Below are 228759 nucleotides of genomic sequence, written 5' to 3'. Positions count from 1 at the left end.
CGGCATGGCGTCGCGGGCATTGAGGGCGAGGTTGAGGATCGCCGTCTCGAGCTGGGAGAGGTCGCTCAGGACGGGAGGCAGGCGAGGGGGGAACCTCGAGACCAGCGACACCGCCGGGCCGATGGATTGCTCGATCAGGTCACGCATGCCGCTGACGAGCGCCGCGATGTCGACCGGCTCCTGCTTGAGTTCCTGGCGTCTGGCGAAGGCGAGCATCCGCTGGGTCAGGAGCGCGCCCCGCTTGGCGGCGAGGATCGCATTGTCGGCCAGGGCCAGCATGCGCCGGTCGTCGGGAAGGCGTTTGCGCAGCAGTTCCAGGCTGCCGAGGATCGCCATCAGCAGGTTGTTGAAGTCATGCGCCGCGCCGCCGGTGAACTGGCCGATCGCCTCCATCTTCTGCGACTGGCGGAGCCGCGCCTCGGCGTTCCGCCGCTCGGTGATGTCTTTCGTCACCTTGGCGAAGCCGATGATCTCCCCGCGGTCGTAGATGGCGTCGATGACGACGCTCGCCCAGAAGCGGCTGCCGTCCTTGCGGACGCGCCAGCCCTCGGCTTCGAAGCGCCCCTCGCGCGTGGCCGTATTCAGTCCGCGCTGGGGCAGATGCGACTTGCGGTCCTTCTCGGTATAGAAGCGGGAGAAATCCTGGCCGATGATCTCCTGCGCCGAATAGCCCTTGATGCGTTCGGCGCCGGCGTTCCAGCTGATGACCCGCCCCGTCGGGTCCAGCATGTAGATGGCGTAGTCGGTGACGCTCCTGACCAGGAGTTCGAAGCGCCGTTCGCTGTCGCTCAGCCGGCCCAGAACGGCCGCCAGTTCGTCCGACCTCTGGCGGACCCTTCGCTCGAGCAGGTCGTTCGCTCTCTGGAGGTCGCGCTCGGCCATCGTGCGGGCCGTCACGTCGCGTGTGATGGCCAATTGCCCCACGGTTCCGTCATCGAGAGCAATCGGCGCCGCGTGGGTCTCCATATGTCGGCGCGTGCCCTTGAAGCCGATGATGTCGAACGTCCAGGCGAGATTCTCCCCCTTGCAGACGCGCTCGTGGTTTTCGCGCCACACGGCCCGATGCTCCGGTGCGATCAGCGCCATGAGGTCCGTGTCGCACGCCGTCTGCCAGTCGGGAGCCTCGATCATATCGAGGCCGGCCGCATTCATCCTCAGCAGGCGGCCGTCGCACCCCACGACCTTGATGCATTCGGGCGTGGTGTCGATCAAGGTGTTCAGGAATTCTCGATCGTCGCGCGGCTGCCGGTGCGCCTCGGCCTCGAAGGGCTCGTCTCCAGCGCCGGGACGCCCGCTTTGGACCATTGGGATCTCCTCGCCTGCTCGGGGTTACTCCTATAACGGCAACCGGGAACGAGAGGTCCCGCCTCTGCGGCCGGACGCACGAAAGTCGTTTCCTGCGCAGGTGGGAAATTCAGCTGCTCCATTTTCCTTACGACATCAAGTCTTCTCCGGCCGGCATCCCGGCCCTGCCGCAGGGCGCCGCGCCTGGGGCGCAGGCTTGTCAATGCCTGGATTGAAAGGCGCCGTGCCGGCCCGCAAGGTGGCGGAGGGCGACGAGGGCGGCGGCGAAGCCCGAGGCCGCGCCGATGCCCAGCGCCCAGCGAGGGCCGAAATTGTCGGCGACCCAGCCCACGATCGGCGCGCCGATGGGCGTTCCCCCGAGCGCGATGGCGACCCGTATCGCCATCACCCGTCCGCGCATCGCCGGTTCGGTCGAGAGCTGCATCAGGCTGTTCGTCGTGTTGGTGAAGGTCATCGCCGCGATGCCGACGACCACGAGAGCGCCGCCGAACAGCCAATAGCCGGGCGCGATCGCGGCGAGCGTGCAGCCCAGCCCGAACACGCCGGCGCCGACCGGCAGCGACACGAAACGCGGCCTGTCCCGGCCGGCGGCCAGCAGGGCCCCGGCGACCGTCCCCACGGCCATGACCGACGAGAGGAGCCCGAAGCCGCCGGCATCGGCATGAAAGACCCCGACCGCCATGGTCGAGATGAAGATCGGGAAATTCAGCCCGAACGTGCCGATCAGGAAGAGCATGATCAGGATCGTCCGCAGATCGGGACGATTCCAGACATAGCGGAACCCCGCGAGGAGACTTCCCTTGGCGCGGGAGGCCCTGGCGCTCGAATGAAGCGCATGCGTGCGCAGCAGGAAGAGAGAGCCGAGCACGGCGACGAAGGAGGCCCCGTTGATCACGAAGGCCCAGCCGGTGCCGATCGAGGCGATGACCAGGCCGGCGACAGCCGGGCCGACCATGCGCCCCGCGTTGAACGAGGTGGAATTGAGCGCGACGGCGTTCGGCAGATCTTCGTCGCCCACCAGCTCCGCGACGAAGGTCTGGCGCACCGGCGCGTCGAAGGCCGCCGCGCATCCGAACAGGAAGGCGAACACATAGACATGCCAGAGCTGGACGAGGCCGGTGACGGTGAGGACGCCCAATGCCAAAGCGAGCCCGCCCATCGTCGCCTGGGTGAGCATGAGGAGCTTGCGCTGGTTGAAGTGGTCGGCCGCAAAGCCGGTCCAGGGCAGGAGGAGAAGCTGGGGCCCGAACTGCAGCGCCATCACCACGCCGACGGCCGAGGCATTGTGCTGCGTGAGCTCGGTGAGAACGAGCCAGTCCTGAGCCGTGCGCTGCACCCAGGTTCCGACATTCGACACGAAGGCGCCGGCCGCCCAGAGGCGGTAATTGGCGTTTCCCAGCGAACGGAAGACGGCTGCAGCCGAAGCGCTCATCGCGCCTCCGGCGAATTGCCGCCGTGGAAGCGGCCGAAGAGGCGCGCCGACAGGAGGCCTATGAGGAGAACGCCGAGCCCGAGGGCGACGACATCCGGTGTCATTCGCAGGTCGAAATCGCCGTATCGGCAGAGAGCGTAGGCGATGACGAAGTTGAGAAAGCCCCAGAGCATGTTGACGGTGGACGAGGACAGGCCTTCGCCGGGCGGACTGGCGAACGGGCTCTGGAAGGGACGCCCGCTCACGCCCGCGACGAAATGGGGAACGGCATTGCAGAGAAAAGCGCCGCCGAAGAAGCAGGAGAGGAGATGAAGCCAGTTCATTCTCAAGCGCTCCTCTGCCCGAGCAGGCCGATGATCTCCTGCACCGTGCCCGTTTCGCCCAGCCGCGGGAAAACCTGGGCGATGCTGTACTCATGCGCCTCAGCCCGTGTGTCGGTCATGGCGTCGATGGCGAGGGTGACGTTGAACCCCTGCTCATAGGCCTGGCGCGCCGTCGCTTCGACGCCTGTCCCCGTGGCCACGCCGACGACCACGATTTGGGTGACGCCCCGCGCCTTCAATCGGGCTTCGAGATCCGTGCTGGCGAAGGCCCCCCATGTCCGCTTGGTCACGACGATGTCGCCGGGCTGGCGGTTGAGTTCGGGGATGAGGTCGGTAAATCCGGCGGGGAACGGTTCGCTGTGGCGCGGCCGCTCCGTCCGGCCCGGTGCCCCGCCCGCCACGTTGACGAGCACGACGGGAAGCCCGCGGGTGCGGAACGCATCGACCAGCTGGCGGGCACGGTTCACGACCTCGGCGATGGGATGCACGGTGGGATAGGCGACGATGCCCTTCTGGAGGTCGACGACGACGAGCGCCGTGTTCGGGTCGAGCGTGGTTACGGTCATGGTGTGTCCTTCTGAGTGGCGTGCGGGAAACGGCGGCTCGGATCAGGTGTCGACGAGCCGCTTGACGAGTTCGAGAGCGGCCGCCAGTTGCGCCTGCTCGGCGGCGTCGAGTTCTCGGCGGATGGCCCGGAACAGCCAATCCGCTCGCGCCGCGCGGCCAGCCTCGATCCGCTGGCGGAAGGCGGGGGTGAGAGACCAGATCGTCTTCCGTCCGTCCGACGGGTCGGGCTCGCCGCTGACCAGGCCGGCCGCCTCCAGCGCCGCAACCGTCGCGCCCATGGATTGCGGCCGTACCCCTTCGGCCTCGGCGAGCGCCGTCACGGTCGCCGGGCTCTGCTCCAGGCGGGCGAGCACCGACATTCGCGACGGGGGCAGATCGCCTAGGGAGGCCTGCTCGCGCAGCCTTCGTTTCAATTTGCCGATGAGCACGCGCAGATCGCCCGCCAGGGCGAGGGCGCGCGCATCGTCGGAACCGGCTGATTGCTCATTCATGCCGGAGCTGTATCATATAAGAAGGAAAACTGCAAAGTTTCCTTCTTATATTCTTTCGCGACAGCTATGCCTCATGCCTTGGCCATCTCGGTGCGGTATCGGGGCAGGAGCGCCTCGATCAGCCTGCCTTTCTCGGCCCGTTCCTGCGGGGTCGGCGCAGGCGGCGCCGAATTGCGGCTTTCGACGGGATCCCCGACCGCCATGAAGAATTCGTCCTGGCCAGCCGGCGTGCACATGCACAGCATGCGGGCCACGGACCCCGACACGTTCCGGAAGGCATGCGGGGCGTTGGCGGGAACATTGACGGTCGATCCCGCGCGCACGGTCAGCGATCTGCCGCGAAAGGTGAATTCGAGCTCGCCTTCGAGCAGCGTGAACATCTCTTCGAAGTCATGGCGATGCGCCGGGGGCCCGCCGCCGTCGGGCACGAGCATGTCGACCAGGCAATAGCGGCCGTCCGTCTGGGCGCCCGACACCAGGATCGTGTAGAGGCCGCCCGCGACCGCCACATGATGCGCATCGGGGGCGTCGGGATCGGCGACGGTCAAGGTGCGGCTGGGGTCGTCGGCCGGGATCGGGAGCGCAGGCGAAGAAGCGTCATGGGGGGAGCGGATCATTTCGGATCTCCTTGAGGGTCTTCACACGGAATTGCCGGCGCCCTTCACCAGGTGATGAGCGGTGTCTGGCGGAGCCATGTGTCGGCGGTCAGTTGCTGCACGACGAAATCGGCGACGTCGGCGCGCGCGATCTTGCCGCCATGCACGCCGGACAGGTCGGTCAGCGCACGGACGCGGCCGCGGGCCGGTTCGTCGTTGAGCACCGTCGGCCGGACGATGATCCAATCGAGCGCGCTGGCGCGGATCGCGTCCTCCTGGCGGTCCTTGTCTTGGTAGACCTTGCGCAGCAGCAAGGGGAGAATCAGCCGGTCATAGAGGAAGCCGCCATGGCCGCGGCTGTCGCCGGCGCCCATGCCGGTGATGCACACCAGCCGGCGGACCCCCTGCCGTTCCATCACGCCGACGAGCGCGCGCGTCGCCGTCGAGAGCGTGGTGACCTCGCGGAAGGGACTCATGGCGGTGCCCAGCGAACTGACGACCGCGTCGCAGCCAGCCATTGCACGGGTCAATGCCGCTTCGTCCAGGGCGTCGCCTTCGACGAGTTCGGCGCCCGCAAGGCCGGCGGCCCGGGCCTTCGAACGGACGAGGGCCACAACCTCATGCCCCTTTGCCAGGGCGTCGCGGACGATCAGGCGGCCGGTGCCGCCAGTGGCGCCCAATACCAGAATTTTCATGTCAGCCTCCACAGAATGAAGGGCATCGCCCCTCGCTGAGGGTGAATATAACTGTTCCATAAATGCGTGGAAGGTGCCAAAATGAAGACATTACGTCTCATTATTGGAACATCTGATGGACCTTCGCGCTCTCGCGGATTTCAATCTCGTGGCGACGCATGGCGGGCTCGGGCGGGCCAGCCGTGCCAGCGGGCAATCCAAGGCGACGCTCTCGCGGCATATCGCCGAATTGGAGGACAGCCTCGGCGTGCGTCTCCTGGAGCGTGGATCGCGCTCCTCGCCGCTGACCGAGGAAGGCGCGGCCCTGCATGCCCGTACCGAAGGCCTTCTGCGGGAGATCGCGGAAGCGGGCGAGACGGTCGGCGCCGGCATCGGCCGGCCGCGGGGCCGGCTGCGCGTCAGCGCGCCGATGCTGCTGTCCCACATCGCCCTCGGCCGTATCGCCGCGGAATTCTCCGCCGCCTACCCCGAGGTTCGACTCGAGATCACCGCGGAGGACCGCTTCGTCGATCCGATCGAGGAGGGCTATGATGTGGTCATCCGCATCAATCCGGCGCCCGACGACCGCCTGATCGGCCGCTGCTTCCTGAGGGACGAGATGATGGTGGTGGCGCCGCCCTCCATGGCTCGTCCGTCCTGCCTGCCGGGCAGGGCTCCGACGGTGCCGGCCGTCGTGCTGAGCACCACGGCTCCGGGTGCGACGTGGCGGATGAGGAGGGAGTCCGGATCGGAGGACCTGATGCCCGATCCGATCCTGCGGCTCTCCTCGCTCCTCATGGTGCGCGACGCGGTGCTGGCCAGGGCCGGGGCTGCCCTGCTGCCCCGATCCATGGTGGCGCGCGATCTGGCGGCTGCACGCCTTTCCTGCTGGGGCGTGGTGGACGACCGGCCGGTGGCTGCCTGGGCGCTCCATGTCTCGCGCAGGCTGGTGAGCAGCAGGGTCACCGCCTTCATCGAGGCGCTCGTCGCGGCCTTTCCCGATCAGAGGCTTTGAAGGTCGCCGCCGGCCTTCCGACCAGCGGAGCCTTCGACGCCCCCAGGGCAGGCCGGCGGCGCAAGGACGAAGCAGGGATCGCTCCGCTTCGCAGCCAGCCGTTGAGCCAGATCAAGAACAGCAATTGCCGCCTGTGCTTCGGTGAGGCATCAACTTACAGGCAGGTGAGACCATGTCGGGACCCGATCACTACGGAACGGTTGCTGTCATCCTTCACTGGGCGATCGCCCTGCTGATCGTGATCGCCTTCGGGCTCGGCTTGACGATCGACGCCTTCCCCGAGAGCTGGACCGGGGCCGTGGTGAACGTTCACGTTCTCGTCGGCCTGTCGGTGCTCGTCCTCAGCATCGTGCGGCTCGCATGGCGTCTCACGCACAGGCCTCCGCCGCTTCCGGATACGGTCGGAGCGCTCAGCCGGGGCGCCGCGGCGGTGATCCATGTCCTGCTCTACGTCTTGATGATCCTGATACCGGCGATCGGCATTCCGACGCTGCTCTTTCGGGGGCGCGGCATCGATTTCGGCCTGTTCCAGACCGGCTCGCCCTTCGCACGGACGCCGGAGATCTTTCGCCCGCTGACCGAGGTGCACGAACTCGCATCCTATGCGCTGATCGCCTTGGCGGCCGGCCACGCGCTCGCGGCGCTCTATCATCAATTCGCCGATCGCGACGGCGTGCTGCGGCGCATGCTGCCGCCCGCACACCGCTGAGCGCTTTGGGATTTTTCGCCGAAAGGGTGCGTTCTGCTCCGGGGAGGCAAGCCTTGCCGCTCGTCCATGCGTTGTCCCGGGGCTGGCACGCCGCCAAGCCCTTCCTCCTCCCTTTGCTCGCCGCAGCGCTGCTCGCCGGCGCGGTGGCCCTGTATGCGGGACAGGCCGGTCTTGCCGCATCGATCTGGGTGGCCGGCACCGCCGTGGTTCTCGCCATCCTCGTCGTCGACATCGTCGTCAGCCTGCGCCGGGGCGAGTTCGGCCTCGACCTCATCGCCGCCCTGGCGATGGCCGGTGCCCTGCTCTTCGGCGAGCACCTGGCCGGCATCATCGTCGCGCTGATGTTCACCGGCGGGGAGGCCCTGGAGGGGTTCGCCCAGAGACGGGCGCGGCGCGAGATGACGGCCCTGCTGAGCCGCATGCCGCGCACCGCCGCCCGCTACGCCCAGGGAGGCCTGCAGGAGGTCGCGCTGGCCGAGCTGGTGCCGGGCGACCGGGTGCTCGTACGCCGCGGCGAAGTCGTGCCGGTCGACGGTACGGTCGGGGCGGGCGTCGCCGTGCTCGACGAATCCGCCCTCACCGGCGAGGCCCTCCCGGTGCGGCGCAGGGTCGGCGAGCCCGTGATGAGCGGCGTCACCAATGCCGGCGACGCCTTCGATCTCAGGGCGGAGAGCGCCGCCGCCGACAGCACCTATGCCGGCATCATCCGGCTGGTCGAGGCGGCGCAGGAGGCGAAGGCGCCGATGGCGCGGCTGGCGGACCGTTTCGCGCTGCTGTTCCTGGCGCTGACGCTGGCGATCGCCGGCGGGGCATGGGCATGGAGCGGGGAGGCGGTCAGGGCCCTTGCGGTCATCGTCGTCGCCACGCCGTGCCCGCTGATCCTCGCCGTGCCGGTCGCGATCATCTCCGGCATATCGCGCTGCGCCAAGCGCGGGGTGATCGTCAAGGGAGGCGGGGCGCTGGAACGGCTCGCCGGGGTCAGGACGGTTCTCCTCGACAAGACCGGCACGGTCACGGACGGCCGCGCGCGCCTGATCGATATGAGGGTACGCGACGATCTCGATCCGACCGAGTTCCTGAGGCTCGCGGCCTCCCTGGACCAGGGTTCGCCCCATGTGGTGGCGCGGGCCCTCGTCGCCGCCGCGCGCGAGCGCGGCCTCGCGCTCGACACGCCGACCGATGTCCGCGAGGTGGCGGGATCGGGCGTCGCGGGGCGGGTGGGCGAGCGGGAGGTGCTCGTCGGCGGCTGGGATTTCGTCAGCGCGCAGGCTGCCTCTTCGCCGTTCTCCCGGGAGATCGGGGCCTGGATCCGGCGCGAGGGAACCGTGGCCGTCGTGGTCGCGGTAGACGGAACGATCGCCGGAGCCCTCCTGCTGGCGGACCAGGTCCGGCCCGAGGCCGGCACGGTGCTGCGCCACCTGCGCGATGCCGGCGTCCGGCGCATCGTGCTCGTGACCGGCGACCGGGCCGACCTCGCGGCGGGCGTCGCCGCCTTCCTGGGCGTCGACGACGTCCGCAGCGAGATGAAGCCCCAGGACAAGACCATGGCAGTGGAGGCGGAGCGGGCGAACGGCCCGGTCCTCATGGTGGGCGACGGCGTCAACGACGCCCCGGCTCTCGCCGCCGCCGACATCGGGGTCGCCATGGGCGCCCGCGGTGCGGCGGCCTCGTCGGAGGCGGCCGACGTCGTGATCCTGGTGGACCGGCTGGACCGGCTGGTCAGCGCGATGCGGATCGCCCGGCGCTCGCGCGCGATCGCCCTGCAGAGCGTCTATGCCGGCATGGGATTGTCGCTCCTCGGCATGGTCGCCGCCGCCTTCGGCTATCTGACGCCGGTCGAGGGAGCCTTGCTCCAGGAGGCGATCGACGTCGCCGTCATCCTGAACGCGCTGCGGGCGCTGGCCGGTCCGATCCGGATCCTCCGGCGAAGGGAAGCCGGCGAGGAGGACGTGCCGGCGCTCGAGGCCGAACACCGGACCCTCGGCGATGTGATCGACGACATCCGAGCCACCGCCGCACGCCTGCCGCATCTGCCGGGCCCGGATGTCCGGCAGGAGCTTGCGAGGCTGGACGGCGTGCTGCACGAACGGCTGCTGCCCCACGAAGAGCGGGACGAGCGCGTCTATGCGGGCCTGCGCCGGCGGAGCGGCGCGCGGGATGCCCTGGCGGGAATGAGCCGAACCCATATGGAGATCCAGCGCCAGGTCCATAACCTGGCCTCGCTGCGCGAGGCCTTGCCCGATGACGGCCCGGGCGAGGAGCAGCGCTACGAGATCGAGCGCCTGCTGCACGGCCTCGAAGCCATCACGCGCCTGCATTTCGCCCAGGAGGACGAAATCTACCGGTCGCTGGATGCTGACGGAGAATGAGGGCGGAGCGCGGCCCGGCAATCGAGGCCTCCGGCCGGCGACATCTCTCTGCGGTCCGGACGAGCCGATCGGCACCCGGCGCGGTTTCCCGCCCGCGTCAGAACGAGGGAAGCGACAGGAACACGGCGACGCCACCGGCTGCCGCCAGCATCGTCGTGGCGGCAAGGGGCAGCCAATAGGACGGTGGTCCGGAAAAAATCGCCAAAGCGAGACGTCCCAGCGCGTTTGCGGACAGCGCTCCGAGGACGGCCTCGCCGATCGTGTCGAGCGGCACGTTCAGGTCCTGGAGCCTGAGCGCGCTGAGGACGGCCACGTCGACATCGAACGTGCCGGACAAGACGGAGGTGGCGACGAGGCTGGCGCTGCCGAACCGGGCGACGAGGGCGGCACTGGCGGTCGCGACGACTGCGAGCAGCGCGGCGAACAACAGCAGGGTGCCCAGTTCGAACGGATTGCGGGACGTGTCGGATGCTTCCGACCCGTGGGTCCCGCGCATCAGGAGGATCGCACCGCCGGCGGCGAACACCGCCGCCGCCGCGATCGCGGCCGGGCCCATGATGCCGAAGGCAAGCGGCTGCACGATCAGCACGATTGCCGTGACCCTGAGAAGGGAGATCATCGCCGCGAGCGCGGCGGCGCCCGCCAGCGGACGCGCATCGCCTCCGGCCTTGGCGATGCGCGCAAACGCGATCGTCACGGCGGTCGAGGATACGAGCGCGCCCGCCAGCCCGCTGACGAGGAGACCTCTTGTCGGCCCGAGGATGCGAACCGCGATATAGCCGAGGAACGAGATGGCCGCGGTGAGCACGGTGAAGAGCCAGATTTCCCGCGGATTGAGCCCGCCCCAGGGGTCGATCGTGCGGTTCGGCAGCAAGGGCAGCACGATGGCGCTCATGACGACGAGGACGATGGCGGAACGCAGTTCGATCCAGGTGATGCGCCGCAGCAGGCCGTGCAGGAGGTCGCGGCTGGCCAGCACGCCGGCCAGGGCGGCACCGCCGGCGGCGGCCGCACGGTGATCGCCGGTCACCGCCAGGCCGCCGAGCGCGAAGACGCACAGGCCGGCGACGACGCCGGTGACGCTGAAATCGCGGTCATGCGCGGCTTCGTGCGCCTTGAACCAGGCGAGGACTGCGGCAAAGCCGATGAAGCCGGCGGCAAAGACATAGGCCGCGCCGAGCGCCGCCGCGAGAGCGGCGAACAATCCGCCGAGCAGGCCGGAAATACCGTAGGTCCGGATGCCGGCGGTGCGGCTTCCGGCCGGCTCGGCGCGCTCGCGCCATCCGCGCTCGACGCCGACCAGCAGGCCGATGGCGAGCGCCAGGCCGAGACGCAGGATCATCTCATCCATGTCGACCGCCATGACGCCTCGATGGGAAATATCTGCCGCGCGGGCTTCAGACCGACCCATCGGATGTCATCCCGATCGCCGTCCGCCGCACCCTACATCCAAAGCAGGGGCCGCGTCGATGAACCCTGTGGAAAGGGCTTCCGGGCGACCGCGAGCTGCCGGCGATGGCGTCACGCCGCCGACGGGACGATCGTACCGAGCGTCGGCAAGTCCTTTCTCCATCGGCGATGGGCCCATGGCGAACGACGATTCGAAGCTTTTTGCCGTACCCCCTAAGGATAAATTTCGCGACCCGCGAGGGAGGAAGAGGTTCTGCTGAAGTTGCGGAAGCTCTGTCACGCAGGAGCGGCGAAACTTTCTCGATTCTCTTCGTCACGGTTCAGCCGTGCGGGCACTTAACGGGCGCGGCGGGGATCGATCATAAGAATAAGGGGGAGGCGATGATAAGATTTTTCTCAGCGGCCGTGCTGGCGCTGTCCATGACGTTCGGTGCAGCGGCGCAGGACGCCGCACGGCCGGACTTCATCCCGGAGAAGGACTGGGGCACGATCAAGAACCTCATCGATCCCGGCGGCGTGACGTGGGATCCCTATAAGGGGCTGGCCGTGAAGAAGGACGGCTCGCCCTACCGCGTCCTCTATCTGCCGGTGTGGATGGGAGACGACTACCAGGTCGTGGCCCAGAACCTGCTGAAGACCCAGCTGCAGGCGGCCGGCGCGACCTTCACCATGGTCTCGGCCGAGTTCGACGTGCCCACCCAGACGCGCCTGCTCGAGGATGCCATCGCCACCCATGCCTATGACGCCGTCATCATGCATCCGATTGATCCGACGGCGATGGCCTCGACCATCGACCGGGCCGTCGAGGCCGGGATCGACGTCTACAACTGGGTCTTGCCGGCCAACACCGACAAGCTGACCGGCTTTGCCGGCTATGACGCCGACAAGCCGGAGGGCAACGGGCAGATCGGCGCCAAATTCGTCGAACTCGCCAAGGCGAGCGGGGCCACGCCCGACAAACCCTACCGCGTCCTCGAGATCTGGGGCATGCGCTCCCTGCCGATCTGCCAGGCGCGCCACCATGGCGTCGGTCTGGGCCTGGCGGGAAGTCCCCTCGTCAAGGTGGTCGAATCCGTCGACACCGCGGGCCAGCCCGAGGTGATGACCAAGGCGATCCAGGATGCCTTCGCCCGCTACCCCGACATCAAGGCGATCTATCCGCAGTTCGGCGACGCCGGCGCCATCATCGAAGGTTTGAGGGCGGTCGACAGGCTGGCGCCCGCCGGCGATCCCAATCATGTCGTGGTCGTCCTCCAGGACATCGACAAGGCGATGCTCGCGCCGCTGCGCGACGGAACGTTCGACTACACCGTCTCCAACAATCCGTGGCACCAGATCGACGTCGTCGTGAAGCAGTTCCTTTGGCACACCGTCCTGAAGCAGCCGCTCGCCGATGGCGACGCCATCTCCGGCAAGGTGAAGCTGCCGCGGCGCGTCCTCCTGCCGATGCCGATGCTGACCGGCAAGACCATCGACACCGATGCGGCCCATATGTGGGGCGGGACCGTCGCCTTCACCGACATGCCGCTCGGCAAGTGGAACGAATGGCCGGTCCTCGACACCCGGGAAATGGGCCTGCCGACACCCGGGCTGGACGACCGCAAGCGCCTTCTCGGCTATTGACGGGGCCGGCCCGCGGCGCGCGAAACCTCTGAAAAGCGTCCGGTCGTCCGAACCGCCCCGAGAGGTGAAGGAGGCGGGTCGGGAGACCCGCCCACCGGCGTGCCGGCCGACCTGCTGCGCGTCCTCCCGAAACGCAATCGAGGCCCCGACGTGAACGACATCGTGCTGAGCGTGAAAGGCATCAACAAGTCCTTCGGGAGCGTCAGGATCCTGAAGGACGTCGCCCTCGACCTGCGCGCCGGCGAGGTCCATGCGCTGCTCGGTGAGAACGGCGCCGGCAAGAGCTCGCTGATGAAGATCCTGATGGGCGTCTATCGGCCCGACAGCGGCGAATACCATGTCCGCGGCGAGCCTGTCCGTTTTGCCAGCCCCTTCGACGCCCAGCGGAACGGCGTCTCGATGGTCTACCAGGAGTTCGGCCTCGTCCGTTTCCTGAGCGTGACCGAGAACATCCTGCTCGGGCGGCTCCCGACGCGCCGGGGCAAGGTCGACTGGCCGAAGGCACGCAGCGAGGCGAAGCGGCTGCTCGACCAGCTCGGCAGCGCCGTTTCGCCCGACGCGGTCGTCGGGACCCTCAAGATCGCCGATCAGCAGGAGGTCGAGATCGCCCGCGCCCTGTCCTATGATCCGGCCGTGTTCATCATGGACGAGCCGTCATCCGCGCTGTCGCGGGTCGAGATCGATAGCCTCTACGATCTCGTCCGGCGCCTGCAGCGGCGCGGGGTCGCCATCGTCTACATCTCGCACAAGCTGGACGAGATCTTCTCCCTGGCGGATCGCGTGACGATCCTGCGCGACGGGGCCGTCGCCACCTGCTGCCGCATCGGCGAGATCGACATGCCGCAGCTCATCGAGTCCATGACCGGCAAGCCGATGGGCGGCGAGGCGGTGTCGAGGCAGGTCTATCGGGACGGCGGCGAGCACCTGCTCGAGATCACGGGCCTGAGCGCCGACGGGCTGTTCGAGCAGGTCGATTTGAGGGTCGACAAGGGCTGCATCGTCGGCATCGCAGGCGTGGTCGGGGCCGGCAAGAGCGAACTCGCCCGTGCGATCGTCGGCGCGCTGCCCGAGGGCACCCGGATCAGGGGCCGGCTGCGCATCGAGGGGATCGACGTCGACGTCCGCGCCATGACGCCCAGCAAGGCCCGGCGCCTCGGCATCGGCTTCGTGAGCGAGGATCGCCAGGCCGAGGGCATCGTGCAGGACCAGTCCGTCGCCTTCAACGTCGTCCTGCCCGCGCTGGGCCGCGTCGCCAGGGCCGGCACGCTGGTGAAGCGCCGTGTCCGCGACCTGGTGGCCGGCATCATCGACGAGGTCCGGCTGCGGCCCAGGGAGCCGGCGAAGCTCATCGACTTCCTCAGCGGCGGCAATCAGCAGAAGGTCGTCATCGGCAAATGGCTGGCCGCCGGCTCGCGGCTCCTGATCCTCGACGAACCGACGCGCGGCATCGATGTCGGCGCCCGGCAGGAGATCTATGACGTCATCCGCAGCCAGGCCAGGGAGCGTGGCATCGGGGTGCTGTTGCTGTCGTCGGACATGCGCGAAATCCTGGTCGCGTCGGACCGCATCCTAATTATGTCGCAGGGCCGGATCCGGCGTGAGGTCGCCTCCGATTCGGTGAGCGAGCGCGACCTGCTCGAACTGGCGGTGGCCAAAGGCAACAGGGCCCGCGACGGCGCGGCTGAGAAGGTTGCGGCGGGAGGCTGGAAATGAGCGGCATGGTGCGGAATGACGACTTCCTGCGCGCAGTCATCCTCGTCTTGCTGGTGACGGTCTTCGGTCTCCTGACCAATGGCACCACCTATAGCGCGCTCGGCCTGTCTAACATCCTCCTGCAGAGCTCCATCATCGGCATTGCCGCGATCGGGCAGGCCTTCGTGGTGCTGACCGGCGCGATCGACGTCTCGCTCTACGGCATCGGCGTGTTTGCGAGCGTGCTCGCCGCCTCGACGATGACGAGCCGGTTCGACCTGAACATCGTCGGCGGCGATCCCTGGCCGGTGGCGGCGGGCGTCGCCATCATCCTTCTCGTCGGCATGGCGATGGGGGCGGCCAACGGCCTGCTTGTATCGCGGCTGCGTGTGCCGGCGCTGATCGCCACACTGGGGACGTGGCAGATCGGCTTCGGCCTCGCCCAGGTCGTGGGCGGCGGCTACACCATCACCAACCTGCCGCCGGCGCTCGGCATCGTCGGGCAGGGGAAGATCGCCGGCATACCCTTCCCGGTGATCGAGATGTTTCTTCTGTTCGCGATCGCCCATTTCGTGCTGCGGCACACGTCCTTCGGGCGCTCCGTCTACGCCATCGGCGGCAATGCATCGAGCGCGTATTTGTCCGGCATCAAGGTCCGGCGCGTCCAGTTCCTGGTCTTCGTCATTTCGGGCCTCATGGTCGGCCTAGCCGCGCTGTCGATCGAATCCCGGATGATGTCGGTTTCCATCCGCACCCTGAGCGGGCTGCAACTGGACAGCATCGCCGCCGTGGCGGTCGGCGGCGTCAGCATCTATGGCGGGCGCGGCACCATCCTCGGCGTCCTGCTGGGCACCCTGATCCTGGCCGTCATCGACAGCGGACTCGGAGCGATGGGGGCGAGCACCGACGTCCAGAACACGGTCAAGGGCGTCATCATCATCCTGGCCGTCTCGATGGAGTTCTTCCGCAGCCGCGGACAGCTCGATCAGGCGACGCCCTGACCCTATTCGGAGGAACGATCGTGTCGGTCGACGGCCAACAGAATGCGGCGGCACTCTCCCGTGACAGGCGCGCGAGGCTCGACTTGCTGACGAGCGGCAATGTCATCCGCCTTGCGATCCTCGTCCTGCTCGTCGCGGTCTTCGCCGTGATCACGCGCGGGGCCACGATCGGCCTGGAGAACCTTTCCAACGTGCTGATCCAGTCTTCCATCAGGGGCATCGCGGCATGCGGACAGGCGATGGTGGTGCTGACGGCGGGCCTCGACCTCTCGGTGAGCGGGGTGATGGCGGCCGCCTTGATGACTGGCGGCAGCCTCATCACGATGAATCCGCAATACAGCCTGTTCGGCACGCCGATATCGCCGGTCCTGGGCATCGCCGCGATGATCGCGGTCGGCGTGGCGTTCGGCACCGCCAGCGGCACACTCGTCGCCCGGCTGCGGCTGCCCGCCCTGATCGTCACCCTCGGCGCCTGGCAGATCGGCAACGGGCTTGCCTATCAGGTCACGGGCAGCGGCTTCGTCGATAAGCTGCCGGCGAGCATCGCCTTTATCGGCCAGGGAAGCCTGCTGCACGTCCCCAACCCGGTGATCCTGTTCTTCATCGTCGTGGCCCTCAGCCATTTCCTGCTGCATCGCACGGCCTTCGGCGCGGAGATCTACGCCGTGGGCGGCAATGCGCGCACCGCCTTCATCAGCGGTGTGCGGGTCGTGCGGGTCCGCATCGCCGTCTTCGCCGCCGCGGGCTTCTTCTACGCGATCGGCGCCGTCATCAGCATGTCGCGCTACATGAGCGCGACGCTGGCCCAGTCGACGGGGCTGGAACTGTCGACGATCGCCGCCGTCGCCATCGGCGGCGTCAGCCTGTCGGGCGGCAAGGGAAGCATCCTCGGCGTGTTTCTCGGCGTGCTGATCATCGGCGTGATCGACAACGGATTGAGCGTGACCGGGGTCGGGCCCGCCTATCAGGCGATCCTCAAGGGCGCCATCATCATCGTCGCCGTGATGTCTGATGGGCTCCTTCGGCGCTGACGGCCTGGCCCACCCAAATCCGGCAGCGCCGTACGGCAATATTCAACGAGACCTCGGAGAGTGAACGTGATGCTCGGCTTTGAGATGTGCAAGAAATTGCTGCGCCTTTGCGCGGCGTGCGTCATTGCGGCTGCGATCGCGGCCCTCGGTCTGTCGTCCGTCGGGGCCGCGGCGCCGACTGTGGAGGAGCAGGCCAGGGCGTTGGCGGCCGTCCCGAAGGACGCCGTTCAGTATTACGACGGTTATTGGTATTCCGCCGACATCGTCAGCGACCCGCTCGCCAACTGGAAGCCGCACGCGCCGCCCTGGCAGATCTGCCACAATGATTCCTATCTGGGCAATTCCTGGCGGGCCAACCTCGTGGCCGAACTGAAGGCTCTCACCAGGCAACTGGCCGATCAGGGCCTCGCCAAGCCGGACCTGATCGTCACCAACTCCAATGGCGACATCAATCTCGAACTGACGCAGCTGAAAGCCCAGATCGCCCAGGGCTGCGATCTGATCATGAGCTATCCCGGTTCCGCCACCGGCCTGTGCTCCGCCATCAAGGACGCCTTCGACAAGGGCATCCTCGTGGTGACCATCGATGCGCCGGTGACCTGCCCCGGCGCCCTCAACGTCGCCAGGAACGCCTATTTCTACGCCAAGGCGCAGGGCGACTGGATCATGAAGGCGCTGAAGGGCAAGGGCAACGTCGTGATGATGAACGGCCAGCCCGGCACCTCGGACACGGCGGCGAACCGGGATGCCTTCCTGGAGGCGGCCAAGGCCTATCCCGGCATCGAGGTCACCGGCGACCTCTACGGCATGTGGACGGGCTCGGTCGCCAAGTCGGAGATGCTGAAATTCCTCGCCACCCATCCGCAGAAGGTCGATGCCGCCTGGTCGACGGGCAATATGGGCGTCGGCATCGGGCAGGCCTTCCAGCAGTCGGGCCGTCCCGTTCCGATCGTCACGGACGTGACCAACAATTGCAGCTTCCTCGCTTTCTGGAAGAAGCAGAAGCTCGATACCATCACCCTGGTGCAGGATGGCGGCCCGACCGCCTATGAGGCCTTCGTTCCGGCGCTCCACGCGATGGTCGGGCGCAAGCCCAAGGTCAACACCATCTTCTTCCCGCTGCCCAGCATCACCAACGCCAACCTCGACGACTACTACGAGCCGTCGATGACGGTGCAGAGCACCTGTTTCGCCAACGGCAAGGACCTCCATCTCGTCGACGACGCCTATTTCGACCAGTTCTTCACCGGCGACGCGAAGGTGCCCAAGGTCGAGATCGTGCCGACCGAATGAGGTCGGCGGCGCGGCCGCTATGCCGCGCGTCCGCGACCCATCAGGGATGGAGCGGCGAGATCGGCTCCCGATGCCCGCCGGGCCTCGGCGGTGCCACCGTGGCGCCGCGTACGAGCGCGACCGGCAGCGGGACCGGCGGCGGTTCCGCGTCGAGGCCGAGCGCGATCCGCGCTGCGAGGGCACCCATCTCCTCCAGGGGCAGCCGCACGGTGCTGAGGCGCGGGACCATGTCCGCCGCGAGCGGGACGTCGTCGATGCCGATGACCGACATGTCCCGAGGCACGGCGACGCCCGCCTCGCGCAGCGCCGCCATGGCGCCGACGGCCATGAGGTCGTTTGCCGCGAACACGGCGGTGAAGCCGGCCTCCAGCGGCCGGAGGCGCCGGACGCAGTCATAGCCGGACCTGCGGCTGAAATCGCCTTCCTCGACGGCATAGTCGGACGGGGCGAGGCCGAGCTGCTCGGCCTCGCTGCGAAATCCGAGCAGGCGATCCCGCGACGTGGTCGAGCCGGCGGGGCCGCCCACGAACAGGATGCGCCGATGCCCCTCCCGCACGAGGCAGCGTGTCGCCTGCCGGCCGGCGTCGAAATTGTCGACCTCGACGGCGAGGACGCCGCTGGCGCCCGGCGGCGTCGGCCGTCCGCAGAGGACGAGCTTGCGGTCGTCGCGGGCGAAGGCGGCGGACTGCCGGACGATGGAGGACTGGATCCTCTCGTCGTCGCTGCCGCCGCCGAGCACGATGACCGCATCGACCCGCTGGCTGCGGAGGGTCTGGAGATAGGAATCCTCGGTCGCCGCGTCGCCCTGCGTGCTGCCGATGACGATCAGGCGTCCGTTCTCGTTGCAGATCCTCTGGATCGGGCGGATGATCTCCGAATAGAAGGGATCCGACACGTCGGCCAGCACCACGCCGACGATGCCCGTCCTCGCCTGGACGAGGGCCTGAGCATGGGCGTTCTGGACATAATCGATGTCCGAGACGGCGGCGAGCACCCTGTCGCGGATGGGCTTGGAAACGGGATATCCGCCGTTGAGCACCCGCGATACCGTCGCCGCCGAGACGCCCGCGCGGTCCGCCACATCCGCTATCGTCGATCGGGATCCGGATCGCTTTCCCCGCATGGCTAGGCCTGTGCGCGGATGATCTGGTCGGCGCCGAGATCGCCGAGCTTCGCCGCGCCCATCCAGCTCGCGATCGCCGCCGTCTCGTCGATGAGGGACAGCAGAAGACGGCGCACCGCGCTCTCTCCGCCCGCCGCCAGGGCCAGGATCACCGGCCGCACGACGACCGCGATGTCGGCGCCGAGCAGGCTGGCGATCACGATGTCGCCGCCGTTGCGGATGCCGCCGTCGACGAGGATCGCGGCCTTGTCGCCGCAGCGCGCCCGGACGGTGCCGATACGGTCCACGGCGGCGACCCAGCGCCCGAACTGCCTCGCTCCGATGTTGGAGACCAGCAGCCCGGCGCATCCCGTTTCGAGCGCGGCGGCGCCGTCGTCGGGATGCAGGATGCCCTTGGCGATGACGGCGAGGCCCGCTGCCGCGGCGTGGCGCTGCACGTCGGCGACATCCGTCCAGCTCCAGGCCGGGAAGGGCGGCAGGGCGGCGACGCCGGAGGGATCGCCGATGGTGCTCCAGCCCCGCTCGCCGATGCGTCCGGCGATGTCGACGCCGCCCGGATGGAGGCCGGGGCGCGGATGCACCGGCGCCAGCACGGTCAGCACCACGCCCCGGGCGCCGTGCCGCGCCGCCTCGTCGACGAGGCGGAGGACGCGATCCTTCGGCCCGGCGGCGCGCAGCTGCAGCCAGAGCCGGCCATGCATCGCCGCGATCTCCGCCAGCGGCGTGATGCATTCCTCGGAGACGATGAGCGGCAGGCCGAGCGCATGGCAGACTTTCGCGATCGGGCCGATGCCGTCCGGCGACAGGAGGCGGTCGGCGGCATAGGCGCCCACGGCGAGGGGGGCCGGCAGGTCCTCTCCGAAGAAGGGCGTGGCGAGGTCGATGCCGGCCTGGCCGCGCATCGTCCGCGGGATCAGCCGGTAGGCGGCGAAGGCCGCCTCGTTCGGGTCGCCGGCGCCTTCGGCCAGATCGATCGGCTGTCCCTGCACATAGCGATGGAGTTCTTCGCCGAGGGCGCGTCTCGCCGCCGCGTGGAGATCCGTCTTGATGCTCATCGCTCTGCTCCGGCGCTCTGCCCGATGCTTACGGGGAGCGCGACCTCCGGCTCGCCGCGCCCTTCCTCGGCCGGCATGTGCCGGAGGAAGGAGGCCAGCGCCGGGGTGGCGGGGCGGGCGAGGATGTCCGGCCCGCCTTCCTCGGCGATGCGGCCGCCGTCGAGGAAGACGATGCGGTCGGCGACGCTCGCCGCAAAGCCGATGTCGTGGGTGCTCAGCAACATGGTGATGCCGGTATGGGCGAGGGAGCGGATGGTCTGGTTGACTTCGCCGACGAGCTCGGGGTCGAGCGCCGAGGTGGGCTCGTCGAACAGGAGCAACTGCGGGTCGCCGGCGAGCGCGCGGGCGATGCCGACGCGCTGCTGCTGGCCGCCGGACAATTCATGGGGCAGCCGGTCGGCGAACCCGGCCAGGCCGACCTTGATCAGGGCGACGCGGCCGCGATGGGCGGCCTCGTTGGAGGCCAGGCGCTGAACCCAGCGCGGGATGGACATGGCGTTCTCGAGCGCGGTGAGATGTCCGAAGAGGGCGAAGTTCTGGAACACCATGCCGATCCGGGCAGCGGCGCGGGCCTGGACGAGCTTCCGATAGGGCAAAGGCCGTCCGGTCCCCGCCGACCCGATCGGCTTGCCGGCGACCAGGATGCGGCCGGCGGTCGGCGTGGTCAGCGCGAGGACCGATTTCAGCAGCGTGCTCTTGCCGGAACCGGAACGCCCGAGCAGCGCGACCACCTCGCCCGCTCGGATGCGCAGGTCGACGCCCTTGATGACCTCGACGCCGCGATAGCCGATATGGATGCCTTCGAAGGCCAGCAGCGTCCCGGCCGTCTGCAGGTCTGCGGCCCGAGGGGCGGGGACGTCGAGAGGCGGCGTTTCCGCGGGCAGGCCGGCGCCGGCTTTCGGGAGCGGGCGGACCGCGCCGCGCCTGGCCTTCTCCGCCAGGCTGAAGCGCTGCTCCATATATTGCTGCCCCCAGGCCAGCACCGTCGACATGACGATATACATCGTGCCGGAGGCGACGAGCACCGGCAGGAACTCGAAATTCTGCGAAACGATGGTCTGGCTGCGCAGCGTCAGCTCGTTGACGCCGACCACGGAGGCGAGCGAGGTCGATTTCAGCAGGCCGACGGCTTCGTTGCCGAGGGTCGGGATGATGGCGCGCAGGGCCTGGGGCAGGACGATGACGAAGAGTTCCGTCCCGCGGGAGAAGCCGAAGGCCTCCGCCGCCATGCGCTGGTCGCGGTCGACCGAGCCGATGCCGCCGCGGATGATCTCCGCGCAGAAGGCGGTCTCGTTGATGGTGAGGGCGAGCAGCGCACTCGTGAACGCGCTGAGATAGATGCCGGCCTGCGGCAGCACGTTGAACAGCAGGATGAGCTGGAGGAGCTGGGGCGTTCCGCGGATGATGTAGATATAGGCGCGCACGGGATAGCGCAGCCACCAGCGCTTCGAATCGCTCGCCAGCGCCAGGCCGAGGCCGACGACCAGGCCGCCGAGAAGGGACAGCACCATCAGGGCGACGACGATCAGGCAGCCTTCCAGCAGGAAGGGCAGGGTCAGGTAGTGAAAGAACGCTTCCATGCCTCTTCCTCGTGGATGCCGGCGCTTCGCCTCGTCTTCGCCGTCACTCCTTGTCTTCGGCGGGACGCTCGGACTCCGCGCCCTGGCCCCATTTCGCCAGCAGGACCTTCTCGATGCCCTGCGCCTGGATCGCCTTCATCGCATCGAGCACCGCCCCGCGCATCAGCGTGTTCTCCTTGGCGATCGGGAAGCCGTTGAGGATCGGCAGGTCGATCGAGAAGGCGTTCTCGAGGCCCGAGGCGGATTTGGCCAGGGCGTTGGCGTCGGACAGCGCGGTCAGATAGATGTCGGCCCGGCCGCTCTGCACGGCCTGCACGCTGTTGTCGGTGTTCTGGACGAGCAGCAGGTTGACCTCGGGCTTGCCCGCCGCCTTGCACTTCTCCGACTGCGGTGGAACGAGATTGACGGCTTCATAGGTGCCGGCTGCCGCCGCCACCGTGGCGCCGCACAGGCTGTCGAGCGATGTCATCTTGTGCGCCTCGCCCTTGCGCACCACCGAGCCGTCGATGACCGCGAAGTTCGAGATGAAGGCGACCTGCTTGCGGCGCACGTCGGTGACGTAGAGCGAGGGGCCCATATCGGCCCGCCCGCTGGTGATCGAGGTCAGCAGGACGTTGAAGGATCCGTTCTGGAATTCGTAGGTGAAGCCCAGGCAGGCGCTCATGTAATTGATGAGGTCGGGGTCGAGGCCTTCGATGACGGTCGGGTCGGCGGCGCTGGGCGCCTCGAAGCCGACCGTATAGCCGCCGAGGCCGATGGTGAGCTTCTTGCCGGTGAGGGCAGGATATTTGGTCCGCAGCGCGGCGCATTCCGGCGTCTTGCCGAACGCCTCGACGGTCGGCAGCTCGGCCGCCTTGACCGGCAGCTGCGAGAGCAACAGGCCGGCGGCCAGGCCGAGCGTGAGAGAGGCGAGTAGGCGTCCTATCATCTTGGTTCCCCTTTGTTATCGGATGAATTTGCCGAAGGCCGGCGTTGCGGCGGCGCTCCCGCCGGAGACGATCGCCACCACTTCATGGGTGAAGAGGGCGGCGGAGAACGGCTCGCGTTCGGGATCGCGGATCTCCGGCGCCGTGCCGCCGGCGCTGCGCGGCGCGAGAATCGCCACGCCGTCACGGTGCTCCGCCCCGAAGACCGCCGCGGCGGAGGCGCCCGCCTTGTCGAGCAGGGCCGCCTTGTCGAGCCCTTCCCGTTCGGCGAGCGCGAGAAGCGCGGGCAGGAAATGCTGCTGCAGGCGCAGGCCCGGTCCCGCCGTCGCGCCGGGCGCGACGTGATCGGTGGCGATCACGTCGACGAGCGACAGGACGTCCCTGGCGAAGGGCGCCCTGATCTCATCGCTAAGCGGCGAAGGCCGCACCACGAGGTTCCGGCGGGTATCGGCCGGGAGCGGCAGGAGATACTGCGGCGAGGTGGCGATGCGGGTGCCCTGTCTCGAGCCGCGCATGGCGGCGACGTCGTCGACCGAGGTCGCATGGCGGAAGCAGATCCTGCCGCCGGACTCGGCGAGATCCGCCACCATCCGCGCATCCTGCACGAAGACCATGGCCAGCCATCCGGCGCTCCACACGGCCTCCAGGTTGCGCGCGAAGTCCGGCGCGCGGGCATAGAGCTTGCAGGCCTTCAGCACCGGCAGGTCGGCCGCCTCGCCGGCAAAGCCGGCGAGCCATGCCGGAAATCCGGAATTGTCGCCGTCGGGGGGCGCCGTCGGAAGCAGGCGCACCGAGGGCAGGCGGCTGCACCCGGCCAGCGACAGGAGCGGGCCGCGCTCGCGCGGATCGGTGAAGCGATGCCAGTCCACGCTGCAATTGAGGGTCGACACGCCGCCGCGAAGGGCGGTCTCGACATCGCCGTCCCGCAGGCCGCCGCCGTCCAGCGGCAGGAACGTATCCGCATCGTACAGGGAGGGACATGCGAGCCAGCCGCGGGCGTCGAGCCTCACCGTCTCGCCGGCAAGGCCCGGCAGGTCGACGGCGATATCGCGGTCGACAGGATCGGTCAGCGAGGTCAAACCTTGGAGTAGGACGGGCATCTGCAAGCCAAGAAAGCGTTTTCCTGCCGCGTTTGAGGGCAGAACGGCAAAACTATGGGTTGCGGCACGCCGACAAGTCGACATCAAATTTTGGGCATGGGCGCCTCAAAACATGTCAGGAATCGGCTAGGCTCCTCGTCGTCCCGGCGCCTCGGGGGCGCATGGGCGGCGTGGGCCGCCGGGATATAGAAAGCGCTTTCTACAACGCAGGCCGGCGGCCCGGTGCAGGGCTTCGGCACAGCTCAAAGAATAGGCAGGCATTGGCATGGATCGGCAACTTCGAGTGGCCCTGGGGCCCCAGACCTACCGCGTCGAGCGCCCCTTCGGGGGCCTGAGGCCGGCGCAGGGCAGCGTGACGGATGTTGCGGTCGATGCCGGCGGCAACGTCCACGTCCTCGTGCGCCGCGACGGCCTGGTGGACGGGGACGACAAGGCGGTGTTCGTCTTCGATCCCGCCGGCGAGCCGATCGGCGCCTGGGGCGACGATCTCGTCATGGACGCCCATATGCTGGCCCCCGGCCGGGACGGCATCCTTTTCGTGGTCGACCGCGACGCGCATGAGGTGATCCTCTGTCGGGACGGCCGGCGGGTCGGTGGCATCGGCGGCCGGCATCGGCCCAACGAACCTTTCAACCATCCGACCGACGTGGCGCAGGCCGCCGACGGCACCCTCTATGTCGCGGACGGCTATGCCAACGCCCGCATCCATCGCTTTGCCCCGGACGGCGCGCTGCTGCAGAGATGGGGCAGCCAGGGCGACGGCCCCGGCCAGTTCATGACCCCGCATGCCGTCTGGGTGATGCGCGACGGCCGCGTCGTCGTCGCCGATCGGGAGAACAATCGGCTGCAGGTCTTTTCGGCCGACGGAGCGCTCCTCGATATCTGGCACGGCTTCGAGAAGCCGATGGACATCTGGGGCGACGATGACGACCGCCTCTACGTCACCGACCTCGTGCCCTCGCTGACCCTGCTGTCGCCGGCCGGCGAGCGGCTCGGCCGGTGCCGGCCCGTGCTCAACGTCGCGCATGGCATCTGGGGCGGCCCGGACGGCTCGCTCTATCTGGCCGAGCCCAATCCGAACAGGGTGACCAAGCTCGTGCCGATCGACGCGTCGTCGCCATAGGCGGCTCCGCGCTCCGATCCCCCTCGGGGCGCCGCAGCTGAAGATCCGGGGCCATCCCGTGCGCGCTGCGCCCTGCGAGGGAGCGGTGTAGACACGGGACCGCCGGCGGAAGCAGCCGCTTCCCGGCAACGATCGGGGATCGGCGTTGCCTCACGCAGGTACAGCATCGCCTCGGCCCGGAGCAGCCGAGGATCGGCAGATTTCGCTTTCGGCGCTGCCACGCCTGACCTATGCGTAGGGGACAGGCGACAGACCTCCCCGGAGCCGTGCCATCGACGTGCCCCCGCTACCATCCCCCGCATCGAGCAAGCAGCTCCTTCCCTGGCTGGTCGCTGTCGCCTTCTTCATGGAATCGCTCGACACGACGATCCTGAACACGGCCGTGCCGACCATCTCGCAGGCGCTTGCGGTCGCTCCGCTCAGCATGAAGTCGGTGCTGGCCAGCTACACCCTCAGCCTCGCCGTCTTCATCCCGATCAGCGGCTGGATGGCCGACCGTTTCGGCACGCGGCAGGTGTTCGCCTCGGCGATCGGCCTCTTCACCCTCGGTTCCCTGCTCTGCGGCATCGCGAGCAACATCCATCTCCTGGTCGCCTGCCGCATCCTGCAGGGGTGCGGCGGCGCCATGATGGTCCCGGTCGGACGCCTCACGCTGGTGCGGACCTTCGCCAAGGCCGAACTCATCCGCGCCATGAGCTTCGTCGCGATCCCCGGCCTGGTCGGCCCGATGCTGGGGCCCCTGGTGGGCGGGCTGATCGTCGACTACCTGCATTGGCGCTTCATCTTCTTCGTGAACCTGCCCATCGGCATCGCCGGCCTCGTCCTCGTCTATCTGCACCTGCCCGACTATCGCGAGCCGAACGTCAAGCCGCTCGACGTCGTCGGCCTCATCCTCTTCGGTTCCGGTGTCGCCCTGTTGTCCTATGTGCTGGAGATCTTCGGCGATCATACGCTGGGGCTCGGCGAAATCCTGGGCCTGCTCGCTTTGTCGCTGGCGCTGATCGGGGGCTATGGGCTGCATGCGGCGCGAATGGCCTTCCCGCTGCTGCAACTGGCGCTGTTTCGCATCCGCACCTTCGGCACGGCCGTCAGCGGCAGCTTCTTCACCCGCCTCGGCATCGGCGGCGTGCCGTTTCTCCTGCCGCTGCTCTACCAGGTCGGCCTCGGCTTCTCGCCCGTCCAGTCCGGCCTGCTGATCATGCCGCAGGCGCTCGCGGCCATGAGCACGAAGTTCCTCGTGCCGCGTGTCCTCAGGCGGTTCGGCTACCGCGCCGTGCTGATCTCCAATACCATCGTCCTCGGCCTGTTGCTGATGCTGTTCGCGGCGGTCGGGCCCGCCACGCCGCTCTGGGCCATCGTGCTGCTGGCGTTCTCCTACGGGGCGTTCACCTCGCTGCAATATACGAGCATGAACACCCTGGTCTATGCCGACATCGACGATGAGAAGACCAGCAATGCGAGTTCCATCGCCAGCACGGTGCAGCAGATGTCCATCAGCTTCGGCGTCGCCGCGGCGGGACTGACCACGGCGTTCTTCGTTCCGGACAGCCTTCGCTCCAACCCCGCCGTGATGATCGAGGGCATCCACGACGCCTTTCTCACGCTCGGCGCGCTCACCATCCTCTCCACGATCGTGTTTCATCGCCTGAAGAGCGGGGACGGCAACAAGGTCAGCCAGCAGAAGGATCTCCATCTCGGCTGACCGCCGCCATTCAGGCCAGGCGAGCGGCCGGCGCCGGCCTAGCGCGTCTCGGCCTCCAGCACCACGAGTTCGGCCATGCGGCCGAGGCAGTCCTCCAGCACGTTCTTCTGCCCGTTGAACCGGCCGGTGAGGAAGCACATCACCACGGGCGGGCCGCGCCACGGCGTCGCGATCGCGATATCCGAGGCGATGAAAGGCTCGAAATTGCCGGTCTTGTGGGCGATGCCCGCGCCCCAGACGAAGCGCGGGATGAAGCTGCGCAATTGCTGCCCGGCCAGGATTTCGAGCATCAGGGCGCAGGAGGCCTCCGACGCGCATGTCCGGGCGTGGATGCGCGCGAGGAGTTCGCCGAGGGCCCGCGGCGTCGCCAGTGAAAAGGGCTGGCCGACCTCGAAGTGGTAGCGCGCGCGGGCATCGGCGGTTCCGGCGGCGCCCAGGGCGGGATAGCCGCGGCGCGCGAATTCGCCCGGCGGCATCCGGGCGAGTTCGGGATCCATGCTGCCGCCGAGCGCCCGGAACCAGTCCAGGGCGGTGCCGGTCATCTCGATGCCGTCGATGCCGAGCTCTGCCATGGCGGCGTTGACGGCCGCGACGCCGCCGGCCGCCTCCAGGCAGATGTCGGTGGCGGTGTTGTCGCTCACCACCTCCATCAGCCACAGGGCGTCGCGCAGGCGGAAGGTCGCGCCGGCGCCGAACAGGCGCAGCACGCCGGTGCCGAGCCGCTTGTGGTCCTCCTCCAGCGTGATCGGCTGGTCGAGGCTGACCTCGCCGCGATCGACGCGCCGCATCAGCGCGACCAGGATGGGCACCTTGATCAGGCTCATCGTGTCCATCTTGCGGTCGGCCTCGATGGCGATCTCCTCGCCATTGTCGAGGAAGCGCACATAGATGCCCCATTGGGCGTTGGCGCTGGCGGCGAGTGTCCTCAGGCGCCGTTCGAGCACGGCAAGGCGCGTCAATTCGACCATCGGGTCCTCACGAGGCGAGCAGTTCGGCGATGCGGGCGTTCACGAAAGCGGTATCGGCTGGGTTGGCGCCGGCATTGCCGGCGACATGTCCCCAGATCGAGGGGATCGGCACGCAGCGGGCGTTGCGCATGCGGGCGACCTCGGCCTCGTTGTCCGCAACCGGGAAATAGAGGTCGGTCGCGCTCGGCATCACCGTCGCGCGCGCCTCGATCGCCGCCAGCGCCGCCGGGAAGTCGCCGTTGTAGAGTTCGTTCGCGCTGATGTCGGCATGCTGCCAGCTCCAGAGCATGGCGAGGAGATCGTTGGGATCGCGCTCCTGGAACAGGGTATCCCAGAAGCGTTCGAGGAAATCGTCGGTGGAGGCGAAGCCCATCACCTTGAGGTCGACCTCCTCGCGGTAGAAGGCCTGCGAGAAGGCCCAGCCGGCATAGATGCGGCCGAAGGCCTTGAGCCCCTCGATCGGCTTTTCGACATAGTCGCCGCCGCGGAAGAGGCCGTCCGCCGACAGCGTCGCCTTGAGGCTGGCCAGGAAGACGTAATTGTGGCGGGAGCAGCGGGCGGCGCCGCAGAACGGCGCGATGCGCTCGACCATGGCGGGAAACAGGGCGCCCCAATGGAAGCTCTGGATGGCACCCATCGAGAAACCGGTGACGAGCTGGACGCGCTCGATGCCGAAAAGCTCGGTGACCAGCCGATGCTGGGCGCGGACATTGTCTGTTATCGTCACCCTGGGAAAGCGCGGCCCGTCGAACGGCGCTGGCGTGTTGCTCGGCGAGGAGGACTGGCCGTTGCCGAACAGCCCGAAGACGATGATGAAATAGCGTTCCGGATCGAGCGGGGAGCCGTTGCCGATGCGCGCCTCGTTCTCGGCGATCAGGCCGTTATAGGCGCAGGGAAAGACGATGACGTTGTCCTTCGCCGGCGACAGCGTGCCATAGGTCTTGTAGGCGAGCTTCGCATCGGGCAGCACCGCGCCGCTCTGCAAAGCGAGAGCGCCGAGGTCGAAGAGGTCGTAGTCGGGAGCGGTCATGGTCGGCCTTACCTGCACATGTAGCCGCCATCGGCGATCAGTTCGGCGCCGGTGACGTAGGAAGCCTCGTCGGAGGCAAGGAAACAAACGACGGCAGCGATCTCGTCGGGACGGCCGAGCCGGCCCATCGGCACGCGCGCCTCGAGCCAGGCGGAGCCGGCGTCGGGATCGTCCATGATGCGTACCATGGCGGTGTCGATGACGCCCGGGCTGACGACGTTGACGCGGATGCCCTGCGGCGCCCATTCGGCCGCCATGCTGCGGGTGAGGGCGACGAGGCCGCCCTTGCTGGCGCTGTAGGAGAGGGCGGCATCGCCCGTGCCCGAGCGATAGGCGCCCACCGAGGCGATGTTGACGATCGCCATCGGCTGGGCAGCCGCTGCCGCACCGGCGGCCCGCGCCGCGACGGCGGCCTGGGCGACGAAGAAGGGCGCCTTGAGATTGATGTCCTGGTTGAAGTCCCAGTCCTGCGCCTCGACCTTCGCGGCCGGCGACAGGGCGTAGACGCCGGCGGCGGAGACGACGATCTCCGCCGGCCCGCCCAGCAGGCCGACCGCCTTCGCCACCGCCGCGCGGGCGGTTTCGGGTGTGCGCAGATCGCCCGCGACCCGATGCAGCGAGGGCGCGGCGGCGAGGCGCTCCAGTGCCGGCTCGTCGCGGTCGAGCGCCGCGACGGCGGCGCCTTCCGACAGAAGCCGCGCCACGACGGCGGCGCCGATGCCGCCGGCGGCCCCGGTGACGATCGCTCTTCGGCCGGCAAAGCGGCTCATCGGTTCGCCCTCGCGAGAGCGGGACATGGCGGCGGGGGCGGGTTCATGGGGCGCCTTTCTCATCGAGAGCAACCGAAAGCGGAGCGGGGGCCGCCGGCCGTCGCCAACGCCGCAGCGACCAGATGCCGCCGGGCAGGAAGCGCAGCGTCAGCACGATCAGGGCGGCGACGATCATGTAGCGGAAATTGCCGAGCGAGGAGAGTTCCTCGGTGCCGACGGTGAGGACGAACGCCGCCAGGATAGGCCCGTAGATCGTCCCGGCGCCGCCGACCAGCACCATGGTGAGGAGCAGGGTGGTCAGCGAGAAGGAGAACACGTCGGGGGAGGCGACGATCAGGTAATGCGCATAGAGGCAGCCGGCGAGGCTGGTCGGGATGCTCGAGATCACGATGGCGAGCACCCGCTGCCGGCGTGCCGGGATGCCGCGGCTGACGGCGTAGTTCTCATAGTCGCGCAGGGCGACGAGGCTGAGGCCAAAATTCGAGGTGGCGAGCCAGCGCATGGCGATCGTCGAGGCGATCAGTAGGATCTCGGCGGCATAGAAATAGGAACGCGGGTCGGAGCCGAAGGCGAAATCGCCGATCTGCAGGTCGGGCACGCCGATCAGGCCGACGGGGCCGCCGGTGAGGTCCTTCTGGCTGTTGATGAGGGCGACGCAGAGCTGGGTGAGCGCGAAGGTCACCAGCGCCACATAGATGCCGCGCAGCCGCAGCGCCAAGGCGGAGACGATCGCCCCCACCACCATCACCACGGCGACCGCCAGCACCAGGTCCCACCAGACCGGCAGGTCGAACTGCAGCGTCGAGATCGCCGCGACATAGGAGCCGATGCCGAAGAAGGCGACATGGGCGAAGTTGAAGATGCCGGCATAGCCGAGCGTCAGGTCCCAGTTCGAGGCGACGACGGCATAGAGCAGCGAGAGGATCGCCAGGTTCTGGGCGACGGCGCTGGTCAGCACCTGCGGGGCGGCGAGTGCCGCCGCCAGGACGAGGACGGCGCCGAGGATGCGCCAGGCGGTGAAGCGGTCGCGGATCATGCGGGGCGCCCCATCAGCCCGGTCGGCCGGACGACCAGGACAGCGATCAGCACCGCGAACAGCACGACGGGCGTCCAGTAGATGCCGATATAATAGGAGGCGAAGGCTTCGATCAGGCCGATGGCATAGGCGCCGAGGATGGTGCCGGGCAGGCTGCCGAGCCCGCCGAACACCACCACCACGAAGGCGCGTAGCAGGGGATCGGTGCCCATGTCGGGGCTGATGTTGAACAGCCCGCCGAGCAGGATGCCCGCCACGCCCGCGAGCACGGCGCTCATCGCGAAGGTGAGGATGTAGACACGCTGCACGCTGATGCCGAAGAGCTGCGCCGCATCCTGGTTCTGCGCGACGGCGCGGATAGCGAGGCCGGTGCGGTTGCGCGTCAGGAACAGCCAGAGGCCGACCAGCAGCAGCGGCGCCAGGATGATGGTGAGGAGGTTCTGCGCCTGGATCGGCGTGCCGGCGACGGTGACCGTGCCCTCGACCAACTGGTCTATGGTCTTGAAGCGGCCGCCGAACACTTCCAGCACCAGGTTCTGCATGAAGATCGAGCCGGCGATCGTCGTCATGATCACCGCGAGCTCGGCATTGGCCTTGCCGACCCAGGGCCGGACCAGCAGGAAATAGAAGATCGCGCCGGCGACGATGAGGAAGGTCAGGCTGGCGAGGATGCCGACCGGCAGGCCGAGCCCGAGCCCGTCGGGCGCCGAGACCCACCAGGCGACATAGGCGCCGGCCATCAGCAGCACGCCATGGGCGAAGTTGAAGACGCCGAGCGAGCCCCAGACCAGGGACAGGCCGCTGGCGACGAGGGCGTAGAGGGCCCCGGACACCAGTCCGCTGACGATGATGGCGCTCATCAGGCCGCGCTCCCGAAATAGCGCTTCAGCACGTCCTGGTGCTGGAGCTGGCTCCGATCGGCGATATCCATGGCCACGCGCCCCTGTTCGATGAGATAGAGCCGGTCGCAGAGGCCCAGCAGCATGTCGATGTCCTGGTCGACGACGAGCAGGCCGACGCCGGTCTCGGCGATGGCGTGGATCGCCCTGGCGAGCTCGCTGCGCAGCTTGGGCGCGAGGCCCAGCGTCGGCTCGTCGAGCATCAGCAATTTCGGGCAGCCCATCAGGCCGGCCCCGATCGCCGCCATCTGGCGCTCGCCGCCGCTGAGCGTGTTGCAGCGCTGGTGCCGGCGCTCGGCGAGGCGCGGGAAGAGAGCGAAGACCTCGTCCAGCGTCCGGCGCCGCTGCGGCCAGGCGCGCGTGGCGTAGGCGCCGAGCGTCAGCGCCTCGATCACGCTCATGCGCGGCAGCAGCGTGCTGCCCTGCGGCACATGGATCAGGCCCTCGGCGACGACGGCCTGCGGCGACAGGCCGGTGATGTCGGTCTCGCCGAAGCGGACGCGACCGAGCTTCGGCCTGATCAGCCCGGAAAGCGTGCGCAGCAGCGTGGTCTTGCCATGGCCGTTGGGGCCGAACAGCCCGACGCGCTGGCCGTCGACCACGATCGAGATGTCGTGCAGCACCTGGACCCGGCCGTAGCCGGCGTTGAGGCCATCAACCTGCAAGCGCATCGGCCGCTCCCTCGCTCTGGCCGCCGAGATAGGCGTCGATGACGCGCTGGTCGCGCGCCACGTCCGCCGGGGTGCCCTCGACGAGCTTGCGGCCGAAATCCATCACCATCACGCGTTCCGAGATGCCGAACAGCAGCGGCAGGATGTGCTCGATCAGGAGGATCGCCATGCCGTCGTCGCGGAAGCCGAGGATGAGCGACTTCAGGTCCGCCACTTCGCTGGCCGTGAGGCCCGAAGCCGGTTCGTCGAGCATCAGCAAGGGCGGCCTGGTGACGATCGCCGAGGCGAGCATCAGCCGCTTGGTGCCGTAGACGGTGAGGGAGGCCGCCGGATCGCGCCGCCGGGCCGAGAGGTCGAGCCGCTCCAGCGCGCGGTCGACGGCCGCCGCCAGCTCCTTGCCCCGCAGGTCGGCGCCGAAGGCCGCGCCGAGCCTGACATTCTGCTCGACCGTGAGGTTGGCGAAGGAGGTCTCCTTCTGGAAGGTGCGGGCGAGCCCCAGGCGGAAGATGCGATGCGGCGCCATCGCCTCGATGCGGGTGCCGCGGAAGGTGATCCTGCCTTTGTCGGCCTTGAAGGGAATGCCGGTGATCACGTTGAACAGGGTGGTCTTGCCGGCGCCGTTGGGCCCGGCAATGCCGAGGATCTCCCGCGGCCCCAGCCGCAGCGAGACGTCGTCGACGGCGACGAGCGCGCCGAAGGACCGGCAGATCCCTTCGACTTCCAGCAGGGGCTGTGGGCTGCGCGCGTCCATCCATCGGTCCTTCGAGGTGTTCGACATCCGTCTCGTCATTCCCGGCGGGCGCAGCGAGGGAAGGCAATCCATGTCACGGGGGCACCGCTCCCGCCCATGGATCCCGCTTCCCGCGCCGCTTCCGGCGGACCGTCAGGTCTTCGGCTTCGTCGTCATCCAATAGGGCTGCTTGAACGGCGACTGGGCCACGAAATCCGGGCTGATGATGTATTTTCCGCCCTTGTCGTCGACCTGGTAGAAGATCGTCGGCATGTAGTCGTCGCCCTGCTTGGCGAGGTGCGTCTTGGGGTCGAAGGCGATGCGGCCGGAGGGGGTGTCGACATCGAGCTTGCCGATGCAATCGCCCATGGCGAGGTGGTCGGCCGGATCGGTGCCCTTGGCGATGCACAGGGCGTAGAGATGCACGTCATTGTAGCCGGCCACCGAGAAATAGCCGCCCGGCCCGAATTTGGCGGTGTATTTGGCGGTGATGTCCTTGGTGTCCGGCCGGGAATCGATGGCGCCGCCGAGCATGTTGAAGATCACGCCCGTCGCCTTGTTGTGCGTCATCTGGTTGAATTCGGGAATGACCGGCGCGTATTGCAGGAAGAGCAGGGAGTCGGTCGGTTGCTCGATGAACTGGTTGAAGAAGGTGGCGTCGCTGGCGGGCGACCACTCGGTGACGACGATGGCGCCGGGCTTCACGTCGCGGATATGGGCGAGCTGGGTACGCCAGTCGGTGACGCTCTGGAACGGGACCGTCTCGGTGCCGACCACCTTCCAGCCGGCCTTCTCGAAGCTGTCCTTGAGGCCGGTGGCGATGGTGGTGCCGTAGGGATCGTCCGATCCGATGATGTAGACGGTCTTGGCGGGCACGGCGAGCTTGCCCTCGCTCAGATATTTGTCGAGCAAAGGCGGCAGGTCGGTGCTGTAGCCGCCATAGTCCGGCACGCGGGACCACACGGTCGGAAAGCCGGCCGGGTTCTTGGAGATGATGCCCTTGGTCGCTTCCGCCCCGCCCGAGATGATGTAGGGCATCTTGGCCTTGGCCATCAGGTTGATCTCGAAATTCGAGGTGCTGGCATACGGCGCGATGATGAGGTGGAGATCGGAGGCGCTGGTGAGGCGGCGCACGGCCGTGATCACGGCGTCGGAGCGCTGGCCTTCGGTGTCGCCCTTGTCGAAGGTGAGGATGTAGCGGGCATCCTTGCCGCAGACGCCGCCGGCGGCGTTGAGCTCGTCGGCCGCGAGCGTGGCGGCATTGTAGATGTCGTTGGCGTCGGCCGCCATGCCGCCGGCGCTGAAGGGCGCGAGCACGCCGATCTTGATCGTCTTGACGGCGGTCGCGGTGCAGGTGGTGAGCGAGGCCACGGTCGGCGCCGGTTCGGCCTTCTCGGCCGCGGAGGCCGCCGGGGTGGTTGCCGCGAAGCCTGCCAGCAGCGCCGCGCCCATCAGGAGCGAGCGCCGCAATGCCTTGGCGGCCGGGAGATGGTCAGAGCTTTTTTTCATTGTCGGTTACCCCATGGTTGGCCGCGTGGATCCCCGGCGGCGCGGGGTCGTTCCCCTCGCCGTCGGGCGAAGGCAGAGTGGTGCGGGCGGCTCCCCGGCCGCGGCGGGTCTCGGCCGGATCGAGGCGCAGGATGGTGAGCGCGAGCGCCTGCGCGCGGGGCACGACGGTGTCGGCCTCGACATATTCGGCGGGCGAATGCGCATTGCCGCCGACCGGCCCCAGGCCGCACAGCGTCGTGGCGCCGGCTGCCGCCGCGAAGCCCGAATCGGCGCAGGCGCCCGTCGCCTCCGCGCCGACCTCGAAGCCGAGATCGCGGGCGGCCTGCCGGTAGCGCTCGAAGAGCGCCCGGGTGCCGGCGTCCGGCGGCATCGGCACGAATTCGCCGGTGATGTCGAGGCGGGCCGAGGAGCCGGGGACCCAGCTGCGCTCGACGATGGCCGCGATCGCCGCCATGATGCCGGCCCTGTCCTCGGCGCGCGGATAGCGCAGGTCGATCAGCGCCTCGGCGCCCGGCGCGGTGGTGTTGACGGACTGGCCGCCGGAGACGACGCCGACATTGACGGTGATGCGGTCGTCGGTGAGCGCATGCAGCGCCAGCACCTTGTGCGAGAGTTCCTCGACCGCGCTGATGCCGGCGCGGACATCGATGCCCGAATGCGCCGCCTTGCCCTTGATCGCCATGCGCATGAACACGCCGCCGCGGCGCTCGACCACGACATTGCCGGAGGGCCGCCCCGGCTCGGCGTTGAAGGCGAAGTCGGCCTGCGCCGCTTCCGCTTCGATCAGCGGCCGATAGGCGGGCGACCCGACCTCCTCGTCGCCGGTGAACAGGCCGGTCAGCGGCCCGCCATGGCCGCCGCAGGCCTGGAAGGCGGCGAGCACGAAGGCGTTCATGACGATGCCGGCCTTCATGTCGGCGACGCCGGGGCCGCCCGCGCGGCCGCCGGCGAGCCCGAAGGGCCGCCGCCCCGCCTCGCCGACCGGAAAGACGGTATCGAGATGGCCCATGAGCAGGGCCGAGGGACCGTTGCCCCCGGCGACCCGCACTTTCAGGCCGTTGCCGAAGGGAGGCCCGGCGATCGCCTCGCCGGACAGGCCGTGATCGGCGAAGAAGCCGTGCAGGCGCGCCGCAACCGCCCCGACGCCGTCGGCATGGCGCGTGCCGCTGTCGATGTTGACGATATCGGCGAGGAGCGAGAGCATCTCGCTTTCCCGGGCGGCGAGCCAGGCGACGATCCGGCGTTCGGCGGCGGCGAGGCCGGCCATCAGACGCCCCTGCCGATCTGGATCTGCCCGGCGCCGGCATGGCTGAGGGCCCGCGCCGTCTCGACGGCGAAGGGCGAGAAGCGCTTCTCATACTCGCCGGGCTCCCATTTGGTCAGGCTGCCGGCGATGTGGACGGCGGCGACCGGCCGCCCGGCGGCATCGCGCACCGCAGCGGCGACGGTGACCTCGCTCGGCGCGCTCTCATTGACGACGAAGCCATAGCCGCGCGCCCGCGTCCGGCCGATCTCGACCATGATCCGTTCGGGATCGGTGACCGTATCCGCCGTCATCGGCTTCAGGTCCGATTGCGCGAGGATGGCGCGGACCTCGTCGTCGGGCAGGGCCGCCAGCATGGCGCGGCCGCCGGCCGAGCAGAAGGTAGCCATGCGGCGGCCCATCAGCGTCGAGAATTGCGGGTATTCGCGCTTGCCGTGCAGGCGGATGACATAGACCAGCGTGGTGCCGTCGAAGAGGCTGAGATTGGTGCGTTCCCCGCAATCCCGGCGCAGCTGCAGCAGGATGGGCGTCGCCACCGTCACCAGCGGGTGGGTGCGCAGGAAATGGAAGCTGAGGTCGAGGCATTTCTTGCCGAGGCAGAAACGCCCGGTCTGCGGATGCTTTTCCAGATAGCCGGTTTCCACCAGCGTGTGGGTGCAGCGCTGCGCCTGCGGCTTGTCGAAGCCGGTCAGGGCCACGATCTCGCCGAGGCCGAGATATTGCTCCGTCTGGCTGAAGGCTTCCAGCACCCGCATGACCTTGTCGAAGGACTGAATGAAGAGGGGCGAACGTTCCATACGCAATTCCAATCGCTGGTTCCTTCCGCGAGGGACCCAGCATGAGACTGGTCGAAGAAGTATCGCATAGCAATACTATATATTGCATGATGTCACACATCTTCGAGGTCGTCCAGTTTGCCTGCATGATTTTCCGGCATGGGCGCGCAATGCTCAAAATTCGGGCGGGCTGCCCGTGAAATGCGCGTACGGAGGGGATGGATTGTGCATCGCGCGGGGCGGCCGTCGACCTTTGCCCCGGTGCCGCGCGCAAGGGCGCATGCGGGCCCGACCGGGCGATGCCTCGGCAGGCCGGAAAGCAAGGGTGAGCTTCACATACCGGCTCGACGGCCGGCGATCTGCCCTGCGGCCTCAGGCCTGCCGCCATCCGAACCGTGCGACCGCGCGGTCGACGATCTCGTTGCCGATCGGCAGGGCCGACGTCGCGGCGGGCGAGGGGGCGTTGCACACATGGATGGTGCGGCTGGTCTCGCGGATGAGGAAATCATGCACGAGCGTGCCGTCGCGCAGCACCGCCTGGGCCCGGATGCCCGGCCGGTAGGGGGCGAGATCGGCGAGTGTCAGCTCCGGGCAGTAGCGCCGGCACAGCTGCAGGTAGCGCCGTCTGCTCAGCGAATTCCACATTTCCAGCACGCCGGAACGGAAATTGCTTCGTATCACCTTCCTGAAGCCGGGATAGGCGATCATCTCCCGCATGTCGCGCAGGCGGATGTCGCCGAAGCGGTAGCCCTCCCGCGCGAAGGCGAGGACGGCGTTCGGCCCGACCGTGACATAGCCACCGATCATGCGCGTGAGATGGACGCCGAGGAAGGGCAGGCCTGGATCGGGAACGGGATAGATCAGGTGGCGGACGATCGCGTCCTTGTCGCTGCCCAGGCGGAAATACTCGCCGCGAAACGGCACGATGCGGAAATCGAGATCGAGGCCGCACAGGGCGGCGATGCGGTCGGCCATCACGCCGGCGCAGGCGATCATGTGGCGCGCCCAGATGGTCTGCCCGCCGGCCTCGATGACCACACCCGCCGGCTCCTCGCGGATGGCGCGCACCTCGGCGCCGGTGATGATCGCGCCGCCCCGTTCGGCGACCAGCGCCGCCATTGTGCGGGCCACCCGGCCGTAATCGACGATGCCGGTGGCCGGCACGAAGAGGGCGCCGAGCCCCCTTATATGCGCCTCCCGCCGCGTCAGCTCCGCCGCGTCGAGGCGCTCGACCTCCAGACCGTTAGCCAGGCAGCGCTCCTGCAGCGCCGCCATGCGCGCCATCTCCACATCGTCGGTCGCCACCAGCAGCTTGCCGCATTGCTCGAAGGGGAGGCCGTGGTCGCGGCAGAAGCGGATCGTCGCGGCGGCGCCTTCCTTGCACAGCCGCGCCTTCAGGCTTCCCGGCTGGTAGTAGACGCCGGCATGGATCACGCCGCTGTTGCGGCCGGTCTGGTGCAGCGCGAGCTCGGCCTCCTTCTCGATGACGACGAACGACAGGCCGGGAAAGCGCTCGCTCACCGCCAGCGCCGTCGCCAGGCCGACGATGCCGCCCCCGACGATGGCAAGATCGAAGCTGCTCATGAATTCCTCCCTCGCCATCGTCGCGTGAACGCCGGCCGGACCGGCGCTTGCCTGCTGCGGTCTGGAGGTCACGCCACCGGCGTGATCTTCTGCCGGCCGTTGGCGCGCTCCCACGCCGCCCAGGCCTCGTGCTCGTTGACGTCGCGCAGCGGATCGGGATCGGCATAGACGATCTCGGCGATGCGGTCCTTGCGCAGGAAGGCCACGCCCTTGTGCCGGGCGGCATACTCCAGGAAGCGTCCGAGCGAGCGCACGCGATAGGGCCGGCCCTGGATGCGGTCATGCGTCGAGATCGCCATCATGCGGCGGCGCACCGCGGCTTCCTCGTAGAGCTGGTCGAATTCATCCTTGAGCTGCTGCTCGAATTCGAGGGTGGAGAATTTATAGGCTTCGAACTGGATGATGTCGTTGAGGTTCAGCGTGTAGGGCACGATCGCCATGTCGCGGTCGCGCACCTTGATCAGGAAGGGTTCGTCGCGGCTGACGTCGTCGATGAAATAGCGGAAGCCGAGATCCTGCAGGATCTTCAGCGTGTTGATGGTGCCGCGCATCGCGGCGCCGTTATAGCCGATCGGCGTCTGCCCGGTCGCCCGCCGCACGCTGTCGATATTGTCCTGGATGAACTTCCTCTCGGCCTCGTATTCGAGATCATATTGCTGCACCCAGTCGCGCCCATGGGCCGCGGCCTCGTGGCCGCGCTCGACGATCTCCCGGGCGATCTCGGGGGCCCTGTCGACGGCAGAGCCGACCATGTGGGAGGTCACCTTGATGCCGAATTTGTCCCAGAGGTCGAGCATGCGCTGGATGCCCTCCCGATAGCCATATTTGTACCAGGACTTGGTCGGGAAGTCGGGATAGGAGGGGTCCATGTCGATGAACCCCGAGAAGGGGCCGCCGGGGCCGTAGGGGGCTTCGCCGCCTGCTTCCATCTGCATCGAGATCGAGATCACGAGGCGGATGCCGTCGGGCCAATGCGCTGTGGTCATGGGAGTTTTCCTTGATGTCGGTGGATGAGGAGGGGGGCGTCGGCCGGGCTATTCGACGCCCCAGATCTTGCGGTAGACGTCGCGATAGCCGTTGTCGGGGTCGTAGGCGTTCTTCGGGCCGCCGTCGGAGCCGATATTGGCCGAGGTCACCAGATGGACGGGCGCGCTGAAGCCGGACGCGGGCGCGCCAGAGAAGGCTCGGTTGAGTTCGTCCACCGCCTGCCAGCCATGGAGCCGCAGCGGCTCGGCCACCGTCGCCGACTGGTAGGCATTGCTCCGGATGCGCTGGAACGCGGCCTCGCTGCCGTCGCCCGCCGAGATGTTGCGGGGATGGCCGTCAGCGGCGATGCCCGCCGAGATCAGCGAGGAGGACATGAAGTCGAAGGTCAGGTCGTTGATGCTCAGCGAATAGGTCCAGTCCGCTCCGAAGCGCTGTAGCAGCGCGGTCGTGAGCTGCGGCATGCGGGTGCTGGCATCGGCGAGGGGCGTATCCTCGACGTCGAGCAGCCGGCAGCCGCCGCAGGCCTTGACCACCGCCGCCATCGCATCCGACTTCGCGATGGCGATGGCATAGGCCGAATCCGTGAAGATGACGACGCCGGCCTTGCCGTCGGAATCGGCCACGGCGAAGGAGGCGGCGGCCTTGGCAACGTCGAGCGGATCGGTGGCGATGTTGTCGAAGAGCTTGAATTCCTCGGACGGGCCGGGCTTGGTGACCGAGTGCCAGCCGACGACCTTGATCCCGGCGGAAACCGCCTGCGCGATCAGCTCCTGCTGCTCCTTCGCGTCGACGGTGCCGAGTACGATGCCGTCCGGCTTGAGCGCCATCGCCTGCTGCAGGGCCGAGGAATGTCCGGACACGGTGCCCTGTCCGTCCAGCACCCGTACCGTCCAGCCGATCGCCGCGCCCGCCTCCTGCAGTCCTTCGCCGACGCCGAGGGCGCCGCCGTTGCGCTGGTCGGCGGAGACGTAGACGATGGTCTTGCCCTTCTGCGCGGCCGGGCCGGCGGTCGGGCCGGTCCAGGGCGGATTCGGCTTCGAGATCGCGGTGACGTAGGCCTTTGCCGCTTCGGCCCCGGCGTCCTGCGAGCGGGCGGCGTGGAGAGGCAGCAGGGCCAGAGCGAGGCCGGCCATGGCGATGGTGGTTTGCCTTGTCATCGGGATATTCCTCCTGTTTTTGACTGTTCAGTCTGGTTATGGATTCTTGACGGGGGCGGGGCGCGGAAGGGCGCGTTCGCCGGCACGGCGGCGCTGCGCATAGCCGGCGATGCCGATGGCGACGAGCAGCGTCGCGCCGTTGAAGAGGGGTTCGATGTAGAAGGCGCCGCCGAATTGCTGGATGCCCGAAATCCCGACGGCGAGGATGGTCACCCCGATCACCGTGCCCCAGACATTGACGCGGCCCGGCTTGATGGTGGTGGAACCGAGGAAGGCGCCGACCAGGGCCGGGAGGAGGAATTCGAGGCCGACGCTGGCCTGGCCGATGCGGAGCTTGGCGGCGAGCACCACCCCGGCGAAGGCGCCGATCGCGCCGGATGCGACGAAGGCGCCGATGACGAATCGGCGGGTGCGGATGCCGTTGAGCGAGGCGGCGCGCTGGTTGGCGCCGATGGCATAGAGCATGCGCCCGGCCGGCAGATAGTCGGCGAAGATCCACAGGACGATGCTGATCGCCAGCACATAGATGGCCGCCACGGGGATGCCGAGGAAACTGGCCGTGTAGAGTTCGGTGAAGCCGGCCGGCAGCGAGCCGACGACCTGGCGTCCGCCGGTGTGCCAGAGCGCGAGGGCGTAGAGGACGGTGCCGGTGCCCAAGGTCGCGATGAAGGAGTCGATCTGCGCGATCTCGACGAGGAGCCCGTTGAGGAGGCCGAGCGCCGTGCCGAGCAGCAGGACGACGAGCACGGCGGCCGGCCAGCTCAGGCCGAGCTGCGTCTGGAGACTGATGGCAAGGACATGCCACATGACGATGCCGTAGCCGACCGTCAGGTCGATGCGGCCCGCCATCATCGGAATCATCGCGGCGAGCGCCAGCAGGGCGATGATCGACTTGTCGCCGAGGATCGACCGCAAATTGAGGAGGGTCGGAAAGGTGTGCGGCAGCACCGCCGAGAAGAAGGCGATCAGCAGGATCGTCAGGATCGGCAGTCCGTAGACCGGCACCATCCGCCCCGCGCGCTGCCAGGCCGGTAGCACGGCGAGTTCCCGCCGCGTCGGCTCGAGCGCGGTCGACCTGATGGATTCCATGGCTCCTCTCCCTTGTTTGCGCAAAGCGGCTCCCTCCGCGGCATGCGCCGCGGGCGCCTCGTTCTCTTCTGTCGTTCTCTTGGTCGGTCGATCAGGCCGCCGCCGTCGTCGGCGACAGGGAGGCCGCATTCATCAGCGCCTCGATGGACAGGGCCTCGCCCGCGAGTTCGGCGACGATGCGGCCGGACCGGAACACATAGGCCCGGTGGCAGATGGACGTGACTTCCTCGAAATCGGTCGAGATGAGCAGCACGCCCTGGTCACGGCCGACGGCGTCGCCGAGGAGGCGGTAGATCTCCGCCTTGGCGCCGACATCCACCCCCGCGGTCGGGTCTTCGAGGATCAGCAGCCTGCCGCCGATGCGGATCCAGCGCGCCATCACGACCTTCTGCTGGTTGCCGCCCGATAGGGTCCCGATCAGGGCCGAGGGGGCGTTGGGCCGGAGGCCGACGGCGGCGCCCAGCTGCCGCGCCTCCGCCTCCTCGGACGGCCTCGACCGCGGGCTGAGCAGGGGCCGCCCCGCGGCCACGGGATTGAGGAACATGTTTTCGCGGATGTTCATGCCATGCGCGATCGATTCGGCGTTGCGGTCGCCGGCGACCATCAGCACGCCCTGCTCGATGGCGGCGAAGGGATCGCGGGGCAGGAAGTGTTCTCCGGACAGCAGCATCCGTCCGGCGCGGGGTTTTTCGACGCCGAAGAGCGTCTTGCCGACGAGGTCCTGGCCCGCCCCGCGCAGGCCGACGAGGCCGACGATCTCGCCTTTGCCGAGCGCGAGGTCGAGCGGCCCGGCCTCGCCGGTGCACAGGCCTTCGAGGCGCAGGAGATCGCGGCCGTGGCTGCGCGCCGGCGGGCGGACGAAGACCTGGTCGGGCGCCTTGCCGATGATCAGGCGAACGAGTTCGTCCGCATCGAGATCCGCCGTACGCTGGCAGGCGACCACGGCACCGTCGCGCAGGATCACGACGCGATCGGTCAGCGCATAGACCTCTTCGAGGCGGTGGGAGACATAGATCATGCCGACCCCGCGGCCGCGCAGCCCCCGCAGCACATCGTGCAGCCGGTCGACTTCCGATTGCGGCAGGCTCGCCGTCGGCTCGTCGAGGACGATCAGCTCGGCCTTGCCGGCGAGGGCGCGGGCGATGGCGACGAGGGATTTCTCGGTCCGGCTCAGGGTGGCGACGCGGTCGTCGGGATCGAGGTCGCCGCCGACGAGGGCGAGCGCCTCCCTGGCTTGTGCGCGGCCCTTGCGCCAGTCGATGAGGCCGCCGCGGCGCGGATAGCCCGTCCCCATCATCATGTTCTCCGCCACCGTCATCCAGGGAATCAATCCGAGGTCCTGGTGGATGAACGCGATCCGGCCGGCCTTCGCCGCGGCGGAGACGGTCTCGCCTCCGAACAGCATGGTGCCGGCATCGGCGCGGAAGACGCCGGCCATGATCTTGATCAATGTCGACTTGCCCGCGCCGTTCTCGCCGAGAAGAGCGACGATCTCTCCCCTGGAGACGGAAAAGGAGACCTCGCGCAGCGCTGTCGTTCCGCCGAAGCGCTTGGCGATGCCCCGGACATGAAAGATGGCCTCGCCGCCGGGAGACGAGGAGGAGGGCGTGACTACGCCTTCCGGGGCAAGGCCGTGCCGATCCTGCATTCGCAACCTCCCCGGATACGCGACTCGTCTTTCGACGTCGCCTCTTGCTTCCATCACGATGTCACGCTAGCGATGTGTCTGCATTCTGAAATGGGCCATTGTTTTTCTTTAATCGGCCAATCCGGGATGCGTATGGGAGGAAGCGATGCGACCCTTGGAATCACCGGGCACATGTCCCCTGGCCGGCAATCCGGCCGGCCTGCAGGCCTTCGTCCTCGGACCGCGCGACGAGCGCTTTGCCGTCGACGGCGATGCGCCGACCCATGCCATCGGCCTGGGGCCCGTCACCTTCGATGCCAGTTCCGAGGGAGAGGCCGGCGGCATGCTGGTCTGCATCAACAGGGGCGAGGCGAAGCTGCTGGGGCATTCCGGGCGATGGACCCTTCCGGCCGGCCATATGGTCTACATACCGCCGCAGCGCTCCTACCGGCTGGCGGCCGTGGTTCCGACCCAATTGTCCCTGGTCAAGTTCACGGCGGCGGAAGCCGATTGGCACCATGAGGGCTGCTGGGCGGTGGCGATGTCGCCCCTCGCCAGCGAAATGATCTCCTTCGCCCATCGCTGGGGCCGCGACCGCGACCGCACCGATCCCCTCGCCGAGGATTTCTTCCGCACGGTCGGCAGGCTGTTCGCCGAATGGTTCAGCAATGAGCGCAAGCTGTGGACGCCGTTCGGCAACGTGCCGGATATGCAGCGGGCGATCGCTTATGCGCGCGACCATCTCGACAAGGCCAGCGTCACCGAGACGGCCGCCGCCGCCGGCATGTCGGAGCGGACGCTCCGGCGCCGGTTCAAGGAAGAGCTCGGCATCAGCTGGCGGGATTTCGTGACGGAGATGCGCATGAGCAAGGCGATGGAACTGCTCAGGGACAGGCACAGCAGCGTCACCGAAACCGCGCTGACCGTCGGGTTCAGCAGCATCGGCGCCTTCACCGTCGCCTTCACCAATTATACGGGCATGACGCCCAGCCTGTTCTCGCGCCGTCGCTGCGACGGGCTGCCGGGCTCGCCGGCCGCCGGCGTCTCGCCGCTGCCGGGCGGCAGCGGCAGGTCCAGCCCGGCCTGGCAGTAGCGCCGCGATGCGGTCTCGCGGGGCCGGGGGCAGCCCGACGACGGGCCGGCGGTCTATCGCCCGCCGAAGCGCCTCAATGTGACGCGCTCGCCGGCGACGACCAGCTGGTAGAGCGCGACGGAGATCAGCACCGAGACGAGCGCCACCGCCCAGATCATGCCGTAGTCGAGCCGGCCGCGCGCCTGGTTGAGCAGATTGCCGAGGCCGCGCCCGGTGGCGAGCCATTCGGCGATCATCACCCCCAGCAGGGCGCGGGGCGCCCCGAGGCGGGCCGCGGCGAACAGATGCGGCAGCGCCGCCGGAATCGAGACGATGCGCACCTGTCGCCACCACGACGCGCCATAGGCGCGAGGCAGATCGAGGGCCGCACGCGGCACGAGGGCGAGCCCCTGGGCGATGGCGACATAGGCCGGAAAGAAGGTCACGGAGACGGTGATGGCGATGGTGACGGCGGTGCCCCGCCCCAGCAGCAGGACGAGGAGCGGCGTCAGCGCCACGAGGGGCATGGTCTGAGTCACCAGCGCGGTCGGCAGCAGGAGGCGCGACAGGGTGGGCGCGGCTTCGCCGGCAAGGGCGAGGAGGAAGGCGCAGGCGAGGCCGGCGAGCAGTCCGAGCAGCACCGTCGGCATGGTTTCACCCAGCGCGGCGAGGAGACGGGCCTGGACGGACGCCGCATTCGGCCCGGTGATCAGATAGTCGGCGAGCGCCGCCGGCGATTTGGCGATCAGGGCCGGCAAATGGAAGCCGTCCACCAGGCCGGCCCAGATCAGGAACGGCAGGATGGCGGCCCCGGCGAGGACGAGCAGGCGCAGCAGCGGATCGGCCGGCCCCGCCGCCTCGCCCGGGCTTGCCGTCGCCGCGATGGTGACGGCGCGCGCCTGCCCGGTGGCGCGGCGCGCCAGGACGGCGAGGAGGGCATAGGCCAGGCCCGCCATGGCAGTGGCCGACAGGCCGATGCCCCAGAGCCTCGCCGGATCGGCCCGGCCGAGCGAACCGATGAGATAGGCGCCGAGCCCGTAGCGGCCGCCGCCGCCGAACTCGGCGAGGATCGCGCCCAGCACGGCATTGGGAGCGGCCACCTTGAGGCCGCTCAGGATGACCGGCAGCGCGCTGCGGGCGCGGATCAGGCGCAGCACCGCGCCGGCGCCCCCGCCATAGGCGCGCACCAGGTCGAGCGCGCGCGGATCGATCTGCGTCAGGCCGAGGACCGTCGCCGTCATCACCGGGAAGTAGCAGCCGAGCGCCGCCAGCACCACCCGCGGCGCGATGCCGTCGAGGCAGAGCACCAGGATCGGCACGACGGCGATCGGCGGCAGGGCGAAGATGGCGATGTTGACGCCGCGGGCGAGCCGCGAGGCGAGCGGCGACAGGGCGAACAGGATGCCGGCGGCGATCGCCGCCGCGCTGCCGGCGAGGAAGCCGAGCGATGCGGACAGGGCGGTGGCCGCGATATGAGGGGGATAGTCGCTCCGGTCGAGCCACCAGCGCGCCGCGATCGCGCTTGGCGCCGGCAGGGCCCCCTGCGCCACCAGCTGCCATCGGCCGAGGATTTCCCAGACGAGCACGGCGAGGACGATCCAGGCGAGATCTCGCTGCCAGGCCTTCATTCGACGGGCGTCCCGTGCAGCGCTTCCGCCACCTGGTCGGTGAGGCGGTGGAAAGCCGGATCGGTGAAGAGGGAGGGCAGGCGCGGCCGCGCGAAGGGCACCTCGACGATGCCGGCGATGCGGCCGGGACGGCTGTGCATCACGGCGATGCGGTCCGCTAGGAAGACGGCCTCGTCGATGCCGTGGGTGACGAGCAGCGTCGTCGCGTGGCTTTCGAGCCAGATGCGCTGCAGCTCGATGTTCATCTGGCGGCGCAGGATCTGGTCCAGCGCGCCGAAGGGCTCGTCGAGGAACAACACCGCCGGGTCGGTCACCAGCGCGCGGGCGATGGCGACGCGCTGGCGCATGCCACCCGACAGTTCGCCGGGCAAGGCCCGCTCGAAGCCGCCGAGGCCGACGAGGCCGATCAGGTTCGCGATACGGCCGGCGGCCTTGCGCCGCGGCTGTCCGAGCACGTCGAGGGGCAGGGCGATATTGGCTTCGACCGAACGCCAGGGCAGCAGGGCCGGGTCCTGGAAGGCGATGCCCGTCTCCCCGCGCCGGATCGCCTCGGCGGGAGGCGCCCCGCCGATCGTCACGCTGCCCCGGTCGGGGCGGTCGAGCCCCAGCGCCAGCCGGAGGATGGTCGACTTGCCGCAGCCGGAGGGGCCGATCAGCGCGGTGAAGGAGCCCGCGGGGCAGGCGAGCGACACCTTGTCGAGCGCGGTGAAAGCCTGCCCCCGCAGGCGGAAGGTCTTGTCGAGGTCGCGGACGACGACGTCGCGTGCCGGCCTCATCCGACTTCCGAGAGGAGCGTGGTGTCGAACATGTCGGCGCGGGCCTTGATGCCGGTGCGGCCGAGCGCTTCGATCGTCTTGGCGATGGTCTCCCCGCTCAGGGCGAAGATGCCCTCCGGCGTGTCGATCAGCGGCTTCTGCGCGGCGTTGTAGAACAGCTCGTTGTCGATCGTCCGCCCTGTGCCCTTGAAATAGCTGTCGGCGAAGGTGGCAGGATAGGCCGAGGGGTCCTTGAGGTTCTCGGCCCAGCCCCTGCGGCTGGCGCGCAGGAAGGAGACCAGCTCCTTGCGCTTCGTCTTCAGGGTGTCTTCCGTCACCACGACGGTGTCGTTGGTGATGGTGAAGCCGAAATCATAGAGCAGGAACGACACCGCGTCCTTCTGGCTGGTGGACTTGATCGTATAGGGCACGTTGGTGACGAAATCGATGGATGCGTCGATCTCGCCCTTGATCAGCGGGGTGGGATCGTACTCGTAGGGCACGATGGTGACCTTCGCCTTGTCGATGCCGTTGAGGGCCAGCATGCTGTCGACGGAGGTGCCGTTGACCGGCGGCACCGCCAGCGTCTTGCCGATGAGGTCCTTGGGCGAGGTGATCGGCTTGGAGGCGAGCGAGACGACTCCGAGCGGATTCTTCTGGTACTGCGTGCCGATGATCTTGAACTTGGCGTTCTGGTCGGTGATCGCCTGCACGGTGGTGTCGGGCGAGGTCAGCGCCACGTCGCATTTGCCGGCGGCGAGCGAGGCCTCGGGAATGACGTCGGGGCCGCCCGGCAGATAGGTCAGCTCCAGCCCTTCGTCCTTGTACCAGCCCTTGTCCATGGCGATGTAATAACCCATGAACTCGGCGTCGTTGGACCAGGACGCCTGCAGCGTCAGCGGCGCCGCCGCGTGGGCGGCACGGGGAAACATCGCCGCGGCGGCGAGGGCGGCGCCGGCCGAAAGCACGGTGCGGCGACGGACGATCGCGGTCTTCAGGATGGTCATGGCAGTCCTCCGGTGTGGTGGTGATCGCCTCAGGCGCCGCTGAGGCCGTGCATGGTCTGCAATTCCTTGAGGGGAGGGGTGGCAGCGATCTGCCTGGGGTCGAGGAGGTCCCAATGCACGCCGCGCGGGCGCCTCGCGGTCCGCTTGACCTCGATCATCCGCGTCGGCGTGGCGATCCAGTCGACCAGGATGTCGGTTGGGCTCGGAAACAGCCTTTCTTCCACCACCTGGAGATCATGCACCACGGCCACCACCGGCGTTGCCTCGTCGACGATGCCCACATCGGTGAACATGCCCCATTCGAGGTCGAAGAAGCCGTGGCCCTTGCCGAAGCGCACGCCCTCCATCGACACGGCCGAGGCGCCGGTGACGAGGAGGTCGAAGCGGCCCCGCGAGGTGACTTCGGCCAGGGTGATCGGCCTGCCGAAATGTTCGAGCCCGTCGAGCCAGGCGGCATAGAGTTCGTGCCCCTTCGGCACGCTGCCGGGCTCGATGATGTAGAAGCCGCGATAGATGCCGTAGGTCGACACCACCAGCGGCACGCCGGCCGCGATGAGGCGGCGGCGCAGTTCCACCAGCCCGTTGTCGGGCGTGACGAAGGCGTAGCGGCAGCGGCGATAGGCCTCGAGGGCGCAGACCCGGTCGGTCGCCGCTTCCGATCCGAGGAAGTCCGGGATCACCTCGGCGAAATTGGTGTGGAAGCGGGAATCGGGCAGCGCCACGTCGGCAAGCTTCGCCCATATCTTTTGCCGGATGATCTTGTTGCCGCTGGCGGAGGAGGTGGCCATCGATTGCCTATGTTACGGTCGTTTCTTTTTTCTGCAAGCTCTGAAACAATTATTTCAGTGTTGTGAAACGCTGTCACGCCCAAAGAATCGGCAGGCACAGCACCGATCGCAGGCAGTGTGGACGCTCGAACCGCTGCGGGTTAGGTTGCCGCATGTCCACGCGCCTCGCTCTCCGCATCCAGGAACGCTTCGAGAAGCTCACGCCCAGCGAGCAGAAGCTGGCGGCCCTGATGCTCGACCGCCAGGATGACCTCCTGACCTATTCGGCCACCGAGCTTGCGAATTTCGCCGGCGTCTCCAAGGCGACGGCGGCACGGCTGTTCCGCAGCCTTGGCTACAGCGATTTCAACGAGGTGCGCCTGCAGGCGCGCGAGGAGCGCAACCGCACCGCGCCTTTCGAGCGCCGCTCGGCCAAGGTCACGCAGGTGCGCGGAGCGCGCTCGATCGAGGCCCATCTGCAGATCGAGGTGGCCAATCTCACGCGCAGCTTCGAGTCGCTGCGCTCGGATCGCCTGAACGAGGCGGCCGATGTTCTGACGGAGGCTTCCCGCCTGTGGCTGCTCGGGTTGGGCCTCGACGAGGGCCTCGCCCGCTATGCCCGGCTTCTCTTCGCGCGCTTGCGGCCGAACGTGCAGCTGATCGGCTCGCAGCCCGGCGCCTGGAGCGAGGATCTGGCGATGACCGGCCCGGGCGACGCCCTGCTGGTGATCAGCGTGGCGCCGCGCCCGACCATTATCCGGCCGATTCTCGACTATGCCCGCACCACGCGCATGGCCATCGTCGCCGTCACCGATATCGGATCATCCGCCTGGGCTCGCCGCTATGCCCGCGTGGTGCTGCCCTGCCACGGGGCTGGCGACCAGGCCGGGACCTCGCATACCGTTCTGATGTCGATGCTCCGCCTGCTCGCCCTGGCGTCCGCCGAGCGCATGGGGCGGGCTTCGGCGCAGCGCTCCGAACTCATCGCCGAGATTCACGAGGAACTCGAGGACGAGGAATAGCGTGCTGCGGCCTCACGGCGTCGCCGCTTTGCTGTTCACGCCTTCGAGCAGGGCCAGGAGCCCCTTCAGGATCTCGACCGGCGGCGGCGGGCAGCCGGGGATGTGGAGGTCGACCGGCAGCACCGCCGACACGCCGTCCATGACGGCGTAGCTTCCCGCGAAGCACCCGCCGTCGCGGGCGCAGTCGCCGAGGGCGACCACCCATTTGGGATCGGGCGTCGCGTCATAGGTGCGCCGCACCGCCTCGCGCATGTTCCGGCTCATCGGCCCGGTGACGAGAAGCACGTCGGCATGGCGCGGCGAGGCGACGAAGCGGATGCCGAAGCGTTCGAGATCGTAGAAGGCATTGCCGAGCGCGTTCATTTCGAGTTCGCAGCCATTGCAGGAACCCGCATCGACGGCGCGGATCGCCAGGCTCCTGCCCAGCCTCCGGCGGGCGGCGCCGTCGAGGGCGTGGACGAGTTCGCCGACTGCCAGGCTGCTCGCCGGCGGCCGGGGCTCGGTGAGCGGGGAGTGGATCAGGCTTTTGAACAGGAGCCTTCGCATGACGCTCGATCCTCACGATGCGTTCCAGCAGGCTGGCCGTCTGGAGGTCTGCCGTCCCCGCCTTGCTCGCCGGAGATGACGGAACGGTATCGAAGAGCCTCTCAGAGGTCGCAGCCCGAATAGGAGCAGTTGAACGATTTGTTGCAGAGGGGAAAGTCGGCGACGATGTTGCCTTCGATGGCCGCTTCGAGAAGCGGCCATTGGAACCAGGAGGGGTCGCGCAGGCGGCAGCGCTCGACGAGGCCGGTTGCGGCGATGCGCAGCCAGACGAGGACGTCGCCCCGAAATCCCTCGACGATCGCCATGCCTTCGCGCGTCGCTACTCCTTCGCGCGTCGCTGCTCCTTCGCGCGGCCCGTCCGATGCCGTCACGTCGGCGCGAACCGGGCCTGCTGGCAGCCCTCGCAGGATCTGCTCGATCAGCGACAGGCTCTGCTCGACCTCCCGGATGCGGATCCAGACGCGGGCATTCACGTCGCCTTCCGCCAGCACCGGCACGTCGAAGGCGAGTTCGTCATAGGGCGGGCAGGCGAAGGCGCGCCGGGCGTCGAACCGCCGGCCGGAGGCCCGGCCGACATAGCCGCCCGCGCCATATTGCCGGGCCAGCGCGGTGGACAGCCGGCCGGTGCCGACGGTCCGGTCCTGCAGCGATGCCGTATTGTCGTAGAGCCTGACCAGCGCGGGAAAGCGCGCCCTGATGTTCGCGAGCAGGGCGCGGATGGCGGCCGCTCCGTCTTCCGCGAGGTCTGCCGCGGTTCCGCCCGGCACGATGCGGTCGCGCATCAGGCGATGGCCGAAGGCGGCGTCGCTCGCCCGCAGCACGCGCTCGCGCAGGACGCCGCAATGGGCGAGCATGAGCGGGAAGGCGGCATCGTTGCAGACGGCGCCGATATCGCCGAGATGGTTGGCGAGGCGCTCCAGCTCCGCCATCAATGCCCGAAGCCAGGCCGCACGCGGGGGAACCGCGATGCCCAGCGCCGCTTCGGCGGCGCGGGCGAAGGCGAACGCATAGGCTACGGTGCTGTCGCCCGACGTCCGGCCCGCCAGCCCGGCGGCGCGGTCGATGCCGGCGCCGGCCATCAGGCCTTCGATGCCCTTATGGGTGTATCCGAGGCGCTCCTCCAGCCGGACGATGGTCTCGCCACTGGCGGTAAAGCGAAAATGGCCCGGCTCGATGATGCCCGCATGCACCGGCCCCACGGCGATCTGGTGCAGGCTCCCGCCCTCCGCCGGAAGGAAGTGGTAAGGGGACGCCGCGGCCGGCATCCGTGTCCCGAGCGGGTGGACGAAGCCCCATTGGCCGTGATCGAGCCAGGCCCTGGGATCGGGCGTATCCTGCGGCACGAGGCCGAACAGGTCGGCGGCCGCGCGTTCGAGCCGGATCGCCGGCGGATGGCGCCGGCCGACCGAGGGATAGCGCCCGTCCGGGCATTCCAGGCTGGCGACGGCGGCCTCGCCGGCCTCTTCGTCGAGCAGGGCGATATGGACGGCGCCCGCCTCGCCCCAGAGGTCGAGCAGGGTCAAGCGCCCCTCGGCGAGATGCTCGACGGCAAGGTTCCAACTGTCCGTGGGCACGGCGGCGCGGATGAAGGGCGCATGGTGCTCCGCGCGGCGGCCCGCCGCCGCGATGTCCGTCAGGGTGGAGGGGGTGCCTTGCTTCATCCGCCTCACCCCAGGAGTTTCGCGACATGCTGGAACCAGGCGACCACGGCCGGGGGCAGATAGAGGCCGGCAACCAGCACCAGGGCCAGATGCGCATACATCGGCAGATAGGGCGCCTTGACGGGCGCGAGGCTGCCGCGCGGCTCGCCGAAGGCGATGCCGGTCAAGCGCAGCAGCAGGGCGCCGAAGGCGACGAGCAGCCCGAACACCAGCGCGACGGCGAGGCTGGGATGCCTGGCGAATGTCGAGCTCACCACCAGGAACTCGCTCATGAAGATGCCGAACGGCGGCAGGCCGGCAATGGCGATGACGCCGACGACGAAGGCCCAGCCGAGCCCGGGATGGCTCTCGGTCAAGCCGCGGATCTCGGCGATCCTCTGCGTGCCCTTGACCTGCGCGACATGGCCGACGGCGAAGAAGATCGCCGCCTTGGTCAGGCTGTGCATGACCATGTGCAGCAGGCCGGCGAAATTGGCGAGCGGGCCTCCCATGCCGAAGGCGAACACGATGATGCCCATATGCTCGATCGAGGAATAGGCGAACAGGCGTTTGATGTCCTGGCGGCGGTAGAGCATGAAGGCGGCGAAGATCACGGAGGCGAGCCCCATCGCGATCATCAGCGGTCCGGGCGCCAGTGCGTTCGGGCTGGCGGCGAGCAGGATCTTGAAGCGGAGCACCGCATAGAGGGCGACGTTGAGGAGCAGGCCCGACAATACCGCCGAGATCGGCGTCGGCCCTTCGGCGTGGGCGTCCGGCAGCCATGCATGCAGGGGCGCCAGGCCGACTTTCGTGCCGTAGCCGAGCAGCAGGAAGACGAAGGCGACGTTGAGCAGGGCCGGGTCGAAACGGGCGGCCTGCCCGACCAGCACGGTCCAGATCATGGCGCTCGCGCCGTCCTGGACCACCGGCTGCGCCGCCATGTAGACGAGGATGGTGCCGAAGAGCGCGAAAGCGATGCCGACGCTGCCGAGGATGAAATATTTCCAGGCGGCTTCCAGGGCTTCGGGCGTGCGGTAGAGGCCGACCATCAGCACGGTGCTGAGCGTGGCGAGCTCGACCGCGACCCACATCAGGCCGATATTGTTCGACACGAGCGCCAGGTTCATGCCGAACATCATGACCTGGTACATGGCGTGGTAGAACCGCAGGTTCGCCGCGGTCAGCCGGCCGATTTCCAGTTCATGCGCGATATAGGAGGCGCTGAACACGCTGGTGGTGAAACCGACGAAGGTATTGAGCACGATGAAGACGATGTTGAGATCGTCGACGAGGAGGTACGGCCCGGGCGCCGGCCGCGGCGTGACGAGCAGCGACAGCGCGGCGAGGAAGGTCAGCAGGCTCGCGGCGACGTTGAGGCGCGCCGTCAGCCGGTAGTTCGGCAGCAGCGCCAGGGGCACGACGGCCGCCGCGGGTATCGCCAGGACGGCGGCCACCGCATCGAGAGGGAATGCGGTCATCGATGTTCTCCCCGATAGTCGTCGAGCGCGCCGACATCGACCGAGTCGAACCTCTCGCGGATGCGGAACAGGAAGATCCCGATGACGATGAAGGCGATCAGCACCGAAAACGCCACGCTGAATTCGACGACGAGCGGCATCCCCTTGGCGCCCGTCGCCGCGAGCACCAGGCCGTTCTCGAGCGACATGAAGCCGATCGCCTGGCTGACGGCGTTGCGGCGGGTGACCATCACCAGCAGCCCGAGCAGCAGGATGGAGAGCGCGAAGGCGAGGTCCTCGCGGGCCAGCGGATCGGCATAGGGCGTGACCCGCAGCATCAGCACGAGGGACAGGGTGACCAGGCCGATGCCGGCGAGCATGGTCGGACCGATGCCGACGGCGGTCTCGATGTCGCGATGAATGCCGAGGCGCTGGACCATGCGGTGCAGACCTACGGGAATGACGATCGCCTTGAACGCGAGGGCGATCGCCGCGGTGATGTAGAGATGGTGGGCGTCCTGGATATAGGCCTGCCAGGCGACGGAGAGCACGAGGACGAGGGAGTGGAGCGCGAACATGTTGATCAGCGCGGAAAGGCGGTCCTGATAGAGCATCATCAGGCTGACCAGAACGAGGCCGCCGGCGAGCAGATGGGCGATGTCGAAGGTGAGGCCACCGCTCATCACAGGCTCCTCGACACGAACAGCAGCAGCGTGCCGAGCAGGGCCAGCATGAGCGCGACCCCCAGGAAGTCCGGCACCCGGAAAACGCGCATCTTGGCGATGGCCGTCTCGAAGACCGCGAGGAGGAAACCGCCCAAAGTAAGCTTACCCAGATAGGCGAGGGCGCCGACAAGATAGAGCGCCGGCGGGCTCCCCGGCGCCACCAGCCCCCAGGGCATGAAGACGCAGGAAATCAGGGACATGTAGAGCAGCAGCTTCAGGAAGGTGGCGAACTCGATCATCGCCAGATGCCGTCCCGAATATTCCAGGATCATGGCCTCGTGGACCATGGTGAGTTCCAGATGCGTCGCCGGATTGTCGACGGGGATGCGCCCGTTTTCGGCAATCGCCACGATGACGAGCGCGATGAGCGACATGCCGAGCGAGACCCGGAGCCCGGCTTGCGGCGAGTTCATGAAGGCGGCGATCGTCGAGAGCTGGGTCGCGCCGGCGACGAGGGCGAGGCTGAACACGATCAGCAGCATGGCCGGCTCGGCCAGCGAGGCGATCATCACCTCGCGGCTCGAGCCGATGCCCCCGAAGCTCGTGCCGACATCCATGCCCGCCAGCGCCAGGAAGAAGCGGGCGCTTCCCAGGAGCGCGACGATGGCGATGAGATCGGCGGTCCAGCTGAAGGTGAGGCCGGTGGCGAAGGTCGGGATCAGCGCGGCGGCCACCCAGGTGGCGGCGAAGATCAGATAGGGGCTGACGCGGAACAGCCACGAGGCGTTGTCCGCCAGCACGACCTCCTTGCGCATCAGGCGCAGGAGGTCGCGATAGGGCTGCAGGAGGGAAGGCCCGCGGCGCTGCAGCAGCCGGGCCTTCGTCTTGCGCACGAAGCCGGTGAGAAGCGGCGCGAGCAGGAGCACCAGCATCATCTGCGCGCCTTGAACCGCGAATTCGGTGATCATGGCCATAGGGTGAGCGCCAGAAGCAAGGCCACGAGATAGACGAAGACGAGGGACAGGTAGCTGCGGATCGTCAGGAACTGCAGATAGTTGAGGCGCTCGATGGCGTAGTCGACGGCGTCCGTGATCGGGACATAGAGCCACTCCCAGGCCAGATCATGCATCGTGACGGTAAGGCGTGCCGGCACCGTCGAGCCCGGCGCCGGCATGTCCACCTCTTCGCTTGCGCGAAAGGCGAAGGCGAAGACGCGGCGGAGGGGCTGGGCGAAACTGACGGCCGTGTATTGTCCGGACGGCCCGATATCCTGAAAGCCGCAGCCCCAGGCCGGCCCGCGGCGCAGCGCCCGCGAGGCGAAGCGGTGGATCGCATAGGCGGCGAGCGATGCGGAGACGGCGATGAACAGGAAGACCAGCAGGCCGTTATACGAACTGCGGCTCTCGGCGATCGGCACGATCGACAGCCAGGGCTGCGTCATCTGCGGCGGCATGCGGGTGCCGACGAGCGAAAGCGTCACCGGCGCAAGCCCGTCGATGACGACGCCGGGCAGGATGCCGGCGAGCAGGCAGAGGCTTGCGAGGATGAACATCGCCGCCAGCGAGCAGCGGTCGACCTCCTGCGCACGCTCCACGGCGGCGCTCCTCGGCCGGCCGAGGAAGGTGATGCCGAACGCCTTCACGAAGCAGGCCGCGGCCAGGGCGGCCGACAGCGCCAGGAGGCCGCCGACGGCCGGCACCATAACCTTCAGCGCCCATTGCGGCAGGTCGGGGCTCTGCAGCACCGCCTGGAAGGCCAGCCATTCGGAGACGAACCCGTTGAACGGGGGGAGCGCCGAGATCGCCACGCAGCCGACGAGGAAGACGAAGCTGGTCAATGGCATGCGATGGATGAGGCCGCCGAGCTTTTCCATGTCGCGCTCGCCGGTCGCCGTCAGCACGGCGCCGGCGCCGAAGAAGAGCAGGCTCTTGAAGAAGGCGTGGTTGAGGACGTGGAAGAGCGCCGCGGTGAGGGCCAGCGCCGCCGCCCATCCCATGGCGTTCGCCCCGAAGGCGAGCGCCAGGCCGAGACTGACGAAGATGATGCCGATGTTCTCGATCGTGCTGTAGGCGAGGAGGCGCTTGAGGTCCTTTTCCATCAGGGCGTGCAGGATGCCGAGGACCGCGGTGAGGCCGCCGAAGAACAGCACGACGACGCCGGACCACCAGCTCGGCGGTCCGAGGAGATCGAACACCACCCGGATGAAGCCGTAGACGGCGACCTTGGTCATCACGCCGCTCATCAGCGCGGAGACATGGCTCGGCGCGGCGGGATGGGCGAGAGGCAGCCAGACATGCAGGGGGACGAGGCCGGCTTTCGATCCGGCGCCGAGGAGCATGAGCCCCAGCACCGCCGCGGCGACGAGCGGCGTGGGGCCGCCGGCGCGTATGGCCTCGAACGTATAATCCCCGCTCGAGCCGGACAGCAGGCCGAAGGCGAGCAGCAGGGCGAAGGTGCCGAAGCTGGCCATGACCAGATAGATGTAGCCCGCCCGCCTGTTGTCCTGGTCCCGGTGGTGCGCCATGACGAGCAGCCACGAGGCGAGGGACATGAACTCCCAGGAGAGCAGGAAGGTGAAGGCATCGTCCGCCAGGAGCACGAGGTTCATGCCGGCGAGGAACGCCGGAAAGAACGGCAGCACCCGGTGCGGCGCGGATTCGTGGAGACCGTAGCCGAGCCCGTAGAGACTGGACGCGGCGCCCCCGAGATTGACGACGACGAGGAAGAAGGTGGCGAGCGCGTCGAGGTGGAAACGGGCCCCGATCCAGGGTAGGCCGAGCGGCAGCGCAACCGTCGACGTGGCGGTCGCATCGGTGGCGAGATGGCCGACGGCGAGCGCCAGCAGGACGGCGGAAATGCCGAGGGTCGCGCTATAGACGAGGCGTGTCGCGGAGCGGTGCCGGCTGACCGCGATGGCCAGCACGCTAGTTCCCAGGAGCGCGGCGACGCCGCACAGAAGAACTGCGACATCCAGGTTCACGCCGCGCTCCTTATCCCCTGTCTGGCCTCTGTGCCGTCGCCGAGCCTGGCGGGATCGTGCTCGGCCTTCAGCCGGACGCCACGGCCGCCGACCTGGCTGGACGCGCCTTCCGCGATCAGTTCGACGCCGGCGAGATCGAGCGCCCCGACGAGCTTCATCAGGGAATCGACATTGCCGCGGATGATGCCTTCGCTGGCTTCCATGCGCTGGATCGTCGGCACAGAAAGACCGGACAATTCGGCAAGCTTGCGCTGGTCGATGCCGAGGAGCGCCCGTGCGGCGCGCAGCTGCGGAGAAGTTATCACGGTCGATTCTCTCTCAGCCATCAGACATGAAGTCTACACGTTGCAATATACATTAAGAGGTGTTAAAGTCAAGACATGATATCTGAGACATCAGTTTTGTGATGTCTCCATATCGAAATGGTGTCGGCGCCATGAAGACTTTGGCGAACGCTGTCGTTTGGGCGAAAGGGTGCGGACGAAAGTTGTCCGTTGCAGCGATGCAGTAAAACCGGAGGATGTCGGGCAGTCCTGGAGGATATGATCCCGCAGGCGGAACGGTTTCCCTCCGGATTTCGGGTTTTTTCGGCTGGAACGGCAGGGCCGGTCGCGGCGAGAGCATTCTCCAGAAGAGTTGTTTCGGCTTTTCGATTGAGAAAAGGCGTCAAGACAATGGGTTAGAGAAAAATTGTGATGCGGTGGAATCGCAATTTTCTCGAGCGGCGAGGGCTCGGCTGGACGCTCCTGCCGTCGACCCGTTGGATCCTCGTGTGGACCAAGGATGATGTCTCGGGGGAGGTGGTGTTGCGCGACGAGGCATGCTCGGCGGGAGGCGTGCAGCTCCCTCACCGGTCTCCCGGGCGTCGGGAGGGAGCGGGAACGGGCGATGCCTTCGGCAAGGCGCGCCGCCGTTCCTCGGCCGATGATGGCATCCGGGGAGGACTGCATCGCGCCCGGGCGCCGCGGCGATCGCCGCCGCCCGCGCCGTATCGAGGACATGCCGGCGCCGGCCCGGCGGAGACGGTGAAAGAGGTCGCAGGGCCATGATTTCGCCCGATCCGGACCGGAGCGCCATGGCAAGGATCGTCCGGCGGGCGTTGTTGTCCGCGGCGCTCATGCTGGGCGCGGGCGCGGCGCTCTATGTCGCGATGGGCATCTGCGCCCTCTCGGCCGTCCTGTTCGCGGTAGCCTGCGGCGTCATCTCCGAGATGGCCGCCTATATGTGAAGCGCGAGGCCCCGCCCGCCAGGTCCGGGATCCAAGTCGACGATGATCGGACTTTCTCCCGGATGCACGGACGGGATGTCCGCGCATCCGGTGACGATGCGAACCCTACAGGCATGTATGGCCCGCCTTCGGGGGCCTGTGGGCAGGACCCCGGCGGGGATATGCCGCGCTCCTGCTCAGACGGCAGGCATGCCTGCGGCGATCCAGGCCTGGATATCCTCGAGGGTGCGGGCGAAGCGGTCGATCATCTCGTCGACCTGGGCTTCGGTGATGATGAGGGGCGGGCAGAAGGCGATCGAATCCTGGATGGCGCGGATGATGAGGCCATGCTCATGCGCCTTCTCGAAGAAGCGGAAGCCGACCTTGCCGGGGGGATCGAACTTGGCCTTGCTGGCCTTGTCGGCCACCAGTTCGACCGCGGCGATGAGGCCGACGCCGCGCACTTCGCCGACGAGCGGATGGTCGGCGAAGGCGCGCAGGCGGGCCTGCAGATGGGCACCGACCTTGGCGGCATTCGCCACCAGGCCGCGTTCCTCGATGATGGCGAGGTTTTCGAGGCCGACGGCGGTCGCCACCGGATGGCCGCTGGCGGTGAAGCCGTGGCCGAAGGTGCCGAGCCGCTCGCTCTGGTCGGCGATGGCCTGGTAGATGGCGTCGCTGACGACGACGGCGGCCAGCGGCTGGTAGGAGGAGGTGATCTGCTTGGACACCACCAGCATGTCCGGCTGGATGCCGAAATGCTCGCAGGCGAACAAAGTGCCGAGGCGCCCGAAGCCGTTGATGACCTCGTCCGCCACCACCAGCACGTCGTGGCGGCGGCAGACGGCCTGGACCTTCTCCCAATAGGTGCGCGGCGGCACCAGCACGCCGCCGGCGCCCATCAGCGGCTCGCCGATGAAGGCGGCCACCGTCTCCGGGCCCTCGGCGAGGATGGTGGCCTCCAGCTCGGCGGCGAGGCGGTCGGCGAAGGCCTCCTCGCTCTCGCCCGCCTCGGCGAAGCGGTAATGATGCGGGCAGGTCACATGCTTGACGAAGGGCAGCGGCAGGTCGAAGCCGCGCTGGTTCACCTGCAGGCCGGTCAGACTGCCCGAGGCGATGGTGATGCCGTGATAGCCGCCGTTGCGGGCGATGAACTTCTTCTTCTCCGGCCGGCCGAGGGCGTTGTTGTAGTACCAGGCGAGCTTGACGACGGTGTCGTTGGCTTCCGAGCCCGAATTGGTGAAGAAGACATGGTCGAGCCCGTCCGGCGTCATCGTCGCCAGCTTCTCGGCGAGCTCGATCGAGGGCTCGTTCGATTTATGCGTGAAGGTATGGTAGTAGGGAAGCTTGGCCATCTGCCGCGCCGCCGCTTCCACCAGCCGGCTCTCGCCGAAGCCGACGGCGACGCTCCACAGCCCGGCCAGCCCCTCGATATATTCGCGCCCCTGGTCGTCATAGACATGGATGCCCGACCCCCGCTCGATCACGATCGGGCCGTTGCGCTCATGCCGGCGCATATTGGTATAGGGATGGATCTGATAGGCGATGTCGCGCGCATGCAGCGAATTGGGCAGAACGGTCATCGGAGGAGCTTTCCTGAAAACGGATGGACGGCCGGCGTCGGAGACATCGGCCGTCGAACGGGGAGGGGCCGGGCGTAAAGCGCCCGGCGGTGCGGTTCAGCGGGCGGCGTAGACCGTCCGCGCCTGTTCGGGCGTGATGAAACCGTCGAGCAGGTCTTCCTTCACCAGCGCCGGATCCCGCTCTTCCGGGGGGCCCCAGCCGCCGCCGGCCGGCGACGAGATCTTGATCCTGTCGCCGGGCTTGATCGGGACATTGGCGAATTTGCTCGGCGAGACCTTGTTGAAGGCCTGGGTGATCGTCAGCCAGTCGTCGCTACCGTTGCGCTTCATGAAGAGCTCGGCGCGTCCGCCCTCATGGCCGCCGTGGATGCCCCACGGGCTGACCTTCTGGCGGTCGCTCATATAGCTGAACGTCATCTCGGTATCGGTGCAGCGCACGGTCTTGGAGAGAGAGAGGCCGCCCCGGAAGGTGCCGGGGCCGCCCGAGCCGTCGACGAGCTTGAATTCCTCGACATGCCAGGGGAAGCGATATTCGAACACCTCGACCGGGATGTGCGGGCAATTGCCGTTGATGCCGCCGACCGCGTCGTTGCCGTCGGCGAAGCTGCGCCCGCCCCAGCCCACGGGGGTGAGGTCGTAGCAGCAGAAGAACTCGCCGGTCTGGTTGTCGGTGCCGCCGAAGAGGAAATTGCTGTGGCTGGCGCCGTCGGTGGCGGCGGAGCGCTCCTTCAGGCCGGGGGCGAGCGCTCCCATCACCACATTGGCGATACGGCAATGCGTCTCGGTGTTGCCGCCCACCGAGGGGCCGGGAAAGTTGACGTTGACCACCGATCCCGGCTCCGCGAGGACCCGGATCGGCCGGAAGCAGCCCGAATTCTTCGGAATGGTGGAATCGGTGAGCTGCAGGACGGCATTGTAGGCGGCGCCGTGCGCCACGCCGAGCGTGCCGTTGATGGGTCCCTTGGCCTGGGGCGAGGAGCCGTGATAGTCGACGATGAGGTCGCTGCCCGACACCGTCACTTCGGCGCGGATGGTGTAGACCTTGTCCTCGATGCCGTCGTCTTCCATGCAGTCTTCGAAACGGTAGCGCCCGTCCGGGATCTTCTCGATCTCCGCCCGCATGCGACGTTCCGAATAGTCCATCAGCGCCATGACGTTCTCGCGGAAAGATTCGACGCCGTGCTTGCGGGCGAGGTCGGCCATGCGCCGCTCGCCGAGGTCGATCGAGGCGATCAGCGCGCGGAAATCGCCGTAATTGTAACGCGGTGTGCGAACGTTCGCCAACAGCAGCCGCCAGATGTCGTCGACATCCTTGCCGGCGCGCTTGATCTTCACCGGCGGCACCCGCAGCCCTTCGTGGAACACCTCCGTCGCCTCGCCGGCGAAGCCCGCCGGCGCCATGCCGCCCACTTCGCAGACATGGCCGATGGCGACCGCGAAGCCGATGAGCGTGCCGTCGACGAAGACCGGCTTGAAGAAGGTATGCTCGGGGGTGTGCAGTCCGCCGCGATAGGGATCGTTGTGGAGGATGACGTCGCCTTCCTCCAGGTCCTCCAGCGCGATCTCCTGCACGCAGGAGCGCAGCAGCAGCGGCATGCCGCCGATCATCGACGGGCAGAAATCGCCGGTCGCCACCAGCTCGCCCGTCGGCAGGGCGAGACCGCAGGTGAAGTCGAGCGATTCGGAAAAGATCGTCGAATAGGAGGTGCGCATCAGCGTCACGCCCATGTCCCGGCAGATCGAGACCAGGATGCCGCCGACGATGTTCAGGGAAACCATATCCATCTCAAGAACTCCTTCGGGCGGGTCAGGCCGAGATCAGCAGATTGCCGTAGCGATCGACGGTGAGGGATTTTTCGGGATCGAGCACGGTCACGGAGGCGTTCTCCTCGACGAGCGCGGGCCCCGAGATGGCATGGCCGGCGAGCAGAGCGTCGCGGGCGTAGACCGGCGTGTCGATCCACCCGCCCTGGAACCAGACCGGGCGGCGGCCGACCGGTTCGGCCGGGGCGCTCGCCTCGGCGATGACGGGGAATTCGAGCTGCCCGGTATGGGCGATGCCGGTGACGAGGAAATTGACGATTTCCATATGGTCGGCGAGACGGAAGCCGAAACGGGCCTCATGCTGGCTGTGGAAGGTGTCGAACATCGCCGCGATCTCCTCGTCGGTGAAGGCGTCCGCCTCGATAGGGATCTCCAGCTCGTAATTCTGGCCGAGATAGCGCATCTCGACGCTGCGGGTGATCGTCACGTCGTGATGGCCCTGCGCGGCCAACTCGGCCCGGCATTCCGCCACCAGCGCCGCCATGGCGGAGGCGGCGCGCTCGCGGTCGAAGAAGCGCGAATTGAGCTGCACCGTGCGGTAGCGGTCGACGCGCGCATCGGCCATGGTGAAGCCGAAGGCGGAGAACTGGCCGGGGAAGTTCGGCACCAGGCCCCTCGGAATCGAGGCCTCGGTCATGAGGTCGCTGACATGCGGCGGACCGGCGCCTCCGAAGGCGACCAGCACGAAGTCGCGCGGGTCGAGCCCCTGTTCGGTCAGCACCGTGTGCAGGGCGCCCACCATATTGTTGTTGGCGATGCGCACGACGGCGAGCGCCGCCTCCTCGACGCCGTAGCCGAGGGCCTCGGCCAGCGGTTCGATCGCCTTGCGGGCGGCGGCCGCGTCGAGGCCCATCGACCCGCCCAGGAAGTTGGTGGCGCTGATGCGGCCCAGCACGACATTGGCGTCGGTGACGGTGGGCAGCGTGCCGCCGCGGCCATAGCAGGCCGGGCCCGGATTGGCGCCGGCGCTCTCCGGGCCGACGACCAGCATGCCGCCGGCATCGATCCGCGCGATCGAGCCGCCGCCGGCCCCGATGGTGCGGATGTCGATCATCGGGATCTGGATCGGGCGGCCCCATTCGATCTCGAAATCGGTGGTGAACTTCTCCTTGCCGTCGACGACGGTCGACACGTCGGTGGAGGTGCCGCCCATGTCGAGCGTGACGAGGTTGGGCAGGCCGAGCAGCTCGGCGGTGCGCTTGGCGGCGATGACGCCGCCGGTCGGCCCGGAGACGGCGATCTGGATCGGCGCCTCCACCGCGGCCTCAAGGCTCATCTCGCCGCCGTTGGAGCGCATGACCACCACCGGCGCCGTGACGCCCTGCTCGTCGAGCTCGCGCCGCATGGAGCCGAGCTGGCGGGTCACGACGGGCTTGATGAAGGCGTCGCAGATGGTGGTGGAGGAACGGAAATGCTCCTTCCACTTCGGCAGCACCTCATAGGAGATCGACACCGGCACCCCCGGCAGCCTCTCCTTGAAGATCGCCTTGATCCGCTGCTCGTGGTCGGGCGTGAGGTAGGAGTGCAGCAGCACGACCGCGACGGCCTCGATCTCGCCCTCGGCGGCGAATTTGTCGGCGAGGGCGGCGACCTCCGCCTCGTCGAGCGCCTTGATCACGCCTCCCGACGGGCCGATGCGCTCGTCGATCTCGAAGGCGTCGCGGCGCTTGACGAAGGGCTTGGGCTTGACCCAGGCCAGATCGTAATGGTGCCGGCGATTGCCGCGGCCGATGAAGGGAACGTCGCGGAAGCCCTGCGTCGTCACATAGGCGATGCGGGCGCCCTTGCCTTCGAGCAGGCTGTTGGTCGCCACCGTCGTGCCGAGCCGGATGCCGGCGATGGCGTCGATCTCGCCGAAGGAGCGCAGGCCCGTCATGATGCCCTGGATCGGATCATGCGGGGTGGACAGGTTCTTCCAGGCCTTGAGTGCGCGATTGGATTCGTCGTAGGCGACGAAATCCGTGAACGTCCCGCCAATGTCGATGCCCAGTCTGTAGCCCATGGCCGGTTCCTCTTGCAGTTTGTTGTGCGGGGCCGCGAGGCCCTCGGGTTCAGGATGATGTCGCTGTTTCGGCCGCGGCATAGTCGACCGGCGTGGCGTGCCACCCCTCGGCGCGACGCGACCAGAAGGCGTCCTGCACCCGGCTCGAGATCGGGCCGGGCCGGTCATTGCCCATGATGCGTCCGTCGATGCGCGAGGCCGGCATGACGCCGCCCGCCGTCGTCGACAGGAAGATCTCGTCGGCATCGCGCAATTCGTCGACGGACACGGGCCGCACCTCGATCGGCAGGCCGAGATGGCCGCATAGCTCGATGACGGAGCGGCGGGTGATGCCTTCGAGGACGCCGCTCGACGGCGTGGCGATCCGGCCGTCCGAGACGACGAAGATGTTGAAGCCCGGCCCCTCGGTGACGGTGCCGTCCTCCGCCAGCAGCACGCAGAAATCGGCGCCGCGGTCATGCGCCTCGAACTGGCCGCGCGTCAGATCGGCCCAGTGGAAGTTCTTGGCGGTGGGATCGACGGATCGGGCGGGAATGCGCACGGCCTCGGCCACGACGAGATGGGCGCCGCGCGCCATCACCTCGGGGTTGAGCAGCGAGATCCACGGCACGGCGAAGGCGGTGATGTAGTTGCGCGCATAGGCCGGATGATAGGGCACGCCGGCCGGCGGGCGTCCGCGCAGGCAATCCATGGCGATATAGGCGTCGCGCAGGCCCGCCAGGGCCACGCAGCGATGCAGGATCGCCTTGATCTCCTCGTCGCTTTCCCGCGGCTGGAAGCGAAAGGCGTTCATCGACGCCCGGAAGCGGGCGATGTGATCGTCGAGCCGGAAGAAATTGCCCTGCCAGACGCTGACCACGTCATAGGTCACGTCGGAGCGGCGATAGCCCCAGTCGGTGATCGGTATCGCGGCTTGCGAGACCGGCATGTAGCGCCCGTCTATATAGGCCGCCCCGGCGGCATAGGGAGAGGGGGTTGGCGTCGTCATGGCCGTCACCTCGCCGCTCTCTGGGGTTCGGCGGAAAGCGCCGGGGTGTCGGGCGCCGATGCGCCCTTGGGCACACCGGCCGTGACGATGGCGATCTCGCGGCCGCGGCTGAGCCCGGTCGGCCGAAAGATCAGGATGAGGGCCATGACGATGCCGAGGCCGATTTCCTGGCTGCCCTGCGGCAGCGCCAGCGTGCTGCCGCCGATCGTCACGCCGCGTTCGAGAAAGCGCAGGAACTCGACGACCGCGGTCACCGCGACGACGCCGGTCACCGCGCCGGTGAGGCTGAACATGCCGCCGACCACCAGCATGGCGATGGTGATGAAGGAGAGGTCGAGATAGAAGGGATCGACCGTGAGGATGCCGAGGAACTGGGCGTAGAGCCCGCCGCCGACGCCGACCAGCGCGGCGCTCAGCACGAAGGCGGCGAGGCGCATGCGCAGGATCTTCACCGCCGAGGCCCGGGCCGCGACCTCATCGTCCCGCGAGGCCCGCAGCATCAGCCCGAAGCGCGAGATCTGGAACAGGTAGGCGAGGAGGATCGCCAGGGCGGCGAACGCATAGGCGGTCCACGGCCCGACCACGGTGGGAATGCCGATGATCGAGCTGACCCCCGCCGTCACCGAATCCCAGTTCGAATAGACGCTGTTGACGATGATGAGGAAGGCGAAGGTCGCGATCGAGGCGGCCGTCCCGGACAGGCGCATGATGGCCGCGCCCAGGCAGAGGGCGGCCACGGCCGGCAGCACCAGCGATCCGGCGATGGCGACGAGGAAGGGATATTGATTGTCCTGCAGGAATGTCGGCAGGCCCGACAGCATGATCTGCTTGAAGGATGGGTCCGCCGTCGCCCAGGCCGCGGCATAGGCGCCGATGCACATGAACCCGATCTGGCCGAAGGAGATGATGCCGGAATTGCCGATGAAGACATAGAGGCCGACGACGACGATGACGCGGATGAACATCTCCGTCAGCGTCACGCTCAGGCTGTCATTGGCGGAGAGGAAGGTGGCCCCGGCGATCAGGCCGAGGAGGACCATCAGCAGGAACGGCGCTTGATGGCGGGCGATGAAGTTCCGCATTGTCGGTGCTCCCTCTCGCCTCAGACGCGTTCGAAGGAACTGCGCGCCGGGACGATGCCGGCGGGCCGTATCAGCAGGACGAGGATGACGAAGGCGAAGGCGAAGGCGTCGCGGAAGGCCCTGAGGTCCGGCGGAAGATAGGCCTGCAGCATGGTGACGATGAAGCCGATGGTGAAGCCGCCGACCACCGCGCCGACGAGGCTTCCCATGCCGCCGACGACCACCGCCACGAAGGCGAAGAGGGCGAGCGGCACGCCCATCGTATAGCTGAGCGAGCCCGATTGCGTGGTGTAGAGCAGCGACACGACGCCGGCGAGGATGCCGCTGATGGCGAAGGCGATGCCGATCACCACATTGCCGCGCACGCCGAGATACTGGGCCATGCGGAAATCCTCCGCCGCGGCCCGCATCTGCACGCCATAGGAAGTCTTCTTCAGGAAGAGCGAGATCGCCACCATCAGCACCAGCGTGACCACCAGCGTGATGAGCTGGAGCATGGGAACGCGCAGGATGCCGATCATCACCTGCGTGTTGGCGCCGCTCCACAGGTCGACCGCCTTGGGACGCGAGCCATAGGCCATCAGCACGCCGTTCTGGATGATGTAGCTCACCGCGAAGGAGGCGATCATCAGCGTGGGGGAGGAGGTTCGCCGCAAGGGCCGGAACACCAGCACGTCGGTCATCAGCGCCACGATGACCACGATCAGGCAGATCATGGGGATCATCACCGGCCAGGGCCAGGCGCCGATCAGCAGGCGGGCCGTCACGTCGGCCGACGGCACGATCAGCGCGTAGCAGCCGATGGTGATGAAGTCGCCATGGGCGAAGTTGATCAGCCGGAGGATGCCGAAGAGGAGGCCGATGCCCAGCGCCACCAGCGCGTAGATGCTGCCCAGGCTGATCGCGTCGATGAGATTTTGCAGGAATTGGATCATGCGTGGGTCTCCTTGCGGGCGGAATGGCCGTTGCCGAAGCCGAAATAGGCGTGGCGGATGGCCTCGCCGTCCTGCAGGTCGGCGGCGCGGCCTTCCAGCTGCATGCTTCCGCCCCGCAGCACATAGATGCGGTCGGCATGCTTGAGGATGCGGTTGGAACTCTGTTCGTTGATCAGCAGCGTCAGCTTCGCGCGTTGGCGCAGGTCGAGCAGGATCTCGTAGATCTGGTCGATGATCTTGGGCGCCAGGCCCAGCGACGGCTCGTCGACCAGGAGGAGGCGCGGGCGCGTCATCACTGCCCTCGCCACCGCCAGCATCTGCTGCTCGCCGCCGGACAGGCGGCCGGCGGGATAATGCAGCCTTTCGGCGAGCCGGGGGAAGAGCTCCAGCAGCCGCTCGAGATCCGCCTTGGCGGCGGTGCGGTCGCGCTGGATATAGCCGCCGATGCGAAGGTTCTCGTCGACCGTGAGCGTGCCGAAGATGTGCCGCCCCTCGGGCACCAGCGACAGGCCGAGCCGGGCGATCTGCTCCGGCCGCTGGCCGAGGATGCTGCGCCCGTCGATGCGGATGGCGCCGGCCTCGGGCGTCACCCCCCCGGCGATGGCCGCGAGCGTGGTCGATTTGCCGGCCCCGTTCGGGCCGATGATGCAGACGACCTCGCCTTCCTCGACCGCGAGCGACACGCCGCGCAGGGCGACGAGGTCGCCGTAGCGCACATGGATATCGTCGACTTCGACCAGTCTGCCCATCATGCCTCCATGCCGAGATAGGCGGCGAGCACCGCTTCGTGTTTCTGGATTTCGTCCGGCGTGCCCTCGGCGATGGTGCGGCCGCCGTCGAGCACGTGGATGCGCTGGCTGATGCCCATCACGACGCGCATATTGTGCTCGATCAGCAGGACGCCGCAGGTGAAGGTCTGCGGGATCGAGGCGACCAGCACCATCAGATCCTCGCATTCGGCATCCGACATGCCGGCCGCCGGCTCGTCGAGGAGCACGAAGGCCGGGGACAGGACCAGGGCCCGCGCGATGCCGAGGCGGCGCTGGTCGGTATAGGCGAGGGCGCCGGCGTGCCAGTGCGCCTTGTCGGCGAGGCCGATCCAGGCCAGCATCGCCCGGGCGTGCTGGCGGGCGCTGCGCAGCCCCAGGCCGAGGCCGGTGGCCGTCACCTCGACATTCTCGGCGACGGTCATGTCCTTGAACAAGCGTCCGGCCTGGAAGGTGCGGGCCACGCCACGCTCGCGGAAGCGGGCCGCCGGCCAGTTGGTGGTGTCGGCATCGCCGAGCGTGATGCGGCCTTCCGACGGCCGCTGGAAGCCGGTGAGGCAGTTGACCAGCGTGGTCTTGCCGGCGCCGTTGGGGCCGATGAGACCGAACACTTCATGGCGCTGCACCGCCAGGCTCACATCCGAGATCGCCGCCAGACCCTGGAAGCGGACCGAAAGCCCGGACACGGCGAGCACCGAGGCGTTGGTGGCGCTGCGGTCGATGCCGGGCGACGGCGGTTCGGCATAGGGCTGGATCATCGTGCCGGTCCCCGTGTCAGGAAAGGAGCTGGCCGGTTTCCCGGCCAGCGACGGATCTCATTTCTTCAGGCGATAGAGCACTTCATTGGGAATGGTGTCCTTGATGGTCCACTCCTCGACCGGGGCTTCCTTGTCGTCGGCATAGGAGACGACGGTCATCGGCATGCCGATCTGGATATGCAGTTTCGGCGTGAAGGTGCGCGGGCCGAGGATGGTGGCCGCCTTGTCGCTCTGGTTGAGCAGGGCGACGACCTTCGCGCCGTCGGTCGTGCCGGCCTTCGTCACCGCCTGGGCCCACAGATCGAGGAAGGCATAGATCGGATAGGCATATTGCGTCGTCGGCGGCTTGCCGAACTTCTTGGCGAAGGCGGCGGTGAGCTCGTTCACGGCGGGCCGGGGGTCGTTCACCGTCAGCGCCTGCACAGGCAAATAGAAGTCCTTCAGGCCGGGCGTCGAGTTGAGCCAGTAGGTGCCGTCCATGGCGGTGGCGCTCATGATCGGCAGGGTGATGCCGGCCGCGCGCAGCTGGCGCACGGAGCTGGCCGCGCCCGGATTGGTGGAGCACAGCATGATGTTGTCGACGCCGTCGGTGCGGATCGCGTCGCTCAGGCGGGTGATCTGCGAGTTGATGGTCGGATCGAGGCCCTTGAACGTGTCCTTGCCGACGATCTTGCCGCCCTTGTTGGGAAACATCCATTCATAGCCGGCGCAGACGGACTTGTTGTACTCGATGGTTTCGTCGAGCAGCATGTAGCCCTTGCGGAAGCCCTTCTTCTCGTAGCCCCAGTCTCCCATGACGGCCCCTTCGAGCTGGCCGGCATTGTTGGCCGTGAAGGAGAGCGGCCCGACGCCGAGCACGCCGGCCTTGGGATCCGATGCGCCGAGGAAGGTGGAGATCACGCCGGCCTTCTGGGCCTGCAGCGCCGCGGGCGCGCCATAGTCGTAGTCGGCCGACACCAGGAGCAGGTTCGCGCCCTGGTCGATGAGGGCCTTGCCGACCTTGGCGCCCTCGACCCGGTCGGTCTTGGTGTCGCCGGAGATCACTTTGATCTGCTTGCCGAGAAGCCCGCCCTTGGCGTTGGTCTGCTCGACCCAGAGCTGGGCCATTTTGGTGGCCTCGCCGTCATAGGCCTCCATCCAGCCGGAGAAGGCGACCGCCATCCCGATGGTGATGCCGTCGTCCGCGGCCGCGGCCTTCTGGACCGCCCCGAAGGCGATGACGCCGCTCAATAGCGCGCCGATGAGAAGTCTTGCTTTCAAGGTACCCTCCTGCCGAAAGCCGCAGGCGCACAATCGCGGCCTGCGTGATGTCTAGGTCTCGGCTTCCCGGCCCCGAGGCCGGGCAAAGCCCGGGCGTTTGCGGAAATGCTCACGCACGCCGCGCCGCCGCTCGTTCATGGATGGTCGAAAATCACCGGTCCGGCTCGCTGCTGCCGCCTCAGGCGGAAGCCTCGGCCAGCCGTCTTTTGTTGCGCCCTTGCTCCCATTCCACGCACCAGGCGGAGCAATAGGTCTTGCCCCCCTGGATTACGGGGTCGGGGCTTGGATTGACGGGCTTCTCATAGATCAGAATTCCGCAATTCGGGCATTTGGTGTAGCTCTCGATATACATTCTGTTCTTGGCGAACTTCATATGCGCATTCCCGGCGGTGATGTTCTAAGAGCGACGCAGCGAAGATTACCTACCTGTCGTCAGCCGATACCTTCGGCTGGTACAGCCTCGGGGCGCGGCATCCGTCCAGGGGCGCCGATGCCCAGTTGTCCGTAGACCTCGAGGACATGGTCCCACGTGGCCCTCAGATGGTCTTCCATGGCCCCGACGGAACGGCCGATATCGCCCGTCGCCATCGCTTCCACGATCGGGACATGGGCCAGCGCCGTTTCGATCGGCGTCTCGTGGTCCAGGTCGACGAAGGCGATCAGCATCTGCACCTCGGTGTCGATGCCTTCATGGGCGCGCACCGTCTGGCGGTTGCGCGAGAATTCGCAGATGCGCCGGTGAAGGGCCATGTCCTCCTCGCGCAGGTCCGACAACCGCTTGGCGTGAGCCGCCGCGATCATCCGCTCGACGATGCCCCGCAGGTCCTCGTGGTCGCCCGGCGTCATCAGCGGCACGGCTTGCCGGATGGCGAAGGACTCCACGCAGATGCGGAACGAAAACACGTCGTTCACGTCCTGCGGCGTGAAGTGCCGCAGGAAATGGCCCCGGCGCGGTGCCGAGACGAGGAAACCGCGCTGCGCCAGGCCCGAGACCGCTTCCCGTATCGGGTTGCGGCTGATGCCGAGCGCACGGGCAAGCTCCGCCTCGTTGATGCGGTCGCCCGGGCGCAACTGGCCCGAGGTCAGCGCCTCCAGGAGGATATTGCGCACCTGATCGGACAGGCTCGGTGTTTCGATCAGGCGTGGTGCGGCAGGTCTGCCCGTCGACAAGGCCATGAACCGTACCTTTCCGGCGACTTCCAGAACAGCTCGAAGGCATGGCGGGCCAGGCGATCGGGCAAGACTTCGTATATTGCAGACTGTGGACAGATTATAAAAAGCGCCTAGTAAGTCAACAGCTTGTCTGCGGAAACTTTGTGCACGGTCCCGCTCAAGCGCTGGGCGGCCGGGGCAAAAATTAGCCGCCGTGCCAGCGCGTCGGCGCCTGGGCCCTCCCTGCCGGCGCGTCCCGACGCCGGGCGCCCCCGCGAGCCGCTGCGGGAAGATCGGGGCGGACGCACGGCATGCGTCCGCCGAGGCGCCGGCGGGCGGGAGGCGCCCGCTTCTCATGACGCCGCGGACGGCAGCGGGGCCTCGCCGGCGGCCTCGCTGGGGCGCCATTTGGCGGCCGAGCGCTTGTGGAACATCTCGCGGAACTGGGCGGTCGAGGTCGGCAGCAGGGTGCCGTCGTCCCAGTCCAGCACGACGGCGTAGCGGCGCACCACGTCGAGCCTGTCGATCGAGCCGGCGCGATAGGCCGCCGCGACCTCCTCCGGGTCGGTGGCCAGCCAGCCGCTGCGCTGGCGGGCGATCGATTCGCGTTCGGCCCGGGTCGCCGCTTCGTCGATCTCGTATTCGCAGATGTCGGGATCGATCGGCCGGATCACGACGCCGTAATCCATGGCGGCCCGCCCGACCGAGACATAGCCGTCGATGACGTCTTCCAGCACCAGCGCCGGATCGCGTTCGAGCGGATCGCCGAAGCCGCCGCCGCCGGCGGTCGGACGGCTGAAGATGTCCCCCTCGCCGAGCGGCACGTCCGAGAAGGTCGCGCCCAGCCAATCCGGCTTGTCGCGGCCGGCCCGATGCAGGGTAAGGCCGTGCGGGATTGAGGGCAGGCCGCCTTCGATGCCCCAGACCACGGCCCGCTCGCGGTCGCAGATATAGGAGATCACCGTCTTCTCGGCCTCGAGCATCAGCGACGTCTTGCGCACGCCGGCGCCGCCGCGCCATTTGCCGGGACCGGCCGAGTCGGTGAGGATCTCGAATTCGGTGGTCAGGATGGGATTGGCCCGCTCCTGGCCTTCGACGGGCTGGGCCATCAGGCCGGTGCCGAAGCAGGCCGTGGTGACGTTGCAGCCATCCTTGCCGTTGCGTCCGCCCCAGCCGCCGGGAAGCCAGTCATAGAACATGAAGATCGGCTTTTCCGGGCGCCTGGCGTCCAGCCCGCCGGTGAGCAGATATTCGAGGTTGAAGGCGCAGGCGATGGCGCGGTGGGGCAGGATCTTCGACCAGATCTCGTAGATCGCATTCATGATCTTCTCGAACGGCATGAGAAAACCCGTGACGGCGACCGGCCATTTGGCATCGACGATGCTGCCTTCCGGCGCGATGATCTCGAAGACGCGGTAGAAGCCGCTGTTGAGCGGCAGATCGGGGAAGAAGGTCTTCATGCCCGCGGCGACCGCCGAGAAGGTGGCGCCGAAGGCGGAGTTGTAGATCGAGCCGATGGTCGGATGGCTGCCGGTGAAGTCGTAGATCACCTTGTCGCCCTTGATGGTGAGCTTGACCTTGATCGGGATCAGGCCCTCCTTGCCGGCGGGATCGCGGTCGATGAAGTCCTGTGTCTCCCACTCCCCGTCCGGCAAGGCGGCGATGCGCTGGCGCATGGCGCGCTCGACATAGTCCTGCACCTCCGCCAGGCCGGTCTGTACGGTCTCGCGGCCATATTTGCCGACGAGGCGCAGGATCTCCCGTTCGCACACCAGCGTGGCCTGGGCCTGGGCATGGATGTCGCCGATGATGGAGGCGGGATCGCGGGTGTTCGAGGCGATGAGATGCGCGACGTCCTTGCAGAAGCGCCCCTTGTCGAAGAGGCGCACCGGGGTGATGCGCAGCCCCTCCTTGAACATGTCGCGCGCCGACACGTCGAAGGAGCCGGGCACGCTGCCGCCGACATCCGACCAATGGCCGTTGGACTGGCTGAAGGCGATGATCCTGCCGTCGGAGAAGATCGGACGGATCAGGCGCACATCCGAGAAATGCGTGCCGCCGGCATAGGGATCGTTGATGGCGTAGACGTCGCCGGGATGCATGTCGCCTTCGAAGGCGCGCATCACGTCCTTGCAGGTGAAATGCAGCGTGCCGACATGCACCGCGATGTCCTGGTTGCCCTGGGCCGCCGAATTGCCGTCGGCATCGTGCAGGGCGCTGGAGAAGTCGCGGTTGTAGATGACGAAGGAATAGCAGGTGCGCAGGATCTGCTCGCCCATCTGGTCGACGCTGGTGATGAAGGAGTTCTTCAGGACCTCGAAGGTGACGGGATCGAGGGAGGGTTTGGCGACCATCGGGGTCAATCCTTCACGCGGATGATGATGTTGAGGTATTTGTCGACTTCGGCCGTCGTTCCCGGCGGGATGACGACGGTGGAATCGACCTGCTCGACCACGGCCGGGCCGGCCAGGCTGAAGCCGGCCGGAAGGTCGGAGCGCTCATAGACGGGGGTGTCGACGGCCGCGCCGGCGTCGAACCAGACCGGACGCCGGCTCGTCGGCAGCGGGATGACGCCGGTCGGCTGGTGCACCGCGAGCTCGGCTTTCGGCACCACGCCGATCGCCTTGAGATTGAGGCGGAACAGTCCGACCGGGGCCTCGTCGCGGCGGAAATTATATTCGCGCTCGTGCTGGCGGTGGAAGGCCTCGATCAGGTCGGCCATGGCACCGATCGGGGCGGGGGCCGGCACCGCGAGCGAGCGCCACTGGCCTTGGTACATCATGTCGATGGTGCGCTGCAGCACGATGTCGGCGGGCGCGATGCCCTCATGGGCGAGGCGTTCGAGGGCGTCCTTTTCCAGGCGGCCGAATTCAGCCTCCATCGCGGCCGGATCGGCATCGTGGGCGCTGGCGATGTAGCTTTCCGAGAAATCGTGCTGCACGTCGACGAGCAGGCAGCCCAGCGCCGAGGTGACGCCCGGATTGGGCGGCACGATCACGGCGGGAATGGCGAGGTCCCTCGCGATCGCCACGCCGTGCAGGGCGCCGGCGCCGCCGAAGGCGACCAGTGCGAAATCCCGGGGGTCGTAGCCGCGGCTGATCGAGATCAGCCGCACCGCGTCCGACATGTTGGCGTTGGCGACGCGGATGATGGCATCCGCGGCGGCTTCCCGCGTCAGCCCGAACGGCTTGGCGACGCTCTCGTCCACCGATTCGGCCGCGAGGACGGGATCGAGCATGATCTTGCCGCCGGCCAGGCTCGTGCCGAGCCGGCCGAGCACGACATTGGCGTCGGTGTTGGTCGCCTGCCGGTTGCCGTTGCCGTAGCAGGCCGGCCCCGGATGGGCGCCCGCCGACTGGGGGCCGTTGCGCAGCGAGCCGGCCTCGTCGGTCCAGGCCAGCGAGCCGCCGCCTGCGCCGATGGTGAGCACTTCGATCGAGGAGAAGCGGATGGGATAGCCGAACTCGATATACCAGTCCTTGGTGACGCGCGACTGTCCGTCATAGGCCAGCGAGACGTCGGTGGAGGTGCCGCCCATGTCGAGGCCGATCGAATTGCGGAAGCCGCAGAGCATGGCGATGTGGCGGCTGGCGATGGCGCCCGCCGCAATGCCGGACCCGGCGAGGCGGGCGGCGAAATCCTTGACGCTGTTCGGCGTCATCACGCCGCCGCCGGTGTGCAGCAGGAGGAGATCGCGGGTATAGCCCTCCTGCTTGAGCCGCTCGCCGAGGCGGGTGGTGTAGTCGACCACCACCGGGCTCAGCGCCGCATTGACCACGGTGGTGGAGAACCGCTCATGCTCGAAGATCTCCGGCAGGACGCCCGAGGAGATCGAGATCGGCACGTCCGGCATTTCCTCCTCGAGGATCGCCTTCATGCGGCGCTCATTGGCCCCGTTCATATAGGCGTTCATGAAGCAGACGGCGACGGCCGCCACGTTGCGCCGCTTCAGGATGCGGGCGACCGCGCGCGCTCCGTCCTCGTCGAGAGGCGTGACGACGGCGCCCTGGGCATCGATGCGTTCCTCGACGACCAGGCGGTCCCGCCGCGGCACATAGGGACGGACGACGTCCTTATAGGTGTCCCACAGGTCTTCCTTGTTGGCGCGGCGGATCTCGATGACGTCGCGAAAGCCCTTGGTGCAGACCATGGCAGTGCGCGGCAGCCGCCGCGTGATCAGGGCATTGGTCGCCACCGTGGTGCCGTGGGAAAACAGGGCCACCTTGCCGAGGTCGATCGCCGCCTTGGAGACCCCGGCCATGATGCCGTCGATCGGATCCTTGGAGGACGCCGTCTTCTCGATCCGGATCAGGCCGGTGGTCTCGTCCATGATGCAGATGTCGGTGAACGTCCCGCCGACATCCACGGCTACGCGCAGGTTTTGCAAGGAATGGTCTCCTGTTCCGGTCCGTCCGCGGGCAAGGCTCCGCCATGCCCGGAAATCGGGTTTTTTGACTGTCTGTTCCGAAAAGTGCCGGCGGGATCAGCCGACCGGCATGGTCATGGTCTCCGCCGCGAGGGCCGCCTGCCGGGCGGCCTCCCGCGCCTCGCTCGGCGTACGGCCGAAATGCGCCTTGTAGTGCCGGCTGAACTGGGCGTGGTCGCTGAATCCCCATTGGTAGGCGATTTCGGATATGGATCTGCGTCCGCCGATCTCCCGCAGCGCCTCGTCGCACATCAGCAGGCGCTGGCAGCGGATCCAGCCGCACACCGTCGTGCCCTGCGTGGCGAAGAGCTGATGCAAATAGCGGATCGAGATGCCGCAGCCTTCCGCGACGCTGCGGGGAGACAGGTCGCTGGCGGCGAGATGGGTGCGGATGAAGCGCTCGACCCGATGCAGGTGGGCGCTCTGGACCGAGGATGCCGCCCCCGCCAGCACGCGCTCGTCCCCTTCGATCGAGAGGGCGAGGAGATCGACCAGATGCTTGCCGGAGATCTCGCGCGCCGCGTCGCTCATCTCGTCGAGGCGTGGCGCGGTGTTGCGGATCATGTCGACGAAGAGAGCGCCGACGCCGCGGGTCGAATCGAAGCTGAGCGAGGCGAGGCGCTCGGGCTGGCCGACCCGTGCCCGCAGCGTCGCGCTCGGCACCTTCAGCACCCACAGGGCGTTCGGCTCGACATAGCTGAATTCATAGGGCAGGTGGCTGCGCTCGACCAGGAAGGCGCCCGGCCGGCAGCGCACTTCCTTGCCATCCTGGGCGAAGCTGATCTCCGACAGCTCCGGCACCGTGATGAGGTAGCTTTCCTCGCGCTCGTGCAGGAGATGGCGCTGATGGCGGCGATAGATCAGCCCGTCGGAGAGGTTGCGCGAAATCGACAGGTTTCCGAGCGACCATACGTCGAGATCGCCCGAGAAACTCGGCCCGCTGCGAAAGCCGAGCTCGAGAGGAAAATATGTCTGCGAGATGGCCTCATCCCAATAGCGCTTGCGTGCCGCCGGAGCGGCCTGCGCGGTCGAATAATGGACTCGCATTCCGATGCTCCCGTTTTTTCCGGCCCGCAAAGAGTCTGCGCCCTGGAGGGTTCCCGTCCTCGCAGGCGCCTTTGCCGGCCGTGCCATCGTCTCCGCAGGATGGGCGGCTGGCGCACCCTTGTCCTGCATTCCCCTTATTCAACGGCCTCAGCGTTCAGGCCGCTTGTCGTCCAGCGCGCAGCTTGTTGCGGCTGGACGCATCCCTCACCGCAGCGGCATCGCAACCGGGCGCATCGGCGCGCCCGTCGCGCCGCGCAGCTTGATGCAGGCGCCGAAGAAGGCGAATTCATGCACGCCCTCGGCGGCGAGTTCCTCCAGATTCGCCATCTCCAGGATCGGAATCCCGGCTTCGGCGAGCAGATAGGTATGGACCGGGAAGAAGTTCAGCGGTTCGGCCGCCGGCGTCTGCTCCAGCGTGAGGTTGTCGGCGCCGATCATGATGGCGCCGTGCTTGGCCAGGAATTCGGCGCCCTGGCGATTGAGGCCGGGCGTATTCCTGACGAAGGCCATGTCGGGCCAGAGCGTCATCTGGCCGGTGCGCAGCAGCACGACGTCGCCCGGCCGCAGCGCGAGGTCCTGCCGCTTCAGGCAGGCCTTGATGTCGTCCTCGCCGATGGCGTGGCTCGGCGGCAGCACGCTGACGCCGTGCAGGGCGGCGACGTCGAGCAGCACGCCGCGCGCGAAGATCGGCGGATGTTTCTCGGCGCCGCATCTGTCCCATGCGCGGCTGCCGAGATGCTCCTTCTCGGTGAACTCGTTGAAGATCTTGCCGCGATATCCGAAGTGGTTGAACGTGTCGATGTGGGTCCCGCAATGGGTGTACATCGAGATGCTGTCGCCGGAATAGCCCACCAGCATGTTGGCTTCGAGGCTGACGCCCATGGTGTTGGCGACGACCTCTCCCGCCGGCGTATGGGTCATCCAGATCTGATAGGGCTGGTCGCCCGCGCCGAACCAGCCGGGCATGCCGACGAAATGGTCGACCGAGAGGTCGAACACCTTGGAGGCATCCGCCCGGCTCACGATCGCGGAGCGCGACTGCGCGTCGATGAGATTGAGCATGCCGATCTCGTCGTCCCGCCCATAGGGGCTGCGGGTGACTTCGTGGAACTCGGCATTATAGGCGATGATCTTCTGCTTCATCGCCTCGTCGACATAACACGCGACGCACATGGTGCCTCCGGGATTCGATACCTGCCGGCATCTTTACGTTTGCCGTTTCGTCGGCCCTTGACGTCTGCCCGCGAGCGGACGGCCATCGAGACTATCGCAGTAAACGTCCTTGCGGCAGCCGGTTCTTGTCGGTGCGTGCACGGAGTCTTGCGCCAGCGTGCAATCCCGGTCGCGGTCTGCCTCGTTTGGCGTCACGTCAGGATCTCCGCCAATTTTTTGAGCTGCTCGCCGCTCTGCCGCCGCGCTTCCAGGGCCTGGGCCATGTCGACCGCCTCGAAGCGGGCCGTCTGGTGCGGCTGCAGCTGGCCGATGAGGTCCATGTCGGCGGAGATCACGGTGCCGATCATGAAATAGCCGCCGCCCGAGACGGCATCCCGGTGCAGCACGATCGGTTCGGTGCCGCCGGGCACCTGGACCGAGCCATAGGGATAGCAGCTGTCCACGATGTTGGACGGATCGGATCCCGCTCCGAAAGGCTGCTCCCGCGGCACGAATTCGAGCGGCCGGCCGCCGCGGAAGCGATAGCCGATCCGGTCCGCTTCGGGCGCCACCTTCCAGCTGTCCTCGAAGAAGCGCACCCCGGCCGCCTCGGTGATGCGATGCCAGTAGAGCCCCGGCAGCACGCGCAGGACGCCCGGCGTGGCCGGCATGCGGCGGAGATCGGCTGGAACGCTGCGGCCGGCGGGGGCGGGCCGCGCGGGGCCCGTCGGCAGCAGGTCGCCGGCCTTCAGCGCCCGGCCTTCATGGCCGCCCAGCGCCCCCAGCGTGTAGGTGGAGCGCGAGCCGAGCACCACAGGCACGTCGATGCCGCCGGCGACGGCGATATAGGCGCGCGCGCCACTCTTGAGAAAGCCGAAGGACAGCACCTGTCCGGCCTTGACCGGGAAGGAGGTCCAGGTCGGCTGCTCCATGCCATCGACCTTGGGCGGCAGCTCGGCGCCCGTCACCGCGACGAGGGCGTCGGACAGGAAGCGGATCTCCGGCCCCATGAACACGGCTTCGAGCGCCGCATCGCCCTTGTCGTTGCCGACCAGCAGATTGGCTGCGATCAGGGCCTGGCGGTCCATGGCGCCCGACAAGGGAATGCCGAGATGGTAATAGCCCGGGCGGCCGAGGTCCTGCACGGTGGTGGAGAGACCCGGTTTGACGATTTCGAGCACGGCAGCCTTCCCCTCAGCCATGGAGCACCTTCAAAAGCCGGTCGTTGGTGGCGGCAGGATCGGCCTGGAACGCTTCGAGGGAGAAATCCACCTCCCGGATCAGCGGTGTGAACCGCCCGGTGTCGACGGCTTCGACATCGGCGTCGTATTCCTCCCGGCCGACCGGCTTGAACTTCACGATGTCGCCCGGCTTGAAGAAGATCATGAAGTCGCGGAGATAGCTGATCTCCTGGCGGGGATCGTAGATCGGCATCGGCGTGATGCCGAACATCTGGTAGCCGCCGGCCCCGCGCACCGAATAGATGCAGCCGAAGCAGCCGCCATGGCCGACGGTGAGGCGCGGCGTGTCGGTGCGCGGACGCAGATATTTCGGCACCTCGATCTGCTTTGCGCGCTCCACCATCTGGTACATGAAGGGCAGGCCGGCGACGAAGCCGACCATCGAGACGAACCAGGGCGAGCCGGAATGGGCGGCGATGAAGGCCTGCGCTCCGCCATAGCCGTTGACGCGGGCGGCGTAGTCCAGGTCGGTCCCGTTCGGATCCTGGTGGCGCTCGCGAAAGCGCATCAGCGTCTCGTGGGTCCAGGGATCGCCGTAGAACACGGGGATTTCGACGATGCGGGTCTTGAGCCGGCCGTCGCCGGCATCGGCTGCGCCCTCCAGGGCCTGGATCTCCCGCATCATGTCGTCGGGGGCGATCACGTCCGGGTCGAACTTGATCTGGAAGGAGGCGTTGGCGGGACAGATCTCCGTCACGCCCCTGATGCGGCTCTCACGCACCGCATTGGTCATCGAGAGGCTCTTGAAGAAGGCCTCGAGGGACATCTCCGAGTCGACCTCGACGAAGATATGTTCGTCGCCTCCGAACGAATACCGCATCGATCGAGCTTTCCTTCAGGCAGTGAGGGGCAGGGGGGAACCCTGTTCGGGCGTCAGCGGATTTGTTTCGAGCCAGCCTTCCAGCCAGCGGGTATGCACGTCGCCGGCCTGGATCTGCGGATCGCCGGCGAGCGCGCGATGCAGCGCCGCCGTGGTCGGCACGCCCTCGACCTTCAATTCGTCCAGCGCCCGCGCCAGGCGCCGGAGGGCGGCGGGGCGGTCGGTGTCCCAGACGATCAGCTTGCCGAGCAGGGAATCGTAGAAGGGCGGCACGCTGTAGCCCTGATAGAGCATGGTGTCGAAGCGCACGCCCATGCCGCCGGGCACGGAGAGCGCGGAGATGGTGCCCGGCGCCGGCCTGAACCCCATCGCCGGGTCCTCGGCGTTGATGCGCACCTCGATGGCGTGGCCGCCGAGGCGGACCTGATCCTGGGAGAGCGACAGCTTCTCCCCGCCCGCCACGCGGATCATCTCGCGGACGAGATCGATGCCGGTGATCATCTCCGACACCGGATGCTCGACCTGGATGCGGGTGTTCATCTCGATGAAGAAGAAGTCGCCGCGATCGGCGTCGTAGAGATATTCCAGCGTGCCGGCGCCGCGATAGGACACGGATTTGGCCAGCCGCACCGCCGACGCGCAGAGCTCCTCGCGGACGGCGGGGGACAGGCAGGCGGCGGGCGCCTCCTCCCATACCTTCTGGCGATGGCGCTGCAGCGAGCATTCGCGCTCATAGGCATGGATGACGTTCTCGCCGTCGCCGAGGATCTGCACCTCGACATGGCGGGCGCGCGGCACGAAGCGCTCGAGATAGAGGCCGCCGTCGCCGAAGGCGGCCAGCGCCTCGGCGCTCGCCTGGGGAATGAGCCGATCGAGATCGGCGGGCGAGGCGGCGACGCGGATGCCGCGCCCGCCGCCGCCGGCCGAGGCCTTGATCATCACGGGATAGCCGATGGATTCGGCGATGCGCAGGGCCTCGCCGGGGTCCTCGATGCGGCCCTCGCTGCCCGGCACCGTCGGTACGCCGGCCCGGGCCGCCATGATGCGGGCGGTCGCCTTGTCGCCCATGGCGCGGATGGTCTCCGCCTTCGGACCGATGAAGACGAGGCCCGCGTCCTCGACCATGCCGGCGAAGTCCGCATTCTCCGACAGGAAGCCGTAGCCCGGATGCACCGCGTCGCAGCCATGCTCGATGGCCGCCTTCAGCATGGCGTCCTTGTTGAGGTAGGATTTCTTGGCATGGGCCGGACCGACCGGCACCGCGGTGTCGGCGAGGCGGACGGCGAGCATGTCCCGGTCCGCCGCGCTGTAGGCCTGGACGGTGCCGATCCCCAATTCCCTGGCGGCCCTGATGATGCGGACGGCGATCTCTCCGCGATTGGCGACGAAGATCCTGCGGATCGTCATGGTCAGCCTTCGTCGAGATCGTAGAGCGGCTGGCCGGCCATGACGGCATCCTCATTGTCGACATGGAAGGCGACGAGGGTGCCGGCTTCCTCGGCGACCACGGGGGAGAAGGTCTTCATCACCTCGATGAGGCCGATGGTGTCGCCGGCCGCCACTTTGTCCCCTTCGGTCTTGAAGGGGGGCTTGTCCGGGGCGGAAGAGCGGTAGAAGGTTCCTGGAAGGGGAGCCTGGATGGTCTTGATGGCCATTTTTGCCTGTTTCGGTTGAGGTGCCGGTCGCTTCAATGCGTGGGCGCGGATGATATGCCTTCCGCTAGCAATGTCTCATGCAAAACTCTGGCCACCTGGTCAGCGCCCGGCGTATCGGAATGGATGCAGATCGTATCCGCCCGGACGCGGATGTCCCTGCCGCCGGTCGAGCTGACCAGCCCCTCGCGGATGGCGCGCAGGCAGCGCCGGGCGGCAAGGTCGGGATCGACGGGCGGATGCTCGCGGGTGATGATCAGCGCGCCGTCATCGGCATAATCGAGATCGGCGTAGAATTCGGGAATGAAGGCGTGGCCGCGTTCGGGATAGACGGTGGCGTGCAGCGTGTCGATCATGCCGATCAGCGGCACCTTGAAGATGTCGGCGGCATCGCAGATCGCATGGGCGATATCGGGCTGGCGCGCCGCCATGCCGTAGAGCGAGCCATGCGGCTTGATGTGGTTGAGCGTCATGCCCTCGGCGTCGAGAAAGCCCTTGAGGGCGCCGATCTGGTAGATCAGGCAATTGGCGAGCTCTTCGCGGCCGATCTTCATCTCGCGCCGGCCAAAGCCCTGGAGGTCGGGAAGCGAGGGATGCGCGCCCACCCGCACACCGTGGCTCTTGGCCAGCCGGACCGTCGTGCGCATGTGATTGAAGTCGGAGCCGTGGAAGCCGCAGGCCACATTCGCGATATGGATGGAGGGCATGATGCCGGCATCGTCGCCCAGGCGCCAGATGCCGAAGCTTTCGCCCATGTCGCAATTGATGAGCACCATGGTGTGGCCGTCTCCCTCTCGCATACGTCTCGAACCTAGAGTTGCAAGCCGTCATCCTATTGTAAAATCGGAAATTAGATTACGCGATATCACGAATTCCGATATCCGGTGCGATGTCGGTCGCCCGGCCGGATTGCCCGCCGCCTCCTGGAAGACGCCGTGTTTCCTGATAGAATATTGGCCGGGATGGGCCGGCATGCCGGCAGCGGCGATCGCATTCGAGGGACGAATCCGCTCGGCGAACCGGCGGGGCAGGGGCCGCCCCCCGTATCCATCCCGGAGGCCGAGCTTTCCTGACGGAGGTTGCGATGAAGGACCGCGCTGCAAATTTCCTCGCCAGTCTGCGATTCGAGGAGCCGCCCGCGCCGATGACGGCGCCGCTCCGCGCCATCTGGCATGGGCTGCGGGGGGAATGGGACTCGGCGCACGAGATCGTCCAGGCCGGGAGCGACCAGGACAGCGCCTGGGTGCATGCCTGGCTTCACCGGGTCGAGGGCGACCTGTCGAACGCACGCTACTGGTATGGCCGCGCGCAGAAGCAGATGCCGGCCGGTACGACGGGGGAGGAGGGCGAGGCGATCGCCGCTGCTCTTCTTCAGACAGGCGTCGAGACCGCCCCCTGACCTATTGGGGTGCCTGCTGCGGCGGCACGTCCTCCGGGCGGATGACGGGCGTGTCGCCCTGCCGGGGAGGCTGCTTTTCCATCCCGTGGTCCATCGTCGACGGCGGCTTGAGAACGCCGTCGCAGCGGGTGATCTTGTCCGTGTTCTGCGCCGGCGCCTGCGTCCCGTTGCCGGGATCGGCCTGGCAGGGGGCGGACGGCGAAGACGGGGCGTTCTTTTCCTGCGCGGCAACGGCCGTCGCAAACGGTGCGGCGGCCAGAATTGCGACGACGAGCCAGGATCCTGCCTTCATGACGATCGCTCCAAATTCGACGAGGGGGTGTCGTGGTCGAATGAGGCGAGGGCGGCTTTGGTTCCGTGGCAGGCGGAAGCAGGCGCGCGCGGCGGCCGTCGGGAGGGTTTCGGGCTCCGGCCCCCCCGATCCCCGTCAGGGCGCCGCCGAATAGGGCGCCGAGTGGAAATCGATCTCGAATTTGAGGGCGTTCCGGAACACCTTCGAAATGCGCTTGCGCGCCGCCTTGTCGAGGCTGCGGCCGGCGGCATCGAGCTGGTCCTTGAGCCATCGGGCCTGCGCGGCGAAGGCTTCGTCGGTGTGGAGCGCGACCCAGCGGCGCAGAACCGGCTCCGAGATCGGCTGCGCGATGACGCGCCGGCTCCAGTGCCAATACATCCATTCCGCCGCGAACATCGCCGCGACGCCGTCGACATAGGCGCCATGGGCGGCGAAGGAGAGCATGCCCTGCTGGAAGGACAGCACCGGCATCGGCAGGTCGAGTGTCGCCGGATCGGCATAGGGGATGCCGAGCGCTTCGAAGGTCTCGCGGAAATAGGCGATCTGTTCCTCGGACAGGGCCTTCAGCACCTGGATGAGCTTGTGCTGCTCGGCGAGGCCCGGCGATTTGACCAGGAGATGGCCGAAGATCGAGATCGCCGTCTCGACGAAGGCGTTCTCATAGACGAGGTAGCGGCGAAACACGGCGGGATCGAGCCGGTCCGCCTCGATGTCCGCCACGAAGCGGTGATGCTGCATAGCCTCCCAGACATCGGCGTTCGCCTGCAGGATCTCATCGGAAAGAAGCTGTTCTAGCATGCATGTTTCTCGCAGAGGGCCGCACATTCGGCCCTGGTTGGAAAGGAGGTCTGCGTGCCCTTGCGGGTCACGGTGAGCGAGGCGGCCTCGACGGCGAGGGCGAGCGCGTCCCGGAAGGAGGCGCCCCGCGTCAGCGCGGCGGCGAGCGCCCCGCACAGGGTATCGCCGGCCCCGACGGCGTCGATCGCCTCGACGGGGGGCGCCGGCACTCGCGTGGCGCCGCCTTCCTCCATCAGCACGGCGCCGTCCGCGCCCAGCGTCACGATCACGCGCGGCACGCCGGCGGCCCGGAGCGAGGCGCCGCCCGCCAGCGGATCGTCATGCCGGCCGAAGACCGTCGCCTCGATCCGGTTGAGCACGGCGACGTCGACGAGCGGCAGCAGCGCCTCGTAGCCGGGCTGGATCGGCGCGGGATTGAGCATCGTCGTCATGCCGGCCCGGCGGCCGGCGGCGAGGGCGGCCCGCGTCGTCTCCACCGTGAGATTGCCCTGCATGAGCAGGATGTCGCCGGGCGCGGCATGGCGCCGGAGGGTCTCCTCGGCCCAGGCCGGGCTCGCCTCGCGCGCCGCCCCATGGGTGCTGACGATGCTGTTCTCGCCGTCGGCGGAGACCCAGATCACCGATTGGTCGGTGGGTGCCTCGACGCGCAGCAGCGCGGCCGGCGACAGGCCCTCCGCCGCCAGGCGCTCGCAGGCCCAGTCGCCGTCGCGGTCGAGGCCGATCGGGGCGGCCAGCAGGCTCTCGACGCCGAAGCGCGAGGCGACCACGGCCTGGTTGGCGCCCTTGCCGCCGAGATCGACGGTCTTCCCGTCGGCGAGGACGGTCTCGCCGATGCGGGGCAGGCTCGGAACGGCGAAGGACAGGTCCACCGTGCAATTGCCGACGACGATGACCTTCATGTCACGTTCCAACGCCCGACGGGTCGGCCTTCGCCTTCCGGACGTCGGTGCCGGAAACGATCATCCTGACGATCTCGTCGGCGTCGGTGTCGCCGACGTCGCGCGTGGCGATGACGTGGCCGTGCTTCATGACGACGAAGCGGTCCCCCACTGCGAAGACGTCCTCGAGCCGGTGGCTGATCAGGATGACCGCCACCCCCTGCTGCTTGAGCCGGGCGATGGTGTCCCGAACCTTGGCGATGGCGGGGGCGCCGAGATTGGCGGTGGGTTCGTCCATGATGACGAGCTTGGCGTCGAAGCCGATGGCGCGGGCGATGGCGACCGCCTGCTGCTGGCCGCCGGAGAGCTCCCGGACCGGGCTGGAGACGGAGGGGACCCGCAGGCCGAGGCTGGTGAAGAGCGCCTTGGCGCGCTGGTCCATCCGCCGCCGCTGCAGGATGCGCAGGAAGGGCACGGCGCTCAGGACCTCGCGGCCGAGGAAGATGTTCTGCGTCACCGTCAGCGCCGGCACCAGGGCGTAGTCCTGGTAGATCATCTCGATGCCGGCCGCGCGGGCGTCATGGGGGCCGTGAAAGGCGACGGCGGCGCCGTTGACCTCGATCGTGCCGCCGTCCGGCCGGTGGGCGCCGCTCAGCACCTTCATCAAGGTCGACTTGCCGGCCGCATTGTCGCCGACGAGGCCGAGAACCTCGCCCGGGCCGACGCTGAGGCCGACATGCGACAAGGCGCGGACGGCGCCGAAATTCTTGGAGATGTTCTCCATCCGGATGAGAGGCGTCGTCATTCGTCGCTCGCGGAAATCCGCGCCCATTGTTCCACGCGTTTGTTCATGATGGTGTTGAGTAGGACGGCCGCGACGAGCACGATGCCGGTGACGACCTGGACCCAGTAGGGATTGACGTCGAGCAGGTTCAGCCCGTTGCGGATGAAGCTGATGAACAGGGCCCCGACGATGGTCCCCAGCACGGTCGCCGAGCCGCCGAACAGGCTGGTGCCGCCCAGCACCACCGCCGATATCACGTCGAGTTCCAGTCCGATGCCGGCATTGGGCGAGCCGTTGGAAAGCCGCGCCGCGACGATGATGCCGCCCAGCGCCGCGAGCCCGCCCGAGATCGCGTAGACGAGGATCTTCAGCCGGCCGTTCGGAAGCCCCATGACGCGCGCCGCTTCCTCGCGCCCGCCGAGCGCGAGGGCATGGATGCCGAACTGGGTGCGGTTGAGCGCGAACATGCCGACCGCCGCGACGACGGCGGCGATCAGGATCGGCACGTCGACGCCGGCGAGGCTGCCTCGCCCGATCCACAGGACGAACGGATCGGTGATCGGCTTGGCGTAGCCGTTGCTGTAGACGAAGGCGAGGCCCCGGATGGAGACGAGGCCGGCGAGCGTGGCGATGAACGGGGGAATGCCGAGCCGGACCAGGAAGCCGTTGATCACGCCGAGGCCGGCGCCGACGCCGAGCACGCCCAGGATCGCCAGGCCGGGGGGAACGCCGTCGGCGAGCCAGGCGGTCGCCAGGCAGGAGACCAGCGCGACGATCGAGCCGACCGAGAGGTCGATGCCGCCCGTCGCCATCACGAAGGTCGCGCCCACGCCCATGACGATGATCGGCGACGTCTGCTTGGCGACGTTGAGGAGGTTGAGGCCGGTGAGGAAATAGTCCGAGGAGAAGGACATGGCGACCAGCCAGATCACCAGCCCGATGAAGGTGCCGTAGCGGACCGCCCACACGGCGAAGCGCCGGGCCCTGAGGTCGAGGCCTGACGGCCGGGCCGCGGCCCGATCCGGTTTGGTTGCTTGATAGGCCTTCGCTTCCATCGATATGCCTTCGAAGAATTGCACGAGGCGAGCTGCGCCTTGCCGCGGATGCCGCCGGCCAGGGCCGGCGGCACGCCGGGCGATCAGCGGTTCTGTTCGAGATTGTCGTGCGTGATGATGGTCGGATTATAGGTGTAGCGCGCCGGGATCGGCTCGCCCTTCAGCTTCTGCATGAGGAAGCGCACGGCCATCTCGCCGCCGACCTGGGGCTTCTGCATGACGAAGCCGATGATCCGGCCGTCCTGCAGCGGCTTGACGAAGGGTTCGGGCACGTCGTCCCACCCGAAGAACGCGATCTGCCGTCCCTGGGACTGGGCGGCGGCCAGGGCGCCCTGCAGCTGCGGGTCGCCGGTGGCGTAGATCACGTTGATCTCGGGATGGGCCGTCAGCATGTTCTCGGCGGCGGCCTGCGCCTGTTCCAGGATGTTGCGCCCGTCGCCGGTGGCGACGACGGTGGCGTGGGGGACGTCCTTGAGGGCTTCGAGGAAGCCGTCCCGCCGCGCCAGCTGCACTTCGGAGGAGGCGAGCATGACGCCGATCTTGGCGGTGCCGCCCATCTTGCCGATGATGTAGCCGGAAACGAACTGGCCGAATTCGCGCGAGGCGTCGAACTGCGGAATGCCGAGCTGCACGACGACATAGGGGCTCTTGATCGGCGTATCGAGCGCTGCAATCGGAATGCCCGCCTTGCCGGCCTCCTCGATGGGACCGGCGAGCGCCGTCGATTCGATGGGGTCGATGATGATGGCGCTCGCCTTGCGGGCGATGCAGTCCTCGAAGTCGCTGACCTGCTTGCCGGTATCGGCCTGCGGATCATGCACGATGAGGTCGGCGCCGAGTTCCTGCGCAGCCTTCTTGGCGCCGCCGACGCCCAGCTGGAAATATTCGACCTGCAGGCTGAAGGTGACGTAGCAGATCGTCGGCCGGTCGGCCGCCGATGCCGCGCCGGCATGGCCCGCCAGACCCGCGGCGCCGAGGAGCACGAGGCATGCCCGTCTCAGCAAGGCGCTCCTCGCAAATATACGTTTCACAGGCGTGCGTTTCATGATCAACCTCCCGGATCAAAGCCAAACCTTGAGCTGACTAAGGGTGGACACACCGAAAATTCGATATCAAGGCCAAAAATGGAGCAACTTGCGAATATTTTCGACATTGACTCGTTTTGTAAAGCGTTTTACTAAATGCCTTTATCAATTTTGAGGACTGCCATGAGTCTGTCGATATCGCAAAATCGGGGGAACGCTATTCTTCGAGCGTTTGGAAAGACGAAAGTTGCGATCGGCGTGGTTCACTGTCCCGCCTTTCCGGGCGCGCCCGGCTTCGAGGGCGGCCCGGTCGAGCCCGTCTATGATCGCGCCCTGCGCGATGCGGAGGCCTATGTCCGCGGCGGCATCGACGGGCTCATCATCGAGAACCATGGCGACATCCCCTTCCTCAAGCCCGGCGAGATCGGTCCCGAGACGGCCGCCGCCATGGCGGTGGTGACGGAAAGGGTGCGGCGCGCCTTCGACGTTCCCATCGGCATCAACGTGCTCGCCAATGCCGCCATTCCGGCCCTTGCGGTGGCCAAGGCGGCGGGCGCGGCGTTCGTGCGGGTCAACCAGTGGGCGAACGCCTATGTCGCCAATGAGGGCTTCATCGAGGGTGAGGCGGCCAGGGTCCTGCGCTACCGCGCCGCGATCGGCGCCAAGGACGTGATGATCTTCGCCGACACCCATGTGAAGCACGGGGCGCATGCCATCGTGGCGGACCGTTCGGTCGCCGAACTGACCCGGGACGTCGAATTCTTCGGCGCCGACGCCGTGATCGCGACCGGGCAGCGCACGGGCGATCCGGTCGATTTCGACGAGCTCGCGATGATCGGGCGGTCGACCGGGCTGGCCCTGCTGGTCGGGAGCGGCGTCACCGACGGCAATATCGAGGGCATCTTCAGGCATGCCGACGGCGTCATCATCGGCAGCTTCCTGAAGGCCGGCGGCGTGTGGTGGGACCCCGTCGACCAGGCCAAGGTGTCGGCGTTCATGCGGCAGGTCGCAGCGTTGCGCGCATAGGTTCGGGGGCCGGCGTGCCGCGTCCGCAACGGCTTGTCCGAGGAGGAGCAGATCCATGGATGGTTTCGAAGTCACCGACGAGCAGGCCCGGCATTTCCGCCAGGAGGGATATGTCCTCTTCGAGAATGCCGTCCCGGCCGAACTGATCGAGATGCTCAGGAACGAGTGCGCCTATTTCGTCCGCCGCGAGGATGAGAAGATGGACAGGCTCGGCGTCGACCAACTCGGCATCACCCATCGCAACAAGCGCTATCACGCCGCCTTCGCGGTCCGGGACAGGCCGGGCCTCGGCTCTTATCTGTTCGGCGAGGTGCTGAAGAAGGTGTGCGAGGCGCTGGTCGGGCCGGATGCCTACCTCTTCTTCGACGGCTTCGTCGTGAAGGGGGCCGAGGGCGGCATGAAGCTCGCCTGGCACCAGGACTCCGGCTACGTCAATGCCGTCGACGGCGACATCGACCATAAGCCCTACATCACCGTCTGGTGCCCCCTGGACGACGTCACCGAGGAGAACGGCACCATCTACATCCTGCCGACCAGCGAGGCCGGCATCAGGACCTGGGTCCGCCACGAATTCGATCCGCCCTCGAATGACTGGGTCGGCTATTTCGGCCCCGCCAAGGGCGTGCCGGTGATCGCCAAGGCCGGCACGCTCGCGGTGTTCAGCAGCCTGACCATGCATTCGAGCGGCGCCAATCTCACGCCGCGGCTGCGCCGCGCCTATATCGCGCAATATTCGCCCGAGCCCGTCCTCACCGCGGACAAGACGATGCTGTGGGGCAATGCGATGCCCTTTCTCCGCGGCGGTGCGGAGGTCGTGGGCGAGCCTGTACCGAATCTCCCCTATCGGATAGACCGGCTCACGCATGGCAATGAGCAACTCTCCGAACGGGCCGAGGCCTGAAGCAAGCCGCTCCCGGGAGCCGGGCCGGGCGCAAGCCCGCCGGCTTCGCCGCGAGGCCGGGCTGGCTCCCCTTCAGGAATTCGTCCCGAGGACCGGAGGCGGCGGGAGCGATGGGCCCGAAGTGGGATTGCGCCGCACGCTTTGGTCGAGGTGAGGGGACGTGGCGGCTCGGCTGATCGACGTTGCACGGCTTGCCGGTCTCTCGGTGACCGCCGTCTCGCGCCACCTCAACGGGCGCATCAAACTGCCCGACGATACCGTGGCGATGATCGAGGACGCGGTCCGCGAACTCGGCTACCAGCCCAATCCCCACGCCCGCAGCCTGAGCCGCGGGCGCTCGGATACCGTCGGCCTGGTCATTCCCGACATCGGCAATCCCTATTTCGCCAAGCTCGCCGCGTCGGTCGAGCAGGCGGCCCATAAGCGCGGCCTGGCCCTGCTCCTGTGCGTCACCCTCAATCGCCGGGATCGCGAGCAGGAATATCTGCGCCGGCTGGCGACCAACTATCTCGACGGCCTGATCTTCGTGACCAACCATCCCAATGACGGGTCGCTGGCGGACCTCATCAACCAGACCAATCGGCGGGTGGTGATCCTCGACGAGGACATCGAGGGCGCGCGCGGCGCCAAGATCTTCAGCGACAACGCCCAGGCCGGCTATCTCGCGACGAAGCACTTGATCGAGGCCGGCCATCGGCGGATCGCCATCCTCTCCGGGCCCGAACACATGATGAGTTCGCGCGACCGGCTGGCCGGATGCCGGAAGGCCGTCGCCGAATCCGGGGTGGAGGCCGAACTGACGGCTCTCCTCTATGGCGAATATTCGCCCGGCCATGGCCGCCGGGCCGCGCAGGCGCTGCTCGACAGGAGCGACGGAACCACGGCGCTGATCTTCGCCAGCGACGAGATCGCCATCGGCGCGATCGAATTGCTGCAGGAGAGGGGCGTGCGGGTGCCCGAGGACATGTCGCTGATCGGCGGCGACGACGTCGCGCCCTTCCATCTTCTCAGCCCGCCCCTCACCAGCATCCGCCTGCCGGTGGATGCCATGGGACAGCGGGGCATGGCCTTGCTCATCGCCGGCCTGAACAAGAAATCGACCAAGGCGACGGTCGAGCACCTGCCCGTCGAACTCGTCATCCGCCGCTCCGTGGCCGCGCCGAGAGCGGCGAAGCCGCCGGGCAGGGCGTGACGATGGAGGGGCGATCACCGATCGCCCGTCTTGGAGCCGCTACGTCTGCCGGAAAGGAAGAGGTCGATCGGTGATCGACCCTCCGACCGCGAGCCTGGCGCATGTGCGGCTCCCTGATGGCGTTCCGGCCGCGCCGGCGGGACAGGGCCGCTTTTCTGCCATGCCCCGCTTGTTTCCAGCCTCCGTTGCTGCATTGTCGCGGTTCGGCCCGCGTGTCGAAGGCCTTGCGCGGGCGGATGTCCCAACCCCGGCCAGGCGGTGCCTCCCATGAACAGGTCGAGCGCGTTCACCGATTTCGAGCGGGCGGTCCACGACCGCATCGCGCCCGGCTACCACGCCGCCTTCACCCCGGTGACGGAACGGGCCCATCCTTTCCTCCTGACCGGTGCCGCCGTCGGGGCGGGAGACCGCGTGCTCGACGTCGCGACCGGGCCGGGGCTGCTGGCGGCCAGGGCGGCCGGGCTCGGCGCGGTGGCGACGGGCGTCGATCTTTCGCCCCGCATGGTCGAGCTCGCGGCGAACCTCCACCCGCAGGCGGCCTTCCGCGTCGCCGACGCCGAGGCCTTGCCCTTCGGCGACGGCTCGTTCGACGTCGTCCTCTGCAATTTCGGCATCGGCCATTTTCCCGCGCCCGAAAAGGCCTTCGCGGAGTTCGCGCGCGTCCTCGCCCCTGGGGGACGCCTCGCAGTGTCGTGGTGGGAGGGGCCGGCCCGCTCGCGCATCAACGGGCTGTTCTTCGAGGTGCTGCAGGAGGAGGGCATTCCCATCCCGGACAGCCTGCCGCCGGGGCCGGGTGCCTTCCATTTTTCCGATGACGACGTCCTCCGCGCCGCGTTCGCGGACGCCGGCTTTCGTGACGTCTCGATCGTCGGCCATGCGGACATCCACGATCTGCCCGACTTCGACGCGCTCTGGTCCCTGGCGCGGAACAGCTTCGCACGTCTGGGCACGATCATCGCCGGCCTCGGCGAGGAGGAGCGCGAGCGCTTCCGCCGTGCCGCGGCGGCGAAGGCCGCCGCCTATGGAGGGTCCCGGCTCTCCGTCCCCATCGCGTTCAAGATCGCCGCCGGCACGGCCTGAACGGGCGGGCGGCACCGCTCGCGGCGTTCGTTCGAGCCCTGCAAAGGGAGAGGAAGCCGGCCTCATCGATGAGGACCCCGGGCGAGGGCGGCGCGTCGCGCCGGCGGTTTTCCGGCTGGACGATCGAAGCTCAGTCGGCCGCCTGGGTGTGGCTTTCCAGGATATGGAGGACGTCGCTCAGATTGTCTCCGAGCAGATTGACATGGGCCGACATCAGCGAAGCCGCCTTGGCCCCGTCTCCCTGGAAGATGGCCGTCATGATTTCTTCGTGTTCGGGAATGGAGGACACCATCCGGCCCGGGCGGAAGGTCGCGTAATAGCGATAGGGGGCGACCAGCAGACGCGCGTTGCGAAGCTGGTCCTGCAGGATGCGGTTGCGGCTCGCCTTGATGATGGCGCTGTGAAAATCCGTATTGGCGAGGAAGAAGGCCTCCTCGTCGCCATCCGCGCAATGGCGGGCGCATTCCTCGTGCAGGGCGCGAAGCACCTCGCGCTCTTCGGGACGGATGCGGCGGGCCGCCAGCCGGGCGGCCATTCCCTCGAGCTCCGCGACCACGAAGAAGGCGTCGAGGAGATCGCTGACCTGGAGGCGCACGATCTGCGCGCCCTGCCGGCCGCCGAGGCCGACCAGCCCGCTCGCCGACAGGCGATGGAGCGCTTCGCGGACGGGCGTGCGCGAGACGCCGAAGCGCTCGGCCAGGGCGCGCTCGTCGAGCTTGGTGCCCGGCGGCAGCCGGCCCTGCAGGATCTCCGCCTCAAGCTTCGCGACGATCTCGTTGGCGTGGCTGGCGGCGGATCGGGACGCGGCGCCGCGACCCGTCGCATTCGGCGAGGCGCCAGGCGATGTCATCGCCTGCGCGGCCGGCTGCGAGGCGCGCGCGTCCTTGCCGGAGCGCTTGGCCGCCGTCGGCGTGGCGTGATCGGCCTCGCTCATTCATCTACCTCGCTGCTTCAGCCGGATGCACCGGGCGGCGTTGCCGTAAGCCAGACTACCACCCCGCGCCGTTACAACGCCCCTGCTCGTTTCGCAACGAGACAAGTCTTCTCGGCACATCGCAAAGCGGGTTGTGTCCACAGAAGCCATGGTTGTCGCATAACCGGGAGCGATATTGGTGTACAAAATATAGGCCTTTGGTGCACCGAATTTGTGCTCCCGGCATATTGAGGCGCGACGGGCACTCGGTATAGCCTCCATGTCACTTCGCTGCGGTCGACGCGTTGCGGCGCCCGGGCGAAGGGCAGGAGTTCTCGATGCAGCACGCAGACGCCATCCCTGAGCCGCCCGGTGCGGCATGGCCGGACGGGCACATCCATTATGGCGGCGCCTGGCGGAAGGCGGCGGGCGAGGGGCGGCTCTCCGTCGTCAGCCCGGCGACCGGGGCCGGGCTCGGCACCGTGCCGATCGCCGACGAGGCCGACGTCGCCTCGGCGACGAACGCGGCCCAGGCGGCGTCCGAACGCTGGAGGTTCGTCGATCCGCTCGACCGCGGGCGGCATCTGCGCGCCCTTGCCGACTGCCTGCGCCGGAAAATGCCGGAGCTGGCCGAACTGGAGGCCGCGATCACCGGGCGGCCCATTCGCGAAATGCGGGCCCAGATGGGCAGGATCCCGGAATGGCTCGACTATTTCGGCGGCATCGCGGCCGGGCTCGAAGGCGAATCCAACCGGGTTCGGGGCGGCTTCCTCACCTATACCGCCTATGAGCCCCACGGCGTCTGTGCGCTGCTGACGCCGTGGAACCATCCCATCCTCATCCTGGTGAAGAAGCTCGCGGCCGCGCTGGCCGCCGGCAATGCGGTGGTCGTCAAGCCGTCGGAGCTCGCGCCGGTGACGCCGCTCCTGCTGGCGCAATGGGCGACGGAGGCCGGCCTGCCGGAAGGGCTCGTGAATGTCGTGACCGGCGACGGCCGCACGGGGGCGCTGCTCTGCGCGTCGCCGCAGGTGCAGCATATCGACCTCACCGGCGGCACCGCCACCGGCCGCATCGTTGCCGCGGCGGCGGCCCAGCGTCTCGTCCCCTGCACGCTGGAACTGGGCGGAAAGACGCCCGTCCTCGTCTTCGAGGATGCGGATGTCGAGGAGGCGGCGGCCGCCGCCGTGTTCTCGGCCTTCGTGGCCGCGGGCCAGACCTGCGTTTCCGCCAGCCGCTTTCTCGTCGCCTCCGATATCCATGACGCTTTCCTGGCGGCTTTCGCCCGTCGCGCGGAGGCCCTGCGGGTCGGCGATCCCGCCCTGGCCGAGACCGACATGGGGCCGGTCATCACGCCGTTATCGCGCGATCGCTGCCTGGCCTTTGCCGCCGAGGCCGTGGCGCAGGGCGCGCGCCTCGTCTGCGGCGGCGCCAGGCCGGATCTCGCCGCGCCTTTCGACCGCGGCAATTTCGTCGAGCCGACGATTCTCGCCGATGTGACGCCGGCCATGTCGCTCTTCCGCGAGGAGGTCTTCGGTCCCGTGGCGGCGGTGAGCCGGTTCGAGACGGAGGAGCAGGCGCTGCGGCTCGCCAACGACACGCCCTTCGCCCTCGGCGCTGCCGTATGGACCGGCAATGTCGCCCGGGCCCATCGCGTCGCGGGGGCCGTCAGGGCCGGAATCGTCTGGATCAACGATCACCACAAGAACGATCCGCGCTCGATCTGGGGCGGCTACGCCAACAGCGGCTACGGCAAGGAAAACGGCTGGGATGCGCTCAAGAGCTACCAGCGCAAGCGCAGCGTCGTCGTGCGCACGGCGCCGAAATTCGACGACTGGTTCGGCGGAGGCCAGCGCTACGGATGATGCAGCCAGCCATGACACAGACCCAGCAAGCGCCCGACCCGAAGATCGCCGCGACCGCCTCGCCGGTGCTGGTCGATTTCCAATCGGTCGGCGTGAAGTTCAAGGCGACCGGCGGGCATGGCGACGTGCTCGCCCTCGACGATGTTTCGCTCACCCTCGCCGAGGGCGAATTCGTCTCGCTGGTCGGCCCGTCGGGCTGCGGCAAGAGCACGCTCCTGCGTGTCGCCGCCGATCTCCTCGCGCCCTCGTCCGGCCGGGCGACGGTCGCGGGACAGAGCCCGAAGGCGGCCCGCCTGCGGCGCGACATCGGCTTCGTGTTCCAGGATTCCGCTTTGCTCGAATGGCGCACCATCCTGGCGAATGTGATGCTGCCGCTGGAGCTGCAGGGCGTGCGCCACGCCGAGCGCGAGAAGCGGGCGCTGGAGCTGATCCGCCTCGTCGGCCTTGCCGGCTTCGAGCGGGCCTATCCGCGCCAGCTCTCGGGCGGCATGCGCCAGCGCGCCTCGATCGCGCGCGCCATGTCGACGGCGCCGAAGGTGCTGCTGATGGACGAGCCTTTCGGCGCGCTCGACCAGATCACCCGCGACCGGCTCAACATGGAGCTGCTGGAACTCTCGCAGCGCCAGCGCATGACCGTCCTCTTCGTCACGCACTCGATCCGCGAGGCGATCCTGCTTTCCGACCGGGTCGTCGTGATGTCGCCCCGGCCCGGGCGGATCCGCTCGATCCTCGCAATCGATCTCGCCCGCCCGAGGCATCTGGCGGTGCGCAACGACCCCAAATTCATCGCGCTCGCGCAGGAAGGCCTGGCTGAGCTCGAAGGAGGCTTCGAAGCCCATGGTTAGCATCGTGTCCGAAGGCTCGGAGCAAACCGCGTGGAAAAGCAGGATCGCGGCGTTCGCGACCGCCGCATGGCCGGCGCTCCTGACCTTCGTCGTCGTCGTCGCGGCGTGGGAATGGGCCATCGCGGCCTGGCAGGTGCCGTCCTACCTCATGCCGGCGCCGAGCGGCATCTGGCAGGCCATCTGGTTCAACCACGGCTCCATCTTCAGCCAGGCCGCCATCACCGGCGGCGAGGCGATCGTGGGCTTCGTGATCGGTTCCGTCCTCGGCGCGCTGCTCGGCATCGCCTTTGCCTATTCGACCATCATGAGCCGGGCCTTGCTCCCCTATGTCATCGCCGCCAACACCATTCCCGTCGTGGGTATCGCCCCCATCATCATCCTCTGGCTCGGCAACGGCGTCTCCTCGAAGATCGCCGTCACCGCGCTGCTCTCCTTCTTTCCCCTCGCCCTCAACATGATGAAGGGCCTGCAATCCTATGACCGCACGATCATGGACGTGTTCCACGTCGCCGCCGCCTCTTCCTGGCAGCGCTTCCTGAAGATGCGCCTGCCCAGCGCTCTGCCCTATGTCTTCGTCGGCCTGAAGCTGAACGTCACCTTCTCGGTCATCGGGGCCATCGTCGCCGAATTCGTGCAGGCCGATCGCGGGCTCGGCTTCGTGATCATGTCGTCCTACAAGAACCTCAACATGCCCCGGCTCTGGGCCGCCATGGCCGTCTCGGCCGTGATGGGCGTGATCCTCTTCGCCGTGGTGGCCCGGCTCGAGCGCATTGCCATCCCGTGGCACAGCTCGATGCGCGACCCGTCCCTGTGACGGCCGGGACGAACGATCAATCAAACGCAAGAAACGCATTCCATCCAAACCGACAGGGGAACACGATGTCTCTCAGATTGCCTGGCCTAGTCGCCGCTGCCGCCGCCTTTGCCGCCCTCGCGGCATCTCCGGCCGCGGCGGAGGATACACTCCGCCTCGAATGGATCATCCAGGGCCAGTTCGCCGGCGAGCTGATCGCCCTCGACAAGGGCTATTACAAGGCCGCCGGCGCCGACATCAAGCTCCTGCCGGCCGGCAGCGACATCAAGCCGGCCGTCACCGTCGCCCAGGGCAGCGACACCTTCGGCATCGGCCATCCCAACCAGGTGATCATGGCCCGCTCCCATGGCGCACCGCTGGTGATGATCTCGCAGCACGGCCAGAAGAGCGCCCAGGTCTATATCGCCCGCAAGGATGCCGGCATCACCAAGCTCGCCGACGTCCGCGGCAAGAAGATCGGCTCTTGGTTCGGCGGCGACGAAGCCGAGTTCATGGCGATGCTGAACACGCTGAAGATGACGCCGGACGACGTCCAGCTGCAGCCGCAGCAGGACAACCCCGTTCCCCAGCTGATCTCAGGCCAGCTCGACGTCATCGAGGCCGTGCGTTACGCGCCGGCCGATCTTGCCGTGCTCTTCACCAAGTTCAAGCCGGAGGATCTGACCTATCTCTATCCCGAGGATGCGGGCGTGGCCCTGGTGAACACCGGCCTGTTCACCTCCGAGAAGACGATCGCCGAGCGCCCCGAACTGGTGCAGGCCGTCGTCGATGCGACGCTGCAGGGGTGGAAGGAAGCGCTCGACGATCCGGAGGCGGCGGCCAAGGTCGTGGTCAAGTACAATCCCGAGCTGAAGGTCGAGGATCAGGTCGCCATGATCAAGGCGATGGGCGACATGTTCTGCGCCGGTCCGACGCTGGAGGGAAAATTCGGCCAATCCACCCCGGAGGAATGGCAGACGGTGCAGACGGTGCTGCTGAGCTACGGCAAGACCAACCCGGACGGCCTTCACGATCCGGTCGACCTGTCGAAGGCCTACACCAACGTCTTCTGGGACAAGGCCCCGGCCGCCTCCAAGACCATCAAATGCAGCAAATAAACGAGGCGGCCGCGAGGCGCCGTGTTCACGGCATCTCGCGGCCTCTCGCGAGAGAAAGCCTTGCGGCGACAGAATGAAGAACATCCGTATCCGCCTCCTCTGGCATCCCCAGGCGCAATTCGCGGGCTATCTGCTCGCCCAGCATGACAGGCTGGGCGAAGCCCGTGGCATCGCCGTCGAATGTGTTCCGCTGGATTTCGGCACCGGCCCGATCGAGGCGCTGCTCGCCGGCGATGTCGCCATGGCCGTCGCGAGCCCCGCCCATATGCTCGAAAGCGGGCATGCGGACGAACTGGTCATGCTGCTCGCCATCCAGCAGGCGAGCGCGCTCGTCTATCCCGCGCGCATCTCGGCCGGGATCCATGGGGTCGCCGACCTCGCGGGAAAGCGCATCGGCGTCTGGCCGGGGCGCGAGGACCTCGAACTGCGCTGGTTTCTCCACCGCAGCGGCATCGAAGCCGGCCGCTACCAGTGCATCGCCATGAACGACACGGTCGCGGGCCTCCTCGACGGCACGGTCGATTGCGCCCAGATGACGGTGTATCACGAGATCCATCATCTCGAGGAGGAGGCCGGCTCGCTGGCCGATTTCTCGATCTTCCGGGCGAGCGAGGCCGACGCATCCCTCCTCAAGGACGGCCTGATCGCCCGGCGCGACTGGGTCGAGGCCCATCCGGCCGAAACGCAGGCCGTGATCGACACCGTGCTGGAAGGCTGGACGCTTGCCTTCACGGATCCCGATGCCGCCGTCTCGCTCTGCGCGCGGCTGCGGCCCGACATGGCCCCGGCGGAACATCGGCGCCAGCTCGGCGACATCCGCGCCCTGGCGATGACGGGCGCGACCCTGCGCGAAGGGCTTGGCTTTCCTGATCCCCTCCATATGCGGCGCGCCCTGCAGGCCATGGCCGATGTCGAGCATCCCTACGAGAAAGACACCACATCGCTGGTCGACGGCCGGTTCTGGACCGGGGCGCCGGCGGCGCTGAGGAGTTCGTCGTGGTGAGCCGGACCGAGGTGCTGGTGGTGGGGGCAGGGGTCGTCGGCGCCGCGATCGCGCATGCGGTCGCCGCGCGCGGGCGCAAAGTCCATGTGATCGAGCAGAACACGCCCGCCAGCGCCGTTTCCGGCGCGAGTCTCGCCTGCATCGGCACCCATATGATGGATGAGGACGAGCTGCCTCTGCTGAAATGGTCCTGCGATGCCTGGGCGGCGCTCGCGGCGCGGTCGCCGACCTTCGAATATCGGCGCTGCGGGCAGATACGCTTCATCGCGCAGGCGGACGAGTTCGCCTCGGCCCGGCATTGGACGGAGATGGAGACCCGGCACGGCCTTCGTCCCGTCCTCGTCGAGCCGGACGAGGTGCGGCGCATCGAGCCGCTGCTGCAGGGCGCCATCCTGGGCGCGACCTGGTCGCCGGACGATGCGGTGGTGAATCCCTTCCTCGCCGTGCGGACGCTGCTGGCCCTCGCCCGCGCAGGCGGGGCGAGCGTGGAAAGCGGGACGACGGTGACGGCGCTCCGCAGCGGCGACAAGGGCGTCAGCGGCGTCGAGACATCCCGGGGACGCATCGAGGCGGAGCACGTCGTCATCGCCGGCGGGCCGTGGACGGCGCGGCTCGCCGCGACCGCCGGCGTCCACCTTCCCATCGTGCCGCGCAAGGCCCAATGCCTGGCGACCGTGTCGCGGCCGCCCTCCATCCGCACCGTGGTCGGCGCCTGCAAGGCCGAAGGAGGCGTCGATGCCGGCTATACCCAGATCCAGCAGGCCGGGAGCGGCCAGATCCTCTTCAACACCGTCCTCGAAGGCGGCACGAGCGGCGCCGGCAATCCCGATCGCATCGACGAGGTCGACCGCATCTTCGTGCGGGATTCGGTGGCGACGCTGCTGCGCCTCTTCCCCTCGCTCGCCAAGGTCGAGCTGCTGCGCTCCTGGGTTCGCTTCGAGGCGGTCACCCCGGATGATCGCTTCGTCATCGGACCGGCCGGCCCGGACGGCCTCCTGATCGCCGCGGGCGACGGCGGCACGGGCTTCATCCGGGCCCCGGCGATCGGCAGGCTGATCGCCGACTTCATCGCGCAGGCCGAGCCTGCGTTCAGGACCGACATCTATTCCCCCGCCCGTTTCCAGCCCGCGGCAGGCCACGCATGACCCCGGAGGCCGCTCCCCTCGTGACCGTGATCATAGACGGCAGCCCGGTCGAGGCTCCCGCCGGCATGCCGATCGGCGCGCTCCTGCACGCCCGGGATGCCACGCTGCGCCTTACCGGCGACGGGCGGCGGCGCGGGCTCTTCTGCGGCATGGGCCTGTGCTTCGACTGCCTGGTCTTGGTCGATGGCCGGGAGGCGGTGCGCGCCTGCATCACGCCCGCCGCCGACGGCATGCGCATCGTCACGGGCCGGCCATGAAACGCATCCGCACCGACATCGCCGTCATCGGCGCCGGGCCGGCCGGCCTGTCCGCCGCGCTCGCCGCGGCCCGCGCCGGGGCGAAGGTCGATATTCTCGACGCGGGCGCGCAGCCGGGCGGACAATATTGGATGCAGGATCTCTCCACGCATCGCCGCGACAGCGGGCAGAGCGGGGAGGGGATCCGCGCCGCCGCCGCCGCGGCGGCCGCCGGCGTTTCGATCCACAGCCGGGCCGAGGTCTGGGCCGCCTTTCCCGATCGCCGCATCTGCGCCCTGCAGGACGGAGAGCCGCTGGAGCTGATCCCGCGTGCCGTGGTGATCGCCACCGGCGCGCAGGACCGCGTGATGCCGTTCCCCGGCTGGACGCTGCCCGGGGTGATGACCCCCGGCGCCGGCCAGAGGCTGGCCAAGCTCGGCGGCACGCCGCCCGGCCGGCGCGTCGCGCTCGCGGGGAGCGGCCCTTTCCTGCTGGCGGTGGCGGCGAGCCTGCAGCGGATTGGCGCCGGCCCCCGGGCGATCGTCGAAGCCCGGCGGACGCAATGGGCGCAGATCGCTCATCTGCTGCGCCATCCCGACCGCTGGCGCGAAGCGGCGCGGCTGCTCGAAGCCCTGCGCAGGATCCCGTCGCGCCATTTCGGCTGGGGCGTCGTCGAGGCGCTCGGCGGCGACAGGGTCGAGGCGATCCGCATCGCGCCGTTCGACGCGGCCGGCCGGATCGACGCGGCGGGCTCGATGATCCTGCCCGATATCGATGCCCTGCTCGTCGGCTGGGGCTTTCGCCCCTCCGTCGAGATTTCGGGCCTGCTGCGCTGCCGGCACGCCTTCGACGAAGCCGCGGGCGGATGGCATTGCGTGGCGGATCCGGCAACCGGCGCGACATCGGTGGCGGGCGTCTTCGCCGCCGGCGAGACGACGGGCCTCGCGGGCTTCCATCCCGCGCGCCTGTCGGGCGACCTCGCCGGCCGGGCGGCCGCCGCCGGCCTCGGCCTGAAGCCGGCGCCGCCGGCCGCAGGCGGGGTCGCGGCGCTCGCCCGCTACAGGGCTTTCGCCTCGGGCCTCAACGCGCTTTTCCGTCCGCCGCCCGGCATTGCCGAGCTGATCGATGCGGATACGATCATCTGCCGCTGCGAGGATGCCACCGCTGGCGAGATCCTGCAGGCCTGCCGGGAAGGCGCCATCGACGTGCAGGGCGCAAAGCGCTGGACGCGGGCCGGCATGGGGCGCTGCCAGGGGCGCATCTGCGGCTGGGCCATAGCGCATCTGGCGAGCCGGGCGACCGGCGGCTCCCTCGAGGAGGCGGGCTTCAATCCGCCCCGCATTCCGCTTCGTCCCGTTCCCCTCGATACCGTCCTTGCCTGCCTGGGCGACCCCTCGGCATGCGGCGGACCACGCGATTTTCAATGAACAACGGCAAATTGGAGACTTGATCATGGACCTTGGATTGGCGGGCAAGCGAGTGCTGGTCACCGGTGCCTCGCAGGGAATTGGCTCGGGATTGGCCAGGGCCTTCGCGTCCGAGGGATGCCATGTCGAGCTCACGGCGCGCAGCGCCGACAAGCTCCAGGCGATCGAGCGCGAGATCCGGGCGGCAGGCGGCACGGCAGGCGTGCATCCGCTCGATCTCGCCCAGCCGGGTGCGGCGCAGGCCCTTGCCGAGGCCGTCGGCGACGTCGATATCCTCATCAACAATGCCGGCGTCATTCCGAGCGGCTCGCTGTTCGACATCGACGAGGCCCGATGGCGCGCGGGCTGGGAGCTCAAGGTCTACGGCTACATCAATCTCTGCCGCCTCTATTATCCGCGCATGAAGGCGCAGGGCGGCGGCGTCATCCTCAACAATATCGGCAATGGCGGCGAGATCGCCGACCCCCAATACATCGCCGGGGCCATGGGCAATGCCAGCCTGATGGCGTTCACGCGCGCCATCGGCGGCACCAGCCTCAACGACAATATCCGCGTCGTCGGCGTCAATCCCGGGCCGGTGGATACCGACCGCATCTACGCCATGCTGCGCAAGCGTGCCCGCGACATGTTCGGAGACGAGGAGCGCTATCGCGAGCTGGAAGCGCTCTATCCCCTCAAGCGCCCGGCGAAGGTGCACGAGGTCGTCGATCTCTTCCTCTTCCTCGCCTCCTACCGTTCCGGCTACACCAGCGGCACCATCATGACCGTTGACGGCGGCATCGCCTCGCGCCGCTCGATCGTCTGACGAGGGCGGCATGCGGCTCATCATCGATACGGACACCGCCGGCGACGACTGCTTTTCGATCCTGATGGCGCTCGCCGAGCCCGGCGTCACCCTCGAGGCCATCACGATCTGCAACGGCAATGTCGATTTCGACCAGCAGGTGGAGAACGCCCTGTACACGCTGGAGGTGGCCGGGCGCGGCGGCACCGTGCCGGTCTATCGGGGATGCCCCCGGCCGATGATCCGCGCACCGGTTGCCGCGACGGAATATTTCGGCCCGGACGGCATGAGCGATGCCAACTATCCCAGGGCCATGCAGAGGCCGGCGGACCGGCATGCCGTGGATGCCCTCATCGACATCGTCATGTCCAATCCGGGCGAGATCGACATCCTGGCCCAGGCGCCGCTGACCAATATCGCGGCGGCCTGCGTCAAGGTTCCCGAATTCGCCGGTGCCGTGCGGCATTTGTGGGTGATGGGAGGCCTCGACAATTCCATCGGCAACACCACGCCCGCCTCCGAGTTCAATTTCTACGTCGACCCCGAGGCCGCCAAGATCGTCATGAAGGCGGGCTTCGAGCTGACCTTGTCGACGTGGACGCTGACCCTGTCCTGCGGCGTCCTCTCGCCCGAAGCCCTCTCCCGCATCGAGGCGCTGGATACCCCGTTGTCGCGCTTCTTCCTGCAGGTCAGCGAGGCGCCGCTGCGGCGGACGCGGATCCGCTACGGTCGTGCGATCAGCGCCTTGCCGGATACGCTCACCTGCGCCTGCGCCATCGACGAGAGCCTCATCCTGGACAGCGCCGCCTGCCTCGTCGATGTCGAGACCCAGGGCGAGCTGACGCGCGGCTATTCCAGCATCTGCGTGCCCAATTGTGGCCAGGAGGCGATCGACGACCCGCTCTGGCCCTCCGGCCGCGGCAATGCCCGCGTGATCAGGGCAGCCGACAGCGCGGCCTTCACCGAACGCCTGATCAGGGTGCTGTCATGAGGCCGCGTCCCTACCGCCTCGGCATGCTCGGCCCGTCCTCCAACACGGTGATCGAACCCGAGACCTGGCGCCTGCTTCCGCCGGACGGAACGGTGACGGCGCATGTCTCGCGCCTGCGCGTGGTGCAGATCTCCGCCGATGCCCAGTCGCTCTCCCAGTTCGAAATGGCGCCCGTCATCGCCGCCGCGCAATTGCTCGCCGATGCCGAGGTGGATCTCATCCTCTGGAACGGCACCTCCGCCAGCTGGCTCGGTCCGGAATGGGACCGCTCGCTGATCGAGGCGGTCGAACGGCACACCGGCATCCCGGCGACCACGGCGGTTCGGGCCATCGATGCCGAGCTCGAAAGGCTCTCGGTGCGGCGGATCGGCCTGGTCACGCCCTATATCGAGGAATTGGAGCGCAGGATCATCGCCAATTACCGCTCCCGCCGGATCGACGTCTGCGCCGCCGAGCGCCTCGACCTGACGAAGAACACCGCCTATGCGGACATCGCGCCGGCCGAGATCGCGGACATGGTCCGGCGGGTCGCCGCCAGTCCCGTCCGCCCGGACGCCATCGTCATTATGTGCACCAACCTCGCGGGCTCGTCGATCGCCGAGGCGGTATCGGCGGAACTCGGCATTCCCGTCCTGGATTCGGTGCGCGTGGCCGTTCGGCATTGCCTCGCCCTGTTGCCGGCTCTCCGCCCGGGCGGCTGAGGTTCTGCCGGCGCCAGGGCATGAACGCCTTACGGGGCGGGACTTTGCAGCCAGGGAGCGGTCGCCTCCATGGTCCCTCTCACGTATGGTGGCAATTAATTCTACTAAATCTATAGAAAATAATTGACAAGAAGAAGGCCCCGCAGCACTCTTCCTGCACCGGGCCGAGACGGCCTGTGACGGATTATCGTGGGGAAGCGGCCATGAACCTCCATTGCTGTTGAGCATCGGCTGCGGGCCTCGCGCTCCCACGCGCCGCCGGCTTTCCTGAACCACCCACAATTTCATCGGCCGTAAACCGCGCGGATCGGGCAGAGCGCGGCATGGATGGCCTTTGCCCTCGGGGATCTCCACATGTCATTCCTCAATCGCCGCCTGCTTCTCGCCGCTGGCCTCGCGCTCGGCACGGCCTTGGCCGGGCCGGCCTTCGCGGCCGACAACCGCGTCACCATCGCGTTCCAGACCGGCGTCGATCCGGCCAAGGTGGCGCAGGCCGAGGGCGCCTATGAAAAGGCGACCGGCTGGGCCATCGACTGGCGCAAATTCGATTCGGGCGCCGACGTCATCGCCGCCATCGCCTCCGGCGACGTGCAGATCGGTTATGTCGGCTCGAGCCCGCTGGCCGCTGCCGCCAGCCGCAAATTGCCGATCCAGACCATCTTCATCGCCGCGCTTCTGGGCGATGCCGAGGAACTGGTGGTCAGCGACAAATCCGGCATCAAGGAGCCCAAGGATCTCGTCGGCAAGAAGATCGGCGTGCCCTTCGTCTCGACGTCGCATTACAGCCTGCTGGCGGCCCTGAAGCACTGGGGCATCGACAGCAAATCCGTCGAGGTCCTCAATCTGCGGCCGCCGGAACTGGCGGCCGCCTATGCCCGCGGCGACGTCGACGGCGGCTATGTCTGGGATCCCGCCTTGGGCAAGCTGAAGGAGGGCGGCAAGGTCCTGGTCTCCTCAGCCGACGTCGCCAAATGGGGCGCGCCGACCTTCGACGCCTGGATCGTCCGTACCGATTTTGCCGCTGCCCATCCCGATGTCGTGACCGACTTCGTCAAGGTCACCGGCGAATCCTACAAGGCCTATCGCGACAATCCCGACGCCTGGACCGCGACGTCCAGGCAGGCGACCGAGATCGCCAGGATCACCGGCTCCCGGCCGGAGGACGTGCCGGGCCTGCTGAAGTCGAATGTCTGGCCGCTGCTGCCCGAGCAGTCCTCGGCGGACCTTCTGGGCGGGGGCTCGGTCAAGGCGATCGCCGACACCGCCGCCTTCCTGGTGGAGCAGAAGAAGATCCCGGCCGCGCTGCCGGATTATTCGGCCTATGTCGCCAAGACCTATGTCCAACAGGCTCTCACGAAACTCTCCTCCCAATAGATTTCGTGAGCCCGTCGGCGGCCTCGGGAGCTCCTTCCTCCCGGGGCCGCCTTCCCATGTCGCCGCGCCGCACCGCGCGGGTGACCCCCCACCAAGACGGAAAGCCAAGCCCGTGACGGTCCTGTCCGCCCGTGATGTCGATGTCGTCTATCCCCGGCGCGGCGGCGGCCCTGTGGCGGCGCTGCGCAACGTCTCCCTTTCCATCGACCAGGGCGAATTCGTCGTCGCCGTCGGCGCCTCCGGCTGCGGCAAGACGACCTTGCTCAAGCTCTTCGCCGGTTTCCTCAAGCCGACGGCCGGTTCGATCACGCTCGGCGGCGAGCCGGTCGACGGGCCGGGAGGCGAGCGCGGCGTGGTGTTCCAGGACGATGCCCTGTTTCCGTGGCTGTCCGTGCGCGGCAACATCGAGTTCGGCCCGAAGATGACCGGCCTCGGCGCAGCCGAGCGCCGGGCGCGTTGCGGCCGCATCATCGACCTCGTCGGCCTGACCGATTTCGCCGATCACCGCATCTGGGAATTGTCGGGCGGCATGCGCCAGCGCGTCGGCATGGCGCGGGCTCTCGCCAACGAGCCTTCGATCCTGCTGATGGACGAACCGCTCGGGGCCCTCGATGCGCTGACGCGGGAGAAGATGCAGGAGCTTCTGGTCCATCTGTGGGACCGCACCAAACGCAGCGTCTTCCTGATCACCCACAGCGTGGAGGAGGCGATCTTCCTGGCCACCCGCATCGTCGTGCTGTCGCCGCGCCCGGGCCGGATCACCCGGGAATTCCATGCCGATTTCTCCCGCCGCCTCCTCGACGGGGAAACGAGCCGCACCATCAAGTCCGATCCCGCCTTCATCGCCCTGCGCGAACAGGTGCTGTCCGCCGTCCTCAAGGGAGCCGAAGCATGAGCGAGGTGATCGACACCGGCAGCCTGACCGATCTCGCTGCCGGCAAGGACAGGCCGGCCGCCCGGCCGTCGTCGCTCACCGCCGGCCCGGTCCGCGCGCTGACCATCCTCGCCATCCTCTTCCTGTGGTGGCTGGCCACCCGTCTGGAGCTGGTGGAGCCTTTGTTCCTGCCCTCGCCGCGTGCCGTGCTCGATCAGCTCTTCCTGGTCTCGACCGAGGGCTACGCGGATTCCACCCTCTGGCAACATCTGGGTGCCAGCCTCTGGCGCATCTTCGCCGCGCTGCTCATCGCGCTGGCGACGGCGGTGCCCGCCGGCTTCGCCATCGGGCTGAGTCCGATCGCCCGCGGCATCCTCGATCCGATCATCGAATTCCTGCGGCCGATCCCGCCGCTCGCCTATCTGCCCCTGATGGTGATCTGGTGCGGCATCGGCGAGACCACCAAGGTGCTGATCATCCTGATCGCGATCTTCGCGCCGGTGGCGATCACCACGGCTGCCGGCGTCGCCACCGTCCCGGCCGACCGGCTCGACGCCGCCCGCGCGCTCGGCGCCCGCAAATGGCAGGTTCTGCTCCACGTCATCCTGCCCAACGCCCTGCCGTCGATCCTGACGGGCGTGCGCATCGGCCTCGGCGTCGGCTGGTCGACGCTGGTCGCCGCCGAACTGGTGGCGGCGACGCGCGGTCTCGGCTTCATGATCCAGACGGCCTCGCAATTCCTCCTGACGGATGTCGTGCTGCTCGGCATCCTCGTCATCGCCCTGGTGGCGATCGCCCTCGAAGGCATCGTGCGCCTGGTCGAGCGCCTGCTCGTGCCCTGGCACGGCAAGGCCTGACAGCCGCCGCACCGGGCATCCATGCGCTCACGCCATCGGCCGCACCAAAGCGGGATAATGGTGGGGCAGGCGCATGGCCATCAGGTCCTTGCGCCGCACGACATTGGTGGGATAACGGCTGTCGAGATTGGTGGTGTCGATCTCGGCGCAGGCCAGCGAGGCGCCGGCAGCCGCGATCGCCTCGCGGCGCGGAAACTCGAACGTGTCGGGGCCGAACACGCCGCTCTTGCCGGGGAAGCCGCCCGCCTCGTCCGCGACATTGGCGAAGGCGAGGAAGAGGTTGTTCTCGCCCGCCCGCGCCCGGAAGTGATGCCAATGGTCGGGGTCCGCCCCTGTCGGGATCGGGTAGTTCTGGCCCACGGCCGATCCGGCATGCCCGCCATGGAACCGTCCCCGGATCGCCGCCGGGCAGGCGACGAGGTCGCATCCCCGCAGGGACAGGATGCGCGCCGATTCCGGGAACAGCGCATCATGGCCGACCAGCAGCCCGATGCGGCCGAGACGGGTGTCGAAGACCTGCCAGTCCTCGCCCGGCGTCGCCCAGGCCCGGCTTTCGCCGTCGACATGGATCTGGCGGTAGCGTCCGACCAGCCCCTCCGGGCCGACGAGCACCGCGGTGTTGTGGACGTGCTCGCCGTCGCGTTCCGCCAGGCCAGCCACGATATAGAGCCCCTCGCGGGCCGCGATGGCGAGCAGCCGCCCGACGGCGGCGCCCGAGAGAGGTTCCGCGGCGTCGCCGCCGGGGCCGGTGACGGCGCGCTCGGGAAAGACGACGAGGTCCGCCTTCTCGACGCGGCGGGCGGCGACCGCCATGTCCTCGATTGCGGCGAGATTGGCGGTGACGTCGCCGCCGGGCGCGAACTGCGCGACGGCGACCCGGGACCTGCGCCCCGGGGGCAGGGGGCGGTGGCCGTAGAGGCCGAAGAAATCGAGCGGGTTCCAGCTATAGGTGGTGGTCGCCAATTCCTTGTAGAGCTCGGGCCGACGCTGTTCGAACACCGGCTGTCCGAGCACGGCGCGGCGGCGGGCCCGGGCCAGGTCGATCGTCGCATAGGCGATGCCGTCGCCGCCGTCGATGACGGCGGCGATCGTGCCGTCGGGCTCGATCACGCAGCTTCCGCCGCTGAACTGGACCGTGCGCTCCAGCCCCCAGCGGTTGGACTCGATCAGATAGCAGCCGTTCTCGAAGGCGCGACTGATCCAGTAGGGCGCGGGCGTGCGCTCGGCCAGCCAGTTGGAGATGTGGCAGATGACGTCCGCCCCTTCGAGCGCGACGAGCCGCGCGGTCTCGATGAAATGGATGTCCATGCAGATCAGGAGGGCGATGCGGCCGATGGGCGTGTCGAAGACCTGGTGCCCGAAATCGCCCGGCGCGGACCATTTCGGCTCCGCGATATAGGGATGGGTCTTGCGATGCGTGCCGACCACGCCCTCCGGCCCGATCAGCACCGCCGCGTTGTAATAGAGGCCGGTCGAGGGATCGACCTCCGGCAGGCCGATCACGATGTAGCATCCATGCGCGCGGGCGATCGCCTCGAAGCGCCCGGTGGTCGGGCCGGGAACGGTCTCGACGAAAGGCGCGACTTCGGCCCGGTCGAACCAGCAATAGCCCGTCGTGCCCATTTCCGGCGTCACGATCAGGCGGGCGCCGGCCTCGGCCGCCTCCCTCGCCAGGGCCAGCAGGCGCGAGACGTTGCGTTCCTTCTCGAACATCGTCGGTTCGAACTGGATGGTGGCGACCTTGTGAAGCATGGCGTCGGGACTTTCCGGGCGCGTCCGGGCGTTCGGCACCCGCCCCGCTCCGGGCGGCGTGCCGTTGCAACACGGATGGGTTCAGGGGAGGGCTCGCACGCGGTCGCGCGAGCCGTGGGGGCGTCTCCCGGCGACGGAGAGGGCGTTCGCCTCAGGCCAGGAACGACTTCTTGATCGAGGCGCCGAGCGTGTACTTCGGGTCCACCATGTTGCCGAGCCGCACCCGCCCGGCCTGGGTGAGCAGCATATAGGCCTCGATGTCCTCGAAGCCGTAATCGGCCGCCATCCAGCGCACCAGCTCGCGATAGGCGATGCGGGCCGCATCCTCCATCGGCCGCGAGGAGCCGATGGTCATGATGAAGTCCCTGGTTTCCAGCCGCGGCCACCGGATCGGCCAGCCCTTGATGAGGTCGACCTGCACGGTGGTGACGGTCGGGTGCTCGATGGCGACGCCGCAGAGCTCGCCGTCGCCCTGGGCGGCGTGGCAGTCGCCGAGATAGAGCAGGGCCCCCTTGGTGTTGACGGGCAAATAGATCACGGCGCCGACGCCGACATCCGGCAGGTCCATGTTGCCGCCGTAATAGTCGGGCTGCAGCGCCGAGATCGCCTCGATCTCCGGCGAGGTGCCGATCGTGCCGATGAACGGCTCATAGGGCAGGGTGATCTTGTCGTTCCATTTCGTGCCGGTCTCGGCGTCGATGTGGAGCTTCTTCACCCGTTCGGGCAGCGGCGCGTTGAGCATGGCGGTGTCGCCGGTCGCGACCAGGCCGCCGAACTCGGGCATGATGAGGGTCGTGCCGCGCGGCTGCGGCCCGCGTGGCACGATGCTCTGGATATAGACCGCGAGCGTATCGCCCTTCTCGGCGCCGTTGACGAAGATCGGGCCGTTCTGCGGGTTGAGATAGGGGAAATTGAGGATCTGAGTCGGCTTGTCGGTCTCGTGCTGGATGCTGCCTTCGAAGGCGTCGTGGGTTTCGGCCGAGATCACCGCGCCGGGATCGACGGTCAGCACCGGGTCGACATAGGGCCCGTAGACGTAATGATACTTGCCTTGCTCGGCCTCGGTGATCGTATGGGCCGATCCCGCGCGGCCCTTGGCGAGGCCCTTGCGGGCCATGATGGACTGATCGAGCCAGGGCGTTTCGGTCGGTGACATCGTCTTCTCCTTCTTTCGTTCGAATTCACACGGCGAGATGGCGGCGCATGGCCTCGCCATCCGCCAGGGCTTCCCGGTCGAGCGAGGCCACGATGCGGCCCTTGTCCATGACGTAGCAGCGCTGGGCCATGGCCCGGATCATGTCGATGTTCTGCTCGACGAGGACGATGGTGACGCCGGTCGCCCGGTTGAGTTCGACCATGATGCGGGCGATGTCCTGGACGATGTTGGGCTGGATGCCCTCCGAGGGTTCGTCCAGCAGGATCAGGGAGGGATCGGCGACGAGCACGCGCCCGATGGCCAGCTGCTGCTGCTGGCCGCCCGACATCGTGCCGGCGCGCTGGCTCCAGCGCTCGCGCAGGATGGGGAAATAGTCGAGGATCCGCTCCTTGTCGGCGGCGCCGCGATGGCGCATCGCCCCGACGGCGATGTTCTCGGCCACCGTCAGGCGGGGGAAGACGTCGCGCCCCTGCGGCACGTAGCCGATGCCGAGCCGCGCCCGCTTGTGGGCGGAGAGGGCATCGATCGAGGTGCCGCGATAGATGACCGAGCCCTCCGTGGCGGGGACGAGGCCGATCAGGCTCTTCATCAGCGTGGACTTGCCCACGCCGTTGCGGCCGATGACGGCGACGATCTCGCCCTCGCGCACCTCCAGGTCGAGGCCCTGCAGGACGGGCTTGCCGCCATAGCCGGCGCGCAGTCCCAGCGTGGAAAGCAGCACTTCTTTACGCATGGGCTTGCCCCAGATAGATGGCGGCGACGCGCTCGTCCGCGACGATCTCGTCGATCGATCCCTGGGCGAAGACCTGCCCGAGATGGAGGACGGTGACCTTGTGGGCGACCTGGCGGACGAAGGCCATGTCGTGCTCGACCGCCAGCACGGTCATGCCGTCGGCATTCAGGCGCTGCACCATCTCGCCGGTGGCGTGCGTTTCTTCGGGCGACATGCCCGCCGTCGGCTCGTCCAGCAGCAGGAGGCGGGGCTTGAGGCTGATCGCCATGCCGATCTCCAGCCATTGCTTCTGGCCATGGCTGAGATTGCCGGCGTGCTGGCCCGCTTCCGCCGCGAGCTTGAGGAAGTCCAGCAGGCGGTCGATCTCGCGCGCCAGGGCGGCGGGCTCGAAATGATGCTGCATGGCGATCTCCAGGTTCTGGCGGACGCTGAGCGCCTTGAAGATGCCGGGCACCTGGAATTTCACGCTCATGCCGCGGCGGATGCGCTGGAACGGCTTCAGGCCGGTGATGTCCTCGCCCCCGAGCAGGATCGTTCCGCTGCTCGGCGCATGCTCGCCGAGAATGAGGCGGAACAGGGTGCTCTTGCCGGCGCCGTTGGGTCCGATCAGGCAATGCACCTCCCCGGCCTCGAGCCGGAGGTCGACATTGTCGGTGACATGCAGGCCGCCGAAATGCTTGTTGAGGCCACGCGTCTCGAGCATCGGCATCACGTGCCTCCTTCCTTGCGTCGGCGCAGCAGCCGGCCCAGCAGGTCGGCCCCGGACAGCACGAGTCCGCGCGGGGCGAACAGCACCGTCACCACCAGCAGCAGGCCCATGACGACGAGGGCATATTGGCTGCCGTAGATGGTGAGGGTCTGGAAGGCCCAGAGCACCACCAGGGTGCCGACGAGGGCGGCGGTGAGGTCGGAGCGCCCGCCGACGGCGACCCAGATGATGGGCAGCGCCGCCGCCGTCATGCCCATGCTGGACGGCGTGATATATTGGCCCCAGCCGGTGTAGAGGACGCCGGAAAGCCCGGCGAGCGCGGCGCCGATCACGAAGGTGCCGAGCTGGTATTTGCGGATGTCGTAGCCGAGCATTTCCGCCCGCTCCGGGTTCTCGCGTATCGCCACCAGCACATTGCCGAAGCGCGAGTTCACGAGGATGCGCAGGCCGAGATAGGTGATCACGAGCAGGCCGAGCACGACGTAATAGAGCCCGATGTCGGGGAAGAGCACGAGGCTGCCGCCCGGCCAGGGAATGGTGAGGGGCGGCATGCCGCTCATGCCGTTGAAGCCGTTGAGGCGCGCCTTGCCGACATGCCATTCCGGGCCGGCGGTCTGCGCCATGAAGCGTTCGAGCACCAGGGTCACCGAGAGCGTGACGATGCCGAGGAAGACGCCGGTGATGCGGCCGAAATAGAGGAAATAGCCGAGCAGCGCCGCGAACAGCGCGGCGAGCGCCACGGCCAGCACCACAGCGGCGAGGGTGAAGCCGTAGCCGGCGCCGAAATCGATGGTGAGGATGCCGTAGCCATAGCCGGCGATGCCGAAGAAGGCGGTCTGCCCGAAGCTCAGGGCGCCGCCATAGCCCCAGATCAGGCTGAGGCCGAGGGCCATGAACACCCAGGTGAAGAAATAGACGGTGTTGCCGACCGTATAGCCGTCGCTGACGGCGGGATAGGCGCAGGCCGCGGCCAGCACCGCCAGGAAGCCGATCCAGAACACCGGACCCCTTCCCATCGTCTGCGGGCCCTGCAGGCGGCCGATGAAGCGCAGGAAGCCATTCATGTGTGCGGGTCCCTGCATGTCAGGCGCGTTCGCGCAGGATGAAGCCGGAAATGCCCTTGGGCAGCACCCGGATCACGACGATGACGGCGATCAGCAGCCCGATCTGGCCGAAGAGCTGTCCCTGCCAGGAGGTCATGGTCGATTTGACGACGGCGAGGACGGCGGCGGCCGGCGCCGTGCCGAGGAAGACGTCCGCGCCGCCGACCACCACGGTGACGAAGGCCTCCATGATGAAGGTGGTGCCCATGGTGGGCACCAGCGTCATCGTCGGCGCGTAGAGCCCGCCGGCGAGCCCCGCCAGGCCGGCCCCGAGGGCGAAGGTGAGGCTGTAGACGAGGCGCGTGTCGATGCCGAGCGCGGCGGCCATGTGGGGCACCTGGATGGTGGCGCGGGCCATTACCCCGAAGCGCGTCCAGTTGAACAGGGCATAGAGGCCCGCGAGCACCACGAGCGCCATGAAGAACAGCACGACGCGATAGAGCGAATAGGAGTAGCCGCCCATCTGGAAGCTGCCGAACGGCGTGCCGACACCCATCATGGTCGAGCCGAGCACGATCAGCGTGCTCTGCGTGGCGATCAGGCTGAGGCCCCAGGTCGCCACGATCGTATCGAGCGGACGCTGGTAGAGGTGGCGGATGATGACGATCTCGACCAGGGCGCCCACCGCCGCCGCGGCCAGGGCGCCGACGAGGATGGCGAAGGGGAGGGGGAGGCCGGCATGCGCGGCGGAGACGCTGACATAGGCTCCGCACATGATGAATTCGCCATGGGCGAGATTGATCACGCCCATCATGCCGAAGATGACGGCCAGGCCGCAGGCGGAGAGCACCAGGAAGGCGAAGGCGTCGCCGAACTGGTAGAGCGGGGAAAAGGCGAGCGTGGCGACAGCCATGGAGAGGGCAACCCTGGGTTCGAGATCCATGCGGCGGGCAAGGCGGGCCGGGTCCCGCGCGGGCCGCCGCCGGGGAGGCGGCGGCCCGTCCGGGCCGGATCGGGGGAGGACCCGACTCAGGATTTCGGCGGGGGATTGGACGGCGTGTACTGCGCTTCCGGGTCGTTCTTGGTCAGGTCGCAGCCGGCATCGCCGAGCCAATAGGGCTTGATGTTCTCCCACACCTTGGGGAAGGTGATGGAGTGATCCGCGCCGACCTTGGCGAGATAGATCGTGTGGGACATGTGCTGGCTCTTGGGATCGAGGCAGACCTTGCCCTCGGGCGCGTCCATGCAGACATCGCCCTGCGCGATGATCTTGCGCAGGTCGTCACGCTTGGTGGAGCCGTTGGCGCGCTCGACCATCTGCTTGTAGAGATAGACGGCGAGATAGGAGTTCTCGGCCTCCTGGTTGACATAGGGCTCGTTCGGGAACTTCGCCTTGAACTTGGCGACGAAGGCCTTGCTGGAGGGCGAGTCGATCTCCTCGATGTAGTTGGTGGTGACGTACATGTCCTTCAGGCTCGGCGGCTTGAAGCGCTTGTGCTCGTAGCCCTGGCCGACATTCACCGAGGACGCCATGGGCAGGCCGACATTCGCCGCGGCGGCCTGCTCGTAATAGGAGGCCTGGGCGGTGCCGACCAGCAGCGTCACCACGAAATCCGGCTTGGCCTTCTGGATGTTCTGGATCGACTGGGAGAACTGCGACACGCCGAGCGGGATGAATTCCTCGCCCGCCATTTCGCCGCCGTTCTCCTTGACGATGTTGCGCACCCATTCGGCGGAGATCTGGCCGAAATTATAGTCGGCGGCGAGCGTGTAGACCTTCTTGCCGTATTTCTGCATCATCCAGGGGATGAGGGTGGAGAATTGCTGCTCGGGCACGGCGCCGGTGACGACCATGTGGGCGTCGCAGACGCCGCCTTCATACTGGTTGTTGTAGAAGGCGAACCCGTCCAGCTGGTCGACGATCGGCCGATAGGCTTCGCGGGAGGCGGAGGAGAAGCCGGCGAACACCGCGTCGACCTTGTCGCGCTGCAGCACGCGGCGCATGAATTCCTGATAGCGGGTATTGTCGGACTGCGTGTCGTAGATCACCAGCTCCAGCGGGCGCCCGGCGATGCCGCCCTTGGCGTTGATCTCGTCGGCGGCCAGCTGGATCGCGTGCACCTTGCCGATGGTGGCGACGGCGAAATCGCCGGACTGATCCTCCAGCACGCCGAGCTTGATCGGATCGGCGGCCAGGGCCTGGCTCGCGCCGAGCAAAAGCGTCCCCGTGAGGGCTGCGGCACGCAGCCCCCTGATGGTCTTCCCAGTCATGTGAATTCTCCTCTGTCGACGTTTATTTTGCCCCGGCGCGCTGGCCGGGCGGCCCTTCGGGGGCCGTCACTCTGGGCGTCGCCGCCCACCTGCCGAGGAACTCCTCGCAGTATTCTTCCAGGCTGACCCTAAGGCGCATGCTCTCGCGCCGCAGGCGGTTATAGGCTTCGTCGTCGTCGACGCCGCTCTCCGTCATCAGGGCCAGCACGGCCTTGATCACCGAGCGGCGGCCGCGCCGCCGCCGCTCCATGTCGTCGAGACGGCTCTGCATGCCGCTGCGCAGCAGGAACTGGTTCACGCCGAGGAACAGCGCCGTGTAGACGGCCGCGCTGTGCACCGGCTTGCGCAGGAAGGCGGTCGCCCCGACATTGATCAGGCGCTTGAGCCGGCTCGGCGCCTCGACCCCGACCAGCCCGATCACCGGCACCGGCGGACAGCGGGAATCGGCGTCGGATTCCATCGGCAGCGTGCCGTCGAGATCGCCGTCGACGAAGAGGATGTCGCGTTCCGCCTTCAGGCCGGTGAGGTCGAGGGTGACGCGGCCCTCCTCGATGGCGGGAAACTCGCTGGCCACGCCCAGTTTCGCCAGCGTCGCCTCGAGCGCCTCGACGGCCGTGCGGTTGGTCGTGACGATCAGGGCCTTGCCGCCGTTGAAGTTCTGGAGAAGCCGGGACGTCATCACTTTGCGACCCTCAAATGCGGCGTACGGGAGGCGACCGCATAGCGCGGCGACGATTGCACGAGATAGGGATCGGGCCGGATCGGCCCCGGTTCCGCGACGATCACGTCGAAGCGCGCCGAGCGGTTCGAACGGCCGATGCGCGGCGTCAGCCAGGCATGGAAGGTCTGCGGGTCGATCCACACGTCGCCCTGCGGCGCCGCCAGCCTCTGGCGCGTCACCGCCTCCTTGACCGCGAACACCTCGTCCGTCCCCGCCGCCGCCAGGGCGCGGGCCAGCAGCAGCACCGCGATATAGGAGGCCTCCGCATCCGCCGAGGTGGCGGGACCGGCGGGAAAGGCCCTTTCATAGGCCGCGGTGAAGGCCCGGTTGGCCGGCGTCGGCAGCGAGGAGAAATAGACGCTGGAGCTCAGATGGCCGTCGACCATGTCGGCGCCGATCTCCTCCAGCTCCGGCTCGGACAGCGTGCAGCTGGCGATGGGAATCGCCGCCGCCTGGTCGATGCCGCGAGCCCGGCAGGCCGACCGGAACGCCCGGAAGAAGGCATAGGCGCTCTCGCCGATGAGGTTGTTGAACACGAAATCGGGCCGCACCGCCAGGATGGCCTCGACGACCTGGCTGAATTCGGTGTCGCCGACCGCGACATAGCGTTCCGCCAGCACCCTGCCGCCCTGCGCCGTCATGGCCTCGCGGAAGATGCGGTTGTTCTCCCAGGCCCAGATGTAGTTGGAGCCGACGCAGAAGGCGTTCGGGCCGATATTGGCCAGCATGTGCCCGACCAGCGGCAGCACGTGCTGGTTCGGCGAGGCGCCGGTGTAGATGACGTTGTTGGAGGTCTCGAAGCCTTCGTAATGCGAGGGATACCAGAGCAGGGCATCGTGCTTTTCGAAGCAGGGGATGACTTCCTTGCGGCTGGACGAGGTGTAGCAGCCGATGACGTGGCGGATGCCGTCGCCGGCCATCTGCCGGCTCAGCTCGGCATAGCGGGCGAGATCCCCGCCGGGGTTCACCACCACGGGCTCGAGCCGCAGATCCGGGAAGGAACGCGATATCTCCTCGAAGGCCAGCAGGGCGCCGTTCAGCATGGAACGGGCGACCACGCTGTAGGAACCGGTCGTGGAGAACATTACCCCGATGCGATGCTGCATTGCCGACATAAGCCTATTCCAAAACAAAAAACGCCCAGCGGCCGGTATGCCGTGGGCGTCTGTGCCGCCAACCTCTGCCGATGCGGGAGCATCGGCCCGTTGGAAATGTGACCAGATCTGGCGCTTAAATAGGCATCCTTGCCTTGCGCACTAAAAATAGGCTCTTCTAGATCAACGCATTTGTCAAGCGTGAAATAAGCCGCGCCGCTTTTTGTCCGGTCGCGCCGCCTCGCGCCACCGGCCTGCGGCCCGGCGGGCTTTGCCAGGGGCCTTGACGGAAGCCGGTCCGGCCCGTAGCTTTCCGTTCAAGAGCAAAGAGGCTCTCGCCGGGTTCCGCCCGCGAGAGCCTCTTTTTGTTTTTGGTGGGACGATGGCCTTGGGATCTGATCACAGCCCGCTCCTTGTCGGGGCGCTCTACTCGCAAACCGGACCGACCGCCTATGTCGAGCGGACGCAGCTGAACGCCACGCTGCTTGCCATCGAGGAGGCGAATGCCGCAGGCGGCGTCGGCGGGCGGGAGATCGTCGCCCGCACCTATGACGCGCAGTCGGATCCGACGCGCTTCGCCCGGGTCGCGGAGCATCTCCTCGACGAGGACCATGTCTCCCTGCTGATCGGCTGCTACATGACGAACACCCGTCAGGCGGTGGTGCCGGTGGTCGAGCGCCGCGGCGCCATCCTCGCTTATGCCGCGCCCTATGAAGGTTTCGAATATTCGCCCAACGTCATCTATGGCGGCGCCGTGCCGAACCAGCACATCCTGCTCCTCGCGCGTCACCTCATGGCCAACCGCGGCAAGCGCTTCTATCTCGTCGGCACCCGCTACACCTTCCCGATCGAATCCAACCGCGTGATGATGACGCTGGTCGCCGAGCAGAAGGGGCAGGTCCTGGCCGAGCGCTATGTGAAGCTCGATGCCCAGCGCCGCGAGCTCGCGGCCATCGTCGACGACATCAAGGCGAAGCGGCCGGACGTGGTGTTCTGCACCGTGGTCGGCGAGGCGGCGAGCCTGTTCTACGCGCTGTGCAGGGACGCCGACATTCCCGCCCATGCCGCGATGGCGAGCCTCACCATCACCGAGGCGGAACTGGCCTTGATGCCGCCGGGCCTGGCCGAAGGCCATCTCACCGCCGCCACCTATTTCCAATCGGTCTCGACCGAGGCCAACAGGCGCTTCGTCCGGGCCTACAAGGCGCGATTCGGCGCGCATGAAAGCGTCAACGCGATGGCGGAGACGGCCTATGGCCTGACCCATATGGTGCTCGCCGCCGCCGGCCGCCAGCACTCCCTCGATGCCGACGCCCTGCGTGCCGAATTGGCGAGGACGACGTTCGAGGCGCCGCAAGGGCCGATCCGGCTCGATCCCGACAATGGCCACTTCTATCTGTGGCCCCGCATCGGCCGGGTCGAGGCCGACGGGCAGTTCGCCATCGTCGAGGAGAGCGCGGCCGCCGTGAAGCCGGACCCCTATCTGATCAACCACAGCCTGGCCGACTGGGATCCCGTCTCGCCCGTCGCCATGCTCGGCAAGACGGGATAGGGTCCGTGCTCAAACCCCTCCGCGACATCCGCAGCGTCCGCGTGCTGGTCTTTCATCCCAAGGATCGCGAATGCGACGAGCTGGTCGCCCAGGTCCGGCGCATCGGCTGCCGGGTGGAGGCGGTCTGGCCGCCCCAGGACGACATCCCCTCCGACACCCATATCGCCTTCGTGCTCTTCCGGCAGGACACGTTGACGAATGCCCTGCTCAAGGTCCTGGCGGAGCGGCCGGCGCTGACCCTCATCGCCATCGTCGAGTTCGAGAGCCCCGCCGTGATCGAGGCGGTGGCGCGTGCCGGCACGAAAGCCGTCATCACCAAGCCGATTCGTCCATTTGGGCTCTTGACAAGCATGATTATCGCTCATACGCTCACTGACAGAATAAAATCTTCATCTGAAAGAATAGGAAAGCTAGAGGCCCGGTTGGTCGGCTTGAAGCAAGTCGAACAGGCCAAATCTATTCTTATGTCCCGGCGCGGGATCACGGAGCAGGAAGCCTACGATACAATTCGCGCACATGCGATGTCGAAGAGGACAACGATTGAAGCGGTGTGTGCTGCGATCATTGAGGCAAGCGGTTTCTTCGGCGCCTAGGCGCTGAATCAGGCTCCGGGCAGGTCCCGGGGTGTCACATTCGATCCGTCCGCGCCAACGTTGTCGCGATCGGGTCATGGCTAAGGGAGCCACCACCAGCTGACTGCTGGCGGTGGCTTTTTCGTTTTCGCGATGCGGCGCCCGGCGGGTGCGCATCCGGGTCAAGGACGCGGCGAAGCTGCGCCAGAGGAGCGAACGATGACGACTGGAAGCGAACTTTCGGAGCGGGCGGTGCGCGTCGCCTGCGACGTCGGCGGTACCTTCACCGATATCTGCGTGCTCAACGAGAGCTCGGGCCGCATGCATGTGGCGAAGGTGCCGACCACGCCCGACCCGATCGAGGGCGTGCTGGCCGGCATCGAGGCGGGCGGCGTCGATCTCAACGACCTCGTCCTGTTCTCGCACGGCACGACGCTGGCGACCAACGCGCTGATCACCCGCCGCTTTCCGCCGGCGGTGATGATCACCACCAAGGGCTTCCGCGACACCATCGAGATCCGCCGCGGCAACCGCGACGATCTCTGGGACACCTACAAGGAGATGGCCAAGCCCTATATCCGCCGTCGCGACCGTCTCGTCGTCACCGAGCGCACCGACTATGCCGGCGTGATCGTCACGCCGCTGAACGAGGAGGAAGCCCGCGACCTCGCCCGCATCGTCGGCAAGCGCGGGGTGAAGACGGTGGCGATCTGCTTCGCCAACGCCTTCATCAATCCGAAGAACGAGCAGAGGATGCGCGACATCCTCGCCGCCGAGATCCCCGACGCGACCATCTCGCTCTCCAGCGACATCATGCCGGAGATCTTCGAGCATGAACGCTTCTCGACCACCGTCGCCAATGCGGTGCTGGCGCCGGTCGTCGGCTCCTACGCCCGGCGGCTCGAAGGGCGCATGAAGGAGGGCGGCTACAAGGAGGACGTGCTGCTGCTCCATTCCGGCGGCGGCGTGATGACGGCCAAGACGGCCGAGCAATATGCGGCGCGCCTGTCCGCCTCGGGTATCGCCGCCGGCGCCATCGCCAGCCGCTTCGTCGCCGAGCATGCCGGCTTCAAGAACTCCATCGGCCTCGACATGGGCGGCACCTCCACCGACGTGTCGCTGTGCGACAACGGCAATCTGCGCATCACCAAGGAATGGTATGTCGAATATGGCTATCCCATCTGCTTTCCCTCGATCGAGGTGCTGACCATCGGCGCGGGCGGCGGCTCGCTCGCCTGGATCGACGCCGCCAAATCGCTGCGCAACGGGCCGCAATCGGCCGGCTCGACGCCGGGGCCGGCCTGCTACGGCCGCGGCGGCACCAACCCGACCAATTGCGACGCCAATGTCGTGCTCGGCCGGCTGAGCGACAACCTGGCCGGCGGCAAGGTCTCGCTCGACAAGACGCTGGCGACCGAGGCCATCCGCAAGGGCGTCGCCGAGCCGCTCGGCATGTCGGTGGAGGATGCGGCGCTCGCCGTCCTCAAGGTCGCCAACGCCAACATGGCCGATGCCGTGCGCCTGCTGTCGATCCGCCGCGGCTACGACCCGCGCGATTTCGCCCTCGTCGCCTTCGGCGGCGCCGGGCCGCTCCATGGCGCCGCCCTCGCCAGGGACCTGTCGATCCCGGTGGTGCTCGTGCCGCCCAATCCGGGCGTCACCTCGGCCCTCGGCTGCCTGCTGGTCGATATCCAGCACGACGTCACCCAGATGTATCTGTCGAAGACGGACGACGTGAACATCGACGATCTCGAGGCGACCTATCGCGCGCTCGAGATCGAAGGGCGCGAGCGCCTCAGGAACGAGGGCGTGCCCGATGACCGCATGGTGTTCCAGCGCAAGATCGACATGCGCTATCTCGGCCAGTGGCGGGCGCTGTCGATCGGGCTTTCGGCCCCCGTCCTTTCGCTGGAGGAGGCCATCGCCACCTTCCACCACGAGCATGGCCGCGAGCACAATTACTCCCGTCCCGGCGCACCGGTGGAAGTCTACCGCGTCAGCGTGATCGCCACCGGCCTGACGCCCAAGGCCCGCTTCGCCGAATTCGATCCGGTCGACGCGCCGGCGGTGCCGGCGGGCACGCGCCTCGTCCGCTTCGACGAATTGCCGGAGGCGGTCGAGACGCCGGTCTACGACCGGGCAACCCTTCAGGCCGGCATGAAGGTGGCCGGGCCGGCCGTCATCGACCAGCTCGATTCCACCATCATCGTGCCGCCCGGCGTGACGGCGGAAGTCGATCGCTCGCTCACCATCGCGATGCACATCCCGCAGGCCTGACCCAGAACATTCCTTTCGGATAGGGAACATCCAGCCATGGCAACCCATGACAACGGCCTCGACCCGGTGACGTTCGAGGTTCTCAAGAACGCCTATGTCAACATCGTCGATCAGATGGCGGAGCAGATCTTCCGCACCTGCTATTCCTTCGTCATCTATTCGCGCGATTTTTCGTCGGCGCTGTGCGACGTCAACGGCGATACGATCATGCAGGGGTCGGGCGATATCGCCGCCCATGTCGGCACGCTGCATTACACGGCCAAGGCCGTGATCAACAACTTCAAGGGCGACATCCATCCCGGCGACGTCTTCGTCGTCAACGACGTCTATCAGGGCGGCACGCATTTCAACGACACCCGCATCGTACGTCCGATGTTCTACAAGGGCGAGCTGCTCGGCTTTTCCCAGGCCAACGGCCATTGGGCCGATGTCGGCGGCGCCGTCCCCGGCTCCTTCAACGTCAACGCCATCGACCACATGGCCGAGGGATTGCGCATCACCCCGACGCGGGTGTGGAGCAAGGGCCAGTGCCTCGACGATGTCTGCCGGCTGATCGCGTCCAACACCCGCGCGCCCGCCGACATCATCGGCGACATGCAGGCGCAGGCCGAGGCCACCAAGGTGGCCGAGCAGGAGATCTGCCGCCTCGTCGAGAAATACGGCCTCGACGTCATCAAGAAGTCCTTCGGCGCGGTGCAGGACTATGTCGAGGTGCTGACGCGCCAGCGGGTGGCGGCGCTGCCCGACGGCGTGTGGGAAACCGAGGACTATATCGATGTCGACCCGGGCGCCGGGGAGGGGCTCGTCCCGATCCGCATCAAGATGACGATCAAGGGCGACCAGGTCCATTACGACCTGTCGAAGTCGCATCCCAAGTCGATATCGAGCTTCCTCAATGCCTGCTTCGGCGGATCCTTCGCGGCCATCGTCGCGGGCACCAAGATGCAGTTCCCCGAGATCCCGCTGAATTCCGGCTTCTACCGGGTCGTCACCGTCGATCTCGGGCCGGAAGGGTCGGTCGTCAACGCCGCCTGGCCGACGCCGGTCGCCGGCTTCTGTTCCGGGCCGTTCGAGAAGATCATGAACTCGATCTTCGAACTCTGGGCCGAGATCCTGCCCGAGCGGGCCATGGCCTGCACCTTCAACCTCGACTACCTCCTGATCGGGGGGCGCGACGGACGCCAGCCCGGCCACCAATACTTCATGTGGTATGACTGGATGGTCGGCGGCTGGGGCGCGCGCAACGGCCGGGACGGCTGGGCCGCGACCGGACCGGTCTTCGGCGTCCAGCTCGGCACGCAGCCCTTCGAAGGGCAGGAGCGCCTCGCCCCGGTTCTCACCACCTGCCACGAATTGCGGGCCGATTCCGGCGGGCCAGGCGAATTCCGCGGCGGCATGGGCGTCGAGAAGGGCGTGATCCTCACCAAGATCGACCGCACCGTCGCCTCCTATTGCTGCGACCGCGAGCGTTCGATCACCTGGGGCCTGTGGGGCGGGCTGCCGTCGATCCCGCACGGCGTCTGGGTCAACCAGGGCGTCGAGAACGAGCGCTATCTCGGCTCGCTGTTCTCCAACGTGCCGCTCGAAGCCGGCGACATCGTCTCGCGTCCGTCGGCGGGCGGCGGCGGCCTCGGCGATCCCCTGGAGCGCGACGAGGCGATGGTGTGCGAGGACGTCGCCGACGGCTATGTCTCGATCGAGCGGGCGGCCAAGGATTACGGCGTCGTCATCCGCGAGGTCGACGCGGACCTCGCTCATTACGAGGTCGATCACGAGGCGAGCGCGGTCAAGCGTGCCTATATCCGCGCCAACCGCCTCAAATGGCTGCAGCAGGATGCGGCGGAGATCGCGTCGCGCTATCGCGCCGGCGATCTCGACATGCTCGATTTGATCCGCGCGCATGGCGTCATCGTCAATTGGGGCTCGGGCGAATTGCTGCCCGAGACCACCCGCCAGTTCCGCGCCATGCTGATGCGCCGCACCGTGCCCTATTGGGGCAAGAGCATCGCCGACGGCAAGGACGCCTCGATCACCCTCAAAGTCGCCTGATCTGCCGCGCGCGGCGACCTGCAGGGGTCGCCGCGCCGCCGGCGCCGCCAGAGCGTCCGGCTCCTACAACAGTCTCCATCGGAAACGCCCGGGGCACCACAAGAAGAGCGGCCATTCGCATCCGCGGACTGGTCAGCCATTTGCATCCAGACAACCCTGAAGGGAACACGGCAATGGTCGAGATCGATCGCAGGACTCTCATGAAGCTCGGGGCGGCGACCGCCATCTTCGGGCCCGCCTATATCCGGAACGCCTATGCGGCCGAGACCATCCCGATCGCCGGCATCCATGATGCGTCGGGCGGCATCGACATCTATGGCCGGCCGATGATCAACTGCCTCGCCTTGGCCGTCGAGGAGATCAACGCCGCCGGCGGCGTGCTCGGCAGGAAGCTGGACCTGGTGAACTACGATCCCCAGTCCAACATGCAGCTCTACACCCAATACGCCACCGAGGCTGCCACCAAGCAGAAGGCGGCCGTGGTGTTCGGCGGCATCCTGTCCGCCTCGCGCGAAGCCATGCGCCCGACGCTGAAGCGCTTCCGCACGCTGTATTTCTACAGCCTGCTCTACGAGGGCGGCGTATGCGACCGCAACATCTTCTGCATGGGCTCGACCCCGGCGCAGACGCTGGAGAAGTTCACGCCCTTCGTCATGAAGCATTTCAACGGCAAGAAGATCTACACGCTGGCCGCCGACTACAATTACGGCCAGATCACCGCCAAATGGATCAAGAAATTCGCGACGGAAAACGGCGGCGACGTCGTCGCCACCGACTTCTTCCCCCTCGACGTCAGCGATTTCGGCCCGACCATCCGCAAGATCCAGGCGGCGAAGCCGGACATCATCATGTCGGTCCTCGTCGGCGCGGCGCATAATTCCTTCTACCGGCAATGGGTGGCGGCGGGCATGAAGGACAAGATACCGATGGCCTCCACCACCTTCGGCATCGGCAACGAGCAGGTGCTGACCTCGCCGCAGGAGCATAACGGCATCATCGTGTCCTATGCCTATTTCGACGGCATCGACACCCCGGAGAACAAGGCGTTTCTCGCCAGATACTACAAGCGTTTCGGAGAGAAGGCGGACGGCCTCACCGAGGGCGCGGCGATGACCTACCATGCCGTCAACCTGTGGGCGAAGGCGGCGACCATGGCCGGCTCCGTCGACCGGGAGAAGGTCACCGCGGCGCTGGAGACGGGGCTGTCCTTCACCGGGCCGGCCGGCAAGACCACGATCGACGCGGCCACCCATCACGACACGCTCGACGTCTACATCGCCGAGGTGCGCGACGGGAAATACAAGGTGCTCCAGAGCTACGCCCAGCAGCCGCCGGCCGACACCGCCGCCTTCTGCAACCTGAAGGCGCACCCCAACGACAACAAGCAATATGTGATCGACGTCAAGATCTGAGCGCGGCCCCCCGGACAAGGCGGGCTCGGGCGACATTCATTCGGGAAAAGCTCATGGATCACATCGTCATCATCCTGCTCCAGCTCGCCGTGACCATCGCCAACCTGGCGCTGATCTGCGCGGGGCTGGCCATCATCTTCGGCATGATGCGGGTCATCAACTTCGCCCATGGCGAGTTCCTGATGCTGGGAGGCTATGCGGCGATCGTCTCCAGCCGGGCAGGGGTGAATCTGTGGCTCGCGATGTTCGTGGTGGCGCCGACCGTCGTCGGCGCCATCGGCATCGTGCTCGAACGCCTGGTGATCCGGCACCTCTATGGCCGGATGATCGATACCATGCTCGCCACCTGGGGGATCAGCCTGGCTCTGATCGGGCTCGTCACGGTGATCTTCGGCAACACCGTCTCCGGCATATCGCCGCCGCTCGGCAGCCTCGCCGTCGGCCAATATGCGATCGGTCTCTACGAGCTCTTCCTCGTCGCGGTGGTGATCGGGCTCTATGGCGGGGGCTGGCTGGTGCTGCGGCGGACCTCGTTCGGCCTGCTCGCGCGCGGTACGATGCAGAACCGGGTGATGGCGGCCGCCCTGGGCGTCGATCCCGGCCGGGTCTATTCGATCACCTTCGCGATCGGGGCGGCGGTGACCGGGCTCGCCGGGGCCCTGATCTCGCCGATCACCGGGGTCGTCCCGACGATCGGCGCGGCCTATATCGCCAAGGCCTTCATCACCGTCATCTCGGGCGGCACGGCGATCATCGCCGGCGCCCTCGCCGCCTCGACCCTGCTCGGGTCGATCAACACGCTGTTCTCCTTCGCGTTCAGCCCCGTGCTCGGCGAGGTCGCGCTGCTGGCTGCGGCGGTGCTGCTGCTGCGGCTCCTGCCGCAGGGCATCACCGGGCGCTTCTTCCGGAGGTCGCTGTGATGCTGAAGGGCGCATTGGGCGCTGGAGCCGTCGCAGCCTGCGCGCTCTACGCCTTCCTCGTCGTGCCGGCCCAGGGCGACATGACGACGATGATCAACGGCTCGGTCTATGCGAGCTACGCCGTCCTCGCCTTGTCGCTCGCTTTGATCTGGGGCTATGGCGGCATTCTGAGCTTCGGCCAGGCCGCCTTCTTCGGCCTCGGGGGCTACGCCTATGCCGTTGCCGCCCTCAATCTGGGCGACACCACGATGGCGGCGATGATCGCGGTGGCGGTCGCGGCCGCGGCTGCGGCGGTGCTCGGCTATTTCATGTTCTGGGGCCGCATCAGCGACGTCTATCTCGGCGTCATCACGCTCACGGTGTCGCTGATCCTCTACCGTTTCCTCAACCAGACGGCCGGCGAGGAATGGACCATCGGGGTGGCGCCGCTCGGGGGATTCAACGGCATTCCGTCAACCCCGATCCTGACGCCCCTGGGCGATCCCGACAACCCGTTGCCGCCCGAGCGCATCTATGTGCTGGCGATGGCGGCGCTCCTCCTCGCCTATGTCGCCTGCAGGCTCCTGGTCGCGACGCGCTTCGGCCAGGTCGTCGTCGCGATCCGCGAGAACGAATTGCGGGCCGAGCTGCTGGGCTATGATTCCCGCCTCTACAAGCTCGGCCTGTTCGTCTTCGCCGGCGCGCTGGCGGGGGTCGGCGGCGTGCTCTTCGCCAATTGCGTCTTCGTGAGCCCCAACATGTTCAATCTGCAGACCAACGGGCAGGTCATCATCTGGGTGATCGTCGGCGGCCTCGGCACCCTCGCCGGGCCGGTGGTCGGCTGCTTCCTGATGCTCATGCTCTCCACCTATCTCGGCACGGTGGGGGATGCGGGCGGCGGCTGGCTCGATCCGAACCTGATCCTCGGCGTGGTCCTCACCGTCTTCGTGCTCGTCCTGCGCAGGGGCCTGCTGCCCATGGCGGGGGCGGCCTTCGACAGGCTGACGGCGATGAGGCCGTTCGTGGCCCGGCAGATCGTGGCGGCCAACACAGCGGCGGACCGCGACCGCCGGCACGGCAGCGGAGCGAATCGATGAACGAGGACATGCTGATCGAAGCCCGCAACCTCACCATGCGCTTCGGCGGCGTCACCGCCGTCGACGGCGTCGATCTCAGCGTCCGCTACGGCGAACTGCGCTGCCTGATCGGTCCCAACGGCGCCGGCAAGAGCACCTTCTTCAAGATGCTGTCGGGACAGCTCAGGCCGAGTTCCGGCGACGTCCTTCTGAAAGGGCGCAGCATCGTCGGCATGCCCGCTTCCCGCATCGCCAGGCTCGGCCTCGGGCTCAAGACGCAGGTTCCCAGCGTGTTCGCCGGCCTGAGCGTCGGCAAGGGCGTGGGCCTGGCCGCCGGCCGCACGCTGCCGCCTTCCCTCGCCCGCCAGCGCGCCGCGGCGACGCTGGAGCGCATGGGCATCGCGCATCTGCGCGACCGCCTCGTCGGCGAACTCGCCCATGGCCAGCGCCAGCTCGTCGAACTGGCGATGGTGGTGGCGCCGCAGCCCGACCTTGTGCTGCTCGACGAGCCGGCGGCGGGCATGACCGGCGAGGAGGTCGAGAGGCTCGCCGATCTCGTCGTCGAGCTGACGCGCTCCGGCGCGGTGATCATCGTCGAGCACGACATGCAGTTCATCCAGCGCATCGCCCGCATCGTCACCGTGTTCAACCGCGGCAAGGTGCTGGTCGAGGGCCCGGCCGACGCCGTGCTCTCCGATGCGCGCGTGCGCGACGTCTATCTGGGGAGGGAGGCGGCATGACGCTTCTGACGGTGGCGGGCATCGAGGCGGGCTACGGCCAGATGCGGGTGCTGCGCAATGTCGGCTTCGCCGTCGAAGAGGGCGAGTTCCTGGGCATTCTCGGCCATAACGGCATGGGCAAGAGCACGCTTCTCAAGGCGATCAGCGGCGACATACCGCTGACGAGGGGCAGGATCGCCCTCGCCGGGCAGGAGATCGGCGGCTTGCCGCCGCATCGGCGCGCGCGTCTCGGGCTCGGCTACGTTCCCCAGGGCCGGCAGATCTTTCCGGCGCTGACCGTTCGGGAAAACATGGCGATGGCGGCGCTGGCGTCCGGTCGGTCGCCGGTCATCGTCGACGGCTTCCTGGCGCTGTTCCCGCGGCTGAAGCCGATCGCCGACCGGGCCGGCGGGGTGCTGTCCGGCGGGGAGCAGCAGATCCTGGCCCTCGCCCGCTGCCTTTGCGGCCAGCCGCGCCTGCTGCTCCTCGATGAACCGACCGAAGGCGTGCAGCCCTCGATCCGCGACGAGATCGTCGACACCCTGCACGACCTTCGCAAGAGGCTCGGCCTGACGATCCTCCTCGTCGAGCAGAACGTCCAGTTCATGGAGAGCCTGGCCGACCGCATCCTGCAGATGGAAAAGGGCTGCCTGTCGGCGCCGGACAACCCCGCGGCGCCGTCGATGGCGGTCTTCTGAACCGCCGCCGCGTCAGGGCGACAGCGGCGGCGGCCGGCGCTGCAGCTGGCCTTCGCGTTGCAGCCGCAGCGCCTGCGTGCCGCCGAGATCCACCGTCTCGCTCTCCAGATCGAGCACGACGCCATAGATCTCGCGCGCGTCTTCGGGCGAGCAGAACCCGTCGAGCACGTCGTCGAGGACCTTGTGCGGATCGCGCTCCAGCGGATTGCCGAACCGGCCCGTCCGAGTGCGGCCTGCCGCCATAGGCGCCTTCATTGACCTCCAGGAACACCCAATAGTCGCCGCCCAGGCGGACGCCGGCATAGGAGGCGAACGAGATCGAGGCCGAGGAGCCGGCGATGATCTCGGCCGGCAGCACCGGCGCCATCGTCTCGATGATCAGGTCGATCATGAAATTGCATTGGGTGAAGCGGGCCTCGGCGGAGGCCGGCGCCTCGGGATTGAAGATCGAAGCGAGCCCGCTCACTCCGTTTCGATAGCGCCGGAAAAGCAGGGACTGGGAGGCTGGATTTGGCGGCGTGCTCAACATTCCGAACGCTTCGGGTTGCGAAAGGCGCATGATGCCCTTTTTCTACCCGGGCTCATTATTTCATCTGTAATGAGAATAGGGCTGTCTGAAACACGGAGGTAGCAGAAGGATCTTAAATTGGCCGCCCGGAATGGCTGCGAGGATCAGGTCTTTGAAACTATCCGTCTTCTCTGTCCAAGATCACTATCCGTCTCAGAAACGCACCCTCGAGGAGCTTTACGCCGAGGTCGTGCGCCAAGCGGATCTTGCCGAAAGACTTGGATATGACACTTTTTTCGTCGCAGAACATCACTTTCATGAATACGGCACGGTGCCCAATCCGGCAATTCTTCTTTCCCATCTTGCCGCGCGCACGACCCGCCTCCGGCTCGGCACCGCCATCTCGATCCTAACCTTTCATAATCCGCTGACGATTGCCGAGAATTATTCGATGGTTGACGTGCTGTCCAACGGGCGCCTTACTCTTGGGGTCGGGTCCGGCTACCTCAAACACGAATTCGCAGGCTATGGCGTCGATGCAGCCACCAAGCGCGACCGCTTCGATGAACATCTCGACCTCGTCATGCGCCTGCTTCACGGCGAGCGGGTTACTCATCATGGGCCCTATATTGACCTTGATTCGGTAAGTATCAACGTCTTTCCGATACAGCAGGATCTTCCTGTCTTTGTCGCTATCTTGCGTAAGGAAGCCGCCTATCAACTTGGCCGGCAGAGCAGGCGCATGCTCTTCGTTCCCTACGCCTCGGTCGAGGACTTCGAAGCAATAGGGGAGATGATGGGTGAGTTCCGTCGCGGCCGGGAAGAAGCCGGCCTCTCCGACCATCGCAATGCGGTCGCGCTCGCGATGCATACCCATGTTGCCGAAACAGACGCGGAGGCTCGGAAAATTGCCGCGGAGGCGTTTGACCGCTACGTTGCAACCCGTCTTTACGCCAAGAGTGCCGTCTATGACGACATCATCGAAAGCGGCCTGGCACTCTTCGGTTCACCTAAAACCATTGCAGAAAAGCTGCTTCGTCTCCGCGACATGGGCGTCGATCACGTTTTGACACTGCACAACTTCGGGCTTCTGCCCGAGCCGCAGGTACACCGCTCCATGCGAATGCTGATGCGGGAAGTAAAGACGATGCTGGATCTACCTCCGCCGGCAAAGGCCCTATGAGGCGGTATATCCTCTTGCCATCGTGCGGCTCCGCCCAGGCCGAGCCTCGCATCGCGCCTGCCTCAGCGATTCCGGCCGACAGGTAGGATCAATTCAGTTGCCGCGGCTGGGGTGAGGCAGCGCAGGCAAAGAGGCAGAAGCGGGCGCCTGGAGACGTCCCTGGAGCGTTCAAGTGGTACGGCCAGATCGTGGATATTGAACCGGCGATCTTCAACGTGGCAGTCGATGCCTATGGGGCAATCCAGGAGATTGATATCTCACCGTGGTCAGAGGCGTTCCAGACGTTTGAGGCATGCTACGGGGATAAGGAAGAGAATGGACGTGAGCATGGCGTGACGGGCAACATCTCAAGTCACGCGGGTAACGTCGGCGAGCTTCTGCGCAAAATGCACGCGAGCGCGGCTCAAGGTGTTTAACCGGCGAGTTTACTGCGTTGAAGATTGAGAAGAATTTGCGCGCCGATTGCCGCCGCAGCCCCCACAACGGCGCGTCGTCCACCAGCGGCACAATCAAGGGCCATCTCCTCTGCCATAACCGGTGAGAGGACGTGCGCTACAGAAGCGGCCGAAACGTGCGGTGGCGTTCCGTCCGCAAATGGCTGACGTACCGATGCGATTGCAGCCTATGCTTGAGTTTTCTACAGCATGCTACCGTCGGCTGGTCGCTGGCAGGGTATAAGTTTCTTGGGGGATTTCAATGCGTAAGTTGCTTGCTGCTCTCGCTGCGGTTGCCGCCGTGGGCGGCCCCGCGATGGCTTCCGATTTGCCGGCGCAGAGCCCGGAGCCCGTGGCTCCAATCTACGTGCCTTTTTCGTGGACGGGCTTTTATGCTGGTGTGAACGCTGGATATGGTTGGAACGGCGCCGACAAGATCAAGGACCCGACCTATTACGACACTGAGCATGAGTATGTCGGGACCTTCGCCAATGGCTGGTTCTCGGGTCAGCGCAATTCGAAGCGGGGTTCATTCACCGGGGGCGCGCAGTTCGGCTACAACCAGCAGTTCGGCCAGTTCGTCGTCGGTATCGAAGCCGACTTCAACTATCTCGGGCAGAAGACCAAATATCTCGCGGACGACATCACCGATATCTACGAGCCCATTGGCGATCAGAACTATAATTATCATCTCCGTGAATATCTCACGCCGGAAAGCAAGACGGAATGGTTCGGCACCATTCGGCCCCGCTTCGGCTTCACGCCGGTCGACCGGCTCCTCGTCTATGCCACGGGCGGCCTCGCCTATGGACAGGTGAAGAGCAGCGGCAATTACAATTGGCACGAATATGGCTACTGGTGGGGCGGCGGCGGAAATGCGGACTTCGACCGAAGCGGCGGCTTCTCCGGCTCGAAGAGCCAGGTTCGCTGGGGCTGGACGATCGGCGCCGGCGCCGAATACGCCATCACCGACCACAACACGATCAAGGCCGAGTATCTTTATGTCGATCTCGGCAAGAAGAATCATGTCGTCGTAAATCCGGAAGACCCCGGCGAGTTCATGACCTGGAAGGACTCGAGCAGGGCGCACATCGTTCGGGTCGGCTTGAACTACAAATTCTGAGATACCGGGCGTACCGAGCCGGGCCGGCATCGGCTCGGCGGCGTGGATGCTCGAGCCTCTTCCAGAAAAGCCGATAGGCTTTTCGATCGATAAAATGCATCGTAGCAACAATCTGCTCTCGCCACGCCGCGTTCTGCCAGCGTGGCGAGATGCAGCAGGGCCGAGCTTCCGACCCCAAGGCCCGCCTCATGCGGGCCTTTCTTCCGGGGCCCTCCGAAGAATGGAGCCGACGTTCGGCATCGTCTTCGAGCCCGACACTTCCGAGAGGCGGCAGCTCCGCCTGCTCCGTCGCCAACAAGCCGATGCGGGGCATCCTCAGCCTGCTTCGATCGAAGGTTCTGGCCTTCCCATCGACGATCTCGCCATCCCGCTCGATCGCGATCGCGCGGCGGCCGATAGAGCCATCCTTGCGTTTTCGTGCTAAGACCTGCTCATGGCCGCCGGGTCCGAAGCGGTACGGCTTCCCGTTCCCTCGATACGACGTTACGCCCAGCGCGCGATGGAATCGAGAAAGCCGCTATAAGGGCCGAAATCGAATGAAAATGGAGGGTTGAGAGCCCCCCAAATCGGAATCGAAATGGGTAGTTACGAATATTTGCGCTTTTCCATCGCCCCCATGATGGATTGGACGGACAGGCATTGCCGGTTCTTCCACCGCGTGCTGTCGAGGCGCGCGCTGCTCTATACGGAGATGGTGACCACCGGTGCGGTGATCCATGGCGATCGCGCGCGGCTGCTCGGCTTTTCGGAGGAGGAGCATCCCGTCGCCGTGCAGCTCGGCGGCTCCCATCCGGCCGACCTCGCGCGCGCCGCCCGCATCTGCGCCGATCTCGGCTATGACGAGATCAACCTCAATGTAGGCTGCCCCTCGGACAGGGTACAGGAAGGGCGCTTCGGCGCCTGCCTGATGGCCGAGCCCGGGCTCGTCGGCGAGAGCGTCGCGGCGATGAAGGCCGCGGTATCGCTGCCGGTCACCGTCAAATGCCGCATCGGCATCGACGAGCAGGATCCGGAGGAGGCGCTCGACAGCCTCACCGCGGCCGTGCGTGCGGCCGGCGTCGACGCCCTCGTCGTCCATGCGCGCAAGGCCTGGCTGAAGGGGCTCAGCCCGAAGGAGAACCGGGACGTGCCGCCGCTCGACTATGATCGGGTCTATTGCCTGAAGCAGGCCAACCCCGATCTGCCCGTCGCCATCAATGGCGGCATCCGGCAGGTCGCCGACTGGCAGGGCCATTGCGCCCGGCTCGACGGTGTCATGGTCGGGCGGGAGGCCTATCAGAACCCCGAGATCCTCCTTTCCGTCGATCCCGTGCTGTTCGGGCAGGCGCCGCCTGTCGCCGACGGCTTCGAGGCGATCGAGGCGATGGCGCCCTATGTGGAAGCGCAGCTGGCGCAGGGCGTGCGGCTGAGTTCGATCACGCGCCACATGCTCGGCCTGTTCCCCGGCCGTCCGGGCGCGCGCCTGTTCCGCCGCCACCTCGCCACCGAGGCGGTCAAGCCGGGCGCCGGCCTCGATGTCCTGCTCGACGCGGCGGCCCATGTGCGCGAAGCCTCTCTGCGGCGGGGGGGCGAAGCCCAGGCGGCGTAAGCCTGCCCTTGCCCGCATCGTGCTCGCGCCAACGTGAATCGCCCTGATGCGGCGAAGCTCTATGCTCCGGCCCGGGTCTGGGCTCGGAGTTTCAGCCATGCGATTTTCCACCCTCACCGGCGCTGCGCTCATGCTCGCCTTGGCCTTTCCCGCCGGCGCGCAGGAGACGCGCAAAGGCATTCGCGGCGTCGTCGCGACCCTCGACGGCCAGACCCTCGGCGTCAGGGGCAAGGACGGCACGGTGACCGCCGTCACCCTCGCGCCGGACTGGACCGTCAGGGTGCTCGTGCCGATCGGCGTGGAGGCCATCCACCCCGGCAGCTTCATCGGCACCGCGCAGATGCCCCAGGCCGATGGCAGCGGCCGCTCGCTCGAAGTCCATGTCTTTCCGCCCGGCGTCAAGAGCGGCGAGGGCGAGCGCGATTGGGATTCGGAGCCGGGCTCGCGCATGACCAACGGCACGGTCGAGGGCGAGGTGACCAGCGACGCCAAGGGCCGCGAGCTGACGCTCGCCTTTCCCAGCGGCAGCCGCAGGATCACCATTCCGCCGGACGTGCCGATCGTCGAGTTCGGTCCCGGCCAGCGGGCGCAGATCAAGCCCGGCGTCGCCGTCTTCGTGGTCGCCCAGTCCGCTGGCGGCGGCTGGAAGGCGAGCAGCGTCTCGATCGGGCAGGACGGAGCGGCGCCGCCGATGTAGGCGGCGCGCGGCCGGCTCACAGCGTTCCGTCTTCAGATCGAATCAGCCAGAATCGCAAAATGCCTTCAATGCCAATGCGTTGTTCTGGTGATCCGCTCCGGCTCGAAGGCATTTTGCTTTAGAGCGTTTTGCGTTTTGACGGAATCGGCAAAACGCAAAGACGCGTCGAAAAACAAAGAGCTAGAGCAAAGCGCCGCTTCTGCCTAAACGCGCTTTGCCCTAGAGATCGAAGACCAGCCCGTCCTCGGCCAGTTCGAACAGATCGCGGTCGACATTGCCGCGGTAGTCGAGCATGGACGGCCCCATATGGGTGAGCACGACCCGCTCCGCGTCGAAAGCCTCGCGATTGGCGAGCAGCCGGGCATAGTCGAGATGCGGCGGGGTCGCCTCGACGGCGAAGCATTCGAGGAACAGCAGGTCGGCGCCCGCCGCGATCGCGGGCAGCGCTTCCGTCCATTCGGTGTCGCCGGAATGGACGAACGCCTTGCCGGCCGCCTCCAGGCGCACGGCGGTGGCCGGCGAGCCGGAGGGATGGCTCACTTCGGCGGTGATGATGGTGAAGCCGGCCGCCGTCTGCTGCGTGCCCGGCGTCATGTCCTCCGCGCTCCAGGGAAAGCTCCAGGGCGTATCGAGGGAGGAGCCGGCGAACAGGGCCTCGATCATGACGTGGAGGCGGTCGACGGTGCCCGGCGGCCCGATGATCCGCAGCGGGCGCGTGCGCCTGCGCACCCATTGGGCATCGAGGAGCAGGAAGGGGATGCCGCCGAAATGGTCGCCGTGCAGATGGGTGAGCACGATGAGGTCGATGCGGTCCGGGTCGACCCCCATGGCGTTGATGGCGGTCATCGTCGTGGCGCCGCAGTCGAGAAGGCAGACGGGGCCGTCCCGGCCTTCTGCGCCTCGCGCGCCGTTCGCCGCATTCCTCGCCTCGACGAGGGTCGCGGTGTTGTAGCGGCCGCCCGAACCGAAGGCGTCGCCGCAGCCGATGACCGTCACGCGCATGGCGCCGGCCGGCGCCGGGCACAACGTGCCTGCGACCGGTGCGGCATAGCCGTCCGCCCGCCCTGAAAATCGCCCTCGCTCAACCGTAACTGCAGCACCGTTCGATCTCTCTGCTTCAGGTTGCATCAAGGGACTGCATTCCATCTTATTGCTTCATCTCAATCATTGGGATCGGGCGAGGTCTTCCCCGTCAAAATGACCGGACGACGGCCAAACCGCGCCGCCGCCGCACCAGGCAGGACCGGCATGTCCTGCCGGCAAGGCATAAGCGGGCATGAGGGCCCCGCCGCGCTGTGCGAAAAGACACGGCGCCGACCGGATCGGGATCAATATTTGCTGGCGCGCGGCTCGACCACGGCGCGGAAGGGGCCGAACCCGGTATCGCCCCTGACATCGGCGGTGCCGGCGACCGAGGAGCCGAACGGGCTGTTCGTCTTCCCGAAATTGTAATCGGCCCGGAACTCGCCGCTGACCTTGATGCACATGCCGGTGTCCGGCGAGTAGACGAAACCTTCGCCATACTGGCTGCATTGCGGGAAATTCTTGCTGCCGGCAAAAGCGGGTACCGCACAAGCGAACGCCGCCGCGGCAACGAGAATTGATCTGAACATCAAGATGCTCCCTTCGACAGCAGCGATTCTAACGTCCGATCGTGACCACTTCGGGGCGGAACGAGGCTGATCCCGGCCGACCTCCCCCGGCCTGGCCGGGCTCACGCCTTGTCGGTGACGCCGGCCTGCGCGAAGGTCGCCATGCCCGTGTGGCAGGCGAGGGCGGCCTTGATCAGCGCCACCGCCAGGGCCGCGCCCGATCCCTCGCCGAGGCGCATGCCGAGATCGAGCAGCGGCGGCTTGCCGAGGCGCCGGAGCACGTCGGCATGGGCGCCTTCCGCCGAGACGTGGCCCGCCACGCAGTGATCGAGCAGGGCCGGATCCATGGCGTGCACCACGGCGGCGGCGGCGCAGGTGACGTAGCCGTCCAGCACCACCGGGATGCGCTGGCTGCGCGCCGCGAGGATGGCGCCCGCCATGGCCGCGATCTCGCGCCCGCCGAGCCGGCGCAGCAATTCGAGGGGATCGCCGAGATGGTCGCGGTGGAAGGACACCGCCTGGCGCACCGCCTCGATCTTGCGCCCGAGCCCGGCATCGTCGATGCCGGTGCCGCGGCCGACCCAATGGCCCGCCTCGCCGCCATAGAGCCCGTGATAGATCGCTGCCGCGATGGTGGTGTTGCCGATGCCCATCTCGCCGAGCACCAGCAGATCGATGCCGCCCGACACCGCTTCCATGCCGAACGCCATGGTGGCGGCGCAGGCCTTCTCGTCCAGCGCGGCTTCGCAGGTGATGTCGCCGGTCGGGATGTCCAGAGCGAGGTCGAACACCTTGAGGCCGATGTCGAAGGTCGAGCAGATCTGGTTGATGGCGGCGCCGCCGGCCGAGAAGTTCTCCAGCATCTGGCGGGTGACCTCCTGCGGATAGGGCGACACGCCATGGGCGACGACGCCGTGATTGCCGGCGAAGATCGCCACCAGCGGGCGCGACACGCTCGGCGGCGCCTTGCCCTGCACGGCGGCGAGCCATTCGACGATCGCTTCGAGCCGGCCGAGGCTGCCGGGCGGCTTGGTCAGCTGGCCGTCGCGCTGGCGGACCCGGGCGAGGGCGTCGGCATCGAGGTCCGGCATGGCGCGGGCGAGGTCGCGGATATCGTCGAAGGGCAGGGCGGTGCCGGCAGGGGCCATCGGAGCGGGCTTTCGATCGGGCCCCGGGCGGGGCGGGAGGGGACGCCGCGCTTATAGCGCCGGGATGGTCCGGCGCAAAGGCCGGCAGACGACCCGCCGTCCCCCGCAGACGACGCCCGGCGTTTCCCGCTGGCGGGCTTGCGGCTTGGCGGCTATCAAGGCGCGTCCTTCCCTCCCGCGGGTGCGCATTGAGACAGCTTCTCGCCCAAGTCACGGCTGCCCTGCGCTTCTGGTCGCGCCTGCCCGTGCCCGTGCTGTCCGGCGAGGCCGATCCGCATGGCCCGCCCGACATGGAACGGCTCGCGCCCGTCCTCCCGCTGGCCGGCGCCGTGCTCGGCCTCGGCGGAGCCGTGGCGCTGCTCGCCGGCTGCGGCGTCGGCCTGCCGCCCGTGGAGGCTGCGATCCTCGCCGTCGCCGCCATGGCCGTCGTCACCGGCGCCATGCATGAGGACGGACTGGCCGATGTCGCCGACGGCTTCGGCGGCGGGCGCACGCCGGCGCGCAAGCTCGAGATCATGCGGGATTCGCGCATCGGCGCCTATGGCGCCACCGCGCTGATGCTCGCCATCGCAGCCCGGATATCGATCCTCGGCGACCTCGTCCACGCCGCCGGACCGGTTGCCGCCGCCCTCGTCCTCATGGGCGGGGCCGGCGTCTCGCGCATTGCCGGCCTGCTGCCCCTGGCCATGCTGCCGCCGGCGCGGACGGACGGCGCCGGCGCCGCATCCGGGCGCCTCTCGAGGGCCAATTGGGGCATCGGGGCCGCCCTCGGATTCGCGCTGGCCGCCCTTCTGGCCTATGGCGCGACGCGCCATCCCTCCAGCCTGGCGGCGCCCGCCTTCGGTTTCCTCGCCGCCTATGGCGTGACGCGGCTGGCCAAACGCCAGATCGGCGGGCAGACGGGCGATGTGTGCGGCGCCGCGACCGTGCTGGCGGAGATCGCCTTCGCCGCCGCGGTGCTGGCGCCCCTCGGGCGGTAGCGGACCCGCCAAGACGCGCCGCCGGCCGGGAGAAGCGCTTGCGATCCGCCGCCGGCCATGGACGTGGGCGCCGGCAGTCCCTATCTTCAGGGCATGCAGACAACCTCCACGCCCTGCGTCGCGATTTGCCGGATCGATCCGGCCAGCGGCTTTTGCATCGGCTGCGGCCGCAGCAGCGGCGAGATCGGTGCGTGGGTGGAGATGTCAGAGCCCGAGAGGCTCGCGCTGATGGCCTGCCTGCCGGGGCGCTTCGACGACACGCCGAGCCTGCGCGCCGCGCGCAGCGCCTTCGACGAGCAGATTGCCGTGCGCACGCGCACGCGGCGGCGCAATCGCGGCTAGGCGTCGTGTCTCGGTTCGAAATCCGAGCCCCTTCACCCGGCCTCAGGGCAGAAGCGCCTGCCGACGCGATCGAAGTCGAACGGCCTCTACCAGGCGAGCGGCTCCGCTGATATGACATCGGAAATGTTGAAGCTATCCTGCCTCTGTGGCCAAGTCCGCGTCGAAATCTCGAAGCGACCGGACTTCATCAACGAGTGCAACTGCACGCTTTGTAGCAAGTCGGGCGCCCGCTGGGCCTATTTCCATCCGTCGGAAGTCAGCGTCGTGGGAACGACGAAGGCATATAGCCGGGAAGACAAGGAAGACCCGGCTGCAGAAATCCGTTTCTGTGAAAATTGTGGTTCGACGACACATTTTACTTTGACCGCAAGCGCCGTATCGAAGTTTGGCAACGTCCAGATGGGCGTCAATATGCGTTTGGCGGATGAGAAGGACCTCGCCGGAATAGAATTGCGCTACCCCGACGGACGAGCCTGGCCGGGCAAGGGCGCCTTCGGCTATGTGCAGGAAGCTCGGATCATTGGCTGATGAGCGGGATCTGAATGAGCGCCTTGCGATGAGTGTCGGTCGGTCTTGAACGACCGCAATGGAGCGCGAGCGAGCCTTTCGCTCTTGGGTCTCAAGTGTCAAATTTTTACCGTCAGGCATCAAAATACCTTGAGGCGGTAGAGGGCGCGTTTGGTGCGGACGTATGTCGATGCCTCGGCTCATCCGCCTGACGGAACGGAAGCTTACAAAAAAGCACGGCGACGGAATTCAAACCGAGGCGCGGCCCGGCGAGGCGGCAAGTTTTACCGACGCTTTACGTCGAATCGGCGGCTTGCCCCGTTGCACCCCGGCGATAGCGGTGCTTCATTCCTCGCCAGGGCTCCGAGCCGGCGGCGCCCCCGCGTTGCCGGCGGACCAGGAACAGGGGGAACACAACCATGCGCTTCATCAACCTCATCGGCGCGGCCGCCATCGCGTTCGCCGCATTCACCGGCATGGCCGCCGCCAAGGATTGGAAGACGATCCGCATCGGCACGGAAGGGGCCTATCCTCCCTTCAACGGCCTGGACAGCGCCGGCAATCTCGTCGGCTTCGACGTCGATATCGCCAAGGCGCTCTGCGAGAAGATGCAGGCGACCTGCACCTTCCAGGCACAGGACTGGGACGGCATCATTCCCGCGCTCCTGGCCGGCAAGTTCGACGCCATCGTCGCGTCGATGTCGATCACCGAGGAGCGCAAGAAGAAGGTGGCGTTCACCAACAAATATTACCAGACGCCTCCCGTCTTCGTCGCGCCGAAGGATTCCAAGATCGCCTCCTGGGACGCCGCAGGCCTGAAGGACAAGGTCGTCGGCGCGCAGTCCTCCTCGATCCACGCCAACTTCCTGGAAGGCGAGATCCAGCCGGGCGGCGCCGAGGTCAAGCTCTATCCGACGCAGGACGAGGTCAACGCCGATCTCGCCGCCGGCCGCCTCGATGCCGAAATCGCCGACAGGACGGTGCTGCAGGCCTGGCTGGGCAAGCCGGAAGCCTCGTGCTGCGAGATCAAGCAGGTCGTCGACATGGGGAAATACGCCAAGTATTTCGGCACCGGCGCCGGCATCGCGGTCCGCAAGGAAGACGCCGACCTCGTCGACAAGTTCAACAAGGCGATCGCCGAGATCGTCGCCGACGGCACCTACAAGAAGATCAACGACAAATATTTCCCCTTCTCGATCTATTGATCGGCGAAGCGTCGAATCCGCCGCCCGGGCCTCCGCAAGGGCGGCGGCGTCCTTCCATGTCTGCAGGTGCCGATGGACCAGTTCTTGAGCCTGCTCCAATGGGGTGACAAGGGATGGAGCGATGAGATCTTCCGGGGCGCCTGCCTGACGCTCGCCCTCGCCGTGTGCACGTTGCCGTTCGGCCTCCTCATCGGCCTCGTCATGGCGCTGGCGAGAGCCAGCGGCAATTGGCTGGCGGGGGCGGCCAGCAATCTCTACACGACGCTGTTCCGCTCGCTTCCCGAACTCCTGACCATCCTGATCGTCTATTACGGCGGCCAGAGCCTTCTCAACAGGCTGCTGACCCCGGTGCTCGGCGAGAACCCGAACGTCCAGGTCAACAGTTTCGTCGCCGGCATGGTGGCGCTCGGCCTCGTGCTCGGCGCCTTCTCCGGCGAGGTCTGGCTGGGCGCGCTCAGGGCCATCCCCCGCGGCCAGCGGGAGAGCGCCTATGCCCTCGGGCTGAGCCGCGCCAAATGCTTCCGCCTGGTGGTGTTCCCGCAGCTCGTCAGGCTGGCCCTTCCCGGCCTCGGCAACAACTGGATGATCCTGCTCAAGGATACCTCGCTGGTCTCCGTCATCGCCCTCAGGGATCTCATGTATATCAGCAAGACCGCGGTGATCGCCAATCCGAGCTATTCGTTCCAATTCTATCTGCTCTGCTGCGTGGTCTATCTGCTGATGGCTCTGGCGTCCGGGCAGGCGATCAAATGGCTGGAAATGCGCGGCGATCGCGGCCTCGTGCGGGCGAGGGCCTGAGATGGAAGGGCTTGCGTCCGGCTTTCTGTGGCTGGCGGGCGCCGTCGGCTTCGACACCGGCATGATGACGACCTACGGCGCGAAGATGATCGCCGGATGCGGCACGACGCTGCTGATCGTCGTCCTGACCATGCCGATCGGGGCGGCGATCGCCTGTCCCCTCGCCATGGCGCGAATGTCGAGGAACCCGGTCCTGCGCAATCTGGCGGCCGGCTACATCTATGTCTTCCGCGGCACGCCGCAGCTCGCCCAGCTGTTCCTGATCTATGCCGGGCTCGGCACGCTCTTCCTCGCCTGTCGCCCCGCCCTCGAGGATCTCGGCCTGTGGAAATATTTCCGCGAGGGCTTCTATTACGTCATCTTCGCCTTCTCGCTCAACACGGCCGCCTATCAGGCGGAGATCCTGCGCGGCGGCATCGAATCCGTCGCGCGGGGGCAGAGCGAGGCCGGGCAGGCCCTCGGGCTGCATCCGGCCCAGATCTTCCGCAAGATCGTGCTGCCGCAGGCGCTGATCGTCAGCCTCCGCCCCTACGGCAACGAGCTCATCCTGGTGATCAAGGGCAGCTCGGTCGCCTCGCTCGCCACCGTCCTCGACGTGATGGGGCAGACCCGGCTGGTCTTCTCGCGCACCTATGACTTCGAGGTCTATCTATGGGCCGCGATCATCTATCTCGTCACGGTCGAGGCCATCCGTCGCCTGTGGGATGCGATGGAGAACCGCATGACGCGGCATTTGCGGCATGCGCCCATCGGGGCTAAAGCGGGAGCCATGCCCGGGGAAACGGCGGCGGCGGCGTAGAAGGCCTGCCGTCGGTCTCGGCCCAGCCGCCCCGGGGGACCCCGGTCGACCGACCTTTCAGGAGTTTTGAACGATGAAATTGGCCTTCCTCGGGCTTGGCGTCATGGGCTTTCCCATGGCCGGCCATCTCGTCCTTCGCGGCGGACACGACGTCACGGTCTATAACCGCAGCCCCGCCAAGGCGCAGGCCTGGGTGGAGAAGTTCGGCCATCGCAGCGCGCCGACGCCGGCCGAGGCGGCGTCGGGCGCCGATATCGTCTTCGCCTGCGTCGGCAATGACGACGACCTTCGCTCCGTCACGCTCGGCGCCGCCGGCGCCTTTGCCGGCATGAAGCCGGGCGCGATCTTCGTCGACCATACGACGGCCTCCGCCGAGGTGGCGCGCGAGCTCCATGCCGAGGCCGCGAAGGCGGGCCTCGGCTTCGTCGACGCCCCGGTCTCCGGCGGCCAGGCCGGCGCCGAGAACGGCGTGCTCAGCGTGATGTGCGGCGGCGAGGAGGCCGTCTATGCCACGGCGCAGCCGGTGATCGCCCATTACGCCCGCGCCTGCGAGCTGATCGGGCCGCCCGGCGCCGGGCAGCTGGCGAAGATGGTCAACCAGATCTGCATCGCCGGCGTGGTGCAGGGCCTCGCCGAAGGCCTGCATTTCGCCAAGAAGGCCGGGCTCGATATCGAGCGGGTGATCGGCGTCATCTCCAAGGGCGCCGCCCAGTCCTGGCAGATGGAGAACCGCTGGAAGACCATGCGCGAAGGCTCCTTCGCCTTCGGCTTCGCCGTCGACTGGATGCGCAAGGATCTCGGCATTTGCCTCGACGCGGCGCGGCAGAGCGGCGCCCGCCTGCCGGTCACCGCCCTGGTCGACCAGTTCTACGGCGATGTCCAGGTCATGGGCGGCCGGCGCTGGGACACCTCCAGCCTCATCGCGCGCCTCGACAAGGAATGATCGGGCGCGCGCCCTTGTATTCTCCGGCAGCGTGCCCTACATAGGGTACAGAGTGATCGGGACGGACGCGTTCGGATACTCAATCGATGAAGCGGCCCTACCACGGATGTACTGGAGGGATGGCGCGTCGAAATGAAGAAGCCGGCGTTTCGCCGCAACGGTTCGATCCCGGCTCCTGTCGCAAGGCAACCCCGTCAGAAATGGCGGGGTTTCGTTTGTCCGGGGTCCCGCACAGCCGCCGCCTTCAGTTGCGCCGGATGAGGAAGAACCATCCGACATAGGCGGCGATGGCGAGCGCGATCACCACCATGATGATTTCCTTGGTGTCCGCCGACAGCGCCGCGTCGCGCTGGGCCTGCATGTAGCGGCTCGACAGCTCCGGATTGCTCATCAGATAGGCGGAGGCGATCGCGAACACCGCAAGGATGGCGATCCAGATCCAGCGCGACTTGCTCACGGCATATCCTCGGTTCACGACGGCCCGTCGTCGGGCGAAAGTTACAGGCAGCTTCTTAGCAGTTCACGTTAAGAAACGGCAATCGTCGCCGGCGTCAATGTCCCTGGAAGCGGGGCGGGCGCTTGTCGAGGAAGGCCGCGATGCCCTCGGCGAAATCATCCGACGCGCCGGCCCGCGTCTGCAGCGCCGCCTCGAGCGCCAGCTGGGCCTCGAGGTCGTTGCCGGCGCTGGCGAGCACCGCCTCGCGCGTCAGCCGCATCGCCAGGCCCGGTCCCTTCGCCAGCTTCGCGGCGAAGGCGGCGACGTCGGCGGCGAAGCTCTCGTCCTCGAACACGCGGTAGACGAGGCCGAGGCGCTCGGCTTCCGTCGCCGTGATCGGATCGGCGGTCAGCATCAGCGCGAGGGCCCGCTTGGCGCCGACGAGGCGCGGCAGCAGCCAGGTGCCGCCGGCATCCGGAATAAGGCCGATGCGGGCGAAGGCCTGCTGCAGGCTCGCCGAGCGCGCCGCCAGCACGATGTCGCAGGCGAGGGCGATGTTCATCGCCGCACCGACCGCCGGCCCGTTGAGCGCGGCGATCACCGGCTTGGGCGAGGCCATGATGCGGCGGATCAGCGGGTTGTAGTCGCGCTGCAGGGCCTGGCCGAGGTCGACGACGCCGTTCTCGTCGTGCGGCAGGCTTTCGGTGAGGTCCTGGCCGGAGGAGAAGGCCCGGCCCCTGCCGGTGAGCACGATGACCGCGACGGCCTCGTCGCGGGCGGCCTCGTCGAGCGCGGCGCGCAGCTCCGCATGGAGGGACGCCGTGAGGGCGTTCAGCCGGGCCGGGCGGTCCAGAGCGAGCGTGCAGACGGCATCCAGGCGTTCGACCATGAGTTCCGGCATCGGCTCCATCCTCTCCCGTTACCGGCCCTCGGCGAGGGCCGCCTCGATCGCCCGCCGGCGGCGAAATTCGTGCTGGGCGGTATAGAGGCCGGTGGCGGCGATCAGCGCCATGCCGGTGCCCGCCCATAGATCGGGCCGGTCGCCGAACACCGCAAGCCCGGCCGGCACCGACAGGGCGATGCTCGAATAGCGGAACGGCGTCACCACCGACACTTCGGCGCCGCGATAGGCGGCGATCACCAGCGCATGGCCGCCGGCGAGGCTGAAGCCGCCGAACAGGAGCACCAGCACCATCGCCGGGGAAAGCGGCTGCCAGGTCTCGACCGCCGCGCCGGCAAAGCCCGCCAGCGAGACGATGATCGTGGTGCCGAGGGTCGCCAGCAGCGTCGGGATGCCGGCGGCCATGCGGTGGGTGGCGATGTCGCGCATCGCCGTCAGCGAGGCGCTGAGCAAAGTGGCGAATACGAAGAGGTTGAGGCCGCGCGCGGTCGGGTGGGCGACGAGCACCACGCCGGCAAAGGCGGCGAGGACCGCCAGCCAGCGCCGCCGGCCGACGCTTTCCTTCAGCACCAGCGCCGACAGCGCCAGCAGGATCAGCGGCGCCGTCTGGCCGACGGCCGTCGCGGTGCCGATCGGCACATGGGCGAGGCCGACGATGGAGCTCAGCGCCACCATAACCTCGATGCAGCCGCGCAGGGCGATCGGCCCCTGCGCGAGGCGGTGCAGCTGCCGGCCCATGCCGTTGGCGAGGATGAGCCCGAACACGAAGAGCGAGGCCGACACGCCCCGCAGCGCCATGATCTCGCTGGACGGCATCAGCGCCGTGCCGAGCTTGACGAAGGTGTCGTTGGCGAGGAAGCAGCCCATTGCGGCGATCATCAGCAGGATGCCGCGCTGGTTGGCGCGCTGTGTCGCCGCATCGGCGGGCATGACGGCGAGGCTGGACATCAGGCGACCGCCTCGACCCGGCGAGGCGCGGCGAGCAGCAGCGCCAGCCCGCTCGCGACGATCAGCACCATGCCCGCGAGGGCGAGGGGATTGGGGATCTCGCGCCAGACGACGAAACCGGCGATCACCGCCCACAGGGTGAAGCTGTAATAGAAGGGCGCCACCACGCTTGCCGGGGCGTTGCGGTAGCTCATGAAGATCGATACCTGGCCGAGCATCACCGCGAGCCCCGAGGCCATCATCATCAGCCATTGCGGCGCCGCCGGCGGGATCCATCCCCCCGTGTGGAACGAGGCATAGCCGGTGGTCGCCGCCATGACGGCCGAGGTCGTCAGCATCACCACGAAAGGTGGGATCGAGGCCGGGATGCCGCGGGCGACGAGGTCGCGCAGCACGACGATCGCCGCCGTGAGGAAGGCGAAGAGCGCCGCCGGCGACAGGCCCGAGGCGCCGGGCTGGGCGACGAGCACCGCGCCGAGGAAGCCGAGACAGACAAGCACCGCCCTCTGCGCGCCGATGCGCTCGCCGAAGACGAGCGCGAGCGCCAGGATCATCAGGAGCGGCGCCGTCTGGCCGATGGCGATGGCATCGGCGATCGGCATCTGCGCGAGGGCGATGATGTAGACGAAGGTTGCCGCCGCCTCCCCGGCGCCGCGCGCGAAGGAGCGCCAATGCAGGGCGCCGCCGGCCCTGCGCCACTGGCCGGAGAGGCCGACGAGGCCGGCGCAGAAGACGAGGCCGAACAGGCTGCGCAGGAAGACGGCCTGGAAGAACGGCATGTCGTGCGCGGCGAGCTTCATCAGGCTGTCGCTGACGATGAACAGGCCCGTCGCGAGGACCATCGAGGCGATGCCGGACCAGGGAGAGCGGGCGAGTGTCATGTCCAGCGATGCTTCGGGCGGCCGTCGCGAGGCAGCCGGGCCCCGGCGGCCGCGCCCCGGGAGGGGCGGCGGCGGGCAGGGCGCTCAGGCGGCACGAGGCGGCGAAGAGGATGCCCCATCTATGCATTTCGCCGCGATTTGGCAAAGATGAATCGGTTTAGCGCCCGATAAAACGCTGCAGCGAGAACATCGAGAGATCGAAGGGGCTGGCGCCCCGCGTGGCGAGGTCGGCCAGCACCTCGCCGATGACGCTGGCGAATTTATAGCCGTGCCCCGAGCAGGGCGAGGCGACGACGACCTGCTCGCAGCCGGGCAGGGTGTCGATGATGAAATGCTCGTCCGGCGTCATCGTGTACATACAGGCCTTGAGGCCGAGCAGCGAGCCGTTCGCCGCGGGGATGTAGTCGGCGAGGCAGGCGCGCAGCTGCTCGCGGTGGCCGGGCGAGGGCAGGCGCGTCGGCGTGTCGGGATCGTAGACGTCGTTGCCGTAATGCGGCGAGCCGAGCTTGAAGCCCGGATGCTGCCAGAGCGGAAAGCCGTAGAAATGGCCGCCCTCCGTCTCCAGGGTGAAGACCGGGAAACGCTCGGGCGCGAACAGCGCGGGCTGCAGCGGGCTGAACCAGCCGAGCGTCTGGCGGATCACCGTGGCCGAGGGCTTCAGCGCGGGAACGATGTCGCCGATCCAGGCGCCGGGCGACAGGATGAGCCGGCCCGCCTCATAGGTGCCCTGGTCGGTGCGCACGCGCACGCCGCCGCCGGCGGTGGCTTCCCAGCCGAGCATCGCCTCGCAGCCATGGATCTCGGCGCCGTGATGCAAGGCGAGGGCGGTATGGGCGATGATGGCGCGCTCGGAGGCGACGAAGCCCGATTGCGGCTGGTAGAGGCCGACATGGTCGGCGCCCGGCCGGAAGGCCGGGAAGCGCCGGGCGATGGCCTCGCGGTCGAGCAGGTCATAGGCGAGGCCGTGGTCGCGGCAGGCCGTCTCGGCGTTCTCGACGATGCCGGAGCCCTGCCGCCCGATGTCGAGGGCGCCGACCTCGAAGAACAATGGCTCGCCGGCCGCCTTGCCGGTCTCGATCCACAGGTCGCGCGCCCGGCGCACCAGCGGCACATAGGCCGAGCCCTCGAAATAGGCGAGGCGCAGGATGCGCGTCAGCCCGTGCGAGGAGCCCATGGCGTGGCCGATCTCGAACTTCTCCAGGCCCAGCACCCGCACGCCGCGCTTGGCGAGCTGGTAGCAGGTGGCCGAACCCATGCCGCCGAGACCGACGACGATGACGTCGAACGTGCCGCTCATGCTTCAGCCGCCCGTCATGCTCATATGGCGGCTCACCGAGGGCTGCTTCGTGCGGCGGTCGATGATGAAGTCGTGCCCCTTGGGCTTGCGGGCGATCGCCCGGTCGATGGCCTCGTCGAGGAGGCCGTTGGATTCGGAGGCGCGCAGCGGCGACCTGAGATCGGCGGCATCCTCCTGCCCGAGGCACATGAACAGCGTGCCGGTGCAGGTGATCCGCACGCGGTTGCAGCTTTCGCAGAAATTATGCGTCATCGGCGTGATGAAGCCGAGCCGCCCGCCGGTCTCGGCGACGCGGACATAGCGGGCCGGCCCGCCGGTGGCATAGGGGATGTCCTCGAGGGTGTAGCGGTCGAGCAATTGGGCGCGCAGCACCGAGAGCGGCAGATATTGGTCGACGCGATGGCCGGAGACGTCCCCCAGCGGCATCACCTCGATGAAGGTGAGGTCCATGCCGCGGCCATGCGCCCATTCGATCAGCCGGAACGCTTCCGTCTCGGTCATGCCCTTGACGGCGACGGCGTTGATCTTGACGGCGAGGCCGGCCTCCTGCGCCTTGTCGATGCCCTCCAGCACCTTGGCAAGGTCGCCCCAGCGGGTGATGGCCCGGAAGGCGTCGGGGTCGAGCGTGTCGAGCGAGACGTTGACGCGCTCGACGCCGCAGCTCTTCAGCTCGGCGGCGAAACGCGCCAGCTGCGAGCCGTTGGTGGTGAGCGTGAGTTCCTGCAGGCGGCCGCTGTCGAGATGGCGCGACAGCGAGCGGAACAGCGTCATGATGTCCCGGCGCACCAGCGGCTCGCCGCCCGTCAGGCGCAGCTTCCTCACGCCCTTGGCGATGAAGGCCGAGCACAGCCGGTCGAGCTCCTCCAGCGTCAGCAGGTCCTTCTTCGGCAGGAAGGTCATGTCTTCGGACATGCAGTAGACGCAGCGGAAATCGCAGCGGTCGGTGACCGAGACTCGCAGATAGTCGATGGAACGGCCAAAGGGGTCGATCATCGGCAGGCCCGCTGCCATTACGCGATCATCCAGCACGTCGTCGACTCCAAGGGGCATATCCCCCGTTTGTTTCTTGTAAGGGCAATAGCGTGGGGGCGTAAAGCCGGCTTGTGCAAATCCGCCTTGCGCCTCCCTGTTCCACCTCCTATGTGGCCCGCAGGCGCGCATTTTCAAGCGCGCGGCCCCGCGCCGGCCGCAAGGCGATGCCGCGGGCCGATCGCGAGGGGATGACGACATGACCGCCTGGCCGACCGAACTGCGCCTCTCCGAGGACAAGAAGACGCTGACCGTCAGCTTCGACGACGGGCAGACCTATGCCCTCGGCGCCGAATTCCTGCGCGTGATGTCGCCCAGCGCCGAAGTCCAGGGCCACAGCGCCGCCGAGCGCAAGACGGTGGGCGGCAAGATCAACGTCACCATCCTCAGCGTCGACCCCGTCGGCAACTACGCCGTGCGCCTCGGCTTCGACGACATGCACAATACGGGATTGTTCACCTGGACCTATCTGGCTGAGTTGGGGCGCGAGAAGGAAACCCGCTGGGCGGCTTATTTGGCCGAGCTGCAGGACAAGGGGCTGTCAAGGGAGCGGCCGGGGCAGAGGTAGGGGCGGGGGGGATCTCGAAGGATTGGGACGCATGTCTCCTTTGTAGCCATTGCGTCCATTCGGGATGGGTGGGTGAAATCTGGCTATTGACCCCTTCTGAGACGTTGGGAGCGTCCGCTGTGGGGCCGTAATCGGACTGTCGAGCCTTCACGGCAGTTACGAGAAAGCTGCCCTTCTGCAGCCGACCTCTTGTCTGCCGTTTCGACGGAAATGTCCCTACCATATTACGCACGTTGATCCTGAGCAAATACGCGCTGTACACTTCCAGCAAAAAGGTTGACCAAAGAGGAGGTTGCTGTGCGTCGTGCCAAACACCGCGTGCCAGAATGTCATTAGAAATCAGAGACGAGATCCGCAAAAGCGGCTACATATTTTTCAGCAGTCATCGGCCGAACGACAGCATCGTCGAGATAGCGGAGGATTTTGGCAAGCCCTTGGAACCATGGGAAGATGGACTCGTCCAGACGCTCGTGCCGCTCAGCGAGGCTGCGCCGAACAGCTATAGCGGCATTTTCGGCCTCAATCGTTTCCCTTTTCATTCAGATCTCGCCCACTGGCGCACGCCACCGCGCTACCTCCTTTTGCGTTGCGTCGCTGGCTATTCAGATATCCCGACGTTGCTGATCGACGGGCACGACCTTATCGACGCCGTCACCCTCGACATTCTGGCGCGCGCCATCTTCAAACCGCGAAGACCGCGTGACGGGAGCATCTCGCTCCTGCGCCTTTGCGAGCCTGTCGAAGATGTCGTGCGGGTTCGCTGGGACGAGGTTTTCCTGAAACCGGCGAGCAGGATCGGCGAAGCCGCCGACCTCCGTGTTCGCGAATGGCTTTCGACATGCACGCCGACGGCGATGTCGCTGGCCAAAACTCACGACACGCTCCTGATCGACAATTGGCGGATGCTGCATGCCCGCTCGCCGATCCTTCCAGGGGGCGAAAGCCGGGCGATCGAGCGCGTGTATCTGGAGGCGCTGCATTGAAGAAGTCAATTTCACCCGGCGCGACGCCGGCCTCGTGCGATCCGGACGCGCTCTATCTCAAGGCAGAGCGCTACATCCAGCATATAAGCGCATTCAACAGCGACGACTGGGAATATGCCCTGTGGTCCAGCCTTGCGCTCGAATTTCTCGCCCGCGCCGCGCTCGCCAATGTCAGTCCCGCCCTGATCGCGGACACCGACAAGAGCTGGTCGAGCTTGTATCACGCGCTGGGTTTCACGCCCACGGAGGAGCGGTTCGCGCCAAAATCGATCGCCGTCAGCGAGGTCTTCAAGCGGCTCACTGCCATCCTCCCGGATTTCGCCAAAGAGCATGAAAGCTTTGGCGTCCAGCACACGGGCCGCCGCAACGCCGAGCTTCATTCCGGCGAGCTTGCCTTCGACGGGGTAAAGGGATCGTCCTGGCAGCCGCGCTTCTATCAAACCTGTGAGATTCTCCTCGCCTCCATGGGTGCGACGCTTAAGGATTTCCTCGGGGAGGAGGAGGCGAATGTCGCGACGAAATTGATCGCCGCCGCAGTCGACGAAAGCGCGAAGGCGGTGAAGGGCGAAGTCGATGCCCACAAAAAGGTCTGGCTCGCCAAGCCCAGCGATGAGCGCGACACACTGACCACACAGGCAGCGGTCTGGGCCACGCGGCATGCCGGCCATCGCGTCGATTGTCCCGCCTGCACCTCCCAGGCACTCGTTTGGGGCGAACCGGTCTCCGCGCCACAGCAACGGCTGAGCGACGGCGAGATCACCGAAACCCAGGAATTTCTGCCTGAACGGTTCGAATGCGTCGCGTGCGGGCTCAAGATAAACGGCCTGTCGCGTCTCGCGGTGGTTGGCTTAAGCGATCGCTACAAGAAAACGCAAGTCTACGACGCTGCCGAATATTATGCGCCGGAAGATGACTATTCCGGATACGAGGATGACAACAACGAACGCTGAACGTCGTCGCTCGGCGCGGTCGGCGTGGGAAACTGGCCCGGTTAGGGGCTCGGGAGGGTAAATGGCCGGCGAGGAACATGTATCCGTCGCGGTGAGAGATGATTTCGTCGCGCGGCAGACCAAGGCGAAGCCGGTGCCTGCGCTTGCGGAGTTGCTATGGAACAGCCTCGATGGCGACGCCACCGAGGTATCGGTCGAGTTCGCGCACAACGATCTCGCAGGCGGCATGTCGAAAATCGTCGTCTACGACAATGGTGACGGATTTTCCCGCAGCGACGCCCGTGCGCTGTTCGGTAATCTCGGCGGCTCGTGGAAACGCCACGTTCGCCAGACCAAGCGCAACCACCGCATGATCCACGGCCAGGAAGGGCGCGGCCGCTACAAGGCGTTCGCCATCGGCCAGTCGGTCACCTGGAAGGTCTGCTATGACGATCCGTCCGGGCGTAAGGCGTTCGAGGTCCGGCTCCTCGAGGCCGATCTCACCGACGTCACCATCACCGAGGAAGCGCCAGCACCCGGGCGCTCAACGGGGGTCATCGTCGAAATCGACGACCTCCGGCGTGATTTCAAGACCTTCGAGAGCGAAGACGGCCTTCAGGACCTGAACGAGATTTTCGCGCTCTACCTGATGAACTATCGAGGCGTGTCGATCTCGATCACCGGCCATAGGCTCGATCCCGAGAATGTTATCGCCAGTCACCACAAAGCGTCACTGCCGCCAATCGAGAAGGATGATGGCGCCCGGCACGATGTCGAGCTCGAAGTCATCGAATGGCGAACGGATGCGCGGCGAGTCCTCTATCTCTGCTCCGCGAGCGGCTTTCCGTTCGATCAAGTCGAAACGCGCTTCCACATTCCCGGCTTCTCTTTCTCCGCATATCTGAAATCTACCTATGTCGAGGAATTGCACAACGAAGAACGCGTTGCGCTCTCGGAGATGGATCCCCTGCTGAGCGCAGCCGTCGAAAATGCCCGCTCGGCAATCAAGGACTATTTTCGCGAAAAATCGGCGGAAAAGGCGCGATCCTTGGTCGACGAGTGGATCGCCGAAGACGTCTATCCCTATCGCGGCACGCCGCAGAACGCCGTCGAGAAGGTCGAGCGTCAGGTGTTCGACATCGTCGCGGTCCAGGTTCAGGAGCTTGCGCCCGATCTTGGCATCAGCTCGGCAAAGGCGAAGGCGCTGCACCTTCGCATGCTGCGCAACGCCATCGAGCGCGGACCGGAGGAGTTGCAGCTCATCCTGAAGGAGGTTCTGGACCTGCCGGCCCGTAAGCAGAAGGAGCTTGCGAACCTTCTGCAGGAAACGACGCTGTCCGCGATCATCACCGCCGCCAAGACCGTCGCCGATCGACTGAAGTTCATATCCGCGCTCGAGTCGATCGTCTTCGACCCGGAAACCAAAGGCCGATTGAAGGAACGCACCCAGCTCCACAAAATCCTCGCCGAAAATACCTGGGTGTTCGGCGAGGAGTATAACCTTTGGGTGAGCGACAAGGATCTCCGTCGCGTCCTCGAAAAGCATCGCGACCATCTCGATCCGAACATCGCGATCGACGAGCCAGTGAAAGTGATCGGCAAGGCGCGCGGCATCATCGACCTGATGTTCTCGCGCTCGACGCGACGGCATCGTGCCAACGACATTGAGCACATGATCGTCGAGCTCAAGGCGCCGAAGGTGAAGATCGGCGCCGACGAGATCACGCAGGCAAAAAAATACGCGATCGCCGTCACGTCAGACGAGCGGTTCTCGACCGTCGACGGCGTGCGCTGGCACTTCTGGCTGGTCTCCAACGCCTATGACGACTTCGCAAAGCATGAGATCGAAAGTGGTCCAGATCGCGAGCGCCGCCTGATCGCGCGGGGGCCGCGGCATATCGTCGGTATCAAGACCTGGGGCGAGCTCATCGAGGAAAATCGGGCTCGGCTTCAGTTCTTCCAAGAGCATCTGCAGCATTCCGCCGACGAAAGTACCGCGATCAGATATCTGCAGGAAAAACATAGCCAGTTTCTGGAAGGTGTCATCGTCGAAGACGCCGACGAAGATGGTGGCGATCAGCCGAGGGCTTTGGCGCCGGATGCGGCTGAGAGAAGTGCTTAGCTAGAATTGAGGTACTAGCAGCTGGTCGCCCCGCAGTAGCGGAGTGTCGGGTAACTCGTTCTTCCCGCGAAAGGCTGCCAGTCGGCTTCCCACTCAAACGCGCGATCGTCGCTATATGAATAGACGTCAGCTTTCGGGATCGACGCCAGAGTAAGTGAATGTCCACTTAGGGGCGCGGAGATGAATGTCCGCTATTCGGCTGCGAGCGAATGGCTTTTCCTGGCGCCATCTCGGTAGCGTATCCCACAGGCAATCCCTCGCGGTGGGCCGCCCCGTCCGGCCCTCGTCGCTGCCCGTCCCAGTCCCCTCAACCCGCCTGTTCCCGCTCCGTTGCCTTTTCCTGGTCGGCGAATTGGCCGAGCAGCCCGAGGGCGCGTTCGGCGAGGTTGGTCAGGATGAGAATGGCGCCCTTTTGCGCCATCGACAGGTCCGGTTCGGCCGCCAGATAGGCCTGGCGGAGGGGCTGCATCACGTTTGCGCGGTCGCGGGTTATGGCGTGGAAATGCTCCCGGGCTTCGGGGGATGCCTCGTTCAGGGCCTCCAGCATCGTCAGCACCACCGCATCGAGGCCTTCGACGATGGTGCCGGCGAGGATGCCCGAGGGGGCGTCGTGGTCGATGCGGAGGGCGGTCGTCGCGAGATCGATCACCGTCCGGCCGAGGCCGCCAAGCAGGCGGTGGCTGTTCATTATCCCGTTCAGCCCGGTCATATCCTTGGGGGCTCAGCGAGGCCTCCCGAGGTTTCGCGAGACATCACGGATTTCGCCGGCAGCATCGTGACGGTCTGGTTGAGGCGATCGATGGCGTGGCTGCAATTCCCGGTCGCGCGGAATGAGGCTGAGCCATCGAATTCCGATTGTTCGAATGCGATGGCGGTTTTCGCATAGATGCCTTCAAGGCGAAGCGATCGGGTTCCGCCCTGCCGCGGCTACGCATCCGAACGTCGCGGCAGGCCGAAGCCGCCGCCTACGCCGGCAGGACGATCACCTTCGTCTTGACCGGCGTGCGCGGATAGAGGTCGAGCATGTCCTGGGTGAGGAGGCCGGTACAGCCGCTCGTCACGCCGGTGCCGATCGATTGGGGCACGCTGGTGCTGTAGATCGTATAGAGCGTGTAGGCGCCGTTCTGATAGAGGTAGAGCGTGCGGGCACCGAGCGGGTTGCCGAGGCCGCCGGGCATGCCACCGGCATATTTGCGCGCCTCGGGCTGGCGCGCCATCATCTCCTTGGGCGGCGTCCAGGTCGCCCATTCGGCCTTGCGCCCGACATAGGCTTCGCCGCTCCACAGGAAGCCTGCGCGGCCGACATTGGCGCCATAGCGGGTGGCGCTGCCGTCGCCTTCGATGCGGTAGACATAATGCTTGCCGGGATCGATGATGATGGTGCCGGCGGCTTCCTTGCTGTCGTAGCGCACCCTGCGGCGATAATATTTCGAATCGAGCTTGCCGAGATTGACCGCCGGAACCGGGAATTTCTCGTCGGGCACCGGCCCGTAGATCTTCTCGGCCTCGGCGAGGCTCATGCCGTCGGTCGCGCAGCCGGCGAGCCCCAGCGCGCTCATCCCGACGGCGGCAGAGCCGAACAGAAACGACCGGCGATCGAGAAGTCCCGCCCGGAGGCCCGGCCGGGCAACCTTGTCCATCTCGCCGGCACCGGCAATCCCATCGTCCATGATCATGATCTCGGAGTTCCCTTGTGTCGTTGCCCGCCCGGAGAAGCCATCGGCATATACCCCAATTCGGATACCGATGCATCTCTTCGGCGTGCCTCCGAGAAGGAACCAGCCGGCGGCGACAAACAATGACGGTGACGTTGGGGGAGGGCTGGCGCTCCGACACGGCGCCCATCCTCACTCAAAGTCACCGTGATTCAGATCTTTACGTCAGCCGGAGCATAAGCCTGGCCGGGGCAGGGAAGGGGACGGGCCCACTTTGCTCGCGCGAGCCTGGTGTCTCGCCCCCCACCCTTCCATTCCCTCCCCACAGGGGGGAGGGCAGGCCCCAGCGTTGCGCTTCACGATTCGAGATTAGCGCACATGGCCCAGGGGCCCGGGAAAGGCCCTTACTTGACGGTGATCGCGAGGCCGGTGACGTCGGCATTGACCTGCAGGCCGACCTGCCTGCCGGTGAGTTCGAGCTGGGCGCCCTTGCCATTGGTCATGACGATCATCTGGGCGCCTCTGATGACAGCGCCGCCGCCGCCCGCGGCACCGTAGACGCCCGCCACATCGCTGACGCGACGGATATGCGTAACCCGGCCGTGGAAATAGGTCTTGGAAGCGCCGAAGGCGAGGCCTCCCGAGATGCCGCCGATCGAGACGGGATAGCGCCGGCCATGGAAGGTCAGCGTGCCCTGGCCGCCGGAGCCGCCCACGAAGAACGCAGCCTTGTAGACGGCGAAGCTGATCGTGCCGCTATCGGCATAGGCGGCCCCGGCCGAACTGATGCCTGCTGCAGCGATAGCCGCCACGGCGATGGAGCGAAATCTGGATGAAATTTTCATGATGCCATTCTCTTCGGATCGCCGCCTACCCCGTGAGCAGGGTACGCCAGCGTCATATCAAAGCTACGACTTAACGATACCGCCCGTCATTGGTTCCATGCGCCCGGCCGAATCCGGCTTCGAGAGATCGGCGTTCCTGTAACCCCGGCTGCAGCAAGGGGGTGTTTCCCAGGGAAGGGCAGAGGCAGGAACAAAACGAGTACAAACCTTGACATCCGCCCTTTGCCATGGCCTACTTTCCCTCGGAACGAAGCGCGGCGGGGCCAAGGTTCGCGATACCGCCCCGTGCCTTCCACCCACTCCGGCCGATCCCGGTTCGCCTGCGGCGCGCCAGCCGCATTGAGGCGCCTGTCCGCTCTGTCATGGTGTTGGAAACCATGGCTGGGCCGGCGCCGAAAGGGATCGCTGCAGACCGCCCCATTGCGTCTTCTCCAGGCGCGATGCCGGGACCGCCGACATCCGGTAGCGCCGGGTGTGCGATCACCCGGCCGTCAGGTCTGTACACGGGGCTTGATGAGGAACTGTGCCGGGATCGGGCCGCCTTCGGGCCTGCCGCAGATCCCGCGCGAGACAGGAGAGGCGCCGGCCTTCCAGGCCGGATCGCCTTGTCGGACGCCGGCGGCCGGCAAACCCGGCCCGCAGCGTCCGCGGCCGCAGCAGCACGGGGACCCGGCTGCCCGGCCGGCGGGGTGCGGCGAAGATATAAGCCGTCCGCCAAGGCCCCTGTCCCGCCCGTTCCGTGGGTGAGGCTTGCGCGTCCCAACGGCTTCCCTGGCCCGGAAGCGGTGAAGGGCGCGAGGCCTGTCCGGCAGGACTGGTGATGGAGGGAACCGTGCCCTCCGGCGCCGGCGATGCCTCCCGTCCGGCACTCTGGGGTCAGGCCGAAGGCTTGGTCCGGATCGATGGGAGAGAGCCGGGCTTCGGCGCGTTGCCTGTTGGCGCGCCCCGGCCTGGCGGGAAAGGGGCGACGGCGGCCTTGCACAACATGCGAGGCCACGATTCCTCACGACCACGATCCTATACCGCACCACGGCTGACACGAGACCAGCCGTCGTCGCCCCGATCTTCCCTTGCGCAATCCGGCCCGGACAGGGCGCGGCGACGAAGACGCGTGCCCGGGCCGGTCCGACGTTCTTCCCTGGGAGCGCCTTCCCTGGGACCGCGGGCGTCTCGCCCGCTCTTGCCAACCCCCAAGTGCGACGTTTCAACCTCCGGGCGCGGCGTTTCCAGAGCGGGCGAGACGCCCGCGGTCCCAGGATAGATGCCGACCCCCAAGTGCAATGTTTCAACCTTCGAGCGCGGCGTTTCCAGAGCGGACGAGACGTCCGCGCACCCGGGAGAGGCCGCATCTCGACCGGCGGGCGCGCCTCAGCGCCAGCCGAGCGCGGGGGCGACCTGTTTCAGGATCGCCTCGATGACATGCGCGCAATAGGCGACACCGAGCTGGTTGGGGATGGTCAGCAGCAGCGTGTCGGCTTCGGCGACGGCTTCGTCCTGCCTGAGCTGCTCGACGAGGCGGGCCGGCTCGGCGGCGTAGCCGCGGCCGAAGATCGCCCGGGTCTTCTCGTCGATGAAGCCGACCTGGTCGGCCTCCTCGCCGCCGCGCCCGAAATAGGCGCGGTCGCGATCATCGACCAGCGGGAAGATGCTGCGGCTCACCGAGACCCTCGGCTCGCGCGCATGGCCGGCCTCCTTCCAGCCGGCACGGAAGATCCGGATCTGCGCGGCCTGCTGGACGTGGAAGGGCTCGCCGGTCTCGTCGTCCTTGAGCGTCGAGCTCTGCAGGTTCATGCCGAGCTTGGCCGCCCAGGCCGCGGTGGCGTTGGAGCCGGCGCCCCACCAGATCCGCTCGCGCAGGCCCTCGGAATAGGGCTCGAGGCGCAGCAGGCCCGGCGGGTTGGGGAACATCGGACGGGGATTGGGCTGGGCAAAGCCCTGGCCGCGCAGCATGTCGAGCAGGACTTCGGCATGGTGCCGGCCCATGTCGGCGTCGCTCTGGCCCTCCGCCGGGCGATAGCCGAAATGGCGCCAGCCGTCGATGACCTGCTCGGGCGAGCCCCGGCTGATGCCCAGTTGCAGGCGGCCGCCGGCGATGAGGTCGGCCGCGCCGGCATCCTCGGCCATGTAGAGCGGGTTCTCGTAGCGCATGTCGATCACCGCCGTGCCGATCTCGATGCGGCGGGTCTTCGCGCCCGCGGCGGCCAGCAGCGGGAAGGGCGAGGCGAGCTGGCGGGCGAAGTGGTGGACGCGGAAATAGGCGCCGTCCGCGCCGAGCTCCTCGGCCGCGACGGCGAGATCGATCGATTGCAGCAGGGCGTCGGCGGCCGTGCGGGTCTCGGACTGCGACGAGGGCGTCCAATGCCCGAAAGAGAGAAAGCCGATCTTCTTCATGGGGGACGTCTCCTGCCGATGCTGCGGATACTGCTTTAGCCGGGCCGGCGGCCGACGCCAAGGGCGCGGACCGCAGGGCAAGGCGCGACGCTGGAGGGGCGATCACCGATCGCCCTTCCCGGAAACGCCGAGTACGCCGGAAGGGAAGAGGTCGATCGGTGATCGACCCCAAGCGCGGGCCGAGTCGACGCATAGGCCCCTGCGGGCCGCGGAAAACCTAGTTCCCCGCCTTGAACAGCGCGAATTCCTCGTCCGTCACCCGCGCGAGATGGGCCCGGTAGCCGCCATAGCTCGGGTGATGCGGGGCGATGCGGCCGAGGGCGGGCTCTTCCTGGCCGCCGCCGGCCATCGGCACCAAAGCGATCGCCGTCGAGATCGGGGTGAGCTGCGTGCCGCGGCCGGCGCGCAGGGTGGTGAGGATGCCGTACATCTCGCCCGTCATCGTCGGGCGCCCGATCATGGCGAGGCGGTATTGCCCGTGCCGGGAGGTGACGAGATAGATATGCCCGGACTGGTGCGGCACCGACACCCAGCCCTGCTGGTTGAACGCCGCGTCGAGGCGGTCCTGCTCGTGGAAGACCAGGCAGGAGGCGGCCTCGCTCCAGGTGATCTCGGTGCGGTAGGCGAAGATCGCCTCGGCGTCGCCGAAGGACGGGCGCAGGGTCAGATAGGGGCCGACCAGCCAGGCGATCGCCGCCCGCGCATAGGAGCCGAGATGCTCCGGCGCCTGGTCCGCCGCCGCCTTCGCCCCGATGTCGGCCGGCTCGGGCCGGCGCAGCCGGGTGCCCAGCGCCTCCTCGAGCCGGATCGTCGTCGCCACGGTGAAGGGGCGCCGGCCGGACAGGGCCTTTTCCAGCGTGGACAGGCTGATCTTGGCCTTCTCGGCCAGGGTCTGGCGCGAGATGCGCCGGCGCGCCAGTTCCTCGCGCACCGCCGCCGCGATCGACCGGCTGCCTTCGCTGGAAAATTCGCTGTCGGTCTTCACGATGGGCGGCCCGTTGCTCGGCGCGGGCGGGCTGTTCCCGCACATTCGCGTAGAGATGCGTACATTGCGGCACAAGGCCCGTGCTGACAAGGCGGATCGCGGCCCGTTCCGGCCGAACAAGGCCGATCATGAAGCTCGTGCGCACCGCTTGCCGCGGCGCAGATGGAAGCAGGGCCGACCCGGCCCCCAACCATCATCGTCGAGGACATCATGCGCATGATCCAAGCGGAGGCCGGCCGCCCATCCGGCAGAGCGGGGCCGCGGCCCCATTCCGGCCTCGGCCGGGCCGGCCTCGCCGCCATGGCCGGGCGGCTGGCGCTGGCAGGCCTCGTCCTCGTCCTCCTCCTGCTCGGCGCCGCCGGCGCCCGGGCGGCGGCGCGGGGCGCCGGGGTGACCGTCGACGACGTCCATGCCGGCTCGCTCCTGCTGCGCACGGACGAGCCGGGCCGCTATCTGGAGGCGCTGCGCACCGCCACGGACGTCGCCATCACCGTCAGCGGGCCGACCCTGCGCGCCCGCGTCACCCAGGTCTTCCGCAATCCGGGCCGGGACTGGGTCGAGGGCGTCTATGTCTATCCCCTGTCGGAGGGCGCCGCCGTCGACGCCATGAAGATGGTGGTCGGCGGGCGCGTCGTCGTCGCCGACATCAGGGAGAAGCAGCAGGCCCGGGCGATCTACGAACGGGCGAAGGCCGGCGGCCGGCGGGCGGCGCTGGTCGAGCAGCAGCGCCCCAACCTGTTCATGAATGCGATCGCCAATATCGGTCCGGGCGACACGGTGGTGATCCAGATCGACTATCAGGAACCGGTGCGCCAGGCGGACGACACCTTCTCGCTGCGCGTGCCGCTGGTCGTCGCGCCGCGCTTCTCGCCGGGCTTGGGCGAGGCCCGCACCGTGGCCTTCGAGGGCGGCAGGGGCTGGGGCCGCGTGGATCAGCCGGCGCCCGCCGCGCCGGTCCTCGATCCCGCCCGCAACCCGCCCGTCAATCCCGTCTCGATCCATGTCGATCTCGCGGCCGGCTTTCCGATCGGCGAGGTGACGAGCGCCTTCCACCGCATCGACGTCGCCATCGAGGGGCCGGACAGAAGGCGGATCAGCCTTGCCGACGGCGCCGTTCCCGCCGACCGCGACTTCGAGCTGCGCTGGAAGGCCGTGCCGAGCCGGACGCCCGCCGTCGGCCTGTTCCGCGAGCGTGTCGGCAATGACGACTATCTCCTCGCCTTCGTGACGCCGCCGGCCGCCGAGCGCGGCGAGGCGGAACGCCGGCCCCGCGAAATCACCTTCGTCATCGACAATTCGGGGTCGATGGGCGGCACCTCGATCGAGCAGGCCAAGGCGAGCCTCGCCTATGCCCTCGGCCGCCTCACGCCGGCCGACCGCTTCAACGTCATCCGCTTCGACGACACCATGACCAGCCTGTTCGGCGGGACGCTGCCGGCCGATGCCGACAATCTGCGCCGGGCCCAGGCCTTCGTCGCCGCGCTCCAGGCCAATGGCGGCACGGTGATGGTGCCGCCGATGCTGGCGGCGCTGAACGAGGGTTCCTCCGCCAGCCCCGGCTTCCTGCGCCAGGTCGTCTTCCTCACCGACGGCGAGATCGACAACGAGCAGGAGCTGTTCGACGCCATCGCCGCCCATCGCGGGCGCTCTCGGGTCTTCATGGTCGGCATCGGCTCGGCGCCCAACAGCTATCTGATGACGCGCGCGGCCGAGCTCGGCGGCGGCACCTTCACCGCCATCGGCGCCGTCGACCAGGTGCAGGAGCGCATGAAGCAGCTCGTCGACAGGCTGGAAAACCCGGCCATGACCGATGTCGGCATCGCCTTCTCGGCGGCGAGCGCCGATGTCACGCCGCGCATCCTGCCCGACCTCTATCGCGGCGACACGCTGGTGGTGGCCGCCAAGGTCGGCTCGCTCGCCGGCACGGCCGAGATCGGCGGCATGATCGACGGGCGGCCCTGGTCGGTGACGCTGCCGCTCGCCGAGGCCGCGCCCGGCGAGGGCCTCTCCAAGCTCTGGGCCCGGCGCAAGATCGACGACGCCGAGGTCGCGCAGACGCTGCACCGGATCACGAGCGAGGAGGCCGACCGGCGCATCCTCGACCTCGCCCTCGCGCACCATCTCGTTACCCGCCTCACCAGCCTCGTCGCCGTCGACAGGACGCCGGTGCGCCCGCGCGGCGTCCGCCTGACGCGCTCCGACGTGCCGCTGAACCTGCCGGCGGGCTGGGACTTCGACAAGGTCTTCGGCACGTCGGGCGATCCCGCCACGCAGCAGCGCCAGGCCCTGCTCGACGCGGATGGCGGCCCCATCCGCATGATCCGGCCCTCCGCCGACCCCGCGCAGGCGGTGACGCTGCCGCAGACCGCGACCGACGCCGAACTGCGCCTGCTTGCCGGCCTCGGGCTGCTCGCCGCCGGGCTCGGCTTCGGCCTCGCCACCCGTCGCCGCAGGGCCGTCGCATGATCGCCTCGGATCGTCTTCGGCTCCCGCTTCGATCCGCGGGAGCCGCCTGCCTCGGCCGCCTGCGCCTCGCCGTCATCCTGCTCCTGGCCGGCGCCGGGCTGCTGCTGGCGGGGCAGGGGGCATGGATCCACGCCAAGGCCTTCGCCGCGCAGATCCTGCTCGACCGGGCGTTTGCCCGCTCGGTCGAGACCGGCGCCGTCGTCAGGCCATGGCCCTGGCTCGACACCTATCCGGTGGCGCGCATCGAGGTACCGCGTCTGGCCGAGAGCGCCGTGGCGCTGGAAGGGGCGAGCGGCCAGGCCCTCGCTTTCGGCCCGGCCCATGTCGCCGGCACGCCGGCCGCGGGCGAGGCGGGCACGGCCGTCTACGCCGCCCATCGCGACACGCATTTCGCCTTCCTCGGCGCGGTCGAGGACGGCGACGCGATCGCGATCACCCGGCGCGACGGCAGGACCGTGCGCTACCGCGCGACGGGCCACGCCATCCGGATCTGGAACCGCTCCGGCATCGATCCGCAGGCGCCGGGCCGCCATCTGGTGCTGGCGACCTGCTGGCCGTTCGGCGCCCTGACACATGGGCCGCTGCGCTACCTCGTCTTCGCCGACGAGATCGGCGGATGAGGGGCGATCGGAGTGTCGATCACCGATCGACATTTTGGAACCGCCGAGTTTCCGGGAAAGGAAGAGGTCGATCGGTGATCGACCCTCCACCGTGGCGCGCATGCCAGGCGCCTGGCGCCGGTCCTCCGTTTTGCAACACCCGCCCCACGGCTCATGCGCTGTTGCCATGGCCCGCGCTTTCGATAAGATCGGATTTGTCGGATGAACCGGAACACGGGTTTCGCCGCAACGCCCGGCCGCGGCCGCAAGAAAAGATAGAACGATTTATCCGGGAGGAACGGCCGCATGGCAGCGTGTCACGATATCGGCGATCATCCGGCACCCCGCAGCCTCGGGATTGCCTGACTCATGACCGATGCAGGCGTCTCGGCCAATGTCGTCGAATTGAGCGGCGTCTCCAAGTCCTTCACCGGCGTCAAGGTGCTGAAGGATGTCAGCTTCGACGTCCGCCCCGGCGAGGTCCACGCCCTGCTGGGCGAGAACGGCGCCGGCAAGTCCACCCTCATCAAGATCATCGCCGGCGTGCATTCGCCCGACAGCGGCACGATGAAGGTCGACGGCGAGGAGGTGCGTTTCCGCTCCCCGCGCGAGGCCAGGCGCCACGGCGTCGCCACCGTCTACCAGGAATTGCTGCTGTTTCCCGAGCTCACCGTGGCCGAGAACATCTTCCTCGGCAACGCGCCCCGCCGCGGCTGGGGCGGCCTCGACTGGACCGCCATGCGCGGCAAGGCGCGCGCACTGCTCGATTCGCTCGACAGCCACGACCTCGACGTCGACGCCAAGGTCGGCTTCCTCTCGGTCGCCAACCGCCAGCGTGTCGAGATCGCCAAGGCGCTGTCGCAGGAAGCCCATGTCCTCATCATGGACGAGCCGACGGCCGCCCTCGCCGAAGCCGATGTCCGCCGCCTGATGAGTGTGGTCAAGAAGCTGCGCGAGCGCGGCGTGGCGATCATCTACGTCTCCCATCGCATGCCCGAGATCTTCGAGCTGGCCGACCGCGTCACCGTCCTGCGCGACGGCGCCTATATCGGCACACGCGACATCGGCGAGGTCACCGAGGCCTCGCTGGTGTCGATGATGGTCGGCCGCTCGATCGAGCAGCTCTTCCCGAAGATCGAGGCGAGCCTCGGCGAGGTCGTGCTGGAGCTGCGCGATGTCTCCTATGGCCACAAGGTGAAGAACATCTCGCTCACCGTGCGCGCAGGCGAGATCGTCGGCCTCGCCGGGCTGATCGGCTCGGGCCGGACGGAACTGGCGCTGACGGTGTTCGGCATCACCCCGGCGACCTCGGGCGACATCCTGGTCAACGGCAAGAAGGCACGCATCGACGGGCCGCGCACGGCGCGCGATCTCGGCATCGCCTATGTGCCCGAGGATCGCGGGCTGCAGGGCCTCGTGCGGCCGATGACCATCCGCGAGAACGTCTCGATGGCGGTGCTCGACCGCATGTCGAACGGCCTCACCATCCGCTTCGGCGAGGAAGCGCGCCGCGCCGTCGAGGCGATCCGGCGGCTCGGCATCCGGGCGCGCGGCCCCGAGCAGATCGTGCGCCAGCTCTCCGGCGGCAACCAGCAGAAGGTCGTGCTCGCCAAATGGCTGGAGGCCGGCCCGCGCATCCTGATCATGGACGAGCCGACGCGCGGCATCGATGTCGGCGCCAAGGCCGAGATCTACGCGCTGATGGGCCGGCTGGTGCAGCAGGGTGTCGCCATCCTGATGATTTCAAGCGAGCTGCCGGAGGTTCTCGGCATGAGCGACCGCGTGCTCGTCATCAATGGCGGGCGCATCGTGGCGGATTTCGATCGGCCCGATGCCACCCCCGACGCGGTCGGCGCTGCAATGACGAATGCCCAATCGATGCAGGGAGCCGCCTGATGACGGATATGACGCCCACCGTCCGCGTCAGCGCCTCGCGGGGAACGGTGACGCGCCTGGTGCAGGCCTATGGCCAGGAACTGGTCATCCTGGCCGCGCTGCTCGTGCTGTTCGCTGTCGTCGGCACCATCAACCCGCGCTATTTCTCCGGCAACAACCTCACCACGATCTTCTCGGGCAACGCCTATGTCGCCGTGGCGGCCATCGGCATGGCGCTCGTCATCATCTGCGGCCATATCGACGTGTCGGTCGGCTCGCTCATCGGGGTGCTCGCCACCGTCGCCGGCACGCTCGCCACCAGCCATTACCCGATCTGGGTGGCCTGGCTGGTGCCGGTGCTGCTCGGCATCCTCATCAACGCCTTCGTCGGCGTGCTGGTCGCCTATGCCAACATCCCCTCGATCGTGGTGACGCTCGGCATGCTGTCCGTCCTCAAGGGCGGGCTGATCTGGGCGACGAACGGGGCATGGATCACCAACCTGCCGCCCGATTTCTTCATCGCCCAGTCGCGCCTGTTCGGCGTGCCCGCGCCGATCTACTTCATGGTGATCCTCACCGTGATCATGGCGTTCTGGATGAGCTATTCGGCGTTCGGCCGCTCGATCTACGCGGTGGGCGGCAATGCCGAGGCGGCGCGCACCGCCGGCATCCCGGCCAAGCCCGTCACCGTCGCCGTCTTCGCCATCCACGGCCTCTTCGCGGGGCTGGCGACGCTGCTCTTCGCCACGCAGCTGCAGGTCATCCAGTCGACCGTGCCGCCGAACCTGGAGCTGACGGTGATCACCGCGGCGGTGATCGGCGGCGTCTCGATCCTCGGCGGCACCGGCACCGTCGTCGGCTCGACCCTCGCCGCCATCCTGTTCGCCGCCATCAGTTCCGCGCTCGTCTTCGTCGGCATCTCCGCCTACTGGCTGCGCGCCGTGCTCGGCGTCCTCATCCTGATCACGGTGCTGGCCGACATGGCCCGCCGCCAGCGTCTGACCTGATTGGAGCGCACACGCATGAACTGGCGCTCCCTTGTCCGCCACGAGACGATCCTGGCCCTGCTGGTCGTCGTCACCCTGGTGCTGCTGGCCCAGCGGTCCGATCGCTTCCTGACGCTCGACAACCTCCTCAACCAGGGCCGCCTGATGGCCGAGGTCGGCATGATCGCCCTCGCCATGACCTTCGTCATCGTCACCGGCGGCATCGACCTGTCGGTCGGCTCGATCGTCGGCATGGTGTCGATCGTGCTCGGCGTGTTCTGGCACGATGTCGGCCTGGCCCTGCCGGTGGCGATCGTGCTGGCGCTCCTCGTCGGCACCCTCGGCGGCACCGTCAACGGGCTGATCATCACCTATTTCAAGGTGCCGCCCCTGATCGCCACGCTGGCGACGCTGGCGCTCTATCGCGGCCTCGCCGAGGGCATCAGCCAGGCCCGTTCGGTGCGCGGCTATCCCGACTGGTTCTTCGTCTTCGGCCAGGGCCAGATCCTCGACGTCCCCGTCCAGATCTGGATCATGGTCGTCGGCGCCATCGTCGCGGCCTGCATTCTCGGGCTCACCGTGTTCGGCCGCACGACCTATGCCATCGGCTCGAACGAGATCGCCGCCCGCTTCTCGGGCCTTGCCGTCGACCGCACCAAGATCCTCATCTACAGCGCCTCGGGCCTGTGCGCCGCGGTCGCCGCGGTGGTGTTCGTGTCGCGGGTGACGACCACGCGCTCCGACATGGGCACGGGCTGGGAGCTCGACGCGATCACCGCCGTCGTCCTCGGCGGCACCAGCATCTTCGGCGGGCGCGGCACCATCGTCGGCACCGCCCTCGGCCTCATCCTGATGCAGGCCTTGAAGAACGGCCTGCTCCTGGCCGGCTACAAGGGCGACAGCACCATCGTGGTGATCGGCGCCGCCCTGATCCTGACCGTCCTTCTGAGCAATCTTTCGCACAGAGGCCGCGAGACCTGACGGAACCCCGTCGGGGATCGCCCGAGCATACCGCATTCCCCGGAATGCGGCGAAACCACCGGAGGGCGCCATCGAAAGGCGCTCGAAACCGGGCAATCAACACCGGGCCCGAAAACCCGGACGACGAGGAGGGAAGACGATGATCAGACTGCCATTGGCGATCGCCCTGGGCATTTCGCTGTGCGGCGTGGCCCACGCCGCTTCGACCTGGACAGGCGGCGACGACCTGCCGACGAACCCGCTCGCCTGCGACAACACGCCGGCTACGGTGGCGGCCAAGCCCTATAACGGCGCGTCCGTCACCGGCGCCCCCGACCGCAAGGGCAAGACGCTCACCGTGGTCGACGTGCCCAAGCTGATCGGCATCGGCTATTTCAACGCGACGTCGAAGGGCATGGCCGACGCGGCCAAGGAACTCGGCAACGTCAACGTCAAGACCGACGGTCCGACCAAGGCCAATATCGACGACCAGATCACCTTCATCGACAATTACATCACGTCGGGCGTCGACGGCATCCTGTTCGCGGCGAACGATCCCGTCGCCATCGCGCCGGTGCTGAAGAAGGCGCTGGGGAAGGGCATCAACGTCGTGGGCTATGATTCCGACGCCACGCCCGACGCCCGCCAGTGGTTCGTCAACCAGGCGCAGAGCAACGGCATCGCCAAGTCGCTGATCGACAACATGGCCAAGGAAGTCGGCGAGGAGGCGGGCGTCGCCATCGTCACCTCCACCTTCACCACGCCGAACCAGGCGCGCTGGATCTCCGAGATGGGCGCCTATGCCGCCAAGTGCCATCCGAAGCTGAAATTCCTCGAGACGGTGGAAGCCCAGGAGGACAACACCCTGTCCTTCACCCAGGCCACGACGCTGATCAACAAATACGGCTCCGACCTCAAGGGCATCTTCGGCATGACCAGCGTCGCCACGCCGGCCTCCGCCGAGGCGGTGACGCAGGCCGGCCAGTGCGGCAAGATCGCCGTGATCGGCCTCGCCACGCCCAACGCGATGAAGCCCTATGTCGCCAAGGACTGCGTGAAGTCGGTCGTGCTCTGGAACCCGGTCGATCTTGGCTATGCCGCGACCTATGTGCTGCGCGCCGTCACTGACGGCACGCTGAAGCCCGGCGACACCTCGGTCAAGGCCGGCAAGCTCGGCGATCTCCAGGTGATCAACGGCTCCGAGATCCTGCTCGGCGCCCCCTTCGTCTTCACCAAGGACAACATCGAGAAGTTCGACTTCTGATCGGACGACCGCGATCGAGGAGGGCCGGGGCCGGCGACGGCTCCGGCCTTCTTGCGGGCGGCGGTCATGGGCGGGCCGGGGGGAACATAGCGAAGATGCAGGCATTACTCCGGTTCAACAGGAGCAACGCCATGACACAAGCCAGCGACCTCGATCGGGTCTGGGCCCTCGCGGAGAAGATCGGCTTCTGCATGCTGAGCACGCTTTCGGACGGCGAGATCTTGTCCCGCCCGATGGCGGCCCATGCGGCCCGCGACGAGAACGCCTTCTACTTCCTGACGGACGCGCAGAGCGACAAGGACGAGGAGATCGGCGACAACCCCGCCGTGGGCTTGGCTTTCGCCGATTCGTCCGGGCAGAAATACGTCTCCATCGCCGGTCGGGCGACGATCTCGAACGACCGCGACAAGATCCGTGAATTGTGGTCCGTGCCCATGAAGGCGTGGTGGACGGGCCCTGACGATCCGGCGATCCGGGTGCTCAAGGTCGTCCCCCATTCCGCGCATTACTGGGACAGCCCCGGCACGGTGGTCAGCTATGTCAAGATGATCGCGGCCGGCCTCGCCGGCACCCGCCCCGCCATCGGCGACACCGGCACCGCCCGCATGTAGGCTGGCGCGGCTTTGGGCCACGCCGCCCGATATCGAAGGGCGATTTGCCAGGACGGCCGGCTACACGGCTGCCCGTCCCATCGTCCCGAAATCGACTTTGCGCGTCGTCCCCGGGCCGTCACTCCGCCCCTTGAGCGTGATCTGGCCGGAATCGAGGATCTCGCTGAGGGGCGCCGGGCGCCCCAGCAGGAAGCCCTGGCCTTCGTCGCAGCCTTCCAGGTTCAGCATCTGAAGCTGGTCCGAGGTTTCGATCCCCTCGGCCAGGACCGCGACGCCCAGGCTCTTGCCGAGCGCCAGGATGGCGCGGATGATGGCGGCGGTCTGCGGGTTGGACGCCGCCTCGCTGATGAAGGAGCGGTCGATCTTGATCTTGTCGAAGGCGAAGGAGCGCAGCGTATCGAGCGAGGAATAGCCGGTGCCGAAATCGTCGAGGGAGATGCTGACGCCGAGCGCCTTGATCTGCCGCAGCATATGCAGAGAGCGCTCCTTGTCGGCGAAGATGGTGGTTTCCGTCAGCTCCAGCTCCAGCCGGTGCGGTGGCAGGCCGGTCTCTTCCAGCACCTGCCTGACGAGCAGCGGCAGGTCGGCATGGGCGAGCTGGACGGCCGACAGGTTGACCGCCACCTTGTAGGGCGGCTCCCATGACGCAGCCGTGGCGCAGGCGCTCCGCAGCACCCATTCGCCCATCTGCAGGATCAGGCCGTTCTCCTCGGCGAGCGGTATGAATTCGGTCGGCGTGATGCAGCCGCGCTGCGGGTGGTTCCAGCGCAGCAGCGCCTCATAGCCGAGGATCTGCCCGGTCGAGACCGAGGTCTGCACCTGATAATGGATGCTGAGTTGGTGATGGGCCAGCGCTTCGCGCAGGTCCGCGGCAAGATTGCGGCGCGCCCGCACCGTTTCGTCCATCGACGGCTCGTAGAAGCAGGCGGTGCGCCACAGGTCCGACTTGGCGCGGTACATTGCGAGGTCGGCATTGTTGATGAGGGTCGCCTTGTCGGCGGCATCGTCCGGATAGATGGCGACGCCGAAGCTCGCGCCCGGGATGACCTCGTAGTCGTCGACGCGGACCGGCTTGAACAAGGCCTCTTCGAGGCGGGCGAGGAAGCCGGCGAGATTGCCGGGGTCCGCCATGCGATGGAGGGCGGCGAATTCGTCTCCGCCGACCCTGGCGATGAACTCGCCGTCGCGCAGCACGCCGCTGATGCGCCGCGCGACGATCCGCAGCACCTCGTCGCCGGCATGGTGGCCGCGCAGGTCGTTGATCTCCTTGAAGCGGTTGAGGTCGATGCCGACCAAGGCGAGCTTGCGGCCGGCGTGGCAGGCCTGGTCGATTTCCTGGTCGAGTCGACCGTTGAAGTTCACCCGGTTCGGCAGCCCGGTCAGGCTGTCGTTCATGGCCATCTTGCGCAGCCGCTCGATCGATTCGGCACGCAGGCTGCCGTCGATGAGATAGCTCGCCAGTCCCGCCCCGACGATGAGGAGCGCCATGCCGGCGACGGCGAGCGCCAGGGCCTGGAATGCCTGCGGATTGACGAACGAAGCGTCGATCAGCAAGGGCTGGACGCGGAAGGCGGCCATGCCGGTAAAATGCAGGGACAGGATCGCCGCCGCCAGCAGGCTCGCCATCAGGTTGTCGGCGCGGCCGTTGCGGTGCATCGCGATATGCAAGGCCGCCGCCGCGAAGCCGACGGCGAGGATGACGGAGGCGACGAGATAGGGCCGGTCCCATGAGACGATGCCCTGCACGCGGTAGGCCATCATGCCGGTATAGTGCATGGCGACGATTGCCAGCCCGACGATCGCCCCGCCGACCGCAGCCGTGCCTCTCGCCAGACGGCTTCCCGCGATGACGAAGCCGACCGTGCTTCCGAGGACGGCGATGAGCAGGGAAACGATGGTCAGGACCGGATCGAAGCCGACGGGCACGCTCGCCTCGAAGCCCAGCATGGCCACGAAATGGGTGCACCAGATCGCCGCGCCCGCGGCGAGCGCCGTCAGGAAATGCCAGCCGATGCGCTGCAGGCCGCTGGTGGTGGCTGCGCGATGAAAGAGGCGGGCCGCCACCCATGAACCGGCGATGCAGAGCATGGCTGCGACGGCGACGAGCCACAGGTCATGCCGATACACGATGCAGCCCAGCACGGTCATCATGGAAAACGCCCCTCCGAGTGGTTCCATGTGCCCAAAGGCATGGCCGCCCATTGCCTGGGCGCAAGTCCACGACACCGTGTGCAGGCTTTCGGTAGGGAGGCAGGGTGTGATCGCAACGTTCGGTTCGTTCCCGGGCCGACGTGATGCATTGCGCGCGCCTGTTTCTTGGCCGAACCCCGGTCACCGCTCGCAAGAAGGCAACCGGCCGGTGTGCTTGGAAAGACGATGTCCAGGACCGCGCATACCACTTCAATTGCCCTATATAGTAAAAGATCGGCGTTTGCAGTATCGCGGATCGCTTTTTTGCCGGTTGCCGAGGCATCTTTAGCCTCGGCCGGACCGACGTCACGGCCATTTCCGCCGACGCAAACGAAAAAGCCCGGCCATTGGCCGGGCTCGCTCATCCGTGCCGGACGAGGATCAGAACTTGTAGCTGATGCCCAGCGTCGTCGTGGTGTCGTTGAACCGCCCCTTGAGGCGGGTGCCGGCGAAGTCGATGTTCTTCTTGCCGAAGTCGGTATAGCGCACCTCGCCGCGCACGCTCCAATGATCGTCCCAGGCATATTCGACGCCGCCGCCGGCTGTCCAGCCGACCGCCGTCTTGTTCGACGATGCGCCGAGACCCGTCCCCGGATCATAGACCGAGAATTTCTGGTCGCCGAAGGCGACGCCCGCGGTCAGATAAGGCAGGAAGCGGTCGAAGGCATAGCCGAGGCGGGCGCGCACCGAACCCTGCCAGTCGTTCTTGAATTTGCCGTAGGCGCCGTCGCCCAGATACTGGGACTTGGACAGGCTGGAATAGTCGATATCGCCTTCGAGGCCGACGACGATGTTGTTGTCGAACTGCTCATTGTAGCCGAGATGCGCGCCGCCGATGAAGCCGGTGGAATCGAAGCCCTGCCGCACGCCGGTGACCGGGGATGAGAGCTTGGCATCGCTGAACACCGCGCCGGCATGGGCGCCGACATAGAAGCCGGTCCAACTGAAGGGGAGTTCGACCGGCGCTGCCGGTTCGACGGGCTGCGGTGCCAGATCGGCGGCGAAGGCGGTCGGAGTGGCCAGCAGGAAAAGGGCGGTGGCGGTGAGGAGCTTCATCGGTCTGTTCCACAATCGGTGCCAAGGCGGCGGGCGGGCAGGTCTTGCCCAATGTCGGGGCGGAAGGCCTCGATTGCGGCGTTAAGCATGGTCAGAACGATTTTGTTCCGTGGAATGGCAGGGGATGCGCAGGTCTGCCGGCCGACGGCGCCCGAGGCGGCGATGCCCGCATGCGGGCGCCCCGCCTTCAGGCGAGCGTCTCCTTGAGCTTCCTCGAAACTTCCGCCATCGTTCCCACGACCGTGAGCATATGGTCGGAATCGAAGGATATCAGCACCGTCCGGGCATCATATTCCTGATAATCGCGGATGAGAGCCACGTTGACGAGCACTTCCTTCTTGGTATTGGCGTTGATCAAGCTGCAGAACAACTGAGCCACGGTCTTCCTCCCTCTCTGCGACGATGTGATCGACCCGGGGAACGCCGAGCCATGCGCGTGCCCGGCGGCTTCCAGGATAGGCGAAAAGATGAGTCGGGGCGTGAGCGAGGAGGCCGGGATTCGTCCGCCGCCGCCGGCTTCCCGTGGTCGGCACGCTGCACCAGCCCCGCTTCCGCAGGGCTTGCTGTCCGTCTGTTCGGGTAGGTGATGGTGGGCGCGACAGGGATTGAACCTGTGACCCCTCCCGTGTGAAGGGAGTGCTCTCCCGCTGAGCTACGCGCCCCCGTGGGGGAGCCGTTTATTTGTAGAAAGCGGGCTGTGCTGTCAAGCGTCCGATGCGGCAATCTTGTCGATGGCGGCAACGAGCTCGTTGAAATGCGAGATCACCGCGGTCGCGCCGAGGTCCCGGGCGGGGATGTCGGTGTAGCCGAAATCGACGCAGACCGAGGGGAGGCCGGCATTGATGGCGGTGGCGATGTCCGTCTTCGAATCGCCGATCATGATCGCCGCCGCCTCGTCGCCGCCCGCCGCCCCGATCGACAGAGTGAGGTGGCGCGCATCCGGCTTGCACCAGGCAAAGGCGTCCCGTCCGCAGACCGCGCTGAAGTAGGAGGAGAGGCCGAGGGCGTCGAGGAGGCGGACGGAATGCTCCGTCACCTTGTTGGTGCAGACGCCGAGCACGGCGCCGCGTCCCTTGAGGAGGTCGAGCGCCTCCCGCACGCCGTCGAACGGTACGGTCTCGTCGGCCAGATGGTCGGCGTAATAGGCGAGGAAGTCGCGGTAGAGCACGTCCATGCGTAGAGGCTCGATCGCCCTGCCGTCCATGGCGAAGCCGCGCTCGAGCAGGGCCCGGGCGCCGGCGCCCAGCAGGCTGCGCGCGCTTTCGACCGGCAAAATGGGAGCGCCTTCGCGCGCGAGGATGAAATTGAGCGTGCCCATCAGGTCGGCGGCGCTGTCCACCAAGGTACCGTCGAGGTCGAAAATCACCGTCTGCGGCCGCATGACATACTTTCTTGAAAAGGTTCGGTCTGGAAATTGCCTTCGTCGGCTGGCAATCGGATGCCGGAAATAGCTTGATTCGGGTTAGTGTCCCATCATCGATTCGGCCCGGATCCCTCACGACCTCTGGTTTGGTAGCATGAGCCGCCCATGATGATCCGCCCTTTCTGCCTCGGTCTGTGTCTCGTCGCGGCCGGCCCCGCGCTCGCGGGCGACTATAGTTTCGTCGCCGCGCCCCAGAAAGATCTCAACCGCATCTACCGGGTCGACCGTGTCACGGGCGAGGTCGGCGCCTGCCAATATGGCGTGAAGGACGACAACAGCGGGGTGACGCTCTGCTTTCCGCCCGGCGAAGGCGCCGGCAAGCAGGAGCCGGGCGACTATATGCTCATCGCCTCCAACCATGAAAAGGAGAGCGCGGTCTTCCGGGTCGAGCAGCGCACGGGCGCCATGAGCGTATGCTATGTGTGGAAGGATCAGGTCATCTGCACGCCGCCCGCCCGCTAGCCCCGCCGATGTGCCGTGTCCCGGCCGCGGCGACGTCGATTTGTCCGCGGCAGACGCGACAAATGCAAACTTACCTGATGCAAACTGCGCCAAAGCCGCTATAACCGCGGCCGTCTTCCCTGGGCGAGGAATATCGAACGCATGACTCCCGACGACATGAAGCGCGAAGCGGCCCGAGCCGCGCTCACGCATGTCGAAAGCGGCATGCGCCTCGGTCTCGGCCACGGCACCACCGCCAAGCATTTCGTCGATCTCCTCGGCGAAAAGGTGCGCGAGGGCCTGCGCGTCACATGCGTGCCTGCGTCCGAGTTCACGCGCGGCCAGGCGGAAAGCCTGCGCATCCCGCTCACCACGCTCGACGATACCCCGGAACTCGACCTGTGCGTCGACGGCGCCGACGAGATCGGTCCGGATCTCGGCCTCATCAAGGGCGGCGGCGGCGCTCTTCTGCGTGAGAAGATCGTTGCCGCGGCGGCGCACAGCATGCTGGTGATCGCCGACGATTCGAAGGTCGTTTCCTGCCTCGGGCGCTTTGCCCTGCCGGTGGAGGTCGTGCCCTTCGGCCTCGGCGCCACCCGGCGCGCGGTGGAGCGGCTGGCCGAGCGGCTCGCGCTTCCGCCTGTGCTGGTGCTGCGCAAGGATGCCGACGGCCATGCTTTCGTCACGGATGGCGGGCACCACATCCTCGACTGCCACTTCGAACGTATCGATGACCCGGCCGCCCTGGCCGCCGGTCTTGCCACCATTCCCGGTGTTGTTGAACACGGATTGTTTCTCGGATTTGCCAAGGGCGCCTATGTCGCCGGCACGTCCGGTGTCCGTTTCATCGGGCCAGCCTGATTTGTGATGGGAGTTCCATGATGCTTCGCCAACGCTATGCCGCTGCCCTGGTCCTGGGGCTGCTCGCAAGCTCCGCCGTGCTGCCGGCCCTTGCGCAGAATGCGGCTCCGGCCCCCGCCGCGCCGGCGACGCCGGCCTTGCCCGATCCGCCGCCGGAGCAATTGGCCGCGGCCGTCGAATTCCTGCAGGCTTCCGGCCTGACGCGCGGGTTCGACGACATGATCCCGCAATTCCTGCAGCAGGCCAATGCGGTCTATGCCAGCCAGCGCCCGGAGCTGGCGAGCATGATCAACGAAGTGACGCTGTCGCTGGTGCCCGAATTCGTCAAGCAGCGTGCCGAACTCGATCGCAACCTCGCCAAGCTCTACACCGTCAAGTTCAGCGAGGACGAGCTCAAGCAGCTCACGGTGTTCTACCGCAGCCCGGTCGGGCAGAAATTCTCCACCCTGCAGCAGGACATCGTCCGCGACAGCTTCCCCATCGTCCAGACCTGGACCCGGACGCTGCAGGAAAGCATCGCCAAGCGCATCAAGGAAGAGGTCGAGAAGAGGGGCCAGAAGCTCTGACGGCCGGCCCGAGGACAAGGCGGTCCGCTGGACCTCGCCATTGCCTTGCGAGGGGATGCGGGATCGTTTTCAAGCAGCCCCGAGCACCCTCGTTGTCGCATGACAGCATTGCTCTTGCCCGGAGCGGGATTGATCGCATCAATCCCGCTCTTTAATTTCAGTCCGATCGTCCCGAAGGACAAGCCCGGTACGCGCCATGCCGCAATTCGACTATGACCTCTTCGTGATCGGCGCCGGCTCGGGGGGCGTGCGTGCCGCCCGCATCGCGGCATCGCATGGCGCGCGCGTGGCGATCGCCGAGGAATATCGCGTCGGCGGCACCTGCGTCATCCGCGGCTGCGTCCCCAAGAAGCTCTTCGTGCTGGCGAGCCGCTTCGCCGACGAGTTCGACGAAGCGGCCGGCTTCGGGTGGAGCGTTCCCGCCCCCTCCTTCTCCTGGCGCGGCCTCGTCGAGGCCAAGGACCGCGAGATCGCGCGGCTGGAGAATGCCTATGTCGCCAATCTCGAGAAATCCTCGGTGGCGATCTTCCCGACGCGGGCCGAATTCGTCGGGGCGCACACGCTCCGGCTCGACGGCGGGCGCCTCGTCAGCGCGGCGAAGATCCTGATCGCCACCGGCGGCCAGCCCGTGCGGCCGCATGTGCCCGGTGCCGAACTGGCGCTCACCTCCAACGAGATCTTCGACCTGCCGGCCCTGCCGGAAACCATGATCATCGTCGGCGGCGGCTACATCGCGGTGGAGTTCGCCTGCCTTCTGCAGCGCCTCGGCGTGGGCGTCACGCTCATCTATCGCGGCGAGGCGATTTTGCGCGGCTTCGACGACGACGTCCGGCGCGTCCTCACCGAGGCGATGGGGACGGCGGGCGTCGAGGTCGTCACCCGGACGGATCTGGCGCGCATCGAGGCCACGCCGAACGGCCGCAAGGTCACGCTGACCGATGGCCGGGTCCGGGAGGCGGGCGCGGTGCTCGTCGCCACCGGCAGGCGGCCGAACACCGGCGGCCTCGGCCTGGATACCGTCGGCGTCGAGATCAATGCGGCGGGCGCGGTCGTGGTCGACGACCAGTCGCGCACCATGGCGCCGCTGATCTGGGCGGTGGGGGATGTCACCAACCGCATCAACCTCACGCCGGTCGCCATCCGCGAAGGCCACGCCTTCGCCGATACCGTGTTCGGCAACAAGCCGTGGATCGCCGACCACCGCCATGTTCCGAGCGCCGTGTTCTCGACGCCGGAGATCGGCACCGTCGGCCTTTCGGAAGAGGAGGCGCGCGCCGAGTGCGGTGCCGGCGTGTCGATCTACCAGACCTCCTTCCGGGCCATGAAGGCGACGCTTTCGGGCCGCACGGACCGCGTCTTCATGAAGCTCGTGGTCGACAAGGCGACGGACAAGGTGATCGGCGTTCACATCGTCGGGGAGGGGGCGGCGGAAATGGCGCAGCTTCTCGCCATCAGCGTCAGGATGGGGGCGACCAAGGCCGACTTCGATGCGACCATGCCGCTGCATCCCACCGCCGCCGAGGAACTCGTCACGCTTCGCACGCCCGTGCGGTGAGGCCGAGATGCGCCGGGGCGTGGCATGAGACGGTTTCGTCCGGCGGCTTCCGGCCTTCTCGCCCTTTGCCTGGTGCTGACGGCGGGTGTCGCCGGCGCCGTCAATCTGACCCCGCCGCATGGCAGGCACGTGCCGCCCCTGCGATTGCCGCCGCCGGTCGATCCCGCCACCCTCGTGACCACCTGCGACAGCGCGGCGGCGAGCCCGGATGACGGGCAGAGGACCGGGCCTGGCGTTTCGACGGAGAGCCTCGACGCCAACCTGGCGCTGGCGCAATGCGGCGACGCCGTCCGCCTCTACCCCACCACCGCCCGCTTCCATTACCAGCTCGGCCGGGCCCGGCAGAAACTCGGCGACTATACGGGCGCGCTCGAATCCTACCGCCGCGCCGCGGAACTCGGCAGCCCGATCGGCGCTTTCTCGGCCGCCGTCATGCTCCGCGACGGCAACGGCGTCGTCCGTGACGATGACGCTGCCGCCCGCCTGCTCGCCGCCTGCGCGGACAAGGGCGACCCCGCCTGCCTGAACGCCCTCGGCTATCAATATCAGCAGGGGCTGGGCGTCGGCCGCGACCCGGCGCGCGCGGCGGCGCTCTACCGGCAGGCGGCCGATGGCGGCCTCGCCTCCGCCGCCGTCAATCTCGGCTTTCTCTACCGCGACGGCGAGGGGGTTGCGAGGGACTATGCCGAGGCGGCCCGCCTGTTCCGGCTGGCGGCCGACAAGGGCGACGCCGTGGGCAGCCGCAACCTCGCCCTCTTCTACCGCGACGGCCTCGGCGTGCCCAAGGACGAGGCCCTGGCGGTCACCTATTTCCAGCAGGCGGCGGACCGTGGCGACGAGGATGCGCTGATCAAGCTCGCCTTCGCCTATATCAGCGGGTCGGGCGTCGGCAGGGACGCGGCTAAGTCCTTCTCCTACTATCAGCAGGCCGCCGGGCGCGGCAGTTCGGACGGCATGGCGGGGCTCGCCTATGCCTATGCCAACGGGCTGGGCGTGGCGGCGGACGGAAAGATGGCGGCGTTCTGGATGCTGCGGGCCCTGGCCGCCGGCAACGAGTACAGCTTCGACCAGCTCGCCAATCACTGGAACGCCTGGAACCTCGACATGCGCGTCGCCACCCAGGCGATGCTGCGCGACCGCGGCCTTTATGGCGGCGAGCTCAACGGCACGCTCAACCGCGAGACGCTGGCCGCGATCCGGCGGCTCGCCGGCCGGTAGGAAGCTCCGGCTACGGCGCCAGCGCCAGCAGCAGCCAGGTTTCGACGGCATCGAAATCGATCGGGCCCGACGTATCCACGTCATAGAGCAGGCCGCGCCGCAGGGGCTCGGCCCGGGCGGCGAGGGCCTGGAGTTCGGGGATGAAGGCCGCGCCGGGATGGCCGGCATGGCGCTGGCCGAGGCGGGCACCATAGCGCTCGGCGAGAAGGGCGGCGGGGGCGTGGCACCAGATCTCCACCGTGCGGGTGATGCCGGCGCGTTCGAGATGGGCTTCGAGGACGTCGCGCGGCTGGAAGCCGAACCAGGCGTCGACGATGACGGTCAAGCCGGGAGGCCCCTCCGCCACGATGGACCAGATCGCCTGTGCGCTCGCCCGGCCGAGCTTGCGGTTGAACTCGCGGTCGCCGATGCCGAGATGGTCGAAGAAGGGTTCCTTCACCGTGTCCAGAGCAAGGATCAGCCAGCCGAACCGGTGGGAGAGAGCGCGGCAGACGGTGCTCTTGCCGCTCGCCGGAACGCCGTTGACCAGGATGGCGGTCTTCATGGCCCCTGCATAGCCCGTTCCGGCACCCCGCGCAGCGATGCTCCGTCGAGAGCGGTCAGGGCGCAGCCGATGACGCCTGCCCGGTCCCCGAGCATGGCGGCCTCGACCCGGCACTGGAACCAGGGCGAGGCAGCCGGCAGGCGGCGAAGGGCGCGATGGGCCGCCTCGCCGAGGCCGCCGCCGAGAAGGACGAGAGAGGGATCGACGGCGGCGACGATGCTGTCGATCGCCAGGCGAAGCGGGCCGATCCACGCGTGCAGGACCTGCCGCGCCGCGGCGTCGCCCCGGGCCTCGCGCTCGAAGAGTTCCTGCGCCGTCGTCGAGGGGTCGAGGCCCGCCTCGGCGATCCAGCGGCGAAGCGCGCTGCCCGAACTCGTGGTCTCCACGCAGCCCCGCCGGCCGCAGGCGCAGGGCTCGCCCGGTGAGGCGACCGTGACGTGCCCGAACTGTCCCGCGCCGGCCTTGCCGCGCACGATCTCGCCGTTGAGGACGAGCGCACCGCCGATGCCGGTGCCGATCGTCAGCATGGCGACGTCGGCCTCGCCTCGGGCACCGCCCACCGCCATCTCGCCGAGCAATGCCATCGTGCAGTCATTGTCGAGCACGACCGGCCGGCCGCACGCCTGCTCGAGGCGTCCGGCGAGATCGAAGCCGGTGAGATCGACATAGCCGCCCGACAGCACGGTCCGCCGGTCCGGCGCGACGCGGCCGGGCACGCCGATGCCGATCGCGGCGACAGGGGGACGGTCGAGCTGCTGCAGCAAGGAGAGGATCTGCGCCGCGAGCATCGCCGGCTGGCGCGAGGTCGGTTCGGACCGGTGTTCGAGGATGGCGCCGGTGCGGTCGACCCAGGCTGCGCACAGCTTGGTGCCGCCGATGTCGATTCCGATCGCCGTGGGAGACGGAAAGGGAGGCATGATGCGTCGCCTTCCGGCCTCAGGCCGCCTGCTGCGAGGGCTGGCCGTAGCGGGCGAGGACGGCCTGGATCTCGCGCAGGCGCGGCACGGCGACGCCGGTCAGGCGTTCGCGCGTGACGCTGCGGTCGAGCGAGATGCAGTCCTTCCACAGCGAGCGTCCGGCGATGACCCCAGATGCGCCGTTCGCCATGGCGGTCTCGACCTGGCCGAGGAAGGTCGCGTGGTCGACCCCGGCCGACAGCACGGCCCAGGGCACCTCGCCCGCCATGCGCGTGACGGTGGCGCAGGCTTCGGGCGTTCCCGGATAGGGGATCTTCAGCACCTTGGCCCCGCATTCGAGCGACAGCCGCGAGCCTTCCTCCACCAGGCCGGGGAACGCGGCCGCATAGGCCTCCTTGCTTTCGCCCTCGACCGAATAGGTGAGGAATTCCACCACCAGCAGCACGTCCTCGCGGGCGAAGTCCTCGATGCAGCGGCGCAGCAGCGCGAGGTTGCGGTCGTCGGCGCCGGGATGGTCGGGCCGCAGATACACCATGATCTTCGCCCCGGTTCCGCCCAGCTCCCGGACGCGGCGGGCATCGATGCCCGGCACCAGCTTGGAAAGGCGGAAGCCGGTCCCCGGCTCGACGTCCCAGCCGGAGGCGTCGAGACCGATGAGCAGGCCGGTGTCGCGCGCAAGGATGCCCTGATCGACGACATGCGGCACGGCGCAGACCGCATCGAGCAGCACGCAGGAAGCCTCATTGGCAAGATAGCGCGTGATGTCCGCCTTGGTGTCGGCGAGCACCGCGTCGCTGATCGCCGCCTGTCCGGCCGGATCGGCGGCGAGCAGGCTGCGCATGCCGCCGCGCTGGTCGCAGGCGATCACCATCATCGCGCCGTTCTCACCGCAGATCTGCTGGTAGCCGCGCCGTTCCGCCGTCGTCATTCTGGTCATGATCGCTGATCCAAGCTAAAGCATTTTGCGGCTTGACGGAATCGAAGAATCCCAAAGACGCGTGGAAACAAGGAGTTGGAGCAGACGGCTTTCTCGGAAAGGCGCGCTTTGCTCGGGCTCCATCGACTATTTTCTTGTAACATCTTTCTGAAAGGTATTTCAAGGCAAGATGCAGCCTCCCAACGAAGCGGGCGCCTCCCGCGCGATGCTCCACACCGTCGCCAAGCTCCATTATGAGGCGGACCTCTCCCAGGTCGAGATCGCACGCCGGCTGCAGCTGTCGGCGGCGACGATTTCGCGGCTGCTGCGCCGTGCCCGGGAGGAGGGCATCGTGCGGATCGAGATCGTCGATCCGGTATCGCCGGAGGAGATCGAGGAAAGGCTGGTGCAGCGCCTGGGGCTGCGGCGCGCCCTGGTCATCGATGCGCCGGAGGCCGGCACACTCGCCTCGCTGGCCGCGCCGGTGGGAACGATGCTGAAGGAGAGGGGGCTCGGCCAGGGGGGCGTGCTCGCCATCGGCTGGGGGCGCGCGGTGCGGGCGGTGATCCAGTCGGGCCTGCCGCGCCTGCCGGGCGTCGTCACGGTCCCGGCCAACGGCGCCATGCAGGAAACCGCCGAGCATTTCCAGATCAACGAATTCGTGCGGCTGGCGGCCGAGCAGGCCGGCGGTTCGCCGCGCTTTCTCCATGCACCCTATCTGCCCTCGAAGCCGCTGCGCGACGCCTTCCTCGCCGATGCCGGCTTCCAGGACACCATCGCCCTGTGGGACCGGGTGGACGCCGCGATCGTCGGCATCGGGCTGCCCCATGCCGCCGATCCGAGCCAGGGACGCCAGGTGGTGACGCCCGACGAGATCGACCTCTTCGGCGCCGTCGGCGACGTGATCCGCCATTATTTCGACGTCCAAGGCAATCTCGTGCCCTGGGACGGCGAGAACCGCCTGCTGGCGATGTCGCCGGCGCAACTCAGGGCCGTCCCCCTCGTCATCGGCGTCGCCGCGGCGGTCGCCAAGGCGCCGGCCATTCTCGGCGCGGCCCGCGGCGGCCTCGTCAATGCGCTCGTCACCGACATGCGGACGGCCCAGGCGATATTGGCGCTGCCGTAAGCCGCGATGCTGCTGGTTTTCCGCACGTCGGACGCGTATATAGCGCGCCTTCGCCGCAATGCTGCGGCGGGTGAAAGGTTCGATCGGCGCGGAGCCCGCCGCCGTCATGGAACGAGGATCAGACATGTCCGAGCGTTGGACCCCGCAAAGCTGGCGTTCGAAGCCGATCCAGCAGGCGCCCGCCTTTCCGGATGCCAAGGCGCTCGCCGACGTCGAGGCGACGCTCGCCACCTTTCCGCCGCTGGTCTTCGCCGGCGAGGCCCGCAAGCTCAAGCGCGAGCTCGCCAAGGTCGCGGACGGCAAGGCCTTCCTGCTCCAGGGCGGCGACTGCGCCGAAAGCTTCATCGAGCACGGCGCCGACAATATCCGCGACTTCTTCCGCGTCTTCCTGCAGATGGCGGTGGTGCTCACCTTCGCCGGTTCCCTGCCGGTGGTGAAGGTCGGGCGGATCGCCGGCCAGTTCGCCAAGCCGCGTTCCGCGCCGACGGAGAAGGTCGGCGACATCGAGCTGCCGGTCTATCGCGGCGATATCGTCAACGGCACGGAATTCACGGCCGAGACGCGCATTCCCGATCCGCGCCGCCAGCTCGAGGCCTATCGCCAGTCGGCCGCCACGCTCAATCTGCTCAGGGCGTTCGCGACGGGCGGCTATGCCAACCTCGCCCATGTGCATCAATGGATGCTGGGTTTCGTCAAGGATTCGCCCCAGAGCCACAAATACCAGGCGCTCGCCGGGCGCATCTCCGAGGCGCTCGACTTCATACGTGCCTGCGGCATCGATCCGGAAGTGCATCCGGAGATGCGCATCACCGATTTCTACACCAGCCATGAGGCGCTGCTGCTCGGCTTCGAACAGGCGATGACGCGCATCGATTCCACCTCGGGCGACCCCTACGCCACCTCCGGGCACTTCATCTGGATCGGAGACCGTACCCGCCAGCTCGACCATGCCCATGTCGAGTTCTTCCGCGGCGTCAAGAATCCGATCGGGCTCAAATGCGGCCCCTCGCTCAAGCCCGAAGAACTGATCAGGCTGATCGACGTGCTCAATCCCGAGAACGAGGCCGGCCGGCTGACGCTGATCGCCCGCTTCGGCCACGACAAGGTCGGCCAGCATCTGCCGGACCTCATCCGCGCGGTGAAGCGCGAGGGGCGCACGGTGGTGTGGTCCTGCGATCCCATGCACGGCAATACCGTCAAGGCCGCCAACGGCTACAAGACCCGGCCCTTCGACGCGATCACCCGCGAGATCAAGGACTTTTTCGCCGTCCATGCGGCCGAAGGCACCTATGCCGGCGGCCTGCACCTGGAGATGACGGGCAAGAACGTCACCGAATGCACCGGCGGCGCCCGTGCCGTCAGCGAGGCGGACCTCGCCGACCGCTACCACACCCATTGCGATCCCCGGCTCAATGCGGAGCAGGCGCTGGAAATCGCCTTCATGGCCGCCGAACTGGTGAAGAAGGAACGGTCCGGCCAGAACGCGCCGGGCATCATCGCCGCGGAATAGGCGGTGGGCCGGTCCCCGACCGGCATTCTCTTGCCGCTTGCACGGGCGTTGCGGGAAGGCGGGTCGGGGGACCCGCCCACCGGTGTGCCGGTCCCCCGGCCGCCATTCTCGCTCGTCCCTCCGCCTTGACTTCCGCCGGCAAAGTACGATCCGCTCGGCCCGATCGAGGCTGGGGATTCGGCGTGCCCGTGAACTACGACACCATCATCGTCGGCGGCGGCTCGTCCGGCTGCGTCGCCGCCATGCGCCTCGTCCGCGATCTCGGCCAGCGCGTGCTCCTGCTCGAAGCCGGGCCTGCCCGCATGAACCCGATCATGCACATGCCCGCCGGCTACATGAAATATCTGGCCAGGGACACCTACCTGACCATGCACCGGATGGAACCGCAGCCCCAGCTCGACGGGCGCGCGACCATCGTGCCGCAGGGCAGGGTGCTCGGCGGCGGCTCCTCGGTCAACGCCATGGTCTATATGCGCGGCCAGCCGGCCGATTACGACAATTGGGTCCGGAACTACGGCGCCGAGGGCTGGAGCTACGACGAAATCCTCCCGCATTTCATCGCGATGGAAGGCAATGCCGACCTCGATACGCCGATGCACGGCACCAGCGGGCCCCTGAAGGTGACCCGGCCGCTCCATACCTGCGAGATGACGCGGGCCTTCCTGCAGGCGCTGCCGGCTTTGGGCGAGCCCCTCAACCCGGATTTCAACTCCGGCCGCCAGCGCGGCGTCGGCCTGATGCAGGGCACCATGGATCCGGTCCGCAAGCGTCGCTGCAGCGCTGTCGATGCCTTCCTGCCGCTGGTGAAGGGCGACGAGCGCCTGACCATCGCCACTGCGGCCGTCGTCACCCGGCTCGTCATCGAGGGTGGCCGCTGTAGGGGCGTGGAATTCGTCGAGGGCGGCAGGACGCGCAAGGCCGGCGCCGACACCGTCATCCTCGCCGCCGGCACTTATGTCACGCCCAAGCTCCTGATGCTGTCGGGCATCGGGCCGGCTGACCAGCTCCGGCGGCACGGTATCAGGCCGCTCGTCGACCTGCCGGGCGTGGGCGAGAACCTGCAGGATCATTGCGAGGTGCCGCTGATCGCCGCTTCCAACGGCCGCTACGGTTATTTCGGCCAGGACAAGGGCTGGAATCTCATCCGCAACGGCCTGCAATATCTGCTGTCGAAGAGCGGGCCGGTGACGACGACCGGCGTCGAGGCCTGCGTCTTCACCAATCCCGACGATCCCGAGGCCGACGCCTCCCTGAAGATCTATTGCGTGCCGACCGTCTATCTCGACCGCGACATCACCGATGTCGAGGCCTGCGACGGCGTCACCTTCACCACCTGCCTGCTCAGGCCGAAGTCGCGCGGCACCGTGCGGCTGCGCTCCGGCGACCCGCGCGACCCGCCCCTCGTCGACGGCGGCTTCCTCAAGCACCCCGAGGACATCAGGCTGATGATCGCCGGCCTTCGCTTCGCGCGCACCTTCCTCACGGCCTCGCCGATCCGCGAGAAGATCGCACGCGAGATGCTGCCCGGTGCGGACAAGGTGAGCGATGCCGAGCTGCACGCCCATTGCAAGCGCATGGTCAAGACCAACTACCATCCGGTCGGCACCGCGCGCATGGGCCGCGCCGGCGATCCGATGGCGGTGCTCGATCCGCAATTGCGCGTGCGCGGCATCGAGGGGCTGCGGGTGTTCGACGGCTCGGTCATGCCCGATATCGTCAGCGGCAACACCAACGCGCCGGTCATGGCCATCGCCCATCGCGCTGTGGAATGGCTGAAGGCGGGATGACGGAGGGCTGGATGTCAGGACATGTAGAGCTCGTGCTGGCGGCGATGCTCGCCGGCCTGTCGGTCCAGGCCCTGGCGGAAGAAGCGTGCCCGCCGGACCGCATCATCTATCGCGGAGAGAAGCATCACTTCGTCTTCAAGGCGGATCGATACGGGACGATCGACGAATTTTCCTGCATGTCGCCCACAGCTCACTTTTTCTCGAAAACGGACAAGAGCGTGATCAACGAGGAAGATCTGGACAAGTCCACGATATGCAAACCAGTCGGGATGACCGCTACCAGGGGAACGCTCAACGGCAAGAGAGTGTATGTCGTCTACCGCATCATCGATGGTTCTCCATGCTGCGGTTGGAGCAGCTATGGCGCCATCGACGGCGCCAAGTCGACGCACGCGATTCACTGGCAGATGCCCGGGCGCGCAAAGTGGGGAGAACTCGATGGAGGACAGGACGGCTTCGACACCCTGCAAGACGGCTTCTTCTGGGATTCACACGGGCCACTGGGAGGAGACACATACACGCCATGGAAGTGCGCGCCCGCGAAAGTGGCGCCGGTCATGGCAAAGAGGAGGCGGCCGTCCTAGCCGAGCGCCTTTTTCTGAAGGACCTCCTGTCGTGCTGACTTGTATGAAAGAGGCGAGACGTTCGTGCCTTCTTACGATGGCGGCAGCCTGGATCTCGATATCCTCCGCCGTCGCCGATGGTGCGACCGTCGCCAAGCGGCGGTAACGGACGCATCGATCGGATGGCCACCGTCACATAACTGAAATAACCCTGCAATAGGGCCATCATGGCCGTGTGGGCGAATAGCGGCCTACGCCCAGGAGCCTTCCGCAGGAGCATGCCATGACGACGCCCGACGACACGACCTCCGCCCTCGACCGCATTCACCGGGAAATCGCCGACGGCTATGACGAGGAGCTGGAACTGGAGCTGGAGGAGGCGCGCCTCGACCACATGCTCTCGGAAATCCCGGGCTACACGGAAACGGACACCCTCGACCGCAAGATCTATTTCCGCGAGCTCTTCCGCCTCCAGCACGAGCTCGTCCGCCTGCAGGACTGGATCCAGCACCAGAAGCTGCGCGTCGTCGTGCTGTTCGAAGGCCGCGATTCAGCCGGCAAAGGCGGCGTGATCAAGCGCATCACCCAGCGGCTCAATCCGCGCGTATGCCGTGTCGCCGCCCTGCCGGCGCCGAACGAGCGGGAGCGCACGCAATGGTATTTCCAGCGCTACGTCTCCCATCTTCCCGCCGGCGGCGAAATGGTGCTGTTCGATCGCAGCTGGTACAACCGGGCCGGCGTCGAGCACGTCATGGGCTTCTGCACCGACGACGAATATGAGGAATTCTTCCGCTCCGTGCCGGAATTCGAGCGCATGCTGGTGCGCTCGGGCATCATCCTCCTCAAATACTGGTTCTCGATCACCGACGAGGAGCAGGCCTTCCGCTTCAACATGCGCATCAGCGACCCGCTCAAGCAGTGGAAGCTGAGCCCGATGGATGTCGAGTCCCGCCGCCGCTGGGAGGACTATACCCGCGCCAAGGAAGTGATGCTGGAACGCACGCACATCCCCGAGGCGCCGTGGTGGGTCGTCGAGGCCGTCGACAAGAAGCGGGCACGGCTCAACTGCATCGCGCATCTCCTGTCGCAGGTCGCCTATGGCGAGGTCGAGCATCCGCCGGTCGTCCTGCCGCCGCGCGAGCGCCGGGAGGACTATGTGCGCCATCCCGTGCCATCCGACATGCATGTGCCGAAACTGTTCTGATCGGCGTCGGCCCAAGCATTCCGTCTTCCCGCGCCCATGCCGTTTTGGCATGGGCGCATCATTTGATGCGGCGTCGGTTTTGCCTTACGCCTGTGGCCTGCAGCTTCGCGAGGAGACGGGCCGATGTCGTTGCTCGATCATGTCAAATCCACCCTGGCCGATATCGAGGCCGAAGGGCTGACCAAGCGGGAGCGCGAGATCGCCGGTCCGCAGCGCGCCCGCATCGAGGTTGCCGCGAACGGCATCCGGCGGCCGATGCTGAACCTGTGCGCCAACAATTATCTCGGCCTCGCCGACAATCCCGAAATCGTCGCCGCCGCGCGGCAGGCGATGGACGACCACGGTTTCGGCATGGCTTCGGTCCGCTTCATCTGCGGCACCCAGACGCTGCATCGCGACCTCGAGCGGGCGATCGCGCGCTATCTGCGCAAGGACGACGCCATCCTGTTCGCCGCCTGCTTCGATGCCAATGGCGGGGTGTTCGAGCCCCTGCTGGGCGCGGACGATGCGATCATCTCCGATTCGCTCAACCACGCCTCGATCATCGACGGGGTTCGCCTGTGCAAGGCCAGGCGCTACCGCTTCGCCAATGGCGACATGGACGACCTCGAGACCCAGCTGAAGGCGGCGCGGGCCGACAAGGCCCGCCACATCGTCATCGCGACCGACGGCGTCTTCTCGATGGACGGCTATCTCGCCGATCTCCGGACCATCACTGACCTCGCCCAGCGCTACGATGCGAGCGTGATGGTCGACGATTGCCACGCCACCGGCTTCATCGGCCCGAATGGCAGGGGCACGCCGGCACGAGCCGGCGTCGAGGACGGTATCGATATCCTCACCGGCACGCTCGGCAAGGCGCTGGGCGGCGCCATGGGCGGCTATGTCGCCGCCAGCCAGCCGATCGTCGATCTCCTGCGCCAGCGGGCGCGGCCCTATCTGTTCTCCAATTCGCTGGCTCCGCCCGTCGCGGCCGGCTCGATGAAGGCGATCGAACTGGCCGAGAAGGGCGACGACCTGCGCGACAGGCTCTTCGCCAATGCCAGGCGTTTCCGGGCCGGGCTGGAGAAGGCCGGCTTCGAACTCCTCGCCGGCGAAACGCCGATCATCCCGGTGATGCTGCACGATGCCAGCCATGCCCAGAACATGGCGCGGGCGCTCGACGAGCGCGGCGTCTATGTCGCCGGCTTCTTCTTCCCGGTGGTGCCGAGGGGCAGGGCGCGCATCCGCACCCAGATGTCGGCCGGCCTGACGGATGCCGACATCGATTTCGCCATCGACGCCTTCGCCGATGCCGGCAAGGCGTTGGGCGTGATCTGACGCCGTAGTCACGCCAGCGGGGCGTTGGTGTCCCGCGATTTCTCCAGCCGTTCGGCATTGCTTGCCGGGTGTAGTCTTGTAACTACATAGTTGGCGAATGGGAGACGAGCATGAAGCAGATGACCAGCCGCGAATTCAATCATGATATCGGCAAGGCCAAACGGGCTGCCGATGATGGGCCCGTGCTCGTCACCGATCGAGGGCGGCCTGCCTATGTGCTGATGAAATATGAGCACTATCGTCAGTCGAAGCCGGGCGGCATGACGATGTTCGATTTGCTTCGGGATGACGAGGCCGGTGATTTTGAGTTCGACCCGCCACGCGTTCACGACGTCGGACCGAGGCCCGCTGAGTTCGATTGATGTATCTCATCGATACCGATGTCCTATCGGCCTTGCGACGGCAGGACAAAGCCGATCCCCGATTTGCCGACTGGGTTATGGCGACACAGCCGCAGGATATGTACCTGTCGACATTGAGCGTCTATGAAGTGAAGGTCGGTGCATTGAGGATCGCGCGGCGGGATCCGGTTCAGGGACAGGATCTGCACCGCTGGATCCATCACTTCGTCCTCAGGGCATTCACGGGTCGAATTCTCCCTATCGATGCAGGCGTCGCCTTGCGATGCGCCGCGCTGCACGTGCCCGATCCGAGGCCGGTCATCGATTCGCTGATCGCAGCCACGGCGCTGGAACATGGCTTGACGGTGGCTACCCGCAATATTGCCGATTTCCTGCCCCTGGGCGTCCCCGTCCTCAACCCTTGGCAAGCGGAAGGCCGCCCATGAAAGCCCTCGTCAAATCCAGAGCCGAACCCGGCCTCTGGCTCTCGGAGAACGAACCGACTCCCGTGCCGGGGCAGGACGACGTCCTGGTCAAGGTGCGCAAGACCGGCATCTGCGGCACCGACATCCACATCTACAAATGGGATGCCTGGGCGCAGAAGACCATTCCCGTGCCGATGGTCGTCGGCCATGAATATGCGGGCGAGATCGTCGAGGTCGGCTCCCATGTGCGCAATCTGAAGGTCGGCCAGCGGGTTTCCGGGGAAGGCCACGTCATCGGCATGAAGAGCCGGGCGACGAGGGCCGGCAAGTTCCATCTCGATCCCGAGACCCGCGGCATCGGCGTCAACATGCCCGGCGCCTTCGCCGACTATGTCAGGGTGCCCGCCTTCAACATCGTGCCGCTGCCGGAGGAGATCGACGACGAGCTCGGCGCCATCCTCGATCCCCTCGGCAACGCCGTGCATACCGCGCTGTCCTTCGACCTCGTCGGCGAGGACGTGCTGATCACCGGGGCCGGGCCGATCGGCATCATGGCGGCAGCGGTCGCCCGCCACGCGGGAGCCCGCCACGTCGTCATCACCGACGTCAATCCGGTGCGTCTCGATCTCGCGGCAAGGGTCGCCGACGTCACGCCGGTCGACGTCGCCAAGGAGGACCTGCGCGACGTGATGGCGCGCCTGCGCATGAAGGAAGGCTTCGATGTCGGGCTCGAAATGAGCGGGGCGCCCGCCGCCTTCCAGCAGATGCTCGACGTCATGCTGATGGGCGGCAAGATCGCCATGCTCGGCATTCCCGCTGCGCCCTTTGCCGTCGACTGGAACCGCGTCGTGTTCAAGATGCTGACGATCAAGGGCATTTACGGGCGCGAAATGTTCGAGACCTGGCACAAGATGCTCGCCATGCTGCAGAGCGGCCTCGACATCCGGCCGGTGATCACCCATCGCCTGCCGGTCGCGGACTACCTCCAGGGCTTCGAGATCATGGCGAGAGGCGAGTGCGGCAAGATCGTGCTCGACTGGTCCTGACGGCCCCGCCGACCCGGTTTCGAGGCCCCGGGGGAATGGTATTACAAATGGCTCGATCCATTTGTAATACCATTTGACAGCCTTTTTAAAGGCCCTAAGAGTGGCATATTGTTACGGCCATGGGTGGAACCGCTCCGCCATGCGGAACGGGGACGGAAACGGCGCGACAAGACGTCAATTCAGGGAGAAAGACGTGAGAATTATCAAATCATTGCTGATCGCTGCGGCCCTCGGTGCGGTTGCCCTTGCTTCGCCCGCTTCGGCCCAGGACAAGGGTCCCGTGGGCATCGCCATGCCGACCAAGACCTCCGAGCGCTGGATCGCCGACGGCGACAACATGGTCAAGCAGCTGCAGGCCAAGGGCTACGCCACCGACCTGCAATATGCCGATGACGATATCCCGAACCAGCTCGCCCAGATCGAGAACATGATCACCAAGGGTGACAAGGTTCTCGTCATCGCCGCCATCGACGGCACGACGCTGGCCGATGCGCTCCGGGAAGCGGCTTCGAAGGGCATCAAGATCATTGCGTATGACCGCCTGATCCGCAATTCCGAGAATGTCGACTATTACGCCACCTTCGACAATTTCAAGGTCGGCGTCCTCCAGGCCCAGTCCCTCGAGACGGCGCTCGGCCTGAAGGATGGCAAGGGCCCGTTCAACGTCGAGCTGTTCGGCGGTTCCCCCGACGACAACAACGCCTTCTTCTTCTACAACGGCGCCATGTCGGTGCTTCAGCCCTATATCGACAGCGGCAAGCTCGTCGTGCAGTCCAAGCAGTTCGGCATGGAGAAGGTCGGCACGCTGCGTTGGGACGGCTCGGTCGCCCAGGCCCGCATGGACAACCTGCTGAGCGCCTTCTACACCGACAAGAAGGTCGACGCCGTGCTCTCGCCCTATGACGGCCTGTCGCGCGGCATCATCGCGTCCCTCCAGGCTGCCGGCTACGGCTCGGGCGACAAGCCGATGCCGTTCATCTCCGGCCAGGACGCGGAAGTGGCTTCGGTGAAGCTGATCCGTGACGGCGTCCAGTACTCGACCATCTACAAGGACACCCGCGACCTCGCCAAGGTGACCGTGTCCATGGTCGATGCGGTTCTCTCCGGCTCCAAGCCCGAGATCAACGACACCAAGACCTATGACAACGGCAAGAAGATCGTGCCTTCCTATCTGCTCAACCCGGTCCTCGTGACCAAGGACAATTGGAAGCACGTCCTGGTCGACGGCGGCTACTACACCGAAGACCAGTTGAAATAAGTGCTCGCGACTGCATCCCACTAACGTATCGGGCGGCCGGCACGACAGTGCGGCCGCCCTTTTGACAGGTTACCCGATATGGCGGCCATTCTCGAAATGAGGGGCATCACCAAGACCTTTCCGGGGGTCAAGGCGCTCAACAACGTCAATCTGACGGTCAACGAAGGCGAAATCCACGGCGTCGTCGGCGAGAATGGCGCCGGCAAGTCCACGCTGATGAAGGTGCTGAGCGGCGTCTATCCGCATGGCACCTATGAGGGCGATATTCATTTCCGCGGCCAGGAATGCCGCTTCAAGGACATTCGCGACTCTGAAGAACTGGGCATCATCATCATTCACCAGGAACTGGCCCTGGTGCCGTTGCTTTCGATCGCCGAGAACATCTTCCTCGGCAATGAGCGTGCGACGGGGGGCATCATCGATTGGCCGCTGACCTTCGCCAGGACTCGCCAGGTCCTGGAGAAGGTCGGCCTTCGCGAGTCGCCCGATACGCTGATCGCCAATATCGGCGTCGGCAAGCAGCAGCTCGTCGAGATCGCCAAGGCGCTTTCCAAGGACGTCAAGCTGCTCATTCTCGACGAGCCGACGGCGAGCCTCAACGAAAGCGACAGTGACGCCCTGCTCGATCTCCTGCTGGAGTTCAAGCGGCAGGGCATTTCCTCCATCCTGATCTCCCACAAGCTCAACGAGATTTCGAAGGTTTGCGACGAGATCACCATCATCCGCGACGGCGCTTCCATCGAAACGCTGGATTGCCGCACCCAGGCGATCAGCGAGGACCGCATCATCAAGGGCATGGTCGGACGCGAGATGGCGGATCGCTATCCGGACCGCGAACCGAAGATCGGCGAGCCCGTGCTGGAGGTGCGCGACTGGACCGTGCACCATCACGAACATTTCGATCGGCAGGTGGTGAAGGGCGTGAACCTCACGGTCCGCAAGGGCGAGGTCGTCGGCATTTCCGGCCTGATGGGCGCCGGGCGGACCGAACTGGCGATGAGCATCTTCGGCCGTTCCTACGGCCAGCGCATCAGCGGGCAGGCCTTCCTGCACGGCAAGGAAGCCGATCTGTCGAGCATCCCCAAGGCGCTCGCCCACGGCATCGCCTATGTCACCGAGGATCGTAAGCAGCTTGGCTTGATTCTCGAGGAAGACATCATCAAGAACATCACCCTCAGCAATCTCGGCGGGGTGTCCAAGAACGCCGTCATCGACGACATCAAGGAGCTGAGAGTCGCAAACGACTATCGGCGCAGGCTGAACATCCGCTCGCCCAACGTCTTCCAGAAGACGGTGAACCTCTCGGGCGGCAACCAGCAGAAGGTTGTCATCAGCAAGTGGCTGTTCTCCAATCCCGAGCTGCTGATTCTGGACGAACCGACCCGCGGAATCGACGTCGGCGCCAAATATGAAATCTACACGATCATCAACAAGATGGTGGAAGACGGCAAGGCGGTGCTGATGATCTCCTCCGAAATGTCCGAGCTGCTCGGTATGTGCGACCGCATCTATGTGATGAATGCCGGCCGTTTCGTCGGCGAATTCTCGCAAGCCGAAGCAACTCAGGAAAAGATCATGCGTGCCATCATGCGAGCAGAGGGGCTCTGACCATGACAATGAAACTCACCGAAGCCCAGACTGCTTCACCCAATAAATCGATCGTCGACTATATCAGCAGCAATATTCGCGACTATGGCCTGCTGATCTCCCTCCTCGTCATCGTCGTCTTTTTTCAGTACATGACCGAAGGCAAGATGTTGGCGCCTTCCAACATCAACAACATTCCCAATCAGAACGGCTACGTGATCATCATGGCGCTCGGCATGATGCTGGTCATCGTGTCCGGTCACATCGACCTGTCCGTCGGATCGGTCTGCGCCTTCACCGGTGCGGTCGCGGCGGTGCTGATGGTGAACTACCACTGGCACTGGGCGCCGGCGGCGCTCGCGACCCTGGCGGTCGGCGCGGTCATCGGCGGGATGCAGGGCTATTTCATCGCCTATCTGCGAATACCGTCCTTCATCGTGACGCTGGGCGGCATGCTGGTCTTTCGAGGGCTGACCTATCGTCTGCTCGGCAACACCAATGTCGGGCCGCTGCCGCAGACGTTCAATCAGCTCAGCGCCGGCTGGATCGCCGATCCCTTTGCCGTTCCCGGCTTCTACACCACGACCTTCGCTCTCGGCGTCATCGGAGCACTGATTTTCCTGCTGGTGAGCATCAAGGGCCGGTTCACACGGGTCAAGCACGGGGTCGAGGAAGAGCCGATCACCATCTTCGTCGGCCGCAGCCTCCTGATGGCGGTCGCGACCCTCTATGTCACCTATCTGCTCGCCGAATATCGCGGCTTGCCGACCGTGCTGATCATCCTCCTCGTCCTCACGCTGCTTTATGTCTTCGTGACCTCCCGCACGGTCATCGGACGGCGCATCTATGCGCTCGGCGGCAATGAGAAGGCCGCCAAGCTCTCCGGCATCGACACCAACCGCCTGATCCAGCTCACCTTCGTCAACATGGGGGTCCTGGCGGCGCTGGCCGGCCTCGTCGTCACCTCGCGCTTCGGCGGCATGGCGACGCCCAAGGCGGGCGACGGCTACGAGCTCGACGTCATCGCCGCCTGCTTCATCGGCGGCGCCTCTGCGTCGGGCGGCGTCGGCAAGATAACCGGTGCGGTGATCGGCGCCCTCCTGATGGGCGTGATGAATGTCGGCATGTCCATTCTGGGCCTCGGCATCGACGACCAGAAATGGATCAAGGGTCTCGTCCTGCTCTTCGCCGTGTGCCTGGACGTCTACTACAAGAGGAAGCGCTGACCGCGGTCTTGGCCGCCCCTGCGCGATTGCTCCTTGGCGAGCGCGCAGGGGATCGTTAAACGCGTTCCCATGGTGAGGGAGCGCGGGCATTGGACCGAATCGTCAAGGCGTTCTTCAATTCGGCCGCCGGACTGGCCCATGCCTGCCGCCGTGAACTCGCGGTGCAGCAGGAAGTGGTCGTGCTTCTCGTCGCCCTGCCGGTCTGCCTGTTCGTCACGGAGAACTGGTGGAAGCGTCTCGCCTTGATCGGCGTCCTTCTCATCGTCCTGATGGCGGAGCTGCTCAACACCGCGATCGAGGCGTTGGCGGACCATGTCACGCCCGAGCATCATCCCCATATCCGCATCGTCAAGGATCTCGGCTCGGCAGCTGTCTTCATGGCGCTGACGCTGGCCGGCCTGACATGGATTCTCGCCCTCGCCGAAAGGCTGGTGTAGGAATCCTGGCAAGCCGCCGCCTCGGCGTCCTCCCTCTCTTGCATGCAGCCGCCCATGAGCACCGATACCCTGCGCATCGCCGTCGCCCAGCTGAAGCCGACCGTGGGCGATCTCGCCGGCAACACGGCCAAGGTCCGCGAAGCCCGCGCCGCGGCCCGGGCGCAGGGCGCCGATCTCGTGCTCTTCCCCGAACTGTTCCTCTCCGGCTACCTGCCGGAGGATCTCGTGCTCAGGCCCGCCTATCAGGACGCCTGCCGCGCGGCGCTGGAGGGCCTCGCCCGCGAGACGGCGGACGGCGGCCCGGCTGTGCTCGTCGGCCTGCCGTGGAACGAAGGCGGCAAGCTCCACAACGCCGTCGCCCTGGTGGACGGGGGCGCGATCGTGGCGGTCCGCTTCAAATATGACCTGCCGAACTATGGCGTCTTCGACGACAAGCGCGTGTTCGAACCCGGATTGCTGCCGGGGCCGATCTCGTTTCGCGGCGTCAGGCTCGGCGTACCCATCTGCGAGGACATCTGGGGCCACGACGTCGTCGAATGCCTGGCGGAGACCGGCGCCGAGATCCTGCTGGTGCCGAACGGTTCGCCCTATCATCGCGACAAGGCCGACGTCCGCCTCAACATCGCCGTGGCGCGGGTCGCCGAATCCGGCCTGCCGATGCTCTATGCCAACGAGGTCGGCGGACAGGACGAAGTGGTCTTCGACGGGGCTTCCTTCGCGCTGAATGCCGATCATAGGCTCGCCGTTCAGCTGCCGGCCTTCCGTGAGGCGGTGGTCACCACGACGTGGCGGCGCGGCGCGTCGGGGTGGGCCTGCGACAGGGGCGTCGTCGAGGCGGTCGAGGAGGGCGACGAGGCGGACTACCAGGCCTGTGTGCTCGGCCTGCGCGACTATGTCGGCAAGAATGGCTTTCCGGGTGTGGTGCTCGGCCTGTCCGGCGGCATCGATTCGGCCCTCGCAGCGGCGATGGCGGCCGACGCGCTCGGGCCGGCCCGGGTGCATTGCGTCATGCTGCCCTTCCGCTACACCTCGGCGGCATCGATGGCCGATGCCGAGGCATGCGCCGGTGCTCTCGGGGCGCGTTACGACGTCCTCCCGATCGATGCGCCGGTCGCGGGGCTCGAGGCCGTGCTGGCACCTCTTTTCGAGGGCCGGCCGCGGGGCGTCGCCGAGGAGAACATGCAGAGCCGCATCCGCGGCACCATCCTGATGTCGATCTCCAACAAGCTCGGCGCGATGGTGGTGGCGACCGGCAACAAGTCGGAAATGTCGGTCGGCTATTGCACGCTCTACGGCGACATGAACGGCGGCTACAATCCGCTCAAGGATCTCTACAAGACGCAGGTCTATCGCCTTGCGGCCTTGCGCAACCGCTGGAAGCCGGTCGACGCTCTCGGTCGGGCCGGAACCGTCATTCCCGAGGCCATCCTGGCCAAGGCGCCGACGGCGGAACTGCGCGAGAACCAGACGGACCAAGACAGCCTGCCGCCCTACGACATCCTGGACGACATCCTAAGCTGCCTGGTCGAGCGCGAGATGCGCATCGGCGAGATCCTCGCGCGAGGCCATGGCGAGGAGACCGTGCGCAAGGTCGAGCGGCTGCTCTACCTCGCCGAATACAAGCGGCGGCAGGCCCCGCCCGGCGTGAAGGTGACGGTGAAAAATTTCGGCCGCGACCGCCGCTATCCGATCACCAACCGCTTTCGCGACAACGGCATCGACGCCTTCGTGCCGGATGCGGGCCTCTATCGCATCGCGAGGCCGTCAAGCATCGATGCCATCGATTTCTAGAGCGTTCCATCTTCAGATCGAATCGCCAAGAATCACAAAATCCTTTTGATACCAATGCGCTAAATTGGTGATCCACTCCTGCTTGAACGCATTTTGCTCTGGAGCAAATGGCGGTGCCGTCGCACCGCGATTTGCTCCAATTCATTGTGCCCGCCGATCTCGGGACGTCCACTGGGAGTGAGCGGGACGTTGTGCAGGATCGGGCGCTTGCCGATCACTCGTCTTGGAAACGCCGCGCTTGCGGCAGGGAGGGGGGCGATGGGCGATCGACCCGCCGACCTTTCCTCATTCCCTCGCTACCCCGCCTTGGCCACGAGGTCGTCCTCGGATCCTCCCGGGGCCGATATGTCCACCGCGACATCGTGCATCGCCCCGACAGCCCAGCGCTCGAGCTGTTTGTAGATCACCACCTTCTTGTGCAGGAGGGCGCCATGCTCCCTGCAGAAGGTTTCGAGCAGCTTGCGGGGCGCGATGAGCTCGATGCACATCGTCAGCTCGGGGTTGCCGAGTTCGTGGTCGTGTTCCTGCAGGCTGCCATGATTGCTGTAGCCGAAATGCGTGTGGTGGGCGACGGCGTTCATGATGCCGGCTTTCCGCGCGGCCAGAACGAGGCCGCGATAGAGGGGCTGCGCGCCCCAGAAGGCGCGGGCCCGCTTGGCCGGCATTCTGTCGCGCGGCCTCAGATAGATCCGGACCATGCCGATTTCGCTCGGCGTGACGATGTGGGGGAAGGGCATGGCGAGGTCCTTTCTCGGCGGGGTGTTCGATCCGCCGGCTGCAGCTTCGCTGCGAGCCGTGGGGCGGTTATGGAAGGAGATGAGCTGGGGGCGGCCGATCTGGCGGATGTCGCGCAAGGAAACATCCGGCGGCACGAAAGCGTGGTCGGTCTTCGGGACACCGACGCGCTGCGACAGGTAGATGCCCGAGTGACCGCTGAAGAGATAGGCGAGGAAGCACGCGGTGGCGATGTAGACGGTGTCCGCCGCGCCGAACAGCTCGATGCCCATGATGGTGCAGGCGAGCGGCGTGTTGGATGCCCCGGCGAAGACCGCGACGAAGCCGAGGCCGGCGAGCAGGTCGACGGGAGCGCCGGTGAGATGGGCGAGCGCATTGCCGAGTGCCGCACCGATGAAGAAGAGCGGCGTGACTTCTCCCCCCTTGAATCCCGTGCTCAGGGTCACGACGGTGAACAGGAGCTTCCACAGCCAGCTCCAATAATCCGTCCGGGCTGCATCGAAGAAGCCGAGGATCGTGGCGTCGGCCGGATGGGGAGACCAGACGCCAAGCCCGAGATACTCCCTCGTGCCGAGGGCATAGACGAGGGCGATGACGATCACGCCGCCCAGCACCGGTCGAAGCGGGGCAAAGGCGACGAGCTTCTTCACCACGGCCTGGGCACTGTGCGAGAGTTCGGCGAAGATCTGCCCGACGAGGCCGAAAGCCGCGCCCGCCAGCGCCACCTTCGCCAGGAGCAGGACGTCCAGGCGGAAGCCGACATCCGCGGCACCGAACCCGATCGCATAGCGCACATGCTGGATGCCCCATAGCTGGCAGACCCAGTCCCCCGCGACGGCGGCGAGCAGGCAGGGCAGCAGCGCTTCATATTCGATACGGCCGACGGTCAGCACTTCGAGTGCGAAGACGGTGCCCGCGATGGGGGTGCCGAACACTGCGCCGAAGCCGGCGGCGATGCCGGCCATCAGCAGGAGGCGGACCTCGCTGGCCTCCAGCCGCAGGAGCCGGCCCAACGTGCTCGCCAGGCTGCCGCCGAGCTGGACGGCCGTTCCTTCGCGGCCGGCCGACCCGCCGAACAGATGGGTGACGACCGTCGAGATCAGGATCAGCGGCGCCATGCGCAGCGGCACGCCCGCTCCCGGCTCGTGAATCTGGTCGACGATGAGATTGTTGCCGCCCTCGGCGGACCGTCCGATCCAGTGATAGACCCCGCCGACCGCCAGCCCGGCGACGGGCAGGCCGAAGAGGAGCAGGGGATGCTCGAACCGGGCCTGCGTCGCTCTGTCCAGCGCCCAAAGGAAAAGGGCGCAGAACGAACCGACGACGGCCGCCATCGGTACGACGATGGCAAACCATCTGAACAGGGCCAAGGCCTGGAGAAGTCGATTGTAGAGCAAGCTCGGCGACATGACAGCTCCGCGCAGGGGGAGCCGTCGGCTGGCGTCGCCTTCCCGGAGAGGTCGGCAGGCCATGACTCCTCACCTGTTGAAAAACAGTTGAGTAGGAGTCATCAGCCTTTCAGGAGGCGGTTCGATCCGGAGGATCAGGCAGATTCCATTGCCTGGAAGATTGGTAGCGACTGGCCGCGATTTTCGTCAGCTCCGGAAACGCAGAATAGGTATGCGCCAAACGCATGCCAATATCGCGAGTCGCCCGGCGAGGGGGCCGGGTTGCAGCCGGCAGGCCCCCATAGGGGCTGGATTACACCGCCCAGCCGGCGCGCATACCTTCGAGCACGGCTTCCTCGGCCGTGCGCGGCGTCAGGCAGTCCCCGATCATGTGGACCTCGCCCTGGAAATCATCGAGCTCGGCTTCGAGCGTGTTCACGGCCTCATGGCCGAGCGAGGTCACGAGCGTGTCGATGCCCTCGACGATGATCGGTTCCTTGCCGGTGACATGGGCGAGATAGACGGTCTGGCCGTCGACGCCGTAGAGATCGGCATAGGGAATGACCTCGACCCCGAGGTCGTGCAGCACGCCGGCCCATTGGTCGCGGACATAGGCCTGGATACGCTGGCCGGGCATGTAGCCGTTGACGGCGAGGCGGACCTTGCAGCCGGCCCGCGCCAGCTTTTCCGCCACCCCCATGCCGATCCAGTCGCAGCGCCAGTCCGCCACCAGCGCCGAACTGCCGATATTGACCTCGTCGCGCAGCACCTGCCATGCGGTGACGACATGGGCGGTCTCCTCGCCGGGAAGCGCCGGGCGTCGGGGCGTGGCGCCGGTGGCCACGATCACCGCATCGGGGTTCTCCCTCGCGACGAGCCCGCGGTCCACTTTCATGCGCTTGACGATGGCGACGCCGGCCGCCTCGGCTTCGCGCGAGAGATTGCCGACGATACCGCCGAATTCGAGGCGGCGCGGCAGCAGCTGCGCCAGGAGAGCCTGGCCGCCGAGGCGCTCGGACGCTTCGAACAGCATGACGTCGTGGCCTCTCTGCGCCGCCACCGCGGCGGCCTTGAGGCCGGCGGGGCCGCCGCCGGCGACCAGCACGCGCTTGCGCGCCGCGGCGGGCGTGATGCGGCCGTAGCGAAGCTCGCGGCCGGTCTCCGGATGCTGGATGCAGGAGATCGGCACCCCGAGCTGGAAATGGCCGATACAGGCCTGGTTGCAGGCGATGCAGGCGCGGATATCGTCGAAACGGCCGTCCTGCGCCTTCGCCGGCATGTCGGGATCGCAGATGAGGGCGCGGGTCATGCCGACCATGTCGGCGTCGCCCGCCGCGATCAGCCGTTCGGCGTCCTGGGGCTGGTTGACCCGCCCGGTGTAGAACACCGGGACCTTGACCCGCCGCTTGACGGCGGCGGCAGCCGGCGCGCCATAGGCGCTGGCAAAGGCCATGGCCGGCGCGATGTGGACGGCGCCCCCGAAGCTGGCCGAGGAGCCGATGGTGAGGTTGAAATAGTCGAAGACGTCGTCGAGCGCCGTCAGCGCCTCGAGGACTTCCGCCGCCGTGAGGCCGTGGAGGTCGCTGTCCTCGGCGCTGAAGCGCAGTCCGAGGATGAAGTCGGGGCCGGTCTGCTTTCGCACGGCCGCGGCGACCTCGCGCAGGAAGCGCAGGCGGTTGTCGAGCGTGCCGCCATAGTCGTCCTCGCGCAGGTTGACGCGCGGATTGACGAATTGCGCCGGCAGGTAGCCATGGCTGCCGACGATCTCGACGCCGTCGAGCCCGGCCGCCTCCAGGCGCCGCGCCGCCGCGCCATAGCCTTCGACGATCTCGCCGATCAGGCGTCGGGACATCGGGCGGGGCATGACGTGGAAGCGCTGGTTCGGCACCGCGGAAGGCGCGTAGGCGACCGGCGCGGTTCCCTCGGCCGTCTCCATGATCTCGCGGCCGGGATGGAACAACTGCCCGAACACGGTCGCGCCATGGGCGTGGCAGGTCTCCGCGAGCCTGCGGTAGCCGGGGATGCAGTCGTCGCTCGTCGCCATCAGCAGATGCGAGGTGTAACGGGCGGTTTCGTGCACGCCGGCGACCTGGACGACGATGAGGCCGACGCCGCCTTCGGCCCGGGCCTGCTGGTAGGCGATCAGCGCGTCATTGGGCACGAAAGCGGTGGGCAGCGTGGTATCGTGCCCGGTCGACATGATCCGGTTCTTGATCGTGGTGCGCCGGATCGTGAACGGCGAATAGAGATGGGGCAAAGCAGGGGCGTTCACGGCGTCACACACTCTCCGACCGGACCGGGGAGGAGAACCATGTCACACGCCATGCGGCAAGGCCATCGCTTCCCGCTTCCTTGTGCCTGGCTTCCGCGCAACCGCGGCTTCCGGCACGAGACCGCGCCGGCGGCTTCGTGCGGGGCGTGCCGCGCCGGGCGGCTACAGGGTGAAGTCGAAGCGGTAGGTCGCCGACAGGCCGAACATCAGCTGGTTGACCGAACCGCGCTGCCTGACGAGGCTCGAATCGGCGGCAGGGCCGGTGAGGCGGTTATATTCGGCGAAGGCGCTGGTGGTGATCTTGTCCGTCGTCTTCCAGGTCAGGGCGCCGCCGAAGCCGACCGACTTGATGCCGCCGCCGGGTGAATAGACGTCGAGGCCCGACAGTGCCGATTCGGCCGGCGTCACCCCGTAATAGGCCCGATAATAGCTGCTGCTCGCCACCGACATGCGCGGGCCGCCGGAAATGCGCCAGTCCGGCAGGAAATCGTAGAAGGCGTCGGCGGCGAGGTCGCCCACCACGCCGTGATGAGACTTGAAGCCCTGGCGCACTTCGGCGCGCAGGCGCAGCCAGTCGGTCGGATAATAGTCGGCGAACAGACCCGCTTCGAGCCCCCACGGCACCGCCCGCAGGCCCCTGAGATCGTTCGAGGCCGACGAATCGCGCGTGAAAAGGATCTTGCCGACGGGGCCGATACGGAAGGTTCCGACGTCGTAGAGCGAGAGCCCCGGATTGTCGTTGCGGGATGTGAAGGCCGGGCCTGCTCCGCTACGCGCCAGCGACACCATAGGGGCGGCGCTCAGGGCCATGTTGCTGGCCCCCTCATAGCTCGGCCCGACCGTGCCGGAGGCGCCCAGGGTGAGCGACCAGTTGCCGGCGATATAATCGGCCCAGAAACCGCTGCCGGTAGGGGGCGCCTGCGCCGGGGCCGATTGTGCCAGTGCCGGCGCCGCCAGCATGCAGAGAAGACCGCCCGCCGCAAACGCGGACATCCGTGGATAACGCAACATCACTTCTATCCCAGCTCCACCCGCCGCATCCTTCGCTTCAGGTTCCCGCACACACTGAGGGCCGCGGGCAAACAAAGAATGAATTCTTCGACGGTGCTTCAAATCATTTTCCCTAGCGTCATGCGACGCGAAGATCGATACGAGGCGGCACGGACCGTATTTGCGATAAAGGCCGAAGCCGATTTCTGAATCAAGAGAATAATCCCGGCGTTCACATCGAACCAAGTGCCTGCCTGTGCGGCGGCGCCTGCCTGTGGAAGCGCCGTCGGGGCGCGATGCCACGGAAACTTCACGATTCCGTCTGCGATCGCCGCCGCCCGGCCGCTTTCTTTCTTATGCAGCCGCATTCTGCGATATAGGGCCATGCTCCCCTTCGGGATCCCTTCGCAGTCGAAAGCCTTCCATGCCGCCCGTCGTCCGCTTCGCTCCGTCCCCCACCGGCTATATCCATATCGGAAACATCCGCACCGCCCTGCTCAACTGGTGCGTGGCCAAGCGCGACGGGGGCCGTTTCATCCTGCGCTATGACGACACCGACCGGGAACGCTCGCGGGAGGAATACGCTACGGCGATCGCCATCGACCTCGCCTGGCTCGGCATGACGCCGGACCTGGCGGTGAGGCAGTCGCAGCGGATGGCGCTCTACGATGCCGCCGCCGCGAAGCTGCGCGCCGCCGGGTTGCTCTATCCCTGCTACGAAAGCGAGGACGAACTCGAGCGCCGGCGCCGGCGCCAGATGGCCCGCGGCCTGCCACCCGTCTACGACCGGGCGGCGCTCCGGCTCACGGCGGAGCAGAAGGCGGCGTTCGAGGCCGAAGGGCGCCGTCGGCATTGGCGCTTCCTCCTCGACCACCGCAACGTGTCCTGGGAAGACGGCGTGCGCGGCCACGCCCATGTCGACACCGCCTCGCTGTCGGATCCGGTGCTGATCCGCGCCGACGGCGGCTATCTCTATACCTTGCCCTCGGTCGTCGACGACATCGACCTCGGCGTCACCCACATCATCCGCGGCGAGGACCACGTCACCAACACGGCGGTGCAGATCGAGATCTTCGAGGCGCTGGGCGGGGCCGTGCCGGCCTTCGCACACCACAATCTTCTCACCACGGCGAGCGGCGAGGGGCTGTCGAAGCGGAGCGGCGCCCTGTCGATCGGCTCGCTGCGCGAGGCCGGCTTCGAGCCCATGGCGGTTGCGAGCCTCGCCGTGCTCACCGGTACCGCCGAGGCGGTCCGCCCGGTCGCCTCGCTGGCGGCGCTCGCCGGGCTGGTCGACCTGTCGCGCATCTCGCGGGCGCCGGCCCGCTTCGATCCCGCCGAGATCGAGACGCTCAACGCCCGCCTGCTCCACGAAACCCCCTATGCCGAGGTGGCGGCCCGCCTCGAGGCGCTCGGTGTCGGCGGCGGCGAGGCATTCTGGCTTGCGGTGCGCAGCAATGTCGTGCGGCTGGCGGACGCCAAGACGTGGTGGGACGTCGTGACCGGGCCGGTGCAGGCGGATGCCGGCGACGGCGATTTCCTGGCGCGGGCCGCCGCCCTGCTGCCGCCCGAGCCCTGGACCGAGGGGACCTGGAGCACCTGGACCGACGCGGTGAAGGCCGAAACCGGCGCCAAGGGCAAGGCCTTGTTCATGCCGCTTCGCCGCGCCTTGACTGGCCTCGACCACGGGCCCGAGCTCAAGACCCTGCTGCCGCTGATCGGACGGGCGCGGGCATTGGCGCGCCTGGGGGCGTAAGCGCGCTGCGCAGGTGCGGCGGGGGTGGCGTTCGCCCGCGGTCCTTCCCATATGCAGGATGACGAGGAGGTCCCGATGCTGCGTAGAATTCTGTCTTGCCTTGCCGCGGTCATGGTCCTGGGAATGTCCGCCGCACCACTGCCGGCGGCGGCGGAAGAGCCCGACCTGATCTTCAAGAAATCCACCGTGTGGAAATTTCTGACGCCCGACGACAAGCTCGCGACCTACGGCATCGATGATCCCGACGTCGAGGGCGTCGCCTGCCATTTCACCGTACCGGAGAAGGGCGGCCTCAAGGGCATGTTCGGCGTTGCCGAGCAGACCTCCGACATCTCGCTCGCCTGCCGCCAGATCGGGCCGATCAAGTTCAAGACGAAATTCGAGCAGGGGGCGCTGGTCTACCGGCAGTCCCGCTCGCTCTTGTTCAAGAAGATGCAGGTCGTCCGCGGCTGCGACGCCAAGCGCAACGTGCTGGTCTATGTGGTCTATTCGGACAAGCTGATCGACGGCTCGCCGAAGAATTCGACCTCGACCGTTCCGGTGATGCCGTGGGGCGGCGAGCCCGTGCCGAAATGCGGGGACTTCGTCACCGATTGAGACGGCCCGCGCGCTTGCCTCCGCCTACTTCTCGCAGGTGATCACGATCGCATGCGGCTGGGCGGCCGCGATTTCGGTGGGCTGGCGGATGCTGCCGGTGATGTCGGCGGCCGTCTGCTGGCGATAGTTGATCGCGCGGCTGTAGCCGTTGGCGACGCACCATTCGGTAGCGATCGGCTGGCCGCAGGCATTGCCGCTTTCGAGGCAGGCATCCACGCCATAGCCGTCATCATTGGGCACGACGAAGGAGGCGATGTTCTGGGCGCAAGCGGGAGTGGCCGCGGCCAGGGCGGCGAGCAGGACGATATAACGAGGGATCATCGAAAAAACACGCTTCTGAACGGGGACCGCCCCGTTCGATATCGGAGCGTCACTACCATCGCAGTGCGATTTTAAACATCCGTAAATCCCCGGCCGGAAACTTTGCCCCATCTCTGTTGCCTCCCTGCATCACCATCGCCAGCCACCGCATCTGTGGCTTGACATAACGCAAGGCATGGCACATTGGTCCCGCATGAAAGAGACGGCAATCCTGCAGCGGATTATCTGCAGCTAGCGACATCGCGGGCTGGCGCCGTCATTCGCCCAAAACCTTGAGCGCAGGACGCCCCGGCCAGCCGAGGTGGGGAACCCATGGCCTTAAGGCTCTATGATACGCGCACGCGCGCCAAGGTCGACTTCCAGCCGGCCGATCCTGATCGTGTCCGGCTCTATGTCTGCGGGCCGACGGTCTACGACTTCGCCCATATCGGCAATGCCAGGCCGATCATCGTCTTCGACGTGCTGTTCCGCCTCCTGCGCCGCCTCTATGGCGCGGAGCACGTCACCTATGCGCGCAACATCACGGATGTCGACGACAAGATCAACGATCGCGCCGCCGAGCGCGGCATCACCATCCGTGATCTGACGGACGGCACCCTCGCGCAGTTCCATGAGGATATCCGCGCCCTCGGGGTGCTGATGCCGGCCGATGTCAACACGCCGGGCGAGCCGCCCCAGATGGTCGAGCCGCGCGCCACCGACCATATCGAGGAGATGAAGGCGATCATCGAGCGCCTGGTGGCGCGCGGCGTCGCCTATGTCGCCGAGGAGCATGTGCTGTTCTCCGTCGAGGCGATGGGGCGTATCGCCACCGCCCCGCGCTATGGTTCGCTCGCCCGGCGCTCGCTCGACGAGATGCTGGCCGGCGCCCGCGTCGACGTCGCCCCCTACAAGCGCGATGCGATGGACTTCGTGCTGTGGAAGCCCTCGAGCGGCCATCAGCCCGGCTGGCCGAGCCCGTGCGGCATCGCCACCCGCGGCCGCCCGGGCTGGCACATCGAATGCTCGGCCATGTCGATGGCCAAGCTCCTGACGCCCTTCGGCGGGGGGCTCGCCTGCGAAGATCCGGCCAGGAACGTCTTCGACATCCATGGCGGCGGCATCGACCTGGTCTTCCCCCATCACGAGAACGAGATCGCCCAGACCTGCTGCGCGCTCGGCACGCCGCTGATGGCGACCGTGTGGATGCATAACGGCTTCCTGCAGGTCGAAGGCGAGAAGATGTCGAAGAGCCTCGGCAATTTCATCACCATCCGGGAATTGCTGGCGAGCGACCGTTTCGGCGGGCGGGCATGGCCCGGCGACGTGCTGCGCCTGGCCATGCTGCGGACGCATTACCGCCAGCCGATCGACTGGACGGTGCAGGCGCTCCACGAGGCGCACCAGACGCTGCTGCGCTGGTACGAGGAGACGCCTGCGGGCGGTGCCGTCGACGACGGCGTGATCGAGGCCCTCTCGGACGACCTCAACATGCCTGCCGTGCTGGCGAGGCTGCATCAGATCGGCGACCCGGCGGCCCGCGCGGCATCGCTCGCCTTTCTCGGCTTCACCAACGAGGTGGCGGCCCTGCGCGGCGACAGCGTGGTGAGCGACATGCTGCGGGCCGATGTCGAGGCGCTGCTCCTCGCCAGGAAGACGGCGAGGGCGGCCAAGAACTGGGCCGAGTCGGATCGCATCCGTGACGAACTGGCGCGGCTGAACATCGCGGTCAAGGACAACAAGGACGGTACCACCACGTGGGAGGTCAAGCCATGACGGCCCCAACCGGATTCACCGGCACGCCCAAGGCTGGCCTGCGGCCGTTCCTGCCGGCCGACACCCCGATCCTGGCCGAGATCTTCCGTGCCGGCGTCCTCGAACTCACGGGCGAGGACTATTCCGAACTCCAGCAGGAAGCCTGGGCCGGCAGCGCTGACGACGAGGAAGCCTTCGGCCGCAAGCTGGCGGCGTGCCTGACGCTGGTCGCCACCGTGGACGGCGCTCCGGTCGGCTTCATCGCGCTCGAGGGCAAGGAGACGGTCGCGCTGCTCTACGTCCATCCGGCGGTCGCGGGGCAGGGCGTCGCCACCCTGCTCTACAATGCGATCGAGCAGCTCGCCAAGGCGCGCGGCGCCACCCGCCTGATGGTCGATGCGAGCGACAGCGCCCGCGATTTCTTCGAGAGGCGCGGCTTCGAGGCGCAGCGGCGCAACACGGTGGTGCTCGGCGACGAGTGGATCGGCAATACGACGATGAAGAAGGATCTCGCCGGGGCCCCGCAGGGCATGCGGTCATGACCCGCAGCCGGCTCTACCTCTTCGACACGACCCTGCGCGACGGCGCCCAGACCACCGGCGTCGATTTCTCGCTGCCCGACAAGCGGGCGATCGCCCATCTGCTCGACGATCTCGGCATCGACTATATCGAGGGCGGCTATCCCGGCGCCAATCCTCTCGATACCGAATTCTTCAGCGCGGACAACGGGCTCAGGGCCCGCTTCACCGCCTTCGGCATGACGAAGCGGGCCGGGCGCTCGGCCGCCAACGATCCCGGGGTCGCGGGCCTTCTCGACGCCAGGGCCGATGCGGTGTGCTTCGTCGCCAAGAGCTGGGACCACCAGGTGCGGCTGGCGCTCGGCATCGGCCTCGACGACAATCTCGAATCGATCCGCGACAGCGTCGCGGCGGCCGCCGCCCGCGGCCGCGAGGTGCTGCTCGACTGCGAGCATTTCTTCGACGGCTACAAGGCCAATCCCGCCTATGCGCTCGCCTGCGCCCGCGCGGCCTTCGAGGCCGGCGCGCGCTGGGTCGTCCTGTGCGACACCAATGGCGGCACGCTGCCGCACGAGGTGGAGCGCATCGTCGGCGAGGTGGCGCAGGCCATTCCCGGTGACAATCTCGGCATCCACGCCCATAACGATACCGAGCAGGCGGTCGCCAATTCGCTCGCGGCGCTGCGCGCGGGCGTGCGCCAGATCCAGGGCACGCTCAACGGGCTCGGTGAACGCTGTGGCAATGCCAATCTCACCTCGCTGATTCCGACGCTGCTGCTCAAGCCGGCCTATGCCGACCGCTTCGAGATCGGCGTGACGACGGAGAAGCTGCAGACCCTGACCCGCGTCTCGCGCCAGCTCGACGAGCTGCTGAACCGCACGCCCGATCACCACGCGCCCTATGTCGGCTCGTCCGCCTTCGCGACCAAGGCGGGCATCCACGCCTCCGCCGTGGTCAAGGATCCCGCGACCTATGAGCATGTGCCGCCGGAGAGCGTCGGCAACCGCCGCAAGCTGCTGGTGTCGGACCAGGCGGGCCGATCCAACATCCTCGCCGAACTCGAACGCCTCGGCGTCGGCGTCGACAGGGATGATCCGAGGCTCGGCCGGCTTCTCGGCGCGCTCAAGGACAAGGAGGCGCAGGGCTATGCCTATGAAGGCGCCGATGCCTCCTTCTTCCTGCTGGCCAAGCGCATTCTCGGCACCGTGCCGGAGTTCTTCTTCGTCGAGCGCTTCAGCGTGAATGTCGAAAGGCGCTGGAACGCGCGCGGCGAACTCGCCAGCTATTCGGAGGCGATCGTCAAGGTCAAGGTCGGCGAGGAAGACCTGATCTCGGCGGCGGAAGGCAACGGCCCCGTCAACGCCCTCGACACGGCGCTGCGCAAGGATCTCGGCAAGTACCAGTCCTATATCGAGGATCTCAAGCTCGTGGACTACAAGGTCCGCATCTTCCAGGGCGGCACCGACGCGGTGACGCGCGTCCTCATCGAATTCCAGGATGCCGCGGGAGAGCGCTGGACCACCGTCGGCGTCTCCGCCAACATCATCGACGCCTCGTTCCAGGCCCTGACGGATTCGATCACCTACAAGCTGCTGAAGGCCGGCGCGGACAGCATGTCCGTGCTTCCGGGACCTACAGCGCGGTCGGCGCGACTCTGAGTTCCATCTGCGCCTTGGTGACCTTCTCGACCGCCGCCGCGATCATCGGCACGATCTCGTCGGGATCGTTGGCGATCAGCACGTCGACCGCCATCTCGGCGCGAATGAAGCCTTCGCGCCGCATATGATCGAGGATGTCGAGGAAACGGCTCCAGAATCCGTCGATATTGGCAAGGACGATCGGCTTCCTGTGCTGGCCGAGCTGCGCCCAGGTCAATTGCTCGACGAGTTCCTCGAGCGTGCCGACCCCGCCGGGCAGGGCGACGAAAGCATCGGCGCGCTCGAACATCAGGCGCTTGCGCTCGTGCATGTCCTTGGTGACGATCAGCTCCTCGACAGCCGTCAGCATGCGCTCGCGCCGCTGCAGGAAGGTCGGGATGATGCCGGTGACATGGCCGCCATTGTCGATGACCGAACGGGCGACGGTGCCCATCAGGCCGACATCGCCCCCGCCATACACCAGCCGGATCCCGGCCGAGGCCATGGCGGCCCCGAGCCGCTGAGCACCCTCGACATAGGAGGGGCGAACCCCATTGCTGGAACCGCAATAGACGCAAATCGATCGAAGTTTTGTCATGTCACCGGTTCTGCATCGCAGCATGCGGATGGTCAAGACGCTTGAACGGTGTCACCATCGTCGCATTCCCCACCTGTCTCTCCGAGATGACGCGGCCTTGCCCACGCCTTGGAAGTCTGCTCACAAAAAGGCCATGATTTGCCCGCGCCGCGGGCATCGATGGGTTTTGGCGCCGTTTCAACCTCTGCGTGCGGCGAATTGCGGCATTATTGAATGCGCTTTTATCGACAGGGAGCGATCTTTTGTCGATAAAGGACAAACTGTGAATTGTTGATCTCGCGGTGCGAAACGCATGGCCGAACGCGGCATGGCTGTTCGCGGCCGCGGGAGCGGGTGCGGCGTCTGGAGAGCCTGATGGCGGCGGGGTGGAAGACTATAGCGGGCATTGTCGGCGCGGCGAGCATCGTCAGCGTCGGCACGCTCTATGGCGTGCTGGTGCGCGAGCCGGCACCCGCCGTGCCGGCCTCGCAGGAGAAAGTCGCGGAAAGTGCGCCCCCGGCGCAGACGCAGCCGGCCTCCGATCAGGCCGCCGTCAAGCCTGCGGCCGGCCCCGCCAAATCGTCCACGCCGGTCGCATCGGAAGCCAAGCCCGCCGCCTCCGAGCCCGATGTTTCCAAGCCTGATCTTTCCAAGCCGGCCGTTGCCTCTTCGCAGGCCGGCGGATCCGAGACGTCCAAGCCGGGCGATTCCGGTGCCGCGGCGGTCGCCACCGAGGCGAAGCCTGCGAAATCCGGGCCCGCCTCGCCCGGCGCCGCCCCGTCGCAGCCGCCGGCCAAGGCCGCGCCCCAGCCTTCCGCATCGGCAGCCGCTACACCCGGAACGGTACCGGCGGCTGCCGGGCAGCAGGCGATTGTCGCTGCAGCGCCCAAGCCGGACGCGGGCGCGTCCGGGAACGCCAACGGCAAGCAGGACGGCGACAGCAAGCCCGTTCCGCCGCCCACCTTCGATATCGTCCGCATCGGGCCGGACGGGGACGCCGTGGTGGCCGGGCAGGGCACGCCGGGCGCGACGGTCGAATTGCTGCGCAACGGCGAGCCCTATGCACGCGCCGTTGCCGATGTCGGCGGCCAGTGGGCGATCGTGCCGCCGGCCCTGCCGAAGGGACCGTGTGAGCTCACCTTGCGCGTGACGACGCCCGACGGCCGCGTGGCGACATCGGACCAGTCGATCTCGGTCCGCGTGCCCGAGCATCCCGGCGAGGAGGTCGTCGTGGTGCTGGAGACGCCCAACATGCCCTCACGCGTGCTCGCCGACGCCGTCAAGCCCGCCAATCGCGTGGTCGCGAATGCCCAGGCCTCGGCGGCGGCGCCGACGCGGGCGGTGCCCGCGACCGCTGCGGCGACGCCGCCTGCGCACTCGTCGGCCGCCACGCCGGGCTCCGCCGGCAAGACCGAAGCCGCCAAGACGCCATCCCGCGCCAATGCCGCGATCAGGACGGTGGAGGCCGACGAGAACGGCCGCTTCTTCGTCACCGGCACCGCCGAGCCGGGCGCCACCATCCGCATCTATCTGAACGACACACCGGTTGCGACGGTGACGGCCGCCAAGGACGGCTCCTTCGGCCTGACGATCGAGAAGGGCATGCTTGCCGGCAATTACCGGGTGCGCGTCGACGACGTGGCGCCCGCGACGGGGCGGGTGCTTACCCGCGCCGAGGTGCCGTTCGCGATGACGGACCGCACTTTGGCGGCCTCGGCGCCGACCGTGGTCGCGGCCGCCTCGCAGCCGCCCCGGCCGGCGAGCACGCCCGCCGGTGCGCCGGCGGCGCAGGCCTCGGCACACAATGCCGCCGTGACCGCGCCGGCCTTGCCGCGCCAGGAGATGCAGCCGGATGCGACGGCCGTCGCGCCCGCGGTCAAGCCCGCGGCTGCCGTCGGCAGCACGCCGGCCCGTCCCGCCTTGACCCCCGCGGCCCCGTCGAACGGGCCCGTCGCGGACGGGGCGACCCCGTCGGCCGAAAAGATGGCGGCTTCCCCGGCCGGGCCGGCCGTCGATCAGGCGGCCGCCCCCTCCGAGAAGCCCGTCGCTTCGTCGGACGGCCAGCCCGCCGGCCACGCCGTGCCGCCGGTCCCGTCCGCCGCGCAGTCCTCCACGGCCGGCGCGACGGCCGAAGGTTCGGCGGCGCGGCCGGCGCAGACCCCGCCGGCTTCGGGCTCGCGGACCACGCCCGAAACCGCGCCGGTGCCGGTGGACGAGGCCAAGCCGACGCAGGCCGCCGCCCCTCCCTCGGTCGCCGTCATTCCGGAGATCCGGACGACGACGATCGTGCGCGGCGACAATCTGTGGCGGATTTCGCGCAAGGCCTATGGCCGGGGCATTCGCTATACGTGGATCTATGATGCCAACACCGACCAGATCCGCGATCCCAACCGCATCTATCCCGGGCAGATCTTCGTGATACCGCAGAAGCAGAATCCCTGAGCAGGGATTCACGGGCGAGAACGCTCGAGATCTCTGCAAGACTCTTGAAAATTCTGCTGAGGCATGCCGGGTCGGAGGCGGGCCGGGGTTCGCGGGAATTCGCCGCGCATGCGCTTGCAGGAGCGCTCCCCCGAACCTAACTAAAGCGTGATGCGTTCGGATCGAATCGCGATCGTCATGCCGGGGCGCCCGAAGGGCGAGCCCGGAATCCATGAACGCCGTCCTGCCGATGGTGCGGTTAAGGGTTCCGGCCTTTCGCTTCGCTTCAGCCGGCATGACGGGCTCCGCGGTTCGACCTGAATCCGTCATGCTCCGGCGGGAGAGGCCTGCTGGGCCTGGTGAGCCAAGGCTTGCCGCAGGGCAGCGTTCGGTCCGGCCGCTTGCCGCCGGGCCGGCGGGCTTCGTCTCCGGCCGCGCCGGTTCCGTTTCATTGCCATCCATTGCCGATTCGGGCGCGCCGCCCGCCCGCCCGCCGAAAGCCCTTTCATGCCCCCCGATACCAATATTGCCGCCCAGCCCCCGAAGACCGCCGCCACTCCCAAGCGCGTCAGCGCCGACCGGGGCGCCTTCGTCCAGACGATGAAGCATTTGTGGCCCTATATGTGGCCGCGCGACCGCGCCGACCTGCGCATGCGGGTGGTCTGGGCATTCGTGCTCCTGCTGCTCACCAACGTCGTCAACCTCGTGGTGCCCTACACGCTGAAATGGGCGACGGACGGGCTCGCCGCTCTCGGCGGGGGCAGGGAACTGACGGGGCACACGCTGGCGATCGTCCTGGCCGGGTTCCCCTTGACCATGCTGGTCGCCTACGGCGTCGCTCGCACGCTCAACACCGCCATCTCGCAGTGGAAGGACGGACTGTTCGCCGCCGTGTTCATGTATGCGGTCAGGCGTCTCGCCACCGAGACTTTCGAGCACATCCACAATCTGAGCCTGCGCTACCATCTCGAGCGCAAGACCGGCGGGCTGTCGCGCGTCATCGATCGCGGCCGCACCGGCATCGAGAACATCGTCCGCTTCGCCACCATCAACATCCTGCCGACGATCGTCGTGCTGGTGCTCTATCTCGGCATGCTGCTGCTGCAGTTCGACTGGCGCTACGCCTTCATCGTGCTGGTGACGACGGCGATCTATGTCTGGTTCACCATCAAGGCGACCGACTGGCGCATCAATATCCGCCGGGAGATGAACGAATCGGATTCGGACGCCAACCAGAAGGCGATCGACAGCCTGCTGAACTATGAGACCGTCAAATATTTCAGCAATGAGGAACGGGAATTCGCCCGCTACGACCGGGCGATGGCCTCCTATGAGGACTCCGCCATCCGTACCTACATCACGCTGACCTGGCTCAATATCGGCCAGGGCGTGATCTTCATGGCCGGCATGACGGTATCGCTGGTCCTCGCCGGCTTCGGCGTCTCCAAGGGTGTCAACACCGTCGGCGACATCGCGCTGCTCAATGTGATGTGGCTGCAGCTCCTGACGCCGCTGAACTTCCTCGGCTTCGCCTATCGCGAGATCAAGCAGGGCATCACCGATATCGAGACGATGTTCGACCTCCTGGACAAGGATGCGGAGGTGAAGGACCGGCCGGATGCCAAGCCGCTCGTCGTCAGCCAGGGGCGGGTGACCTTTGACAATGTCGTCTTCAACTACGACCCGGACCGGGCGATCCTGCAGGGCCTGTCCTTCGACGTGCCGGCCGGCCGGACGGTGGCGATCGTCGGGCCGTCGGGGGGCCGGAAAATCGACGATATCCCGCCTGCTGTTCCGCTTCTACGACGTCAATGGCGGCCGCGTGCTGATCGACGGCCAGGACATCCGCGACGTCACCCAGAAATCGCTGCGCGCGGCGATCGGCATGGTGCCGCAGGACACGGTGCTGTTCAACGACACCATCCGCTACAACATCCGCTATGGCCGCTGGGATGCGACCGATGCCGAGGTGGAGGAGGCCGCGGGGCTCGCCCAGATCGACAGCTTCATCCGTCGCATGCCCAAGGGCTATGAGACCGAAGTCGGCGAGCGCGGGCTGAAGCTGTCGGGCGGCGAGAAGCAGCGTGTCGCCATCGCGCGGACCATCCTGAAGGGGCCGCCCGTGCTGGTGCTGGACGAGGCGACCTCGGCACTCGACTCCTATACCGAGATGGAGATCCAGGACGCCCTCGAGCGCATTTCGAAGGGCCGCACCACGCTGGTGATCGCCCACCGCCTGTCGACCGTGGTGCATGCCGACGAGATCATCGTGCTCGACAAGGGCACGATCGTCGAGCGCGGCGCGCATGAGGAACTGCTCGCGCGCGGCGGCCTCTATGCCGGGATGTGGAATCGGCAGCGGGAAGCGGACGAAGCCCGCGAAAAGCTCAAGCGGACGGAGGACGATGCCTCGCCCGCGGCCGACTACCGGGACATGCTGGCCGGCTGAGGCCGGGGATCGTGGTTAAGGAAGAGTTGCCCTCGGCGCGGAACTTCATCATTTCGCCTGCTTCGTCCGGCGAATTGCCTCCAGCTTTCCGCGCCGAAGGACCCTTGATGTCGACCCGCCGCACGTTTCTAGCCGGAGCCGCCGCCAGCGCGACCGGTCTTCTCGCCGCTCCCGCGCTCGCGCAGAACCTCGTCGAATGGCGCATGGTCACGGCCTGGCCACGGGACCTGCCGGGCGCCGGCGTCGGGGCGCAGCGCCTCGCCGACCGCATCGGCCTGCTGACGCAGGGCCAGTTGACCGTGAAGCTCTACGCTGCCGGCGAACTGGTGCCCGGGCAGCAGAACATGGCGTCCGTGATGGCGGGCGACGTCGAGATGTCCCACGACATGTCGGCCTATTACATCGCGCAGTCCCCGGCTCTCGCCTTCTTCTCCTCCATCCCCTTCGGCCTGATCGCGCAGGAGCAGGATGCCTGGATCTATGCCGGCGGGGGCAAGGCGCTGTGGGACGAGCTCAATGCGCGCTTTGGCGTCAGGGCCTTTTCCGCCGGCAATACCGGGGCGCGGCTGGGCGGCTGGTTCCGCAAGGAGATCAACACGGTCGACGATCTCAAGGGATTGCGCTTCCGGGTCGGCGGCCTCGCCGGGCAGGCGCTGTCGAAGCTCGGCGTCGTCCAGGCTTTGCTGCCGGGCAGCCAGATCCTGCCGAAGTTCAAGTCGGGCGAGCTCGATGCGGCAGAGTTCATGGGGCCGGTGAACGACATCGCCTTCGGCTTCCAGGCCGAGGCCAAGTTCTGCTACTGGCCCGGCTTCCAGGAGCCCTGCGCGGGGCTGCAGCTGCAGGTGAACCGGGCCAAGTTCGACGCGCTGCCCGTCACCCACCGCATCGCCATCGAGGTGGCCTGCGCCGAGGAAAATGCCCGGGCGCAGGCCGAATACAATGCGCGTGCCCCGGCGGCGATCGCCCAGGCGGTGACCCAGCAGGGCGTGATGCTCAAGCAGTTCCCGGCCGATGTGTTCAAGGCGTTCGGTTCCGCCTCGGGCCAGGTGCTGAGCGAGATCATCGACACCGGCGACGACCTGACGAAGCGCATCGCGGCGTCCTACCTGGCGTTCCGTCAGCAGACGCTGCTGTGGACCCGCATCGGCGACGAGGGCTACGCCAATATGCGGCTTCTGGACTACACCTATCCGAAGGCCGGCTGACCGAGCCCGGCGTCCGTCGCGCCGCTTTCGCTGCGATACGATCGCGGCGGGGCATGGCCTCGGCCGGCGGGGCCATAGTGCAGCTGGGTTCCGATAATATAGATAATATAGCCTTATCAATTTTACTCAGATTGTATTTTTCTGTGCGGCAGGGCGGTATAGGTCCTTCGGGGTGGTATATTTGAAGGTAAGTATTTCGCAAAAATAGAAGTTTATAATTCATGAATAGCAGCGACGACCGCGAATTTGCGGCGTCGTTTACTACGTTATACGATTCCGGGTTGATGGATCCGTCCCCTTTCGCGTAGAGTTCCGCCTCGGGACAGCGCTCCCGCGGCGAAGCATAGCGAGGGCGCTGTTGGATGGCGAGGGGTAGCACAGAGGTCAAGGCTCAGCCGTCAAGCCGGTTGCGTTCCTGCCTGGCCCGTCCACGATTCGTGAAAAGCCTCGCTTTGTCGGTGGCCGGCACGGCGCTGTTGGCCGGCGTGGCGCCGCAACCGGCCGCCGCCTTCAAGCTGTTCGGCTACACCTTCTTCGAGGGCGACAAGAAGCCGGCCTCGCCCGATGCGCAGCCCTACAAGATCGATATCAACGTCGCCGACGGCAATAGCGGCCTCAAGGACGTGATCCAGAATGCGTCGCTGCTCTACAGCGGCAAGGATGACACGCCGCCGCCGAGCACGCCGGCCTTTCTCTCCCGCGCCCGGGCCGAATATGAGCGCATCCTGGCGGCGCTCTATGCGGGCGGCCGCTATGGCGGCACCATTTCCATCCTGGTCAACGGGCAGCCCGTCGAACAGATTCGCAACGACGTCACCCTGCCGCACCCGGTGCCGGTGGTGATCAACGTCGATCCCGGGCCGCTCTTCACCTTCGGCGCCATCGTCATGAAGGGCAGGGCGCCTCCCTCGCCCGCCGACGACAATCCCAAGACCAGGACACCGGAAAATCTCGGCCTGATCGCCGGACGGCCGGCCAATTCGGAGGTCGTGCTCCAATCGGAGCAGGCGCTGGTCGACGCCTGGCGGCGCCTCGGCTACCCCAAGGCCAGGGCTTTGCCGCGCGCCATCGTCGCCGATCACGTCAACCATCGCCTGAACGTGACCATCGGCGTCGATCCCGGCCGGCCGGCGCGCTATGGCGCCGTCGCCGTCACCGGCACCCGGGACATGAATCCCGATTTCGTCGCCCGGCAGACCGGGCTGGTGCCCGGCGAGCCCTATGATCCCGCCGAGATCGAACTCGCCAAGCGCCGCCTCCAGCACCTCCAGGTGTTCTCTTCCACCAGCATCGTCGAGGGCGATGCGATCGCTCCCGACGGCACATTGCCGATGACGGTAGCGGTGGCCGAGAGCCCGCTGCACGTCTTCGGCGCCGGTGCGTCCTATTCCACCACCGACGGGGCCGGCGTGAACGGCTATTGGGAGCACCGGAACCTCTTCGGCGAGGCCGAGCGCCTGCGCTTCGACGCCGCCGTCTCCGGCGTCGGTTCGTCCAATTCGCGCAATTTCGCCTATTCCGGCGGCAATTCGTCCGACCCGCGCGATTTCACCTATCTCGGCGGCGTCACCTTCGTGAAGCCCGGCATCCTGGACCCCTTCACCGACCTCACCGCGCAACTGCTCTTCAAGCGCGAGGTCTACGATCCCTATGCGCAGAACACCTTCCGTGCCCGCGTCGGGCTGACTCATGAGTTCTCGCAGCAATTGACGGGCAAGATCGCAGTCAATGGCGAATATGACGAGGTGGCGGACGGTTTCGGCCGCCGCGACCTCCTGTTCTTCAGCCTGCCGGCCGAACTCGCCTACGACACGACCGACGACAAGCTGGAGCCGACGCAGGGCTATCGCATCAAGGGCACGTTCGAGCCCTTCTACGAGGCCAAGTTCGGCAATTTCGGCGCGGTGAGCCGGCTCGACGGTTCCGCCTATTTCTCTTTCGACCAAGCGGGGCGCTACGTGCTGGCCGGCCGCGCCGCCGTCGGTTCCCTCGTCGGCGCCCCGGCCGACGAAATGCCCGCCGACCGCCTGTTCTTTGCCGGCGGCGGCGGATCGGTGCGGGGCTTCGATTATCGCAGCCTCGGGCCCAAGCTCGACAATGGCGTGATCGTCGGCGGCCGCTCGCTGGTCGAAGGCTCGCTCGAAATGCGGGTGAGGGTCACCGACACCATCGGCGTGGTGCCGTTCGTCGACGCCGGCAGCGCCTTCGATTCGGCCTATCCGAACTTTTCGGAGAACATCAAGATCGGCGCCGGCCTCGGCCTGCGCTATTACACCGGCCTCGGCGCCATCCGCGTCGACATCGCCAGGGCGCTTACCCGTGAACGCGGCCAGCCGCCCTTCGCCCTCTATATCGGCCTGGGGGAGAGCTTCTGATGCGACGCAAGGTCCGCCCCGTCTTCCTGGCGCTGCTCGTCCTCCTCGGGCTGGCAGTGGCGGCGCCCCTCGGCATCCGCTCCCTTGCGCCGGCCTTCGCCGACGACGCCAGCGACAAGTCCTGGTTCATCTCCTATGTCGAGAACACCATCTCGACGCCCGACCAGAAGATATCGCTCGGCCAGATCAATGGCGTGCTGTCGTCGGACGTGACGTTCTCCTCGATCACCATCGCCGACCGGCAGGGCGTATGGCTCACCATCCGGGACGCCCATCTCGTCTGGAGCCGGCTGGCGCTGCTCACCGGCAAGCTCGACATCGACAAGCTCGAGGCCGCCTCGATCGAGATCACGCGCAGGCCCAATCCGCCCGAAGGCGTGCAGCCGGCGAACTCGGGCTTCTCCCTGCCGCAATTGCCCGTATCGGTGAAGCTCGGCAAGCTCGCAGTGCCCGTCGTCAAGCTTTCGGCCGCGCTCGCGGGCGACGAGACGACGCTCGACGTCAGCGGCGATGCCCTCCTTGCCGACGGCAAGCTGCATGCCGACCTCAACATCGTGCGTGTTCAGCCGCCGGGCGGCAAGCTGTCGTTCACGACCGATTTCGACAACGCCTCGCGCCGCCTCTCGCTCGATCTTTCGCTGCAGGAGCCGCATGGCGGCTTCCTGAGCAATCTCCTCAACGTGCCCGGCAAGCCGTCGCTCGGCTTCACCATCGTCGGGGCCGGCCCGATCGACAATTTCGCCGCCGACATCGCCCTGTCGGCGGACGGCACCAAGCTGGTGAGCGGCCGTACCACGGTGACGCAGGGGCCGAACGGCCTCGCCTTCGATGCGAATGTCGGCGGCTCGCTGGAGCGGCTGGTCGATCCGGCCTATGCGGATTTCGTCAGGGGGCAGTCGAGCCTGTCGATCGTCGCGGCGCAGGCCGCCGGCGGCGGCTACGTCCTCGACCATGCGACCGTGAGGTCGGGCGTCCTCGACCTCGCGCTTTCCGGCGCGCTGTCGGCCGATGCCTTCCCGACGGCGCTGAAGCTCGATGCCCGGATCGGTGCCGCCGATCGCCATGCCATCCTCCTGCCCGGCGGGGGCGGCGCCCATATCGACGGCGCCGTGCTGACCGCCGATTTCGGCGATGGCGGGTGGAAGGCCAGTTTCGACCTGAAGCAATTGGCGGCGGGCACGCTGCGCGCCGGCAGCGCCTCCATCTCCGCCGGCGGCGAGGCGCAGGACCTCGCCGACGCGCAGAAGCGCAGCCTGACTTTCAAGCTCGACGGCCACGGCGAGGGCCTGACCTCGACCGACCCGGCGGTCGCCCGTGCTCTCGGGACGTCGCTCGACCTCACCGCCGCCGGCCGATGGCAGGCCGGCCAGCCCATGGTGATCGACGGCGTGCGTCTCGCCGCCTCCGCCCTGCAAGCGGGCTTCGCCGGCAGGATCGAGGGCGGCACGCTCAGCGGCACCTATACGCTGGCGACACCCGACATCTCCGTGTTTTCGGGTCTTGCGGGACGCGACCTGCGCGGCAGGACCGATCTCGAGGCGAGGGGCGACGTCGCGCTGGTGGGCGGTGCGCTCTCCCTCGCTCTCGACGGCAGCGCGACGGACGTCGCGATCGGCGACGCCCGGGTCGATGCCCTGCTGGCGGGGAAGACGACCCTGAACGGCGGCGTGTCGCGCGACCGCGACGGCATCCACTTCAAGGGGGTCGAGCTCCGCAACAGCCAGTTCGGCACGTCGGTGGACGGGCTCTACGGCGTCAAGACCGTGGATCTGGCGGCCAAGGCCCATCTCGCCCAGATCCAGCTGGTGACGGATCGCGCCTCCGGGGCCGTCGATCTCACCGCCTCGCTCAAGGGCAACGCCGACAAGCCGCTGATCCAGGCCGACCTGACCGCCGACAGGCTGATGCTGCAGGGCAAGCCGTTCCGCGACGGCAAGGCGGGCTTCTCCGGTACCGTCGCCGGCCCCGCTGTCGACGGGACCTTCTCGCTCTCGGGCCTGCTCGACAAGATGGCGGTGAAGGCGGGCGCCAGCATCGCCACCGGCGCCGACGGAACGCGTGAGATCACCGGCCTCACCGCCAATGCGGGCGCCGCCAATCTCGCCGGCGACCTCGCTCTGCGTCCCGATGGGCTGGCGAGCGGCCACCTCACGGCCTCCGTGCCCGACATGGCCGCGATCGCGCCCCTGCTCCTCGTCCGGGCCTCCGGTTCCGCCGCGGCCGACATCACCCTGTCGATCGACGGCGCCCGGCAGAACGCGGCGGTGAAGGCGCAGGCGAAGGCGCTTCGGATCGAGACGGTCTCGATCGGCTCGGCCGATATCGACCTCGCGGGGACGGATCTGCGCGGCGTGCCCGGCCTCTCCGGGAGTGCCAATGCCAGCAATGTCCAGGTCGCATCCTTCGTGCTGCGGCAATTGCAGGCGAGCGCGCGGCAGAGCGCCGCCAACGTCACCGCGCTGCAGGTCCAGGGCGTCATGCCCCGGGGCAGGCTCGCCTTGTCGGGTTCGTTGAGTCCGGCCGGTGACGGTTTCGATGCGCGGCTGGACACGCTGAGCGTCCAGCAGGACGGCATCTCGGCTTCGCTGCAGGCACCGGTGACCGTCGCCAGCCGCAAGAACGGCATCACCATCCCCAGGGCCGTGCTCAGGATCGGGCAGGGCGGCACCGTCTCGGTCGACGGCTCGGTCGGCGAGGCGCTGGCCATGAACGTGGCGGTGAACCAGCTGCCCCTTTCCCTCGCCAACCTCGCTTCGCCCGGCCTCGGCGCGAGCGGGACGCTGACGGCGACGGCGAAGCTCTCCGGCAAGCCGGCCGATCCCGTTGCGGAATTCCAGGCCAAGGGCAGCAATCTCAGCGCCAATGCCCTGCGCAATCTCGGCCTCTCCGCGATGCAGCTTTCCGCGAACGGCCGCTACGCCGCAAAGATCGTCACCTTCCAGTCCAGCCTCAGCGGGGGCGGCGGCCTGTCGGTGACGGCCGGCGGCCAGGTGCCGCTGTCCGGACCGGGCCTCTCGGTCGCCGTCAAGGGTTCGGCGCCCCTGGCCGTCGCCAACGCCCTCCTGAGCCAGCGTGGCGCGCGTGTAACGGGCACGCTGAGCGTCAGCGGCAATGCGGCCGGCTCGATCGCCGCGCCGGTCCTCACCGGGCAGGCAACCATCGCCAATGGCAGCTTCACCGATCCCGACAGCGGCATGCGGCTGACGGCCATCGCCGGCGCCGTCCGTTTCGATGGGCAGCGGGCGACGATCACGCAGTTCAGGGCGGCGACCCAGGGCAACGGCACGATCGGCCTCAGCGGCTCCGTCTCGCTCAAGCCCGATTTCGACGCCAGCCTCGCGATCACCCTGCGCAACGCCAAGCTCTCGGACGGCGATCTCGCCACCGCCGTGGTGAGCGGCGACATGACGGTGCGCGGGCCGCTGATGTCGCGGCCGGCGCTGGGCGGGCGGATCACCGTGCAGCGTGCCGAGATCACCATCCCCGAGCGCTTTGCCGCCAACGCCGCGATGCTGGGTGTCAAGCATCTCAGGCCGCCGCCCGAAGTCGCGCGCACCCTCGCCCGGGCCCACATCGTCGACAAGGTCGGCAAGGGTGGCAAGGGCGCTCGCAAGGCTGCGGCCGGGCCGGACATCCTCGTGGATCTGGTCATCGACGCGCCGGCCCGCATCTTCGTGCGCGGGCGCGGCATCGATGCGGAACTGGGCGGCCGTCTTGCCCTGAAGGGGCCGGTCTCGAACCTGTCTCCGGTCGGTGCCTTCGAATTGCGGCGCGGCTCCCTCGACGTGGTGGGCCAGCACATCGTCTTCGACAGCGGCAGGGTGACGCTGACCGGCGATTTCGACCCGGCGATCGACTTCGTCGCCACGACCAAGTCGAGTTCGATCGCCGTCACCGCCCGCGTGACGGGGCAGGCCTCCGACCCCCAGATCGTGCTGTCCTCGGTGCCGGAACTGCCGCAGGACGAGGTCATGGCGCATTTCCTGTTCGGGCACAGCATCCAGGACCTGTCGCCGCTGCAGATTGTGCAGCTGGCGACCGCGGTGGCGCAGCTTGCGGGCGGATCGTCCGGGCCCGACCTGCTCGGCAGCATCCGCAAGTCGACCGGGCTCGATTCCCTCGGTGTCGTCACCGATTCCAGCGGCAACGCCGCCGTGCAGGCCGGGCGCTACATCACCGACAAGGTCTATCTCGGCGTCACCACCGGCGCCGGCGGGCAGACGGATGCCACCATCAACCTGGACGTCACCAAGCACCTCAAGCTGCGCGGCCAGGCGGGGACCGAAGGTTCCCAGGGCGGCATCTACTACGAACAGGAATACTGAAGCCTCCCATGTGCTGGAGGCTGCCTGCGGGCGAGCCTCGGCGCCCGAATCGGAGAGCGGGCTGCGGCGGTCCATGGGTTGAAGATTGCCTGACCGGCCCCGATTGCACGCATCGCAAGCATCGGAATTCAGGACACAATCAGAGGATGCGTCGTCTGCCAGGGATGTGACGACGACCACGCTTGGCATGCATCGGAGGTGGCCGCCGGTGCGGCAATGAGCCGGCGGCGATGCATCTGTATAAATCGCAGACGCCGGCGGCGGAGCGGGAGCCGGGCCTTTCTCGATAGATTGTGGCGAGAGTTTGGCTGGGTTTGTGTATTGTAGATAGAGACAAACATACAGCTGAGGCGGAGCAATATATTTCGCATATATTGATTTTTTGATGCCATTTCGGAACGAAACTCAAACTCAATTTACGATGTTGATGATTGTGCACAGATAGTCTCGGCAATACAGGGTCAATCTATATTTAACTAAATGAATATACAAAATTCAGTTGCTGTGAGTGTGCCAAATATGACTTGCGGGTGGTTGTCCAAGCCGCTACGAAACGGTGTTCGGGTAGGGGTTCCACGAAATGCGTGTCGTCGTCATCAATCTAAAAAAAGAAACCCGGCGATTTGAACGTATTTCGACCTTGGCGGAAGGGTGCGGCTTTCGGATCGAACGTGTCGAGGCGGTCGACGGTCGGGATCCGGAAAATAGAGAACTTATATCAAGGCACAGGAGACGCTATAGCTTGCGGCCTCCGGTCTCGGATACAGATATAGCCTGTGCACTAAGCCATCGAAAGGCGTGGAAACTGCTTCTCGACAGCGACGACCGGTGGCTCGCCGTCTTCGAGGATGATGTCCATTTCGGGAACGATGTGGCAGCCCTTTTCGACGAGAGCTGGATCCCACCGCAAATCGACCTGATCAAGCTCGAAACGTTGATGCAGCGAGGCTCTCTCGGTCTCGTTCCGATTACCTCGGTGGGTGACCGGCATCTCCATCGTCTGGGCGGCAGCAACTTGGGTACAGGAGGTTACCTGATTTCGAGATTGGCCGCGGAGTTTCTCATGAAGATGACGGAGTCGATGGATCTGCCGGTCGATTCCGTCATGTTCGACCGGCGCGGTGCTGTCATGCGCCGCCTCGCGGTCCATCAGATCGTTCCAGCAGCGTGTATCCAGGAGTGCATCCTCGCTGGTGTGCAGGGCAGGGCGGATGCCTTGCCCTCGGCGATGATCCGGCCTGCCGTTCCAGCACGTCCGGCGTGGCAGCGCTTTGCCGCCCGCGTGGTGCGCGGCGTCTCCAATTTCTGGTCGTTCGTCGTGAGAAAAGGGCCGCCGGAGGAACCGATGGGCAAGGAAGGGGTGATTCCCTTTGCCTGACAGGCTACGGAGATCATGACCGGGACAGGCGATCGCGTGGGGCGCCCGCGCATTGCCTTTGGTCCTCCTGTTGCCGGTCCGAACCCGAACGCTGGCTACCGGCCGCCTGAGACGCGCAGGATCGAGCCCGTGACGTAGGAGGCCGCGCCGGACAGGAGATAGAGCGTCGCGTCGGCGATCTCCTCGGGCAGGCCGACACGCTGCATGGGGATCATCGGCCGCAGGCGTTCCACCCGTGCCGGGTCGCCGGTGCTGCGCGAATGGATATCGGTCTCGGTCAATCCCGGCTGCACCGAATTGACGCGCACGCCCTCGGTCGCAAGTTCCCTGGCCAGTCCGATCGTCAGCCCGTCGATCGCCGCCTTGGAGGCGGCGTACCAGACATATTCGCCCGGGGATCCCATGGTGGCCGCCGCCGAGGAAATGTTGACGATGGCGCCGCCGGGACCGCCGCGGCTCGTCGACATGCGCCGCGCCGCCTGCCGGGCGACGAGGATGGCACCGGTGACGTTGAGGTCGATGATGGCGCGGATCACGGCGGGGTCGGTGTCGGCCAGCCGGCCGGACCTGCCCGTTGCGCCGGCATTGTTGGCGACATGGGTGAGGACGCCGAAATCGTCGATGGCGGCGAACAGGGCGTCGATGTCGGCCTCGACGGCGATGTCGCCGGCGAGGGTGAGCACGCGGGCGCCGGCCTCGCGCACGCTCTTGGCGACGGACTGGGCGGCGGCATGGTCGCTGAGATAGTTCAGCGCGATGTCGTAGCCGGCCTGCGCCGCCTTGATGCAGATGGCGGCGCCGATGCCGCGGCTGCCGCCGGTCACGAGCAGGAGGGGGCGTTGCGGCATGTCTGTGGTCCTTTGCGGGGGATGTCGGTCGGTCCGGATGCAACAGGGAAATCGCCGCCCTGGCAATGGCTTGCGCGGCGCTCCCGAATCACTTTCCCGGGATGGAGGGGGATCGTGCTCATAGGCCGGCGGGCAGGGCTGCCGTGAGGATCCAGCGCGCGATCGCCTCGATGTCGTCGATATCGAAGCGCGGGATCGGGAAAGGGCCGGGCGCGTCGGTGGCGATGGCGAGGATCTGGGCGTCCCGGGGATGGATGAGGTCCTTGCCCGTCGCGATGCGGTGCACCTCGATCTTCGGATGGCTGTCGGTCTTGAAGCCCTCGATGATGACGATATCCACGGGCGCCAGCCGCGCCAGCAAGGCGCTGAGCGGCGGTTCCGGGGCGCCGCGCAATTCGTGCATCAGCGCGAAGCGATGGGCGGAGGCGACCAGGACTTCCTGGGCGCCCGCCTCGCGATGCACATAGGAATCCTTGCCGGGCTGGTCGATGTCGAAGGCGTGATGGGCATGCTTGATGGTGGAGACCGTCGCGCCCATCCGGCGCAGCCGGGGGATGAGGGCGGCGACGAGCGTGGTCTTGCCGGCGCCGCTCCACCCGGCCAGGCCCATCAGCCGCATCACGGCCGGTCGCCCCGGCGGATGCGATGGACGGCAAAGCCGGCCTCCTCGGTCCTTCCCTCATAGAGGTCCCCCGTTTCCCGGGCGAGGTTGGGCAGGTCGATCGCGGCCATCGGGTCGGTGCATTCGATGCGGAGCAGCGCGCCCGGCGCCGCGCGGTCGAGCGCCTTGCGGGCGTGCAGGACGGGCAGGGGGCATTTCAGCCCGCGCAGGTCGAGGCGCAAGGCGGAGGCCGGGGCGGGAGACGAGACCGTGGCGGGCATGATGCAAGCCTGTAGCCGGCCCCGTCCGCGCGTTCAACCCTTGTGTCGCGCCGGCCTTCGGGCATGATGGCGCCATGATGAAGGACGGGGACAGCGTGCTGGGCGTCGTGCTGGCGGGCGGCCTCTCGCGCCGCATGGGCGGCGGCGACAAGGGATTGGCCGATCTCGGCGGTGCGAGCATTCTCGAGCGGATCGTCCGGCGCATGGCGCCGCAGGTCGCCGCGCTCGTCCTCAATGCGAATGGCGACCCGGCCCGTTTCGGCGCTCTCGGACTGGCCGTCGTGCCGGACGATGTCGCCGATTTTCCCGGCCCGCTGGCCGGCGTGCTCGCGGCGCTCGATCATGCGGCGGCGGCGGGCTTCGCGCAGGTTGTCGCCGTGCCGTGCGACGCGCCCTTCCTGCCGGCCGATCTCGTCGCGCGGCTGCAGGCGGGAGCCTGCGAGGGCAACGGCGCCGTCGCCGTCTCCGGCGGCAGGCGGCACCCCGCCGTCGCCCTGTGGCCGGTCGCCCTGCGCGTCGCCCTGCGCCGCGCCCTCCTCGAGGAGGACCAGCGCCGCGTCGAGATCATCCTGCGCCGCCACGGCTTCGTCGAGGTCGAATGGGCGGCCGCGCCCTTCGATCCCTTCGCCAACGTCAACGACCCCGAAGGTCTCGCACAGGCCGCCGCCGTGGTGGCGCGCTGGCCGGAGGCCTAGCCCGTCACCATATCGGCGACATGTATGGCCTTGACGGCACGCGGATGATAGAAGCGCCACCGTCACCGAGGAGTTGCCGTCATTTTCGCGCTGGTAAAGAAAGATCGCGCCACGATCCCGCTGGTCAGGCGCCTGTTCGCCGACGAGGGCCGCAAGCATATCCGCGCCTATCTGATTGCCGTCGGGTCCGGCGCCATCGAGGCGGGCACCACGGGCCTCGCCGCCTATATGATCGGGCCGGTGATCAATGCCATGACCGCGCGCACGGGCTTCGGGCAGATCGTCTCCCTCGCGCTCGCCTTCGTCGTGGTCTCCGTCGTCAAGGGCCTCGCATCCTATGCCAAGGACACCACCATGGCGCGGATCGGCAATGCCATCATCGCCGCGGTGCAGCGGCGGGTGTTCGGCCATGTCCTGCAGCAGGGCATTCCCTATTTCAGCGAGCGGCACTCGACGGAGCTCGTGAGCTCCAACGCCTTCATCTCCAATGCGGCGCGCGCCGGAGCCAATCTCGTCGTCAATTCCGTCACCAACATTCTGACCGTCCTGTCCCTGACGGCGGTGATGATCATACGCGATCCCCTGCTCGCCGTTTCCGCGCTCGTGGTCATGCCGGGCGCCGTCTTCGGTATCCGCTATATCACCCACCGCATCCGCAGCGTCGTCAGACGCCAATATGCGAGCCTCGCGCAGATCGCCGGCATCATCCAGGAGACGGCACAGGGCATCAGGGTCGTCAAGTCCTTCGGCATGGAAGACGCCATGCGCCGCCGCATGGAAGACGGCATCCTCCTCGCCCAGAGGACGGCCAACAAGATGGCCGAGCTCAGCAACCGCACCAGCCCGCTGATGGAGACCATGGGCGGCGTCGCCGTCGCGGCGGTCATCGTCTATGGCGGCTGGCGCATCGTGGAGGGGCAGCTGACCCTCGGGGGCCTCACTTCCTTCCTCGTCGCCTTCCTGATGGCCTATGCGCCGGCCAAGGCCCTCGCCAAGACCAATGTCGACCTCAGCGCCGCCCTCGCCGGCGTGGAGATGTATTACGACATCCTCGACCTGCCGCCGACCGAAGGCGCGGCCGAACTCGCCAAGCCCCCGTTCGTCAACAAGGGCGGCCATATCGTCTTCGACAATGTGCGTTTCGGCTACAAGGCCGACGAGGCGGTGCTGCGCAACCTTTCCTTTACGGCCGAGGCGGGCAAGACCACGGCGCTGGTCGGCCAGTCGGGCGGCGGCAAGTCCACCATCGTCAACATGATCCTGCGCTTCTACGATCCGCAGTCGGGCGAGATCTCGATCGACGGCCAGCCCCTCCCATCCGTATCGCTGCCGACGCTCCGGGCGGCGATGGCCTATGTCGGGCAGGACGTTTTCCTGTTCGCCGGCACCATCCGCGAGAACATCGCCTCCGGCCGGCCCGGCGCCACCGGGGAGCAGATCATCGCGGCTGCCAAGGCCGCCCATGCGCATGAGTTCATTTCCGCCTTCGAAAAAGGCTACGAGACCGAAGTCGGCGAGCGCGGCCTGCAATTGTCCGGCGGCCAGCGGGCCCGCATCGCCATTGCGCGCGCCATCCTGCGCGACGCCTCCATCATCCTGTTGGACGAGGCCACGGCGGCCCTCGATTCCGAATCGGAAAAGGCGGTGCAGAACGCGCTGGACGACCTTTGCGCCGGGCGCACCGTCGTCGTCATCGCGCATCGCCTCCAGACGGTGCAGCGGGCCGACAAGATCTGTGTGGTCGAAGCCGGGCAGGTCGTCGAAGAGGGCACGCATGAGGCGCTGCTCGCCCGCAGGGGACGCTACGCCCATCTCTATACCGTGCAATTCCGCGAAGAACCCGAACTGTCACACGCCTGAAAGCCCTCCGCCCGTGAAATCCGCTGCCCTGTTCGATCTCGACGGCACCCTGGTCGACGCCGACCACCTGCATTATGCCGCCTGGCACGCCATGCTCGAGCCGCACGGCGTCGATCTCTCCCTCGACGATTACCGGACCCGGTTCATGGGCGCGCCGAACAGCCTCATCCTGTCGCGCTACCTGCCGCGCATGGACGAGGTGCACGGCCTGGCGCTGATCGACGAGAAGGAGGCGATGTTCCGCCGTCTCGCCACCGATCTCGAGCCGGCGCCCGGCCTCAATGCCTTCCTGGCCTGGCTGGAGGAGCGCCGGATCGCCATCGGCGTGGTGACCAACGCCCCCCGCGCCAATGCCGAGCAGGAATTGCGGGGCATCGGCCTCGAGAGCCGTTTCGCCACGCTGGTGATCGGCGACGAGCTCGCCTTCGCCAAGCCGCATCCCTTGCCCTATCTCACAGGGCTCGAAAACCTGCAGGGCAGCGCTGCCGCCAGCCTTGCCTTCGAGGATTCGCTCTCCGGCATCGCCGCCGCGCGGGCGGCCGGCCTGGCCGTCATCGGCCTGACGACCGGCCTCAGCGAAGAGCGCCTGCTGGCGGAAGGCGCCGCCCTCGCCATACCGCATTTCGCCGATCCGCGCCTGCTGCCCTTCGCCGCCGCCCGGTTCGGCCTCGCCTGAAGGGCGGATGCCGGCCGGCCCGTCCTGAAAATCGTACGGGCTCGTTACAGCGCGCTTTTCCTCCGGGCGTGAACAGGCTAACACGACAACGTCTCACGGGGTGCCCAATGGGCTGAGAGGCGGCGTGCCAACCCGTTGAACCTGATCCGGGTCGTGCCGGCGGAGGGATGAGCCTTGCAACGACAGCGTTCGGCCTCGGCTTCGACAGCCTCGTTCGCGTGGTTTTCGTCCGTCTCGACCCCCGTTCGAAATGGAGGACGCCCATGCTAAGGACTCGCCTGCTCGGGACGCTTTTGGCGGCCCTGGCCTTTTCGCCCCTCGCCACCGCCGCGCCGGCGCAGGAAAAGCCTGCTCTCACGGTCTACACCTATGAGAGCTTCTCGGGCGAGGACGGGCCCGGCCAGCCGCTGAAGGCCGCCTTCGAGGCGACATGCGGCTGCACGCTGAACTACGTCACCGCCGAGGATGGCGGTGCGCTGTTCGCCAAGCTCAGGCTGGAAGGGGCCGCCACCAAGGCCGATGTCGTCGTCGGCCTCGACGACAATCTGATGGGCGAGGCGGAAAAATCCGGGCTCTTCGCGCCGCACGGCCTGCCGACCGAGGGCCTCTCCCTGCCCGAGCCGTGGACCGACACGATGTTCGTGCCGTTCGACTGGGGCTATTTCGCCTTCGTCTACGATGCGGACAAGCTGAAGAATCCGCCGGCCAGCCTCAAGGATCTCGTCGAGAACAAGGACGGTCCGAAGGTGGTGATCGAGGATCCGCGCACCTCGACGCCGGGGCTCGGCCTGCTGGCCTGGATGAAGGCGGTCTATGGCGACAAGGCGGGCGACGCCTGGCGGCAGCTCAAGCCCCGCATCGTCACGGTGACGAGCGGCTGGTCGGAAGCCTATGGCCTGTTCCTCAAGGGCGAGGCCGACATGGTGCTCTCCTATTCGACCTCGCCGGCCTACCATATCGGCGTCGAGAAGAAGACGAACTATCACGCCGCGATGTTCAGCGAGGGCCATGCCACGCAGGTCGAGGTCGCCGGGCTGGTGGCGAGCTCGAAACAGCAGGACCTCGGCCGCCGCTTCCTCGCCTTCCTCCTCTCGAATGACGGGCAGGCCATTCTTCCCGAGACCAACTGGATGTATCCCGCCCGCACGCCGCCGGCCGGCCTGCCGGCCAGCTTCAAGGCCGTCGCGGTCCCCGCCAAGGCGCTGATGTCGAATCCGGCGGAACTCGCCGCCAACCGCAAGGCCTGGATCGACGAGTGGCTGGCGGCGATGGCGAAATGAGCGGGCGCGCCCGGGCCGGGCGTTGCGCTCGGCGATGACGGCCGGCCTTGCCCTCCTCGCGGCGCTGGCCGCCATCGTCCTCGCGGCGCTGGCGAGCCTGTTCTTCGCCGCCGGTGCCGGGCCGTGGCAGGGCAATGGCGCCTATCTCCTGTCGATCGCCGGCTTTACGCTCTACCAGGCCGCGCTTTCCACCGTGCTGTCGCTGCTGTTCGGGGGGCTGGTGGCGCTGGCGCTGGCGCGGCGGCGTTTCCGCGGGCAGCGCGTCCTGCTCGCCTTGTTCGGGGTGGCGACGGCGCTGCCGGCCATCGTGGCCGTGTTCGCCTTCGCCGGCATCCTCGGCCGCGCCGGCGCGGCCAACCGCCTCCTGGAGGCGGTCGGCCTGCCGGGCATCCCGATCTACGGCCTCACCGGCATCCTGCTCGTCCATGTCTTCTTCAACGGAGCCTTTGCGGCGCGTGTGCTGCTCGCGGCGCTGGAGGCCGTGCCCGGCGAGCATTGGCGGCTGGCGTCCGCGCTCGGCATGCCGTCCGGGGCGGTGTTTCGCCTGATCGACTGGCCGGTCATGCGGCGTGACATGCCGGCCCTGGCGCTGCTCGTCTTCATCGCCTGCGCGACGAGCTTCACCATTCCGCTGACGCTGGGCGGCGGGCCGGGCAGCGCGACCTTCGAGGTGGCGATCTACCAGGCCATCCATTCCGATGCGGATTTCGGGCGTGCGGCCCTGCTGGCGCTGATGCAGATCGGCGCCATGGCCATCCTGGTCGGCCTGGCGGCGCCCCTGCTCGCGACGGCCCGCGAGGGGGGCGCCATCGGCCGCCGCATCGAGCGGCCCGACCGGCAGGGCCTCTGGCTGCGCCTGCAGGACGGCGCCGTGCTCGGCGCGGCCGCCCTGCTCGTGCTGCCGCCGCTGGCCGCCGTGGCCGCGGCCGGCCGCGGCCTGCTGGGCCGCCTCGATGCCCGCGTGCCGCAAGCGCTGGCGACGAGCCTCGCCGTTGCCTTCCTCGCCGCTGCTCTCTCCCTCGCGGCGGCGCTCGTCCTCTCGCGGGCACGCGGCGCCCTGGCGGCCGCAGGTTCGCGAGGCACGGCGCGCCTGGTGGGCATCGCGCCTCTCCTCACGCTGGCGACGCCGCCGCTGGCGCTCGCCGCCGGCCTCTACGTGATCGCGCGCTGGCTGGGGCTCGCCGGTCTCGTGGCCATGCCGGCGCTGATCCTGGTCAATGCGATGATGGCGCTTCCCTTCGTCCACCGCCTGGTCGATCCTCCGATGGCCCTGGCGCAGGCCCGCTACGGCCGCCTCGCCGACAGCCTCGGCATGGCGGGCCTGACGCGTCTGCGCCTGATCGAATGGCCGCTGCTGGGGCCTTCGGCGGCGGCTGCCTTCGCCTTCGCCATGGCCCTGTCCCTGGGCGACCTCGGCGTCGTCGCCCTGTTCGGCTCGGAGGGGCTGGTCACTTTGCCGTCGCTGCTCTACGCCAAGCTCGGCTCCTACCGCATCGCGGAGGCCGACGGCATCGCCGCCCTGCTCGCGGGGCTGGTGCTCATCCTCTTCCTCGCGGCGGATTTGTTGGGGCGGCGCCATGCTCGTGATCGATGACCTGACCGTCCGGCTCGACGACTGGACCGGACGCTACGATCTGACCGTGCCGCACGGCGCGCTGGCGGCGATGGTCGGCCCCTCCGGCGGCGGCAAATCGACCCTGCTTCACGCCATCGCCGGCTTCGAACGCCCCGCTAGCGGGCGCCTGGTGTTCGACGGTATCGATCTTCTGCCGTTGAAGCCGGCGGCGAGGCCGGTCGCCATCGTGTTTCAGGACCACAACCTGCTTCCCGACCTGACGGCGCTGCAGAATGCCGGCCTGGCGCTTTCGCCCTCGCTGCGCCTCTCCGCCTCCGACAGGAAGGCCGTCGGCGCCATGCTCGACCGCGTCGGCCTCGCAGGCATGGAGGCCCGCCTGCCCTCCGAACTCTCGGGCGGCCAGCGCCAGCGGGTCGCGCTCGCCCGCGCCATGCTGACGACGCGGCCCCTTTTGCTGCTGGACGAGCCCTTGACCGGTCTCGACCCCGCCATGCGGGCCGGCATGGTCGACCTGATCGACGCGCTGCGCCGGGAGAAGGGGCTGACGGTGCTGATGACGACCCACACGCCCGACGACGTCGAAGGGCGCGCCGACCGCATTGTCACCGTTGCGGACGGCCGGATCGTCACGCCATGACGCCGTCATGCGCTTCGTGCAGACAATGCGCTCCGCACGGCTGTCGGCCTTTCGCTTTCCATGCGAGACGCGGTAGATTCGCCGCTTCTGTGATGAAAGGAATCCCGCGATGAACGCCAGCGATCTCGCACGCTTCATTGCCAGCGGACGCGGCGCCGAGCCCGCCGACCTGGTGGTCAGGAACGTCCGGCTGCTCGATCTCGTCAGCGGCGACCTGACGCCGACCGACATCGCCGTCGTGGGGGACCGCATAGTCGGCACCTATGCCGACTATGCCGGCCATCGCATCATCGACGGCAAGGGGCTGATCGCGGTTCCCGGCTTCATCGACACCCATCTCCACGTCGAATCGTCGCTCGTCACGCCGTTCGAGTTCGACCGCTGCGTGCTGCGCCACGGCGTGACCACCGCCATCTGCGATCCGCACGAGATCTCGAACGTGCTCGGCGCGGACGGCATCCGCTATTTCCTCGAGGCGGCGAGCCATACGGCGCTGGACCTGCGCGTCCAGCTTTCCAGCTGCGTTCCGGCGACGCATCTGGAAACCTCGGGCGCGCATCTCGGCATCGCCGATCTCCTCGCCTTCGTCGGCCATGAGAAGGTGATCGGCCTTGCCGAATTCATGAACTTCCCGGGCGTGATCCACGCCGACGCCGAATGCCTCGCCAAGCTCGCCGTCTTCCAGGACGGCCATATCGACGGCCATGCGCCGCTGCTGCGGGGCCTCGACCTCAACGCCTACCTTGCTGCGCGCATCCGCACCGACCATGAGATCACCACGGCCGCCGAGGCGCGGGAGAAGCTCGCCAAGGGCATGACGGTGCTGATCCGCGAAGGGTCCGTCTCGAAGGACCTCCATGCCCTCGCCGAACTCATCACCATCCAGAACTCGCCGTTCCTCGCCTTCTGCACCGACGATCGCAATCCGCTCGACATCGCGGAGGAGGGCCATCTCGACTTCCTCATCCGGACCGCGATCAGGCTCGGCGCGCCGCCGCTGGCGGCCTACCGGACGGCGACGATCTCGGCGGCGAACGCCTTCGGCCTCAAGGATCGCGGCATGATCGCGCCCGGCCGCCGTGCCGACATCGTGCTGATCGAGGATCTCGAGCATTGCGCCGTACGCCAGGTGATCAGCGCCGGCCGGCCTGTCGACGACACGCTCTTCGCCGGCCGGCACATCGTCCCGCCGGTCGGTCTCGCCTCGATGAAGGCGCCCCGCGTAGCCGCATCGGATTTCCTCGTGCCCGCCGCGGGACCGACGGGACCGGTGATGGGCGTCCTTCCCGGCAAGATCATCACCGAGCATCTGCGGCTGGCGCTGCCTTTCGCGCGGGGGTATCGCGGCATCGATCTCGACCAGGACGTGATCAAGGTGGCGGTGGTCGCCCGCCATGGCGTCAACCGCAATATCGGGCGCGGCTTCGTCAAGGGATTCGGGATGCGGGAGGGGGCGATCGCCTCGTCCGTCGGCCACGATTCGCACAATATCTGCGTGGTCGGCGTCGACGATGCCGACATGGCGCTGGCGGTCAACCGGCTCGGCGAGATCGGCGGCGGCTTCGTCGTGGCGCGCGGCGGCGCGGTTCTGGCCGAGCTCGCTTTGCCGGTTGCCGGCTTGATGAGCCTGCTCTCGTTCGAGGAGGTGCGGGACGGGCTGATTCTTCTCCGCAGCGCAGCGAAGGCGCTCGGCGTGACCCTTGCCGAGCCCTTCCTGCAGGTGGCGTTCCTGCCGCTGCCGGTCATTCCCCACCTCAAGATCACCGACCGCGGAATGGTGGACGTCGATCGCTTCGAGCTCATCGATGCTTGATTCACTTTCTTATCGGGATCAAGAAAAGGGCCTCTTTCCAAGGGCTTGCGCCTGGGGGCGGAATCGAGATCTTGCTTGAAGGAGCACAGCCCGATCGCCGGCCACGGCCGGTTGCTCATCGGCGCGCATCGGCCGGAGAAGCCGTCGGGACGAGACATCTCGCAGCCGCGAGA

Annotated in this window: 207 protein-coding genes, 1 tRNA gene, 2 pseudogenes and 2 riboswitches (1 of these 212 cut by a window edge); of the genes and pseudogenes, 102 read left to right on the top strand and 108 right to left on the bottom strand. The window is 67.4% G+C overall.

Annotated elements, in window-relative coordinates; translation table 11 throughout:
* From J3R73_RS21155 to J3R73_RS21125, 7 genes are all read right to left on the bottom strand, one after another.
* Positions 1-1305, bottom strand: partial view of a hybrid sensor histidine kinase/response regulator gene (locus J3R73_RS21155; RefSeq protein ID WP_307431485.1) — the 5' portion only. 711 nt of this gene lie to the left of the window's left edge; 1305 of the gene's 2016 nt are visible here — the first part of the coding sequence; it begins with the start codon at positions 1303-1305; its stop codon lies beyond the left edge, outside the window.
* 199 nt (positions 1306-1504) lie between these two features.
* Entirely contained in the window at positions 1505-2737 is a 1233-nt protein-coding gene (locus J3R73_RS21150; RefSeq protein WP_307431481.1) for an MFS transporter, read from the bottom strand.
* The gene (locus J3R73_RS21145; protein ID WP_307431470.1) at positions 2734-3060 is read right to left on the bottom strand and encodes a hypothetical protein; all 327 of its coding nucleotides are present in this window, start codon (positions 3058-3060) and stop codon (positions 2734-2736) included. Before J3R73_RS21145 ends, J3R73_RS21150 begins: the two co-directional genes overlap by 4 nt.
* Before the next feature lie 2 nt (positions 3061-3062).
* Positions 3063-3626: an isochorismatase family protein gene (locus tag J3R73_RS21140; RefSeq protein WP_307431467.1), complete on the bottom strand. Its 564-nt coding sequence runs from the start codon at positions 3624-3626 to the stop codon at positions 3063-3065.
* A gap of 42 nt (positions 3627-3668) precedes the next feature.
* On the bottom strand, positions 3669-4118 hold the full coding sequence (locus tag J3R73_RS21135) for a MarR family winged helix-turn-helix transcriptional regulator (protein WP_307431464.1): 450 nt from the start codon (positions 4116-4118) through the stop codon (positions 3669-3671).
* A gap of 71 nt (positions 4119-4189) precedes the next feature.
* Entirely contained in the window at positions 4190-4735 is a 546-nt protein-coding gene (locus J3R73_RS21130; RefSeq protein ID WP_307431462.1) for a cupin domain-containing protein, read from the bottom strand.
* A 44-nt stretch (positions 4736-4779) separates the two neighbouring features.
* On the bottom strand, positions 4780-5409 hold the full coding sequence (locus J3R73_RS21125) for an NAD(P)-dependent oxidoreductase (RefSeq protein ID WP_307431460.1): 630 nt from the start codon (positions 5407-5409) through the stop codon (positions 4780-4782).
* A 115-nt stretch (positions 5410-5524) separates the two neighbouring features.
* On the opposite strand from J3R73_RS21125, the gene J3R73_RS21120 reads away from it, so the two are divergent.
* From J3R73_RS21120 to J3R73_RS21110, 3 genes are all read left to right on the top strand, one after another.
* Entirely contained in the window at positions 5525-6403 is an 879-nt protein-coding gene (locus tag J3R73_RS21120) for a LysR family transcriptional regulator (RefSeq protein ID WP_307431457.1), read from the top strand.
* 172 nt (positions 6404-6575) lie between these two features.
* Positions 6576-7112, top strand: a complete 537-nt coding sequence (locus J3R73_RS21115) for a cytochrome b (protein WP_307431455.1) — start codon at positions 6576-6578, stop codon at positions 7110-7112.
* A gap of 128 nt (positions 7113-7240) precedes the next feature.
* The gene (locus J3R73_RS21110; RefSeq protein ID WP_307437574.1) at positions 7241-9481 is read left to right on the top strand and encodes a heavy metal translocating P-type ATPase; all 2241 of its coding nucleotides are present in this window, start codon (positions 7241-7243) and stop codon (positions 9479-9481) included.
* Positions 9482-9578: 97 nt separating this feature from the next.
* Here the strand turns inward: J3R73_RS21110 and J3R73_RS21105 are convergent, their stop codons facing one another.
* Entirely contained in the window at positions 9579-10832 is a 1254-nt protein-coding gene (locus J3R73_RS21105) for an MgtC/SapB family protein (RefSeq protein WP_307431451.1), read from the bottom strand.
* A 440-nt stretch (positions 10833-11272) separates the two neighbouring features.
* On the opposite strand from J3R73_RS21105, the gene J3R73_RS21100 reads away from it, so the two are divergent.
* From J3R73_RS21100 to J3R73_RS21080, 5 genes are all read left to right on the top strand, one after another.
* Positions 11273-12514 (top strand): sugar ABC transporter substrate-binding protein, encoded by a 1242-nt coding sequence (locus tag J3R73_RS21100; protein ID WP_307431448.1) that lies wholly within the window; start codon positions 11273-11275, stop codon positions 12512-12514.
* Between the two features lie 150 nt (positions 12515-12664).
* Positions 12665-14227, top strand: coding sequence for a sugar ABC transporter ATP-binding protein (locus J3R73_RS21095; RefSeq protein WP_307431445.1), 1563 nt, complete (start codon positions 12665-12667; stop codon positions 14225-14227).
* A 5-nt stretch (positions 14228-14232) separates the two neighbouring features.
* On the top strand, positions 14233-15207 hold the full coding sequence (locus tag J3R73_RS21090; RefSeq protein WP_307431442.1) for an ABC transporter permease: 975 nt from the start codon (positions 14233-14235) through the stop codon (positions 15205-15207).
* A 20-nt stretch (positions 15208-15227) separates the two neighbouring features.
* Complete coding sequence (locus J3R73_RS21085; RefSeq protein ID WP_307431439.1) at positions 15228-16238, top strand: ABC transporter permease; 1011 nt, start codon at positions 15228-15230, stop codon at positions 16236-16238.
* Between the two features lie 69 nt (positions 16239-16307).
* Entirely contained in the window at positions 16308-17531 is a 1224-nt protein-coding gene (locus J3R73_RS21080; RefSeq protein WP_307437570.1) for a substrate-binding domain-containing protein, read from the top strand.
* A gap of 40 nt (positions 17532-17571) precedes the next feature.
* Here J3R73_RS21080 and J3R73_RS21075 read toward each other — a convergent pair whose 3' ends face one another.
* The 5 genes from J3R73_RS21075 to J3R73_RS21055 are packed head-to-tail and all read right to left on the bottom strand — an operon-like array spanning position 17572 to position 23315.
* The gene (locus J3R73_RS21075; protein ID WP_307431436.1) at positions 17572-18612 is read right to left on the bottom strand and encodes a LacI family DNA-binding transcriptional regulator; all 1041 of its coding nucleotides are present in this window, start codon (positions 18610-18612) and stop codon (positions 17572-17574) included.
* A gap of 44 nt (positions 18613-18656) precedes the next feature.
* The gene (locus J3R73_RS21070; RefSeq protein ID WP_307431433.1) at positions 18657-19709 is read right to left on the bottom strand and encodes an alpha-hydroxy acid oxidase; all 1053 of its coding nucleotides are present in this window, start codon (positions 19707-19709) and stop codon (positions 18657-18659) included.
* Complete coding sequence (locus J3R73_RS21065) at positions 19706-21289, bottom strand: amino acid ABC transporter permease/ATP-binding protein (RefSeq protein WP_307431427.1); 1584 nt, start codon at positions 21287-21289, stop codon at positions 19706-19708. The genes J3R73_RS21070 and J3R73_RS21065 overlap by 4 nt, the downstream gene beginning before the upstream one ends.
* 43 nt (positions 21290-21332) lie before the next feature.
* Positions 21333-22217 (bottom strand): transporter substrate-binding domain-containing protein, encoded by an 885-nt coding sequence (locus J3R73_RS21060; protein ID WP_307431424.1) that lies wholly within the window; start codon positions 22215-22217, stop codon positions 21333-21335.
* A 15-nt stretch (positions 22218-22232) separates the two neighbouring features.
* Positions 22233-23315, bottom strand: a complete 1083-nt coding sequence (locus J3R73_RS21055; protein ID WP_307431421.1) for an amidohydrolase family protein — start codon at positions 23313-23315, stop codon at positions 22233-22235.
* A gap of 283 nt (positions 23316-23598) precedes the next feature.
* On the opposite strand from J3R73_RS21055, the gene J3R73_RS21050 reads away from it, so the two are divergent.
* Positions 23599-24438 (top strand): NHL repeat-containing protein, encoded by an 840-nt coding sequence (locus J3R73_RS21050; RefSeq protein ID WP_307431419.1) that lies wholly within the window; start codon positions 23599-23601, stop codon positions 24436-24438.
* A 277-nt stretch (positions 24439-24715) separates the two neighbouring features.
* Positions 24716-26140 (top strand): DHA2 family efflux MFS transporter permease subunit, encoded by a 1425-nt coding sequence (locus J3R73_RS21045; protein ID WP_307431417.1) that lies wholly within the window; start codon positions 24716-24718, stop codon positions 26138-26140.
* A gap of 38 nt (positions 26141-26178) precedes the next feature.
* Here the strand turns inward: J3R73_RS21045 and J3R73_RS21040 are convergent, their stop codons facing one another.
* The 15 genes from J3R73_RS21040 to J3R73_RS20970 all read right to left on the bottom strand — a co-directional run bounded on the left by J3R73_RS21040 (position 26179) and on the right by J3R73_RS20970 (position 42258).
* Positions 26179-27108 (bottom strand): serine hydrolase, encoded by a 930-nt coding sequence (locus tag J3R73_RS21040; RefSeq protein ID WP_307431416.1) that lies wholly within the window; start codon positions 27106-27108, stop codon positions 26179-26181.
* A gap of 7 nt (positions 27109-27115) precedes the next feature.
* Positions 27116-28138: an alpha/beta fold hydrolase gene (locus J3R73_RS21035; protein ID WP_307431413.1), complete on the bottom strand. Its 1023-nt coding sequence runs from the start codon at positions 28136-28138 to the stop codon at positions 27116-27118.
* 8 nt (positions 28139-28146) lie between these two features.
* Positions 28147-28908, bottom strand: coding sequence for an SDR family NAD(P)-dependent oxidoreductase (locus tag J3R73_RS21030; protein ID WP_307431411.1), 762 nt, complete (start codon positions 28906-28908; stop codon positions 28147-28149).
* A 43-nt stretch (positions 28909-28951) separates the two neighbouring features.
* Positions 28952-29944 (bottom strand): branched-chain amino acid ABC transporter permease, encoded by a 993-nt coding sequence (locus tag J3R73_RS21025; protein WP_307431408.1) that lies wholly within the window; start codon positions 29942-29944, stop codon positions 28952-28954.
* Positions 29941-30804, bottom strand: a complete 864-nt coding sequence (locus J3R73_RS21020; protein WP_307431405.1) for a branched-chain amino acid ABC transporter permease — start codon at positions 30802-30804, stop codon at positions 29941-29943. The genes J3R73_RS21025 and J3R73_RS21020 overlap by 4 nt, the downstream gene beginning before the upstream one ends.
* On the bottom strand, positions 30804-31514 hold the full coding sequence (locus tag J3R73_RS21015) for an ABC transporter ATP-binding protein (protein ID WP_307431402.1): 711 nt from the start codon (positions 31512-31514) through the stop codon (positions 30804-30806). Before J3R73_RS21015 ends, J3R73_RS21020 begins: the two co-directional genes overlap by 1 nt.
* Complete coding sequence (locus tag J3R73_RS21010) at positions 31498-32265, bottom strand: ABC transporter ATP-binding protein (protein WP_307431398.1); 768 nt, start codon at positions 32263-32265, stop codon at positions 31498-31500. The genes J3R73_RS21015 and J3R73_RS21010 overlap by 17 nt, the downstream gene beginning before the upstream one ends.
* Positions 32266-32397: 132 nt before the next feature.
* Complete coding sequence (locus J3R73_RS21005; RefSeq protein ID WP_307431396.1) at positions 32398-33753, bottom strand: ABC transporter substrate-binding protein; 1356 nt, start codon at positions 33751-33753, stop codon at positions 32398-32400.
* Positions 33737-35020 carry a M20 family metallopeptidase gene (locus J3R73_RS21000; RefSeq protein WP_307431393.1) on the bottom strand — a complete coding sequence of 428 codons (1284 nt, stop codon included), beginning with the start codon at positions 35018-35020 and terminating at the stop codon, positions 33737-33739. The genes J3R73_RS21005 and J3R73_RS21000 overlap by 17 nt, the downstream gene beginning before the upstream one ends.
* The gene (locus J3R73_RS20995) at positions 35020-35814 is read right to left on the bottom strand and encodes an IclR family transcriptional regulator (protein ID WP_307431390.1); all 795 of its coding nucleotides are present in this window, start codon (positions 35812-35814) and stop codon (positions 35020-35022) included. Before J3R73_RS20995 ends, J3R73_RS21000 begins: the two co-directional genes overlap by 1 nt.
* A 351-nt stretch (positions 35815-36165) precedes the next feature.
* Positions 36166-37377 carry an L-2-hydroxyglutarate dehydrogenase gene (gene lhgD / locus J3R73_RS20990; protein WP_307431387.1) on the bottom strand — a complete coding sequence of 404 codons (1212 nt, stop codon included), beginning with the start codon at positions 37375-37377 and terminating at the stop codon, positions 36166-36168.
* 68 nt (positions 37378-37445) lie between these two features.
* Entirely contained in the window at positions 37446-38363 is a 918-nt protein-coding gene (locus J3R73_RS20985) for a polysaccharide deacetylase family protein (RefSeq protein ID WP_307431385.1), read from the bottom strand.
* Between the two features lie 48 nt (positions 38364-38411).
* The gene (locus tag J3R73_RS20980) at positions 38412-39521 is read right to left on the bottom strand and encodes a substrate-binding domain-containing protein (RefSeq protein WP_307431381.1); all 1110 of its coding nucleotides are present in this window, start codon (positions 39519-39521) and stop codon (positions 38412-38414) included.
* Positions 39522-39557: 36 nt separating this feature from the next.
* Positions 39558-40610: an ABC transporter permease gene (locus J3R73_RS20975; RefSeq protein WP_307431378.1), complete on the bottom strand. Its 1053-nt coding sequence runs from the start codon at positions 40608-40610 to the stop codon at positions 39558-39560.
* A gap of 91 nt (positions 40611-40701) precedes the next feature.
* Positions 40702-42258 carry a sugar ABC transporter ATP-binding protein gene (locus J3R73_RS20970; protein WP_307431376.1) on the bottom strand — a complete coding sequence of 519 codons (1557 nt, stop codon included), beginning with the start codon at positions 42256-42258 and terminating at the stop codon, positions 40702-40704.
* Positions 42259-42403: 145 nt separating this feature from the next.
* On the opposite strand from J3R73_RS20970, the gene J3R73_RS20965 reads away from it, so the two are divergent.
* Positions 42404-43330 (top strand): helix-turn-helix domain-containing protein, encoded by a 927-nt coding sequence (locus tag J3R73_RS20965; RefSeq protein WP_307431373.1) that lies wholly within the window; start codon positions 42404-42406, stop codon positions 43328-43330.
* A gap of 53 nt (positions 43331-43383) precedes the next feature.
* On the opposite strand, the gene J3R73_RS20960 is transcribed toward J3R73_RS20965, so the two are convergent.
* From J3R73_RS20960 to J3R73_RS20945, 4 genes are read right to left on the bottom strand one after another with little or no spacing between them, the layout of a single operon-like run.
* Positions 43384-44937, bottom strand: coding sequence for an ABC transporter permease (locus J3R73_RS20960; protein ID WP_307431371.1), 1554 nt, complete (start codon positions 44935-44937; stop codon positions 43384-43386).
* Positions 44934-45713 carry an ABC transporter ATP-binding protein gene (locus J3R73_RS20955; protein ID WP_307431367.1) on the bottom strand — a complete coding sequence of 260 codons (780 nt, stop codon included), beginning with the start codon at positions 45711-45713 and terminating at the stop codon, positions 44934-44936. Before J3R73_RS20955 ends, J3R73_RS20960 begins: the two co-directional genes overlap by 4 nt.
* Complete coding sequence (locus tag J3R73_RS20950; protein WP_307431364.1) at positions 45710-46699, bottom strand: ABC transporter substrate-binding protein; 990 nt, start codon at positions 46697-46699, stop codon at positions 45710-45712. Before J3R73_RS20950 ends, J3R73_RS20955 begins: the two co-directional genes overlap by 4 nt.
* A gap of 29 nt (positions 46700-46728) precedes the next feature.
* Positions 46729-47487 (bottom strand): 5-formyltetrahydrofolate cyclo-ligase, encoded by a 759-nt coding sequence (locus tag J3R73_RS20945; RefSeq protein WP_307431361.1) that lies wholly within the window; start codon positions 47485-47487, stop codon positions 46729-46731.
* Positions 47488-47639: 152 nt separating this feature from the next.
* On the opposite strand from J3R73_RS20945, the gene J3R73_RS20940 reads away from it, so the two are divergent.
* On the top strand, positions 47640-48488 hold the full coding sequence (locus tag J3R73_RS20940; RefSeq protein WP_307431358.1) for a MurR/RpiR family transcriptional regulator: 849 nt from the start codon (positions 47640-47642) through the stop codon (positions 48486-48488).
* Positions 48489-48500: 12 nt separating this feature from the next.
* On the opposite strand, the gene J3R73_RS20935 is transcribed toward J3R73_RS20940, so the two are convergent.
* The 7 genes from J3R73_RS20935 to J3R73_RS20905 form a co-directional block, all read right to left on the bottom strand.
* A complete protein-coding gene (locus J3R73_RS20935; protein ID WP_307431355.1) occupies positions 48501-49034 on the bottom strand; it encodes an NADH-quinone oxidoreductase subunit B family protein in 534 nt (177 codons plus the stop codon).
* Positions 49035-49135: 101 nt separating this feature from the next.
* The gene (locus J3R73_RS20930; RefSeq protein WP_307431352.1) at positions 49136-50695 is read right to left on the bottom strand and encodes a hydrogenase large subunit; all 1560 of its coding nucleotides are present in this window, start codon (positions 50693-50695) and stop codon (positions 49136-49138) included.
* Between the two features lie 5 nt (positions 50696-50700).
* Entirely contained in the window at positions 50701-52152 is a 1452-nt protein-coding gene (locus J3R73_RS20925; RefSeq protein ID WP_307431350.1) for a hydrogenase 4 subunit F, read from the bottom strand.
* The gene (locus J3R73_RS20920) at positions 52149-52814 is read right to left on the bottom strand and encodes a hydrogenase-4 component E (RefSeq protein WP_307431346.1); all 666 of its coding nucleotides are present in this window, start codon (positions 52812-52814) and stop codon (positions 52149-52151) included. Before J3R73_RS20920 ends, J3R73_RS20925 begins: the two co-directional genes overlap by 4 nt.
* The gene (locus J3R73_RS20915) at positions 52814-53770 is read right to left on the bottom strand and encodes a respiratory chain complex I subunit 1 family protein (protein WP_307431343.1); all 957 of its coding nucleotides are present in this window, start codon (positions 53768-53770) and stop codon (positions 52814-52816) included. The genes J3R73_RS20920 and J3R73_RS20915 overlap by 1 nt, the downstream gene beginning before the upstream one ends.
* The gene (hyfB, locus tag J3R73_RS20910) at positions 53761-55776 is read right to left on the bottom strand and encodes a hydrogenase 4 subunit B (protein ID WP_307431340.1); all 2016 of its coding nucleotides are present in this window, start codon (positions 55774-55776) and stop codon (positions 53761-53763) included. The genes J3R73_RS20915 and hyfB overlap by 10 nt, the downstream gene beginning before the upstream one ends.
* On the bottom strand, positions 55773-56081 hold the full coding sequence (locus J3R73_RS20905; protein WP_307431337.1) for a helix-turn-helix domain-containing protein: 309 nt from the start codon (positions 56079-56081) through the stop codon (positions 55773-55775). The genes hyfB and J3R73_RS20905 overlap by 4 nt, the downstream gene beginning before the upstream one ends.
* A gap of 770 nt (positions 56082-56851) precedes the next feature.
* Between J3R73_RS20905 and J3R73_RS20900 the strand changes: the two genes are divergently transcribed.
* Positions 56852-57004, top strand: a complete 153-nt coding sequence (locus tag J3R73_RS20900; protein WP_307431333.1) for a hypothetical protein — start codon at positions 56852-56854, stop codon at positions 57002-57004.
* Between the two features lie 176 nt (positions 57005-57180).
* Here the strand turns inward: J3R73_RS20900 and J3R73_RS20895 are convergent, their stop codons facing one another.
* The 20 genes from J3R73_RS20895 to J3R73_RS20800 all read right to left on the bottom strand — a co-directional run bounded on the left by J3R73_RS20895 (position 57181) and on the right by J3R73_RS20800 (position 80448).
* Positions 57181-58566: an aspartate aminotransferase family protein gene (locus tag J3R73_RS20895; RefSeq protein WP_307423883.1), complete on the bottom strand. Its 1386-nt coding sequence runs from the start codon at positions 58564-58566 to the stop codon at positions 57181-57183.
* A gap of 96 nt (positions 58567-58662) precedes the next feature.
* Positions 58663-60351, bottom strand: coding sequence for a hydantoinase B/oxoprolinase family protein (locus J3R73_RS20890; protein WP_307431330.1), 1689 nt, complete (start codon positions 60349-60351; stop codon positions 58663-58665).
* Between the two features lie 22 nt (positions 60352-60373).
* Complete coding sequence (locus J3R73_RS20885; protein WP_307431327.1) at positions 60374-62392, bottom strand: hydantoinase/oxoprolinase family protein; 2019 nt, start codon at positions 62390-62392, stop codon at positions 60374-60376.
* Between the two features lie 49 nt (positions 62393-62441).
* The gene (locus tag J3R73_RS20880) at positions 62442-63380 is read right to left on the bottom strand and encodes an aminotransferase class IV (protein WP_307431325.1); all 939 of its coding nucleotides are present in this window, start codon (positions 63378-63380) and stop codon (positions 62442-62444) included.
* A gap of 5 nt (positions 63381-63385) precedes the next feature.
* Complete coding sequence (locus J3R73_RS20875; RefSeq protein ID WP_307431322.1) at positions 63386-64462, bottom strand: branched-chain amino acid ABC transporter permease; 1077 nt, start codon at positions 64460-64462, stop codon at positions 63386-63388.
* Between the two features lie 20 nt (positions 64463-64482).
* Positions 64483-65397: a branched-chain amino acid ABC transporter permease gene (locus J3R73_RS20870; protein WP_307431319.1), complete on the bottom strand. Its 915-nt coding sequence runs from the start codon at positions 65395-65397 to the stop codon at positions 64483-64485.
* On the bottom strand, positions 65394-66146 hold the full coding sequence (locus tag J3R73_RS20865) for an ABC transporter ATP-binding protein (protein WP_307431315.1): 753 nt from the start codon (positions 66144-66146) through the stop codon (positions 65394-65396). Before J3R73_RS20865 ends, J3R73_RS20870 begins: the two co-directional genes overlap by 4 nt.
* Complete coding sequence (locus tag J3R73_RS20860; protein WP_307431313.1) at positions 66146-66922, bottom strand: ABC transporter ATP-binding protein; 777 nt, start codon at positions 66920-66922, stop codon at positions 66146-66148. Before J3R73_RS20860 ends, J3R73_RS20865 begins: the two co-directional genes overlap by 1 nt.
* Before the next feature lie 57 nt (positions 66923-66979).
* Positions 66980-68182, bottom strand: a complete 1203-nt coding sequence (locus J3R73_RS20855; protein WP_307431310.1) for an ABC transporter substrate-binding protein — start codon at positions 68180-68182, stop codon at positions 66980-66982.
* A 178-nt stretch (positions 68183-68360) separates the two neighbouring features.
* Positions 68361-68555 (bottom strand): hypothetical protein, encoded by a 195-nt coding sequence (locus J3R73_RS20850; protein ID WP_307431308.1) that lies wholly within the window; start codon positions 68553-68555, stop codon positions 68361-68363.
* Between the two features lie 59 nt (positions 68556-68614).
* The gene (locus J3R73_RS20845) at positions 68615-69358 is read right to left on the bottom strand and encodes a GntR family transcriptional regulator (protein WP_307431305.1); all 744 of its coding nucleotides are present in this window, start codon (positions 69356-69358) and stop codon (positions 68615-68617) included.
* 329 nt (positions 69359-69687) lie between these two features.
* Positions 69688-71688 (bottom strand): hydantoinase B/oxoprolinase family protein, encoded by a 2001-nt coding sequence (locus J3R73_RS20840; protein WP_307431302.1) that lies wholly within the window; start codon positions 71686-71688, stop codon positions 69688-69690.
* Between the two features lie 5 nt (positions 71689-71693).
* Complete coding sequence (locus J3R73_RS20835) at positions 71694-73721, bottom strand: hydantoinase/oxoprolinase family protein (RefSeq protein WP_307431299.1); 2028 nt, start codon at positions 73719-73721, stop codon at positions 71694-71696.
* A gap of 96 nt (positions 73722-73817) precedes the next feature.
* Positions 73818-74807: an AraC-like ligand-binding domain-containing protein gene (locus tag J3R73_RS20830; protein WP_307431296.1), complete on the bottom strand. Its 990-nt coding sequence runs from the start codon at positions 74805-74807 to the stop codon at positions 73818-73820.
* Between the two features lie 204 nt (positions 74808-75011).
* Entirely contained in the window at positions 75012-75980 is a 969-nt protein-coding gene (locus tag J3R73_RS20825) for a cyclase family protein (protein WP_307431293.1), read from the bottom strand.
* Between the two features lie 191 nt (positions 75981-76171).
* On the bottom strand, positions 76172-77161 hold the full coding sequence (locus tag J3R73_RS20820) for a 5-oxoprolinase subunit C family protein (protein WP_307431290.1): 990 nt from the start codon (positions 77159-77161) through the stop codon (positions 76172-76174).
* Positions 77154-78020 carry a 5-oxoprolinase subunit B family protein gene (locus tag J3R73_RS20815; RefSeq protein WP_307431287.1) on the bottom strand — a complete coding sequence of 289 codons (867 nt, stop codon included), beginning with the start codon at positions 78018-78020 and terminating at the stop codon, positions 77154-77156. The genes J3R73_RS20820 and J3R73_RS20815 overlap by 8 nt, the downstream gene beginning before the upstream one ends.
* Positions 78021-78035: 15 nt before the next feature.
* Entirely contained in the window at positions 78036-79427 is a 1392-nt protein-coding gene (locus J3R73_RS20810) for an acetyl-CoA carboxylase biotin carboxylase subunit (protein WP_307431285.1), read from the bottom strand.
* A 2-nt stretch (positions 79428-79429) separates the two neighbouring features.
* On the bottom strand, positions 79430-79675 hold the full coding sequence (locus tag J3R73_RS20805) for an acetyl-CoA carboxylase (RefSeq protein WP_307431283.1): 246 nt from the start codon (positions 79673-79675) through the stop codon (positions 79430-79432).
* Positions 79676-79707: 32 nt separating this feature from the next.
* A complete protein-coding gene (locus J3R73_RS20800; RefSeq protein WP_307431279.1) occupies positions 79708-80448 on the bottom strand; it encodes a LamB/YcsF family protein in 741 nt (246 codons plus the stop codon).
* A gap of 308 nt (positions 80449-80756) precedes the next feature.
* Here J3R73_RS20800 and J3R73_RS20795 point away from each other — a divergent pair, with 308 nt between their 5' ends.
* A complete protein-coding gene (locus J3R73_RS20795) occupies positions 80757-81071 on the top strand; it encodes a hypothetical protein (protein WP_307431276.1) in 315 nt (104 codons plus the stop codon).
* Position 81072: 1 nt separating this feature from the next.
* On the opposite strand, the gene J3R73_RS20790 is transcribed toward J3R73_RS20795, so the two are convergent.
* The 6 genes from J3R73_RS20790 to J3R73_RS20765 all read right to left on the bottom strand — a co-directional run bounded on the left by J3R73_RS20790 (position 81073) and on the right by J3R73_RS20765 (position 85924).
* The gene (locus J3R73_RS20790) at positions 81073-81363 is read right to left on the bottom strand and encodes a hypothetical protein (protein WP_307431273.1); all 291 of its coding nucleotides are present in this window, start codon (positions 81361-81363) and stop codon (positions 81073-81075) included.
* Positions 81364-81498: 135 nt separating this feature from the next.
* Entirely contained in the window at positions 81499-82161 is a 663-nt protein-coding gene (locus tag J3R73_RS20785) for a TenA family protein (protein ID WP_307431270.1), read from the bottom strand.
* Complete coding sequence (locus J3R73_RS20780) at positions 82155-83060, bottom strand: ribokinase (RefSeq protein WP_307431267.1); 906 nt, start codon at positions 83058-83060, stop codon at positions 82155-82157. The genes J3R73_RS20785 and J3R73_RS20780 overlap by 7 nt, the downstream gene beginning before the upstream one ends.
* Before the next feature lies 1 nt (position 83061).
* Complete coding sequence (locus J3R73_RS20775; protein WP_307431264.1) at positions 83062-83844, bottom strand: ATP-binding cassette domain-containing protein; 783 nt, start codon at positions 83842-83844, stop codon at positions 83062-83064.
* Complete coding sequence (locus J3R73_RS20770) at positions 83841-84878, bottom strand: ABC transporter permease (protein WP_307431261.1); 1038 nt, start codon at positions 84876-84878, stop codon at positions 83841-83843. Before J3R73_RS20770 ends, J3R73_RS20775 begins: the two co-directional genes overlap by 4 nt.
* A gap of 83 nt (positions 84879-84961) precedes the next feature.
* Positions 84962-85924 (bottom strand): substrate-binding domain-containing protein, encoded by a 963-nt coding sequence (locus J3R73_RS20765; RefSeq protein WP_307431258.1) that lies wholly within the window; start codon positions 85922-85924, stop codon positions 84962-84964.
* Between the two features lie 162 nt (positions 85925-86086).
* Here J3R73_RS20765 and J3R73_RS20760 point away from each other — a divergent pair, with 162 nt between their 5' ends.
* The 4 genes from J3R73_RS20760 (at position 86087) to J3R73_RS20745 (ending at position 90102) form a co-directional block, all read left to right on the top strand.
* Positions 86087-86929 carry a BtpA/SgcQ family protein gene (locus tag J3R73_RS20760; RefSeq protein WP_307431255.1) on the top strand — a complete coding sequence of 281 codons (843 nt, stop codon included), beginning with the start codon at positions 86087-86089 and terminating at the stop codon, positions 86927-86929.
* Between the two features lie 55 nt (positions 86930-86984).
* On the top strand, positions 86985-87830 hold the full coding sequence (locus J3R73_RS20755) for a phytanoyl-CoA dioxygenase family protein (protein WP_307431252.1): 846 nt from the start codon (positions 86985-86987) through the stop codon (positions 87828-87830).
* A gap of 160 nt (positions 87831-87990) precedes the next feature.
* Entirely contained in the window at positions 87991-89022 is a 1032-nt protein-coding gene (locus J3R73_RS20750; RefSeq protein WP_307431248.1) for a LacI family DNA-binding transcriptional regulator, read from the top strand.
* Positions 89023-89289: 267 nt separating this feature from the next.
* On the top strand, positions 89290-90102 hold the full coding sequence (locus J3R73_RS20745; RefSeq protein WP_307431245.1) for a class I SAM-dependent methyltransferase: 813 nt from the start codon (positions 89290-89292) through the stop codon (positions 90100-90102).
* Between the two features lie 130 nt (positions 90103-90232).
* Here the strand turns inward: J3R73_RS20745 and J3R73_RS20740 are convergent, their stop codons facing one another.
* The gene (locus tag J3R73_RS20740; protein WP_307431242.1) at positions 90233-91036 is read right to left on the bottom strand and encodes a GntR family transcriptional regulator; all 804 of its coding nucleotides are present in this window, start codon (positions 91034-91036) and stop codon (positions 90233-90235) included.
* Between the two features lie 317 nt (positions 91037-91353).
* On the opposite strand from J3R73_RS20740, the gene J3R73_RS20735 reads away from it, so the two are divergent.
* The 14 genes from J3R73_RS20735 (at position 91354) to J3R73_RS20670 (ending at position 105025) form a co-directional block, all read left to right on the top strand.
* The gene (locus J3R73_RS20735; protein WP_307431239.1) at positions 91354-92877 is read left to right on the top strand and encodes an aldehyde dehydrogenase family protein; all 1524 of its coding nucleotides are present in this window, start codon (positions 91354-91356) and stop codon (positions 92875-92877) included.
* An 11-nt stretch (positions 92878-92888) separates the two neighbouring features.
* Entirely contained in the window at positions 92889-93722 is an 834-nt protein-coding gene (locus J3R73_RS20730) for an ABC transporter ATP-binding protein (protein WP_307431236.1), read from the top strand.
* Positions 93715-94536 carry an ABC transporter permease gene (locus J3R73_RS20725; protein WP_307431233.1) on the top strand — a complete coding sequence of 274 codons (822 nt, stop codon included), beginning with the start codon at positions 93715-93717 and terminating at the stop codon, positions 94534-94536. Before J3R73_RS20730 ends, J3R73_RS20725 begins: the two co-directional genes overlap by 8 nt.
* 65 nt (positions 94537-94601) lie before the next feature.
* A complete protein-coding gene (locus tag J3R73_RS20720) occupies positions 94602-95633 on the top strand; it encodes an ABC transporter substrate-binding protein (RefSeq protein WP_307431231.1) in 1032 nt (343 codons plus the stop codon).
* A gap of 73 nt (positions 95634-95706) precedes the next feature.
* Positions 95707-96636 (top strand): ABC transporter substrate-binding protein, encoded by a 930-nt coding sequence (locus tag J3R73_RS20715; RefSeq protein ID WP_307431228.1) that lies wholly within the window; start codon positions 95707-95709, stop codon positions 96634-96636.
* Positions 96630-97781, top strand: coding sequence for an NAD(P)/FAD-dependent oxidoreductase (locus J3R73_RS20710; RefSeq protein ID WP_307431225.1), 1152 nt, complete (start codon positions 96630-96632; stop codon positions 97779-97781). The genes J3R73_RS20715 and J3R73_RS20710 overlap by 7 nt, the downstream gene beginning before the upstream one ends.
* A gap of 20 nt (positions 97782-97801) precedes the next feature.
* A complete protein-coding gene (locus J3R73_RS20705; RefSeq protein ID WP_307431221.1) occupies positions 97802-98038 on the top strand; it encodes a (2Fe-2S)-binding protein in 237 nt (78 codons plus the stop codon).
* The gene (locus J3R73_RS20700; RefSeq protein ID WP_307431219.1) at positions 98035-99444 is read left to right on the top strand and encodes an FAD/NAD(P)-dependent oxidoreductase; all 1410 of its coding nucleotides are present in this window, start codon (positions 98035-98037) and stop codon (positions 99442-99444) included. The genes J3R73_RS20705 and J3R73_RS20700 overlap by 4 nt, the downstream gene beginning before the upstream one ends.
* Before the next feature lie 25 nt (positions 99445-99469).
* Complete coding sequence (locus J3R73_RS20695; RefSeq protein WP_307431216.1) at positions 99470-100249, top strand: SDR family oxidoreductase; 780 nt, start codon at positions 99470-99472, stop codon at positions 100247-100249.
* A 10-nt stretch (positions 100250-100259) separates the two neighbouring features.
* Positions 100260-101219 (top strand): nucleoside hydrolase, encoded by a 960-nt coding sequence (locus J3R73_RS20690; RefSeq protein ID WP_307431213.1) that lies wholly within the window; start codon positions 100260-100262, stop codon positions 101217-101219.
* Positions 101216-101920 (top strand): maleate cis-trans isomerase family protein, encoded by a 705-nt coding sequence (locus tag J3R73_RS20685; RefSeq protein WP_307431209.1) that lies wholly within the window; start codon positions 101216-101218, stop codon positions 101918-101920. The genes J3R73_RS20690 and J3R73_RS20685 overlap by 4 nt, the downstream gene beginning before the upstream one ends.
* 354 nt (positions 101921-102274) lie before the next feature.
* Complete coding sequence (gene tauA / locus J3R73_RS20680; protein WP_307431204.1) at positions 102275-103294, top strand: taurine ABC transporter substrate-binding protein; 1020 nt, start codon at positions 102275-102277, stop codon at positions 103292-103294.
* Positions 103295-103406: 112 nt separating this feature from the next.
* On the top strand, positions 103407-104189 hold the full coding sequence (locus tag J3R73_RS20675) for a taurine ABC transporter ATP-binding protein (RefSeq protein ID WP_307431202.1): 783 nt from the start codon (positions 103407-103409) through the stop codon (positions 104187-104189).
* Positions 104186-105025 carry an ABC transporter permease subunit gene (locus tag J3R73_RS20670; RefSeq protein WP_307431199.1) on the top strand — a complete coding sequence of 280 codons (840 nt, stop codon included), beginning with the start codon at positions 104186-104188 and terminating at the stop codon, positions 105023-105025. The genes J3R73_RS20675 and J3R73_RS20670 overlap by 4 nt, the downstream gene beginning before the upstream one ends.
* Before the next feature lie 27 nt (positions 105026-105052).
* Here the strand turns inward: J3R73_RS20670 and J3R73_RS20665 are convergent, their stop codons facing one another.
* The 9 genes from J3R73_RS20665 to J3R73_RS20625 form a co-directional block, all read right to left on the bottom strand.
* Positions 105053-106777: a nitrilase-related carbon-nitrogen hydrolase gene (locus J3R73_RS20665; RefSeq protein ID WP_307431196.1), complete on the bottom strand. Its 1725-nt coding sequence runs from the start codon at positions 106775-106777 to the stop codon at positions 105053-105055.
* A gap of 151 nt (positions 106778-106928) precedes the next feature.
* The gene (locus J3R73_RS20660) at positions 106929-107933 is read right to left on the bottom strand and encodes an acetamidase/formamidase family protein (protein WP_307431192.1); all 1005 of its coding nucleotides are present in this window, start codon (positions 107931-107933) and stop codon (positions 106929-106931) included.
* Between the two features lie 25 nt (positions 107934-107958).
* The gene (locus J3R73_RS20655) at positions 107959-108666 is read right to left on the bottom strand and encodes an ABC transporter ATP-binding protein (protein WP_307431189.1); all 708 of its coding nucleotides are present in this window, start codon (positions 108664-108666) and stop codon (positions 107959-107961) included.
* The gene (locus tag J3R73_RS20650) at positions 108659-109375 is read right to left on the bottom strand and encodes an ABC transporter ATP-binding protein (protein ID WP_307431186.1); all 717 of its coding nucleotides are present in this window, start codon (positions 109373-109375) and stop codon (positions 108659-108661) included. Before J3R73_RS20650 ends, J3R73_RS20655 begins: the two co-directional genes overlap by 8 nt.
* The gene (locus tag J3R73_RS20645; RefSeq protein WP_307431182.1) at positions 109375-110439 is read right to left on the bottom strand and encodes a branched-chain amino acid ABC transporter permease; all 1065 of its coding nucleotides are present in this window, start codon (positions 110437-110439) and stop codon (positions 109375-109377) included. The genes J3R73_RS20650 and J3R73_RS20645 overlap by 1 nt, the downstream gene beginning before the upstream one ends.
* Positions 110440-110458: 19 nt before the next feature.
* Entirely contained in the window at positions 110459-111331 is an 873-nt protein-coding gene (locus tag J3R73_RS20640) for an ABC transporter permease subunit (protein ID WP_307431179.1), read from the bottom strand.
* A gap of 116 nt (positions 111332-111447) precedes the next feature.
* The gene (locus J3R73_RS20635) at positions 111448-112689 is read right to left on the bottom strand and encodes an urea ABC transporter substrate-binding protein (protein WP_307431175.1); all 1242 of its coding nucleotides are present in this window, start codon (positions 112687-112689) and stop codon (positions 111448-111450) included.
* 22 nt (positions 112690-112711) lie between these two features.
* Positions 112712-113368, bottom strand: coding sequence for an ANTAR domain-containing response regulator (locus J3R73_RS20630; RefSeq protein WP_307431172.1), 657 nt, complete (start codon positions 113366-113368; stop codon positions 112712-112714).
* Positions 113368-114525, bottom strand: a complete 1158-nt coding sequence (locus tag J3R73_RS20625) for a transporter substrate-binding domain-containing protein (RefSeq protein WP_307431168.1) — start codon at positions 114523-114525, stop codon at positions 113368-113370. Before J3R73_RS20625 ends, J3R73_RS20630 begins: the two co-directional genes overlap by 1 nt.
* Positions 114526-114886: 361 nt before the next feature.
* Here J3R73_RS20625 and J3R73_RS20620 point away from each other — a divergent pair, with 361 nt between their 5' ends.
* The 9 genes from J3R73_RS20620 (at position 114887) to J3R73_RS20580 (ending at position 125758) form a co-directional block, all read left to right on the top strand.
* Positions 114887-116056 carry a transporter substrate-binding domain-containing protein gene (locus tag J3R73_RS20620; RefSeq protein WP_307431165.1) on the top strand — a complete coding sequence of 390 codons (1170 nt, stop codon included), beginning with the start codon at positions 114887-114889 and terminating at the stop codon, positions 116054-116056.
* A gap of 5 nt (positions 116057-116061) precedes the next feature.
* Positions 116062-116649, top strand: a complete 588-nt coding sequence (locus tag J3R73_RS20615) for an ANTAR domain-containing response regulator (RefSeq protein WP_307431161.1) — start codon at positions 116062-116064, stop codon at positions 116647-116649.
* Positions 116650-116847: 198 nt separating this feature from the next.
* On the top strand, positions 116848-118905 hold the full coding sequence (locus J3R73_RS20610) for a hydantoinase/oxoprolinase family protein (protein WP_307431158.1): 2058 nt from the start codon (positions 116848-116850) through the stop codon (positions 118903-118905).
* A gap of 36 nt (positions 118906-118941) precedes the next feature.
* Positions 118942-120954, top strand: a complete 2013-nt coding sequence (locus J3R73_RS20605; protein WP_307431155.1) for a hydantoinase B/oxoprolinase family protein — start codon at positions 118942-118944, stop codon at positions 120952-120954.
* A 173-nt stretch (positions 120955-121127) separates the two neighbouring features.
* Complete coding sequence (locus J3R73_RS20600; protein WP_307431152.1) at positions 121128-122366, top strand: urea ABC transporter substrate-binding protein; 1239 nt, start codon at positions 121128-121130, stop codon at positions 122364-122366.
* Between the two features lie 53 nt (positions 122367-122419).
* Entirely contained in the window at positions 122420-123286 is an 867-nt protein-coding gene (locus tag J3R73_RS20595; protein WP_307431149.1) for a branched-chain amino acid ABC transporter permease, read from the top strand.
* Complete coding sequence (locus J3R73_RS20590; protein ID WP_307431147.1) at positions 123286-124362, top strand: branched-chain amino acid ABC transporter permease; 1077 nt, start codon at positions 123286-123288, stop codon at positions 124360-124362. Before J3R73_RS20595 ends, J3R73_RS20590 begins: the two co-directional genes overlap by 1 nt.
* The gene (locus tag J3R73_RS20585) at positions 124359-125081 is read left to right on the top strand and encodes an ABC transporter ATP-binding protein (protein ID WP_307431144.1); all 723 of its coding nucleotides are present in this window, start codon (positions 124359-124361) and stop codon (positions 125079-125081) included. Before J3R73_RS20590 ends, J3R73_RS20585 begins: the two co-directional genes overlap by 4 nt.
* Positions 125078-125758, top strand: coding sequence for an ABC transporter ATP-binding protein (locus J3R73_RS20580; RefSeq protein WP_307431141.1), 681 nt, complete (start codon positions 125078-125080; stop codon positions 125756-125758). Before J3R73_RS20585 ends, J3R73_RS20580 begins: the two co-directional genes overlap by 4 nt.
* Positions 125759-125770: 12 nt before the next feature.
* Here the strand turns inward: J3R73_RS20580 and J3R73_RS20575 are convergent, their stop codons facing one another.
* Positions 125771-126013 (bottom strand): hypothetical protein, encoded by a 243-nt coding sequence (locus J3R73_RS20575; RefSeq protein ID WP_307431138.1) that lies wholly within the window; start codon positions 126011-126013, stop codon positions 125771-125773.
* Positions 126014-126029: 16 nt separating this feature from the next.
* A pseudogene (locus J3R73_RS31560) lies at positions 126030-126149 on the bottom strand (hypothetical protein); the annotation flags it as partial.
* Here J3R73_RS31560 and J3R73_RS20570 point away from each other — a divergent pair.
* The 6 genes from J3R73_RS20570 (at position 126097) to J3R73_RS20545 (ending at position 131291) form a co-directional block, all read left to right on the top strand.
* Complete coding sequence (locus J3R73_RS20570) at positions 126097-126237, top strand: hypothetical protein (protein ID WP_307431135.1); 141 nt, start codon at positions 126097-126099, stop codon at positions 126235-126237. The pseudogene J3R73_RS31560 and the gene J3R73_RS20570 sit on opposite strands and share 53 nt — an antisense overlap.
* A gap of 201 nt (positions 126238-126438) precedes the next feature.
* Positions 126439-127449: an LLM class flavin-dependent oxidoreductase gene (locus J3R73_RS20565; protein ID WP_307431134.1), complete on the top strand. Its 1011-nt coding sequence runs from the start codon at positions 126439-126441 to the stop codon at positions 127447-127449.
* 188 nt (positions 127450-127637) lie between these two features.
* On the top strand, positions 127638-127865 hold the full coding sequence (locus J3R73_RS20560; RefSeq protein ID WP_307431133.1) for a hypothetical protein: 228 nt from the start codon (positions 127638-127640) through the stop codon (positions 127863-127865).
* 280 nt (positions 127866-128145) lie between these two features.
* The gene (locus J3R73_RS20555) at positions 128146-129006 is read left to right on the top strand and encodes an outer membrane protein (RefSeq protein WP_307431131.1); all 861 of its coding nucleotides are present in this window, start codon (positions 128146-128148) and stop codon (positions 129004-129006) included.
* 577 nt (positions 129007-129583) lie between these two features.
* The gene (gene dusA, locus J3R73_RS20550) at positions 129584-130594 is read left to right on the top strand and encodes a tRNA dihydrouridine(20/20a) synthase DusA (protein ID WP_307431129.1); all 1011 of its coding nucleotides are present in this window, start codon (positions 129584-129586) and stop codon (positions 130592-130594) included.
* 97 nt (positions 130595-130691) lie between these two features.
* Positions 130692-131291 (top strand): hypothetical protein, encoded by a 600-nt coding sequence (locus J3R73_RS20545; protein ID WP_307431126.1) that lies wholly within the window; start codon positions 130692-130694, stop codon positions 131289-131291.
* A gap of 219 nt (positions 131292-131510) precedes the next feature.
* On the opposite strand, the gene J3R73_RS20540 is transcribed toward J3R73_RS20545, so the two are convergent.
* The 3 genes from J3R73_RS20540 to cobT all read right to left on the bottom strand — a co-directional run bounded on the left by J3R73_RS20540 (position 131511) and on the right by cobT (position 134031).
* Entirely contained in the window at positions 131511-132293 is a 783-nt protein-coding gene (locus tag J3R73_RS20540) for an MBL fold metallo-hydrolase (protein WP_307431125.1), read from the bottom strand.
* 326 nt (positions 132294-132619) lie between these two features.
* Positions 132620-132904 carry a porin gene (locus J3R73_RS20535; protein ID WP_307431122.1) on the bottom strand — a complete coding sequence of 95 codons (285 nt, stop codon included), beginning with the start codon at positions 132902-132904 and terminating at the stop codon, positions 132620-132622.
* Positions 132905-133005: 101 nt separating this feature from the next.
* Positions 133006-134031, bottom strand: a complete 1026-nt coding sequence (gene cobT, locus J3R73_RS20530; RefSeq protein ID WP_307431116.1) for a nicotinate-nucleotide--dimethylbenzimidazole phosphoribosyltransferase — start codon at positions 134029-134031, stop codon at positions 133006-133008.
* Between the two features lie 188 nt (positions 134032-134219).
* Between cobT and J3R73_RS20525 the strand changes: the two genes are divergently transcribed.
* The 7 genes from J3R73_RS20525 (at position 134220) to J3R73_RS20495 (ending at position 139605) form a co-directional block, all read left to right on the top strand.
* Complete coding sequence (locus J3R73_RS20525; RefSeq protein WP_307431113.1) at positions 134220-135011, top strand: adenosylcobinamide-GDP ribazoletransferase; 792 nt, start codon at positions 134220-134222, stop codon at positions 135009-135011.
* Between the two features lie 57 nt (positions 135012-135068).
* Positions 135069-135353 (top strand): DUF1289 domain-containing protein, encoded by a 285-nt coding sequence (locus tag J3R73_RS20520; protein WP_307431110.1) that lies wholly within the window; start codon positions 135069-135071, stop codon positions 135351-135353.
* Positions 135354-135476: 123 nt separating this feature from the next.
* Positions 135477-135881, top strand: a complete 405-nt coding sequence (locus J3R73_RS20515) for a GFA family protein (RefSeq protein WP_307431106.1) — start codon at positions 135477-135479, stop codon at positions 135879-135881.
* Positions 135882-136279: 398 nt separating this feature from the next.
* Complete coding sequence (locus tag J3R73_RS20510; RefSeq protein WP_307431102.1) at positions 136280-137065, top strand: lysine/arginine/ornithine ABC transporter substrate-binding protein; 786 nt, start codon at positions 136280-136282, stop codon at positions 137063-137065.
* 72 nt (positions 137066-137137) lie between these two features.
* Entirely contained in the window at positions 137138-137863 is a 726-nt protein-coding gene (locus tag J3R73_RS20505; protein ID WP_307431099.1) for an ABC transporter permease, read from the top strand.
* Position 137864: 1 nt separating this feature from the next.
* A complete protein-coding gene (locus J3R73_RS20500) occupies positions 137865-138662 on the top strand; it encodes an ABC transporter permease (RefSeq protein ID WP_370879969.1) in 798 nt (265 codons plus the stop codon).
* A gap of 73 nt (positions 138663-138735) precedes the next feature.
* Positions 138736-139605, top strand: a complete 870-nt coding sequence (locus J3R73_RS20495) for an NAD(P)-dependent oxidoreductase (protein ID WP_307431097.1) — start codon at positions 138736-138738, stop codon at positions 139603-139605.
* Positions 139606-139849: 244 nt separating this feature from the next.
* Here J3R73_RS20495 and J3R73_RS20490 read toward each other — a convergent pair whose 3' ends face one another.
* The 6 genes from J3R73_RS20490 to moaA form a co-directional block, all read right to left on the bottom strand.
* Complete coding sequence (locus J3R73_RS20490) at positions 139850-140062, bottom strand: hypothetical protein (RefSeq protein ID WP_307431094.1); 213 nt, start codon at positions 140060-140062, stop codon at positions 139850-139852.
* Positions 140063-140156: 94 nt separating this feature from the next.
* Entirely contained in the window at positions 140157-140942 is a 786-nt protein-coding gene (locus J3R73_RS20485; RefSeq protein ID WP_307431091.1) for an enoyl-CoA hydratase-related protein, read from the bottom strand.
* A gap of 18 nt (positions 140943-140960) precedes the next feature.
* Positions 140961-141890: a DMT family transporter gene (locus J3R73_RS20480; RefSeq protein WP_307431087.1), complete on the bottom strand. Its 930-nt coding sequence runs from the start codon at positions 141888-141890 to the stop codon at positions 140961-140963.
* Complete coding sequence (locus J3R73_RS20475) at positions 141890-142771, bottom strand: DMT family transporter (RefSeq protein ID WP_307431085.1); 882 nt, start codon at positions 142769-142771, stop codon at positions 141890-141892. Before J3R73_RS20475 ends, J3R73_RS20480 begins: the two co-directional genes overlap by 1 nt.
* Before the next feature lie 157 nt (positions 142772-142928).
* Positions 142929-144068: an N-methyl-L-tryptophan oxidase gene (gene solA, locus J3R73_RS20470; RefSeq protein WP_307431083.1), complete on the bottom strand. Its 1140-nt coding sequence runs from the start codon at positions 144066-144068 to the stop codon at positions 142929-142931.
* 3 nt (positions 144069-144071) lie between these two features.
* The gene (gene moaA, locus J3R73_RS20465) at positions 144072-145067 is read right to left on the bottom strand and encodes a GTP 3',8-cyclase MoaA (RefSeq protein ID WP_370880107.1); all 996 of its coding nucleotides are present in this window, start codon (positions 145065-145067) and stop codon (positions 144072-144074) included.
* Between the two features lie 229 nt (positions 145068-145296).
* Between moaA and J3R73_RS20460 the strand changes: the two genes are divergently transcribed.
* The 4 genes from J3R73_RS20460 to J3R73_RS20445 all read left to right on the top strand — a co-directional run bounded on the left by J3R73_RS20460 (position 145297) and on the right by J3R73_RS20445 (position 149699).
* Entirely contained in the window at positions 145297-145665 is a 369-nt protein-coding gene (locus tag J3R73_RS20460) for a gamma-butyrobetaine hydroxylase family protein (protein ID WP_307431082.1), read from the top strand.
* Positions 145666-145991: 326 nt separating this feature from the next.
* The gene (locus J3R73_RS20455; protein ID WP_307431079.1) at positions 145992-146648 is read left to right on the top strand and encodes a Fe(II)-2OG oxygenase family protein; all 657 of its coding nucleotides are present in this window, start codon (positions 145992-145994) and stop codon (positions 146646-146648) included.
* Positions 146645-147598 carry a hypothetical protein gene (locus tag J3R73_RS20450; protein WP_307431074.1) on the top strand — a complete coding sequence of 318 codons (954 nt, stop codon included), beginning with the start codon at positions 146645-146647 and terminating at the stop codon, positions 147596-147598. Before J3R73_RS20455 ends, J3R73_RS20450 begins: the two co-directional genes overlap by 4 nt.
* Before the next feature lie 61 nt (positions 147599-147659).
* Entirely contained in the window at positions 147660-149699 is a 2040-nt protein-coding gene (locus J3R73_RS20445) for an ATP-binding protein (RefSeq protein ID WP_307431071.1), read from the top strand.
* Positions 149700-150006: 307 nt separating this feature from the next.
* Here J3R73_RS20445 and J3R73_RS20440 read toward each other — a convergent pair whose 3' ends face one another.
* From J3R73_RS20440 to J3R73_RS20420, 5 genes are all read right to left on the bottom strand, one after another.
* On the bottom strand, positions 150007-150387 hold the full coding sequence (locus tag J3R73_RS20440; protein WP_307431068.1) for a hypothetical protein: 381 nt from the start codon (positions 150385-150387) through the stop codon (positions 150007-150009).
* Positions 150388-150664: 277 nt separating this feature from the next.
* Entirely contained in the window at positions 150665-151375 is a 711-nt protein-coding gene (locus tag J3R73_RS20435) for a L,D-transpeptidase (protein WP_307431065.1), read from the bottom strand.
* Positions 151376-151758: 383 nt separating this feature from the next.
* Positions 151759-152199 (bottom strand): lipid-binding SYLF domain-containing protein, encoded by a 441-nt coding sequence (locus J3R73_RS20430; protein ID WP_307431062.1) that lies wholly within the window; start codon positions 152197-152199, stop codon positions 151759-151761.
* 1368 nt (positions 152200-153567) lie between these two features.
* Positions 153568-154590: an LLM class flavin-dependent oxidoreductase gene (locus J3R73_RS20425; RefSeq protein WP_307431059.1), complete on the bottom strand. Its 1023-nt coding sequence runs from the start codon at positions 154588-154590 to the stop codon at positions 153568-153570.
* Between the two features lie 217 nt (positions 154591-154807).
* On the bottom strand, positions 154808-155575 hold the full coding sequence (locus J3R73_RS20420) for a helix-turn-helix domain-containing protein (protein ID WP_370879968.1): 768 nt from the start codon (positions 155573-155575) through the stop codon (positions 154808-154810).
* Positions 155576-155791: 216 nt separating this feature from the next.
* Between J3R73_RS20420 and J3R73_RS20415 the strand changes: the two genes are divergently transcribed.
* The 7 genes from J3R73_RS20415 to J3R73_RS20385 all read left to right on the top strand — a co-directional run bounded on the left by J3R73_RS20415 (position 155792) and on the right by J3R73_RS20385 (position 164336).
* Positions 155792-158041, top strand: a complete 2250-nt coding sequence (locus J3R73_RS20415) for a marine proteobacterial sortase target protein (protein WP_370880106.1) — start codon at positions 155792-155794, stop codon at positions 158039-158041.
* Positions 158038-158661, top strand: coding sequence for a class GN sortase (locus tag J3R73_RS20410; protein WP_307431052.1), 624 nt, complete (start codon positions 158038-158040; stop codon positions 158659-158661). Before J3R73_RS20415 ends, J3R73_RS20410 begins: the two co-directional genes overlap by 4 nt.
* 348 nt (positions 158662-159009) lie before the next feature.
* Positions 159010-160536, top strand: coding sequence for a sugar ABC transporter ATP-binding protein (locus J3R73_RS20405; protein WP_307431049.1), 1527 nt, complete (start codon positions 159010-159012; stop codon positions 160534-160536).
* Positions 160536-161522: an ABC transporter permease gene (locus tag J3R73_RS20400; RefSeq protein WP_307431046.1), complete on the top strand. Its 987-nt coding sequence runs from the start codon at positions 160536-160538 to the stop codon at positions 161520-161522. The genes J3R73_RS20405 and J3R73_RS20400 overlap by 1 nt, the downstream gene beginning before the upstream one ends.
* A 15-nt stretch (positions 161523-161537) precedes the next feature.
* Complete coding sequence (locus J3R73_RS20395; RefSeq protein ID WP_307431042.1) at positions 161538-162482, top strand: ABC transporter permease; 945 nt, start codon at positions 161538-161540, stop codon at positions 162480-162482.
* 139 nt (positions 162483-162621) lie between these two features.
* Positions 162622-163725, top strand: coding sequence for an autoinducer 2 ABC transporter substrate-binding protein (locus J3R73_RS20390; RefSeq protein ID WP_307431040.1), 1104 nt, complete (start codon positions 162622-162624; stop codon positions 163723-163725).
* A 131-nt stretch (positions 163726-163856) separates the two neighbouring features.
* The gene (locus tag J3R73_RS20385; protein WP_307431037.1) at positions 163857-164336 is read left to right on the top strand and encodes a pyridoxamine 5'-phosphate oxidase family protein; all 480 of its coding nucleotides are present in this window, start codon (positions 163857-163859) and stop codon (positions 164334-164336) included.
* A gap of 60 nt (positions 164337-164396) precedes the next feature.
* Here the strand turns inward: J3R73_RS20385 and J3R73_RS20380 are convergent, their stop codons facing one another.
* The 5 genes from J3R73_RS20380 to J3R73_RS20360 form a co-directional block, all read right to left on the bottom strand.
* Positions 164397-166487: a putative bifunctional diguanylate cyclase/phosphodiesterase gene (locus J3R73_RS20380; protein WP_307431033.1), complete on the bottom strand. Its 2091-nt coding sequence runs from the start codon at positions 166485-166487 to the stop codon at positions 164397-164399.
* Positions 166488-166907: 420 nt separating this feature from the next.
* Positions 166908-167582: an outer membrane protein gene (locus J3R73_RS20375; protein WP_307431030.1), complete on the bottom strand. Its 675-nt coding sequence runs from the start codon at positions 167580-167582 to the stop codon at positions 166908-166910.
* 187 nt (positions 167583-167769) lie between these two features.
* Positions 167770-167961, bottom strand: a complete 192-nt coding sequence (locus tag J3R73_RS20370) for a hypothetical protein (RefSeq protein WP_307431029.1) — start codon at positions 167959-167961, stop codon at positions 167770-167772.
* 208 nt (positions 167962-168169) lie between these two features.
* Positions 168170-168244: transfer RNA gene (locus J3R73_RS20365), tRNA-Val, on the bottom strand.
* Positions 168245-168285: 41 nt separating this feature from the next.
* Entirely contained in the window at positions 168286-168963 is a 678-nt protein-coding gene (locus tag J3R73_RS20360; protein ID WP_307431026.1) for an HAD-IA family hydrolase, read from the bottom strand.
* A gap of 147 nt (positions 168964-169110) precedes the next feature.
* On the opposite strand from J3R73_RS20360, the gene J3R73_RS20355 reads away from it, so the two are divergent.
* The 5 genes from J3R73_RS20355 to J3R73_RS20335 all read left to right on the top strand — a co-directional run bounded on the left by J3R73_RS20355 (position 169111) and on the right by J3R73_RS20335 (position 173646).
* Positions 169111-169467, top strand: coding sequence for a hypothetical protein (locus J3R73_RS20355; RefSeq protein WP_370879966.1), 357 nt, complete (start codon positions 169111-169113; stop codon positions 169465-169467).
* A 141-nt stretch (positions 169468-169608) separates the two neighbouring features.
* The gene (gene rpiA / locus J3R73_RS20350) at positions 169609-170307 is read left to right on the top strand and encodes a ribose-5-phosphate isomerase RpiA (RefSeq protein ID WP_307431023.1); all 699 of its coding nucleotides are present in this window, start codon (positions 169609-169611) and stop codon (positions 170305-170307) included.
* Positions 170308-170324: 17 nt separating this feature from the next.
* Positions 170325-170873, top strand: coding sequence for a DUF2059 domain-containing protein (locus tag J3R73_RS20345; RefSeq protein WP_307431021.1), 549 nt, complete (start codon positions 170325-170327; stop codon positions 170871-170873).
* A gap of 196 nt (positions 170874-171069) precedes the next feature.
* On the top strand, positions 171070-172428 hold the full coding sequence (gor, locus tag J3R73_RS20340) for a glutathione-disulfide reductase (protein WP_307431018.1): 1359 nt from the start codon (positions 171070-171072) through the stop codon (positions 172426-172428).
* A gap of 24 nt (positions 172429-172452) precedes the next feature.
* A complete protein-coding gene (locus tag J3R73_RS20335) occupies positions 172453-173646 on the top strand; it encodes a tetratricopeptide repeat protein (protein ID WP_307431014.1) in 1194 nt (397 codons plus the stop codon).
* A gap of 10 nt (positions 173647-173656) precedes the next feature.
* Here J3R73_RS20335 and J3R73_RS20330 read toward each other — a convergent pair whose 3' ends face one another.
* The 3 genes from J3R73_RS20330 to J3R73_RS20320 are packed head-to-tail and all read right to left on the bottom strand — an operon-like array spanning position 173657 to position 176044.
* The gene (locus tag J3R73_RS20330; protein WP_307431011.1) at positions 173657-174190 is read right to left on the bottom strand and encodes a P-loop nucleotide/nucleoside kinase family protein; all 534 of its coding nucleotides are present in this window, start codon (positions 174188-174190) and stop codon (positions 173657-173659) included.
* On the bottom strand, positions 174187-175107 hold the full coding sequence (locus tag J3R73_RS20325; protein ID WP_307431009.1) for an ROK family protein: 921 nt from the start codon (positions 175105-175107) through the stop codon (positions 174187-174189). Before J3R73_RS20325 ends, J3R73_RS20330 begins: the two co-directional genes overlap by 4 nt.
* A gap of 19 nt (positions 175108-175126) precedes the next feature.
* Entirely contained in the window at positions 175127-176044 is a 918-nt protein-coding gene (locus tag J3R73_RS20320; RefSeq protein ID WP_307431006.1) for a tagatose-bisphosphate aldolase, read from the bottom strand.
* 205 nt (positions 176045-176249) lie between these two features.
* On the opposite strand from J3R73_RS20320, the gene J3R73_RS20315 reads away from it, so the two are divergent.
* From J3R73_RS20315 to J3R73_RS20250, 14 genes are all read left to right on the top strand, one after another.
* Positions 176250-177149 (top strand): sugar-binding transcriptional regulator, encoded by a 900-nt coding sequence (locus J3R73_RS20315; protein WP_307437555.1) that lies wholly within the window; start codon positions 176250-176252, stop codon positions 177147-177149.
* 124 nt (positions 177150-177273) lie between these two features.
* Entirely contained in the window at positions 177274-178659 is a 1386-nt protein-coding gene (locus J3R73_RS20310) for a class II 3-deoxy-7-phosphoheptulonate synthase (protein WP_307431003.1), read from the top strand.
* Positions 178660-178841: 182 nt separating this feature from the next.
* Positions 178842-180446, top strand: coding sequence for a GMC family oxidoreductase (locus tag J3R73_RS20305; RefSeq protein ID WP_307431000.1), 1605 nt, complete (start codon positions 178842-178844; stop codon positions 180444-180446).
* Between the two features lie 11 nt (positions 180447-180457).
* Complete coding sequence (locus J3R73_RS20300; protein WP_307430997.1) at positions 180458-181030, top strand: hypothetical protein; 573 nt, start codon at positions 180458-180460, stop codon at positions 181028-181030.
* A gap of 262 nt (positions 181031-181292) precedes the next feature.
* Entirely contained in the window at positions 181293-182213 is a 921-nt protein-coding gene (ppk2, locus tag J3R73_RS20295; protein ID WP_307430995.1) for a polyphosphate kinase 2, read from the top strand.
* A 123-nt stretch (positions 182214-182336) separates the two neighbouring features.
* Positions 182337-183533 carry a glycine C-acetyltransferase gene (locus tag J3R73_RS20290; protein WP_307430991.1) on the top strand — a complete coding sequence of 399 codons (1197 nt, stop codon included), beginning with the start codon at positions 182337-182339 and terminating at the stop codon, positions 183531-183533.
* A 110-nt stretch (positions 183534-183643) separates the two neighbouring features.
* Complete coding sequence (locus J3R73_RS20285) at positions 183644-183895, top strand: type II toxin-antitoxin system prevent-host-death family antitoxin (protein WP_307430989.1); 252 nt, start codon at positions 183644-183646, stop codon at positions 183893-183895.
* A complete protein-coding gene (locus J3R73_RS20280; protein WP_307430986.1) occupies positions 183895-184320 on the top strand; it encodes a type II toxin-antitoxin system VapC family toxin in 426 nt (141 codons plus the stop codon). The genes J3R73_RS20285 and J3R73_RS20280 overlap by 1 nt, the downstream gene beginning before the upstream one ends.
* Entirely contained in the window at positions 184317-185345 is a 1029-nt protein-coding gene (gene tdh / locus J3R73_RS20275) for an L-threonine 3-dehydrogenase (RefSeq protein WP_307430984.1), read from the top strand. The genes J3R73_RS20280 and tdh overlap by 4 nt, the downstream gene beginning before the upstream one ends.
* Before the next feature lie 193 nt (positions 185346-185538).
* A complete protein-coding gene (gene chvE / locus J3R73_RS20270; protein WP_307430981.1) occupies positions 185539-186603 on the top strand; it encodes a multiple monosaccharide ABC transporter substrate-binding protein in 1065 nt (354 codons plus the stop codon).
* 78 nt (positions 186604-186681) lie between these two features.
* Positions 186682-188211: a multiple monosaccharide ABC transporter ATP-binding protein gene (gene mmsA / locus J3R73_RS20265; protein ID WP_307430978.1), complete on the top strand. Its 1530-nt coding sequence runs from the start codon at positions 186682-186684 to the stop codon at positions 188209-188211.
* A 2-nt stretch (positions 188212-188213) separates the two neighbouring features.
* Positions 188214-189416: a multiple monosaccharide ABC transporter permease gene (gene mmsB / locus J3R73_RS20260; protein ID WP_370879965.1), complete on the top strand. Its 1203-nt coding sequence runs from the start codon at positions 188214-188216 to the stop codon at positions 189414-189416.
* 89 nt (positions 189417-189505) lie between these two features.
* On the top strand, positions 189506-189853 hold the full coding sequence (locus J3R73_RS20255; RefSeq protein ID WP_307430975.1) for a diacylglycerol kinase: 348 nt from the start codon (positions 189506-189508) through the stop codon (positions 189851-189853).
* A 54-nt stretch (positions 189854-189907) separates the two neighbouring features.
* Complete coding sequence (locus J3R73_RS20250; protein WP_307430972.1) at positions 189908-191644, top strand: NAD+ synthase; 1737 nt, start codon at positions 189908-189910, stop codon at positions 191642-191644.
* A gap of 296 nt (positions 191645-191940) precedes the next feature.
* On the opposite strand, the gene J3R73_RS20245 is transcribed toward J3R73_RS20250, so the two are convergent.
* The 4 genes from J3R73_RS20245 to J3R73_RS20230 form a co-directional block, all read right to left on the bottom strand.
* Entirely contained in the window at positions 191941-193788 is a 1848-nt protein-coding gene (locus J3R73_RS20245) for a voltage-gated chloride channel family protein (protein WP_307430969.1), read from the bottom strand.
* Positions 193789-193873: 85 nt separating this feature from the next.
* Positions 193874-193950: riboswitch (Fluoride riboswitch) on the bottom strand.
* A gap of 130 nt (positions 193951-194080) precedes the next feature.
* Positions 194081-196039, bottom strand: coding sequence for an oxidoreductase (locus J3R73_RS20240; RefSeq protein WP_307430965.1), 1959 nt, complete (start codon positions 196037-196039; stop codon positions 194081-194083).
* A 162-nt stretch (positions 196040-196201) separates the two neighbouring features.
* Positions 196202-197050: a MipA/OmpV family protein gene (locus J3R73_RS20235; RefSeq protein WP_307430962.1), complete on the bottom strand. Its 849-nt coding sequence runs from the start codon at positions 197048-197050 to the stop codon at positions 196202-196204.
* 98 nt (positions 197051-197148) lie between these two features.
* A complete protein-coding gene (locus J3R73_RS20230) occupies positions 197149-197415 on the bottom strand; it encodes a hypothetical protein (protein ID WP_307430959.1) in 267 nt (88 codons plus the stop codon).
* A 38-nt stretch (positions 197416-197453) separates the two neighbouring features.
* Here J3R73_RS20230 and gltX point away from each other — a divergent pair, with 38 nt between their 5' ends.
* On the top strand, positions 197454-198782 hold the full coding sequence (gene gltX, locus J3R73_RS20225; RefSeq protein WP_307430956.1) for a glutamate--tRNA ligase: 1329 nt from the start codon (positions 197454-197456) through the stop codon (positions 198780-198782).
* 111 nt (positions 198783-198893) lie between these two features.
* Positions 198894-199379: a CreA family protein gene (locus J3R73_RS20220; RefSeq protein ID WP_307437549.1), complete on the top strand. Its 486-nt coding sequence runs from the start codon at positions 198894-198896 to the stop codon at positions 199377-199379.
* 24 nt (positions 199380-199403) lie between these two features.
* On the opposite strand, the gene J3R73_RS20215 is transcribed toward J3R73_RS20220, so the two are convergent.
* Positions 199404-199700 carry a hypothetical protein gene (locus tag J3R73_RS20215; RefSeq protein ID WP_307430954.1) on the bottom strand — a complete coding sequence of 99 codons (297 nt, stop codon included), beginning with the start codon at positions 199698-199700 and terminating at the stop codon, positions 199404-199406.
* 312 nt (positions 199701-200012) lie between these two features.
* Between J3R73_RS20215 and cysS the strand changes: the two genes are divergently transcribed.
* Genes cysS through cimA form a run of 3 tightly spaced genes read left to right on the top strand, consistent with a single transcriptional unit; the run spans position 200013 to position 203610 of the window.
* The gene (gene cysS, locus J3R73_RS20210; RefSeq protein WP_307430950.1) at positions 200013-201455 is read left to right on the top strand and encodes a cysteine--tRNA ligase; all 1443 of its coding nucleotides are present in this window, start codon (positions 200013-200015) and stop codon (positions 201453-201455) included.
* Positions 201452-201976, top strand: coding sequence for a GNAT family N-acetyltransferase (locus J3R73_RS20205; RefSeq protein WP_307430947.1), 525 nt, complete (start codon positions 201452-201454; stop codon positions 201974-201976). The genes cysS and J3R73_RS20205 overlap by 4 nt, the downstream gene beginning before the upstream one ends.
* On the top strand, positions 201973-203610 hold the full coding sequence (gene cimA, locus J3R73_RS20200) for a citramalate synthase (RefSeq protein ID WP_307430944.1): 1638 nt from the start codon (positions 201973-201975) through the stop codon (positions 203608-203610). Before J3R73_RS20205 ends, cimA begins: the two co-directional genes overlap by 4 nt.
* Here cimA and J3R73_RS20195 read toward each other — a convergent pair.
* The gene (locus J3R73_RS20195; protein WP_307430941.1) at positions 203585-204187 is read right to left on the bottom strand and encodes an LOG family protein; all 603 of its coding nucleotides are present in this window, start codon (positions 204185-204187) and stop codon (positions 203585-203587) included. The two genes, cimA and J3R73_RS20195, sit on opposite strands and share 26 nt — an antisense overlap.
* A 354-nt stretch (positions 204188-204541) precedes the next feature.
* On the opposite strand from J3R73_RS20195, the gene J3R73_RS20190 reads away from it, so the two are divergent.
* The 6 genes and pseudogenes from J3R73_RS20190 to J3R73_RS20165 all read left to right on the top strand — a co-directional run bounded on the left by J3R73_RS20190 (position 204542) and on the right by J3R73_RS20165 (position 218319).
* Entirely contained in the window at positions 204542-206608 is a 2067-nt protein-coding gene (locus J3R73_RS20190; RefSeq protein ID WP_307430938.1) for a LysM peptidoglycan-binding domain-containing protein, read from the top strand.
* 486 nt (positions 206609-207094) lie between these two features.
* Positions 207095-209036 (top strand): annotated as a pseudogene (locus tag J3R73_RS20185) (ABCB family ABC transporter ATP-binding protein/permease).
* Positions 209037-209143: 107 nt separating this feature from the next.
* Complete coding sequence (locus J3R73_RS20180; RefSeq protein ID WP_307430935.1) at positions 209144-210241, top strand: TRAP transporter substrate-binding protein; 1098 nt, start codon at positions 209144-209146, stop codon at positions 210239-210241.
* Between the two features lie 437 nt (positions 210242-210678).
* On the top strand, positions 210679-212616 hold the full coding sequence (locus tag J3R73_RS20175) for an autotransporter assembly complex protein TamA (protein ID WP_307430932.1): 1938 nt from the start codon (positions 210679-210681) through the stop codon (positions 212614-212616).
* Entirely contained in the window at positions 212616-216941 is a 4326-nt protein-coding gene (locus J3R73_RS20170; RefSeq protein ID WP_307430929.1) for a translocation/assembly module TamB domain-containing protein, read from the top strand. Before J3R73_RS20175 ends, J3R73_RS20170 begins: the two co-directional genes overlap by 1 nt.
* Before the next feature lie 580 nt (positions 216942-217521).
* Positions 217522-218319, top strand: a complete 798-nt coding sequence (locus J3R73_RS20165; protein ID WP_307430926.1) for a glycosyltransferase family 25 protein — start codon at positions 217522-217524, stop codon at positions 218317-218319.
* Positions 218320-218414: 95 nt separating this feature from the next.
* Here J3R73_RS20165 and J3R73_RS20160 read toward each other — a convergent pair whose 3' ends face one another.
* The 3 genes from J3R73_RS20160 to J3R73_RS20150 form a co-directional block, all read right to left on the bottom strand.
* On the bottom strand, positions 218415-219167 hold the full coding sequence (locus J3R73_RS20160) for an SDR family oxidoreductase (RefSeq protein WP_307430923.1): 753 nt from the start codon (positions 219165-219167) through the stop codon (positions 218415-218417).
* A gap of 118 nt (positions 219168-219285) precedes the next feature.
* Positions 219286-219786: a molybdopterin-guanine dinucleotide biosynthesis protein B gene (mobB, locus tag J3R73_RS20155; RefSeq protein WP_307437547.1), complete on the bottom strand. Its 501-nt coding sequence runs from the start codon at positions 219784-219786 to the stop codon at positions 219286-219288.
* Entirely contained in the window at positions 219786-220049 is a 264-nt protein-coding gene (locus tag J3R73_RS20150; protein WP_307430920.1) for a sulfurtransferase TusA family protein, read from the bottom strand. The genes mobB and J3R73_RS20150 overlap by 1 nt, the downstream gene beginning before the upstream one ends.
* Before the next feature lie 74 nt (positions 220050-220123).
* On the opposite strand from J3R73_RS20150, the gene mobA reads away from it, so the two are divergent.
* From mobA to ade, 7 genes are all read left to right on the top strand, one after another.
* Positions 220124-220744 carry a molybdenum cofactor guanylyltransferase MobA gene (mobA, locus tag J3R73_RS20145; protein WP_307430915.1) on the top strand — a complete coding sequence of 207 codons (621 nt, stop codon included), beginning with the start codon at positions 220124-220126 and terminating at the stop codon, positions 220742-220744.
* Positions 220745-220825: 81 nt separating this feature from the next.
* Positions 220826-222604 carry an ABC transporter ATP-binding protein gene (locus J3R73_RS20140; RefSeq protein ID WP_307437544.1) on the top strand — a complete coding sequence of 593 codons (1779 nt, stop codon included), beginning with the start codon at positions 220826-220828 and terminating at the stop codon, positions 222602-222604.
* 13 nt (positions 222605-222617) lie between these two features.
* Positions 222618-223280, top strand: coding sequence for an HAD family hydrolase (locus J3R73_RS20135; protein WP_307430912.1), 663 nt, complete (start codon positions 222618-222620; stop codon positions 223278-223280).
* 86 nt (positions 223281-223366) lie between these two features.
* Positions 223367-223465: riboswitch (TPP riboswitch) on the top strand.
* 78 nt (positions 223466-223543) lie between these two features.
* Complete coding sequence (thiB, locus tag J3R73_RS20130) at positions 223544-224560, top strand: thiamine ABC transporter substrate binding subunit (protein ID WP_307430910.1); 1017 nt, start codon at positions 223544-223546, stop codon at positions 224558-224560.
* 34 nt (positions 224561-224594) lie between these two features.
* Positions 224595-226154: an ABC transporter permease subunit gene (locus J3R73_RS20125; protein WP_307430906.1), complete on the top strand. Its 1560-nt coding sequence runs from the start codon at positions 224595-224597 to the stop codon at positions 226152-226154.
* Positions 226138-226773 (top strand): thiamine ABC transporter ATP-binding protein, encoded by a 636-nt coding sequence (locus J3R73_RS20120; RefSeq protein ID WP_307430902.1) that lies wholly within the window; start codon positions 226138-226140, stop codon positions 226771-226773. Before J3R73_RS20125 ends, J3R73_RS20120 begins: the two co-directional genes overlap by 17 nt.
* Positions 226774-226882: 109 nt before the next feature.
* A complete protein-coding gene (gene ade, locus J3R73_RS20115) occupies positions 226883-228586 on the top strand; it encodes an adenine deaminase (protein ID WP_307430899.1) in 1704 nt (567 codons plus the stop codon).
* Positions 228587-228759 lie beyond the last annotated feature (173 nt).

The sequence above is a fragment of the Labrys monachus genome, assembly GCF_030814655.1.
Lineage (GTDB): Bacteria > Pseudomonadota > Alphaproteobacteria > Rhizobiales > Labraceae > Labrys > Labrys monacha.
Note: the sequence above shows the minus strand (reverse complement) of the source record. Positions and strands in the feature narration are given on the sequence as shown.

Bases quoted from the DNA above. Each gene is read 5' to 3' on its own strand.
- J3R73_RS20980 (WP_307431381.1), bottom strand. From the start codon at position 39,521: ATGACAAGGCAAACCACCATCGCCATGGCCGGCCTCGCTCTGGCCCTG.
- J3R73_RS20945 (WP_307431361.1), bottom strand. From the start codon at position 47,487: ATGGCCACCTCCTCCGCCAGCGGCAACAAGATCATCCGGCAAAAGATA.
- J3R73_RS21055 (WP_307431421.1), bottom strand. From the start codon at position 23,315: ATGCCCGTCCTACTCCAAGGTTTGACCTCGCTGACCGATCCTGTCGAC.
- J3R73_RS20700 (WP_307431219.1), top strand. From the start codon at position 98,035: ATGAAACGCATCCGCACCGACATCGCCGTCATCGGCGCCGGGCCGGCC.
- J3R73_RS20230 (WP_307430959.1), bottom strand. From the start codon at position 197,415: ATGGCCCTATATCGCAGAATGCGGCTGCATAAGAAAGAAAGCGGCCGG.
- J3R73_RS21005 (WP_307431396.1), bottom strand. From the start codon at position 33,753: ATGAAAAAAAGCTCTGACCATCTCCCGGCCGCCAAGGCATTGCGGCGC.
- J3R73_RS20875 (WP_307431322.1), bottom strand. From the start codon at position 64,462: ATGCGGAACTTCATCGCCCGCCATCAAGCGCCGTTCCTGCTGATGGTC.
- cimA (WP_307430944.1), top strand. From the start codon at position 201,973: ATGACCCGCAGCCGGCTCTACCTCTTCGACACGACCCTGCGCGACGGC.
- J3R73_RS20415 (WP_370880106.1), top strand. From the start codon at position 155,792: ATGATCCAAGCGGAGGCCGGCCGCCCATCCGGCAGAGCGGGGCCGCGG.
- J3R73_RS20495 (WP_307431097.1), top strand. From the start codon at position 138,736: ATGAAATTGGCCTTCCTCGGGCTTGGCGTCATGGGCTTTCCCATGGCC.
- J3R73_RS20715 (WP_307431228.1), top strand. From the start codon at position 95,707: ATGAAGAACATCCGTATCCGCCTCCTCTGGCATCCCCAGGCGCAATTC.
- J3R73_RS20180 (WP_307430935.1), top strand. From the start codon at position 209,144: ATGTCGACCCGCCGCACGTTTCTAGCCGGAGCCGCCGCCAGCGCGACC.
- J3R73_RS20810 (WP_307431285.1), bottom strand. From the start codon at position 79,427: ATGACGATCCGCAGGATCTTCGTCGCCAATCGCGGAGAGATCGCCGTC.
- J3R73_RS20610 (WP_307431158.1), top strand. From the start codon at position 116,848: ATGACGACTGGAAGCGAACTTTCGGAGCGGGCGGTGCGCGTCGCCTGC.
- tdh (WP_307430984.1), top strand. From the start codon at position 184,317: ATGAAAGCCCTCGTCAAATCCAGAGCCGAACCCGGCCTCTGGCTCTCG.
- J3R73_RS20625 (WP_307431168.1), bottom strand. From the start codon at position 114,525: ATGTCGGCAATGCAGCATCGCATCGGGGTAATGTTCTCCACGACCGGT.
- gor (WP_307431018.1), top strand. From the start codon at position 171,070: ATGCCGCAATTCGACTATGACCTCTTCGTGATCGGCGCCGGCTCGGGG.
- J3R73_RS20785 (WP_307431270.1), bottom strand. From the start codon at position 82,161: ATGCTAGAACAGCTTCTTTCCGATGAGATCCTGCAGGCGAACGCCGAT.
- J3R73_RS20830 (WP_307431296.1), bottom strand. From the start codon at position 74,807: ATGCGAGTCCATTATTCGACCGCGCAGGCCGCTCCGGCGGCACGCAAG.
- J3R73_RS20920 (WP_307431346.1), bottom strand. From the start codon at position 52,814: ATGAGCGGTGGCCTCACCTTCGACATCGCCCATCTGCTCGCCGGCGGC.
- J3R73_RS20645 (WP_307431182.1), bottom strand. From the start codon at position 110,439: ATGAATGGCTTCCTGCGCTTCATCGGCCGCCTGCAGGGCCCGCAGACG.
- J3R73_RS20840 (WP_307431302.1), bottom strand. From the start codon at position 71,688: ATGGTCGCCAAACCCTCCCTCGATCCCGTCACCTTCGAGGTCCTGAAG.
- J3R73_RS20190 (WP_307430938.1), top strand. From the start codon at position 204,542: ATGGCGGCGGGGTGGAAGACTATAGCGGGCATTGTCGGCGCGGCGAGC.
- J3R73_RS20390 (WP_307431040.1), top strand. From the start codon at position 162,622: ATGATCAGACTGCCATTGGCGATCGCCCTGGGCATTTCGCTGTGCGGC.
- J3R73_RS20510 (WP_307431102.1), top strand. From the start codon at position 136,280: ATGCGCTTCATCAACCTCATCGGCGCGGCCGCCATCGCGTTCGCCGCA.
- J3R73_RS20685 (WP_307431209.1), top strand. From the start codon at position 101,216: ATGAGGCCGCGTCCCTACCGCCTCGGCATGCTCGGCCCGTCCTCCAAC.
- J3R73_RS20770 (WP_307431261.1), bottom strand. From the start codon at position 84,878: ATGGAAGCGAAGGCCTATCAAGCAACCAAACCGGATCGGGCCGCGGCC.
- J3R73_RS20380 (WP_307431033.1), bottom strand. From the start codon at position 166,487: ATGATGACCGTGCTGGGCTGCATCGTGTATCGGCATGACCTGTGGCTC.
- J3R73_RS20935 (WP_307431355.1), bottom strand. From the start codon at position 49,034: ATGCGAAGGCTCCTGTTCAAAAGCCTGATCCACTCCCCGCTCACCGAG.
- J3R73_RS20635 (WP_307431175.1), bottom strand. From the start codon at position 112,689: ATGACTGGGAAGACCATCAGGGGGCTGCGTGCCGCAGCCCTCACGGGG.
- J3R73_RS20250 (WP_307430972.1), top strand. From the start codon at position 189,908: ATGAGCACCGATACCCTGCGCATCGCCGTCGCCCAGCTGAAGCCGACC.
- J3R73_RS20915 (WP_307431343.1), bottom strand. From the start codon at position 53,770: ATGGCCATGATCACCGAATTCGCGGTTCAAGGCGCGCAGATGATGCTG.
- cysS (WP_307430950.1), top strand. From the start codon at position 200,013: ATGGCCTTAAGGCTCTATGATACGCGCACGCGCGCCAAGGTCGACTTC.
- J3R73_RS21105 (WP_307431451.1), bottom strand. From the start codon at position 10,832: ATGGATGAGATGATCCTGCGTCTCGGCCTGGCGCTCGCCATCGGCCTG.
- J3R73_RS20965 (WP_307431373.1), top strand. From the start codon at position 42,404: ATGCGACCCTTGGAATCACCGGGCACATGTCCCCTGGCCGGCAATCCG.
- J3R73_RS20345 (WP_307431021.1), top strand. From the start codon at position 170,325: ATGATGCTTCGCCAACGCTATGCCGCTGCCCTGGTCCTGGGGCTGCTC.
- J3R73_RS21070 (WP_307431433.1), bottom strand. From the start codon at position 19,709: ATGAGCATCAAGACGGATCTCCACGCGGCGGCGAGACGCGCCCTCGGC.
- J3R73_RS20880 (WP_307431325.1), bottom strand. From the start codon at position 63,380: ATGACGACGCCAACCCCCTCTCCCTATGCCGCCGGGGCGGCCTATATA.
- J3R73_RS20760 (WP_307431255.1), top strand. From the start codon at position 86,087: ATGAGTCTGTCGATATCGCAAAATCGGGGGAACGCTATTCTTCGAGCG.
- J3R73_RS20695 (WP_307431216.1), top strand. From the start codon at position 99,470: ATGGACCTTGGATTGGCGGGCAAGCGAGTGCTGGTCACCGGTGCCTCG.
- J3R73_RS20355 (WP_370879966.1), top strand. From the start codon at position 169,111: ATGATGATCCGCCCTTTCTGCCTCGGTCTGTGTCTCGTCGCGGCCGGC.
- J3R73_RS20480 (WP_307431087.1), bottom strand. From the start codon at position 141,890: ATGTCCAGCCTCGCCGTCATGCCCGCCGATGCGGCGACACAGCGCGCC.
- J3R73_RS20955 (WP_307431367.1), bottom strand. From the start codon at position 45,713: ATGAGGCCGGCACGCGACGTCGTCGTCCGCGACCTCGACAAGACCTTC.
- J3R73_RS20650 (WP_307431186.1), bottom strand. From the start codon at position 109,375: ATGCCGATGCTCGAGACGCGTGGCCTCAACAAGCATTTCGGCGGCCTG.
- J3R73_RS20655 (WP_307431189.1), bottom strand. From the start codon at position 108,666: ATGCGTAAAGAAGTGCTGCTTTCCACGCTGGGACTGCGCGCCGGCTAT.
- J3R73_RS20665 (WP_307431196.1), bottom strand. From the start codon at position 106,777: ATGCTTCACAAGGTCGCCACCATCCAGTTCGAACCGACGATGTTCGAG.
- J3R73_RS20780 (WP_307431267.1), bottom strand. From the start codon at position 83,060: ATGAAGGTCATCGTCGTCGGCAATTGCACGGTGGACCTGTCCTTCGCC.
- J3R73_RS20725 (WP_307431233.1), top strand. From the start codon at position 93,715: ATGGTTAGCATCGTGTCCGAAGGCTCGGAGCAAACCGCGTGGAAAAGC.
- J3R73_RS21115 (WP_307431455.1), top strand. From the start codon at position 6,576: ATGTCGGGACCCGATCACTACGGAACGGTTGCTGTCATCCTTCACTGG.
- J3R73_RS20430 (WP_307431062.1), bottom strand. From the start codon at position 152,199: ATGAAAATTTCATCCAGATTTCGCTCCATCGCCGTGGCGGCTATCGCT.
- J3R73_RS20800 (WP_307431279.1), bottom strand. From the start codon at position 80,448: ATGGTGCTCATCAATTGCGACATGGGCGAAAGCTTCGGCATCTGGCGC.
- J3R73_RS21100 (WP_307431448.1), top strand. From the start codon at position 11,273: ATGATAAGATTTTTCTCAGCGGCCGTGCTGGCGCTGTCCATGACGTTC.
- J3R73_RS20375 (WP_307431030.1), bottom strand. From the start codon at position 167,582: ATGAAGCTCCTCACCGCCACCGCCCTTTTCCTGCTGGCCACTCCGACC.
- J3R73_RS20930 (WP_307431352.1), bottom strand. From the start codon at position 50,695: ATGAAGCAAGGCACCCCCTCCACCCTGACGGACATCGCGGCGGCGGGC.
- J3R73_RS21140 (WP_307431467.1), bottom strand. From the start codon at position 3,626: ATGACCGTAACCACGCTCGACCCGAACACGGCGCTCGTCGTCGTCGAC.
- J3R73_RS20165 (WP_307430926.1), top strand. From the start codon at position 217,522: ATGCGTGTCGTCGTCATCAATCTAAAAAAAGAAACCCGGCGATTTGAA.
- J3R73_RS20150 (WP_307430920.1), bottom strand. From the start codon at position 220,049: ATGCCCGCCACGGTCTCGTCTCCCGCCCCGGCCTCCGCCTTGCGCCTC.
- J3R73_RS20845 (WP_307431305.1), bottom strand. From the start codon at position 69,358: ATGGCCTTGTCGACGGGCAGACCTGCCGCACCACGCCTGATCGAAACA.
- J3R73_RS20870 (WP_307431319.1), bottom strand. From the start codon at position 65,397: ATGATCCAATTCCTGCAAAATCTCATCGACGCGATCAGCCTGGGCAGC.
- J3R73_RS20555 (WP_307431131.1), top strand. From the start codon at position 128,146: ATGCGTAAGTTGCTTGCTGCTCTCGCTGCGGTTGCCGCCGTGGGCGGC.
- lhgD (WP_307431387.1), bottom strand. From the start codon at position 37,377: ATGAGCAGCTTCGATCTTGCCATCGTCGGGGGCGGCATCGTCGGCCTG.
- J3R73_RS21145 (WP_307431470.1), bottom strand. From the start codon at position 3,060: ATGAACTGGCTTCATCTCCTCTCCTGCTTCTTCGGCGGCGCTTTTCTC.
- cobT (WP_307431116.1), bottom strand. From the start codon at position 134,031: ATGGCCCCTGCCGGCACCGCCCTGCCCTTCGACGATATCCGCGACCTC.
- J3R73_RS21080 (WP_307437570.1), top strand. From the start codon at position 16,308: ATGCTCGGCTTTGAGATGTGCAAGAAATTGCTGCGCCTTTGCGCGGCG.
- J3R73_RS20215 (WP_307430954.1), bottom strand. From the start codon at position 199,700: ATGATCCCTCGTTATATCGTCCTGCTCGCCGCCCTGGCCGCGGCCACT.
- J3R73_RS20960 (WP_307431371.1), bottom strand. From the start codon at position 44,937: ATGAAGGCCTGGCAGCGAGATCTCGCCTGGATCGTCCTCGCCGTGCTC.
- J3R73_RS20440 (WP_307431068.1), bottom strand. From the start codon at position 150,387: ATGAACAGCCACCGCCTGCTTGGCGGCCTCGGCCGGACGGTGATCGAT.
- mmsB (WP_370879965.1), top strand. From the start codon at position 188,214: ATGACAATGAAACTCACCGAAGCCCAGACTGCTTCACCCAATAAATCG.
- J3R73_RS21020 (WP_307431405.1), bottom strand. From the start codon at position 30,804: ATGAGCGCCATCATCGTCAGCGGACTGGTGTCCGGGGCCCTCTACGCC.
- J3R73_RS20815 (WP_307431287.1), bottom strand. From the start codon at position 78,020: ATGCGGTATTCGTTCGGAGGCGACGAACATATCTTCGTCGAGGTCGAC.
- J3R73_RS20310 (WP_307431003.1), top strand. From the start codon at position 177,274: ATGTCCGAGCGTTGGACCCCGCAAAGCTGGCGTTCGAAGCCGATCCAG.
- J3R73_RS21035 (WP_307431413.1), bottom strand. From the start codon at position 28,138: ATGACCGCTCCCGACTACGACCTCTTCGACCTCGGCGCTCTCGCTTTG.
- J3R73_RS20590 (WP_307431147.1), top strand. From the start codon at position 123,286: ATGCTGAAGGGCGCATTGGGCGCTGGAGCCGTCGCAGCCTGCGCGCTC.
- thiB (WP_307430910.1), top strand. From the start codon at position 223,544: ATGCTAAGGACTCGCCTGCTCGGGACGCTTTTGGCGGCCCTGGCCTTT.
- J3R73_RS20410 (WP_307431052.1), top strand. From the start codon at position 158,038: ATGATCGCCTCGGATCGTCTTCGGCTCCCGCTTCGATCCGCGGGAGCC.
- J3R73_RS20900 (WP_307431333.1), top strand. From the start codon at position 56,852: ATGGCAAGGATCGTCCGGCGGGCGTTGTTGTCCGCGGCGCTCATGCTG.
- J3R73_RS20435 (WP_307431065.1), bottom strand. From the start codon at position 151,375: ATGATCATGGACGATGGGATTGCCGGTGCCGGCGAGATGGACAAGGTT.
- J3R73_RS20985 (WP_307431385.1), bottom strand. From the start codon at position 38,363: ATGACCACAGCGCATTGGCCCGACGGCATCCGCCTCGTGATCTCGATC.
- J3R73_RS21065 (WP_307431427.1), bottom strand. From the start codon at position 21,289: ATGGAAGCGTTCTTTCACTACCTGACCCTGCCCTTCCTGCTGGAAGGC.
- J3R73_RS20460 (WP_307431082.1), top strand. From the start codon at position 145,297: ATGACCGCCTGGCCGACCGAACTGCGCCTCTCCGAGGACAAGAAGACG.
- J3R73_RS20485 (WP_307431091.1), bottom strand. From the start codon at position 140,942: ATGCCGGAACTCATGGTCGAACGCCTGGATGCCGTCTGCACGCTCGCT.
- J3R73_RS20290 (WP_307430991.1), top strand. From the start codon at position 182,337: ATGTCGTTGCTCGATCATGTCAAATCCACCCTGGCCGATATCGAGGCC.
- J3R73_RS20735 (WP_307431239.1), top strand. From the start codon at position 91,354: ATGCAGCACGCAGACGCCATCCCTGAGCCGCCCGGTGCGGCATGGCCG.
- J3R73_RS20890 (WP_307431330.1), bottom strand. From the start codon at position 60,351: ATGGATATGGTTTCCCTGAACATCGTCGGCGGCATCCTGGTCTCGATC.
- J3R73_RS20755 (WP_307431252.1), top strand. From the start codon at position 86,985: ATGGATGGTTTCGAAGTCACCGACGAGCAGGCCCGGCATTTCCGCCAG.
- J3R73_RS20885 (WP_307431327.1), bottom strand. From the start codon at position 62,392: ATGGGCTACAGACTGGGCATCGACATTGGCGGGACGTTCACGGATTTC.
- J3R73_RS20925 (WP_307431350.1), bottom strand. From the start codon at position 52,152: ATGACCGCATTCCCTCTCGATGCGGTGGCCGCCGTCCTGGCGATACCC.
- J3R73_RS20160 (WP_307430923.1), bottom strand. From the start codon at position 219,167: ATGCCGCAACGCCCCCTCCTGCTCGTGACCGGCGGCAGCCGCGGCATC.
- J3R73_RS20205 (WP_307430947.1), top strand. From the start codon at position 201,452: ATGACGGCCCCAACCGGATTCACCGGCACGCCCAAGGCTGGCCTGCGG.
- J3R73_RS20970 (WP_307431376.1), bottom strand. From the start codon at position 42,258: ATGCAGGATCGGCACGGCCTTGCCCCGGAAGGCGTAGTCACGCCCTCC.
- J3R73_RS20535 (WP_307431122.1), bottom strand. From the start codon at position 132,904: ATGTTCAGATCAATTCTCGTTGCCGCGGCGGCGTTCGCTTGTGCGGTA.
- J3R73_RS20765 (WP_307431258.1), bottom strand. From the start codon at position 85,924: ATGAAACGCACGCCTGTGAAACGTATATTTGCGAGGAGCGCCTTGCTG.
- J3R73_RS21090 (WP_307431442.1), top strand. From the start codon at position 14,233: ATGGTGCGGAATGACGACTTCCTGCGCGCAGTCATCCTCGTCTTGCTG.
- J3R73_RS21150 (WP_307431481.1), bottom strand. From the start codon at position 2,737: ATGAGCGCTTCGGCTGCAGCCGTCTTCCGTTCGCTGGGAAACGCCAAT.
- J3R73_RS20220 (WP_307437549.1), top strand. From the start codon at position 198,894: ATGGTCCTGGGAATGTCCGCCGCACCACTGCCGGCGGCGGCGGAAGAG.
- J3R73_RS20360 (WP_307431026.1), bottom strand. From the start codon at position 168,963: ATGCGGCCGCAGACGGTGATTTTCGACCTCGACGGTACCTTGGTGGAC.
- rpiA (WP_307431023.1), top strand. From the start codon at position 169,609: ATGACTCCCGACGACATGAAGCGCGAAGCGGCCCGAGCCGCGCTCACG.
- J3R73_RS20545 (WP_307431126.1), top strand. From the start codon at position 130,692: ATGCGATTTTCCACCCTCACCGGCGCTGCGCTCATGCTCGCCTTGGCC.
- J3R73_RS20515 (WP_307431106.1), top strand. From the start codon at position 135,477: ATGTTGAAGCTATCCTGCCTCTGTGGCCAAGTCCGCGTCGAAATCTCG.
- J3R73_RS20620 (WP_307431165.1), top strand. From the start codon at position 114,887: ATGGCCTTGGGATCTGATCACAGCCCGCTCCTTGTCGGGGCGCTCTAC.
- J3R73_RS21000 (WP_307431393.1), bottom strand. From the start codon at position 35,020: ATGGCCGGCCTCGCCGCCGCCGAACGCCGGATCGTCGCCTGGCTCGCC.
- gltX (WP_307430956.1), top strand. From the start codon at position 197,454: ATGCCGCCCGTCGTCCGCTTCGCTCCGTCCCCCACCGGCTATATCCAT.
- J3R73_RS20670 (WP_307431199.1), top strand. From the start codon at position 104,186: ATGAGCGAGGTGATCGACACCGGCAGCCTGACCGATCTCGCTGCCGGC.
- J3R73_RS20245 (WP_307430969.1), bottom strand. From the start codon at position 193,788: ATGTCGCCGAGCTTGCTCTACAATCGACTTCTCCAGGCCTTGGCCCTG.
- tauA (WP_307431204.1), top strand. From the start codon at position 102,275: ATGTCATTCCTCAATCGCCGCCTGCTTCTCGCCGCTGGCCTCGCGCTC.
- J3R73_RS20325 (WP_307431009.1), bottom strand. From the start codon at position 175,107: ATGCCTCCCTTTCCGTCTCCCACGGCGATCGGAATCGACATCGGCGGC.
- J3R73_RS21135 (WP_307431464.1), bottom strand. From the start codon at position 4,118: ATGAATGAGCAATCAGCCGGTTCCGACGATGCGCGCGCCCTCGCCCTG.
- J3R73_RS20775 (WP_307431264.1), bottom strand. From the start codon at position 83,844: ATGACGACGCCTCTCATCCGGATGGAGAACATCTCCAAGAATTTCGGC.
- J3R73_RS21010 (WP_307431398.1), bottom strand. From the start codon at position 32,265: ATGGACGCGCGCAGCCCACAGCCCCTGCTGGAAGTCGAAGGGATCTGC.
- J3R73_RS20385 (WP_307431037.1), top strand. From the start codon at position 163,857: ATGACACAAGCCAGCGACCTCGATCGGGTCTGGGCCCTCGCGGAGAAG.
- J3R73_RS21130 (WP_307431462.1), bottom strand. From the start codon at position 4,735: ATGATCCGCTCCCCCCATGACGCTTCTTCGCCTGCGCTCCCGATCCCG.
- J3R73_RS20335 (WP_307431014.1), top strand. From the start codon at position 172,453: ATGAGACGGTTTCGTCCGGCGGCTTCCGGCCTTCTCGCCCTTTGCCTG.
- J3R73_RS20580 (WP_307431141.1), top strand. From the start codon at position 125,078: ATGACGCTTCTGACGGTGGCGGGCATCGAGGCGGGCTACGGCCAGATG.
- J3R73_RS20195 (WP_307430941.1), bottom strand. From the start codon at position 204,187: ATGACAAAACTTCGATCGATTTGCGTCTATTGCGGTTCCAGCAATGGG.
- J3R73_RS20595 (WP_307431149.1), top strand. From the start codon at position 122,420: ATGGATCACATCGTCATCATCCTGCTCCAGCTCGCCGTGACCATCGCC.
- ade (WP_307430899.1), top strand. From the start codon at position 226,883: ATGAACGCCAGCGATCTCGCACGCTTCATTGCCAGCGGACGCGGCGCC.
- J3R73_RS20405 (WP_307431049.1), top strand. From the start codon at position 159,010: ATGACCGATGCAGGCGTCTCGGCCAATGTCGTCGAATTGAGCGGCGTC.
- J3R73_RS20730 (WP_307431236.1), top strand. From the start codon at position 92,889: ATGACACAGACCCAGCAAGCGCCCGACCCGAAGATCGCCGCGACCGCC.
- J3R73_RS20575 (WP_307431138.1), bottom strand. From the start codon at position 126,013: ATGAAGGCGCCTATGGCGGCAGGCCGCACTCGGACGGGCCGGTTCGGC.
- dusA (WP_307431129.1), top strand. From the start codon at position 129,584: ATGGGTAGTTACGAATATTTGCGCTTTTCCATCGCCCCCATGATGGAT.
- J3R73_RS21015 (WP_307431402.1), bottom strand. From the start codon at position 31,514: ATGCGCTTGCAGGTTGATGGCCTCAACGCCGGCTACGGCCGGGTCCAG.
- J3R73_RS20425 (WP_307431059.1), bottom strand. From the start codon at position 154,590: ATGAAGAAGATCGGCTTTCTCTCTTTCGGGCATTGGACGCCCTCGTCG.
- J3R73_RS20865 (WP_307431315.1), bottom strand. From the start codon at position 66,146: ATGGGCAGACTGGTCGAAGTCGACGATATCCATGTGCGCTACGGCGAC.
- J3R73_RS20895 (WP_307423883.1), bottom strand. From the start codon at position 58,566: ATGACCGTTCTGCCCAATTCGCTGCATGCGCGCGACATCGCCTATCAG.
- J3R73_RS21025 (WP_307431408.1), bottom strand. From the start codon at position 29,944: ATGATCCGCGACCGCTTCACCGCCTGGCGCATCCTCGGCGCCGTCCTC.
- J3R73_RS20235 (WP_307430962.1), bottom strand. From the start codon at position 197,050: ATGTTGCGTTATCCACGGATGTCCGCGTTTGCGGCGGGCGGTCTTCTC.
- J3R73_RS20740 (WP_307431242.1), bottom strand. From the start codon at position 91,036: ATGAGCGAGGCCGATCACGCCACGCCGACGGCGGCCAAGCGCTCCGGC.
- ppk2 (WP_307430995.1), top strand. From the start codon at position 181,293: ATGACGACGCCCGACGACACGACCTCCGCCCTCGACCGCATTCACCGG.
- J3R73_RS20125 (WP_307430906.1), top strand. From the start codon at position 224,595: ATGACGGCCGGCCTTGCCCTCCTCGCGGCGCTGGCCGCCATCGTCCTC.
- J3R73_RS20720 (WP_307431231.1), top strand. From the start codon at position 94,602: ATGTCTCTCAGATTGCCTGGCCTAGTCGCCGCTGCCGCCGCCTTTGCC.
- J3R73_RS20320 (WP_307431006.1), bottom strand. From the start codon at position 176,044: ATGACCAGAATGACGACGGCGGAACGGCGCGGCTACCAGCAGATCTGC.
- J3R73_RS21030 (WP_307431411.1), bottom strand. From the start codon at position 28,908: ATGAGCCGCTTTGCCGGCCGAAGAGCGATCGTCACCGGGGCCGCCGGC.
- J3R73_RS20570 (WP_307431135.1), top strand. From the start codon at position 126,097: ATGATCTCGGCCGGCAGCACCGGCGCCATCGTCTCGATGATCAGGTCG.
- J3R73_RS20120 (WP_307430902.1), top strand. From the start codon at position 226,138: ATGCTCGTGATCGATGACCTGACCGTCCGGCTCGACGACTGGACCGGA.
- J3R73_RS20825 (WP_307431293.1), bottom strand. From the start codon at position 75,980: ATGTGCGTCGCGTGTTATGTCGACGAGGCGATGAAGCAGAAGATCATC.
- J3R73_RS20300 (WP_307430997.1), top strand. From the start codon at position 180,458: ATGTCAGGACATGTAGAGCTCGTGCTGGCGGCGATGCTCGCCGGCCTG.
- J3R73_RS20600 (WP_307431152.1), top strand. From the start codon at position 121,128: ATGGTCGAGATCGATCGCAGGACTCTCATGAAGCTCGGGGCGGCGACC.
- J3R73_RS20285 (WP_307430989.1), top strand. From the start codon at position 183,644: ATGAAGCAGATGACCAGCCGCGAATTCAATCATGATATCGGCAAGGCC.
- J3R73_RS20455 (WP_307431079.1), top strand. From the start codon at position 145,992: ATGTCATTAGAAATCAGAGACGAGATCCGCAAAAGCGGCTACATATTT.
- J3R73_RS21120 (WP_307431457.1), top strand. From the start codon at position 5,525: ATGGACCTTCGCGCTCTCGCGGATTTCAATCTCGTGGCGACGCATGGC.
- mobA (WP_307430915.1), top strand. From the start codon at position 220,124: ATGATGAAGGACGGGGACAGCGTGCTGGGCGTCGTGCTGGCGGGCGGC.
- J3R73_RS20940 (WP_307431358.1), top strand. From the start codon at position 47,640: ATGTCCACGCGCCTCGCTCTCCGCATCCAGGAACGCTTCGAGAAGCTC.
- mobB (WP_307437547.1), bottom strand. From the start codon at position 219,786: ATGCGGCTGATGGGCCTGGCCGGGTGGAGCGGCGCCGGCAAGACCACG.
- J3R73_RS20745 (WP_307431245.1), top strand. From the start codon at position 89,290: ATGAACAGGTCGAGCGCGTTCACCGATTTCGAGCGGGCGGTCCACGAC.
- J3R73_RS20445 (WP_307431071.1), top strand. From the start codon at position 147,660: ATGGCCGGCGAGGAACATGTATCCGTCGCGGTGAGAGATGATTTCGTC.
- J3R73_RS20280 (WP_307430986.1), top strand. From the start codon at position 183,895: ATGTATCTCATCGATACCGATGTCCTATCGGCCTTGCGACGGCAGGAC.
- J3R73_RS20690 (WP_307431213.1), top strand. From the start codon at position 100,260: ATGCGGCTCATCATCGATACGGACACCGCCGGCGACGACTGCTTTTCG.
- J3R73_RS20850 (WP_307431308.1), bottom strand. From the start codon at position 68,555: ATGAAGTTCGCCAAGAACAGAATGTATATCGAGAGCTACACCAAATGC.
- J3R73_RS20660 (WP_307431192.1), bottom strand. From the start codon at position 107,933: ATGTCACCGACCGAAACGCCCTGGCTCGATCAGTCCATCATGGCCCGC.
- J3R73_RS20860 (WP_307431313.1), bottom strand. From the start codon at position 66,922: ATGATCCAGCCCTATGCCGAACCGCCGTCGCCCGGCATCGACCGCAGC.
- J3R73_RS20585 (WP_307431144.1), top strand. From the start codon at position 124,359: ATGAACGAGGACATGCTGATCGAAGCCCGCAACCTCACCATGCGCTTC.
- J3R73_RS21060 (WP_307431424.1), bottom strand. From the start codon at position 22,217: ATGATAGGACGCCTACTCGCCTCTCTCACGCTCGGCCTGGCCGCCGGC.
- J3R73_RS21040 (WP_307431416.1), bottom strand. From the start codon at position 27,108: ATGGTCGAATTGACGCGCCTTGCCGTGCTCGAACGGCGCCTGAGGACA.
- J3R73_RS21125 (WP_307431460.1), bottom strand. From the start codon at position 5,409: ATGAAAATTCTGGTATTGGGCGCCACTGGCGGCACCGGCCGCCTGATC.
- J3R73_RS20605 (WP_307431155.1), top strand. From the start codon at position 118,942: ATGGCAACCCATGACAACGGCCTCGACCCGGTGACGTTCGAGGTTCTC.
- J3R73_RS20505 (WP_307431099.1), top strand. From the start codon at position 137,138: ATGGACCAGTTCTTGAGCCTGCTCCAATGGGGTGACAAGGGATGGAGC.
- J3R73_RS20995 (WP_307431390.1), bottom strand. From the start codon at position 35,814: ATGGAACGTTCGCCCCTCTTCATTCAGTCCTTCGACAAGGTCATGCGG.
- J3R73_RS20640 (WP_307431179.1), bottom strand. From the start codon at position 111,331: ATGGCTGTCGCCACGCTCGCCTTTTCCCCGCTCTACCAGTTCGGCGAC.
- J3R73_RS20975 (WP_307431378.1), bottom strand. From the start codon at position 40,610: ATGGAATCCATCAGGTCGACCGCGCTCGAGCCGACGCGGCGGGAACTC.
- J3R73_RS20500 (WP_370879969.1), top strand. From the start codon at position 137,865: ATGGAAGGGCTTGCGTCCGGCTTTCTGTGGCTGGCGGGCGCCGTCGGC.
- J3R73_RS20170 (WP_307430929.1), top strand. From the start codon at position 212,616: ATGCGACGCAAGGTCCGCCCCGTCTTCCTGGCGCTGCTCGTCCTCCTC.
- J3R73_RS20395 (WP_307431042.1), top strand. From the start codon at position 161,538: ATGAACTGGCGCTCCCTTGTCCGCCACGAGACGATCCTGGCCCTGCTG.
- J3R73_RS20540 (WP_307431125.1), bottom strand. From the start codon at position 132,293: ATGCGCGTGACGGTCATCGGCTGCGGCGACGCCTTCGGTTCGGGCGGC.
- J3R73_RS20795 (WP_307431276.1), top strand. From the start codon at position 80,757: ATGAAGGACCGCGCTGCAAATTTCCTCGCCAGTCTGCGATTCGAGGAG.
- J3R73_RS20820 (WP_307431290.1), bottom strand. From the start codon at position 77,161: ATGGCTGAGGGGAAGGCTGCCGTGCTCGAAATCGTCAAACCGGGTCTC.
- J3R73_RS20520 (WP_307431110.1), top strand. From the start codon at position 135,069: ATGGACGTGGGCGCCGGCAGTCCCTATCTTCAGGGCATGCAGACAACC.
- J3R73_RS20330 (WP_307431011.1), bottom strand. From the start codon at position 174,190: ATGAAGACCGCCATCCTGGTCAACGGCGTTCCGGCGAGCGGCAAGAGC.
- J3R73_RS20805 (WP_307431283.1), bottom strand. From the start codon at position 79,675: ATGGCCATCAAGACCATCCAGGCTCCCCTTCCAGGAACCTTCTACCGC.
- J3R73_RS20790 (WP_307431273.1), bottom strand. From the start codon at position 81,363: ATGAAGGCAGGATCCTGGCTCGTCGTCGCAATTCTGGCCGCCGCACCG.
- J3R73_RS20475 (WP_307431085.1), bottom strand. From the start codon at position 142,771: ATGACACTCGCCCGCTCTCCCTGGTCCGGCATCGCCTCGATGGTCCTC.
- solA (WP_307431083.1), bottom strand. From the start codon at position 144,068: ATGAGCGGCACGTTCGACGTCATCGTCGTCGGTCTCGGCGGCATGGGT.
- J3R73_RS20315 (WP_307437555.1), top strand. From the start codon at position 176,250: ATGCTCCACACCGTCGCCAAGCTCCATTATGAGGCGGACCTCTCCCAG.
- mmsA (WP_307430978.1), top strand. From the start codon at position 186,682: ATGGCGGCCATTCTCGAAATGAGGGGCATCACCAAGACCTTTCCGGGG.
- J3R73_RS20630 (WP_307431172.1), bottom strand. From the start codon at position 113,368: ATGACGTCCCGGCTTCTCCAGAACTTCAACGGCGGCAAGGCCCTGATC.
- J3R73_RS20400 (WP_307431046.1), top strand. From the start codon at position 160,536: ATGACGGATATGACGCCCACCGTCCGCGTCAGCGCCTCGCGGGGAACG.
- J3R73_RS20950 (WP_307431364.1), bottom strand. From the start codon at position 46,699: ATGACCATCCTGAAGACCGCGATCGTCCGTCGCCGCACCGTGCTTTCG.